Source organism: Peribacillus sp. NPDC076916 (genome assembly GCF_050269675.1).
Lineage (GTDB): Bacteria > Bacillota > Bacilli > Bacillales > DSM-1321 > Peribacillus > Peribacillus aracenensis.
Genome location: NZ_JBNNIU010000002.1, coordinates 230,119 through 460,804, shown reverse-complemented (window position 1 = coordinate 460,804; position 230,686 = coordinate 230,119). Strand labels below are relative to the sequence as shown.

Genomic DNA, 230,686 nt, shown 5'->3' with positions numbered 1-230,686 from the left:
AGCACTATTGATAAAATACCTAATGTTAATTGAAATGCAACGAGTGCATAGACTCGATCAGGTCCTTCCGGAAATTGCCCGACGAACAATACAAGCAGTGGAACTGCAGGTGTAATCCAACCTGGTATTACTGGATCACCGAGTAAATGATGCGCTAAATACAATATTCCATTCAAGACAACGACGGCTAGAGCAACATCAAAAGGCATCCCCAGATGGTCTGCAAGCAGTGTAATCGCTCCAAGGTCAACTGCACACATCAATAACCCTTGAACATAGTCAGGCCACTCGAAACGATAATGGACAAATGGAAGTCTAATCTTAAAAGGTCCCGCAGGTATATACGATGTCTCATCTCCGTAGCGACGGTTTTTCCATTTCATATTGTTTCCTCCACTTAAAAGCCATAGGCTGAACGGTAAATTTTTTCGATATCCCGAACGTTTAATGCACGGGGATTATTGCGAAGTAAACGGACTTGTTTGATGGCCTCAGCAGCCATTTCACTTAAAGCCGATTCAGGAATGTCAAATTCTCTTAGTGACTCAGGTATATCTACGTAACGGCATATTCTGGTCATCGCTTCTATAGCTTTATCCGCTGCCTCATCGTCATTTAAATGATTGACTTTCTCTCCAAGTGCTTCAGCAATGTCTCGGAACCTTTCCAAACATGCAATTTTATTCCACTTCATGACAAATGGCAGTAATAATGAATTGCTGACTCCATGTGATAGATGGAAGCGGCCTCCAAGAGGATAAGCTAAGGCATGGACAGCTCCAACACCTGCATTTCCAAAAGCTAACCCTGCCATTAGGCTTCCCGTGATCATTGCTTCACGTGCTTCCAGATTATCTGGTGCAGCATAAGCCTTTGGTAAATTTTTTGCGATCAACTTCATGGCACCAATTGCCAAAGCATCTGTAACGGGCGAAGCAAATTTGGAAATATAAGCCTCTACCGCATGGACAAGTGCATCCACTCCGCTCGCAGCCGTCACACTTGGCGGGCAAGTCAGCGTCATGACAGGCGATACGATCGCTACATCCGGTAAAAGATATGAACTAACAATTCCCTTCTTCACCTGTTCCTTTTTGTCCGATAAAATCGAAATATTCGTCACTTCAGACCCGGTTCCGGCCGTCGTCGGTATGGCTATTAAAGGCAGACCCTGAACTTCAATCAAATTCGTACCGAAATATGTCTCGATGCTACCTGAATTTGTAGCCATGACGGAAGAGGCTTTCGCAATATCCATCGCACTACCCCCGCCTACCGCAATCAGTCCATCATGATTTCCCTCCCTGATAGACTGTACACATAGCTCAACGATTTCAATTTCCGGTTCAGGATTCACATCCGAGAAAATACCGTATGCCGATGAAAGTAGATCCACAACCTTTTGCACTACCCCGGCATCCAGTAAAATTTTATCTGTAACTATCAAAGGATTCTTCATCCCTAATCGCGTGACCTCATCAGTCAGCTGCTGTAAAGAATCTGATCCTGTCACCAATTTGTTAGCCATTGAAAAAATAGAAATATTCATGGTCATCTCCCCTTTCATGTATTTACTAATGCAGGAATCATGCCAAAGTGAAAACGCTTAATTTATAAGGGGGATAGCCTTTTTTTCATGGATAACAATAGAAATTACGAGTAGAAATCAAATCAAAAAAACTAATTCGATTCGTTTTCTAATCGAATGTGAAATTTTTTCATTTTTTGCACTAAAGCGCTTTGACTGATATCCAATGAGATGGCCGCAGCCCTTGTAGTCCCATATTTTTTCATCGCATTCAGGATCAGGGATCGCTCCAGCTCGGAAACGGCATCCTTCAATGAATGTTTTGTAGGTTTTTTTGATATGACCGGCTGGATGAACGATGGTAAATTAGGCAAATCAATCGTATCATCATAAGTTGTGACGACCAGTCGCTCTGCAAGACTCGCGAGCTCACGTATATTACCAGGCCACGAATAGTTCGTCAGCCATTCATAGCATTCCGGTGTCATCTTTTTCTTTTCATTATATTTTTCATTGAATTTTTTCAAATACATTTCTAAAAGCGGGATCGTTTCTTCCTTTCGCTGGCGTAAGGGCGGGACTTCAAATGATACGATATTAAGCCGGTAATATAGATCTTCGCGGAAAGACCCTTCTTGAACAAGCGAGGCAAGATCCCGATGGGTGGCTGTAATTAACCTGACATCCACCTCTTTCATTTCGGTAGAACCTACTCTCATGAACTTGTTTTCTTCTACCACTTTCAAAAGTTTCACCTGTAACTCTAAAGGTAAATCCCCAATTTCGTCCAAAAATAAAGTGCCACCATTCACTTTCTCGAAAATCCCCATTTTCCCATTCTTAAGGGATCCGGTAAATGCCCCTGGTTCATATCCAAAAAGTTCAGATTCCACCAAACTCGCAGGGATCGCCCCGCAATTTAATTCAAGGAAAATTTTTTCCTTCCTGGAGCTTTTGGCATGTATGTACTTGGCGATTAAACTCTTCCCTACTCCCGTTTCCCCCTGTAACAAGATCTTCGCATCCGTTTTAGCTACTTTATCTGCCAGTTTAAATAAGGGAGTTGTAGAAGGCCCAATGATTATTTCTTGTAAATTGACCTGTTCCGAGCCAGGCAATAATTGAGAAATAGGCTGGAAAGATAGCTTTTGACTGTCGATCGTGTACTTCATCCGGATTAATTCAGTTATATCCCTTACACTATTTATGACAAATATGACTTCGTTCTGTGGCGATAGAATAGGTGTGGCCGATACGATAATCTTTCTTCCATTTCGGATTCTTTGCGTCAAAGTAACTTGATTCTTCGTCAGTATAGATTCCAATGAAGCGGAAACGGATATCATACCCTGCTCAATTAAATAACTCATCGGTTTTCCGATGATTTCCTCTTCTCTTATTCCGGTAATACGCTGATAAGCTTGATTGATAAATAATGTCGTTCCAGCACCATCCGTGATATATACGCCATCATACAGGGCATTAAATACAACCCTGCATAAATCACTCTCAAAGAATGCTTGAAATTGTTCATATGGGATGGAGTAATTGCGTAAATTTTGCAGTGGTGCATTCACAGTAATGAAATGGGAAATAGGCTTCGTCAAATCACTCTGCTGCACTGCGGCAGATAACGCCTCTATTGTCAAAAATCCGATGAAAACTTCTGAATCATCCAAAACTTCCACTTCTGTGCTTCCTATGGGAAAACATGATATTGCTTCCTCCACTGTCATATCCGAATAAAACTTAGTCATCAATATCCACTCCTAACCTGATCCCTTTATGATACTACTTATAAGTGCTACACCGATAAAACAAATCAATCCATATATGCTATTTCTGATTAAAGCGATAAACATGCACCGGAATGACACTTTAATCATACCAATGGTGTTTTTTATGCTCAAATCCATTTTCACTCACCAAAGGAAAACTCCTCCTTTTGTTGTACGAAAAAGCCAGTTCCTTTGGATGCTCAACTCTCCGATAGAAACCATATCTAAGGAGTTGAAGGTGTTAATATGTATTCCGACCCTCTTTCCACATATGGCTTTTACAATTAGTCCGTTGATTTCCGCTCCAGGCATTCGTTTTCCGCGGGCGGTCCGGGAGCCACCTCGGCGCTTTTGCGCCTGTGGGTCTCCCTTGGACGCGCTTTTCTTTGCAGGAGTCTCGTACCTACCTCTCCAATCAACTTTGTTTTAACATTTAGACTATAATCTTTTTAAAATAGAAGGATTAAGACCTGAGATGATGAGGATGCTTTTTTAACATATTTCTATTCAGCGAGACCAGCTAATGCAAGCGAACCATTTGGTTCGTAATATTTAGGCGGCCATTGATTAACATAAAGGGGGTCGGATTTTTTATTTCCGCACCCTTTTGTTACAAACCAAAAACCTAATCCGTATTTGGATTAGGTTTTTGGTTTGATTAAAGAAAGTAAGTTGCTTCATCTCCAATCATATGCTTAATTTGGGAACCAGCCTACAGGTTTTACATCGAGATTAATGTTGATTTGCTTAATTTCCTGGTATTCATCCAAGCCGTACTTTCCTAAACTGCGTCCAATCCCGCTCTGTTTGTAACCGCCCCATGGCGCCTCGACATATGTTGGATGATAATCATTCACCCATGTAATCCCCGCCCGCACTTTCTTGATCACACGCAATCCTTTTGCGCCATCGTTAGTGAAGACGCCGCCTGCAAGGCCGTAGTCTGTATCATTTGCAAGTTTAATAGCTTCTTCTTCATCTTTAAACTTTTGAATGACAACGACCGGACCAAAGATTTCCTCTTGTACGATGCGCATGTCAGGTGTTACATCGGTGAAGACAGTCGGTGCAATGAAGTATCCTTTGTCAAGGCCGTCATCAACAAGACGGTAACCGCCTGCTGCAAGTGTCGCCCCTTCCTGTTTGCCGATTTCAATATAATTTAAAATGCTATTCATTTGCGCTTCGCTGACAATTGCCCCCATGTTGCTGTCTTCTGCAAGGCCAGGTCCAACTTTGATTTTATTTGCGCGTTCCACATAGCGTTTTACATATTCATCATAAATGCTTTCTTCAACCAGGATGCGGCTACCTGATGAACATACTTGGCCGGCACCGAAGAAGATGCCAAATAATCCGTAATCGATGGCTGTCTCTAAATCGGCATCGGCAAAAACGATGTTAGGTGATTTACCGCCAAGCTCAAGGGAAATTTTCTTTAAGTTGCCCGCGGCCGCTTTCATGATAGTGCGGCCAACATCCGTACTTCCCGTGAATGATACAATGTCAACGTCCTTGCTTTCTGCAATGGTTTGACCGACAACAGTGCCGCGTCCCATCACCATATTAGCCACACCTTTAGGAATGCCGACTTCCTCTAGGATTTCAAATAATTTCATTGCTGTTACAGGTGTCACTTCAGCCGGTTTATATACAATGGTGTTACCCGCCGCAAGGGCCGGTGCGATTTTCCAGACACTCATTAGAAGAGGGAAATTCCAAGGTACTATCAAACCGGCAACACCTACTGGCTCACGAACGACCATCGCTTGCACGGGAGCGGGAACTTGATAAGTTTCCCCTTCCGGATGAAGGACCAAACCAGCGTAGTAACGGAAACATGCGGCGGCATCGGCAATATCGAAACCTGCCTCTGCTTTAAGTTTCCCGTTGTCCATTGTTTCGAGAATCGTTAACTCTTCCGCACGTTCATCAATTTTATCAGCGATTTTATATAGGTAGGAAGCTCGCTCCTGTGCCGTCAGTCCTGACCAGATTCCACTTTCAAAAGCTGCTTTCGCAACTGAGATTGCCTTTTCAGTATCTTCCTTGGTGGCACGAGGAGCTCTTGCAATGACTTCCTGTGTTGCAGGATTGATTACCTGGATTACTTCATTTGAAGAAGAGGACTGCCACTTACCGTCGATGTAATTTTTAAGTTCTATAACTGCCGTTTCTAAAATTGTCATGTTTTTTGCCTCCGGTTTTTATTATTTTTTTGTAAGCCTGTACGGAATCGTTAAAGTTTTAATACAAGTCTGTCGTCCTTCGCACGTGAGCAGCATGTCAAGATTGACTTACGTGATTGGCGGTTTTGTTCGCTAAGGAAGAAATCCCGGTGATCCACTTCACCTTCTGCAACATCTACCTCACAACTTCCGCACCCTCCCACTTTACAAGAATAAGGTGCATCAATCCCTTCCCTTAATAGCGCATCAAGCAGTGTTTCACCTTCCTGAACGTGGATGGAACGATCGCTGTCTGTAAGGTCGACAATGAAAGGATCTTGCGGCCCATCATTTTTTGTCGCAAAAAATTCGAAGTGGATCGCATGTTCCGGATAACCATAGGAACTGGCGGCTTTTCGATATTCTTGAACCATCTCGATTGGTCCGCAAAAATATACATGCGTGCCAATGCGATGATCCTTCATCGTCTCAGGCATCATTCTGCGTTTATCTTCTGCCTGCGAAAAATAAAAGGTGCATTGATCAGGGTATTGGGCTTTCAATAGATCATAAAAAGCACATAATTCCGGTGTGCGCGCTGCATAATGGAGTTCGAAGGTTTGGCCTTCGGCAGCCATGTCTTCCATCATTGCCAGAAATGGGGTGATGCCGATTCCAGCTGCATAAAAAGCATGATGCTTTGCTCGAAAGCTGAGAGGGAAGTTGTTTTTAGGGAAACTGACTTCCAACCTGGAATCTATCTGTACATGATCATGCCAGAAAGCGGAACCTCCGCGTGACGCCTCATCACGCCGAATGGAAATTGCATATTTTTTACGGTCCCTTGGGTTGCTGATAAGGGAGTATTCCCTTTCGAATATCGTATCCCCGGCCGGCATGAATGTGGTCAAATGCGAACCGCCTGTAAAAGCAGGCAATGGGTTTCCGTCAACTGGAATCAATTCGAACTGTTTTACGAATGGAGTTTCTTGAATGATCTTGTTTACTTTCATTTGAATATTTCCTACTACCCGCATGATGATCAGCTCCCTACTTCTTCTTTTCCGATTGGAATGAATGGGTAACCAATATAACCTTCCCGTACTACGGAATAAAAAGGTCCTATTTCAAGACTTGCTCTGCAATGGTCACATTCGGCAATCTCTGCTTCTTCTTCGACTTCCGACACTTCAAAACATTTCATGCAATATACGTACCGCCGCTTAGGCCCGATAATCACCGTTTGGATCTCAGCTTCAGATAGACCAGCTTCCACCCCGAGCGAGAAGATCATAACAGCATTGTTCCATGCAGCCGCAATATAAAATTGGGTGCCCATCTTTTGTGACAAGATGAATCTCTTAATCTCCTCTTTATCCTCCATTCCGTTAATGGAAATACATTCAAAATGCACTGTACCTGCAAGCTCAGATGTGAAACTTTTCGCCTTTTCATATCCTGCTTGATCAGAAATGACGACAAACTTTCTTCGTTCATTCCGAGGAGTAAATTGATTTACGATTGTAATTGATTTATCAAACAATACTGGACTATTGTACAAGGCCCTATCCTCCTACTTATTGTTTATCTTCGATTTTTTGTTTTTCATCAATACGCCTCAAATATTCGACCGATTGCGGAAGAAATGGGGCTATTCCTTTGTATGCAGCCATAGGTTCCGGAATATCCTGCAGTACGCTATATGTCAGATCAAACCACTCCTGGCGCAATGTCAAATCCTCCAGTGGCAGGAACTGCGTATTCAATACGAATAGAATGGCGTTGCTTCGTGGCATACGATAAAATTTTTGTTCTTCAACACGCAAACGAACAAGTTTACCTGCATTTTCCGGTGTTATCCCTGAACGCTGCGGTCCCCAGACATCCATCGTTTCATAGTTGACATCCCAACGGTCAGCCATCAGGTTCCAGTTGATGCGTGTCCATGGCTTTCCTGGCTCAATGGATAATAAAAACTTACGAACGCGATCTGCCAGTTCATCGCCTTTCCGCGATACAAATGGAACGGGTGCATGGATTTCATCAAAGGACATGCCTTTATTCCAGTTAGCTGAGAAGAGTGCGGCGTATGAAACTTGTCCCACTTCCAAATAGAAATTACTATCGCGATGAACCATTAAAACAAAATCATTGTGGAAATGGCGCCCTACATAATCAAGAGGCTCATTTGGAAGCGTGCTTGCATCGCCATACACGAATGAATCGGATTCCCCGAAAATATGGTTCTTGAAAGTCCAGTTGTCTCCATCTTTAATGACCTCGAAATGCTCCGGATAGCGATCAGTTGCCATGTCGATGAGCATTTCCAACACTTCCCATTGCATTTCCATTGTGTGCGAAAAGGATTGAAACCTTATATGCGGCTGTTCTTGAAGGAGACGACGCTTCGTTTCCACTTGGAGTCTGTATTCTGGTGTAACTTCAATACAGTTAATGTTTGAGAGTCTTTTCAAATCGTTTGAATAACGATAGTTACCTGAAGTGAATGGAAATGGAAATGTCTCTAAATCAGTTGTTTTGAAATCTAAACTTTGTGTAAACATTGAACAATCTCCTCTCGTTCCCTAGATTCTTTAAATTGCGTTTTTTCTATTTAGCTTCCTTTAATTCAACGGATGGACGCTCCATGTCAACTTCAAAACGGAAAATGTATTTCGATGAAACATAGTAGGTGACTAAAGCGACAAAGTATGTTGGAATTCCGGCAGCTGTATGAAGGAAAAAGTCACTTGCTTCAAAAGTCAATGGATTATAAAGTGCCCAGTAAACGATCGTTCCAATGACCACCGTTAGAACTGCCGACGGGTTAAGGCCTTTCCAATAAGTATAAGAGCCCTGTGTGTCATACAAATCCCTTATTGAAATGCGTTGTCGCTTTACCAAAAAGTAATCTGCAACGACAATTCCGCCAAGAACAGCCATAATAAAGGAAATGACAGCAATGAATGAACCAAATGCATCGTAGAACGTCGAGCTTAGAAGTAAGAATATGGTCGGTACGGTTGTCCCCATCGCAATCATCCATGACTTTTTCGGGAATACGGTTTTAAAGCTGACAGCTTGTGAGTACATAAGGAAAATGGCTGCACCGACATTCCCAACCGAAAGTAAAATCAAGCCAATGAAGCCGCCCCAACTTCCTGCGATGGAAAACATCCAGTCAGAAGGATTAAGTGAACCAGCGACTAATGCAGCAATGGCCCCAACTAAAGCTGCGATACAAACGATGATTCCATAGCTGTAGAATCCTGCTTTAAATGCTCCTCCTTCTGTTTTAGATAAACGGCTGTATTGACCAAGGTATGGCAGCCATGAGAAGCCGAGACCGATATTTAATTCCAGGGCCGTCGCGAATGAACGAGAAGTCGTTTCAAATGGCTCGGAAGGAAGTATTTGAGCGATTTTAGTGAATCCCTGGCCAAACAAGACTATTGCGAGAAGACCAAACATGAGAACCATAAAAACCGGAACGGCTACTGCGGTATATTTTTGAATCGCTATCGGTCCCCTCACCGTTACTAGAAATGCACAAATGAAGAGTAAAATCGAGAAAAACGGCGCTCCAGTTGCTTGGCTTGAGAAAATGGCGGGCATCCCCATCCAATTAGCAGCCTCTGCTAACGCCTGGCCGGACATGAAAAGCGCAATGGAAATGTAGCCGAGAGTTAAAATAAGAAAAACAAAGAAAAAGATATTGGATCCTAGATACCCTAGTGAACTTCGAAACCCTACAAAAGTATCTATGCCATAACGCGCAAAATAAAGGGTAATGGGAACAATCAACAGCAAAGGGAAGGCGTTACCGAATAATATCGCTGCAAGTGACTGCTTCACATCAAGCATTGTACCTGTGTATCCACCAGTTAACAGCCCAAAAGATGAGAGGCCAATAACAACCTGAACTAAAATTAAATCCCGAAGATTAAAAATCCGGTCATTTTTACTTGCCGGTAAAAAACCAAAGGCCACATCCTTTGAAATGGAGGCATTATCTTTACTCACACGCTTCTCTCCCAACTATAAAATAATGATTGTATCGCTTGGAAATAAGACTGTCATTGTTTTGGGTGAGCTAAACAAACTACTTTAGACAAGTGTATAGACCAGGTAAAAGATGATTAATATCATGAGAAAAATAGAACCTGTCGCATCCTTCCATTTCATTTTGTCGATTTTCACGGCATCTTCCTGCTCATACGCATTGATCCGCTCATTCAAATCTGAATATAGATTTTTAATAAAGGGATCTTCAGAATTGATATTCTGTTGGAACTGATTCTCTTTACTCAAAATCGCTTCTCCCTCCTTTGCAATCGCGCTTTCCAGTCCCTTCTCTTTACTTTAATGCAATAAACATGCCAATCAGAAAACACCATGCTTACTGGGTTTCCAATAGGAAGAATATTCATTTTTGAAACTATTGAACAATTGTGAAATTTCTGTAATATAAAAACTAGGAAGTTAAATGAAAGGCAGGTAGACATAAATGGATCACTTCACCTCTGCACTCTTGTCTATTTACGATCAGCTTATTGTGACAGATAAAAATGGCACCATACTGAAATCGACCGGAACAGGAAACCCCTTATTCCAAACAGTCAAATCCGCTAATGTCGGCGGTTCCATCAAGGATGTTGAACAAGATTTGTTTTCCATAAGCGTGGCAGAAGAGATAATGGGCAAAAATGAAAAAAGATCTTTCATGCAGTCCTCATGGCAGGGGCCGGAAATGCTGATGACGGCATACCCGATTGAATCTGGGGCATGGGTGTGGGCCTACAAAGAAATTAAAGACTCGTATCCAGATACATCAAGGGGGCAATCGGGGCCTTTGTTGGAATCGAAGAAGCCATCTTTTCCATTTGTGATCCGCAGTAAACCGATGCTTGATGTTCTGCATAAAATGCAAATGGTTTCCGATGTTAGCGCAACAGTCCTTTTATTGGGGGAATCCGGTGTAGGAAAGGAAATGGCCGCCAGGGCCATACATAATATGGGTAACAGAAGCGACGGTCCGTTCATACCTGTCAATTGCGGTGCAATCCCGGAAAACCTGATTGAAAGCGAACTTTTTGGCTACGTAGAAGGGGCTTTTACCAGCGCACGGAAAGACGGCGCCAAAGGGAAATTCACACTCGCCCATAAAGGTATCTTATTCTTGGATGAGGTTGGCGAGTTACCGCCTAACGTACAGGTAAAACTGCTTCGCGTCCTTCAGGAACGCGATGTCACACCAATTGGGAGTACGACATCACACCCTGTTGATATTCAAGTGATTGCCGCAACAAATAAATCGCTCGAAAAAATGGTGAAAAAAGGTGAATTTCGAGAAGACTTATATTATCGCCTTCATGTCGTACCTATCCATCTTCCGCCGCTTAGGAATCGTGTAGATGAAATCCCCCACCTGGTTCAGTTTTTTCTACAAAAGTACAATGCACTATACAATCGAAATGTGGCTTTCACCCCGGATGCAATCGACTTGCTATGTATCTATCAATGGCCCGGTAATGTGCGCGAACTTGAAAATACAGTTGAAAGGCTTGTGATTACTAGCGGAATGCCGGAAGTAGATGTTGCGTTGGTTAAAGAGGTCCTTCCTTTTAAAGGGCCCAAACCCGCTTCAATACCTGTTATCGATTTTCTGATGCCTATGCAGGAAGCAGTCGAGCTTGTGGAGGAACAGCTCATCAATATGGCGATGGAACAATACAAATCATTAAAACTAGCAGCGAAGGTATTGGAAGTCAGCCAGCCTACGATGAGCAGGAAATATAAAAAATTACGTAATAAAATTGAGGAGGCACGCTTTTCACCAGTGGATAAACGGGCCATTTTAGAAGAACAAATAAATCAACGGCTTCGTTCCATTGCCGTTGTAACTGCAGCTATCATTCCAGCTGAAGAGGTTATCAGTCTGCAAAAAAATATGAACCGGCAAACTTCCTATTCCCAGAAATTAAAACAAAAACTTACCATGATTCAAGAAAAGGAAGGCGTAATTGAATGGGTCTTTATATTTATCATGACGGAGGATGGACGTCTGATTCACCTCGTTGCAGACAAAGGCTTTGTAATTGAACCGGGGGAAGAATATATTGGTCCCCCTGAAATGGTTAATGTCGCATACCAGGCGTTTAATGGTAAGGCTGGTGTGACTCCGATATATGAAGACAGGTACGGTGAGTGGAAAACAAGCTTTGCGCCTATTATTGATGATGACGGCAATATCGTTGCTATTGTAGGTTGTGATTACAGCAAAGCCTATTTCAATTCGGAAATGCAACGTCTCCGTAAACAACTCAATATACATGTTTGATTTCAGGATGCAGTCATGCAGGATCAAAACGTTTGGGGAATAAAGCAAAAAAATAAAAGCTGATGACAGGAGCCTTCTTGAACAGGCTTTTGCATTCAGCTTTTTCGGTATTATCAAACCATATATACATCATGAACATAATGCAGGAGTTAAAATGGCATAAACGCCACCCATTTTTCGGATCTAACTGGTTTTTCCCATATTGACCACACTTATAGGCAATAGTATATCTTGTTCTTCCACTATTCTCTTTTATAGTAGTTTTACGATTTATCTCCAAGTAATTCTTTAACATAGTACTTCTACGTTAAATCCCCCAGGCGCTTCTACATAGAACGTATATCTGTGTAAGCGTTGTGGAGGTTTCACCATGAATCCATCATCCTTCAACCGTTGATTGATCCTGTTAACTTGCTCTTCATTTTCTTGTATGAATCCAACATGAAAAGTCTTCGGGTACCGTACATCGCTTCCTTTCATTAGAGTCAATATGGAACCATCATCATCTTTCATTGCAGCGAACCCATCTCCCCGGCTTCCTGCACATGACAATCCAAAGTATCTTTCTAAAAACTCCCTTGATGCTGTAACATCATTAACTGTTAAATTTATATGATTGATTTTCATTACTTCCCCCCATTTTAATATTATTGTTTTCTTTCCGTCTCTCGGTAAAAAAGTTAATTTTCCCTTCCTATTTTGTAAGGTATGCCTTCTTTTTCGTTAAAATGTTAGTATTTTCCTTCCGATTCAGTGTATAATCATCCAAGCTACCGCATTTACAAGATTTAAAAAGGCCAACCAGTAAAAACTGGCTAGCCTTTGGTGCAACTCAATTACAATATTTTTTCATTTTCAAGGCTGGTGTTTGACTCCACTTTCTTAGCCAATTTAAATTTATAGAATAATATACAGGCTATCAAAAATCCTATCCCATAAAACAGTCCGACTCGTTGAGTAGGATCAAAGGCAAGGAATACTAGAATCAGCAAACAAAAGCCTAAACAAAACAACGGGACAAATGGGTAAAAGGGTACTATGTATTGTAAATCTTCCGTTTTACCACCCGCTTTTATAAATTTCCTTCTAAACATATATTGCGATAAAGCAATTCCCATCCATGATATCGTGACGGAAATACCGGCTATGGACATAAGTATCACGAACACTGTATCGGCCGCAATGAAGCTAGTCAATAACGATAGAAGCGAAAAACAGATTGTAAAAAGAAGGGCATTCAATGGCACTTTCCGCTTGGATAATAGACCAAACACCTTGGGTGCCATTCCGTCATGAGCCATCGACCAAAGCAACCTTGTGGATGCATAAAGACATGAATTCCCCACAGAAAGAATGGCTGTCAAAATAATGAAATTCATGATACCTGCTGCATAAGGAATCCCGGCTATCTTCATCAAAGTTACAAAAGGGCTTTCCAATAAGCCTAATTCCGAAGAAGGGAATATGGCGGAAAGGATGATGATGGACGAAATGTAGAAAACAATGATTCTAAATAGTACGTTTCGAATGGCTTTAGGGATATTCTCTTCGGGTTCTTCACTTTCCCCTGCCGCTATTCCTATTAGTTCTGAGCCTTGATAAGAAAATATTACATTCATCATTGTCACAAAGATAATGGTAATCCCCCCTGCTGGAAATAGACCAGAAGGAGCCAAATTCTCAAAGAATGGGGTTGGACGATCAGATAAAGAGACAAAACCAAAGATGCCAGCGATTCCAATCAAGATAAACAAAATCACTGCAACGATTTTTATTCCAGCGAACCAATATTCCGCCTCTGCAAAACCTCTTGTCGTTAATGCATTCAAAGTAAATAAAAGCACTATGAACACAGCACACCAAATCCAGGTAGGACTATGGGGGAACCACTGTTTCATCAATATCCCTGCAGCCGTGAACTCAACTCCTGCAGTGGCGGCTGAACCTACGAAATACATCCATCCTAGAGAGAAACCAGCGGAAGGCCCTATATATTCGGCAGCATATTTCTGGAATGAACCTGTAACCGGCATATGAACGGCCAGCTCGCCTAGGCAGACCATTACCATATACAAAATAAGACCGCCGGCTAGATAACCGACAAGGGCCCCTCCTGCCCCTGCTTGGTTAATGGTATAGCCTGCATTTAAAAAAAGGCCTGTACCGATTACGCCGCCAAGTGAAAGCATAAATAAATGGCGTCTTTTCATCGAGCGTTGCAGCTGATCATTATTCTCCAGTCCATACCCCATATAATCACTTCCTTATCTTATCTATTAGCCTATCCTTCTCCTAAACTATCTTAGAACCTCAAAGAGAGACAACTAAGTCCGCCATCTTGTTTTTGAAATTCAGTCACCTCCACATCAATCACTGTGTATCCCAAATCTTCAATTTTTTTCTTTGTACCCTCAAACCCTTTAGGGACAATAACGCAGTCGTTCATTCTTACACAGTTACCCGAATATTCCTCTTCCTGTTTTACGATTATTTGATTGAAGCCAGAAAAAGCCTCGTGATTAATGAATTCCCCGGCTACTAATAAATTATTGTCTCCCAGGTAATTGACACCCGTTTTTAAATGAAAGAACTTCTTAAGGGGAATGATCGTCGTATCATAACCATATTTAGCCATAATATCTTTGAACTGAAGAGCACCTGTTTCATTTGTTCTAGTTGAAAGACCAATATAGAAGTGATCTTCAACTTGCATTACATCTCCGCCATCCAACATACCTGGAGATTGAATATATTCGATTGTGTCATAAAAGTTCTTTAAAACTTCTCTCATTTCATTAATTTCACCATTCCGGCTTTCTGCACCAGGATTCGTTACAAGGGCACATTTTGGCGTCAACACGGCTGTATCTTCCACAAACGTGGAATCAGGGTATCTCTCATCCGGTTCGAGAACGGTCACTTTCACACCGCAGCGTTTTAATGCTTCTACATAAGCATCGTGTTGTATAAGAGCTTTCTCATAATCCGGGTTTCCTAAATCCGATGTTGTTAAGCCATTTACATAACTTTTTCCAATCTTTCTTACAATCGCGTGTTTAAACATATATATTCCTCCTAAATAGGTAGTTTATTTTTTTGGCTGTTTTCGCATACTTTGTTGCTATTTACCAAGTAAAGCGGTGTGGTTGATTTCCCCTCCAGATGCTCGCTTTCCGCGGGGCGGGCGGTGAGCCTCCTCGGCGTAAACTCCTGTGGGGTCTCACCTGTCCCGCTGCTCCCGCTGGAGTCTCGCACTTGCGCTCCAATCAACCTTAAATCGTTTTGTTTTAAAAACAACAATCTTTACGAAAAGAGCCATTTTTTTAAATGTAGGATATTAACCTTTTTGAACCAGAAGTTCTTTAAATGAAATTTCTTTTCATCACTTTGCTGCACTTAACTATTCCAGAAGCGGAAACCATGGAAAAAACCAGTCATGATAGGGAGAAAAGACACCGTAAGTTTTCTTTTAAACTATAACGGGTTTCTATTCCAGCCCAATGCTTGCTCAATTATTTTAATGACCGCATAATTTATCCGCTATACCTACAAAATATCTTACTCCGTACCCTAAAGCCTTCTCATCGATTTTAAATTTAGGATGGTGTAAAGGGTAAGCTTTTCCAAACTCATCATTATGAACGCCTAGAAATTGCATGGAAGAGGGTACCATTTCGGAAAAAGCCGAAAAATCTTCTGTCCCGAACATAGGATCATCAACCTGGATGATATTATCTCCTTCAAAAATACCTTCCATGACCGTTCTTGAAATATCGACAGCTGCTTTATCATTTACCACGGCTGGATACCCTAAGTACCAAGTAATTTCACATTTTGCCCCATGCGTTTCTGAAATCCCCTTAACGATTTGCTCTAGATACTCCCTTGCTTTCAATCGGCTATCAGGGTCTAAGGAACGAATGGTACCACCGATTTCCGCATATTCGGGTATGACATTGAGCGCACTTCCTGAATGGAACTGAGTGACTGAAATGACGGGTGTCCTAAGAGCCGAAATTTTTCTCGAAACGATATGTTGAAGATTCGTCGTAATTTCTGCACCAATGAGCAGCGGATCTACCGTTAATTCCGGAGTCGACGCATGACCGCCCTGCCCAATGATTTTAATTTCAAAATCATCGGCTGCTGCACAGAATACCCCTTCCCTTAAACATATCGTCCCTGTTCGTTCATAAGGAGTAACATGCAGTGCAAATGCATAATCCACTCCTTCCATGACCCCTTTTTTCACCAATTCCTGAGCTCCCCCTGGCAGAACCTCTTCGGCGTGTTGGAAAATAAACCTGATTTCTCCATCGATCGCATCTTTTTTCCCAGAGAGGACTTTAGCAGCACCTAATAACATCGCAGCATGTGCATCATGTCCGCATGCATGCATAATCCCAGGATTTCTTGATTGATAATCAATTTCTGCTTCTTCTTGAATCGGGAGTGCATCAATATCGGCACGAAAGGTGATGGTATTCGGTTTTCGGGCAGATTTTTTAGCTCCTTTGAGAACCGCTAAAACGCTCGTTTCTGTAGGTCTCGTCACTTCTAATCCTGTAAAGGTTTTTAATTTCCTATAGATTAATTCAGAAGTCTGGTACTCCTGATATGAGAGCTCCGGATTTTCGTGAAAATGACGTCGCCATGAAATCACTTCATCGACAACTGTCTCCTGTATTGTCTTCATCATAAATGCCTCCTCGATCATTTAGTGCCAATATTCAGACTTTTAAAGTCTCTAAAAAGGGCCATACTGTATGCTTTGAGCAATGATCAAAAAGATAATTGCTACCGCAACCTGAATCAAAAGATACGGAAACACCCATTTTACCCATTTCGTAAATGATATGCCTGCCACTGCCAGTCCAGCCAATAGCACTCCAGAAGTCGGAAATATCATATTCGAAATCCCATCCCCTAATTGAAAAGCTAACACTGCGGTTTGTCTTGTCACACCCATCAAATCCGCCAATGGAGCCATTATCGGCATTGTCAATGCGGCTTGTCCACTTCCGGATGGAACAATGAAGTTAAGAAACAATTGGACAATGAACATTCCGATTGCATTTATGGCGGGAGGAAGCTGCTCAACCAATCCTGCAGCATAATATAAAATCGTATCCAGCATTCCACCACTTGTAATGATGACCAAGATTGTCTGCGCAATGCCTATTATCAATGCCCCGGAAACCATGTCGCCCGCTCCTGAAATAAAACCATTAGCCATCTTGGATGGAGTCAAGCCACCAATCAGGCCCATTATGATCCCGCTTAATAAAAACAAGCCGCCAATTTCACTTATATACCATCCTAATTTAATAACTCCATATACTAATAGGATGAAATTCACCAATAAAATAATTAAAGCAGCGCTATGTCTTTTACTCATCCTAAAGTTTTTATCAATATGTGCATGTTCTTCACGCCTGAATTTCCCATACTCCCCCTGTTCAGGATCTTTTTTAACCTTCATTGCATGGAAATAGATGTACAATACTGTAACGACATAAAACACTGCAAGAAGAGCGATCCGCAATCCCATTCCCGAATACATGGGCAGTTCTGCAATGCTTTGGGCAACCCCTACATTGAAAGGGTTTGTAATGCCCGAGATGAATCCAGTCGCCAATGTTCCAAGGATGACGATCGCAAAACCTGTAAGGGCATCAAAGCCCAATGCAATCGTCATCGGAACAATGATTGCGATATAAACCAATGAATCTTCAGCAGAGCCGATCAGTGTCCCTAATGATGCGAAGATTAATACCATCAACGGAATAAGCAATCTCTCTTTTTTTCCGAATCGGACAGCCACAAACTTAATGAAAGAATCCAGTGCTCCTGTTGCCTGCATGATTCCCAGTGCTCCGCCAAACAAAAAGACGAACAAGATAATTGACGCTCCTTCAATCATCCCTGCGTGAATGCTGCTGAACATTTCCAATAATCCCACTGGTGTTGATTCAACGAATTCAAAAGAAGTGGGATCGACTACACTTCGGCCATCCTTTTCAATTCTTTCATATTGGCCCGCGGGTAAGATATAGGTTAAAATCGTCACGATTACAATTACGATAAACATTAATACAAAAGGATTAATCCCTTTTTCCGGTAGCTCCGTCAGTTGGTTAAGCGGCTTATTTTTCTGATTAAGCGGCTCGGAAGTGATTTGACCATTAGGCAGGTCATTCATTTAAATTCCCCCAGTTAAAGTTTTATACTTTTAATCCAGTTCTCCTGACGGACCATCACTTCTTAACCAAACACTTAAACATACTCTTAATTAACTTCTCCAGCATGACGGGCGTATGGACGAAGGCGCTATCGATGTGAAGGCGCTCTGTACGCTGGTGGGCATCCTTGCCGAAAGGACCCACATTAAGTACGGGTGCCTGAAGTTTTTGCATATCCGCGAAAGGAATGCTGTAAGTATCGCCCCAGACTGGTGTATTTTTTTCAAAAGCTGTCCAGCCATCAGACTCATCATTATAATGAACATAGCTTAAATCGCAAAGGCCATTAAAATAATGAATTTGGCTGACTTCCTCACCAAGCATGCTGGCAGTTTCCTTCATTACTTTCACAGATTCCATGATAAGCGGATCATCGGACGTATTGACGGCTGGATAATATGGCGGTGCGAATAGCAATACAATGGCGGGTGAAAGCTCCTGACATTGTATCATCAATTTTTCAACGATCCGCACTGATTTTTCCCGCTCATCCAATTCCATGTTTCCTTTAACTTCACTCTTTATTTGCTCAACAAAACTCCCGCCAAATTTGCCCTCGGCATATGAAAGTAACTTTTCGTAACGCAATACTTGTACTTCACCTACACCTTCAATTTGTTCACGAAGGCAAAGCCCTTTATAAGATTCATTGCATTTCATCGCTGCTTCGTTAGCAACCTGTTCGAATAGGTCCATTATTTCTGCAGCTGTCCTTTTCATAATGAACACATTATAAAGCGCGGCTGCCCGATAAGGTGTCTGTGTTGAATATTGTAGTTTTAGATCTTTTTGCAGAAGCGATACCGGTAAAGGTGTTTCCTCACCACGATCACTTTCTTGAAAAAGAGTGTTCCACTCCATGAGCTGCGTGAGGAACGAGGCTATATAGTTAGCCGTCATGCCCTTTAATGGCTCACCTACATGAGTTTCTTTCCCATAAAAAAGTGCAGCGGGCATGATTTTCCCCAAAGTTCCGGAATAAATATAATGGCTATTATCGCCCGGTTTCTGTGAAAAGGACGGTTCACTATTAAAAAACATTTTATAGGAAAGGCCATATTTATCACGTAAAGTCACAAGTTCTTTAACTGCAGCCCTCATTCCCGCGGAATTCACTTCTTCATCAGGAACTGTTAATAGCAGGAGATTGATCGGCCATTGTTCGATGCTTGCCTTTTCGATGATAGCCATATGAAGGGCAAGACCCATTTTCATATCCATCGTTCCTCTGCCAAACAAGTACTTTCCTGATTCAAGATCAATACGCGCTTCTTCCGGTAGTTCATCTTTCCTCTCATGAAGTTTTTTCGTGAGCTCCTCTGGTTGAAATGCAAGAGTCTCAAGATCACCGTATTCTTCAGTATGAACCGTATCAAAATGGCTAATTAATACAACAGTCTCCTTGCTATCGGGATGTTTATAAAAGGCATTGACAAAGTTCCTCCCTAAATCAGCTTCGTGAAGCGATAAGTGCGCCGGATTCCTTTTAAAATAATCAAGCTCCCTCAATTTCTCTTGCACTTTATACGGAAACAATTGTTCTCCTTGTGTAAGAGTACGACTATCCCAGCTAACAAGTTCACATAACAAAGCACGGAGCGTTTCTGGAGTCCCCCATAGTAATTGACTCATTCCAATCCCCCTTCATTGATATTTGTACGCACCACCGGGCAGGTTAAACAAGTTGGACCGCCAGTGCCTTTGAAACTGATCTCAGTTCCTTTGTATTCATAAACCGTTGCTCCCGCATCAATAAGCTTTTGTTTTGTGTAAGCGTTACCAGAAGATATCACGCAAACCCGCGGAGCAATGGCAAGAACATTACAGCCCAAGGTCAAGTACTCATCAACAGGCACTTCGATAAGCTGTATGCCTCGTTCAATCAGCATTTTTCTGAAAAAGACAGGCATAAGGCGGGAGTGAACCACTGCTAAATCCTGGTCGACCATACTGATTAAAGACATAAGATGGAGACACTCTCCCTCACCTTGATCATGCGGAAGCTGAACTACGATGAATTCATCCACAAGATGAGCGGTCATTTCTTTTAATTGCCGAATGGCTTCAGCGTTTGTACGATAACCATGTCCGACAACTAGGGTCTTATCATCAAGCCAAACGATATCACCGCCATCCGCAACCGCATCACCCGTTAAATACCCAATAATCGGGATGTTCTTTTCCCTACAAAATTCTTTGTATACATTAGCTTCAGGCTGTCTCAATTCTTTCCCGGACTTTAAAATAATGGCTCCTTGGCTAGTGAATTTGACCGGATCATGAGCATATAAGGAGTCAATGCCGACTACCGAAGATGCTGGCAAATAATCGATGTTTGAAACATATTTCTCCAAAATGGAAATAAAATCACCATACTCTTTTAAAGCTTCGTTGAAATCTGGCTCTTCCGCATAATTGAAGTTCCGCCATGCTTGGCTTAAATGCTCTTGACTAATAAAAGCTTCTCTCGGATGTTTTACAATGACACGTTCCAATGGATTGTACATGGACGAACAATATGTCACTGCCTCCCCCTCCTTTTCCGCATAGCGGAAAACGTTTCCGCTAATAGGAATTTTTCTTTTATTATAAAATCAACTTTGGTATAATGTCAATATGTTTTAAATTTTCAAATAACTTAAGGTTTTATTCAACTTGTAATGAAAGATAGGTGGTTTGTTTATGCAATCGATCGACCGTGCCATGAACGTTATAAAGGTGCTGGTTTCCAATTCATCGGAAAACTGGCTGTCAATTACGGAACTTTCCCAAGAATGTGATCTTCCTGTCAGCTCCATGCATCGTTTGTTAAAATCGATGTCCTTGCATGGATTGATCCAACAGGACGGGCAATCCAAACAATATGGTTTGGGGAATATTTGGCTCGAATATGGTTTACGTATGTATGACAAAATGGATTACATCAGCCAAATAAGGCCTGAACTGGAAAGGCTGATGAACAAAGTCGATGAAAGCGTCTATCTTAGCCAGCCAATAGGAATGGAATCACTCGTTATCGAACGAATCGACAGTGAAAAAAGCCAAATCCGGGTTTATGACCAGCTTGGCTCACGAGTACCTATGCATATTGGGGCTGCCAATAAAGTGATGCTTGCCTATATGCCATATAGTCAAGCCAAAATAATCGTGGATGCTCTTGTGCCAATTCAAGAAAGAGCAGCTTTTTGGGATATATTGCAAGAGACTAAAATGAAGGGACATGGAATCAGCCACAGTGAAAGGACAGAGGGAACATGTTCTGTTGCCGTGCCGATACTGAACCATTTTGGGGAAGTTCACGGTGCAGTGAGCATAGGTTTTGTCAGCTTTAACCTGACAGATGAAAGACTTGATTTCCTCATTAAGAATGTTATGGAAACTGGCAATCGGGTTTCTGCAAAATTGGGGTATAGGGGAATATGAATAAGAGAGCAGTGGAGGATTATCGGTTAAGCCGAAAAAGAAGATGAGTCATTTCATCTTCTTTTTCGTTTTTATATTAATCGCTGCCGGTCACAAATAAATCTTCTTTAAAATAGGCGAGCACCTCTCCGGCCACCACTGGTTCACCCTCCAATACCTCCAATGATTCTATTTTCCCGCTGACACCCATATCTATGATTTCCACACGTCCATCTGCCTTCTTAATCTGAAATAATTGTTCCCATTCGTAAAATCTCGAATTTTTGGATATTGAAATTTTTTCAATCCTGCCTTCACATGGGCTAAGAATCACATCAACGTACATTTACATCATTCCTTCCCTCAGTATTCTTCAAAATGAAATGGGGTTTGTAATACCAACTTGAGAAAGTTTTGGAACTCATGTATATCTTCTTGTTCAATCCCAAGGGTCGGAGCCCAGTATTGATCTAAATTAATATCATTTGCACAAAGCAGGATCATTCTTCCGCTTTGCATGGAAGTAACCATTGCTTTACCGAAAAACTGGGCCGAATATACAATGGTCACATCATATCTATAATCTTGTGACAATAAGCAATAATGATGAATAGCCTGGTTTTCTTTATTTTCGGAAAGAATATCAAAATTCAACGGATTGCCTCCTTTCTTGTAAGCCCTAATTCGCTCAGAACCTGACCCAACCTCGAAGCTGAGATGCTTCTGCTATTTTGCGAATCCCTTCAATATATGCAGCCACTTTCATGTTCACGGAATATTTTTTTGAAGTATGGTAGACATTCAAAAAGCTGGCCGTTATCTTTTCCTTCAATCGTTCATCCACAAGCTCTTCCGTCCAATAATAACCTTGGTTGTTCTGGCACCATTCAAAATAAGAGACTATCACCCCTCCTGAATTCGCCAAAATATCCGGGACTAGCACTATACCTTTATCATCGAGGATCTTGATCGCTTCCTTTGTTGTCGGCCCATTTGCCGCTTCGATCAGGATTTCACATTTTAATCGTTTTGCATTTTCATTATTCACCACTCCGCTAATAGCTGCGGGAATCAGCACATCACACTCTTTTTCCAACAATTCTTGATTGGATAATGAATCTTTGTATAAGTTCGAAACGACCCCAAAAGAGTCCCTGTTCTCCAAAAGGTAAGGAATATCCAAGCCATCCGGATTATATAAGCCTCCAAGCTCATCCGCAATTCCGACAACCTTAGCCCCCATTTCATGTAAATACAACGCTAAATGACTGCCAACATTCCCGAATCCCTGAATGATTACCCGCATGCCTTCAATAGGAATCCCCTTTAAATCACATATCATTTGAAGTGTATATAATACTCCCTTGGACGTGGCCTTCTCCCTGCCCTTCGACCCTCCTAATCTCAGAGGCTTTCCCGTAATGAATCCGGGTGAATCGAATTCCCTGATGTGATCGTATTCATCCAGCATCCAGGCCATGATTTGTGAATTCGTATACATATCAGGTGCCGGGATATCTTTTGTAGGGCCCACTATTTGGCTTACTGCCCTGACATACCCTCTACTTAATCGTTCTAACTCAGATGAACTCATCTGTCTGGGATCACACACAATGCCACCTTTTGCCCCTCCATATGGAAGATCGGTTATTCCGCATTTCAAGCTCATCCATCCGGCCAATGCCTTAACTTCTTCAGGAGTGACATCCGGGTGAAACCGAATCCCCCCTTTCGTTGGACCGGCTGCATCATTATGTTGAGCCCGATACCCTTGAAACATCCTTGTCTCCCCATTATCCATTTGAATAGGAATACTGACTTCCAGAAAACGCATTGGCGCTTTCAAAAAATCAAAAACCTGATTTGGATAGCCCAAAACATGAATCGCTTCTTCTAAGATATCCTGGAATTCTTGCAATGGATTATCCAATTGCCGTTTTTCAATCACCTTAATTTCCCCTGTCATTTTAGCACCTCACTTTTATTCTTATATCTTACTTAAGCAACTTTCATGCCAGCTTTGAAGATTTCGTGTGGATAGCCATATACCGCCATTTGCAATCATCACTATCACACATACCATCCTCAGGAAATATGTATGAATTCATAATCAATTCAGGTTTGCATATGTAAACAGCGATGATTAAATACATAAAAAAAAGCATCCCTTATTAAGATGTGTCAGTCGGTGACAATCAAGTTTGTCTACAGTCAATTAAGGGATTGTACAATTTGAACGTTGCCTCCAGTCACCCGCGGGCGGTCCGCCCTCTGCGTTTTGCGCCTGCAGGGTCTCCCCTGGAGGTTCGGAATGCTTTCAACCAGGACAACAAGTAGACGTAAAATATTGTTGATTGCTGCGATGCCTGCTTTCTCTGCGATGAATGCAAAGAAGGAGGCCACATGGACTTGGTAAGGGGGCCGTGGCCAACTATTCTCAATACATGCTTCATTCAAATAAAAAACCAAAAAGGGTTTGGAATGAAACTATTCCAAACCCTTTTTGGCTACAAACTGACTCATCCTTATCGGATCAGTTTTTACTGGCAAAGTCTCATAGCTGAATTTCTTCAACATGATATTGGGGCGGAGCCTTCCGAAATGCCTTTGTGATATATAATAGATAACAAAAACCAATAATGAACCAACTTATACCCATTATTAGGGAACTTGTCTCAAGATTGATCCAAAGAATGCCAATTGCTATAGCTCCAATTAAAGGCATTATTAAGTATTGAATACACCCCTTTATCGTTCGATGTTTCTTTTCCCGAATGATAAAATGGCTGATCACTGAAAGGTTTACAAAGGTAAATGCCATTAATGCACCAAAATTGATCAGTGAAGTCGCTGTCACTAAATCGAAGAATAAAGCAGACAATGAAATGACTCCAACTATGAGTACATTAATGGCTGGAGTCTTCCACTTAGGGTGAATAAACCCAATCCATTTTTCCGGAAACACTTTATCACGTCCCATAACATACAAAAGACGGGAAACGCTGGCATGCGATGCTAGTCCCGAGGCTAGCGTATTGACGAAAGTCGTACAAAGAAAAATGGATTGAAATAGCTTCCCACCTACATAAAGGGCGATTTCCGGCAATGCAGCATCCGGTTCCTTAAAACGGGATATATCCGGAAAAAAGAGCTGAATAAAGAAAGATGCGGTAATGAAGATGATTCCGCCCCAAAGTGCAGTTAAAAATATCGCTTTTGGAATCGTTTTTTTCGGATCTGGCGTTTCCTCAGATAGTGTCGTTACCGCATCGAATCCCAAAAAGGAAAAACAAAGGATCGTGGCCCCGGTTATTATTGCCGAAACTTCCATTCCTTCATTTACGAAAGGCTTTATCGTAAACACTTCTCCTGTACCTTCTCCAGCATTTAAACCTTTGACAACAAGAATGATGAACACTACCATGATGGCAATCTGAATTAAAACAAAAAGCGCATTAAAGTTAGCAAGTACATTGACACTCCGGAGATTGAAAATGGTGACGATTGCTACGAATAATACTACCCAAATCCATGTAGGAACCCCTGGAAATAATGCTGTGAGATAAATTTTGGTCAATAATGCATTGACCATAGGTAAAAACAAATAGTCTAACAACGAAGACCATCCCACCAGGAATCCTAAATGCGGATTTATGGCCTTTTGCGTATAAGTATAGGCAGAACCTGCAGCAGGAAAAACCTTTACAAGTTTTCCATAGCTTGCAGCTGTAAAAAGCATCCCCACCAATGCAAAGATATAGGCAGTCGGCACATGGCCGCCCGTAATCCCAGATACAATTCCAAATGTATCAAATACAACCATGGGGGTCATATATGCTAACCCCATCATAACGATTTGCCATAATTTCAGTGATCTTTTCAATGTAACCTCATTTTCCATCTATCATTCCTCCTTGAAACCGCTTTCAAATCAGTGGGTCAATTTTTTAAAATAGATAAATCTTCATGCCTCCCTCTTTTAAAAGTTTTACCTGTATACCTTAATGCAAATTCTGTGCCACATGATTTCGGATTACTCGACCAGCGAAAAACGCCAAAAATGCTACTTAATTCCTGTATTCTTACCGGCACATGATTGATTTAAAGAAATGAAGTCTTGGAGCATCTCTTCATCGGCGATTCAATTCCCCATAAATTATTCGCCTCTGCATAACGCAAGCCAATGATATGCGTATAAATCCTCATTAAATCACTTACTGTGACCTGGCATGATAATTGCATAATTAATCATCCATAGGAATTCAATTATATGAGTTTCAAAACTATTATCATTATAAGAAAATGGAGGAATAGAAAAATGAAATATCCTTTATCCCCTGATGTTAAACCAGAGTTTTGTACCACCGGATCATTTATGCGCTTACCTTCTACAAGAGAAAATGCCAAATTGGCAGTGGTAGGTATGCCCTTTGATACAGCTGCTTCATTCAGGGTAGGAGCCCGGTTTGCTCCGCAGGCAGTCCGCCAGGCATCCATGACGTTGTTTCCTTACCATCCGATTCACAAGGTATTTCCGTTTGACGAATGTAATGCAATTGATATTGGGGACGTTTCGGTGATTCCCCATAATATACATCGAAGCTATGAGCTAATTGAAAAGGCTATGGCAGACTTGATGAAAAACGGTATCATTCCAATAGGCATCGGAGGAGATCATTCAGTAACATTGGCTAATCTAAGAGCTGCCGCCAAAATACACGGTCCTGTTGCTCTTCTTCATTTTGATTCACATACAGATACCTGGGATACTTATTATGATGAAAAATACTGGCATGGTTCCCCGTTTATCCGTGCATATGAGGAAGGCTTGCTCCAAACGGATAAAGTTTTCCAGATTGGCATCAGGGGTACGCTCAATCATCCAGGAGATATAGATTCAAGTACAGATCTAGGTTACAATGTGATAACTACGCCTGAACTGAAGAAAAGAGGAATCGAAGATGTCGTGAAGGAAGTCAAGAAAACCATAGGGGATACACCATGTTTCTTGACCTTTGATATTGATTTTGTAGATCCATCATGTGCTCCTGGAACTGGCACCTTGGAGGTCGGCGGTCTAAATAGCTTTGAAACCCTAGAGATGATACGCTCTCTGCAAGGATTCAACTTTATTGGATTCGACCTGGTGGAAGTCCTCCCGCCATACGATCCAACACAAATTACATCACTATTGGCAGCCACCATCATTCATGACTTTGCCAGTTTAGTAGCCTTACAGCTAAAAGAAGAACAAAAAGAGGAGAATTCAGCCGAAAAAAGTTTATAGAAGCAAACAGTATCGTTGAAAAGGCATCTGCATGCATTGAGAGCAGATGCCTTTTTTCTCTATCATCTTTTATCTAGTCCTGGATTTCCTCTATAAATCATTTCATATAAACTGATGAACAAGTTCGGGCTATCGGTGTGGGAAAAATAAAAAAACACATCCCCTATGAAAGAATGGGATGTGTCATCATTTTATTCGTCTGATTCTGCCCCAGGACGATTGGATTGTGTTGGCAGGGTATTCCAAAAGCTTGCATCAACAGTTTCTATTGAATCATCGGCGATAGCTCTGACAGCTGCATCCAAAGTGGTTATTGTTTGCTTTATTAGATAGCCATTACTTTTTTGTCCAAGCGCCACTGACTCGATATTGTGGTCCGACATACCTCGCATCTCAAAGAGCAGTGTGGCAATATCATAACGAACGGCTGCACCATTACGGCCTATATTTTCTCCAGAACCGCCATCATACTTACCAATATGCCCCCAACCAGTTGGTTCAATGGAGTTATATACAACAGCACCCAGTTTTTTTGACGCTTCTAATACTTCAGGCTTTACGTTTGCGTTTGTAGGATAAAGAATTGAACCTGAAACAAGTTCACCATCTGTTTCGCTTAGCGTCCCTTGATGATGTAGATCTATCATGTAATCTATATCGTATTTCGCAAATACATTTTCGTGTAAAGCCTTTACTTCCACTTGCATGGAATCAGTTTTTTTATCATGCTCACGGTTTAAGTCTACCCCATTTGCATTTGCCCGTGTTAAATGTCGATCTCCTTTTGCTAAATAGTCATCAAGAGGGAAATTAACATCTCCCATTGCCCCATCTGCATTTAACATGGGAATGATCAGTATATTAACATTTTCCAATAAACCTTTAGTCTTACTCGTGCCTAGATGTTTAATGAATTCTAGTGCACCTTCAGTAGTCAGTTGTTCATTTCCGTGCTGTTGAGTTAAAAATAGTATAGTAGGATTCTTAGGATTTGAAATATATTTCGCTAAGTAAATATCCCTCCCTTTTACCGTTTCGCCGATTACTTCCAGTGCCAGCCTTTCTTGTTTAGCATCCTGCGTTTTAAGATAGCTTACCAGGCTTTCATATGTATGAAGTTTTGAAGTTGTCACTTGACCATTTCCAGCACTGGGACCATTTCCAACCGCTCCGACTGGCAGCGCAACAGCTGTAACTGCGCTTAATGTCATTAAACTAGATAATGAAACTGATAGGACTTTCTTTTTAAAATTCAATAAAAACCCTCCTTAAAATTTAATTAAAAAAAATAACCATTACTAATATTCTGACATTTTTAACACTTTGTGTTAATAGTGGAAAATACCTATGTTTCAAATCATTTTCTTCTGCACCATATAACTTGAAAGGAATTACTTCTACAATGGCGATATTCAAAAAGCATTTTCTGGTTGCCGAAACCGATCAGGAAGAAAAACCAGACGGGTACCCGTCTGGTTACTAATTAATTTGATGAAACTATCAATTTTTATTATTGCCTGCCCTCCGTCAGTGGAATTGACTCGTATTGTTCCGGATTGATTTTATATACTGAGCCATCAGTAACTCCATCAATTATTCCATATAACCCTCTTTCCACTGCTTGAATAAGCATGCCTTTTTTCTTTTGGCCAAAAGACTGTGTCTGGCCTCTAACTTCAAAGAGCACTGTCCCACTTCCGTTTAAAGCAAAGGCTCCTAAAGCCGTTCCAGGAAGATTTTGGTTTTGCGGATATAAAGATATATTTCCATATGGAGAATTACCTTGTTCTTTCATAGCATTATATACCGCTACATTCAATTGTCTGGAAAAATCGTAATTATAGTTTTTGGCATATTTGGCATACTCTTGTCCTGAAGGCGAGCTTGGATCAGGAACAAATTGAGCGGAAAGCGAGTATGTGACTAAATCATCCGTTCCATCAATTTCATAATAGGGAGCTTGGTGGTGCAAGTCCACAAAAACCTCCACCTTTCCATATTGCTTCAGGAGAGACTTGTAAACATCACGCGTAGTTTGTGATTCAGGTGTTATGAACCAACCAGGGGTGGATGATTTTCCAGGGAAGTCTTTAGCTTGAGGAGTATAATTTAAATCAGGATTAAAGTCACGATTGACATCGAAACCAGGATTGGACTCATAATCGAATGATTCATTTTTGTATGTATAATAGTTCCAAGATGGATTCGCTCCTGCTAACTGTGGAAACTGTTCCACGACCTCTGACCAGGTCATATCATTTCCCCGGCGGTTCAATTCAGCACCATCCGGATTCATTTTAGGCAAAGCCACCAAGGTAATTTCTTTACGAATTTTCTCCGCTTCAGGAGAATTGGTCCCCAAAAACTTCAAGACATTCAAGATGGCATCCGTACCAGTTTTCTCATTTCCATGAATCTCACTTTGAATTAAAACGACTTTGTCACCTGTTCCCACAGTTGCTTTATAGATTTCTCTATTTCTATTGGAATATCCAGCTACATCCACTTTCACCTTACCTTGGCTAGCACTCGCAATTTGTTTTAGCTTTTTCCCTAATTCAGCATGATCTGTAAAACCTGAAACCGAATAAGTTTGTTGAATGGGTGTTCCTGGGGACGTTTCATTAGCTGCAAATGTTGGTGCCGCAATACTCGCCGATAAAACGGCAACTCCTAGAGTTGAAACAATTTTCCTGTTTTTCATATTACAACAATCACTCCCTAAAAATATTATTCTATCTCATTATACAAAAGGGCAAAGTAGAAATATGTTGGAATTTGATGTCGTATTATGGATTTTAATGATCGGCCTAGTGGCCTTGGATATAGCCTGCTCAGTTATATACATAATTGGGCAAAAGAAACAGGGTGCTGAATATATTACATTGGAATCTTGATTTCAACGCTCTGATACTCATCAATAAATTCAAAAAAATTCGGCTATACTATATTTTATTTTCTCTTCCAGTACAATTTTCAAGAGGGGGCTTATACTCCCCTTATGACATATAGCCTTTTTTGCACCTAAAATATCCTGCCCATGAAAGTATGAAGTTTTGAATAAGGGTTATGAATGTAGCTTTTCAATAATGTTTGCAACTTTATAAAAAAGTTGAACCGTTATTAATAAAGTTTGCTCAAAATGAATGCTTTGGTTTTTTTGTAAGCCGTAAAACGCTGATTTACACGATATGTTTGATCAAACATAGTTTTAGTTTATAACAAAAATTATACGCAGATGTAATGGAAAAGAGTCTTAGTGGTTGAAGGCATTAATAAAAATTCCATTTATACAATATAATTTTTCTCCCAACTACTTTTTTGACGAGTTTCTTCTTTTAGTAAGTAGTACTAATTTTAAACTACTTTCTTATTGCTTCATTAGAGTTCGTCTTTTCAACGCCTAACTCCCTAATGTTCCCAAAAAAAGAGTAACCATTTAGGTTACTCTTTCTAAGGTTAATTGCTATTATTTTTATCGGATCATTCAAGAAAGACCCTTTTTATGGCTGTGTTTCCGGCTCTAGACTAAAATGTCAAGATAGTAAACATAGTTCCAATTGCTACATAAAAGAGTTCAAATTCTGACATGCTTAAATAAGATTGGCCAAGAATTATCACCCTTTATTTCTTCTTTCCGCTAGGAATATCTAAAAATAAAAATTTCCCGTTCCTTGCTTACCCAATGATTCTCAACCGGGCCTATTATATCACCACTAAATTCCTTCCCTTTTAAAAATGCATATTATGAAAAGTACAAAGAATTATTTATAAAGATTTAAAGATCATCTAAATCATCTTCATCTATTCTTGGAAGTTCTGGTTCGATACCTTGGAAAATCATTTTCAATTCACTTTCTAATGAATCTAAGTGTTCTGTCATGATTTTCTCTGCATATTCAACATCTTGATCTTTAATTGCTTTAAAGATTGAAAAATGTTGGGCATAAATTGCCTTATCCATTCCACTGTATTGACCTAATTTTTCTCTTGTGATAAATAAGACCTCTCTAAATAAATCGGATGCCGCTTCCATCATTATTGAGAGAACCTTATTTTGACTGGATTTTACTATATAAGAATGAAATTTATGATCTGCAGCTACACTCTTCTGAAAATCATTTTCAATGAATGCCTTTTTCATTTCTTCTAATATTTCAGATATGATCGCCAGATCATTACTTGTTCTCCGGATTGATGCTAATTTTATTGCTTGAACCTCAATGATTTTCCTAGTTTCTAACAAATCAAATATAGTGACACTATCCAAAGCCATTGTATAGGATAGGGTATGATATATCCCTTTCAACTCAGGTTCCTTAATAAAGGTACCACCAGCCTTCACTTCAACCATACCAAGCATTTCTAATGACTTTAAAGCTTCTCTTATCACTGTCCGGCTAACCTTTAACTGTGTAGACAATTCGCGTTCAGATAGCAATCTATCTCCTGGTGATAACCCACCTTCAAGAATTAAGTGTCTAATTTCCTCCATTATTTTTACGTACGACTTTACTGGAGACTCTTTACTTAGTTTAATTTTCAGTACCCCCTTTTACTCTCTTAATAAAATATCTTTCTATAGTTTTTAGCTATGAACAAATTGAACTTTCGGTCAGACCAGGGAGTTAGTCCCAATTATTATACGAGACATCTAGTGATATTTCAAAGTATTTCATATTATTCAAACTATTTCTAGATTTTTTAATGAAATAACTTTTATATTATATTTGCCTGTTTTCCTTGATCATTTTAATCCTCTGATCAAGTATTGCCGCCAAAGATTTGCTCATTCGTTATTTCACCCACCAATAAAAAAAGCAAGAAATTGCAGTAAAGGTAGAAAATTAAAATCAAAAGAAACTCCTGACTCATTTAGTCCGATTCCGATTCCGATTTCTCAAACTGATACATTCCGTAATAAATAAGAAGATGCACACGGGAAAATAATCATATAGCTATTCCAATTATTTTGCCACTGATTAGGCAGATTCAAACTCTAACATTCCACACAAGTATCACATCCTAACATAAAGAGGAGTATCTCAATAGTTTTGGGGTTGGTCATCTCAATAATAGGAGTATTAGAATATTGATACAGGGAAACTTGTCTGAGTTTTTTATACTAAGTATCTTTCCGAATCAAAATTTTCATATAAAAAGGAGTCATCCTAAACTTATAAAATAGCTTTGTATGGCTACTATGTTAAGAAGACTCCTAATTTTTTTGAATAATGATAAAGTGTCTATCTTTATAAAAAGAGAGAAAGCAGACTTCTTTTATAGTCTGCCAATGTAACTTCATTTTTCATTTTTTACTTTCAGAAAATTTTTTAAGTTACGTTTTCTTTTAATAGTTTGATACATCCTCTTTTTCATCCATTTTACTCGCTTCATCTTGGCTCGCTTCTTCTAAGCTAAGGTTCTTTGTTTCAGGTGCCATAAAGACGGATACTAGTAATCCGATAACGTTCAATCCTGCTGCCAATAGCATCGTGGGTCCGACTCCATATGTTGCTAAAGCAATTGGTAAACCGAATGTTCCGACTGAGGCACCGATTCTAGTTACTGTTGTAGCAAAGCCAACTGCAGTTCCTCTAATTTCTGTCGGGAATAGTTCATTTGGATAAGCCCATTCAAGGATAGCAGGAGCTCCTGCGAAAAATGCATACATAAAGAATAAACTAACGATGATCCAACCGCTTGCTTCAGGTGCTAGCCCCAGACCTAGCAGGGCGATTGTGGTAAAAAAGAAGCCCCCGATACAGAGTGATCTCCGTCCAATGCGATCAATAAAGAACATAGAGACCGTACACCCAATTAAAAACATGAATGAAATTAATGCCGATCCAATATGGGATAAATCCCCCTTATTTAAATTAAAGGTTTCTAACAAAGTTGGTGCAAATGTATAAATCGCAAACATCGGGATTAATTGAAAATTCCAGAATAGCATGACAAAAATCGTACGTTTTCGATAGGCGGGCGAAAAGAGTTTCATAAGACTTGGTTTTTGAACTGGTCCTGAAGGAATATCTTCTAGTGTCGTGGATTCCCCATAGATATTTTTCATGATTCGTAATGCCTTTTCTTTCTGTCCTTTGCTTAAAAGCCATCTTGGTGATTCAGGAGTATTTAAACGCATAAATATAACAATTAATGTAGGTATAGCACTTGATCCTAACATCCATTTCCAAGCATCTGGTCCTAAGTTTAATAAAAAGTAGCCTGCAAAGTAAGCGACAGTTGCACCCAAATACCAAGATATAGTAAGGAATCCGATCATTTTCCCTCGATATTTCTTAGGTGCAAATTCCGTTAACAACGAGGTGGCAATTGGATAATCAGCCCCAATGGCTATACCTAACAACACTCGGATAATAAATAGCTGTTCGACATTTGTTGCAAATATTTGAAGTATAGATAAAACAAGAAATGCTATTAGATCCAAACGATACATGCTTTCGCGGCCAATCCTATCCGTTAGATAGCCGAATATTATTCCACCAATGAATATTCCAATTAAAGCAGAAGAACCCAGTAGCCCGTTCCATAAACCGTTGATTTCAAATGATTGATTTAATGGGATTAAAGCCATTGCAACGATGCTAAGTATATAACCATCAAGAAAAGGACCACCTGCTGTAAATATTGTTAATTTCATGTGGAATTTCGTTAATGGTGAATCATCAACAATATTACGTGCTTTGGTTGACATTACTATTTCCCCCTTTGAATAAAAGGTTTCTTTTTTTTCTTCATAATAATTTGCGCTTCATTTCTTCTTTGTTCCCATTTTTCAAAAGTCTGTCTGGATGAAAGGTGGGTAAAACGAATTTCGCAAATAATCAAAAAATTATAACGTTCTCAATAGCTTGTATGATTAAGAAATACATTATGAAGAACTTAGAAGGAAAAGTAATGCTTTACTGGATTAAGGATTTTCGTTATTAAATTGACAAACAAAATCGCATTTTTAACGAAAACCCATAAAATATCAACGAATTATTGGAAAAATACTAAATTGGGCCCCCACAAATAATTATTACATGATATTAACCAAAGCAAGCTTTTCAGGACATCAAATTAAATACGTTGTCTGCCGGTAAATCATTTTTACTAATGTCATAAAATGTAATACAACCACGTTGTATTACATTTTATATTTACAAAGTATGTTCAACCTTATTCGAGTATACTTCCATACCTCTTAACGCTAATTCTTTAAAGAATGCAGCGGTTTCAATACATTTTTCCGGAGGATATACACCTTTTCGTTTAACTTGGCCCTTTGCAAGCATTTGAGCCACAATGGAAGGAGGTATAGATGTTTTCAATGCTCCAGCAGGAATATTCCATTTCTTTTCACTCCCAACATATACCTCAACTACAACCTTCTCTTTCCGACCATTTTTTTCACCTGTTACGTCAACACGAGTTACACTATACTGATCTTTATCCACTTTTGGTTGTATAAGTTGATTAGCAACAGTTAGTAATGCTTGCCTTGGAGATATCTCAGCCCCACCCATATTAATAGGTTCCTTACTACCAAACCCAAGCTGAACTAAAAACTCCACTTTCTCATGGAACTCCTTTGGAAGAGCAATGCTGAAGGTAGTATTTTTACAACCCTGGTCTTTAAATGAATCATAGAGTGTAACGGGTTCAGGATGAATTGTATATATAGGATTTGCAAGGCCAATCGGTTCCTTAAATTCAACAGGCCTAGAAATAAGTGGGGCAATTTTCGTTATTTCACCATCTTTTACAACTACCGGATTTATAGTATACTCGTCGATAATAGTATCTAGCATATATGGTGTAACTAACGGAGAAGAGTATTCTGTAAAATCCTTCATGGCAATTGTAATATCAATATCAGATACTGTATCTAACTGTTCTACCCCAGCTAATGCCATCATATTTGAAATTCCAGGACCACTTCCCATTCCAAGGACGGCTGTGATTCCGTTTGCCTCAAATTCTTCTGTCAATTCTAGCTGTTCTGCAGTTTCTTTTGGCCAAGCGCCAAGGTCTACATAATTGACTCCCGCCTTTAATGCCGCCCTGGTTACATTTGGACATAGAAAAGCTGGACCGCTATTGATAATAACATCAAAGCCTTTAATGACATTGGCAGTTTCTTCTTCGTTAAGAACATTAATCTGCTTGGCTGTTAAACGTGGATCTCCGATTTGCTTAGCTCTTTCTTCTGCTTTTTCTATTAAAATGTCAGCAACCATAACCTCTGTAACTTCATCATTTTCTAACAAATCATAAATTGTCCCTAATGCTTGGATTCCTGCTCCACCAATAACTATAATTTTCATCTTAATTCCCCTCTCTTAATAAATTAAATAACAACATTTTGATTGATTCCATTAAAAAATTGAACTAGATTATTTATTGCTATAATAAAAATTTCTTTTGAAGCCTCGGGTGTATTAAATGCAATATGCGGACTAAGAACTACATTTGATATTGATAGCAGAGGGTTATTTTCCAAAATAGGTTCTTCATCAAAAACATCAATACCAGCGCCTGCAATTCGTGATGAAGAAAGAAATTCAACTAATGAAATTGTATCGATTAATTCTGCTCTTGATGTGTTAATTAGATATGACTCTCGTTTCATCAGTGAAAGTTCCCTTTCGCCTAATAGTTTCCTCGTTTCTTCCGTTAACGGCAGATGAAGTGAAACAAAATCTGATTGTTCTAGAAGCATTTCTAAGCTAGTAAATGTTACACCTAATTTTAGGGCTCTTTCTTTATTTGGGTTAAAAGTCCAACAAATGACATTCATGCCAAGTACCTTACATAATTCAGCCATTCTCTGCCCTATTCCACCCAATCCAATCAAACCGATTGTTTTTCCCTTTATCTCCATGATCATATTGGACTGATCCCAAATCCCTCTTGTTACATTTTGGTGATTCCGGTTAATATTTTTTGCTAGCGAAAACATTAATGCTAATGCATGTTCTGCAACTGAATTATCTGCATATCCAGGGGTATTTGTAACTGTAATACCCCGAGACGCTGCAAATTTCAAATCAATGAAATTAGAAGCACCAATCCCGGTAAATGAAATGATTTTCAATTTAGGGCATTTAGCAATAACTTCATTCGGTATTGACCATCCCAGAAGTATCCCATCGGCATCCTTTACCCTGTTTACAAACTCTTCTTGAGTTTCAGGTCTTCCTTCATAAACACGAATTTCGGCAAATTGTTGTAATGGATTGAGAAGTTCATCCGTTAGTAATTTTTTAAATTGAGGATCCGCATCTGGATATACTATTAACACCTTTATCACCCCCTTACCAACTTCTCTATTAATTTAGGAAACTTTAATTAGCAGATATGACTGAAATGGCAGTCTTTAAGTACTATGTTTTCAGGATTTCTTTTTAGATATAGTACAATATCCTTTTCTTCTTTTTTACATCGTAGGTTAGAAGGGAAACCTGAATAGGTGAAAAAATGGACTTTCCCATTTTCTTTAATATATCAACCCCTCTCAAGGTGGAAATTTAAAATGATAACGTTTACATTAAGCCGCAATTTACACCGTTTTTTTTGGTCTGACCATGGAATACCGTAATTATATAACAGAAAATTACATTAGTCAAAATATTTTAAATTTTTGATCAACTGATATAATTAACATAAAAATTGTCCTTTAGACTACCAATATAGGGAACGCATATTTGATAAATAACGAGAAGTCGCTGGGGCTGCATCGTGAAGATGTTATTTTTCAAGGAAGGAGGAATCATTAAAACATGGAGGTAATCTAACAATCCAATAGGGCAATCGACCAGAAAGCATATTAATAGAAATGAAACCAATTTGTAACGCAGGCATATTATTTACAAAGGCAAAAGTTAAATATAAAAAGTAGTCATAGAATTGGCATTGACAATAGCCTTTAATCCTTTACTACTGTGCCTTATCAATACCGGTTTACTTTTCCCCATTCAATAAATGATTTATTAGAGGACGATACGACTGTTTTCATATTGTAGTAGAGAATCTGTTCCGGCAGCCCAATTAAAGTAGGGGGAAAGGCATTCATATGGCAATTCATCAGAGTTTCTAATTTCATATCCGTTGGAAACTCCATATTTCATTTGGAATAACTTAAAATCACGATGAATGAATACAATTTTTGGAGCTTTCCATTCACCTCATACATTCCTACTTCCTCCCAATCCATCTGAGCTTGTTTATTCGGCTGAGCCCGATGGGGGTTTAACAAATTCTCTAAGAATCGTTGTTTTCCCTTCATAACCCAAAGTCTGAATTTCTTCAAAAAGGACCATACTATTTGGCGTTCCTTCTTAAATTCTTTGCAAAGCATAAGGCTCTTAAATGTTCCGAAATTTACTCTCCCTACCCTTTCGCATAGTTGAATGAAGTACTTGAATTTCCTTTATGTATTTACTGACTGTTTTGCGACCATACCCCGTTTCCTCGGCAATAGCTGTTTTTGTTCATCCTTTTTGATGTAATTCTCTAATCATAAAAAATTCCCTAGTCTTCAGCATCGTCTCAAACGCTCCAACTCTATTAAGTGAAGAGATGATATCTATTATTTTTGGGGCACTTTAAACCGTTGATAATGGGTAATTTAACTCCAATGATGACAGTGACCATTCAAATTAATTGATCTATATGAATAACTTGAACATGAATGGCCAAAAATAGGAAGTATTAAGAAAGCAAAAAGGTGAATGCCTGAACGCTTCAACATTTAATCATTTGTATTTAGTTGGAACGGTTATTTTACATTCCCCTTCTTCTTTAGCTGATTTTGTTAGCTGTAGTGTTGTCTTGAACGTTCGCTTTGGTATTGAAACTGTTACACGAACATTGGAAATTTTCTACATATCCGGTTTAATATTACTTACTAATTTAAAAAATTCTTTCATTCCTCAAGTAATATACAAAACACCTAGCTAACATTGGAAGGTTTCACCAAAATCATTAAATTTTTTAATGATTTTCCTTCAAAGTTCACTAAAAGAATAGAAGTAGAAAAAGCTTTTTATACTGGACATTGATCAGAGGAATCATTTTAATTCTGGATATCTTGGTTTTTGGGCCACTATTAAGCCCATAAACGCTTAGGTAGCCAAAATGATTAAAATAATGCGAGTTGGCGGCATATAAAGATCATCATAAAAATATGCTAGAACTTCGATATAAAATCCATATTCACGGTTGAATTTGAGTTGAATACAATAGGATATGATCCAATGAATGTTATGAATGGGGTGGTATGGTGAAACATAAAATAATCATTATTCTTAGTTTAGTCTTTGTAGTATTCATGACTGTTTTACTCATCTTTTACCTCATTAAAGATGATTCTTCCCGATGGATGGTAGCTCTTGGGGGAATATTGGTAAGTGCCTTGCCCATTTCATTATTATTTGTTAAACATAATCCTTTTAACATTCCGATCATTATCGGTTATTATGTTTTTGTTTTCTGTACGACATTTTTAGGGTCAATCGCAAATTTTTATGTGGATTTTAAGTGGTGGGACTCTACCCTTCACTTTTATAAAGGTATCTTCGTAGGTTTTGTTGGGATTGCTCTTTATAAACTATACATCCCTCAATCGGCGAGAAAAGATATTTCAAGGTGGGTCATCTTTCTATTTGTTCTTTCGCTTTCAGTCACTGCCTCTGTTCTTTGGGAAATCTATGAGTTCGCAGGAGACCAGACTTTTACTCAAACCATGCAGCGAGGCGGTAATAAAGATACTATGTACGATCTAATTTTCGGTCTTATTGGTGGTCTTCTTATTTCCATTTATTCTAGTGTACAAAAAATAAAATTATGATAATTTGTTGAGGTAATCATATGAATCGTAAGCTAGTTATTTCATTAAGTTTAGTGTATGTCCTTTTCATGGCTGCTTTATCTATTTTTTTCTATTCAGCCGATGAAACTTTCAAATCACTGGTTTCGATAGGCGGTGTGGTATGTGGGGCAATTCCCCTTTTACTGGCCTTATTTACCAAGCTTCAATTCAATCTGCCCATTATCATTTCCTATTTAATCTTCTTATTCGGTTCACAATTTTTAGGTTCTATTTTAGGTTGGTATGGACTGGGGTGGTGGGACACATTACTACATTTACTAAGCGGTTCCCTTCTAGCTTTTACGGGTATTGCTTTATATGAACGACTGGTATTCAGAAATGCAGGCAAAGAGATATCCCCTTGGTTTGTCTTTTTGTTTACCCTCTCTTTCTCAGCACTTGGTGGTGTCATATGGGAGATCTACGAATTCAGTTCTGATCAATTATTCGGAATGACACTACAAGGCGGAGGGAATAAAGATACAATGATAGATTTAATCGCGGATACTATTGGAGGACTTATCATTGCAGTGTGGGCCGGAGTGCGGACAAAGGTTAAGTTAAAGAAAACATGAAAAAACGTTCCAGTTGAGTTCAGAAATCCGCTCCCTTACCGCCGACTGCCTGCCAAGACAACTCGCCGCAAGCATCTAGCGGGGTCACGGCTAGCCAGTTATTCGGCAGGAGTGCCGCAAATTTCTTCAATCTAATGAGATTTCATTCCATATAAAACGAAAAGGGTTCGGGATGCAACCATTCCTGACACCCTTTTGTAGACAAACAAAAACGACCATCTTATCGATGGTCGTTTTTATGTTCATTTAAATATAATGGAAATTATTTTTTCCGTAGTCATCGCACTATCTACCACATACGTTCCAGGTCGTAATCCGTTGGCCTTGCCTTTCTTTTCAACCGCGTTAGAAAAATCATTGGCATTCTTAATGACTTTTGCTTTTTGAAGGGTTTTACCAACATCGATGCTTGTCGAGCCTTTAGACACTTTCAGAACTGTACGGTATATGACTTTCTCTGTTGGTTCTTTTACATTTTCTTTTTCAGCTTCCGCTTTATCTTTAATCGACTTTGCTTCAGCAATCTGATCTTCCCATTCTTGTTCTGAATGTATGACGTACCCTTCAGAAACCAGAGATTCTTTCATCTCATCTTCTGATAGTTTCTCCGATGTGCCGGTCGCTTCACTTGGACCAAAGAAGTACACTGCACCGCACAATCCTGCCGCAACAACAATGCCTCCGGCAAAGCTGCGCATTGATTTAGATGTCATTGGCCACAGTTCTCCTTTCATTCTTCATTTTTATGTAAGGAGTAAGCATGCGTTCTATTTCATCTTCCGGCTGTTTTGTCTTCAGTGCGATGCTTTCAAATGAATAGCCTCGCTTATGTAGGTCGAGCACTTCACGCAACAAGATCCGCGTTTCGGAAGACATTGCTAGAACGCCTGCCTCTTGCACCGTAATTTCAGCATCTATCTCGATGTTCCTGATTTTTTCCTGTAATACATTCATTTCATCTCCAAAAGTGATAGCAACCTGTTCCAATTGACTGTCCACTTTTACAGAATCCTTTTTAATAAACGATAAAATGAACAGTAATACTGCTGCAGCAAACAAAATGATCAGAGCCCATTCCATCATTCTATGTCCCTCCTTAATCTTTGAATCTAATATCTCGCTTTCTAATTATATATTGATTCGTTCCAAAACTCGATTTAAATGAACAAAATACCACAATAGTCACGTATTTATGACAAAAAAAGGCGCAGGGTGGCCATCTATAACGATTAATGATGAAAAAACGAAAAATACGACTTCCATTTGAGGACCATTTTACCATATTCCATTCATCATTGATACCTTTGCTAATATATTTAGGCAAATGATCTTTATTTGGCACCCTCATACTGCGAGAACGCTGTCTATCTGAGTTAGTTCAACACATATAATTAGGCATTTCATTCATCACCCACATACATCAATTTCGTTTACTTTCCCCAAGAAAGTTCATGGGGTATATTAAATGACAAACACGTTTCCAAACGATAAGATATATATTATCAGGTTCCTTTTCCTGTTTCATTAAATAGGTACATTTTTTTTAGTGAATATACTTATTGGGTTCATCCAAGATAATAAGGAGGAAACAATGAATATCAAAATAAATAATATACCGGGCTTCATGCAAGCCGAACTCGAACAACTTCAATCAACATTGTCCCCCTTGTTGAAGAAAAATATGAAATACGGTTTTTTTTCGACGGTAATGATAGGCTTTTCCATCATTAATCTTTTTTTTCTTTTATTTAAGAACGAATCGTTACCCATCTCGAAAATCGCACTTGGAATCTATGCATTGGTGGGAGCTGTAGGATTTGCCTTAATAAAAGAAAACAAACACAACCAAAGAGAAATAGTGAAAATGAGTCAAAAATATATGTTGGAAAGAATCAAAAAAAGCGGTTATTTAACAGATGCCAGAAAAAGTAACTACTTTAAGAGAGTAAATGAGCATCCGCTTACTGCCATGAATGTTTTTTTTGAATTTCTTGCTGAAGAACAACAATGGAAGAACCAATCCTCACACCCGGAATGAATTAAGGGCATTTCGCAAATTTCATAACTTTATCGGTTGTCCAAAAAAGTCATCACAAATAAAACAACCAACCAGTATGCTTCGGTATACTGGTTGGTTGTTTAAGAGCTAATACATTAACAATTTCACTATGAACGATTCTTCTTTAAGTGGATCCCAATTGCTAGCTCAGTAGTTAGTTCTGGAGGTTCTTATTAATAAGTTCATGAAAATAAACTGCAGCATGTTCAGTTGGAGAAAAGATACCATTTGTAAATGCCTCGGAACTTAATCCTTTTTGCAATTTTTCCACCAGTTCAAAATCTTCCTGCCGTACTTGATCAACAAATTTAAAATATTCTTCTTTTTCTATGGTTGTTTTTTCATCGAGGGAGTAATCACGATAAATACCTAACGACGTCTCAGCATCAACAGGAATTACTTGAATGGTATTCACATTCCCATCTCCTGGATAAACGTTAATCATCATATTTGGCCAAACCCAATAAAAACGTGCTTGGTCACCCTCACCATTCTTGCTTACCGACATATATTGATGGGTGAATTTGTCGTGTGTCGTTGTGCAAAAGTTTGATAAATCAAAAGATTTCGCAAAGCCAGGATGGGCAATGGAACAATGATCACATTCAAGGTAATTGTCAACAACAGCTTTCCAATTAGCTTTAACTACACGGCGGGTTTCCCTAACTAGTTTCAGTGAATCAAAGAAGGGATACTCTTTCATTTCCTCTAAAAATTCCTGATATGCTTCTGCCATGGAAGGTGCATTTTTGTCTAGATTGACAAAAATCATAGCATTCTGAACTTCTAAGCGTATGGATTTCATACAGCTGTGTATGCCCAATTCATTCGTTTTAAAATTAGGGGCTCTATATACACTTCCATCTAATTTGAACGTCCATCCATGATATCCGCATTGTAAAACTTTTTTATTTCCTTTATCGGAGTTTTCTACTTTCATTCCGCGATGAGGGCAAATATTATAGAAAGCACGCAGTTCACCATCGGTACCGTGAGAAACGATAATCGGCTCTCCGGCGATATCCAATGTCATGAAATCGCCCACTTTTTCAACTTGGCTTGCATGTCCTGCTAAAATCCAGCTCTTTCTAAAAATTTTTTTCCGTTCTTCATTGAATACCTCTGGATCGACATACCGTGAATAAGGGAGTGTCGGGCTGAATTGTACATTTCCTTTAGTGGACATATTGAAAATCCCTCCTGAATTATGTTCTAATTTAAAAGTTTAAAAAACGCATGGTACAAAATGTTGTTATATCCGATCCATATAAACTGTCTTAACTTCTGTATAGAATTCAACGGCACTCTTCCCTTGTTCACGGCTGCCTGCACTTGAATTTTTACATCCGCCAAATGGCATTTGCGGTTCGGTTCCTGCTGTTTCCGAATTGACATGGACAAGACCCACTTCGACATCTTCAATAAACCTTTGAGCCGCCGTTAAATTATTCGTACAAATCGCTGCGCTCAATCCATACTCTGTATCATTTGCCATCTTAACTGCTTCCTCATAATTTCCTGCCTTGAAAAGTGCAATGACCGGGCCAAAGATTTCTTCACGTGCAATGCGGGCATCCTGAGCAACATTTTCAAAGATAGCCGGTCGGACATAATATCCGTTCGCCAATTCCTCTTCAGTCGGAATCTCTCCTCCACACAAAAGCGTTGCTTCTGATTTCCCAGTATCAATCATCTCAAGCACGCCATCGCGTTGTGATTTAGATACAGCCGGACCAATATATGTTTCTTCGTTGAGCGGGTCGCCCACTTTTAATTCTTTCGTCCGGGCGACAAGACGGTCACGGAATGCTTTATATATTCCTTCTTCGACAATCACCCTGCTAGTGGCTGTGCATTTTTGCCCTGTGGATTTAAAAGCTCCGCCTACAGCGATTTCCACTGCTTTTTCAAGATCAGCATCAGCGAGAACTATGAGCGGGTTTTTCCCTCCCATTTCCGTTTGCACTTTCTTCCCATGTTCAATCGCTTGTTTTTGAATTTGCTGACCTACTTGATTCGAACCGGTAAAAGATATAGCCTTCACATCCGGATGTTCCACTAATGCAGAACCAATGACCGAACCCCTTCCGAATACACAATTAATGACTCCAGCCGGAAGACCAGCTTCATCAAATGCTTTTATCACATGATAGACCGACTTAGGTGTAAGATCAGCCGGTTTAATCACGACTGTATTCCCGTAAATCAGGGCAGGCGCCAATTTCCACACAGGGATGGCTATTGGAAAGTTCCATGGTGTAATTAACCCCACCGGACCGAGCGGAGTACGGGTTGTGTACAAAAATGTATTGGCATTCGCTGAAGGAATTACTTCTCCAAGTGGCTGCCGGGCTTCAGCAGCATAATATTCAAGAATGCTGGCAGCTCGATTGGCTTCCCCCATCCCTTCCAGAAATGTTTTTCCTTCTTCCTTTATCAAATCCCGCCCCACTTCCTGCATATTCTTTTTCAAAATATCCGCTGCTTTCTGTAAATATGAAGCCCTTTGCTGAAACGATAGTTTTTTCCAAGCAGGAAATGAATTTTTTGCGGCAGCCACTGCATCATGCAAATCTGCGGCAGCACTTGATGGAAATTCCCCTAAATTTTCTCCATTATGGGGACTCAGGTTTTCCCTATACTCCCCTGTAGTTGGTTCTTTCCATTTCCCATTAATATAATTTAAGTAACGCATACGATTTCCTCCCGTATTCTATTTTTCTACTTCTAGATGATAGATTTGCTTATAACTAGAAACTTCTAAAATGGATTCTTCCACCATTCGAAATACTCGAATGGTTGCACATTTTCCTTTGTCAGCATATTAAGAATAATTTCTATTGAACCAAATCATTAGGCTGTTCATTTGTTAAGGCTGGCACCTCCACTTTTACTTTTCTTCTCGCATATCTAAAATAGTAAAATATATAACAAGCAACGACGAAACCTCCCCCCCAATACAATGAATTGCGCTGTGTCGAATCATAAGCGGTGAACACGAAAATACCTAGGCACATAAGGATGCAGAGAATCGGAACAAACGGGAAGAAAGGTACTCTAAACTTCAGATTTTCAACCTTTCCTCCTTCTCTGATATACTGCTTACGGAATCTGTACTGTGCGAACGCAATCGCCATCCAGGTAAGTACCCCTCCAACCCCGCTTATAGAAAGTAACACAACAAATAGCGTTTCTTCTGCTACTACACTTGTAAGTAAAGACAGTAACGCAAAGACCAAGGTGATGAGTAAGGCATTAATAGGTACACCGCGCCGGTTTAGCTTTCCAAATAAAGGGGGCGCCATTCCGGTTTGAGAAAGGGAGAAAAGGATCCTGGTACAAGCAAACAGACCCGTGTTCCCTACAGAGAGGACCGCCGTCAAAATTACGAAATTCATAATGTCAGCTGCATAAGGAATACCTACCATTTCAAACACGGTAACAAATGGGCTTTCCAGCACCCCAGCTTTTTGCCACGGAACGATAGCCGATAAGACAAAGATTGCTAGAACATAGAAAAGCAGGACACGTATTACGATGCTTCGAATCGCTCTCGGAATACTTTGTTGCGGGTTTTCCGTCTCGCCTGCTGCAACCCCCATGATTTCTGATCCCTGAAATGCATATACGACCGTCATCATCGATATAAACACACCCGTGAATCCTGTAGGAAATAGTCCATCACCGATAAAATTAGATAAAAACGGAGCAGGTTGTGCATCCATATGAATCAATCCAAACATCGCTGCCGCACCGATAATGATGAACAGAATAACAGTAAGTACTTTAATCCCTGCGAACCAGTACTCAGTCTCCGCGAAACTTCTCGTTGTTAAGGCATTTATCGTGAACAATAGTACAGTAAATATCATACACCATACCCATACTGGTATATTAGGGAACCATCTAGCCATAAGCAAACCAGCCGCTACAAATTCTAAGCCTACGTAAAGAGCCCAACTTAGCCAGTAAATCCATCCAATGACAAACCCAGTGGCGGGTCCAATAAATTTCGTTGCATGGACCTGAAAGGAACCGGACACCGGCATAACTACCGATAATTCACCGAGACAAATCATCGCCAAGTACATTAATAAACCACCGAACAAATAGGCAATAATCGCTCCTGCGGGTCCAGCTTCACCGATCGCATAACCTGATCCCAGGAAAAGACCTGTTCCAATGATCCCACCTAAGGAGAGCATGAATAAATGTCTGCTCTTCATCGAACGCTGTAATTCTTTTGGCTGATTTTCATGTACTGTTTGCATGAATTCCCCCCCGTTTCTAATCGATAAACTGCTCTATACATTTTTATGATTAACACAAGTTAACGAGAGTTCCCCGATAACGCTTCGGAAGGTTCAGCATACTCTAGCAAGTCACTGATTGTCGGTTTAAATATTTCATAAGCTACTTCTCTTTGATATTTATTTTGGTTTTTTGCTTCTGTAAACAACTTAAACGTATTTTTCCTGCATAGTTTTTCGATATCATCAACGACAGCTTGCGGATCTGGTTTAACTAGTCCGAAAATAATTACATCATAAAACCTTATCGCCCCCAGGTTGGCAACGAAATCATTGACAACATCAATTCCTCTTTGTTTTATGATTTCGTCTCCCTCAGAAGAAATGGGAATGTTTGCCGCTTCCACAATTAAGCTTGCTTTTACGCTTTTAGCATTGGATATGTGGATGACATCCTCTAGTGCGCACGGAATTAAAATGTCGCAATCTATATCGAGCCATTCCGTGTTTGACCTTACATTATAATGTGGTTCAAAAAAGGCTTTATCCATTTCTCCGTACACATTCTTATGATCAATAAGCTTTTGGACATCTAATCCTTCTTCACACGTTACCAAAAGGGATGCATCAGAAATTCCCACGACTTTATAACCTAACTGGGACATTTTCAATGCACAGCTTGCCCCTACACAGCCGAATCCTTGAATGACAACTCTCGCTCCACCCTTTCCGCTTTTAAATTTCCATGCTTCATCTGCGGAAAATGCCACACCATAGCCTGTTACGACATCGTTTAAAAACAACCCGTCAATTTTTGTTTTCAACAGTGCATCAAAATCCTTTATCCCTTGTAGAACATTTGGATTCTGCTTCATTGATTTCGTAAGAGGGATATCAATACCAAATTCATTAAATATTTTGAGCACATCTTCATATTTGGTACCTAAATCACTGCCTAAAGATACTCCGATGTCTATATAAGGCATCATCGCAATTAGAAATCTTCTTAATACTGCATACGCGTCTGGCGCTTTATAGTCATAGGCAATGCCCGCTTTACATGCGCCAGTCGTCTCAGATTCACCGGCTACATACTTATAAGCCATCGCCTCAGCTAACCTTTCGACCTCTTCTTTTGTGACCGTTGGGTGCATTCTTGTACCGCCACCTGTGTAGCCTTTGACAAAGTTATGCACGACCAACCAACCTTTTGCATCTGTTTCCGTATCATTCCATTCCACAACTAAATATGGTTTGAACATCTGTGAAACCTCCCCAAAATTTTATTATTCCTACTACCTTCTAATGCAAAAACAATGCCACAGCATATTTGCCCCGCAACTATTTGTTGGACAATAGCTTTTGGTGCACTTCCTTCTTGTCTTGGCCAACAGATAGAATCTTTGGATTGACTGCAACTTCGATTACAGCCGGAAGCCCTGAAGCAATCGCCCTTTGCAGTGCTGGCGCAAAATCACTATTTCTTTCAACCTTTTCACCATGCGCTCCAAATAAGCGGGCCAATTCGGCAAAATCAGGATTGGACAAGTCAGTTCCAACTACCCGATTTGGAAAATGCCTTTCTTGATGTACTCGGATTGTTCCGTAAATATTGTTGTTGACAACAATAGATATGGTCGGGATTTTATACCGTACAGCGGTTTCAATCTCTTGGAGAGTCATCATAAAGCCGCCATCTCCTGAAATGGATACAACATGTTTGTGAGGCTGCGCCAGCTTTGCCCCAATAGCAGCAGGCAGTCCATATCCCATCGCACCCGACGTTGGCCCTACGTATGTGTTTTCTTGCTCGAAACGATAATATCTGGATAGCCATCCAAAAAAGTTGCCGGCATCATTTGTAATGATAGTGTCCTTCGGAAGACAGACGGCAATGTCATGCATTAATCCGTCCATATCTACGAAATCTTCTGTGTAGTCGGCCTTCAGTTCAGAAAATTCCAAATATTTATCATGCAATTCTTTCAAATGGTCTTCGCTTGAAATAATAGATCCTGGTTCTGGCGCTTGCAGTGCTTGTTCCAAGAAGCTCTTTGCATCTGCTTCAATGGCAAGTGAAGGTGGATACACTTTACCAAAAATATCGGGACAAATATCCACATGGATCAGTTTTGAATTTTCAGAAATCAACGTGTAGTCTTGTGTTCCTACTTGAGAGAATCGTGTCCCTAATGCCAAAACTACATCTGCATCACGGATTGCATCAAGTAAATATTGTGGTGTCCCAAACCCAAGCCATCCTGCATAGCAAGGATGTGAGTTCGGAAACGCGTCAAATCGACGGAAAGCGGTAACAACAGGGAGTTTCATCGCCTCAGCAAACTGTACAAGCAGCCTGCTGGCCTTAGCATGAATCACACCTCCACCAGCAATCAATACGGGACGCTCCGCATTTCGTATCAAATCCATCGCCTGCTTCACATCTTCCATATGTGGTTGGGGAGGAAGCGAGCGATAAGAATGATTGATGTTCAACTCTGCCTCATCTTCCAACATGTCATGCGGCAAAGCCACCAATACAGGGCCCGGACGCCCCGATCGCGCAATATGGAACGCCCGTTGCAATAATTCCGGGATCCTTTCCACACGATCGATCTCTACCGTCCATTTACATAAATGACTGAAAAAACCCGTCAAATTCACTTCCTGGAATGCTTCCTTTTCTTTAAAAGGGCGTTCGACTTGGCCAATAAGTCCAACCAAAGGGGTTGAGTCTTGAGCGGCAGTATGAATGCCGATAGCTAAGTTTGTAGCACCCACTCCACGCGTTGCCATACAAACTCCTACCTTTCCCGAAGCCTTGGCATACCCCTCCGCCATAAAAGAGGCACCTCCTTCATGTCTGGCGGAAATAAGTTCTATTTCAGGATGTTGATATAGTGCATCCATTACACTTAGATAACTTTCACCTGGTACACAAAAAGCTTTTTTCACCCCTTCTTTAGCCATTACTTCTACGATTGCCCTTCCTCCACTGACTTTCATAATCAAGCCTCCCGCTTTCAAGCACGTATTTTTGTTCTAGTAATTTATGATTATATGAATATTGACTCATCTTCAATATCATTTAACAAGTTTCCCCATTCCAGAAACATGTTTATTATCTTCTTCCATCTCAATAGGAGGTTTTCTTGTAACGGCACTCACTCCCAAAGTTACTGTAATGTTGATGAGTAATACGGCTAACCCTACATCAAGATCTTGTATGACTTGCGGCAGGGATGGAAATAAAGTAGCAAGTGTCGTACCTGAAGTAGTCGTGTATATGACAATTAGAATTCCAACAATCATTCCGGCAAAAGCTCCTTGGACGGTAACAGGATTCTTTTTCCACAAACTAAAAAATAATGCGGGAAATAACTGTGCCATGAAGCTATATGCCATTAGATACAACGTAAAAATCGACTCCCCACCATTAAACGTAAAATATAGAGTCACTATGGAAATGGCAGGTACTAACATCCTGCTCAGTCTTTGAAGCTGTTCATCTGATGTATTCGGCTTCCACACCTTATATACATTTTTAGAAAGTATCGTGGCAGTTGCCGTCAACACGAGTGAACTAGGAATAAGGGCGGCCATCGCCCCTGATGCTCCAATAACCCCAACAAACCAGGGATCAAATGACATTTTCGCCATTTTAAATAAAGCTAAGTCTGCTTCTGCCCCCTGTAGATTCGGAACTTGGAGAATCGCAGAAAAACCAATAAATAACGAAAAAATGATGATTACTTGATAAATTGGCATAACCCCGGCATTCCAACGAAGTGATTTTGGACTTTTTGCAGAGAATACTCCCGCCAACATATGAGGAAACATATAAAATGCCAGTGCTGTCATGATTGTAGCTGAAATAAACCAAGAGATACTCAAACCTTGTTCCGGGAAAATCAAAAAACCTTGTTTTGCCGTATCGATTGCTTCAAACATCGGCTGTAAACCACCGTAATAATGAAGAGGAAAATAAATCCCCATGAAGACGACTACAGTCAGAATCATGATATCTTTAATGACTGCGGTCCACGCTACCCCATGCATCCCTGAAGCAGTTACATAAATTGTGATCGCAATGACACTTACAACTATGGCCACATTTGGCGAAATGGACCCATAGGAGGCTTCCGATACGATAATTCCTAACCCTTTCAACTGCATGATCAGATATGGAATAATTGAAATGACGCTAATTACCGCTACAAGAACTCCTAAAGCCGGACTATTGTACTTTTTATCATAAAAATCAGATTGAGATATGACATTATTTTTCTTGGCATATCTCCAAATAGGCGGCAACAGCCAATAGGCGATTACAAAATAGAAGCAATTGAAAGCGTATAAGGCAGGAGGCATACCTGATCTATACGCTCCGCCGCTTGCCCCCAAAAACGTATATGTCGTAAACATTTCACCTGCTATCAAGAAGAAGAGCAAAAAGCTGCCGAAGCCCCTTCCGCCAATAGCCCATTGTTCCAAACTCATATTCTTACCTTTTCGAGCTTGAAGCCCTAACCAAATGCACAGAACCAAAAAGAAAAGGATAACAAGCAGGGCTTCATTCATCAGTCTTCTTCCTCCTCGGTTGCCGGATCAAGTTTATTGGCAATTATTAAAAACACTGATGTAAGACAAACCCATAATATGGCCCAAAAAAGAACAAATGGCATCCCTAAAACATAAGGTTCAATCCGATTGATAACCACAAGCGAGCCAAGTGCCGGTATTGCACTTATCACATAAATCATTTTCTTCATTTGTTCACCATCCTTACCAACAAATGCCCAACTTGAATCATCCAATCCTTCACCTTTCTGAAAAAACAGATATTTTTTTCTGTATTATTACATTGACAGCCCTTTAGTTAAGGGCTCATTTACAGCCCAATTCGGTTGCATGCCTGTAAGGACTTGTTCCACTTGCATTGCTGCATGTATAGCCATGCGTATCGAGCCTTCCTTCGTCAATGCCGCATTATGAGGACTGACAATCACATTATCCAATTTAAAAAGGGGATTCCCTTTATCAGGAGGCTCAACTTCAAATACGTCTATTCCAGCACCGGCAATCTGGCCCGCTTGCAAAGCATTTACTAAATCACTTTCCCTCACCACACCGCCCCTGGAAGCGTTTACAAAATAAGAAGAAGGTTTCATCCAGGAAAACTCACGGCTACCTATTATCCCTTTTGTTGTTTTCGTTAACGGCAGATGCAGGCTAATAACATCAGAGTTTCTGAATAACCATTCTAAATCTGTTACTATCTCCAACTCCGAATTCGTTTTGGCTGCAACATACGGGTCGTAGCCAATCACTTTCATATCAAAGCCTTGGTAAGCCTTTTTTGCCAGTATTCTACCGATTCTCCCCAGTCCGATAATCCCCAAAGTCTTGCCTTCCAAGTCCATGCCAAAAAGTTGATTACGAATAGCAAAATTCCCGCTGCGCAGTTCTTTATCAGCCAAGCTTAAGTTTTTGGACAATGATAAAATTAATGCCATTACATGTTCAGCTACAGAATTCGCATTTGCCTCTGGGGTATTTGTTACATAAATGCCACGCTCCGTAGCAGTTTCGATATCAATATTGTCCAAGCCCACACCATACTTGGCAATCACTTTGAGGTTTTCAGCTGCTTGAATGACTTCTTTATTTATTACAGCCGTTGATCTCGTTAGTACTGCATCACAACCCTTGATTTCTTCCATAAGAATTTCTTGCGACAGATCAGACCCTACTTTAATCTTATAGCCTTTTTCTACTAAATAACTTTTCCCCTCTTTCTCAATATCTTGAGGAATATACACTACATGACTCACCTTCACACCAACCCTTTCATGTTAACCTTGAAGGAAATATCTTTCCTACTGCATGGTTATATATACAATTATTGTGCCAACATAAAAAACATCAGTTTATTCAAGAAAGAAGCCAATCAGTCCTTATATCAAGACATAAATTAATGTAACAAATTGTTTCAAAATGAATTATTTAGTTTCATTACGTTTCAATCTGTTTCAATATTCAAGTTTTTCATCTTTCTCCATAAAGTCGTGCGACTCATCCCTAACTCAAAGGCAGCTTTTCCTTTATTAAAATTAACCTTAATTAACATTTGAACAATTCTTTCACGTTCGGATAAATGCATCCCAGGGGACATGTCCATCTCTTCGTCTTGTTTCGATAGCTGTATTTTCTTTTTACTTCTATTGGGAAAATACATTTCAATATCGTACACATCAACTAACTTGTCTTTATAAAGAGCGCATAATCGCTCACAAAAATTTTGCAATTGGCGAATATTCCCTTCCCAATTCTCTTCGCTCAGCTTTTTCATGGCAGTATCCGTAATCTTAATTTGTTTTTGATCCGAATGACCTTTCTGAATAAAAGCATTCACCAATAACGGAATATCTTCTCTGCGTTCCCTAAGTGGAGGCAATACAAGGTCCAGTACACTCAAGCGATAATACAGATCCTCCCGAAAGTCATTACTTTTCACCATTTGCATGAGGTCTTTGTTCGTTGCAGACACAATTCTCACATCAACGGGAATTACTTTATCATCACCGATACGCATGATTTCCCGCTCTTGGAGGACACGTAGCAGCCGGCTTTGCATTTTTGGGGAGATTTCCCCTATTTCATCTAAAAAAATCGTACCTCTATGAGCCAGTTCAAAAAATCCTAGCTTTCCGCCTTTCATGGCTCCCGTGAAAGCTCCTTCTGCATATCCGAAAAGCTCACTTTCCAATAGATTTTCGGGAAGTGCCGCGCAATTAATGGCTACAAACGGGTTATTTTTCCGGTTGCTATGATTATGTATGCTTTGGGCGAATATTTCCTTGCCCGTTCCAGTTTCTCCAATTATAAGAATATTTGAATCTACTTCACTATAACGTTGAGCTGTTTCAATCGTCCTCTTAATTTCGGGACTTCGATACAATATATCATCAAATGTGTACTTAGCCACATGTCCGCGTGAATGAAGTTTTCTGAAGAACTTCCCTTCCATCTCTTGAATGCGGGTAACATCTTGAAAGGCTACCATATCCCCCACTTTTTTACCCTTTAAAAATATCGCAACTTTTTTTACCGATAATTGAATCGTTTGGTAAGCAACGGTATCTTTTTCGTATTCACCGTCGCTTAAAAGCATATTTCGAAATCTTCCGGGCTTTATTATATCGTATATGGAATTTCCAATTAAGCTCCCCTTGGAAATCGATAATATCTCCTGAGCCGCCGTATTGAATACAGATATTTGTCCTTTTAAATCTATAGCAATAACCCCTTCATAGGCATAATTAAGAATCGTTTGGTAACGCTTGGTCTTCTCCTGTTCCCTTCTGCTGACAAGAGCTACTCTTTTCGCCTCAATCAACGCCTGCCGAAATGATTCCTTTCCAGTGTCAACCAGTATGGCTCCCAACCCTATCTCTTCAGCATATTTACAGGTACTTAAACCACTTAACACCACCTCACAACCTTCTCTGGCTGCCAAATCCACTAAACTGACTGAGGACTCGATATCATTTAATATATAGGACTGAATTGGCAAATCAACAATATCCGAAAGGTTTTCCACCCCATAAATCATGTTTAACGCTCCTATAACGGCCACTTTTTTACTGCCAAAACGTGCCTTGCAATCATATAGGGAACGAATGAGGTCGATTCCTTGGACAGGTATATCGACGATTGGAATGAATTCATTACTTTCTTTTAATAGTTTCGTGATCAATCCCCTTGAAATGATCACATCAGCATCCAGCTTCAACTTCCCAATCTTATCGGCATCCTCAACCACCTCCTCTAAAACAAACTTCACTGAACCGTTATCATTGTTGTCCGATTCTTCCAACTTGTTGAATTCCTCAAATCTTTCAAAAGCATCCGTAATATACCCTTTTCGAGGAACAACGAGTTTTATTTTTATCAAAACACCCACCTCCAACGTAAATCATTTTGGTTTTTTGGATATTAGCTAAAAGCAATCTGTAATTTATTCCTGACCTTGTTATACAAGGACTTGATATAACTTGGTAAGCTAAGAATGCCGCAAAGGTTTTCATTTAAAGCCACAATAAGTAAAGCAATGTGAGACTTCTAAAATAGTAATTCTGCATTTTATTTAGATAGTAGATATTTCACTTTATTAATGACTTTGAAAAATAAAAAACCCTGTTATCGTGGGTTTTTTCATCATAAGGATTTCGATTGGTATTTAATATGGTCATTCAGGTCATCACATTAAAACTTTCTCTTCATCACTGGAATACACTTTTTAACATTAACATCAGTATAATGATTCTTAAGGTGAAAATCATCATGAAAAATCCTTTTTAATTTCTTAAAGTGGCATGATCATCTACTTTATTTTCCATAATTCCCCTTCCTTCGGTAATAGGACTATATTGCTTTTATTCTTCAAACAAATGTGAAATTCCTTTTGATTTTATCGGTACAGACAATAAAATTAGTCTACAAACATATTAACCCCGTTCAAGAAATCCTGAACGGGGTTTTTTAATAAATTTTTATTTTGCGTTTTTGCGGGCATTCTAGCGGTTATCAAACTTTATAACATTCAAGGTGGTTTTACTTACGGACTTAAAAAGGATCGGCGATGACAAGGATTTTCCCTGCTTTGATATCCTCCACATATTGATCGACTTCGGATTCCTCCAGTCCAATATCCAATAATGGCTTTCTCAATCCGCCTGCTCCCGATGCTGCCCCGGCAGCGGCTCCGCCAAAAGTGGCGAAAATTGGTCCTGCTGCCAATATCGGACCAATTCCTGGTACGGCCAATGCACTCATTCCAATAAGCAGGCCTGTTAATCCGACAGCTCCGCCGGCTGCTGCGCCAGCTACTAATCCATCAGTCTTTGCCGGGGCGACTTCCTCGGCTTCACTGGGTAATTGATCAATGTTTTTTGCCACTACTGATATTTGATTGGATGTATATCCTTGTGTCTTTAAGTTTTCTACTGCTGAAATCGCTTCATTTGCATTTTCATATATTGCTATAAACCTCTTGTCCATGGTATCTGCTCCTTTAAAAGTAATGTATTATACAATACCCTTAATTGAGTTTTAATAACCTTCCATGAAGGAAATGAATTTCATTCCCGGATTTGCCCCTGGCCGTAAATGAAGTACTTGCTTGATGTTAAGGCAGGTAAACCCATTGGTCCACGTGCATGCAGCTTTTGTGTCGAAATGCCGATTTCTGCGCCATAACCAAATTCAAAGCCATCGGTAAAACGGGTGGAAGCATTATGATAAACTGCTGCGGCATCTACTTTATTCAAAAATGCGGAAGCGTTTTGTTCATCCCTCGTCAGGATTGCTTCAGAATGCTTGGTACCGTATCGGTTAATATGTTCAATCGCATCGAATACACCTTTGACAGTTTTCACGCTGATTTTTAAAGCCAGGTACTCCGTTGACCAATCTTCCTCCGTAGCAGTTTTGGCTCTTGGAAAGGAGCTGCAAACCGCTTCATCCCCATATATTTCAATACCCTTTTCGTCCAGGAGTTCCAAAATACGCACTCCGTTTTCTTCAAACCATTTTTCATGAATCAGAAGCCCCTCGATAGCATTGCATACGGATGGACGCTGAGTTTTACCGTTTAAGACAATTTTCTCGACAATCGTGATATCTGCGGTCTCATCGATGAAGATATGGCAATTGCCTGCTCCTGTTTCAAGAACCGGAACAGTGGACTCCTTAATGACCGTTTCAATTAAATTCTTTCCGCCTCGTGGAATCAAAACATCTAAATACTCATTAAGATGAAAAAGTTCCTTAGCGGTTTCTCGACTTGTATCCTCGATCAACTGAACAGCTTCTACAGGAATTTCCGTATTCTCCAATGCCTTATGAATGGATGAGACTAGTGCCATATTGGAGTTTTTGGCTGACGAGCTGCCTCTTAATATGACGGCATTCCCCGTTTTCAAGGACAATGTAGCTGCATCGATGGTCACGTTAGGCCTGGCTTCATAAATCATCCCGATTACACCGATCGGCACCCGTAACTTTTTAATCAATAAACCATTCTCTTTTTCGATCGTCTCCAATTGTTCCCCAACTGGATCATTTAATTCGATTAAAAGCATAATGGCCTCAGCCATGTCATCAATACGGTTAGCATTTAACATAATTCGATCCAATGTAGACTCACTGAAGCCTTTTTTCCTGCCTTCTTCCAGATCCTTTTGGTTTTCTTTCATCAAGAAATCTTTATCGATAATAAGTTGCTTAGCAATGTTTCCAAGTGCCTCGTTCTTTTGTTCCGTACTCAATCCTATTAACTGATAACTGGCTTCTTTGGCTGCTTTTCCTTTCGCCTTCACTTCACTCATTTTCAAATGCCCCCTTTTCCTTCACAAAAATTGATTTTTATGCTTTCACCCATTTATCGCGATGAATCACTTCTATGGAAGTGATCACAAGCTCGGATGTCCTCTTTCCCATCGCCTGTTTTAATTCTTCGTCGGAGTATAGGACCTCACCCCGCCCCAATAATCCATTTGCACCATAGACTTCGACAACATCACCCTTATTGAAGACTCCTTTAATTTCGTAAATTCCAGCTGGCAGCAGACTGCTGCCATTTGAAACTAAAGCTCTCTCGGCGCCTTCATCAACGAAAATTTTCCCGGATACTTGTGAATGAAGGGATATCCATTGTTTGTTTTTCGTTACCGTCGTCAAGACATCATTCCCAATATACGTGCCATCACCTTTGCCTTCGAGGATTGTTAGAAGTTTATCACTCCCATAACCAGAACCAATGAATACTTTCACCCCTAGAGACAATGCAGTTTGGGCTGCAATCAACTTAGATTTCATCCCCCCGGTTCCAACATTGGATCCTGAACCTTCTGCCATTTGCAATAAATCCGCTGTTACTTCGGTTAGCTTATCAAATCGTTTCGCCCCTGGATTTGTCTGTGGATTGGAATCATAGAGCCCATTAATGTCCGTTAATATGATTAAGTTGGCGGCGTGGACCAGTCCGCTTACTAAGGCGGATAGCATATCATTATCACCAAAAGTCAACTCCTCGACCGATACTGTATCATTTTCATTAATAATCGGAAGGATGCCGCGTTCAAGCAATTCCATCAATGTCGCATATGCATTTTTATATCTATCCTTTTTCGAGAAATCTTTCCTTGTTAACAAAATCTGCGCAGGAACGATTCCAAAATGACCCAACTGTTCCATATATGATTGAATCAATAGGCTTTGCCCAACCGCTGCAGCAGCTTGTTTTCCCTTAAGAGTGACAGGTCTCGTAGGATAGCCGAGCTTACGAAAACCTGTTGCTACAGCACCTGATGAAACAAGGACAACTTCATGTCCCGCTTTCCTTAAAGCTGCAACTGCCTGGATATGATCGGAAAATTTATTTTGGTCGATTTCACCTTTTGTGTTGGTCAAAGAACTACTTCCTATTTTTACAACGATGCGTTTCTTTTCCATCGATTACTTCCTCCAATAAATATCTAAGACATGAAAAAAAGCCCTCTTCATCCTCGAAATAAGGACGAAAAGGGCTGCTCTCCGTGGTACCACCTTCATTGAATGCAAGTTCATGCATTCCACTTTGCCTGATAACGCCAGGATTTGCGCCTATGTTTTGCATAGGACTCAAGAAGCAGGTTCTGCGTTTTCCTGTCGCGTGTCTTCCAGCAATTGACGCCGCTCTCTGTCACAGTGATTCTCGCATACTAATCTTCTCTCAACGTTCATTGTTTTAATATAGTATGCAAAATTATATGCTTGATGTCAATAACATTCCTACGATGTATGAACCTTATAACGCGATTGCCGGGCCGAAGAACTCATAGTGGATTTTATCCGCATCTATCCCCAGCTCTTTTAGATAAGTAATGATCGCCTTCATGAAAGGTACAGGGCCACACACATAATAATCAGCTTCAGATTTAACAAAACCGCTCAATAATTCCTTATCGATATACCCTTCCTTTTCAAAATTCGGCAGGTTCTTATCATCCTGGCCCGGATTTTTAAAGACAAAGGATAATTGATAGCTGGTAAGCTTGTGTGCTAGTTCTGTCAGTTCCATTCTGAACGGCTGTAACCGGCCATTATCGGAAGCATGAATGAATTGTACATGACGATCGGGTGTTTGTTCAGCTATCGCATGGACCATACTCATGAAAGGTGTTATGCCAACGCCTCCGCTCAAGAATACTGCCGGTGTTCGTTTTTCCAAATCGATGGTGAAATCACCTGCAGGAGCCGTTACGTCAATACTGTCACCCACCTGAATGGATTCATGCAAGTAGTTGGAGACCCTTCCATCAGGAGAGATTCCCGGCTTTTCTTTTTTAACGGAAATCCGGAAATAATCTTTTCCCGGAACATCAGACAAACTATATTGACGGTTGAATAGATAGCGTTCACCCGGTATCTCGATCCGAATGGTAATATATTGTCCAGGAAGAAATGATGGAACCTTCTCTCCATCTGACGGTTTTAAATAAAAGGATGTGATTACGTCACTTTCCCGTACTTTTTCCGCCACTGTGAATCGTTTGAAATCAGACCATCCGCCGACCTGATTGGAAGCTTCGTCGTACATTTCCTTTTCGATGCTAATGAAAGCATCTGCAATGACTCCATAGGCCTCTCCCCAAGCTTGGAGGATCTCTTCTGTAGCTAAATCTTGTAACACTTCCTTGATTGCACCTAATAGAAATTCTCCTACAATGGGATAATGTTCGGCTTTAACGGCGAGACTTCTGTGTTTTTGTGCTATTTGCTTCACGGCAGGTAATATCGTTTCGAGTTGATCTATATATTTAGCTGCTGCCAAAACTGTGTTGGCCAGTGCATTTTGCTGGCGTCCCTTTTTTTGATTGGCGTGATTAAAAACATTTAATAATTCAGGATGTGCTTCAAAAAGATTTTTATAGAATACAGTTGTGATTGTTGTACCATGCACTTCTAATACAGGTACAGTTGATTTGATAACATCAATAGTTTTTTGGGATAGCATAGGTAAACCCCTCTTCATAAACAAGTATTTTAAATACATGTTTATGATAGAACGTAAATGCATTAAAAGCAATATATTTTATACATCTTTTCCAAAAAATAAGCTTTCATGTTTATAAAATGTTCACATTTATGATATAGTCAAATGGGGATAGAATGTGAGGCGATAAACATGAGGTTGACGAGTTATTCCGATTACTCACTTAGAGTGTTGATTTACCTGGCTTCCCACGACCAAAGCAAATTATCAAATATTAAAGAGATTTCTGAAGTTTATCAACTGTCTAAAAATCATTTGATGAAGATTGTTCATAATCTTGGAAAATTAGGCTATATCGAGACGATTCGCGGAAGAAATGGCGGATTTCGGCTTGCAAAATCACCCGCTGAAATAAATGTAGGGGAACTTGTACGACGAACCGAGGAGGATTTTTATCTGGTGGAATGTTTTAAAGATCACGATAACTGTGTGATTTCCCCCGTTTGTTCATTGAAATTTGTTCTTAATAATGCCTTGGATGCTTTTCTAAAGGTCCTTGATCAATATACGATTGCAGACTTCAGCGAAAATAAAGTGATGCTCAAAACCTATTTCGATTCGGTAAAAAAGACTGACGAAGAGCCCGATTTTTTATGATCGGGCTCTTTTTCATTAACCGATGATTCGTTCGATCTGCCATTCCTTTTCCATTCGCAAATCCATGATCCCCGTACTGGTTTTCAATAAAGCTTTAAGGGGATCGTATGGATTGATCATAACGATCGTCCCGATTCTTTCATTAGTAAGCATGACTTCTTTTCCGACCAATGTGGACATTAAACGCTTTACAAATTCCAGCAGGATTTCCGGATTGAATTTACCGAACATATCGCTGTTCATTTGTTCAATCACCTTATAAAACGGCATGGCCTGATGATATAGACGATTTGAGGACATCGCATGGAAAACATCAGCTATTGCTACGATTTTCGCATGATGATCGATATCATTCCCCTTCAGCCCAAGTGGATAGCCTTGCCCATCTTCCCGTTCATGGTGCTGTAGGGCTGTTAATGCAATCGATGGAAGGATTCCAGGGATATTTTTAAGTAATTCATACCCATAAATGGTATGGAGCTTCATTTCTTCATATTCTGCCTCAGTCAGTTTACCCGGTCTTTCCAATATACTATCCGAAATCCTTATTTTACCCACGTCATGCAGCGTGGCTGCCAATGTTAGGGCTGAGAGGTTTTCTTTCGATAATCCAAGCTTCATCCCCAGATAAGTGGCAATGATTCCGACACCGATATTATGACTATACATGTACTCGTTTTTTGCTTGCATCTCATCGAAAAGGTAATAAATATCAGGATTCTTTGCAGCTTCTGTAATGACAGGTGCAACTTCGGCTTTAATCAATTCAATATTATCAAGGTGTATTTTTCCTTCTTTACGTATATCTTGAAAGAAGTTTTTCATTTGAAGAGAAGCTTCGTTGATTCTTTCATGAATCATTACGTTAGGCTGTACATGATTTTCCGTTAATGAATATCCACCTTTTTTAGGGATGGTAAGAGGCGTATTCGCTTTATTATTCATCTTCCCTCTTCTATTTTTCATTGCTCTCACACTTTTCTCTATTTTTTACCTATGATACCATATCCTTCATGGGCTTGTGTCATAATGAAAGCAATTTTGGGGGACTTAAGATCGGTCACTAAGTTCATTGCCCAGCTGTTTTAATTTTTCACCAACCGTACATTCTGAAATACAGAACTGATGGGCATACGTCCGCCCCTTCTCTTTTCGAAAATGCTTCCTTAAAAAACAATCTTGACAAAACGAAGCAAGAACATCTTCCACTTCTTCATATATTTTTTTCCTGTTCATTGTTATTATGGCTCCTTTGACTCAGCAATTTCCATTTTGCTGAAAATGGCTTTTCCTTGCAGTGCAAGTGTTGCCAGGCGATCAGCTTCCTGGTTTTCCTTTCGAGAAATTGGCTTGCAGACCGGAATGATCTTTAATTTATCCAGTTTCGCTTCAATGCGGTCAAGCCATTTATTTAAGTTTTCTTCCATGCAAGGCCATTCACCGGAAAGTTGATTTAAAACAACTAGGGAATCCCCTTTAAAGACACAACTTTGATGGTGGATTCCAAGTTCGTCCATCTGTCTGACCGCTTCATGAAAGGCCGCATATTCCGCTTCATTATTGGATTCAAATTGCTCCAATTTCAAGTTGGTGCGTAACCGCCAGAACTTCTTACCTTGGCGAAAATAAATGGCAACACCAATTCCTGCCACCTTTTCACCTTTTTGAAAACCGCCATCAAAAAAAACAGTCACATCCTGCGGTTCTTCCTCCACTTCCGTCAGGAGCTTCTTTAGTTCCTTCTTGGTCCAGGTTGTATCGAATTCATCCTTGAACTCCACTTCTTTCAGCCTTCCTGCCTTTTCAAGATCTTCCGTAATGACCAGAGCAGTCCCGGCATCAAGCCAATCCGAAATGAAATCGGCAGATGGTTTTTTTGATGCTTGATATGTCCATTGCATAATTACCTTCAAAGATTTCCAGCTCCTTATCCATTCACCATTCATGCAGAACAGCTTACAATTTTCATACCTTTTTTTCGTCTTACCCTTTATAATATATTGTAAGCATTTGTATCGCTTTTTTAATTATAGTTCCCATATCAGCCTGAAATTCTCATGTTTCAATCTTATTTTATATGAAACGTTTTTTTATAATAGCATATTGACAGTTAAACTCGAGGAGGAGCACATCTTGATCGAAGTATATATTGATGGTGCCAGTGCAGGCAATCCAGGGCCGAGCGGCGCAGGTGTTTTCATAAATAATAATGGTGTGATCGAGCGGCATGCCTTTCCGCTTGGAAATATGGAAAACCATGAAGCGGAGTATCATGCTTTAATCAAAGGATTGGAAATTTGTGTAGCCAATAAGTATCAAATCGCTTCTTTTCGTACTGACTCACAAGCCATTAACCGGGCCATTGAAAAAAGATTTGCAAAGAATAAGTATGCCATTTTGTTGGAACGGGCGCTAAAGCTTTCCGATGAGCTTGAATTATTTTTCATGAAATGGATTCCAAATCTCGAAAACAAGTCCGCGGATGAGTTGGCGAGACGGGCCATTCGAATGAATAAGTCCGAGGAAATTCATGAACAAGACAGCTGATTTTTCATTACTATTCGTTGTATTCATTTGGGGCGTCACTTTTGTCATGGTTCAAAATGCCCTATCTTTTCTTGACCCCTTCACGTTTAATGCGGTCCGTTTCTTCATGGCTTTCGTTTTCTTGCTCATCCCTTATATATCGACTTTACACAAAAAGGGGAAAACTTGGAACAAGGGTCTTTTTATAGCTGGGTTTCATATTGGGGTTTGGCTTTTTTTGGGGTATGGGCTTCAAACGATCGGATTGAATTATACAACTCCTGCGAAGACAGGCTTTATAACAGGTTTAAGTGTCGTCATGGTACCTGTGTTTTCCCTTCTGCTTTTAAAACATAGGCTTCCCCGCAATACAATAATTGGTGTCGCAGCCGCAACCATCGGGCTTTATTTAATGACTTTTGCTGACCGCTCCAATTTGAATATCGGTGATTTACTGGTATTTTTATGTGCAATCAGTTTTGCCATGCAGATCATTACAACGGCTAAATATGCCAAGACCTTACCCGCTTTACCATTGACGCTGATTCAGGTTTCCACAGTATCTTTATTATCATTTGTTTCAGCCTTCATTTTTAAAGAGAATCATTCCGTCATCTTCAGCTCAGAGGTCATGTTACAGAAGGATGTATGGACTGCTTTATTGGTTACGGCAGCCCTTGCCACTGCGTTCGCCTTTTTTGCACAAACCTTCTTCCAAGCCTATACGACACCTACAAGAGTGGCGCTGATTTTTTCAATGGAACCGGTTTTTGCCGCGTTATCCTCATACATATTGATAGGGGAAAAACTGACTACCGCCTCCATCATCGGCTGCGCATTCATATTCTTGGGGATGATTTTCGCTGAACTGCCTGTTAAGAAAAAGAAACCCGTGACACAGGAGTTTACTTGAAAAGGCCAATAAAATAAATCGGACTTCCAGTTACGAAGTCCGATTTATTTAAGCAGCCCCTGTTCTTTTGCAAAAGATACCGCTGCACTACGCGTTTCAATGCCGTTTTGTTTTAAGTTTTCCAAAAAGGAGATATAAAAGCTGCCATCAAAGTTCTTTTGTACCTTCAATGTCAATTCTATTGCTGCATTGACTAAAATATCACTCGCATCCGTGTACCGCTTACCAAAATAAATAAAACCAATAGCGTCATTACCAAAAGTGAATCCTTTACCCTCTAAAAAACTAACATACTCTTCAGTTGATTTCGCCACTTCTGCATCCACTCCATACTTCATGCCTTATTTTCATCTTACCGTATATCAAAGATTTTGACTATCCATTTTTCGACAAAAAAATCACCGTACAAAATAAAAGAGCTCCCATTGGAAGCTCCGCTTATTGTATTAAATCATTCGCAGTAAAGCCCTGAATTCATGATCCCTAGCCAGATCTTTGACCTTCTCGCGATCATACTGATAGACCGCATCGTCCAAAGAACATGAAATTGGTACATCACATTTTATTTCTGCTAGCTTTCTGGATAAATGAAGCATATCGACGGCGGATTCAATTTTAGCTCGTTGCCCGTTCGTCAATGAAGCAACATTTTCAAGAATCCCTTCGATACTTTGATACTGGATCAATAATTTCAACGCTGTCTTCTCACCTATTCCTTTAACTCCGGGATAGTTATCAGCTGTATCACCCATTAAAGCTTTTAAATCGATCATTTGTCTTGGTGTGATCCCTTTCCATTCAAAAAAGCTATCGGGATTATGAACTTCATAATTACCATATCCTTTTTTTAACAATAGCACGGAAATGTTTTCATCTATTAACTGAAGCATATCTTGATCACCAGTCAATATACCCACCCGGCTATGTTGGGCGGATGCCTTGGCAATTGTCCCGATACAGTCATCCGCCTCATATCCAGAGAGCCCTATGTTAGGGATATCAAATGCTTCAACCGCTTTTTTCGCTAGGTCGAATTGAGGGATCATTTCGACTGGAGCTTCTGATCGATTAGCCTTGTATCCATCAAATAATTCATTTCTGAAAGTCTTGCTGCCCATATCCCAACACACTGCGACATGACTAGGGGAAAAGTGATCCACCGCCGTCAGCATATGCTTCAAAAAACCTTGAACGGCATTAGTCGGGATGCCTTTTGAGTTAATCATGAATTGACCAGTAACTGCCGTTGCATAAAAAGCTCTAAATAAAAGCGCCATCCCATCGACAAGCATAAAGGAAGGATGCTGCTCGTTTTCTTTCATTAACACATTATCACCTCTATCATGATGTACTTCCATTTTAACATAACTGTCCCCTTTTTTAAGGATCGTTTAATTGGAAAAAATATTATTCAATTGGATTATCATCATACGAGATCCAGTCACTGTAACTGCCAATATATATCTTCACATCTTTAAAGCCCGCTTCTTTCAGGGCGATATAATTGGGTGATGCCGTTACACCTGAACCGCAGTACACAATGATTTCCTTATCTTTACCGATGCCTGAAAAATTCGACTGAAGATCTTCCTTCTTTTTAAAATAGCCATTTTCCAGAACGTTCGTCCACACCTTATTTACTGCTCCAGGTATATGTCCGGCTTTTTTATCAATCGGCTCTTCGATTCCCTTGTAGCGCTTAGATTCCCTTGAATCCATTAATACGATATCGTCAGGCCTATTCATAGTGTAATCCTTCACTGTTTGAAAAGATGCAAAAACGGAATCATTTAAATCGATATGATATTCTGATGGCATATATTTCGTTTGATTCGAGTCAATTGGATAGCCCTCATCCCTCCAGGCGCGAAAGCCCCCGTTAAGAACATAAACTTTCCGATGCCCAAGGTAGCTGAGCAGCCAGGCAAACCTGGAAGCAAAAGAACCTTCCCCGCCATCATAAGCAATAAGTACAGTATCATTGGTGATTCCGTTTGATTCCAGTTTATTTTTAAAGGTTTCCAGATTAGGAAGAGGATGTCTTCCGCCATGTTCTTGAACCTGCCCCGATAAGTCCTTTTCAAGATCGAAATAAACCGCGCCGGAAATATGGTCTTGTTTGTATTCATTATACCCTGCATCAGGAGAGCCTAGCTGAAAGCGGCAGTCACAAATTCTGATCTCTTGAGAATTCAACTTCGGCAACAGCTCTTCTTTTTCAATTATTAAACTCATCTAAAAAAACCCCCTATTCCAAAATGGTCCAAATTAATTCATTAAGCTCCGTTTCCATCTTCTTTCCTTGATGTAGCCTAGTTATCTCATTCTTTAAGGAAAGTGATTTCCCTTCTATTATCGAAAGATTCTTTTCACTTTCATCGTTGCTTATATATTCCTCCATTTGTTTTGCTTTAAATATCCGGGTAATCCTGGTTTTCAATTCTTGATCAATTGAAAGCAAATCAAGTAATTCCCATACTGATAAAGGTGGCAGCGAACCCAGGTGAATTATATATTCAAGGATTAAATACGAACGGTATACTTGTACCCATGTTTTTAGTTCTTTTCTTTCGGATCCCCTTGTTTTTGTCAATAGTTGAAGATTTTCGATCATCATCCGATAGTAATGGTGGCCCAGTGCCTTTTTGGAATAGCAATCAGCAATCAAACCCTTCATCTTCCTATAATAATCCGGATGCGTAATCAACTTAATTGGCGACTGAAATAATTCAAATAGAGCAGGATTACTCTTTAAGGTTAGACGTGAAGATTTAAATAAATCCCAGCCTTCCATGTCAAATAGGTCTTCTTTCATTTGAATGACTTCAACTGGCTGACTTAAGCTAAGGTATGAACGCTTATCATTATGAACATATATAAATCGAACATCGTAATCTGATTGGCCTGATGATAAACCAAAAGAATGGCTGCCAGTAACAGCAGCCATTAAAATGGTCATATCTTCTTTCTTTTCCAGGTATCTCAATCGTGAAATAAGGTTTTCTTTCATGAACGAGACCTCGTTTCTATTTCGAATGCATTTTTGCCAATTCCGCTACGGCATTTTCATAATACGGTAAATCGACCGTTTCCTCCAATGCTGCCCGTAAACCTGCAAAGATATCCGATATTTCCGTCTTAAACTCTTTTTGAATCGCAAGTAACTCTTGATTGAGGACTTCATTATACATTTCGAAAATCCGTTCGCCCTGCTCTTTTACATATACAAGGGCAGGATCATCCAAACGCTTCTGAAGCCCTTCGCTCATTTTCGCTTTTTCATTTTTTTCAAAGAAAGATTTTGGATTTTTAAATAATGCCAATTCCTTTTTGAATTCCCCCGTATCTAATTGCGCAAAAGCTCCTGTAAATTCAAGGGACTCCCTCTCATTAGGTTCATATGGCTGCAACGAAAGGTTTCTTCTTATTTTTTGCATTTGCAAAAGCAAACTGCTTTGTTTCTCATTCAGTAATTTATTTACGAACATTTCCGTCCTTAAAGCCGTTGCCCGCATTTCCTGGGCAAGGTCAAAGCCTAAAGCATCCAATAAGTTCTTCATAGATTGCTTGAGGACAATTTTCAGATCGCCTCCATCATCTTTTAAAACAGCCGGATTGAAAGATTCTTTGAAGAAATCATTAAACCGGAAGAAGACCCGTTGCTTACTATAAAAAGTCAATTCGTCTATCTCTTTTTTCAAACGTTGCTTTTCGGCATCCCCTTTAATGACTGAGAGGAGTTCCGAAATGGACTGTACCTCATGAGAAAGTGTTTCCAGGGCATTTCGTTTCGCTTTCTCATCCTGCCTGGAAGCTGTAATTACATCTCGTAGCAGCTCTTCCGTTCTTTTTACAGCCGCTTGAGCCGATTCAATTGCAAGTCCCGTTAAATCGTTTTCTATGAAAGAATCGAATTGACCTTGGAATTCCGAGATTCCGCTATTTGGAAGGAACGAATGCTTAAACGAACCAGGCGTTTGTTTTTCCATCAACGCTCCCTTACTCGTAAGCGGGAACAGTTTTGGAAAACGGATTCCGAATCCATTCAATTGATCTGTGACATAATCCATCACTTCGTCCAATTCGTCAGTGGTTTGTGCCAGATCGACGGCATTGACGATGAAAAACATCTTATCCATAGCGAAAGAATCTTTCACACGGCCAAGTTGTATCAGGAACTCCCTGTCTGCCCGTGAAAATGGGTGATTATAATAGGTCACAAATAGAATGGCATCCGAATTCTTAATATATTCGAAAGCTGCGCCTGTATGTCGTGCATTTATTGAATCAGCCCCAGGTGTGTCAACAAGGACCATCCCCTGCTTTGTCATTTCACAGTCATAACGCAGTTCAATCAGATCAACAAGACATGACTTGGACTCTTCTGCAGCAAAACGTTTAAATCCTTCAAGGTCTACCGTAACCACATTACCCAATTCATTTTGGTACTCGGGCAGCCCTTGATGAAAAGCCCTTAGAAAGGATAAATGAGTTTTCCCCTTATCAACTTCCCCCGCCTTCGCAATGATTTGTCCTGCCAGTTGAAGTGCTTCATCTAGCGTTTTTGCCGATTTATCAAAAGCTGCCAAGGCCAGGCTTACATCTTCCAACAGCATCGCTTGTGTCTTTAGCTTGACGGTTGCCGTTCCATGTGGATGCTCAGCGTCTGAAGACATGATTTTGTTGATTGCGGCAGTTGTTGGATTTGGTGAAACAGGAAGGACGCTCTCCCCCATCAACGCATTGGCAAAGGAAGATTTGCCCGCACTGAATGCACCGAAAAGCGCAACAGTGAACGTCTGCTGTTCCAAGCGATTTGCCTTCTCTTTCAATTCTTTATAAAGAGATTGAAATCCCCTCAAAGGTTGAATTAGCTTGGCTGCCTGTTGTAAACTCGTTGCAGTCTCCATCAGCTTTTCTTTTCCGCGTAAATCAGTAGCATCAGATGAAGAAACAGTCACGGAATGTTCAACTTCCTTGTTTTCTTTATCATGATCCGTTTCAATTTGTTCGTTGACGGACCTTGAATTACTTTCTTTAGCGGTTTTCATGATTTTGACTGTAATATTTTTTTCCTCTTCATTCCATTGGGTTAAAAGCATATCGATATCACGCTCATCGACTAATGATTCAGTTTGATTGGCAATGGCCACTAATCGTTCCGTTTGGTACTCGATCTCCGCATTCATCGCAGCAGTAACTTTAAGGGCTTCCGCAAATTCGGAAAAACCTTCAAGTTCCTTATCAATGGATATGGACTGCTGTTCCACTATCGCTTCCATAACGGTAACCATATTATTCAAAAATCCTTCTGATACATCACGTGCTTTCTTTTTGATGGCTGATGCCAAATCATTCGTATAGTTTAAAACGTATTCACCCGTAATATCGACTTGAGACTTCAAAGAGTTTTTTATGTAAGATTCCGATACCTCGATTTGAAGTGCCTGTGCCTTACTTTCAAGTGTTGAATCATGGATTTCCGCTTGATTAAGCGTTTTAACGGCTAGTTCTTTAAGATGCCATTCAAGCTGGGTCTTCACCTTTTCTTGTAAATCGGTCAAGAAAGCATGGATACGTGCCTCACGTTCGGCATCCGTTTTTTTCTTGGCAAATAATAGACCCACTTTAAAGTCAGGCTGAGCCGATTCCAAGAAAGATTTACCTAGGTCCCGTGTTGCAGCGGGCATGATGTATGCACCTTTCAAAATGGTTTCTAATGCATCAGCATATTGGATCTTGATTTCCTCTATACGTCCAGTTAATGATTTTTTTTCTTTCAATAGGCTGTCCACCTGATTCGTCAGTTGTATTCGCTCTTCATATGGAAGTTCTGATAATACTTCAAAATCATCGGCATGTTCCTCTTCATACTGCTCTTTCAGCCAATTAAGATGCCTTTCGACCAGGGCATTAGCTGATTGCATGATGGCATCTTTCCCATCATTTAGACCTTTGCCCGCAATGTCGGATATGAATTGCTTGACCACTTCTATTTCATTTTCGGTATTGTTCAAGTCTCTTACGGATGTATAAAAAATACCATCAGGGTATACATTCCAGTTCGCAAATGCATCAGAAACGGAAAGCTTGAAGTCTTGAAAGCTAAGCTCGTTCTCATCATGCTTATCGATCATATTGATAATTAAGTATGTCGGTTTTTCAGCCTCTAACAATTCTTTCGTGAATAGGAAGTTCACTTCTGACTGGACGTGATTGTAGTCCATGACATAGAAGACTACATCAGCTAGATGCAAGGCAGATTCCGTAGAAACTCTATGTGCATCGTCTGTCGAATCAATTCCTGGCGTATCCATGATCGCGCATGAATCCGGCAGTGAAAAATCATTGGAACTTATCGTTATTGCCGATACTGAATCTCCATCCTTGGCAAATTTCTTGACCTCTTTAAAATCATATGGTGCAGGAAATAGGACTGGTGGCTGATGATGGTAAAAGACTTTGGCATAATCTTCACCTTTTTGGACTTTTACCGTATTTGCACTTGTTGGAATAGGGCTTGAAGGCAATACTTGATCACCGAGGAAAAAGTTGATCATACTAGATTTCCCCGCTGAAAAATGCCCGCAAAAAGCAATGATGAACTCTTCGTTATTCACTTTCATGATTAACTGTTTTAGTTTATCGGCATTTCCTGTATCACCTGCCAATTGAAATTTCTCATACATGGCAGTCAAAATCCCCAATTTGGACTGTTGCTTTAATGTTTCTTGAATCATGAATCCATACCCCTTAATCTATCGTCATTTTGATATTCTTATTGTAAACGATTTCGTTTATTATTCATACCATCAGCTTTATTTTTACTATATGATTCATTACTGGCCATGTTCAAAAAAAAAACCACCGATTGGTGGATTCATGCAGTTTGATTCATATTGACTTTGAATGCAAAAAAAAACCAGGATGTTTACCTGGTCGTAGGGGCGGGGTTAAAAGCAGTTCGGTTTTCCATTGGTGACTCGGTATAAGGCTTTACTGCCTTTGCCGGTTTTTGAATATTATTCAATACATGTTTCATCACAAAACCATATGTAGCGATTGTCAATAAAATGAATACCCAAACCATTACCAACACCATCCTCTTATATATTGATTAGCTTTTAGTTGTTAGTTATTAAAATAAATTTATCGAAATCCGAATGAGAATAATTTTCATCTTCATTTAGAATCTTATCACGAACGATAATCGTTTTCAATAAGAAATTAATATTTTTTATTATTTTCCCTTAAAAAACGTAGAATATTCCGTATGTGCCTTTAATGCTTTCTCTTCCAATGGGATTCTTACCATCATCATCCAAACATTCAATAAACTAAAGATGATAGCGGTATAATATGCATTGAATAATAAAGAAATAACCATTATCTCAGTTGCCACTATGATATAGTTCGGATGTTTGAAATATTTATAAGGGCCATTAATGACTACCTCGGCATCAGGAACCACTATGATTTTTGTATTCCAATGTTTTCCCAATGATCGGATTACCCAAATCCTGCCTGACTGTGCAATTAGAAAAAGGGTCAGCCAAATTGGCCATAGTCCAGCCACATCCCTATCAAGCACGGTCACTTCAAAAATGAGAAAAACAAAAAAACTAAGGTGCATTAGAACCATCCAACTGTAATGGGACTCACCATATTCCACTGCTCCGGCAGCCTTTAATTGTTTTTCATTTTGTTTGGCGATATATAATTCAAACATGCGCTGTATAGCGATCAAGATAATGAAAATGGCAAAGATCATCACTTCCACCTCATTAACACAAGTTCAGACGAAAACCCAGGCCCCAATGCAGCAGCCAAGCCCACCTCATTTTTATTCCCGCCGCGCTGCATGAACCTCTCCAGGACGTACAAAATAGTTGCTGAGGACATATTGCCAAATTCCCTCAATACGCTCATTGACTCAGCCGTCATGCTTTCATCGAACCCGAGGGCTTCGTGATAAGCATCAATTACTTTTTTGCCTCCAGGATGAGCAATGAAATCTTTTATATCCCTGAGATCCAATCCATTCTCCATTAGGAACTCTTGAACATTCGGTTTAAGCCAATCTTTGATGATTGTAGGGATATCTTTTGAAAAAATCACATATAACCCTTGATCTTTAACATCCCAACCCATAACATCCAATGAATTCGGCATTAGCGTGGATTGCGAATTCAAAAATTGCAGATGTCTTGCTTTTTTGGAAAAGTGTACATCAGGCACCTTATCACCGCAAACCAAAACACAGCTTACTCCATCAGAAAATAAAGAAGTTCCAATTAAATTGCTTTTGGAGATATCATTCCTTTGAAATGTCAGACTGCATAACTCCACACATAAAACAATGACCTTCGCCGTCGGGTATGCTTGGCAATATTCAAATGCACGCGATAGGCCACTTGCTCCCCCTGCACAGCCAAGTCCCCAAATCGGAATCCTTTTAGCATGCGGGCTAAATGGAAGTTCATTCATTATCCTGGCATCAATGGTCGGGGTAGCAATACCCGTGCTTGAGATATAGAAGAAAGCATCTAGCTCGTTTGCCTGCAGTTCTTCTTTTAAAAATTCTGTGTTGCTTAAGCATTTTTCTATAGCTTCTTTCCCAAACTTGACTGCCTGTTGAATATATAGATCATTCCGATCGGCAAAAGAATGATCCTCTTTAAACCAATCAAGATCATTAGAAAAATATCGATTTTCCACTTGTCCATTCTTAAAGGCTTTAAGTAACCGTTCTATATTCTTAAATGAGGCTCCAAATATTTCTCTCGAAAATTCCATGATTTTTTCCTGAGAAAGTAAATGTGGCAGCTTTATATGTGATGCGGATAATAAATACGGCATGATTGCACCCCTTATTATTCATGATATGGTTAATATACCCACCATGATTTCAATTATGCCTTATCGATAAACGGTCATATTTATCGACGGTTCGGAATATTTTCTCTTTTTTTAAAAAAACTAGATGAAAAAGACTAAGAAATTGATAACATAGAGAACATGATCGTACTAGCGGAGGAACGAAAATGGAATCAACTCTATAATCACAAAAGCGTTAAATGGATTCTTCGAGACCATCAAGTCCGTTATTCCTTTCTTTTTGACATTTAAAAGCCGTACCTCATAAAACAGCCTTTCGAACAGGAATCGATAAGCGTCCTTATTGACATGAAAGGGGATATCCGAGGGAGAATAATAAACAAATTAGATGAAAACATGTTTTGCATGCCGTTAGAAGGGGCCATTAAAGGCATAGGCACTCTTCCTATCATCGATCAAAATGTAATCATGAAATATTAAACCCCCTTACCTAAAATCGGTAAGGGGGCACTGTCATTCTTCTTTCTTTACTGAAGATTGATTTTGCACTTGAATAATGATATTTTGAAACTCCTCTTTTCCACAAACGCTACACCTATACTCCTGGCTTAAAATGGTTCGACAATGAATACAATATTTTTTCTCCATCCCTATCACTACTTTCCTGAACATATACTATCAATATATTCAAAAAGTGAAGAGAGTTTCCTTTTATCTGACAAAACTCCAATTTCATTATCCATGAAATGCTTCGGCATAAAAGAAAAAATGCCTAAAATCCTCATCACCTGAGGATTTTAGGCATTAAATGGTTGAATCTATCAAGTACCGAATCTATTTTTAATCAGGCTACTTTTTGCCCTTCAATACGAGCTTCTTTCACTTTTCCTTTTGTAGGGACGATGTTAAAGACGATATTCAAGAAAATGGCTGTCAAACTTCCGGCTACAATACCGTTTTCCGTTAAGATTTGAAAGCTTTCCGGAATTTGCGCAAATAGTTCAGGAACGACCGTCACACCAAGTCCCATACCTACTGAACAAGCGATGATCAATAAATTTTCTTGAGAAGCAAAGTCCACTTTGCTCAACATTTTAATTCCAGCGGCAATTACCATCCCGAACATTGCAACCATTGCACCGCCAAGCACGGATGAAGGGATAATTGTCGTGAATGCACCAATTTTCGGAACAAATCCTATGAAAATGAGAATGCCCGCTGTTGTGTATATGACATTCCTTGTTTTAATGCCTGACAATTGAATCAGTCCGACATTTTGTGAAAAAGCCGTATACGGAAACGAATTGAACAAACCGCCAATCATGATGGCCAGTCCTTCAGCACGATATCCGCGAGCTAAATCGTCTTCTGATATCTCTTTATCCGTGATTTCACCAAGGGCATAATAAACACCAGTCGATTCCACCAAGCTGACGATCGCTACCAATGTCATCGTAATGATTGCCGTGACGTTAAATGTCGGAGCACCAAAGTAGAAAAAATGAGGCATATGCAGCCAAGTGGCACTGACCACTGAGCTAAAATCCACTTTTCCAAGGAAGAAAGCTGCAAATGTTCCGACGATCAGCCCCAATAAAATAGAGATGGAGCGTAGGAATCCCGATGAGAATTTATACATGAATATAATGAATAACAAAGTTCCAAAACCAAGAGCTACATTATTCAAGTCTCCGAAATCAGCAGCACCTTGACCTCCACCAAGATTGTTGATGGCAACAGGAATGAGCGTTATGCCAATAATCAAAACGACAGATCCAGTGACAATGGGTGGGAAAAACCTTGCCAGTTTTCCGAAGAATTTACTAATGATAACGACGATCAGCCCCGACACCAATATGGATCCATAAATGGAGTTGATTCCATATTGCGTACCGATTGCAATCATCGGGCTAACTGCAGTGAATGTACAGCCTAGGACGACCGGAAGCCCAATTCCAAAGAATTTATTTTTCCACACTTGCAATAATGTTGCTATCCCGCACATCAAAATGTCTATCGAAACTAAATAAGTCAACTGCGCTGCAGTCAATCCCAGTGCCCCACCGACAATCAATGGAATGACGACTGCACCGGCATACATGGCAAGGACATGTTGTATTCCTAGAGACGCAACTTTTAAAGGTGATTGATTAGACATTGAGGGCTGCTCCTTCCATTTCGTCGGCGAAAGTAATCTCACCGAATTTCAACTCAGCAATCCTCGCAAGTGATTCGACTTGAAAACCTTGTTCCCTAAGATCCTTACCACCACTTTGGAATGCCTTTTCAATCACGATGCCGATTCCGGCCACTTCTGCTCCAACCTGCTTACAGATTTCCACCAAGCCCCTGGCTGCCTGTCCGACCGCAAGGAAGTCATCGATGATTAAAACCTTATCCCCAGCTTCAATATATTTATTGGAAACCGTAATCGTATTGGTTTCTTTTTTTGTAAAGGAATGAACGGACGCGGTCACTAAATCATTTGTTAAAGTAAGTGATTTACGTTTACGGGCAAAAATTAACGGAACTTCCAATTCCAATGCAGCCATCAAACCAGGTCCAATGCCTGAGGATTCAATCGTCAGCACTTTCGTTATTTCCTTTTGTTCGAAACGTTTTACGAATTCTTTACCAATTTCTTTCATTAGTATAGGATCCATTTGATGATTCAAGAATGAATCTACTTTTAAGATATCTTCTGATAAAGCTTGACCCTCGGACAAGATTTTTTCCTTTAAAAGTTGCATGAAGGTTCCTCCCAATCTCGGATGATTATTGACCCATAAACCACGCAATCATTTCCCGGCATATAAAAAGCCCAAGAAACATTGCGGCACTTTTTTGGAGTGAAGCAATACTTCTTGGGCATGAATGAAAAATGAATCAGCTAAAGCCTTCATTATGCAACAAGATCTATTACTCACCCATAGTCGAATTATTTACGGTAATCCGGTAGAAACTTGCAGGCCATATCCCTGCTATTATACGAGTGAAACTTTATATTTCATTAATATATGAATTATAACAACGCTGGCTCTATTTGAAAAGGTATTTTTGATAAAAACCGAACTTTCATTTAAAAAATTAAATCATCATTCGTATTATTAGAAAATTGCGAAATCACACAACCAACAGGGTTTTCCTATCAAAAGAAAGAATCACCCCTTCTTCATGTTCCATTTACTGGTATCATACACGTCACTATTGCAATTAACCATAAAAAAAGAAGGTCTTGGCATTCAATCCAAGTCCTTCTCTTTTGATTCATTTGATTTTATAAACTTCTTTATATTTATTTTCAAGATACTCTATTAAATACTGAACATTCAAGCCCTCTCCTGTCGTTTCCTTCAAAATCTCAAGAGGCTTTTTTGTTTTTCCGTATTTATGTATCTTTTCATTAAGCCATTTCCTTATTGGAGCAATGTCACCCGCTTCCAACAGGCCATCAAAATCAGGCAAATCTTTAAGCATCGATTGCTTGATTTGGGCTGCATACATATATCCCAATGCATAAGAAGGGAAGTAACCAAAACTGCCATCTGCCCAGTGTACATCTTGCAACACGCCCATGGCATCATTTTCAGGCACAATTCCCAAATAATCCTTGTATTTTTCATTCCAGACTTCCGGTAAATCCTTCACTTCAAGTTCTCCATTAAAAAGAGCCTTCTCCAGTTCATACCGAATCATAATATGTAGGGGATACGTCAGTTCATCTGCTTCAATACGGATGAACGATGGTTTTGATTCGTTAATGCCCCGGTAAAATTCATCCAGTGTCACATCATTGAATTGTTCGGGAGCATATTCTTTTAATAAGGAGAATTTATTTTTCCAGAAGCTATAGTTCCGTCCAATGAAGTTTTCGAAAAACAATGATTGTGATTCATGGATACCCATTGATGTTCCGCCGTCGAGAAGTGTTCCAGTTAATTCTTCGGCGATATTCTGCTCATAAATGGCATGTCCGCATTCATGGATGGTACCAAAAATCGCCCCTCTAAAGTCACTTTCATCGTATCGGGTCGTCACCCGTACATCGCCCCTGTTTATTTTAATTTCAAAAGGGTGAACTGTTTCATCCAGCCTGCCAGCCTTGAAATCGTATCCTAGCTGTTTTAAAAATTCCAAGTTCAGTTGATGCTGCTTTTCTTTTGGAAATTCTTTATAAAGGAACGCTGTTTCAGGTCTATGTTCACTTTCGGCAATCTGTTTTACCAATGGAACGATCCTCGCCCGAAGCTCACTGAATACGCTGTCAAGTATATCTACGGTCATTCCTGGTTCATACATATCTAAAAGGGTATTATATTTCGTCCCTTCATAACCCCAGTACTCTACGAACCTACGGGTATATGCTACAATTTGCTCCAGATAAGGTTGAAATAATGAAAAATCAGCTTTTTCCCTTGCCTCTTCCCACGCACTTTCAGAACGCGATTGTAAAATGACGAATTCCTTATATTCGTTGGCAGGAATTTTCTTATTCCTTTCAAACTCTTTTTTACACTCTTGGACCATTTTATTCGTCGTTTCACTAAGAGTAGCTTTCTCCAGCGAAAGTTCTGCGATGAAGGATTCCATTTCTTTACTTGTGCTCATATTAAACACCTCGGAGGAAAGCACGCCGATAACTTCGGAACGCTGCTCACCTCCCTGTTTCGGTGCACCTGTACGTAAATCCCAAAAAATTAACGCGAGAGCTTCATTATAGGCCGAGATTTTCTTTACATATTCTCTAAACTCTTTTTCTATCAGATCGATACCCTTTTTTTTCATAATCACTGCTCCTTCCAACTACACTTTACCATATTATACAAAAGTCTTTCATATCAGAACCACTTCGATAAATAAATTAAAATAAAATAAGAGCCAAGGGGCACCTTGGCTCTTATTTCGGACTGGACTTTAGTTAAAGCGTTACAGGAAGAATGGATACAATCTTCTCTTTCACTTGTTCCGAAAGATCCTTTTCAGTCAAAATCTGGACTGTTCCCGAATCATTGCTCGTCCTGATCAATCGCCCTATTCCCTGGCGCAAACGAAGGAGCATGTATGGAAGATCCACTTCTTCGAATGCGTCTGTAACCGAGTTTCGTTTGGCCTCGAAAACCGGATCACGCGGCGGGAATGGAAGGGAGTGTATCACTACATTTTGTAATGAAGGACCTGGAACATCAAGCCCTTCCCATAAATGATAGGAGAAAAGGACAGATTGCTCCTCTTCTTGGAACTTCTTAACAAGCTCGCTGATTTCCGCTTCCCCTTCAAAATAAAATGGATAAGAAGATATTGGGCAGTTTTCCTTGAACCAATGCAATTCCTCTTTTGAATGAAATAATACTAGTGTTCGACCTTCATTTTCCTCGATTGACTTCATCGTATATTTAAGTTTCGCCAATTGATCTCCATTTTCGAAGACTGGCATGTTCATTTTCATGACTTCATCGTAATCAAATGGTGATTCAACGGAGAAGCTGTCATACTTTTCTATCCCTAAACTATCTGCAATATATTGGAAGGATTTATTATCCGATAATGTTGCCGATGAAAAAATGTACGGGATTTTTTTAGAGAATACCTGTTCAGACAGTATATCCTGGACAAGCCTTGGCATGATGACCAATGTTTTGGTCATTTCATTTTCTTCAAACCAGGAAACGGCCTGTTCATCCTTCACAAATAGAGAAAGGGAGTATCCCAGCTGCTCTAAATATTCTTCCGTCACTTTTAAATCATAATCATTGATCGTGTACATTTCCGCTTCAAAAACAAGATTCTCCTCTAGCTCTTCAACCTTTTTGTGAAGCTTTTGGGCGAAGCTTGTTATTTCTTTGGACATCGGAATTTCATAACGATTAGATCCGCTGACATGAATAGCTTTTTCATCCAACAAATCAAAAAATTCTTCGTTGATATCAATTAAATCCTCAATGATGTATAAAGTTTCTTCACGAACCTGATTGGCTGTAAGCAATTCTAAAACCGAAGCAAGGGTCTGTTCCCCAACTTTATACGTTAACGCCTTTTGAGCTGCAAATTCCAATAGGTGACCTTCATCAAAAACAACGCAGCTATGATCAGGTAGCAATGGTAACTGACCTTCACGCTTACGCTTTTCCTTAGTCCATACATGCTCCATGAAGAAGTCATGTGAACAAATGATCAAATCACTTGATTTTCGGTAGTGGTCCCGTGATAGGGTTTGCCCACAACGATGGCGTTTATCACAAGTAAAACAGTTTTGGAGCTGATCCCAGCCAACTTTAGACCAGTCTTCATCATTTAAATATGGATACTGTTTACGGTCCCCATATGCTGTATAGGCGTTCATGGATGAGTTATCATGGACAAACTTGGGAAGTTCATCATATAGCTGATCTATTCCCTCGGAATCTTCGTGATTCACTGCGTAATCCAATTTCTTAAGACATACATATTGATCGTGATACTTGGCAAGCCGAACATCCACTTCAATGCCTAAAGCATTCTTGATTTTTTGGATGTCGCCTTCCTCTTTGACAAGCTGTTCTATCAACGTTTCATCCGCACACGAAATAATTGCAGGTTTATTCGTATATCTCGCATAACAAATCGCATATAGTAAATAGACCAAAGTCTTACCGGTCCCTACCCCTGCTTCTGCAAAACTTACATTCTTTTCTTTAAAGGCTTTTTCTAACTGAAAAGCCATGAAGATTTGTTCGTCACGCAGCTCAAATCCTTTTTCGGGAAGAATATCGTAAAAAACATCACCGATCCATTCTGAAAGCTTATCGTAAAAAGAATCTTCCTTTGTTACCGAAAAAGGCAGTGTTTTAAGCATCATGGTCTCCCCTTTTATCTATCATCAGTATATAGTATCCGAATCATTACAATCTTAGGCAAAAGTATATTATCCTTTATTTCACATTAATAGTCAAGATATTTACGAACCATCAGAAATGAAGCATATTATGTATGTTTTTCTATGTATGCTGCCTGGTGCCCGATTCGTAAAATAAAAGACAGGCTCCAAAAGAGAGCCTGTCTGTAAATAATATAGGGTTGAATTAAGCTTTGTTTACGTTTGATGCTTGTGGTCCACGTTGACCTTGTTCTACATCAAATGTAACGTCTTGGCCTTCTTCAAGTGTTTTGAAACCTTCGCCTTGGATAGCTGAGAAATGTACGAATACATCGTCTCCACCTTCACGTTCGATGAATCCAAAACCTTTTTCTGCGTTAAACCATTTTACTTTACCTTGTTCCATTTTTGTTGCCTCCTAGTGTGTTCTCCACACATTATATTACTATTCTTGCTCAAAAAAGTATTAAGGTATTCCTTAAATCTGAACAAAAATAATTCATTATTAGAATAACAGAAAAGGAAATGATAAGCAAGACTGGAACCTATTATGAATAAATCGTCCTGAGTATCAAAATCCTCCGTTATATTCTACCTACTTATTCACCTTGAGGCTGTCTTGGCGGCCTTTTCCCCCAATATTGATAAAGGTCAGCACGGATGAAACCATTGAACAATTTCCTTTTTTTCGTTGCAGGCTTACCGTAATGCTGTTCGAAGTCAGGATTGGAGGTTATCATGTATACTGACCATGTATCAAGCTTCTTGAAAGCTTGGCCCATTTCTCTATACATCTGCTCAACTGCTTTTTTCTCACCAAGCCGTTCTCCATAAGGCGGGTTCCCGACAATGACACCATACTCTTTCCTTGTCGAGATATCCCTCACCTGCATTTGTTTAAATTCAACCAGATCACCAAGACCTGCTTCAAAACTATTCGCTTTAGCTATATCGACCATTCGATGGTCAATATCGCAACCGGTTATGTCCAAGTACTGATCATAATCGGCTAAATCTTCAGCTTCAATCCGTGCTTCATCCCAAACCTTGCTATCCATCCATGCCCAAGTTTCAGATACGAATTCCCGGTTAAACCCAGGTGCTATGTTCTGCCCAATTAAGGCTGCCTCGACGGGAATCGTTCCAGATCCACAAAATGGATCTATGAAAGGTTTATCCGGTTTCCAATTGGTCAGCATGATTAAGGCAGCCGCCAATGTTTCTTTAAGGGGTGCCTCCCCTTGCCCTGTCCGATATCCCCGTTTATGCAAACCTGCACCTGAAGTATCTATGGTAAGTGTCACTACATCTTTTAAAATAGACACTTCAATTTTAAACAAAGGACCAGTCTCTGCAAACCAGGACACTTGCTTATATTTACTTTTCAATCTATCAACAATCGCCTTTTTGACAATAGCCTGACAATCAGGGACACTGTAAAGCTTTGACTTAACGGATTTTCCACTCACAGGGAACTCTACATCGGCTGATAAGTAATCTTCCCAATTCAATGCCTTTGTTTTTTCAAACAACTCATCAAATGAATATGCTTTAAATTCCGCAACTTTAATTTTTACCCTATCGGCACTGCGCAGCCATAAATTAGAGCGGGCAATGGCGGATTGGTCGCCTTTATATGTGATTTTACCATTTTCGACTTGACAATCGTAACCAAGATCCCTAACCTCCTTGGCAACAATTGATTCCAATCCCATTGCTGATGTTGCGATAATATCGAATTGTTTCATTAATCTTGCACCTTCTTTCCATTAATCCAAATCAATGGCACCTTTTCCCGAATTTCTTCATTTATGTATTTAAGAATCAGGCATTGATTTTTTACATATAAACCTTTTTTTAAAAGGTCCACCGCTTTTTTATATTTCAGTTAGTATTTGCTTAGCTTATTTTATGATCATGTAGCGAGGACATGAAATAAAGCACTACTCAATTATCCATATACCTTAAGATACACGCTGCAATCATATGATTGAAATCATCGAAACCGATTATATATGCTTCCCATCATTATCCTAATATTTGAAGTTTTCCGTATTGATACCTTCATTTTAAAGCTAACAGAAGTGTTAAGGAACCTTTTAAAAATAGGATGCCCAGAATCAAGGAATGCTTTACATTCCGACACTATTTTTTAAAATGTTACCGACTGACTTCAATCGAACCCATTTTCTTTCGGCTTGACACTTTTCGAAATGGAATGAATAACTTGCCAAGTTCTTAGTTTAACACAGCGGTGTTTCAGAAAACGAAAAATAAATGGAAATGCCCAATCTTTTTTATAATCAGGCAATCTCCATAAACAAAAACTCCCCTTTTTAAAGGAGAGTTGTGCTTTTGGTGTAATATGATAACGTTCTGTAAGCCATGTTTTGTTCCTCAGTACTGCAAGCGACTCGCGTCTCGTACTTCGGCGGTAATCATCTATCTACAGAAGCATATGCTTCTGTCCTTCTCCTCGTTCAATTCCAAGGAAGAAAGCGCCCCTACCATTAATTTGGGTTTCTCGCTCGTGGGGTTTACCTCGTTCCACCCTTTACATTTCTGTAAAGGCTACGTCACTGTGGCACTTTTATAGGTATTCATGCCATATCCAAAAGGACTTAGGCATTTTCCCAGCCGTCAGCAATCCAAGATTGCTGCCCAAGCTTATTTTTTCGCCAGGCACGAACACTACGGACATCGCAGTCCGTGCGAGCATGGACTTTCCTCTACTGCATAAATGCAGCAGCAATTACCCAAACGTTAACATAACATAATTGATTATACTTCATTACTCATGAAAAAACAATACCAAAATAATTTTTAACTTTTACAATGTAAAATCTCAGTCAAAAAGCTTGTTACCAAAAACATGCTTTTCCAAGTTTGATAACCGTTTAAGGATGTCAAAGTTAGTGGTTCCCGGAGTGGCACTAGGAGCAGCAGGTTGATTTGGACGTTTTGTACTCTCTTCGGCTTGTTTTTTCAATTTAAGATTTTCTTGTTTAAGATCTTCGATTTCCTGATGGAACACTTCATAATCTTTAATGATCAAATCAAGGAATTGATCCACATCTTCAGGTTTATAACCGCGCATGGCTGTTTTAAAATCTTTTTCAAGAATATCTTTAGCCGTTAATTTTATCTTATCGGATAGCATAAGACTTCACCTCAATACTTTCGCCAATACAATGGACTTTTTATTATTTTTTCAAATCTGCTTGGATTTGTCAACGAAACACCTTTTTGTATGCATACTGTTTAGTGAACGTTATGTATTCCCATTAAATCTGTATCTAAATTTCATAATAATATGATTATGCTTTAGAAACAACTTTTAATCCATAATTATTTTCACTCCATCATTCTTCGGACCAGCTCGCTTCTTCCGCAGCCAGTTGTAGATCATCAAAGTTTATCTGAAAGATGGGGTATGGCTGTGTTTCGGCTTTTTTCATCGCCTCGAAATACGGATATCGGGATGATCCTTCTTTTTCAGCCTCGAAAATGATGAGCATGGCATCGCTTTTATGGACCATATACCTGTTTTTGATTTTCAGTTGTTGTGGCCCTTCATATGGTTTATTGAAAATGGACTCAACAAAATCGGCACGGGCCAATATGGATCGGTAATAGTCTTGATTCGTCTCGTTCCATGACTCTTCCTGTTTCAGGAAAGGGGTAAGCACTCCTAATTTAAGTTGAGGATATTGCTCCTGTAATTCGAACACCACTTCTGCACCCCATAGCTCCGTACCCAACTGACCTGAGATGATCACCCATTCCAGCCCATCTTCCGCCAATGGAAGGAGACGCTGCTTCATCGCTTTCTTTATATACTTTACGGCTTCATGGTCATTTTTGAATATCCCGAATTCAAAAGCCTTATAGCCCGTCATATACAAAACCTTCATAGCTTGGCTAATCTCCTTTATCATGATTATGTAAGAAAAATAAGGGCTTAATAAGCCCCTTATTTTTTTAATATCCGAAATGTCCAGGCGGACAGCAGCATGGGTTTTGCGGCGGCCTTCCACAAATCAAGTGTTGATTATAGCACTCGTTCACCACGGATTGAGTATGCGGGAAATAATGTTTAAACGTGTTCACATGTTTATTGACATTTGTAGTATGTGATGGATGAACGACAGGAATCACTGTGTTCGATACATTCGTATTGACAAATTGCTGTGTCGGAGAGACTTGCGCTGGGGCAACTTGAGATGGAAATGTTTGTGTTGGACCATATTGCGCTGGAGACACAGCCGATGGACCATATTGTGCTGGAGACACAGCCGATGGACTATAGGCTCCCATTACGTTGGACTTTTTACCGGTTGATGCTCCCATTACGTGATGGGGGTGTTTGCCGGTTGCTGCGCCCATTACGTTATGGGGGTGTTTACCGGTTGATGTGCCCATTACTCCAGGTGCGTTCCCGTATGCTCCCATTACATTGGGTTTATTTCCTCCACTATTACGAAAATACATTTATAATACGTCCCCTTTCATCATGATAAGTTTAGTCTTACCATTACAGAATATGAAAAAAAGGGGATACGTGTACTGATGAAATAACCTAATTATACAGAATAAGTATAAAACGATGTATGGCTGTCGATAAGTACACTATTATATTTATGCTATCCCTTCAAATGTACGGAGGGTAATTTTCTATAAAAAGGAATAGAGACTGTCTTTTAAAGAAGTAAATAATACAATCGTTAAACAAAGGACAACAAAAAATAGAAATAAAGTCGTTTTATACATTTCTTCGCTCCGCTTTCACCTTGAATTTATGATGTAAAGGAATGAAATGAACGCTTCAGAATTTCACCCTCAACTCTTTACATTTTACACATAATAGTTGAAGGCTACAATAATTGTATACATATTTTTTATTTTCAGCCTTTTGCACTAACAGAGCAATTAAATTCCCATATATTATATAGAAATACCCTTAGATTGCTCTTTCTTTTCGAGCCGATGAATCCTCTTTTCCAATTCCAACTGTTTTTTCCTTGGTAGGGTCCCTTCGCTCACCATCTCTTGAAGTGCGATTATTGAACATTTTAGAGCAAGTCCGACGTCCTTAAATTGATGTTCGTATAATTTTGCACATTCAATCTGTGCCTGTATCCTTATTTGCACATTTCCTTTTAAGGCGGCTTCCTTCCAAATTTCCAAAGCTTCATTGAATAGTTTTTGCTTCTTTTTCTGGAAGGCTAAGGCATGGCCAGCGATTATCCGATCTTCCTCATTTCCTGCTTCCAATATTTTTTGATATGTCTCAACTGACTCCTCTTTTTTTCCCAAATAAGCGAGCCATCGTGCAATTTCCATGGACTCTTCCGTATATCCATCGATTTGGAGGATTTTTCGGGACAAATGAATATACAATGTGATCAATGATAAGATATCCAATTCATTATGCCTCATGATTCCAAACAGAATTTCCGGATTCTTCCGCTCAACAAAATCAAAATAAATCATCGGCGCCAAATATCCAGGAATATCATCCTCCCTATAAACACCTAGAATATCTGTTTCGACCGCTGATAATTTCACTCGTTCCAATTTGTTTTTCCAAAGGCGTCTTGAAGCATGATATAAATCGAAATGTCCGAATTCCGGTAGTTTCGGTACATGCTCTTTTATCAAGGTATGTCTGGTTTTTAACTGGGGCCAATCAAACGATTTACCATTATATGTGACAAGCGTTTCGTAATTGATGTTTTCCAGAAAGCTTTGATAAAGCGGGATTTCACTTCCAGGCTGCGGAAGGATATGTTGCTTCACGACTACTTCTTCACCTTCTAAATAAGCATAGCCAAGTAGAAAAATGGTATTGCCGGTTCCCCCTCCAAGCCCTGTTGTTTCCGTATCGAAGAAAAACAGATCTTCACTTTTAACGCCCCTAGCGGATAGAGGATGCTCCAATGAAGTTTGATTCCATTCTTCTACAACCTTTTTCAGCTCGGAAAATGCATATAACCCGTGTTTGTGATTTATAGGGTAGCGGACTTCCCTAATGAAACAATAGTCACCATCGAAGTGAAAGGAAACGGTATCGTTCTCCAGCCACTTTTCATAGTAAGGAATTTCTTCATTCACTGTCCGGTCATCTTCTTCAACGGGAGAAGGATGTTTCCCTAGGTTCATATGCGTTTTCATACGGTTCAATTTATTTTTTAATGACATGAAATTACACCTCTTTTCACTTATCTCTGCGATCTACTGTTTTTGCTTACAAAATTGACCCAATAATTGTTTGGCATCACTCTTGGCTGTTTTCGTTGCGGATTCCGTCCCGATACAGGAAGGACAGCCGCTTTCACAAGCGCAATTTTCGATCATTGATATTGTTTCAAGCAGAATGACTTCAGAGTTTTCATATACTTTATCACTTAACCCTATGCCTCCCGGATAACTATCATAGATAAAAATGGTCGGTTTTTCATTATGTGCTGCCTTAACCTGCGGATAAACATGAATATCATGCGGATCGCACATAACATGCAGTGGAATCATGTAATTAAGAGCATGGGAGGCACCTATCATTCCTTGTTCTATCCGATTTTCGTCCCACTTAAATATATCGGGATCCATGGAAAGCATGGCTGAACTCGTGTGCAGTTCCATCTCCGGGAGACTGATTGGTCCTGAACCAATATTCTCATGAGTTTCGAACTTGATTTTTTTGAAGATCGTAGGCATCGCCCGGATTGCGACATCACCAAAAGCAGCTGCTGTGGAAGCGAAAGTTCGCTGTTTATCGACTTCCAATACAGACAACTGAACGGCAAGGTTAGCATCCGTATAATAGTCCACATTGACTTCACGTACATAAGCTTTCTTTTCATCCCAATCAAGTTCTTCCACCTGAAATTGAATTCCCTGGTGCAAATAAATGGCTTCATCGTGGAGGAGGGTCATTGCACTGAACGTATCCATTTCCCCTATGACCCGATTAACCGGTGCATTCGTTTGATCGATGATCACGACATTTTCCTGTGCCGCTGAACGCAGGCTGATATTGCTTGCTGGAAAAGCATCATTCATCCAATGCCATTTGTCCCCATTTAAGTGTAAGACCCTTTCTTCCGTAAGGAATTCAAGAACGTCCATAATCTCTGTTTCCCCAAACGTATCGCCTTTTTTAAATGGAAGCTCATATGCTGCACATTTTACATGATCAACCAAGATTAAAAGGTTATCCGGATTGATTCTTGCAGTTTCTGGATTTCTGGTAAAGAAATATTCGGGATGCTGTACGATATATTGATCAAGGGCACTTGAACTGCCGACCATGATGATCAATGCTTCACCATGCCTTCTTCCTGCTCGTCCCGCCTGCTGCCATGCACTCGATATGGATCCAGGGTAACCAGTCATTATGCAAACCTGAAGCTGGCCGATATCGACGCCCAACTCAAGTGCATTTGTGGAAACCACTCCATAAATGGAACCATCCCTGAGGCCTTGTTCAATTTCTCTGCGCTGTGTTGGCAGATATCCACCGCGATAGCCTCTAATCGATTTTGGCCCCAATTGCTTTGACACAAGTTCCTGTAAATATGTCAATAGAATTTCCACACGAACCCTGCTTCGCGCAAATACGATCGTTTGAATTTTATTTTTCAAAAATTCATTTGCCAGTTTCCGAACTTCCAAAACCGCACTCCTTCGTATGTTCAGCGGTTTATTTACTATTGGGGGATTGTAAAACACAAAATGCTTTTTCCCACTTGGGGCTCCGTTATTATCGATAAGGACCATTTGTTTTTCCGTGAGCTCTTCTGCCAATTCTTTTGGGTTATTGATCGTAGCGGAAGTACAAATGAATACAGGGTCGCTTCCATAAAACTTGCAAATCCTTTTTAACCTTCTTATGACGTTGGCTGTATGACTTCCGAAAACGCCCCGGTAGATATGAAGTTCATCGATTACCACATACTTCAAGTTTTCAAACAAAGAGACCCATTTCGTATGATGGGGCAGGATTCCGGAATGGAGCATATCAGGATTGGTGATCACGATATGCCCTGCCTGGCGGATTTTTTGCCTGATATTTGAAGGTGTGTCCCCATCGTATGTATAACTATTTATTTCAGCATCCATTTCATGAATCATTTCATTCAATTCGCTTTTTTGGTCATAACTTAGCGCTTTTGTCGGAAAAATATAAAGCGCCCTAGTTTTTTCATCTTCCAGTATTTTTTGAAGGACCGGCAAATTATAGCATAATGTTTTTCCAGAAGCTGTAGGTGTGACCGCTACAAGGCTATTGCCACTGACAGCAGTATCAAATGCTGTTGCCTGATGGCTATACAATCCATTAATCCCCCGTAATTCAAGAGCATGCTTGATTTTATCATCCATTGCATCGGGAAAAGGTACATGTTTTGCCTCTTTTGCTTCAATTACTTGCCAATGCACTATATTATCTTTAAAGTCTTCATTTATTTTTAAATCATTGATGACTTCTTGTAAATTTTTTCGCAGTTTCATTTGACCACCTCATACGTCTATTCTACCGAATGAACGTTCTATGCAAAAGGGAAACTATTTCCTTTTCAAAAAAAAAAAGCTGGAAACGTCACCATCTCGTTTCCAGCTCGGCCTTTTTTCATTTAATCCTTCTCGACAAAGCGAATGATTTCTTCGATTAGTTTGCTTGGAGCTTCCAACATTCCCATATGGCCGCTGCCCTTAAGTATAACTTCATTGATATGGCTCCCTTTCACAGAAAAGGTTTTATCAGCGGGAATCACCTTATCCTGTTCACCTGCAACCAATAGGACAGGCAGCTTTGTATTTTTGAGAACATGATTTCTGTCTATTCTGTTCCTCATGGCATGTAAAGACCCTATCGCACCAATTTCACTTGTTTTATATCCGATTTCCTTTATATAGGAAACGTTAGGATCATCGGGATTAGCGAATAGCTTTGGTATAAGTCCGTCAATGAAAGCGGGGATCCCTTCACTTTCGATTTTCTCGACAGATTTTAAGCGCCCCGCTTTTCCTGTCTCATCGTCCGGGAAAGCGGTGGAATGTACCAATGAAAAACCAGACAATTTCCCAGGAAACCTTTCTGCGAATGCCAAGGTGATATATCCCCCAAGCGAATGACCAAACATATAGACCTGTCCGATTTCCAGTTCTTCCAAAATTGAAGCAATATCAGCAGCCATATCTTCAATCGAGAAAGATCCCCCTATTTCCTCACTTTCACCATGCCCCCGTAAATCAACGGCAATAATCCTGTATTCACCCTTTAATTCAGCAATGATGTCACTCCAATATTCATGGCTTCCGCAAAATCCATGGATAAACAACAAAGTTTCTTCACCTTTCCCGGTATCTATGTAGGAAAGCTTGCTATCTTTCATAATAATCCCTCATTTCCTTTACTAATCATTCAATAACGTTATTCCCTATAGACCTGTATCTGAAACCCAACAGTGCATTCACATTTCTTCATTTCCTCACATAGCCTATAGGCAAAGGAATTTTTTAGAAAGGAGCACCGTGATGACCTCTTCTGAAAAAAATAATAATCGGAATCGAATAGAACCCTTTTCCCATTTCATTAACAAAATGGATCGGCTGTTTTCCGAGAGGCCCCCTAAAGGCATGCTGCAATCTCTTGACGAATTCTTCGGTTCGGCAAAAGAACGCAGCTTTCCGGTTGATGTTCACGAAACGCAATCAGAATATACCGTTACTGCCACCTTGCCCGGAATTGCACGCAGCCAAATATCAATTGATGTACTGTCCCATGCCGTAACCATATCTGCAAAGCATGTAGGTAGACAGCATAAAAATCAAGGATTGTTCCAAAAGGAAGTTACAACCGGTACTTTATCAAGAACCATTTCCTTTCCAAAGCCGATTGATGAGGCCAAAGTGACCGCGCGACATCGCGATGGCATCCTCACGCTTAACCTACCCAAAGTCAGGGGAAATCGTATTGAAATTCATTAGGCATAAATAAAAGCAGACTTAAAAAAGTGGCTGGTCACTTATAAGTCTGCTTTTCCTTTATTCACTATTTAAGCTTTGAAGAAGCCCCCTACTCCTTTGACCATTGAAGATACTTGAGAAACAGTATTCATCATTTGTCCGGCTGTGTTCATCATCTTCGTTATATCCATGGAGCCATCTTGTGTTTTGAATTGATTCATGACCGATTTGAAACCCGATGGCTGGGGTTTTTGCATGAACTGCTGCTTAGGATATGGATTATGGGCCTGCTGCTGACTTTGCGGAGGTCTTTTAGCTGGCTGTAACGGATTGGCGAACGGACTAAAAGCTTGCGGCTGCTGATTGGAGTGGATCGGGTGCATTTGTGCCATCGGCTGCATTACACTGTTGCCCGGATAAGCACCCACAGGCATCGCCTGCTGCTGGACCTGTTGGAATGGATGATAGGCCGCCTGTTGATAAGGATCATGATATGGTATCATATAGCCCCCTGTATCCTGTAGATGATATGGATACATAAATGATTGTTCATGATTATGATTATTGGGCGGAGGATACGGCATAGGCTGTTGGTACCCTCCCCAATATTCCGGCATTGGTTGAGGAAACTGTCCTTGATTTGGGGAGATTTGGTTAAAACCGGATCTCATCATGTCAATGAGCCCTCCTCTTTTTTCATTACATGGTTCTGATAATATATGAAAAAAGAGGGAATAAAGTGTAGGTGTTTTTATGATAAAATCCGATCGATTTCCGTTTTCACATTATTAAGGATGAATTCGACCGATTGGACGTGGCTTTTAAATCGCTTATAACTTGTTTTAGGAAAAAATGCCTGAACCGCCACATCAGAAAGGTTATGGGCGGTTTGTTCGATTTGCTCGGGGAAAAGATGCCTGAAGTCGGTTTCTTTCATCCACTCCTTCATTCCGGTTTCCCATTCGATGCATGCGGTCCTGACCAGGTCTGCAAACGGCTTGACTTCCGAAAAGAAGTCCTTTTCCTTCCCCTCCTTGCGTACACCCTCATAAATCTCATCAGCTTTGTCTGTATATTGTATTAATTGTTCTGTTAATAGCTGCATTTTTTCTTTTTGCACATTAAATTCCTCCGTACAATTGTTTCCCTTAGTATAATCCAGTTTTTTATAAAATGATATTCCTCCGGCTTATACGGGCAATTCCGTGAAAACCTTGTGCTTAATCATTCTTTTTTCCGGGACAATGGAAAAGGAGTGGTTTGGACTTTCAGCATTTACCCAATAATCCTCGGCTTTCTCAATGGCTTCCTGGGCTTCATTAACTAATGTATATTGCTCCGCCCATAGTTTGCACCGCACTGTATTTACAGTTTCCCCATATGAAATTTCCAAACGATCCAGGCTGGTACTGATCTCAGCTATCATCCTTAATATCTCTTCTGTTGCGACACTTTTATTGACCATGCTGATCCCTCCCATTCTTTACCTGTACTATTCTTTTTTTTATCTGAAAGCCCTTCATGACTGACAAAACTAGAAGGGAATCGGCAAAGAAAGTGCAATTCACTTAATTTATTATGCCCTTCGACAACAATGGCAGAATGAAGAATGCAGTTTTAAACAAGAATACAGACAGGAGGTGATTTTATGCAGTCGAATGAAAGCAGACAGCAAAAAAACGAAAAACGACAAAAGCCGTCCACTAAAAAGGCAGGAACGGGAAACCCGAAACTTAGTGGAGAAAACCGCCCCTCTACGTAAGATATAAATACTGAACGATAAACAGGGAAGGCTTAATCTACGCTTTCCCTGTTTTCCTATTATAAAATCAAATTTTTGATTATTGCAGCCATGTGCAGCTGCTTTTGTTTATCGTCATACCAATCGGTCAAATGCGGGTCTTCCTCCCATTTGGGTTCAATGAGCCATTTTTTTTTAATCCTTTTTTTCATATCCCATTGCTCTGTTTCCCCTGCCCGATGATGAATCATTGGATATACTCCCCTCAGCATCGGGGTTTCATGGTACCTAGGCTTTTTTCGATATTGTTCATAATCATATCGGGCACCCGTTGGTTCAGTCCTGCAGGAAAATTCAAAAAAGCGCGGAAACAATTCTTCAGAAAATAAAAGGCCAGCCAACCTTTTCCCCAATTCAATCCTTTTATCTAAATTTCTAAAATGCGAAACCGACGAGCCATACAGTTCTCCATTGCAAGTAGGAAATAAAACGGTGCTGAAATGCATCCAGTCCTGCAGGAAAAATAATAGAGAATGAAAAACGAAAGATTGCTTTTTAATAACCGGTTCTTCAATGATGTTTTGTTCATTTATGATAAGCGCAGTGACTAATTTTTTACGATTTCCATGTTTCCAAAAGGAATACCATTCGTTCTTCATGAAATTGGTAATAAAAAAATAATGACATAAGTGAAACAAAGGACGTCCATACTTCGTCGAATAATGATAGAGAAGTAATTGCGGATACGCATCTTGAAATATTCTCCAGTTGGCTTCTTCATACGTTAGGAATAAGTGATGCCTATATTTAAGCCCAAGCAAATGGGAAAACCAAATCCCTTCAAGATCGCACATATTCCAGCCTGCATTCCTAGAAACCATACCAGCTAAAAAAGACCATTGTATTTCCGGATGCATTCTAAAAAATTGTTCATATGCTTTTGTTCTTGATATATTATCCCTATTCCCTTTAGCGGTTTGGACTTTTATGGATTGAAGCAATTGCATTTCCGTCTTTAATATTCGCATCTATGAGTCCAGCCTTTCCATAGCGATGAATTGTGACATTTAGTTGTACATAAATCCTATCGTTCTAAGAAACAATTCTTTTTATTCACATTTTGGATTCTTTTTTTGCTAATATAGAAAAGTGAAAAAAAAGGAGGGGTAAAAGTGGCATTTCATTATCCCAACGGGCGAAAGTTTGTACCGCAGGCTATGGAAGAAAAGAAAAGCCCACAAAAAAAAATCAGTTACAGCAACCGGGGAAAAACATTGGAAGACGATTTGAACGAAACCAATCAGTATTATTTAGCACACGGCATTGCCGTCATCCATAAAAAACCGACACCCATTCAAATTGTCGATGTCCACTATCCGAAAAGAAGTGCTGCAGTCATTAAAGAAGCTTATTTCAAACAAGCATCGACCACCGATTACAATGGTGTTTATAAAGGAAAGTACATTGATTTTGAAGCAAAGGAAACAAAAAACAGCAGTTCGTTCCCTTTGAAGAATTTTCATGACCATCAAATTGAACATATGAAACATATCGTTCAGCATGACGGAATTGCGTTTGTCATCATCCGGTTTTCCGCTATGGAAGATATATATCTAATGAGTTCTGAACAACTGAGTTTTTATTGGAAGAGAATGAAAGAAGGCGGACGTAAATCCATCACTCTTCAAGAGGTTGAAAGCAGTTCACGAAAGATTACTCTTGGCTTTCAACCGAGAATTGACTATATTAAAGTAGTAGATTCGCTCATCGCAGAAAATTTTTAGTTTTTTAGAAAGGCAGGTTAGCTGTAATGGCTGAAAAATATAATACTAGAGAAGAACGCCGAAAGCAGGGGCAGACTCAAAAAAAGGGACAGCATAAAGGTCCTAAAAAGCCAACCAATATGCTTAAGCGAATTTTCCTTATACTTGTTACAATCGGAATAATAGGCCTGGTTGCAGGTGGAGCTGCAATGGCTTACTTTATAAGCGACGCTCCAAAACTTGACGAAAAGCTTTTGAAAGATCCGGTCACATCCAAGATTCTCGATGAAAATGGTAAATTGCTAGCTGAAGTCGGAACAGAAAACCGGGATTATGTAAATTATGAAGACATTCCTGATCTAGTCGAAAATGCTTTCCTGGCTACGGAAGATTCCCGCTTTTATGAACACCATGGGGTGGATTTCTTACGTCTGGGCAGTGCCGTCATCGCCAACGTCAAACACGGATTCGGCTCAGAGGGTGCAAGTACATTGACCCAACAGGTTATCAAGCGTTCTTATTTAACACCTGATAAGACCATCAAAAGGAAAGTCCAGGAAATGTGGCTATCCATACAGCTTGAAAGAAAATATACAAAACAAGAAATTTTCGAAATGTATGTGAATAAGATTTTCTTTGCAAACCGTGCCAATGGGATCTTAACTGCTTCCCAAACTTATTATGGAAAAGATCTAAGCGAATTGAAATTGAACGAAGCGGCCATGCTTGTAGGTTTACCGCAAAGCCCAAGCAGGTATGACCCTTATAAACACCCTGAACGCGCGAAAGAACGCCGTGATATTGTTCTTCACTTAATGAATAAACATGGATATATCACTGAAAAGGAAATGAAAGATGCACAAAGCATCGATATAACAGAAGGGCTTCAAGAAATCGATAAGAGCCAAAAAGACACGACTGCTTATGATGCATTCATCGATTTGGTCATTGAGGAAGTCGGGGATATGGGTGACTATAACGTCTTTACCGATGGTTTGGAAATCCAAACGACCATTGATAAAGATGCCCAAGAATATGTCTATAAAATGTTGAACAGTGATGAAATCATCAATTATCCAAGTAAAGATCTCCAAGCTGGAGTCACATTACTAGATACTGAAACTGGTGAAATTAAAGCAGTGGGCGGCGGCAGGAACACGACGGTTAAACGCGGCTGGAATTATGCAACGGATGCCAAGCGTTCACCAGGTTCGACCATTAAGCCGATTCTGGATTATGGCCCTGCCGTAGAATATTTAAATTGGTCCACCTACCATCAAATCAAGGATGAGGAATATACGTACAGTAATGGAACACCGCTTAAAAATGCTTCCGGACGACATTATGGTACTGTAACCACTCGTGAGGCACTGGCACGGTCATTAAATATCCCTGCCTTAAAGACGCTTCAAGCAGTAGGATTGGACCGGGCACGTGATTTTGCCACTGATCTTGGCATTCCTTTCGACAAAGAAATTACCGAATCGGCAGCATTGGGCGGCGGTAAGGATGTTTCTACACTTGAACTTGCCGGTGCATACAGTTCATTCGGAAACAACGGTATCTATAATGAACCGCATAGTGTGAAAAAGATCGTTTTACGTGATAAAACAACCATCAAAAACAAGACGGAATCAAAGCCGGTCATGAAAGATTCAACAGCTTTCATCGTGACGGACATGTTGAAAAGCGTCATGAAAGAACCTTATGGAACAGGAAGGTTAGCCAATATACCTAGTCTCCCTGTAGCAGGTAAAACGGGGTCAACCAATTTCACGCCTGAACAGCGTGCAAAGAGCAACATCCCATCTTCCGGTGTAAAAGATAGCTGGATGGCGGGTTATACAACCAACTATACAGTTGCGGTTTGGGCTGGTTATGATAATGCATCTGGTGAGCAAATGGAATATCTGGGCGAATCATCTCAAAGGATCCCTAAATTCATCTTTAAGAATTTAATGGAACATATGGCTCAATCAAAAGAAACGAAAGACTTTGATCAACCTGACAGTGTTGTGAAGGTTGGAGTCATCAAAGGTTCGAATCCGGCAGTTAAAGCCAATGAATATACACCAAGCAGTAAAATCACTTATGAATATTATGTTAAAGGTCACGAGCCAACACAAGTGACGACAGAATATGAAAAAGTCGACTCACCTGGCATTAACGCTTCTTACAACCAGGAAAGCAATGAAATCAATCTATCATGGTCATATCCTAAAGGTAATGGGAATACCCAATTCGAGGTTAAGATGTCCGTGGACGGCGGAGCACAGAGCGTATTAAAAAAATCGAAGGATACTAGTTTAACGATCCCTAATCCAACCCCTGGAAGTAAATATACTTTCTCAGTGGTAGCTCTAGTTGATAACCAGCAAAGTGATCCTGCGAGTACATCTGTCACAATACCTGCTGAAGTGGAAGACCCTGAAGGTACCGAGGACGAGAAGATTGAAGATCCGGCCGAAGGTGAAAATCCGGAACAAGAAACTCCTGCTGAAGGCGAAGAGGATAAACAAGGCGAAGATATAGACAAAGACAAAGATAAAGATAAAGACAAAAATAACAATGGCGAAAACGGCAATAACGGCAATAATGGTAATGGCAACACTGATAATAATGGTAATGGCAACAACACGGATGACGGAAATGGCAATAAGGGTGATGAGGACGTCGAAGGCGGGGATGATGGCACTGATCCCGGCACGGTAGAAGAGGAAAAACCAGTCGAAACCCCTGAACCTGACCCTAACCCGGACCCAGATCCAAATAAAGATACGGAATAAATATTATAAGGATTGACAAAAAAACGTCTAAGCTTTTAGCTTAGACGTTTTTTTGGCTGTTCTTATTTTTGATCATGAACTTCACATATCGTTTTTCAAATTCTCGGAACAACTCACTAAGCTGTCTATAAGAATGAAAAAAAGCGGGTCTTGCAAGGATGAATGAAAGCCTTTCATCCATATTCATCGGAATATCGTTAAAGGATCCTATTTGGACCCGGAAATCATTCAATACCACTGGCTTCCCATGCATCCAGTAGACTGCGGTTAAAAATAAACCGATCCCCTTCTTCATGAGTCCCAAAGTCTGTCCCACTTTTCGCTCAGAAAATAGCAAACTGCATTCTGAATCAATTCCCTTCCATATTTCCAGAAGTTCCTTTACATGGATTGCCCCCTTAGTCCAAGGAGCATACGCCTCTACATTATTATAATAAAGTAACTCATAAGGGAAAGCCTCGAATGGGATCGTTTCACTCCAACCTGCATACCGCTCTTTTTCCAAGATCGATTCCTTTTCAGGAAAAAACAAAGAATGGTCCAATTCTTTAGGAACTTTTAATGATATGGACTGCGTCAATTGGCTTCTTTCCTTTTCATTCTTTTTTTTCCTTCACGGCATAATTCGAGAAGCGGACAGGTTTCACATCTTGGTGACTGGGCCTTGCAATGATAGCGTCCAAAGAATATCAGGCGGTGATGCGTAACGGACCATTCATCCTTTGGTATCTTAGCCATCAGCGTTTTCTCAACATCGAGGACACTATCCTTCCAACGGCATAATCCCAAACGCTTGGAAACACGCTCTACATGGGTATCCACAGCAATCGCTGGCACATCAAAAGCAACAGAAACGACTACATTCGCCGTCTTTCTGCCAACGCCAGGCAATTTAACTAGCTCATCACGATCTCTGGGAACTTCCTTACCGTATTCTTCGATCAGCATGTGCGACAACTTTTGTATGTTCTTCGCCTTGTTACGAAACAAACCGATTGAGCGAATGTCATTTTCCAACTCTTCTATCGGAACGCTTATGTAATCCTCAGGCGTTTTATATTTCTGAAATAAATCCTTCGTGACTTTATTGACTAATACATCCGTACACTGAGCTGACAGGGCAACAGCAACCACCAATTCAAATGGATTGGAGTGATTCAGCTCACAATGGGCATCCGGAAACATTTCACCCATCGTATCCAGACAATATCGAATTTGGGCTTTATTCAACATATTGGTTCTCCTTCAATTTACATTACTGCTCGAGCCAGTTATAGAAAGGCACATCCTTCAACGGTTGTGCAGTCTCCGTCTTTCGGTCCCTCTTTTGGTGAGCTCTAAACTTTTGTCCTTGCTCCCTTGCCTGTTCCAAGGTTTTAATTCCATTCTTTTTCCACTCGAATAAAATTCGATCGATGTATCGGAAATTCAATTTTCCAGAAATGACAGACTCCCTCAGAGCTGACTTAATGATCTCAGGTTGATGGTCGTCTTCCATCCACATTGCCAATGTCTCACATTCAAATGGAGATAAAGGGCGGCCGAACTCCTGTTCAAATATCGTATAAAGGCTCTCCCCCGCTTTTTGGATTTCAGCAGACTCTGACTGTTTCAAAGTTTTCAAGAAACAGTCCATCATTTTTTCATAAAGTGGGGACAACGAATATTTTTCCTGCCCGATTTCTTGACTCTCCTCAACCACCATTTCAACAAATCCCCTTTGGACTAAACGCTGGATCAAGAATAGACATTCCGTTTCCTGCAATGTCATTCGGTCAGAAAGTTGGGATGGTGCAGGGAAATGGTTACCTTTATCGATGAAGCTTTGCAATTGTAATAATAGGACCATTTCTTGTTCATTCAGTCCCATTGTACGATAGTTAGTCAACAAAAAGGATGGAACCGTTATCGTTCCTTCCTTAAACCACGCATATAAATGTTCTTTATTCATGTTTTTGGACACCTCTGATTAAGTATAACATGAATAAGGCTCTCCGAATAAGTTTATAATTTTAACAAAAAACGGTTATCTGCCAAATATAGCAAGATAACCGCTTCATCATGGAATCAAGGATATAATCGATTTAATAGACGTGGGAATGGGATGGTTTCACGGACATGCTCGACTCCACTGATCCATGCAACGGTGCGTTCTAATCCCAAACCGAAGCCTGAATGCGGTACAGAGCCGTATTTTCTTAATTCCATATACCATTTGTAAGCATCTTCGCTCAGGCCATGCTCATTGATTCTCTGTTCAAGCAATTCCTGATCATGAATCCGCTCTGAACCGCCAATTATTTCTCCATAACCTTCCGGAGCGATCAAATCGGCACAAAGTACCACTTCTTCCCTGTCAGGATCTGGCTGCATATAAAAAGGCTTGATTTTGGTTGGGTAATGAGTAATGAAAACAGGCTTATCATAACTTTCCGCTATCGCAGTTTCATGCGGAGCTCCAAAATCATCACCCCATTGAATATCATCAAATCCTTGTTCATGAAGGAACTTAATGGCTTCATCATATGTAATTCGCGGGAAAGGAGCTTGAATTTGTTCAAGCTTCGATGTATCACGGCTAAGTGTATTTAACTCAAGCTGACAGTTTTTCAATACGGATTGGATGATCGAAGAAACGAATTGCTCCTGGACCTCCAGATTTTCTTTAAATTCGATAAAAGCCATTTCCGGTTCAATCATCCAGAACTCGATTAAATGTCGTCTTGTTTTGGATTTTTCTGCCCTGAAGGTGGGACCAAAGGAAAATACCTTCCCAAGTGCCATGGCAGCCGCTTCCATATATAGCTGACCACTCTGTGAAAGGTATGCATCCTCATCAAAGTATTTAGTCGCGAACAACTCACTCGTTCCTTCTGGTGCGCTTCCGGTTAAAATCGGAGGATCCACTTTAACGAAACCTTCTTCATTAAAGAATTCATATGTAGCACGGATTATTTCATTCCGGATTTTCATGACTGCATGCTGCCGTTTTGAACGCAGCCACAAATGGCGGTTATCCATTAAGAATTCGGGACCATGTGCTTTAGGTGTAATGGGATAATCTACTGATTCATGAATGATTTCAATATCTTTCACCTGTAACTCAAAACCGAACGGCGATCGTTCATCCTTTTGAATGACACCTGTTACATACAAGGATGATTCTTGCGAAATCGATTTCGCACGAGCGAAAATCTCTTCACCCACATCAGCTTTCACGACCACACCTTGAATGAAACCAGAGCCATCACGGATTTGAAGGAAAGCAATTTTCCCACTGGAACGTTTGCTGGCAAGCCAGCCTCCAATGGTAACTTCTTGATCGACGAATTTGCTAGCATCTTTTATTGTAATTTTCACGGAATTTACCTCCAAAAATAGCTTAACTTACTAATGAATTTACTCTACTTATTATACCCATAGCCCTGCTTACAAGCAAATAAATCAATTGAAGCGGAAGTTCCAGCCCTTTATATTACTCTCATTATGTTTTTGCAGCGTATTCGCAAGATTGCATGGTAGATTACTTCACTAATGCCCATGCTCTAATTACAGTAAAATCATCTCGGTATATGAATCGATCGACATTTCTATTTTTAAACAAAGGATTGATCCAATCAACCAATAGTAATCATTTTCGCCTTTAACAAGGTTTCAAATGATGCATATAATTGAAAAGCACTTTTAGGATTTCTTATTTGGCAGGAAAGCAGCTCTTCAAGTTTTTTGATCCGATAGCGTAAACCACTCATTGAAATGCTCAATTCCTTCATGCTGCATTCAAGATTTCCACCGCATTGCAGAAATACATAAAGCGTTTTCAATAATTCATTCATTTTTGGATCTTCTTTCATCAATAAAGGACCCAGCATTTTCTCAGCTTTTTGCAGGACCGCTGGAGTACTCCCAGTATGCATTAAAATCGATAACAGATCGACTTCTTCAAATTTGGTAATGTCCCGAGCTCCTTCATTCATATTCAAGGCGGTTAAAGCTTCTTGAAAAACATCGTGAGCCCGTTCCAATTCATCACTTATTGTGCTAAGTCCCATTTTAAAATGATATCCGCTGAAAACAGTATTTAAGTAATTGATGCATTCCTTGGTTAGGAATTGAAATTCATTTCCAGGTCTCAGTGGTATAAGCAATACGATATTACCATCCCTTAATGCTGTTAAGACCACTTGATTCCGCTTCTTAAAGAAACTATATATCTCTTCGATGATTTTCTGCTGAATGAAATAGTCATTCTCTGTCCCCCGATCGGAGGAAAAGCGATAGCCCAGCACCGCAATGGTGAAAGGATGATCCAATGAAGCGTCTAAATACGTGCTTTTTTTGATTATTTCTTCTCTAGAAGCAAACTCTTCATTTAATATTTGTTCAAGAAATAACCCTTTTACCCTTTCAAGGGCTTCAAAACTGCTTTTCTCATTTAAGAGGAATAAGGAACCGGTCATGGACACCCTCTCAAGAATCATTCGATTGATTTCCAGGTTCGTTTTTCCTTCGACTCGATCGGATTGCACAAAGGCACAATAGCCATAAGTTTTATTTTGTAACGTTATGGGAGTATAAAGCAGCTCCATCCCATCTTTTACGATTCTTCCGGTTTCCAAAGTGACGGGGCCATTTTCCCTCATTAATTTTAGCTGATTCCTGACTTCCCTCACCTTCCCTTTATGAAATCCAGCATGATAAACCTGATTTCCATTGAAATTCTCCATCAACAAAGGTATTTTTGTTTTCTGATAAACCATCCTCACTATGGATTGAAGGCTTTTTCCGTTAATTAACTCTTCTGTCAGCAAATTATGAATATCCATCACTTTTGACAAACTATTGCGTTCCTCCAGCAGCTTTTCATATGTTACGGCAAGCTCTTGAACAATTGGTTCGGTTTTATAATATTTCAACTCATCCTGAATCTCCATGCCCCATAAATGTATCGATTTACCTTCGTATCTACACTCTGATTGCCCTGCTCCCTTACAGGCACTTTCCTTGAAAATCACTTCATGACCGCAGACCGTTGAATAAAATCCACTTGCATAACCCGTCAATGTATAACAGACTGGCTTTTCCGCGATGCCTGTCTGGGTGATGTGTTCCTCTGCTTCATAGGAATTCACCCAAAACCCTTCCACTTTTACAGAGTGCACTTCCGCTTGACTATCCATCGATAATTCCAGATTCATAGTATTAACTTTTGTATAACCTTGCAGCATATGTAAAATGGGGCCTTGCCTCAGTATCTCCTTAACCGTTGGTATATTCCCTTTTAGTGCCTTTTTAGCATCATTGACTCCGATATTCCAGCCATAACGTATTAAAAAAGACTTCATTCTTTCAAATCCAATATTCTCGATCAAGTCCTTTCTTAAGGTACCAAAATTGAAGAGGAAGTCAGGATCATCCTCTCATCATTTAAATGAATTTCACCATCATCATTCTTAAGATTCAAAAGATTCGTCATTATTCCCCCCGGCTTTCATTTTACATAATATTATACTTTTTCCACACCTTACCTATCAAGATAAATGTAAACGCATTCATATTATGCATTGGTTGAAAAACCGGCGGGAGTCCGATACAAACCATTCATTTTCACGTTTTCTTAATCAGATTTATTCATTCGGAGCTGGATCAAACTTCAACATTAATGCCTTCATATGCATTTATCCACTTATCATTTGTCCAGCCATGGAGGTCATATTCGTCCATGGCCAAGTCCACAAAAGCTTTGAATTTATTCGATTGTCCATTTAAATCTGCCATTTTCATGGTTTCAAGCCTAATATTTTCATGGTTACCCGCATAATTGATTTCATATAATTCATTCCTGCCACCAAATTCCGTGCCGATGGAATCCCATATGAGTTTCATCAGTTTTACCCTTTCCACTGCCGAAACCCCACCTGAACCCTTATAATATTTATCGAGATACGGACGGACCTCAGGGTTTAAAAAATCCTTGGAGCTTGATGGGAGTTGAATGAGATTACCTGCTACAACCTGTTCAAATATCTGTTTCACCTTTGGCCAAACCATTGGTGCGAACACCCTATATGCAGTTGCATATGTGCTATTGGGCAGAACAGTGCCATTCGGCCCTTCCATCGGATCTGTAGCCATCGCTGTCGAGATGGCCCAAAACATATTCCTGAAGGCAAGCACTTCCCCTATATTGGCTTGAACTCCCCTAAATTGATTCGTTCCTGCCATTTCCGTAGCTTTCATCAGAAGCCCAGCCATAAAGTCCAATTTCACCGCATAGCGTGTACAGCCATGAAATGTATATCGATTCATCCACCCAGTCTTGGATCTAAACCCATTTGCGATTTCCACATTATTATAGGCGAATACATTCTCCCATGGTACGAATACATGATCAAGGACGATGACTGCGTCATTTTCGTCGAACCGGCTGGAAAGCGGGTAATCGAAAGGAGTGCCTGACTTGGCAGCCGTTTCTTCAAAAGACTGTCTGCTGATCATTTTTAATCCCGATGCATTCATCGGTACAAAGAAAATCAACGCATGGCTTCTATCTCCTTCCCCAAGATCGACAGGAGAATAATTCGCGACAAAATTATAATTCGTAAGTGCTGCAGAAGTTCCAACCATTTTGGCTCCGCTTACGATTATCCCATCATCCCGCTCTTCCACCGTACGTACAAATACCTCTTTATTTTCATGCAGCGGTTTATTCCTGTCCATTGCCGGATTTATAATTGTATGGTTACAGAAGGGAACGTCCCTTGTGGTTTTTTCATACCATCTTTTCGCATTATCTTCAAATCCCTTATAAAAATCGCTATACGGTCCCAATGATCCTGTAAAAGCAGCTTTGTAATCAGGGGTACGCCCCATGAAACCATAGCTCAATTTTGACCATTGTGCTATCGCATCCCTTGCTTCAAGCAGCTCTGTTGCGTTCTTCGAGGCTTTGAAGAACTTATGGGTAGTATGACCTTCATCTGTCTTAGCAGTTAAAATCCGTGCAGTGACCGGATCATGGAGAGCATCATATAGTTGAGCAATCGATCTGGCAGAATTGCGATATGCTGGGTGCGTCGTCACATCATCTACCTTATCTCCGTTCAAGAATACCGTTCTTCCATCTCGTAAACTTTCTAAATACTCTTTACCATTCATCATCGGAACATCCCCCATTCACAATCTTTTAATTTGAATTCCTAGCTTCATACTAACTAAATGTTCAAGGCATTTATCTGTTGAAACCCATACTTTTTCTAACATTTTTTGTCTATTTATACTGAATAATCTAAATATGTTGAACTTATACAAAAAATCATATACGATATCATATATGATTGATAATAAAACAAGGGGTGAGTATCCATGGCAAAAGCAAGAGTGAAATTAAAAAAGTCAGATTATTCAGAAGAAATGGAGATACAGTCGAGCCGCTATATTTTAATGAACGGTGATAAGTTGGAGGTATCACAAATCAACTTGGATAACCCTATTTCAGGAACGGTATATGGAACATTATTAAACTATAAAGGGTCATTGGCAGCATTGAAGGAAAAGGTCGACCATCCTCCTTATAATGAACCTCCTAAAGGGCCGATCCTTTATATTAAACCTAGAAATACGTTTTCTTCCTTTTCAAATCCAGTTCCCCTTCCAAGCGGCATACCTGAATTGGAAATCGGGGCAGCACTTGGAATAGTAATCAGTAAAACGGCCACAAGAGTCAAGAAAGAACATGCATTGGATTATATAGAAGGTTTTACGATCGCCAATGATATTAGCATTCCGCATGAGAGCGTTTTCCGTCCTGCTATCCGCCATAAAGCCCGTGATGGATTTTGCCCGATCGGTCCATGGGTCGTAACCAAGGAATCCATCTCCAACCCCGATTCTTTAGGAATTCGTGTATATATAAATGGAGAGTTAAGACAGGAAAATTCAACTGCAAATCTAATTCGCTCCATATCCCGCCTTATTGAGGATGTAACTGACTTCATGACTTTGAGTACGGGTGACGTCCTTCTAGTAGGTGTTCCAGAGAACGCACCGCTGGCAAAAGCCAATGATCATGTCAGAATAGAAATAGACGAAATCGGATATTTGGAAAATATTATCATTTCCGAGGGAAAACTATCACTGGAGGGGATTTTATGAAGAGAGCACGTGTAGCCTATGCAGGTGCCATACATCCAGCAAGTGAATATTATGGCCAGGTCCAATTGGCGGATGGCAGGATTGTCAATGAGCAGGATGTTGTCTGGCTTCCCCCGGTGGAGCCACGAACTGTTTTCGCGCTTGGCTTGAATTATGCAGACCATGCGAAGGAGCTTGCTTTTAAAGCACCGGAAGAACCCCTTGCGTTCTTAAAAGGTCCCAATACCTTCATCGGCCACCGGGGACAGACAAGACGGCCTGCTGATGCAGCTTATATGCATTATGAATGTGAACTTGCAGTCGTCATAGGTAAAAAGGCGAAGAACATAAAAAAGGAAGAAGCCTTTAAGTATGTAAGTGGATACACGATTGCAAATGATTATGCAATACGGGATTATCTGGAGAATTACTACCGACCTAACCTAAAGGTCAAAAATCGCGATACATGCACCCCCATTGGGCCATGGCTTGTCGATGCCGAAGATATCCCAGATCCTTCGAATCTTGCCATCAAAACTTACGTCAACGGAAAATTGACTCAGCAAGGCAACACGAAAGACATGATTTTCGGCATTGCTGAGTTAATTGAATACTTTAGCAGCTTCATGACATTGAGCCCAGGGGATATCATATTGACAGGAACACCTGAAGGATTGGCGGATACTGCTGTAGGCGATGAAATCATCACTGAAATTGAAGGGATCGGGAAACTCGTCAACACAATAGTCGGTGACGATATATTTACTGAAGGCGGGGATCGGCCGCATCTAAAAATCCATAATTAACGGAAGGGACTGATAACATGCCTCATATCATTATTGAATATACAGATAATATCAAAGATGAAATCCAGATTGACGGCTTATTAAGGAAGGTGAATGATGTACTGATATCCTATCCCTCCATCTTTCCAATTGGCGGCATTCGATCCCGGGCCATTGAATTGAAGCATTATCGTGTTGCCGATGGTACAGAGGATGATGCCTTTGTTCATGCCATTCTAAAAATTGGCGCTGGACGCAAAGACAGTGATAAAACCGAAGTATGTGACCAACTTTTCGAAACGATGGAAACCCATTTGGCTTCCCTCTTTTCAAAAAGATATCTTGCCCTCTCCATGGAACTTACGGAATTCAGTGATTTTGGAACATATAAGAAGAATAATATCCATGATCGATATAATAAATGAACTAGATTTCATATTGAAAGGCCTTCCTCATCATCGGGAAGGCTTTTCAATTAAAATGTTTTGCCAATGCTACCAGGCTCAGTTGATTTCTGCAAGGTTTTCAGTACGGTTCAAGAACTCCTTGACACGGTCCACATATTCCTGTTTATCATAGCCGTTATATAATGCGCTCGCCATACGGACCGGATCCCCAAAAAAGAATCTTTCGTATAGCGTTTGCCTGGATCCAAATGAACTCATGCATACATCCCATGCGAGACGATACAATTTAACCCTGTCATAGGCTCCACCATTCGCGGCTTGAAGATATTTATCCAAATCAGGTCGAAGCTCCGAATTGAAATCGGCTTCATTTGGTATCGCCATTAAGCCGCTAGCTCCAAGAAGCTGCATGATTTCACTGAATCTAGGGTAAATCTTCGGGTAATAATTACGGGCTATATTTAACGGTGTAAAATCGGGTGTCATCATTCCCCACTTATCCACTTTCGCGTTTGCCTCCGAAGCTGTAATGAAAGCCTTTACCGTTTCAAGCGCTATGATGACTTCCGAAATTTTTTCCTGAACATGCTGGTATTGCCCGATATTGATGGTTTCCGCCATTAGTTGCAAAATCCCCAGAATGAACTCGGTTTTGGCGATATTCTTCGCTACCACCTGATGGGTCATATGAACAACTGCATTGCTTTCATTATAAGCCTGGTTGCAAATGCCGACATCCCCATATGCAAATACACGATTCCAAGGAACTACTACATCATCAAAAACGATAATCGTATCCATTTCCTCAAATCTTGAACCAAGAGGATGGTCAAAATGTGATTTGCCATAGTCGAATGATTCACGACAGATGAATTTCAACCCTGGTGTATTATTTGGAATGGAGAATGCGAATGCATAAGGGTTTTCTTCTTCGGATTGTTTAAGCAATGTTGAAGGGAAAACCATGATTTCATCCGTTATTCCTCCTTGTGTAGCTAATAACCTGGCTCCCTTTATAATAAGCCCTTCTGAATTCTTGCCAGCAATCCTTGCAGCGATGTAAGGGTCCGGAAGCTTTGCGGCACTAACTCCCCTATTAACCTGGGGTTGAATCAGGGTATGTGTCAACGACAAATCCTTTTCCCTGCAGAGTTCATAATAATCTTTCATATTTTTAGCAAATGCCGAATCCTGAGTGCCGAACATATCAGCTGCGGTGCCGTACGCCATCATCCCACTGTTGATATAGTCAGGGGAACGTCCCATCATTCCATTATTATGCCTTGCCCATTCCTGAATCATTTTCCTCCTTTTTTCAAGGTCCCCCTTTGTCCGCGGCTGCATGAATGAGGTCCCTACTCTTTCGTTTGAAGTTGGTGAAATATAAGTCATGATGTCAGTTTTCGCGGAATCATGCTGCAAATCATATAATTCGGCCTGAGATTTCATTACCCCTTTAAAAGCTGGGTGTTGACTGATTTTATCTTTTACTTGCTCTCCATTGATCCATACATTCGCCTTTGCTTTATCTACCCTATCGATATACTCTTTACCCGTTTTAGCTGGCATTCTTCATCCCCCTTTAGTATCAATATAAATAAAACGCTTACAATTAAATAAATTCCAAAAATTGAATTAATTCCTATAACAAAATATACCATGTGTTAAGATATATATATAATACTTAAAAAATTCAATATGTATATGTAAATCATATGTATGAGGTGTATATAATGGACATCCGGCAATTAAAGTATTTTGTGACGATCGTTCAGGAAGAACAAATAACCAAAGCAGCAAAAAAATTGCATATGGCTCAACCCCCCCTTAGCCAGCAACTTAAATTAATGGAAATGGAAATCGGTGAAAAACTCTTCGACCGGAATGGAAAGAAACTTGAACTCACTGAAACTGGCAAGGTCCTATATAAAAAAGCAGAAGCTCTATTAAACCAGTTTGAAGAATCACTACTGGAAGTGAAGGAAGTCAGTAAAGGGATACAGGGCACTCTTTCCATAGGGTCAGTAAAAACTTGCTTTTCTTACATTCCTCAAAGGATGATGGCCTTTAGAGTAAAATACCCTGACATACGCTTCAAGTTAATGGAAGGTGATACATTCCGTTTGACAGAAGGCTTAATAAACAGGGAAATCGAGTTGGCCATTGTACGGCTTCCCATTAACGGTAAGCGATTCTCATCGATTAACCTTCCACCGGAAGATTTTGTGCTTGTCACCCCAAAAGAATGGGACATCCCAGACTCCATCGAAGTTAAACAAATTAAGGATTATCCCCTCCTATTGCTGCATAGGGTAAGCGGACAGGGAACTTATGAACTTATAGTGGATGAGTGCTTCAGACATGGGTTTGAACCTAAGATTGTATGTGAATGTCCTGATGCTGCCATGATTTTATCTTTGGTGAAGGAAGGAATAGGCGCTACCCTCATGCCACGAACCACATCCAAATCGTTTTCAACCCAGGGTATTAAAATAATCGAATTGATAGATTGTGAAGTACAATCGGAAGCCGCCCTTATTTGGCTCGAAGAACGCTATCTTTCCAAAGGTGCCGTCAAATTTCTAGAAACATTTTCTGAATGAATGGACAGTTATCCTTGAATATTAGTGCATCTGTACCTCTTTCTAATAATCTTTCGTGTTTGTTTGAATTTCATTATCCAATGAAAAGGAAAAAGCAACCTATCATTAGATGGCTGCTTTATCAGATTCCATTCATAAGTGCGATGACCTGTGTTTTATTTATAGGCATGCTTTTACTTCATTCAATGTCGCAAAACACCCTTAACATCATGACCGGTGTTGGACTTAACGAGGATTTCATTATAATTGTCTTTTGTAACCGTTTTCAAACCCGTCCTGCGGTTACCGAACAGGGCACCTAAATAGCATGCGAGGAACCCAAGTGGAATGGAAACGATTCCTGGTGAATTCAAAGGGAAAATAGGGTCACCTGTCATTATGGTGGCTCCGGGGACCGGGTTCCAGACATTTGGACTTAGAAACACGAGCAAAAGCGTACCAATAAGACCTGTCATCATACCGACTATCGCTCCGGTTTTATTGAATTTTTTCCAATAGATCGTAAGAAGGATTACCGGCAAATTCGAACTAGCCGCCAGTGTAAAGGCAATCGATGCCAGAAACGCTACATTGAATTCCTGCAGACCTAATGATAAAACGATTGCAAGTGCAGTCACACCAACGGAAGCCCATCTAGCCATCGTCATTTGCTGTTTTTCCGTCGCCTTTCCATCTTTTAATATTTCATTATAAAAATCATGTGAAAAGGCCGTGGCTCCTGTTAAAACGATTCCCGCAACAACTGCGAGTATCGTTGCAAAGGAAACGGCCGCAATAAATGCGAATAAGATGTCCCCGCCCACAAGTTGGGCCAATAAAGGTGCAGCCATATTACCAGCTGGATTAGCGGCCATGATATTCGATGTTCCAACCAACTTCGCAGCACCGAATCCGAGAAAAATGACCATGATATGAAAAGCACCCATAATCCACATCACCCAAACAACCGATTTTCTTGCCACTCGTGCATTCGGGACAGTCAAAAAACGTATTAAAATGTGAGGTAGACCTGCCGTTCCCAGAATTAGGCCCAGCGATAAGGAAGCTGCATCCCACCCACTGGCATATTTAATACCTGCTTTCAGGTAATCTACACCCATGGGTGTTGCGGTTTTCATATCAGTGAAAATTCCGATGAAACTAAAATTCAATTTCCACATGACGATCATGAATAATATAAACACTCCTCCTATCAACAGGATGGCTTTAATGATCTGCACCCAGCTCGTCGCCGTCATCCCCCCAAATAGAACAAATACCAACATGACAATACCTACGATGATGACAGAAATATTATACGGGATGTCTAAAAGCAACTTAAATAAAGCACCTGCCGCAACAAGTTGCCCCAGCATGTACATGACTGATATCACCAGGGTATTAAAGGCGGTCACTCCCCTGACCTGTTTATATTTAAACCTTGTAGTCACCATATCAGCCAATGTGTATTTTCCCAAGTTCCTTAAAGGTTCAGCCACTAGGAATAACACGACAAGAAATGAAACAAGTGCTCCATACATCAGGAAAAATCCATCATACCCCGTTAAGGAAAATGCCCCAATCAACCCCAAAAACGTGGAAGCAGACATAAAATCCCCGGCCAATGCAAGTCCATTTTGCCTAGCGGTCAACCCTCCACCAGCCGTATAAAAAGAACCTGCCGTTTTAGTTTTTTTGGAAGCGAAATATGTGATGAAAAGGGTTCCTATCGACATTAGCGCAAAGAGAATAATAACTGTCCAATTCATGATTCAAAGCCCTTCTTTCTCGATGATTTCTTTTATTTGTTCATCGATTCTTTCTGATTTCCTTACATATATGCTGCAAACCCAAACAGACATAACCGTAATGGAAACACCGTACACCCATGCCCAGGTTATGTCTCCAATGAAAGAGTGATCCAGGATATCTGTGTAAAAAACTAAAAAGGGCAAAAGCAGGGAATATCCCATAAAGAAAATCGTAAAAGGGATGACGAATTTCTTTTTATCGGAAAGCATAATCTGAAACTCTTTGGAGGCAACAATCTTTTCATAATCCACTAGATTAGTTTGTTCCGATTCATCAAGGTTTTTTTCCAACCGAACCATCTCTATACACCTCTTCTGATATTTATTTTTACAAGGACGGCATTATTAGTATTGAGCCTCTCCAATATCAGCCGCTTTCTTCCCTCCACCCCAAAATCCAAACAAACTCATCTGCACTGAGAGGGTCTAAGCCCATTCCCTAAGCTTTCCGAACTCCCATTGTCTAACCGTGACGCTTACAGGTAGGGCAGCAGTAAGTACCCACTGCTGCCCTGTCCCAGACCATTTCTTTTTAGAAGGCTTGCACTTTCGTAATAGACTTGGCTCGCATATCCGTCATCTGTTTCGGCTTCATTATACTTTCACTTTTCCATTTGATATGAATCTTCTTTCCCTCCAAGGGAAGATCATCATTGAAAAGTAAGTGCCAACTCCCATGAAAGGATCCGTCCGTTGTTCGATAGGCAATTCCCTCATAAACATTTCCTTCGTTCTGGATTTCTATTAAATAAGCGCCTGGCGGGGGTGTCAGGAATGCTTCCGATAGTGTAACGGTGACGTGTTGATTTTCCTTGGAATTGATTGTCCCTTGGCTTTCATAGTATGTGCCCAGGAATGGCGGGATATCTGCGAACCGACCTTCTGCAATCAAGTTTCTAAGCTTAGTGGAACTTACTTTTTCATGATCGATTTCAAACTTCTTCATTTCCGTCACTTCAAAAAATCGCTTACCTTCGATTTTCAGCGTTTCCATATTCCCTTCCCCTTTATGTCCATAGCGGAAATCGAATCCAGCCACGGCATGCTTGCATTTAAATCCACATAAATAATCCTCGATAAAGCCAGTAGGTGTAAGATGGGCAAATGCAGAATCGAAGTTCACGACTATCAAGGTTTCTACACCTAAACCTTGCATGATTTTTGCTTTTTGCTCTAAAGGAGTCATATATGTTTGGGGTTGAGCGTTTCCTAAGATTTGCTTTGGATGCGGAAAAAATGTCATGACTGCCAATTTCAAATCTTGCTGTATGGCAATCCTTTTAGCTAGATGTATCAGTTCTTGATGGCCAAGATGAACTCCGTCGAAAAATCCAAGAGCCAGCACACACGGTTCTGCTACTGCCGTATATACACCGGAAATTGGGTGCTGAACATGAATGATATCCAAATCCATCCTCCTTCCTTTGATTCTTGAAAGGTTACATTATAAACTCTGTAAACGGACCTTCGATAATCCAGCAGTTTCCATCAACCATTCACCAGTTCTGTTCCCTTAAATGGTTAAAATTGGTCTTTGAACAGGCTTATACGCACTAGCGCCCTATCCAATTGACCGTGGGTCCCGTTTCTCTTTAGATGATGAATTCAGGCTTGCTTTTTGCCAGAATCGGTTCTTTAAGAGGAACTTCTTCACCTGATATTATATCAAGTACAGCAGATGCCTCATCAAACCATGAATCCGGAGCTTTGGCTCCCCAGAATGTCTGGCGTCTTGGATCATTCAAATCCCAATGAATCGGTTCGGTATCAGGGTCAGCCGTTAAGTAATCACCATTGTATAATTCGATCCTGTGACCGTCCGGATCTCTTAAATATAAGAAGAATGCATTGGATAGACCGTGCCTTCCTGGTCCGCGTTCGATGGACTGGGCATATCCCAGTGAAGCCAGTACATCACAGGCATGGATAAGTGCAAGGGGGTCAGGCAGAAAGAAGCCAACATGATGAAGTCTTGGACCGATTCCGTTCATGAATGCCTGGTCATGGACCGTTTGCTTTCTATGAAGCCACGTCGCCCATAATTTGCCCGAATCATCCACTGTGTCTTCCGAGCACGCAAAACCTAATTCTTTCACGTAAAAATCATAGGCATTTTGCACATTTGGTACACAGCAATTCACATGATCGATCCTTTGGACCCTTGAACCCCTATGCATATCGTATCGTTGAAGCAATCTCTCGGCTTTATCCATTTTGCTGAAAAACTCCACTGGCAATCCTGAAATATCCTGAACTCGTAGCGACTTGCCTAGTGCATGCTGTGTTCCTTCCTGCATCCACTTCATTTTCATTCCCTTGGATAGGAAAAAAGATTCCAATTCTTCAAGGTCTTCCTCTTTTTCAACCTTGTAGCTTATTGCTTCAACGCTTGGCTTTTCTGCCTTTTGCAAAATAAGCGAGTGATGATGCGCTTCCTCTAAACCACGTAAATATATGTGATCATTCGTTCTTTCCGTTTCAATGAAACCTAAAGCATCCACATAAAAGGCTCTTGATTTATCCAGATCTGTTACATTAAGTATCGTTCTCGCAACACGAATAATAGAAAAACTCATAGTATTCTCCCCTCTTTAATGAAACACGGATTATTTTTCAGCAGAAGAAACAGCATTTTGTTTTACGTCGCCAAATTTCGGAATGTGATGTTCACCAATTGCTACGTGGATAACTTGTGTTTCCGTATAGAATTCAAAGCTATAATGGCCACCTTCACGTCCTACCCCACTATATTTCGATCCTCCAAACGGTATCCGCAAATCCCTTACGTTTTGGGAATTCACCCAGACCATCCCGCTATCGACAGCCTGTGCAAACCTATGTCCACGTTTCATATCATTGGTCCATACATAAGCAGCAAGCCCATACTTTACATCGTTAGCCATTCTCAGTACCTCCTCTTCAGTCTTGAAAGGAATGACTGCCATGACTGGTCCAAAAATCTCTTCCTGTGCCACCGTCATCTCATTTGTACAGTTCAAGAGAAGCGTCGGGGCAATAAAATTCCCTTCCTTGAACGCACTCGGTATGGCACCGCTTACAATTTCCGCCCCTTCATCTTTTGCTATATCCAGATAACGGGAGACATTATTAAAATGGTTACGATGGATCAGCGGTCCGATTTCCGTTTCTGGGTCCATTGGGTTTCCAATTTTGATATTATGAACACGTTCCTTCAATTCTGCAACGAACTGGTCTATTATCGATTCATGGACAAATAATCTGGAATTGGCTGTGCAGCGCTCCCCATTGAATGAATAAATTCCCCAAACCACAGAATCCAGGGCTTTTTCTAAATCGGCATCTTCAAAAATGACCGCTGGCGATTTACCTCCGAGTTCCATGGAAAAACGTTTCATTGTATCTGCACCATTTTTAACGATTTCAGCGCCAGTCGTCGTTTCCCCGGTAAAGGATATCAATTGGACTTCAGGATGGGCAACCAAGGACGCCCCTGCTGTTTCCCCAAAACCGTGAACGATATTGAATACGCCTTTCGGCAGACCGGATTGGTCAATGATTTGTGCCAATTTATTGGCAGTCAATGGGGACCACTCCGCCGGTTTTAGGACACATGTATTACCTGTAGCCAGGGCCGGGGCGATCTTCCAGGTTTCTAACATGAATGGCGCATTCCAAGGAGTGATTAATCCTGCCACTCCTATCGGTTTATGAATCGTATAATTAATGAATGTGTCATCCACTTGATACGACTCTCCTATTAGCCTGCTTTTCACCATCTCAGAATAAAACCGGAAATTCTCCGCCCCCCTTGCCGCCTGTTTTTTTGTCTGGCTAATCGGCAACCCTGTATCAAGGGATTCCAAAAAGGAAATTTCTTCTGCATTTTCTTCAATTAAATCAGCAATCCTATTAATGTACTTCAATCTTTCTTCCACTTTCATCGTTCTCCATGGACCATTATCGAATGCATCTCTTGCAGCGGCTACCGCTTGATCGATGTCCTCTTTAAACCCTTCTGCCACATTATTTATTGCTTGATTATTAAAAGGGCTTAAATTTCCAAATGTTTTCCCTGAGATTCCATCGACAAATTGACCATTGATGTAATGCTTGACATCTTGCACGGGAAAAGTTTGCATGATAAATCCTCCTTTAAAAATTAATTCGGGAAGATGACAAAAATCTATTAGATTCGTGCAATCTTCCCGATCTAGCAATTATGACTGGATTATTTGGTCAATCAACCCGTATGATTGAAGGGTTTCACGCAGTTCTTTTTCCAATGGTTCCGAAGGCGGACCCATTGGCGGCCTTAATGCAGGATTGATTTTCCCCATCATCCCCATCGCAGCTTTTAATGGTCCCGGATTGGTTTCTTTAAACAAAACATCATTCAATGGCATTAATTTGTAATGGAGATCAAGTGCCTTATCCACATCCCCCTCCACCCAAAGGTTATAAATTTCCGCAACTTCTTTAGGGGTGATATTTGCAGTAGCACTTATATGTCCAGCACCTCCAATAGCCAACATTGGATAGCATAGTAATTCGATGCCCGAATATAAGAGAAAATCCCTTCCGCAATTCAATAAGACACGGTTCACATGTTCGAAATCTTTATTAGATTCCTTTACACCAATAATATTTTCACAATCTTCAGCAAGACGTGCCAATGTCTTCACTTCTAGATTCGTCGCCGTTCTTCCAGGAATGTTATAAACGATAATCGGGATATCAACAGAATCGGCTACCGTTTTAAAATGATTGTAAAGTGCCTGTTGATTCGGTTTATTGTAATAAGGAACGATGACTAAAGCAGCATCCGCACCCATTTCCTGTGCCATTTTTGTCAAATGCAACGTTTCTTTCTGATTGGCAGATCCAGTACCTGGTGCAACTGGAACACGGGCTTTTGCTGCTTTAATAGCCGTTTCCATCACTAATTCCCGTTCCTTAATCGTTAATGAACTCGGCTCTCCGGTAGTACCGCATACCGAGATTCCATGGGAACCGCTTTCAATGTGCCAGTTTACCAGATTTTCAATTGCCTTTACATCCACTTCCATCTTGTCATCAAACGGAGTGATAACGGGAGCGATGGATCCTCTTAAACGACTTTTGATTTCCTCGTACATTTTTTCTACCACCCTTTCATTATTTGAATATTCGGAATAATACAAGTGAAAAAAATGGCTTTGCTTTTATGAATAATCGATCGACTATTATAAAACAAAGCCAAGGTCATCAAAGTGCCTGATCGTGATTAGTTTCCGCCCTCTGCTTGAATGTGCTGATGGCATTCAGTTTATGCTTTCTCACCAATGATTCAATTTCTTCAAAAGATGCTTTTTCCTTTAGAAGCTTTATGATGCTTTCATGTTCGCGAATCGATTGGACTGCACGTTGCGGAACCATGGTGAACATGGACTTTCTGACTCTATTCATTCTTTGTTGTGCCTGTTTGATTTCCTCCTTTAAAAAGGAATTTCCGCACTTTTCATAGATTTCCGCATGGAAACATTCGTTTAACTTACCAAACAGCTCTAATTCAAAGTTATGGAGGGCTTTTTCCATTTCTTTGTTTAAATTAATTAGATTTTCAAAATCATGATCATTCATCGTTAAAGAACTGAGGGCAGCTGCATATCCTTCAAGCAAAGATAAAACAGAAAGAGTTTCAATGTATTCGCTCTCATTAATGCTTGTAACCACCGCTCCGCTATAAGGCTTATATTGAATAAGACCATCAGATTCCAGTTGCCTGATCGCTTCCCTGACAGGAATCGGACTTAAACTAAGTTCTTTTGCCGTTTGATCGATAATGATCCGCTGTCCAGAACCATATGTTCCATCCAAAATTAATTTACGAAGGTGCTCATATGCTATTTGCTTTTTGCTGGGGTTTTTGTTTTTCTCTTCCATATTTTCATCATATATGAAATCATATATGATTGCAATCGATTTTTATTAAAAATCATATATGATTTTCACTTTTCTTTACAAATTTGTTTTGCAAAACGCCTATCATGTCTTCTTCCCGAAAGTACCATATCGAAATATAATCGAAAAAAAACCTGCAGACCCTGGTGTTGCCAGGTAGTCTGCAGGTTTTTGGAAAATTATGCCATTTTTGATTTAACGAATGAATGTATTCTTTCAACTGCTGCTTCCAGCAACTCTAATGAAGTTGCATAAGAGAGCCTGATGTTATCAGGTGCACCAAAACCTGAACCTGGAATAACAGCCACTTGCGCTTCTTCCAGCAATGCAGTCGTAAATTCCTCGACATTGCTGTAACCTGTTAATTCAACTGCACGTTTAACGTTCGGGAATAAATAAAATGCCCCTTGCGGTTTAATGCAGCTGATCCCTGGAATTTCAACCAATTTATCATATATCGTATTCAAGCGGCCTTCAAAAGACTGACGCATTTCTTCAACAGGCTCCTGTGTACCATCATAAGCGGCAATCGCACCATATTGAGCAGTTGTGGTAGGATTGGATGTGCTATGGCTTGCAAGGTTCGTCATTGCTTTAATGATGGACTCATCACCGACTGCATAACCAATTCTCCAGCCAGTCATCGAATGCGACTTAGAAACACCGTTGATGATGATCGTTTGCTTTTTCAATTCAGGTGAAATCTCTGCAATGGATGTATGTTTAGCATTTCCATAAACCAATTTTTCGTAAATTTCGTCGGAAACGATCAAGATATCATGAGCCAGGCAAACTTCCCCGATAGCCGCCAATTCTTCCCTGGAATAAAGCATGCCCGTTGGATTGCTTGGAGAGTTGATGATAACCGCTTTCGTTTTTTCGGTAATTGCTTGTTCTAATTGTTCTTTAGTGATTTTATATTGATTTTCTTCCGTACCTACTACATAAACAGGCTTACCGTCAGCAAGCTTGATTTGCTCAGGATAGCTCACCCAATAAGGTATCGGAACAATGACTTCATCTCCTTCATCCAGGATAGCTTGAAACAATGTGTAAAGCGCGTGCTTTGCACCTGAGCCAACTACAATTTGAGACGGTTTGTATTCCAAGCCTTGATCACGCTTCAATTTAGCCGCAATTGCTTCTTTTAGCTTCGGCAGACCAGCGGATGGCGTGTATTTAGTTTGACCCTCATTCATGGAAAGAAGGGCTGCATCTATGATATGTTTTGGCGTATTATAGTCTGGTTCACCAGCACCCAAACCAATTATATCTAGACCCTGGGCCTTAAGTTCCTTCGCTTTTGCCGTGATGGCCAATGTTGTTGATGGTGTTAATGACTGAACGCGGTTCGCTAATTTCATTTTAAATTAATCCTCCATTCTAAATGCTTCGATAATACTTCAGCCATTCCCCAGTTTTAAAATCATAATAGTCATAGTTAAAACGCTGGGATTCATCAAGGTACGTTACTTCCCAAAGCGGAACGTTCTTTTCCATGCCTAGCTTAACCGAAATGATTTTTTGGGGATTAAGCTGTTCTTTGACAATGTTTAAGATCTCTTTTTTTGATTTACCATCTTTATAGTTTTCCACTACTATTTCTTTCTTCTTATCCTCAGGAAGCCAGACTATTTTTTTAGTCCCTTTTTCTCCCTTACCAATGATTACGGAGTATGAATCCTGCCCATTATAAGGGTAAAATTCTTCCATCGTCACAAGGCCGCCCTCTTCCTTTGCCTTTTTGAAAGCCTCATTACCAGCCTCTTTTTTTGGCTGCAACGCTTTAATATATGCCCCGCTGACAAATCCGATAAAACAAAGGACCAGGATAGAAGCAATAATCAACCATTTTTTCAAAGCTGCTTTTCCTTCTTTCTATGTACGATAAATTGTAAATATCGCTTTTTCTTGATCTTGGGAATCCAGTGCCAGACCGAACATTAAGTCATCTTTTTTCAATGTTCGGTTCAAAGAATCTACAATTTTATACAGATCAGGAGAATGTTGCAACCTGACTGTTGAAATTACTTCGATTTTACTTTCCATGAAAACGCCCCTCCATTTTAATAATTTGTCAACAACCACTGGTATGAATAGGATTTGAAGGCTTTACCACCTATCACATTATACCAGCTCAAAAGTAATTTTTCTTTATAAATTATTAAAAATTCATTTTAGATCAAGAAGGATTTAAAGATTCTTTAAATCCACTCTTCTATCATTTCAGCCATTTCTGTTATTGAGGCTTGGTGCCAGTCCACTTCCGGAATGGCTTTTTGAAATTCAGGTCCATATTTGGCAGTGATGATGCGGCGGTCAAGAATTACCAAAACCCCTTTATCTTCTGGAGTTCGTATAAGCCTGCCGAAACCTTGCCGGAACCTTAATAGGGCTTCAGGTAATGAATACGCAGAGAAAGGATTGCGCCCTTGTTTTTCGAGAAGTTGGCATTTTGCAGCTGTCACTGGTTCATCCGGTGGCGAGAATGGCAGCCTGACAATGATTAAACAAGATAGATCCTCACCGGGGATATCGACGCCTTCCCATAGGCTGGTTGTCCCAAATAGGACGGCTTTCTCGAAGTTTTGGAAATTCCTGAGCAGCCTCATCCGGCTTCCGCCAGAAATCCCTTGGGCAAACAGCGTGAACTCATCCAGTACGCCACTGTCTTTGATGGAATGATAGGTGGCCCGCAGCATTTCATGAGAGGTGAATAATACCATCATTCTCCCCTTCGCTGCCTGAGCGGCAGCAATAATATGATTTGCCGCTGTTTCGGAGAATTCCTCCACCGATAAGCAATTGATATCTGGTAGATCATTTGGCACCAGTACCTTTACGAGTTCCTTATAAGGAAAGGGTGAGGGTAAACTTGCCGTCTGCATTGGCTCGTTCTCTAAACCGAGTTGTTCTTTAAAATACTTAAAAGAATTCTTCACCACGAGGGTTGCCGATGTCATGACCACACTCTTTTGGCGCCCGAAATAGGAATCCCAAAGCCGTTTACTTCCTGCAATCGGCTGAACCGTCAAAGTCACCCCATGTTGGGGTGCAGCATTCGTATAATCGAGCCAATAAATATTTTCTTCATGCGGCTTGATGAAAAATTCATGCAAGGAGTCCCTGGTATCCTGTAAATGTCCAAGCAGCACCTCGATATCATTCAAGTGAAATAATGAATTTTTTCCTAAGGGGGACTCATTATTCAATAAAAGAGCCAATCTTTTCTCTAACTCCGTGATGATGTATCCTAATAAATCGACCAATCGCTCAGCGACCAGAATCGCTTTACCCCATCTTCCATCATCTATTTTGAATGAAAGCCGTTTCGGACTCATGGAACGTGAAAGTTTTTCCGCCTGATTGGAGATATAATAAAAAAGCTGTTCGAATTCATACGAAAAATCACCAAGCTTTTGATCTAATTCATGCATGGACTTCCCATCCGTCAATCCATTATTTAAGAGCATCCTGTCCAATTTATATAATAATTGCTTTTGATCTGATGTCCCTAGTCTGTTCAAAACCGTCTTCACCGAAATGTAATTAAGCCTGCTCCCAAGCTGTTTAGATGCAGCTTGTTCCAAATGGTGTGCTTCATCGAGAACCAAATACCCTTTTTTGGGAATCAAGGCGTCTTCTGTAAGCAGATCCGTCATTAAAAACGAATGGTTAGTAATGATGATATCCGCTTTGGCAGCTGTTCTTTTTGCCCGTTCAAAAAAATCCAATTCAAGCCAGGGCTGTTTTAAACCGGCGTATGTAAGACCATCACTTTGAAGCCTATTCCAAAATAGCTGACCCCCGCTTGTGAGATTCAATTCATCTTTATCGCCTGTTACGGTTTCAGTGAGCCAAACCAATATCTGCATTTTCGTTAATGCCGTTTCATAATTATCTTCCTTTTCACGCAATGCCCTTTCGAACTTTGCCAAGCTCAAATAATTACTTCTCCCCTTTAGTAAAACAGCTTGAAATGTAAAGGGAAGAATTTTCTTAAGCTTAGGAACCTCGTTTTGCAGAAGTTGATCCTGTAGCTGAAGCGTATACGTCGAAACGACGACAGGCTTATGATGTTTTTTTGCAAAATAAACAGCCGGAAGCAGATAGCCTATGGATTTTCCAATACCTGTCCCAGCTTCAATGATTGCATCCTGGCTGGATTCGAAGGAATGGTGAATCATGTTCATCATATCAAGTTGTCCGCTTCTTGCTTCAAAGGCAGGAAATGCTCTTTGAAGCATGGCTATTTTTTCCTCATCATCGAGCGGGAATTTCGACTCCGTGTCTTTATGATCACTTTCGTTTTCGGCCTTTTTAAATGCAAGGCCCCTATACGTAATAAGATCAGGTGAATGGACTTCTGCTTTAGCAAGTTTGCTTGCAATGCAAGCATCTATTAATTCGGAAACCTCACTTTGTAAGGAAAAAGATAATCGATATAACTGTTTAAGTGTCATGACTGGAAGGTTCATCAGCTTTTTTTTCAATTCCAACAATAATAAAGCGGTGGCATATGCATCACTATCCGCTTGATGGGGCCTGGAATGATCCAGGTTTTCTTCTTTAGCCAGCTGGTGCAGCTTATATCCATCGGATGTTGGTTTTAATATTTTCGCTAACTCCACTGTATCAAGGGTGGAACCATAAAACGGCTCAAACCCGCATCGTACTAGTTCTTCCTGTAAAAAAGATAAATCAAATAAAACATTATGGGCAACAAAACAAGCCCCTTCTATAAGCCGGGCAATATTTTCTGCAACATCTTCAAAGTCAGGTGCATTTTTTACCGTCTCGTTGCTTATTCCGGTCAATTCTTCAATAAACAAGGAAATTTCCTGTCCAGGGTGGATGAATGTCGAGTATTCATCCACAATTTGGTCATTTTCGATGACCACGCCAGCAAATTGTATTATCCTATCTCCTTTTTTTGGAGAATTCCCTGTCGTTTCCAAATCAACCACTACATATCGTTGCATCATGAATTGTACACCTCAAACTTCGCTTTCTCCACTTCCTGATGGAATTCTCTTATCTTTTTTATACCATAATAATCGTAATAAAGGAAACAAGCCGTTCATCAAAAGACTAAAAGGGCCGGCACCTGTATGCATGATTCATGCATATGTGCCGGCCCCCCGCTTACATGATGGTAGCTGCAGGTTCGTTTGAAATCAAATCAATGATTTTGTTGTTTTCATCCATGATCGCAACTTTTGGTTTGTGCTCCCCCAGTTTATCCTCTGAAACCATTACATAAGAAATGATTATCACGATATCATCCGGCTGCACCAGTCTGGCTGCCGCTCCATTCAAACACACTACACCGCTGCCCCGTTCACCCGCAATCACATACGTTTCAAGTCGTGCACCATTATTATTATTCACGATGGCGACCTTTTCGTTAGGCAGAATACCCACCGCATCAATTATGTCTTCATCAATCGTAATGCTGCCTACATAATTCAAATTAGCTTCAGTTACCCGTGCACGGTGAATTTTCCCATTCATCATCGTTCGAAACATCTCAATTCCCCCTAATTTTTCATGAATCATTCCACATATAAGGTGATATTATCAATTAGTCTTGCATGCTTGAACTTTACAGCCATTGCAATGATGACGTTTCCTGCCAGCGATTCAAGTGGTTTAAGTTCCGGATATTGATAGATTTCAATATAGTCGATCACTCCACTTGTGTGGACAGCAATATGTTCATTTACCAAGGCCGTGACGGTTGCTGCATTTCTTTCACCTGATTCAACCGCCTCTTTGGCCTTTAATAAACTTTGGTACAGTTCTTTAGCCTCCATGCGTTCTTGATCTGATAGGTTAACATTTCGCGAGCTCTTCGCTAACCCATCTTCTTCGCGAACGGTATCTACAGCAACTAGCTGGATAGGGAAATTAAAGTCTTTGATCAGTCCATCTATCACGGCGACTTGCTGGGCATCCTTCTTACCAAAGTAAGCTCTATCAGGAAGGATGATATTGAAGAATTTCGTTAAGACCGTCACTACACCATCAAAGTGTCCAGGCCTTTGTCTCCCGCATAAAACATCCGTCCTGCTTTGGACAACAACCTTCACAGATGGTTCTTCACCGTACATTTCGTGGACTGTCGGATAGAAAAGATAATCCACTCCGCCATTTGCTGCGACATTTTCATCCCGTGCCAAATCCCGCGGATAAGTTTCAAAATCCTCATTAGGCCCAAATTGCATCGGATTCACAAAAATACTCAATACCACAATATCATTTTCGTTGCGAGCCTTTTCCAAAAGGGTTGCATGCCCCTCATGTAAAAACCCCATTGTCGCTACATAGCCAATGCTTTTGTGATTGCTTTTTTCCTCTCTGAGTGCCAGTTGCAAATCAGCAGCTGATGTAAAAGTTTTCATCTTTTCCCTCCATAAAGTTCAGAAAGCTGCTCTTCCTTCATTGTAAAAGTATGTTCTTCCGACGGAAAATCCTTAGATTTCACTTCATTCACAAAGCTTGTAATCGATTGACCAATCAGTTCATTTGCATCTCCATAAACTTTTACGAATCTCGCTAGCCGGTCTACCCCATACTTGATGACATCATGGTAAACGAGGACTTGACCATCCGTTTCTGCGCCTGCCCCAATCCCGATGGTAGGAATTCCTAGGTTCCGTGTGATGAATTCCCCCACTTGATGTGGAACACATTCAAATACTACTGCCATAGCTCCCGCCGCTTCACACTTTTTCGCATCTTCCAAGAGCTGTGCTGCACTTTCAGCATCTTTACCTTGCACTTTATAGCCGCCCAGAACGCCGACTGATTGAGGGGTCAAGCCAAGATGGGCTACAACCGGGATGCCCGCCTTGGTCAATGCTGATATTTTTTCAACAACATCATCCGCGCCCTCGAGCTTCACGGCATCTGCATGACCTTCCTGCATGATTCTGGCTGCATTCTTGAGTGTTTCATCCATAGATAGGTGATAGCTCATAAAGGGCATGTCCGTCACGACAAATGTATTTGGTGCACCGCGTTTAACTGCCTTTGTATGGTGAATCATGTCATTCACCGTAACTGGAATCGTTGATTCATATCCCAATACGACCATTCCTAAAGAATCGCCGACTAAAATCATGTCTACACCTGATTGTTCGGCTAACTTTGCTGACGGGTAATCATAAGCCGTCAGCATGACAATTTTCTCTTGATTTTGTTTCATTTTCAAAAAATCTCCGGACAATTTCATTACGTTTCCTCCTTTTGATGGAGGAGATGAAAACATCAGCGAAAACTGGTGTCTATACATTCATGCGCAAAAAAAAGACTGACTAAAAAAGTATCTGTTTTGCTACGAAAAATGGCTTAAAAAGCCAAATATCGACACAGACTTATCTTTTAGTCAATCTTTGTTTCATCAGAAGTTTCATCCCTCCGTCCCCGTCCAGTTCTCTGGATCAAGGCAGATTTTCAAATAATTTGGTATTTATGGGGGTGCAGTTCACATTAGATACTGCCCACTTGCATTATATCAAGCCATATTAAAAATTTCTATTTAATTTTCACGAATTTGACAAAATCTACTGAATTTCAATATCTGCAGAATATATCGAGTGTACGGTTCCTTTTCCGTCTTCAAGAAGTAAAACGCCTGAATCCGTTATGCCCAATGCTTTTCCGACAATCGTGTCATTAACCGTACTGGCTTTAATAACCTGGCCAAGACTGATCGCATAACTCTCCCATAAATCCTTTATTGGCATGAAGCCTTGATCTAAATAGAGTTCGTACAAATTTTCGAGACGGAACAATGCTCGTTGAATGACCTTGGACCTTGAAACAACCCCTCCACTTTCTATGAGAAGGGAAGAAGCCTTTTCCTGCAGTTCTTCAGGAAAATCCTCCAATTGCTGATTGATATTCATCCCCATTCCGACAATGACGGAATGGATTCTATCTGACTCCGCCTGCATCTCCGTCAGGATGCCCACCACTTTCTTGCGATTCACCAAAATATCATTCGGCCACTTTATTTGTGGCTTCAAATCAGTGGTATCCTCTATAGCCTGAGCCACAGCGACTGCGGCCAATAATGTAAGTTGCGGAGCCTCATGAATCGGGATTTTCGGTCTTAGGATCAGACTCATCCATATGCCGCTGAATTTCGGGGAATGCCAAGATCTCATTAGTCTTCCTTTTCCGGATAACTGCTCCTCGGCAACGACGAGGGTTCCCTCCTGAACGCCTTCATTTGCTAGTTGATGCGCTATTTTTTGAGTGGATTCTACAGTCTCCTGATAGTGGATCATTTTGCCGATCGTTTTTGTTTCCAAGCCAAGTTGTATTTCGCTCTCTGACACTTTTTCCGGAGCTGATATGATCCGGTAGCCTTTTTTCCTAACGGCTTCCACGTTATATCCTTCACTGCGCAGGTCTTCTATATGCTTCCAGACAGCTGTGCGCGAACAGCCAATGTATTCAGCAATTTCCTGACCGGATATGAACGCACCATCCGCTTTTGATAGGGCCTCCATCAGCTTTGTTCTTAACTCAGATTGCATTTCACCAGCCACCTCTTTATTTCTTCTTTATCATTTCTTAATTCTTCATTCAAGACAGCCTTCAATATTTTTTCCAAGTATTCTTTGACCCATGGACCTGGCTTTTCTTGATGCCAATTCAATAAATCCGTTCCTGTAACGGCAAGATCCGACATTTGTTTTATAATAAGTTCATTGTAGCGCTGATGTGCATTTTCCTCCGCATCCGATACATTACCGCCAGTCAGTGCCGCCTTGACTTTAGCAGCTTGTACTGTTACGCCATGACCTGCCTGAAATACATCGATGGCTGATGGTTCTTTCTTCAGTAGCTGTATCGTACGTTGAATGTTTCTAATCGTTTTCAATGGCAGCTTCCATGCCCTCAAAGACTTTTCGAGTTCCTGATCCTTTGTGTGAACCATGATTATAGACCATATTTCTGCCGTTTTTAGCTGATGAAGCGGCAAGTCCAGTAAGTCTGTCAAATGATCTTTTTCACTGGAGAATAGAGGCAGATATTGATATAATCCGCTTTCCAGCAAGAGTGAGAAAGCCCTTATCTTATTGGAGCCGGCAACTAGCTTCTCGAATTCAACCAGGATTCTTTCGACAGCGATTTCACTGATGATCTGAGCATTCTCTTTAAGGGAATGAAAGGTTTCTTGATCCAGATCAAAATCAAGTTGACTTACGAACCTTAATGCACGCATCATTCTCAATGCATCCTCATGAAACCTTTCATGAGGGTTTCCAACCGTGATGATCCTTTTTTCTGCCAAATCACGCTTACCATTAAATGGATCTATGATTTTTCCGGTCTTATCCATTGCCATTGCATTCATCGTAAAATCTCTTCTTTGCAAATCCTCTGTCAAAGAACGGACAAATTGTACAGAATCGGGTCTGCGAAAGTCCGAATACCCGCTTTCCGTTCTAAACGTCGTAATTTCGTATGTACCCGTATCCGTAATGACAAGCACTGTTCCGTGGTCGATTCCGATGTCAGCCGTATTAGGAAAAATCCTTTTGATTTCCTGGGGTGTTGCGGAAGTGGCGATGTCGACATCGTTTATGGGCCTGCCAAGGATATAATCCCTTACAGAGCCGCCAACGAAATAAGCCTCGTATCCTGCTTCTTCTATCACTTCCAGAATGGGTACTGATTTTAAGAATAATCGATTCATCAGCATCCCCTCCCTATTCCATGGATTTACCTTCAAGTGCTTGAATGTAGATGGCTTCATACTCTGACATGATCGTATCAGAGTGGAAATCAGTATTAGCCCTTTCCAGCGCAGCTTCAGAAAAACGTTTATGTAAAATCGGGTCACTTAAAAGTCCCACCGCTTTTTCAGCGACCATATCGACATCTCCCAATTCACAAATATAACCAGTCTCCCCATCAACGATGACTTCAGGAATTCCCCCGATATTCGTCCCGATACAAGGAACTCCACATGCCATCGCCTCGAGCAACACAAGTCCGAAACTCTCTTTTTCCGATAACAGGAATATCAAATCACTGATTGAATATAATTCGGCAAGGTTATCCTGCTTACCAAGAAACAATACGGAATCATCGATTCCAAGATCTTTAGCCAATTTCAATACGGTTGTCACTTCCGGCCCGTCTCCTACAAGTAAAAGCTTTGCGGGCATTTTCTTTTGAGTTAAATAAAACGCCTGGATGACGTCTTTCACTCGCTTGACCGAACGGAAATTCGAAACATGTATGATCACTTTTTCATCTTCACTGATTCCGTATTCATCCTTAAGGTAATCTGAATTGGATTTATGGTAATCTCTTTCATCAATAAAATTATAGACGGTTTTGATTTCCTTATTCGGCGCGATTAATTCGTGCGTTTGCTGAACAAGGGAATTAGATACTCCAGTAACGACATCTGATTGCTCTATCCCGAATTTTATCAAATTGGTCAATGAGGGATCATGGCCTAATACGGTTATGTCCGTACCATGCAGTGTGGTTACGATCTTCACTTTATTACCCGACATCTGCTTTGCAAGGATTGCACAAACAGCATGTGGAATTGCATAATGAACGTGAAGGATATCTAACTTCTCCCGTTTTACGACATCTGCTATCTTGCTGGCAAGAGCCAGGTCATATGGTGGATATTGAAAGACTGAATACGAATTCACTTCAACCTGGTGATAAAAAATATTACAGTACATCTTGTTCAAGCGAAAAGGGAGGCTTGAAGAAATGAAATGTATTTCATGTCCTTTTTCTGCAAGCATCTTACCTAATTCAGTTGCTACGACACCCGAACCCCCAACTGTAGGGTAACAGGTAATTCCAATTTTTAATTTCATAAGCTTATTTTTCTCCTAACAAGTCGGCATCGATCAGTAACGGTTTTTTTGTCATGAATCCCTCCGCATAGGAGACACCCACTTCTTTACCGAACATCCGCTCCCGTGCCTCTACAGTCTCGATATAGCCATTAACTAGCGGTGTTTCTACAGATATTTGACTTTTATCGAATTGGCTGCCATATGCCCTAAGGCTATCCAGCTTTTTCGATATTGTAGAAGTGATATCCACGACGAAGTCCGGTTTGTGAAACCCATTGATCATATAATAGTACATATTTTGGACACGATGAGAATCCAGGCCTTCTTCTTCCATATACTTTCTTACTCCTGCCGAAAAAACTGCTTCCTCGACTAATTTTGCACAATTACCATGATCGGGATGGCGATCTTCCAAAAATGGTGCAAATACAAGGGCAGGTTTATATTGGCGAATGACCGTAATGATTTGATTTATGTATTCCGCTTTCATGTATAGTCCCCGGTCGGGTAGATCAAGGGAAATCCTCTTCACCCCAAGGATTTCAGCAGCCTTCTGCGCTTCCTCTTGCCGCAATGGAACGGTACCATTGGATGACATTTCAGCCTTTGTCAAGTCACAAATGACAATTTCCCTGCCTTGTTGCACATATTTAGCGATTGTGCCGCCCATACCGATTTCAACATCATCCGCATGTGCGCCAAAAGCCAGGATATCTATGTTACTTTTGTTTTTCATTTATCTCACCTTGTTTTTGCCGTAGTTTTAGCCAGTCCATATACCCATGTTTCAATCCTTGTATCAGCACTTCTGCCGTGCCCATATTTGTCGCCAAGGGAATTTCATATACATCTGATAGTCGTATAAGCGCCGATACATCAGGTTCATGTGGCTGTGATGTCAAAGGATCGCGGAAAAATAGGACCATGTCCATTTCTCCGCGTGCAATCATTGCACCTATTTCCTGATCCCCGCCAAGAGGTCCTGAATGAAAACGATGGACGGGCAGTGATACTTCTTGCATGATTCGTTTCCCGGTCGTTCCTGTTGCAAATAATTCATGCTGCTCAAATACAGCTTTATAGGCTGTTACAAATCGAATGATATCTTCTTTTTTCTTATCATGGGCAATTAAGGCAATTTTCATCGTAAATCCTCCTGATCCCTATTCGATAATATTTTCAAGGCCGTATACAAGAACATCCAATTTCATGACCGTATCGACGGCAAGTTTGACTCCTGACATGAAGGACGCTCGATTAAAGGAGTCATGCCGAACCGTCAATAGCTCTCCATCACTTCCGAAAAGCACCTGTTGATGGGCAACCAGTCCCGGTAGCCGAACACTGTGGATATGCATGCCATCTACATTTGCACCTCTTGCCCCCTGGATGGTTTCTTTTTCATTAGGGTGCCCCTGTTGTTTTGTTTCACGTACGGCTGCAATCATGTCTGCCGTTTTGGAAGCAGTGCCAGAAGGTGCATCCAGTTTTTGATCATGGTGCATTTCTATGATCTCTACATCAGGGAAATACTTTGCAGCCATTTGGGAAAACTTCATCATCAAAATGGCTCCAATTGCAAAGTTTGGAGCGATGATGCAACCAATGCCCTTTTCTTTTGTTAATGAATCCAGCTTCGCTAAATCTTCCTTAGTAAAGCCTGTCGTTCCCACTACAGGGCGGATACCATGATTAAGTGCCGTTTCGGTATGGAACATCCCCACTTCAGGTGTGGTCAAATCTATCAATACGTCCGCCTTTATAGAAGAAAAGCATTCATTTATATCCGAGAAAACCGGTGCTTCAATACCGTGAAAACCTTCTATCGCGGAGATGCTTTCCCCGTTATGCTTGCGATCTATGACAGCTGCCAATTCAAACCCTTCTGTCCTATGTACAAGCTTCACCGCTTCATTTCCCATTCTGCCACGTGGACCAGCTACAATCACTTTCACTTTACTCATCTTTACCTTCCTCCTCCATTTTCTCTTCTTTTCTTGTCCATCTATCTTTATCACGGGTTGTAAACTTTTCCATGACCAAATCATGCGAGTTTTGAAGGTCAATCCCTAAAGAATTGGCAAAACAAATCAACACAAAAAGCATATCCCCTAATTCCGCTTCAATCGTATTCTCTTCCTCTGTTGCCTTCTTTGGTTTTTCACCATGGTAATGATTGACTTCCCTAGCCAATTCCCCAAGTTCTTCAGACATGCGGGCGAGCATGGCCAGAGGGCTGAAATATCCTTCTTTAAATTGTCCTATGTATTGGTCGACTTCCGCTTGCATTTGTTGGATCGTCTTATGCTTTTCCATATCGTCACCCATTCTTGATTTTCGTTTTCAAACATCATACCTTCTCCATGTTAGCTAAAAGTGAAACAGAAGACAACAGATACGTTCGTGAATCAAAATTGCCCATAGTTGGTTAATTAGTTATAATAAGTAAATTAATGATAGGCAAACCTTTGGAGGTATGGGACATGCTTTTGGGCTTAAAATTGAAAAATATTATATTCATCCTTTTTGGGGCTGGAATATTCGCTTTTGGCCTCGTGCATTTTAATATGCAGAACAACTTGGCCGAAGGCGGATTCACCGGTCTCACCTTGATTATATATCAACTTATCGGAATAAATCCTTCTTATTCTAATTTGATTTTGAATATTCCTTTATTTTTAATAGGGTGGAAATATTTAGGACGCACTTCTTTCTTTTATACGATTATCGGAACGGTCGGCCTCTCCGTTTGGCTATGGGTTTTCGAAAGATACCAAATCGAAATCGATCTCGGAAACGACTTGATGCTTGTGGCATTATTTGCCGGGGTTTTTGTTGGTGTCGGGCTGGGCATCATCTTTCGTTACGGCGGGACAACAGGCGGAGTGGATATCATCGCCCGTTTTGCCCATCGTTACTTGGGGATGGGAATGGGACGGACGATGTTCATCTTTGATGCCGTCGTCATTGGCCTGTCCATCCTAACCTACCTTGATTACCGGCAAGCGATGTATACCCTTGTTGCCGTATTTATAGGTGCCAGAGTAATCGACTTTATGCAAGAAGGAGCCTATGCTGCTAGAGGTGCAATGATCATTAGTGATAAAAACAAGCAAATTGCTGAAAAAATCATGAATGATATGGAGCGGGGCGTAACCGTATTAAGGGGATATGGGTCCTTTACCCGCAATGACCGGGAAGTACTCTACTGTGTTGTTGGTAAAAATGAACTAGTCCGCTTAAAGACTGCCATAACATCGGTGGATCCTCATGCATTTGTATCTGTAAGTGAAGTGCATGATGTATTGGGTGAGGGCTTTACCCTTGATGAAAACAAGAATCCCATTGAAAGGTAATCCTTTTATTTGGGGCATACCGATAGTATGCAATCCTTATGATTGTTGCCCTACTAACTGAATTTTATTAGTCATGTGCAGCAAATACTTATAAAAATAAAAAAGGACCCCATCCAAGATGGTGTCCTTTTTCAAATTAATCCTCTTCCCTCATTCCTGTATACATAAGCAGAAGACGAACTAATTCCAGTACGGCTACAAGAGCGGCAGCAACATAAGTCATCGCAGCGGCACTTAATACTTTTCTCGTTTCCCGTTCTTCATCATTCCGGATGACCCCGACGGAAACGAGTTGATCCATTGCCCGAGAAGAAGCATTGAATTCAACAGGCAGGGTTATCACTTGGAACAATACAGCCGCAGCCATGAATACGATACCCGCCAATAGCAACCCAGGAATTGAAGCTAACATCCCGATTAAAATCAAAATCCATGATATGTTAGAGCCAAAATTAGCTACCGGTACTAATGCATGGCGAAAACGCAAGAATGCATATGCTTCTTTATCTTGAATCGCATGTCCAACTTCATGGGCTGCAACCGCTACACCGGCAACTGAATGGCCGTGATAGTTATCAGATGATAAACGCACCGTTTTATCCCTTGGGTCATAATGGTCCGAAAGCATTCCAGGTGTCTCTTCGACCCTGACATTGAACAGTCCATTTTGGTCCAAGATGGCCCGTGCCGTCTCAGCACCATTCATGCCAGAAGAGGCCGATACCTTTGAATATTTTTTATACGTGCTTTTCACTTTCATTTGTGCATAAATCGGGATTAAAATGATAATCGCCAAATAAATGAAATACATGGTATCCTCCTATAACTATTATTACTCTTAATTCTATGGAATGAAGGCAACCGTGTCAAATATAGTGTTCTCTTCCCGTGTCTCTTTAATCATTATGTTCTTTCCTTGGTTTTTCCCTATCACCTTTATATTTTCTCCAGCCTACATAAGAAAGCGTCATGATAATGATTGAGCCTGTCGATATGATGACCCACCAAAGGGAAGGATCTGTGTCATCTTCCCCCATTTCATCAAAGATGGTGCTCAGTTCGTTTTGCAACGCATCCAGTTCCTTTTGACTTTCTCCATCACTGATTACCTCTGGACGGTATTGGTTGATGTATTGGATCCTCGTGTCCAGTTGCTGCATCGTTTCTTTAGAAAGGTCGACTTTCAAGCTTGGGTATATCATTTCATATTGTGATAGGAATAAGTTCAATTGGCTATTGAATGTAATTGTGTCTTGATTGATCGCGGCGTTCTTTGTTTGCTGGAAAGAATTCATCATTTGATCTTCCATCTCTGTCCAAAGGGGCTGATGGGTAGACTTGACCGCATCAACAACAAGCCGGAATTTTGTAACAGAATTAACCTTTTCGGAATCTCCCTTGTTCATATCCTTTATTGTCATCAAGGCCTCATTATGAGCTACAGTGATAATTCGAAGTTCGTCCATGTCAAGGATCTGCTCTTTTGCTGTCTCTTTTAAAAACCGGTCAGAAAAAAACGTCAGCATCTTTTCCGAATCTCCATATCGCTTCAACTTGGTCATTTCCAAGGCTCTATCGGAAATGTCATCTAATTGCTCCAAACTTGAAGAGGATTCTGCATAGACAGGGAAATGTAAGACGACAAATAAAACAGCAATGGTTAATATGAATTTTTTCAACATGCTACTCGTCCCTCCTCATATCTCTACTAAAACGATATGAAAGAAAAAACATGAGTAGACCTCGTTCAACATAAAAAAGTTACCCCTGCTTTTACAAAGCTGTATTTAGTGTTAACTTTTTAAGGGAAGGATAGGGTGATACGCTTATTTCTATATCCAAAGTACCAGCCGACAAAAATGGAAAGTATGCTGAGCCAAAAAGTGAAATAACCTATCGAATTCATATATACCAATAAATCACGGTATATTGGCATCATTTCAAAAACATAATCGATTATGTCATTATGTATGGTCCAAATCCCTGCCACTATCATATGCCAAGGTTTTATTCGATAAAATGGTGCATATAATATACCTTGAATCGCCATCCCCAAATGAGAAGCCATTAACATGTAACCTTCCCATGGCAATGAACCTGTTGTCACGTAGGTCATCAAATTCATTACAACTGCCCATATGCCATATTTGAATAGTGTCATTATCGCCAATGCTTCCATAAGTCCGAAATTCCTTCTTAATAGGAAACCCGCTAAAACAAATACAAAAAACAGGCTGGCAGTCGGGCTATCCGGTACAAATGCCAAAAAAATCGCCGGAGTGTTTTCCAATTGACTACCGTACCAATAATATCCATAGGCTGTTCCGAATATATTTATTAATAATAACAAAACGAGCATTTGCCGATTTGCAAGCCAACTGTAGATAACATTCATTCTTTTACCCTCACTTACATTCTCATGTATACTCATTTTACAGGCCATCAACCAGAAAACCAAGTATTCATTTCAATTTCTTCTCATTAACGCTTCAATTTACCAATAAAAAAGCCGACAACCGTGGTCGTCAGCTTCTTTTACAACATATGAAAGAAAATCTGTTGATGGCTATATTATTTTGTCGATAAACCTGATACAAATTCAGCCAATGTTTTCAATTCTTCATCTGTACCTTTGAACATGCCAGCTGGCATGGCGCCCTGGCCTTTGACTGCGATCTTAGAGATTTCCTCTGGCTTTAAACCAGTGTCAATTAAGCTTGGCGCTCCTGCTCCACCAGTTAATTCTGCTCCATGACAGCTGATACACCCATTAGAATCCATCAATTTATACCCATCGCTCTCTTTATCAATATCTGCACCTTCCACGATCGCTCCTTGCTTCTTGGAAGCTTCCCAATCGTGATGGGCTGCGGATTCCCATGTTAAATAGAAAACGCCGGCCATTGCCAATAACATGAAGCCTACAGCAAAAGGACGTTTCGCCGGGCTCCGCTCTGTACCACGATCCAGAAAAGGTGCCAAAAGCAATGCCCCGAAAGCCAAACCAGGTATTACCATGGACCCGATTGCATTATAAGGACCTGAAGCATAGGTATACTTAAGTAATTGGTAAAGGAATAGGAAATACCAGTCCGGCAGCGGAATATACCCTGTATCTGTAGGATCTGCTATCCTTTCCAATGGTGACGGATGCGCGATTGTCAGGCAAAGATAACCTACAAGAAATACAGCTCCTACCATCCATTCTTTTAAAAGGAAATTAGGCCAAAATGCTTCAGTTTTCCCAGGATATTCTGAATAATCTTTCGGAATATTCGGTTTACGGTCCGCGGAGATACGCGAGTCACCTACGAATTTCATACCTTTCCCACGATGCATTGAACAATTCCCCTCCTTTATGAAAAGGTTTATTTGGTTTTTGGTTCACCATTCTTTTATAGCGGGCCTGAAATACCTTGTTTTCGGATCATCAGGAAATGAGCCGCTAGTAAAGCAAATAATGCTGCTGGCAGGAAGAATACATGGATTGCAAAGAATCGTGTCAACGTCTGTGCTCCAACGATGGTTGGATCTCCTGCTATCAATGTCTTGAGTGCCGGCCCCATCAAAGGTACCGATTCGACAATTGTCAAAGTAACTTTCGTTGCGAATAGCGCTTTCATATCCCAAGGCAATAAATAACCAGTCAAGCCTAATGCCAGCATGATGAAGAAAATCAACACGCCGACCATCCAGTTCAATTCACGCGGTTTTTTGTAAGCTCCCTGGAAGAAGACACGAAGAGTATGTAAAAACATCATAACGATAACTAGACTTGCTCCCCAGTGATGCATACCACGGACAATTTGACCGAAGGCAACTTCATTTTGCAAATAATAAACAGATTCCCAAGCGTTTTTAATGTCCGGGACATAGTACATCGTCAAGAACATGCCTGACAAGATTTGGATGACCGTAATAAAGAAAGTTAACCCACCAAAACAATATACGAATGCAGAAAAATGATGTGCGGGGTTAACATGTTCTGGAACCTCATGGTCAGCAATATCCCGCCATAATGGCGTAATATCTAAACGCTCGTCCACCCAGTCATATAACTTTGTTAGCAATGTTTACGCCTCCCCATGCGGTTTTAGTTGACCCAAATAAAGTATTCCATCTTTTTCTTTCGTGTCAAAGACATCCAATGGTGAAACCGGCGGTGTCCCCTTCACATTCATCCCATCTTTCGTATACCTGCCATAATGGCAAGGACAGAAAAATTGATTCGGATTAGTCTTATCCGTATTCCAACCTACCGTACAGCCTAAATGTTTACAGATTGGAGATAAAGCAACGATCTTACCATCATCCGTTTTGTAAACCCATGCTGTATTTGTTTCTTCAGACTCATACCACCCATCGACCTGTTTAAAACTAAAGTCGACACGGGTTGGTTCGGTAGTCAGTTCACCTACCTTCTGTTTAGTTGCAACGTAATCCCCGCCTTTATCAGCTGATAATACAGGATCAATTGCAAACCTAACCATAGGCATCAACATACCGGCCGCCATAAATCCACCAACGCCAGTAAGTGTGTAATTAAGGAATTGACGTCGTGAAACATTACGCTTGCTCATGCGTTTTCCCCCCCTCTATTACTATACTGAGAGCCCAAAGGACCAATAAATAGCGACACTATAAAACTAGGACATTTCCATGATATCTCAATAATTTACCAAGGTCAATATTTGTAAAACCCAAAAGGTGGCAACTATGTGTCAAATTATGCGAAAAATCCTACTTTTTTTCATTTTTCCAATTATAAGAGAAAATATCAAGGATTTGGAGAACTTGCTGGTTAATCATTTCCCTTGCTTGTTCAATTTCAAGCCCCTCGAGGGGGATGGCAGGAATCCATACTAAATTATTGTCTAATTCCCGCTCTTCCTTTTTCCATTCAAAATCCGATGTAAGAAAAAAAACATGCTCGAAATCATTTTCCTTCACTTCATTGGCCCAACGCTTTAACCGTTCAACCTTATCCATTTCATCACTTATATAATGAAATGTTGGCAATAAAAGAATTCTTCCTTTCATCTGCTTTTCAATTTCCAAGCTTAAAATGGTAAGAAATTCATTCATTGAGCCCGATTGCTTCATTTGTCCTTTAAAAGATAGGGGAACCAAAGGAATCAAAACGGTATCCACGTACTCTTTTGACTGCATATACATGTCAAGATCTTTTGCTGTCCACTTCATGTTTTTCTTCACTCCCGATTATTTGAATCAACTCCTTTTCATTTTACCATTTTTTTTATAACATCTTTACCATATACCCATAGTCTTTACAAAAATGTGGATTTTATCAATATTTTATAAAAAATAAAAACCTTTCCTGATTACGGAAAGGTCAATTTATTTTATCCAAGTACTTTTAATTGATTCAATTGTTCTGTTAAGTTCTTAAATGCTTGTTCATCATGCTTATCAAGTGCTTCATCGATTTCCTTAAGCAAACGGTCCCTTTGGAAATACAACATGCTTCTTTCTAAAAATTGTTCAGCCAGCAGCTGATCTTTTTCATTCGATGCAGTTGATTTCGGCATGAAGGGATTGTTCTCGAGTACCGCTGCATATTGATAGGAAGAGTAAGCCGATTTAAAATTGAGCTGAATATAAATGTCCTCATCCCGATTTAAACGGATATCATGAAAAGATTTCTCTGCATCGGTCGTCATGATATTGGACTTATAGAACCTGAAAGGGACTTCATCCACACAATGTGTCGACATGATCAGGCCACGTGGACAATACTGTGCATTTTCTACAAAATGAACCTTTTTCATTAGTTGATCATGACTCATTAAGTAATTCAATATCCATACGCATTCTCTTCGTTTCAGTTGATAATGATTTAAAAACCACCGAATAAAATCCTTCTTCTCATTCACAGAAACAGGGGCAGCCACCATGAATTCCCTCCTCTGTCTTGATTTAGTGTTGTTTCACTTATCTACATTTCATCCGTGCTTTCACCTAGCCGCTCCAAAATCATTGCATACTCATCATTCGCCGGGTTCATCTCAAGCAGCTTATTAAATACTTCTCTAGATGTCGCTCTGTCTCCTTCTTCAATTAAAAAGAAACCATAATCTTCAAGGAAATCTTGATTGTTCTTGAATGAATTATATGCTTTATGATAGCTGGTTAATGACTCTTTAAATTGTTCGGTTTGCTGATAAGATACAGCAGCTATCCATTCAAACTGCGGATCATCCTCTCCATATCGCCTTACTTCACCAATACACTCCAATACATCTTCATACCTTTCGTGGTGCATATACAATTTCAATAGGGTGAGTGCAGCTTCCAGGTATCCCGGATCAATGGCAAGTGCTTCTTTAAATAGATTTTCCGCCTCTTCATCAAGCCCGCTTTTCAAGGCTATTTTTCCTCCGAAGAAGTAAAGTTCCTTATTGAATTCATCAGCCTTGATTCCTTCTTTGACCGTTTTCAAGGCATTTTCCAGATCTTCAAGATGTTCATAACTCTTTGCCAGGTACAAATATAGAGAATGGTATTCATGATCTAATTCTTTCAGTTCAATAAACTTTCGTACGGCTGTCTCATAAAGACCTGCCTGAAAAGCTGTAAATGCATATTCAAATAGGGTATTGATTTCAAGTCCATCCTGTAAGGCCTTTTCAAAGTGGGGAAGGGCCTCCTCGAACTTTCCTGAACTGCTTAATGCTTCAGCAAGCCTCTGATTGACATTAACACCAGCGATTTCTTGTTCCTGTTCCAAAACCTTTATGTAATTTGCAATGGCTTCCTGATCCCTTCCTTGATGAAAGAACAGTTCAGCTAGTGCAAAATCAATGATGATCTCATCTGGAAGCATTTCCTTGGCTTGCTGTAATTTCCGTTCGCTGACCTCATCCATCCCCTGTAATTGATAAAGGTCCGCTTCCAAAAGCAAAGCACTTGGATATACTTCATCATCTGCACTTACTTTTTCAAGCAACAGCATCGCTTCATCTTCCTGGTCCATGTCAATAAGGATTTCCGCCAACGAAACAATCAATTCTCCTTCATTGGGATAGAGCTGCAGCAGATGTTCAAAAAGATCCTTTGCCTCCTCCGCAAAACCAAGCTGGAGCATTTCTTCGGCCAGCAACAATATGTCCTCTGCTGACTCTGATGATTTAATTCGATTTATATGTTTAAGAGCTTCTGTTAATTCCCCTTTTTTTAAATGCTGTATAACTTGTTCCACTGTGTTCATTGTTGAATCCTTCCTTTTGCAAGATAGACTTGGTCCCTAGTCATACACACACTCACGCCATAATGTAACATATTCTTCCATTAAGAACAAAATACCTTGTATTCGCGAGATGCATAGTAAACAGTATTCATTAGTTTACCACACTGTAGCCCTGTATTCCATTGATGAAGTCCCCTCCCATTCTCATTAAAAAAAGGTTACTAGTTAATTCTCCACGCTATGGTGAATCTCCTTTTTGATCATGAACCCCTTTTTCATTATTTTCATGACCATACAGGTAAAAAAAGCCCGGATGTTAGCGCTTTCAACACTTTTGAGCATTTAAAAAAAGTTTACAGACCAAATAAGGTATGTAAACTTTTTTTATATTTACTTAATCAATTCACTCAAATGCCCAAAAAATTGTGGATATGATACATCTATGGCATCAGGATCAGCAAGTTCCACTTCCCCATCCGTTATCAAAGCCGCTACAGCAAGCATCATCCCGATACGATGATCTCCATGGCTTGTAACCTTACCTCCATTAAGGGCTTTACGTCCTTTGATGATCAACCCATCTGCTGTCGGGGTTATATCTGCCCCAAGAATGGAGAGCTCATTCGCAACAGTATCAATTCGATTCGTCTCTTTCACTTTAAGTTCTGCTGCATCCTTGATTGTCGTTATCCCTTCAGCCTGTGTTGCCAGAAGTGCAATTACCGGTATTTCATCGATGAGTCGGGGAATTAAATCACCGCTGATGGTCGTTCCTTTTAGTCGGGAACTTCTTACAGTGATGTCTCCTGCTGGTTCACCCTCGCTCGTCTTCTTCTCTATCGTAATATCCGCCCCCATCGATTTCATGACTTCGATGATTCCTGTCCTTGTCGGATTAAGGCCCACATTCTTTAACACCACTTCACTATTTTCCGTAATCGCTGCAGCCACCATGAAGAAAGCCGCCGAAGAAATATCACCCGGCACATGGATGGAAGTCCCTTTGAAGACTTGGTTTCCGCTTACTTTAATCGTGTGACCGTCCTTTTCGATTTTCCCGCCAAACTCTTGGATCATTCGTTCTGTATGATCACGGGTCTCTTCCGGTTCGATAATGATCGTTTCACCTTCCGCCTGTAAACCAGCCAAGATTATCGCTGATTTTACCTGCGCACTTGCTACAGGCAATTCATAGCGAAACCCATTTAATTTGCCACCTCTTATGCAGAGCGGGGTGTATTCCGCTCCTTTTCGGCCATCAATGACTGCTCCCATCTGACGAAGAGGGTTGACTACCCGGGTCATTGGACGTTTGGCTATCGATTCATCACCTGCCAAAACGGCCGAAAATGGCTGTCCTGCCAAAATGCCCATCATTAACCTGATCGTCGTACCAGAATTTCCGACATCCAGAACAGATTCAGGTTCCTTTAATCCATTAAAACCTTTGCCTTCAATTTTGACGTTCTGCCCATCTTGTTCAATATGGACTCCAAGCTGCTTAAAACAGGAAATCGTACTTAAACAGTCGGCTCCTGGAAGAAAATTAGTGACTGTCGTTTCCCCTTCGGCAAGCGCTCCGAACATTATCGAACGATGGGAGATCGACTTATCTCCAGGTATGGCAATCGAACCACGTAATGTTCGGATGTTTGTTTGTAATTTTTTTGAATTCATAAAACCATCCTTTCCTATCAATATTATGCCAGGATCGTTTCATAATCTGTATGTCTAGAAATACACTCCGCAGCTTTGATTCGATCAACATCCGTTTGGAAGCTGATGACCAGCACACCGTATATCTCTTCCCTGGTTTCAATGATCCTTATGTTAGTAATGCTGATACCTTCTTGAGCCAAATATCCGGTAATCTCAGAAATTATTCCGGCATAATCCGGTATATCGATATATAAATCATAAAACGCTGGTATGGCGCCTTTTGCATGTGTGGGCAAATCATCCCTGAAAATCTTGGCATCGGTAAAGAATCGAAGGATTTCTTCACTATCTTCATTCGCAACCAGACCTTTTATATGCTCCATTTCATTCAGCCAATCATTCATTAATTCAAGTAGCACATCCCGGTTATGTAACAAAATGTCACGCCACATTTCCGGACTGCTTGAAGCAATTCTTGTAATATCTCGGAATCCGCCTGCTGCAAGCCTTGAAATCAACTTGTTTTCCTTACTGTAATGTTCTGCCTGCTTAACGAGCCCCGACGCGACAATATGCGGAAAATGACTAATGACCCCAGTCAGCTTATCATGAGTGGCAGGACTGACAACCAGAAAGTTAGCTCTTGTCCCTTGCAGCCACCCTTTAAGCTGCTCAACTTTTTCTTCTTCAATGGAATCGCCGGGAGTAAGCAAATAAAATGCGTGTTCGAATAAATGCAATTTGGCTGCCGCAGCACCGCTTTTATGGGAACCAGCCATAGGGTGCCCCCCGATGAAGGCCACCCCTTTATCTATCAATGGTTTTGCTGCCTTTACGACTGTGTCCTTCGTACTTCCTGCATCCGATATGAGGACATCACTTTTTAAATCCATATCGGCCAATTGAGCTAAAATCTTCACGGTTTCATTGACAGGCACAGCAAGTAGAATCAAATCAGCTTCACGTGCTCCCGCTTCCAAAGATGATACAGACTCATCAATGATCCCCAATAGCGTCGATAGTTGAACATTCTTTCCGCTTAGGTCCGTACCAACAATCACGGCTTCAGGATGTGCATGGCGTACAGCCATGGCCAGTGATCCGCCAATTAGACCTAAACCTATTACAAAAACCTTACCCTTCACTCTTCTCTCCCCCGCATCTTTTATGCTCCTCTAGGTTTGATGAAACGTTAAAGCAGCGAATCAGAAGGTGCCTCAGCTTCATTCAAAAAAGTTTTAATCGCATTAATCATTCCTTCATTTTCTTCAGTGGAACCAATCGTTACCCTCAGGCTGTTAGGAAAACCGAAAGATTTCCCCGACCTTGCGATGTACCCGCGTTCAAGCAAATATTGAAACACCACGTCGGCATCCTGTTTAAAATGGATAAAGATGAAATTACCTTGTGACGGGTAATAAGCTAAATTTTCCTTATTGCAAAATTCATAGTACCGCTTGAGCCCTTTTTGATTTTCTTCCTTGCATTTTTCAATGAAGGCTTGATCTTCCAAAGCGACGATAGCAATATTCTGTGCAAATGTGTTCACATTGAATGGTTCCCGGGATGGATCTAGTTTCTGAATAATATCCTCATCCGCCAAACCGTACCCTACCCTAAAACTGGCAAGTCCATAAATTTTTGAGAATGTCCGGAGTATGATCAAATTTTTATATTTATTAATCCATTGATTCGTTCTCGGGTAATCCTCAGCCGTTGCATATTCACAATAAGCTTCATCCAAAACGATTAGAACATCTTCCGGCACTTTTTCGATGAACGATACTAAGTCCTGTTCCGAAATGTATTTACCAGTTGGATTATTTGGTGTACAAAGCCAGACAACCGCTGTTTTTTCATCTATAACTTTAAGCATTCCTTCTAGATCATGAGCACCGTCAATATGGGGAACTTCCCTGATTTCCGCACCTTCTAACGTGGCATTATGGCGATACTGCGAAAAAGTGCCTGTTGCCATGACCGTATTCTTTCCTGCTCCCAATAGGCTCCTGGAGATGATTTGAATGTTCTCATCAGATCCATTTCCAAAAATAAGCTGAGTTTCTTTCACACCTGTATGTTTTGCAACAGCTTCCCTAAGCATCGTGGCATATCCATCCGGATAGATGGCAAACGAATGGGTTGAATTCCTAACGGATTCTTTGACTTTTTCCGAACAGCCAAAAGGATTTTCATTTGAAGCTAATTTCGTGATTTTTTCCAACCCGTATAATTTTTTCACTTCATCAGTGGATTTTCCCGGTTGATAAGACTTCAAGGAGAGGACCGCTTCATTCCATTTCAAGTAAATCACCCCTATATATTTTTTATCACTTTAAAGTAACAAAGTGCGAAAGTAGTATATCATATTCATAGATTTTAAATCATCTTATATCTGCTTTGTCAAATCTGGCCGTAATACCGTAGCCCCTGCCTGGTATACATGATGTATTTCTTTTTGAGATTTCGTCGTATTTACGTGGATCATGACCCGGATGCAAAACGGCAGGGAATTGCTCACGGGTATTTCTTTCATGCATGTAACCGGTACATAAGTCCAGCCTTCGAATTTCCTCAAGGCTTTGGCGGGGAAGACAGAGCGAATCTCTTCCGTCGCAGAAAAAAATACAGAAGCTACCATATCGGGATCAATCTCGTTGACCCGAATGATCTCCGCCATCAACTTTTCGACAGCTGTAATCACTTCCATCTCTGTGTCTCTTTCTACTGTAGTGGCACCCCTTATTCCTCTTATCACACATAGTCCCCCTTCTTTAGAACTCTATATCATATCCGCCATTTCCTCTATCAGCTCAGTGTCGGCTAAATCCATTAATAGCGGTGACCCCACTTCGTTTAGCAGAACAAAGGTGGCTGAATCATTGACCGATTTTTTGTCTGTTTTCATTAAATCAAGTAGCATTGCATGTTCCAGTCGGGTTGGAATGATTATTTGATAACCTAAAGAAGAAACCCAGTCAATAAACTCATCTAGTTTAAAATCGAGATCCACTTTTTTCCTGCTTAATCTAAGAGCATATACCATCCCGATTAAAATTGATTCACCATGCGTAAAGTTTCCGTATCCCATTGAACTTTCCACTGCATGTCCAAGCGTATGACCAAAATTCAAAAAGGCACGAATGCCGTTTTCCTTCTCATCCTCTTCGACAATTTTAGCTTTAATGCCAATTCCTTTTGTAATCATTGTCAGGAATTGCTCATCCGTTAGATCATTCAAATCAACAATATTCGACTTTAACCATAGATAAAACTCATTATCTGCTATCAAGGAATGTTTAATGACTTCCGCAAAACCTGACCTTAATTCTTTAAGAGGCAAAGTTTTAAGAAATTCAAGATCATAAATGACCGCTTCAGGCTGATGAAAGGCCCCAATCATATTTTTCCCCAGCGGGTGATTGATGGCAACCTTGCCGCCCACTGCACTATCATGGGCGAGCAAAGTCGTCGGAACCTGTATAAATGGAATCCCTCTCATAAAAGTGGCCGCAACGAATCCAGCCAAGTCACCGACTGCACCACCGCCAAGGGCGATAATCAATGACTTGCGATTAATCTGATGGGATAAGCAGAAACTTTGGCATTCATAAAACACATCGAAAGTTTTAGCATGCTCCCCTTCTGGCACTACATGATGCAGGACCGGTTTTCCCGTCTTGATCAGAGCGTTTTTCACAGTTTCCAAGTGAAGTGCCGCCACTTTCTCATCAGTTATGATCAGAATCTTGTTTAGATGATTTAATTCGTGTGTTATTAATTCTGGCAATTCTTTTATTGCCCTCTTGCCAATTAAAACCGGATATTGCTTGGAAGCCGTTTTTATTTGGATGGATTCCATGATTTAAAACCCCTTTACTTCTTCCCGATATGATCTCATGTATTCTGCTAATTGCTCATACCGATCTGATGGGAATTGATCAATGATGGCAGCCGCCAGCTCCCATGCCACTACCGCCTCAGCAACTACCGCTGCAGCAGGAACCGCACAACTATCGGAACGTTCGACGCTTGCTTCAAACACTTCCTTCGTATCGATATCAACACTTTTCAAAGGTTTATATAAAGTCGGGATCGGCTTCATCACACCGCGTACAACTATCGGCATTCCAGTTGTCATACCGCCTTCAAAACCGCCAAGGCGATTGGTTTTTCGGTAATACCCCTGATCTTCGTCCCATGCGATTTCATCATGGACCTCACTGCCGAATAGATGGGCCGCTTCAAATCCAAGACCTATTTCCACACCTTTAAAAGCATTGATGCTCATTATCGCTGCGGCTAGTTTTGCATCAAGCTTCCGGTCATAATGCACATAACTTCCCACACCTACAGGCATTCCTTCTACAATGACTTCAACGATTCCGCCGATGGAATCTCCTTTTTGTTTCGCTTCATCAATTGCATCCTTCATCTGTTGCTCTACGTTTTTGTCAAAACATCTAACAGAAGATTCTTCCGTTACTTGTTGTAATTGCTGAATCGTTTCGTATTTTGGCGGTTCTGCCTTCACTCCGCCAATTTCCAAAACATGCGATGCCACTTCTATCCCCAATAAAGACAATAGCTTTTTAGCGACAGCACCTGCTGCCACCCTTACTGTCGTTTCACGGGCTGAAGAGCGTTCCAGAACATTTCTCAAATCGCGGTGCCCATATTTAATCCCGCCGTTCAAGTCGGCATGACCAGGACGGGGCCGGGTGATTTTACGTTTAATTTCTTCTGCTTCCTCTTCTGAAAGCCCTTCACTTCCCATAATCTTTGTCCAATGCTTCCAGTCATCGTTCTCAACCACCAAAGCAACCGGTGAACCGAGTGTGTAGCCATGTCTGATTCCCGAAGAAATGAATGCCTGATCTTTCTCGATCTGCATCCTTCTTCCACGTCCATGCCCTTTTTGCCGGCGCCCTAACTCTTGATTAATATCCTCATTCGATATCGGCATTCCTGCCGGTAATCCTTCAATGATAGTAGTCAGTTGCGGACCATGTGATTCTCCCGCTGTTAAATATCTCATCTTCCAGCCCCCTTTTAGCACTTTAAAGTGTATATGTATCAATATACCACAATTTTATGAAATATGGGTATATGTAAAACGTAAAAACCATATTGTTTGAATTTAATCACTTTTCTCTCTATTTTACAAGTACTTAAACATTTTCGATATAGTTTAATCTTTCAAATTTGAGTTCTACTGGATTTACCTTTTCACGACAAACGAAAAGGGACTGAATGATGTACAGAATCAGTCCCTTTTTATTCAAAGTATTTACTTTTTCTTATAAAAAAATGTGTCGACCGTTTCAAATTGATATTTTCCTGGGGTGAATATTTGCTCTGTACTTCCTACAAAAAAGATCCCGCCACTTTTTAGTGATGCACTGAATTTTTCATATAATAAATTTTTGGCTTCTTCAGTAAAATAAATTAAAACATTGCGGCAAACGATTAAATCGAACCCCCGTTCGAACCGATCAGCGAGAAGGTTTTGCTTTTTAAATGTCACCCTTCTCTTGATTTCATCATCGACACGATAAAACTCATCCCTTTTTTCAAAGTATTTCCTTTTGATTTCTTCAGGTACTTCATTTAAGGAACGTTCAGGATACATCCCCAATTTCGCTCGCGCCAATACATTTTCATCCAGATCCGTCGCCAATATCTCTATCTGGCTAAGTGGAACCAAATTGGATAATATCATTGCAATCGTATATGGTTCCTCGCCAGTTGAACAGGCTGCACTCCAAATTTTCAATTTTTTTTTGCTTGCTAATAATCCAGGAAGGATTTTACGCTCCAACACTTCCCATCTTTTCGCATTTCTATAAAATTCGGAAACATTGATTGTCATTCTATCCAAAAACTCATTTAAAACTCCGGAATTGGTTTGAATGTCTTTATAGTAATCACGAAATGAATGATACCCTCTTTTTTCATATAGAGTTGTTAGTCGCCTTTTCATTTGCCCTTCCTTATATAATGCCAAATCAATGCCTGTCAACATTTTGATATTACGAATAAACTCTTCATATTCTTGAGGCATTCCTACGACTCCCCTGCACATAATTATTTTAAGCGGTCCTTCCCTTTATATATCGGAGAGTGCCATATTTTCTTTAAACTAAAATAAATCCTCACCTTGCCGGAAAACTAAAAAAGCCATACAAAAAAAGCGGGTTCCATCGCATATGACGATGGAACCCGCTTTTTATAGAGTGATCGTATTAATTAATAAACCCACTCGCTTACAAGTTTAGAATACTCAACAATTTCTTCTTCTTTGAAGAATAAACCGATTTCACGTACAGCGCTTTCAGCTGAATCAGATCCGTGAATGATGTTTTTGCCGACAGTTACGGCAAAATCGCCACGAATTGTTGCTGCTGCTGCATCTTTAGGATTAGTCGCACCCATCATTTGACGTGCAGTAGCGATTACGTTTTCGCCTTCCCAAACCATTGCGAATACAGGACCTGAAGTAATGAAGTCCACTAATTCGCCAAAGAAAGGACGTTCTTTGTGCTCGCCATAGTGTTGCTCGGCCAATTCTTGAGAAATCACCATTAATTTTGCTCCTGCAAGAAGGAAGCCTTTCTTTTCAAAACGGGAAACGATTTCACCGATTAGATTGCGTTGAACGCCGTCAGGCTTAACCATTAAAAATGTTCTTTCCATGAATGTCACTCCTAATATGTATCATTGTTATTTGCCTATATAAGGCAATACTTTTAGAATATTACCATTGTTTGATGAGATTCGCAACTCCCATTATCAAAACTTTCTTTTTCCGATATTTTTCGCGATGTCCGATAGAGTTTTTCTAGCCTTAATGGCAGGAAGGCCTTTCAATTCAGTAAAAGCCTTTTCTAAATACATATCACTGATCCTCGCCGCCTGTTCAATGGCACCGGAAGTTTTTATCGCATTGATTATATGGGACATTTCGTCTTTTGGCGTATCTTCCCGAACCGTTTCGATAAGCTTTTTTAACTTTGGATCTTCCATAGCAATCAAAACGGGCAAAGTGATATTACCTTGAATCAAATCACTGCCGGCTGGTTTCCCAAGCTCTTCTTCCGAAGCCGTAAAATCCAATATATCATCGGTTATTTGATAGGACATACCGACATAATATCCGAATTTAAATAGCTTTTGATGGACCCTTTCTTCAACACCTGCTGAAATGGCTCCCAACTGGCAGCTGGATGCTATGAGCAATGCCGTTTTCCGTTTGATCCTTCTAAAGTATATCCGCCAATTCTGTTCGAAATTGTACTTATCTTTTATTTGTTCAATTTCCCCTAGACATAGTTCAACCATAGTATCAGCGAGAATTTGATGCGCAAGCGGAGACTCGATAACCGCCATCATTTCCAGTGCACGAGCAAAAATGAAGTCGCCTGTGTACATGGCGACACGATTATCCCATTTTGACTTAATGGTAGCCGATCCCCTGCGTAAATCCGCATCATCCACAACATCATCATGTACAAGGGAGGCCGTATGGATGAGTTCCAAAGTCGCTGCGACATGTTTTACGACATGAATATCATAGTTGCCAAACTTCGCACCCAATAGGACGAATACCGGACGGATCCGTTTTCCACCGGATTGCAGTAAATGCAGGGAAGCTTCCCTTAAAACCGTGGAATCCGCTTCAATTGCGGCTTCCAGCTCTTTTTCTATTAATTGCAAATCTGCATTCAAAAATGAATACATCATTTTAAATTTCATACATTCCACCCAGCTTTGTCCATTGCTATTCTGTTTATTTTGAAGGCTTGTACCCGAAATGTGTTGCTGCTACCCCACCGAAATGGGCCTTATAACTGACATTTTCCATTCCTGCCTGCTTAAACATGTTTTCAAGCTTTTTCATGCCTGGGAAATCCCGGGCTGATTCCTGCAGCCATGAGTATTCACTATAGCTTTTTGCGAATAATTTGCCGAACATGGGCATAATGAAACGGAAATAAAAATAATAGCCCTGTTTAAAGCCTAGCATCGTTGGCTGTGATGTATCCAGGCAAACGACCATTCCACCCGGCTTGGCTACACGGTTTAACTCTTTAAGCACTTGCATGTAATCAGGGACATTCCGCAGCCCGAAACCGATCGTGACATAGTCAAAGCTATTATCCTCAAAAGGAAGCTCCATTGCATTCCCATGCATTAAGGAGACTTGATCTAGATTGAGTTCGTTCACCTTTTGTTCGCCGATTTTCAGCATGTTCTTACTAAAATCCAGACCAACAACCTTTCCTTCTGGTCCTACTTCATTAGCAAGGGCAATGGTCCAGTCCGCTGTTCCACAGCATACATCCAGTGCATGGGCGCCTTTTGGGACATTCATGATGGCCATTGTAGCCTTACGCCATTTAAGATGCTGTTTAAAGCTGATGAGGGAATTCATCTTGTCATAATTTCCGTAGATCTTTTCAAAGACATGATGAACTTTTTGCTCTTTAGACTGCTCCATGTTTCACCCTTCTTTCACATATGAATTTGCTATACTCTCTGATTGTTCCAAGATGGCCTTCACTCTTTCCAGTAGCTCATCATCCAACTTTGCAAGCTTCCGCAACGAGCGCTCTACGGATTGCCTGGCATCCCACAGGCACTTGTCGAATTGGCTGCGTATCTGTTCTTCTTTTTCCGAAATGGGTACTTCCCCACCAATCGAGTCATCAAAAGGCATTTCCCTTAGGACATCAAAAACTATCGATTGACCCGACTTCATATAACTGCTCTTCTCAACATGCAACCGTTTTAAAAGCAATAGATCTTCCGATAGTTCCATCCAGGCAGGTTCACTATAGTAATCCCCCAGCTTATGAATCAGCGAAGCCTCGATCGCTTTTATCGTCATTAAAAGCGTTGGTACATCATTAATGGAACCTTGTTGGTAAAGGATGATTTTATTATCATTTATTTTTTTTATCGCGCTTGAAAGTATACGGATCATGTCAACATTACCTACACTGGCAAGCCCTTGATAATATAAGCCGCTATAGTAATCTCCGGCAAGCACTTGCAATTGACGATTTTTCAATACTTCTGGCGACTCGATTCCTTCACCCGAATTCGAGACGATCTCATGTGTATCCAGAGCTATTTGCACTAACATGGTTGAAATGATATATTGATTCCGTTTTTCGCTTGTAACGTCCAAATCGTTAAACAATCCCCAAAGCAATATCAGTTTATCTTCGTCCAAGCTTGGCTTTTGTATATACTTCAATAAATATGGATGTTGAGCTTTCGTTTCTATTAATCGTTTTAATTGCCTTATGTCGTCCGTTATGTTTAACAATTGAGATCACCCTTGCATCCCCGAAAGATAATTTTTTTCATACATATTGGTTTCTGTCTGTGTCAAATACACATTATTATACCATAAAAACAATCAGATGAAATGGTCAACGTTTATAAAATGAAACTTCCAAAAATAAGGAAACCATTGTCTTTTGCTCTTCAAAAAAATGGATGCGGGAAATTTACAGCTTGTTAAACCCATATCAGATGATTGATTTACTAATTAACCAGGCATTGAGACGCTATCATTTGTCAGGAGAATTCTTTTTGGAATCACTTTCTATCTCTCCGAATGGAGTATAGACCTTTGCATGGCCCCTGATTTTAATTGCCGAGGTATGCTCGGTGAATTGGGCGATCATCACCTCTCCCGAGTCAAGCTTTTCGGAGTGATGAAACTTGGTGTCCGTTCCCCTTGTCAACCCGATGACATTCACGCTATCCTCAATGGCTTTGATTACGACAAAATCATTCAGAATCTTTTTTTCATTCATTTTTCCTGCCCCCATGTTCTTAGTCTTTAATGAATGCCAGCACTTCAGCTCTAGTACGGTGATCCTTCGCAAACGTTCCCCTTACAGCTGAAGTCACTGTTTTAGATCCGGGTTTTTTTACACCGCGCATGGTCATGCACATATGTTCAGCCTCTACTACAACCATTACACCATGTGGCTCGAGCTTTTCCATTATCGAGTCAGCAACTGTAGAAGTGATGCGCTCTTGAAGTTGCGGACGCTTCGATACAGCCTCAACCGCCCGTGCCAATTTACTTAGGCCAGTCACTTTTCCGTTTTTCGGAATATATGCTACATGGGCTTTCCCGTAAAAAGGGACTAAATGATGTTCACATACTGAGTAAAACGGAATATCCTTTACAAGTACGAGTTCTTCATGGTCCTCCCCAAAAACAGTATCGAAATATTCCTTTGGATCCTGATTAAGTCCAGAAAAAATTTCTTCATACATTCTGGCTACACGGCTAGGAGTATCCAGCAGTCCTTCCCTCGTTGGGTCTTCCCCTACAGCTTCAAGAAGCATTTTAACCGCTTCTTCTAATTTGGCATGATCAACATTAGCCATTGTTTGTACCTCCTAAAAAATCAATAATATTATGTATTCAGATAAAAAATCCAAGGCGTTGCACCCGGATATCCATAATTACGATTATTAAAGCGACCCGTTCCCCCATACACTGACGCCCTTTAAAGGCAGTTTCGTCGGAAGCGGTATTCTGATGGTCATTTCCTTGTGGCGGATTTACCATCTGTTAGCGTTTCAAAAATATTCACTGTCTTTTATATTATCACAGATGGAAATTAAGAAGCAAAAAAAGGACCGCGTTTTCACGCGGCCCTTTTCGGTTAAGCACCCGTATGTAATGGTAGAATTACTTCACTGCATCTTTCAGCGCTTTACCGGGTTTGAAAGCTGGCACTTTGCTAGCTGCAATTTCGATTTCGTCACCAGTTTGTGGGTTACGGCCTTTACGAGCCGCACGTTCACGAACTTCAAAGTTACCAAAACCAATCAATTGGACTTTATCACCGTTTTTTAGAGCTTCTAAGATTGTATCAAAAACAGCATCAACAGCTTTTGTAGCGTCTTTCTTAGAAATTTCAGTTGCTGTAACAACTTCATTAATTAATTCTGTTTTGTTCATGCCATTCACCTCCTCCCAAAAGGGATCTTTATAAAAAATCATTATTACAACACTATAATAGTGATTTGATATTAGTTTCGGTCAAAAAATTTTCATTCCCTGGCAATCATGAATTACCAAGCCCGAATAATTTCCAAATAATTCATCCAGAAACCTATAAATAGGTTGAAATCGCTGTTATAACGCGTTTTCTGTATGTAGATTATCACAAATCCTATTAGCTTAGCAAGGGAATTCAAAAAATAATGGGAATCTTTTCATTAATAATTGTATATATTATAAATTTTGTCTTTCGCTATTCATCATTTCCCTTTTTTATAGAAATTAAACTTATTATATTGCTGAAAATCGCTTAACCACAGGGTTTTTAAAGATTATACTAAATAACGGCAGATCATTTCAAATATTAGCATTCATAAATGATATTTTTTCTGCGATCCTGCCGTTCATCCCATGCAAAAAGACCAATCCATAAATGGAGTTGGTCCAGCTTTTAAACGTTTTCTATAAGATGATGGCAATCAATCCCCCACTGCCCTCATTAATGATCCTCTCCAGTGTTTCTTTCAATTTATAGCGCGCATTGTCTGGCATCATCGCTAATTTCACTTGTATGCCTTCCCTTACATAAGAACTTAGGCTTCTCCCAAAAATATCGGAGTTCCAAATGGAAAGTGGATTGTCTTCGAAATCCTGCATCAGATACCGGACTAATTCCTCACTTTGCTTTTCCGTACCGATGATTGGCGAGAACTCGGATTCGACATCGACCTTGATCATATGGATGGAAGGAGCTACGGCTTTTAGCCTGACACCGAACCTGGCTCCCTGACGGATGATTTCCGGTTCATCAAGACTCATATCGTTAAGGGATGGGGCTGCAACACCATATCCAGTTTGTTTGACCATTCTTAATGCATCGGCCACCTGATCATATTCTGCTTTAGCATACGCAAAGTCCTGCATCAATGATAACAGATGATCCTTGCCCCGGATCTCTTCACCGACAATTTCCTTCAAGATATCATCATAGAGTTCATCAGGGGCGTATAGGTCTATTTCTGCAACACCCTGACCCATCTCAATGCCTGCAAGCGCGGCACGGTCAATGAACTCGAATTCATTGAAATGACCGACTACACGATCCACATCCCTCAGGCGTTTAATGTCCTTGACGGTCTCTTTAACCGCTTCCTGGTAACTTTCCCTCAACCAATGATCCTCGCGCAGAACCATTACCCAGCTCGGGAGATTAACATTGACCTCAAGGACAGGAAACTCGTACAGGGCCTCGCGCAGTACGCTATAAACATCCGATTCCCGCATTCCTTCGACACTCATGGCCAATACAGGGATATCATACTTTTCCTGCAGGGATTCCTTCAGTGCTACCGTATTCGGGTGGTGGGGCTGAACGGAATTGACAATCATGATAAAAGGTTTGCCAACCTCCTTCAATTCTTCGACAACCCTTTCCTCGGCCTCTAAATAATCACTTCGCGGAATTTCTCCTATCGATCCATCCGTCGTAACGACAACACCTAATGTGGAATGATCCTGAATTACTTTGCGAGTACCGATCTCAGCCGCTTCATTGAACGGAATCGGTTCTTCATACCAAGGCGTGTGAATCATGCGGGGACCATTTTCATCTTCATACCCTTTAGCCCCTGGTATTGTATAACCGACACAATCGACTAAACGGATGTTCACGTCGAGGCCTTCAGCTACTTGAATCGATGCTGCCTGATTCGGTACGAATTTTGGTTCCGTCGTCATGATAGTCTTTCCGGCTGCACTTTGAGGCAATTCATCCTGTGCCCTGGCACGGTCCGCTTCTGACGGTATATTCGGAATGACGACTAGCTCCATGAATTTTTTAATAAATGTGGATTTCCCTGTCCTGACGGCACCGACCACCCCCAAGTATATATCGCCACCGGTCCGTTCAGCTATATCTTTAAAAATATCTACCTTTTCCAAGGTATCCCCTCCCGAATTAGAGTTTTGGGATTTCGTTTATCCATTTGCATTTATTTAGGACATTATATATCTATGATGTTGTCCTAAAAATTTATTCCAATTATTTCCCTGGTTCAATCCCTTCCTCCACCAGAAATTTTATATAAGGGTTGTTATTTTAAAAGTAAGATGAAATAAAGATAAATGAAATAACCCTTCCCCTACAATATATTTTGCAGAAGAAGGGTTATGCCTATTTTGTAAGAAATATTGGATTATTTGTTTTTCCATCAATTGTATATGGCAATGAATAGGCGGGGACGAACTCCGAACTCTGAACCAGCAGTTTCCGGATATCTTCACCTGGCTTAATTTCCCCCTCATGCTTCTTCAATGCCTCAAGTAAATCCGGGGTATAATCAACAAAAATACTGCCTTGACCATCGACTACAAGATATAAGTCTTTTTGTGAAAATGGGCTCGTGACCGTCGGAGCTTCCTTCAGGCCCATTTTCTCATAATCAAGAGTGAAGACATTATCTGATAACCTTTCCTTAAATGGCGGATATCCGTTGCTTTGCTGATAAGCAGTCAATCTCAAGGAAACATCCTGAATCTTCTGCGCCATCCTGACATCCAACAGCTTTACGGTCGGATCCTTTTCAACATTTACGAGGATGTATTGAAAGACGCCTCCCGATTCAAAGGCATTGTCTGGAGGTTCAGCCATATACCTCGGTGAAATCTTAGAAAATTTTATGACATATTTTTGATAAATCGGTGTTTCAGCTTCTTTTGTAACGATGGGCAGTATGCCGCCTTCATCTTTCTGAAATTGGTCCACTGCACTTTGGACTGATTGTATTTGCTCTTTATAAGGCAGTTGGTTTTGCATTTTTTGCTTTTCCGGATATAAGCAGCCAGATAATGATACAGAGACGCATAATAAACATAATATTTTGAAAAAATTTCTCATCATTTCTCCTCACCTATCAAGTGGTTGGCCCGCTAAGAACAACGATAAGGATGATCAAGCCGGCCAGAATCATAAGTATGTATGCGATAATTGCTGTCAAGACTCTCCAAAAACCTTTTAATTTATAGCGGCTTAAGTAGATTAGAAATATAGAGATAACCATAAAGCCCATAGCTATAAAGGATATCCACATTTTTTGCAGAGCAGGTGTCATATTTTCATCACTCCTTTTTCCAGAAATTATTATAACATACCAAATTACGTTAAAGGAATTAAATCCTTGTCCAATCTGTGTAATTCTCGTTTTCATGACTCATTTTTCTTGAAAAAAATTTCTGAGGAGCAATTATAAAACAAAAATATGTAAGTAATCCCCATACCCTCTCCCTCCAATTCAAAAAAAAACAGCCCTAAGGCTGTTTTTCTGCTTACATAAATTAAGATTGCAGCGTCGGCAAGACTTCTTTAAACGCTTTAATGACTGTATCGACTTCATCCAACTTAATAGTCAATGACGGCTCAATCCTTATTGTTTTGGAATTAATGAGCGTACCTGCTACCAAGATGCCTTTATCAAAGAGGGCTTTTGAGAATTCATAACCCACTTCATCTTTATGGAACTCAATACCGATCATCAAACCTTGGCCGCGGATCTCCAAAACCTTATCTTTGTGCTCATCAGCCACTTCCCTTAACCCATTTAAGAAGTATTCACCAACTTCTGCAGCACGCTGCGGTAAGTTTTCTTCCAAAAGTACGTCGATTGTCGCAATGGCCGCAGCACAAGCTAGTGGATTTCCACCAAATGTCGTAGTGTGCATGAATGGATTGTCGAACCAGCTTTTAAACACTTTCTCATTGGCTACAACAGCTCCTGCAGGCATTACCCCGCCGCCAAATGCTTTTGCTAAACAAATAATGTCCGGAACAACATCATATAGCTCGGAAGCGAACATTTTACCAGTACGGCCCATTCCAGTTTGCACTTCATCCAATATTAATAACGCATCATATTCGTCACATAATGCCCGAACCTGCTTCAAATAACCTTGCGGAGGAAGGATGACCCCACCTTCACCCTGGATTGGCTCCAATAGTACAGCTGCAACATCTTCACCGACCAACGCACAACTTTCAAACGTTTTTCTCATCATATCCACATCACCAAAAGGTACATGACGCACACCTGGAATCAATGGAATGAACGGTTTTCTGAACATGCCTTTTGCCGTTGCCGATAGTGAACCAAGGCTTTTTCCATGAAATGATTTTGTCGTGGAAATGATCGTGTGTCGGTCACTGTACATTTTGGCCAGCTTAAGTGCAGCCTCCACGCTCTCGGTACCGCTATTCGTAAAGAACGAGTATTTTAGATCTCCCGGCGTGATTTCGGCAAGGATCTTGGCAAGCATTGCACGTAATGGATCAAGTAAGTCCTGACTATGAAGGGCTTGTCTTTGCAATTGATCGGTTACAGCCTTTACAACTTTAGGGTTACGGTGTCCTACATTATAAATACCAAATCCACCTAAACAATCAATATATTTTTTTCCATTTACATCCGTAAAACAGGAATCTTGATCAGACCACTCAACCGAAGCGAATTGTGTGTCTTTAGTGACCGTCTTGCGGTATTCCAAAAACCCTGGGTTTACATGCTCACGGAAATTCTCGACCGTTTCTTTTGTTACCCACTGTGCATCTTCTTTTGAAATTTCTTTTTGTTCGATTAATTGAAGCACTTTTTTAATATAATCTTGGGTTGCTGATTGTTTAGTTTGAGTGTTTTTACTTTCTACGTTAATTGACATTTTATAATCTCCTTTTTTTATAACTTTAGTGGATGGTTAATTAAGATTGCTTCTTTATGAAACTTTGATGCTTACCTCCCTTTTTTCTTATACCTATTAATCAAGCAAGAACCATGCCAAGTTAATTAACCAATAAAATCGCATTTCTTTTTGATAAATCCATCCGATTCTATGCAAATGTGCATAGCGTTATTTCACTTTGCATAATCATCTTGAAAATCATTAATAGCTCCCCTAATGCCGTCAATAAAAATAAAAGCCGTTGACAAGTGATTTGCATCACTTGCAACGGCTTTTATTCAAAATGCATTGTTTTCAATTTTCTTATTCTGTTCAGCTAACACTTTTTGATACTTCCTGCTCACTGACGATTGACTTATCCCGAGCGCTTTAGCCGCTTTGGTCGTGGTTTTATACTGTTTCATGGCAAGCATGATCAATTGTTCTTCGACATGATCCTGTGCTTCCTGCAGTGGAAGAATTCTCGTAATAATGGGTTTCGATTGTTTAAAGTCACTGCCCACAGGTATGAACCTTTGAATGAAGTCAGCATCGATCGTCTCTTCATCTGCAGAAACAACCAATCTTTCAATCATGTTCTGCAACTCACGAATGTTCCCCGGCCAGGTGTAGACTTCCAGTATATTTAATGCATCGGGGGAAAAGTGGTAATTCCGCTGATACCTTTCATTCAGTTTTTGCAGGAAATGAAAGGCTAGCGGCGGGATATCCTCCGGCCTCTCCCTTAAAGGGGGCACATGTATGGGGATGACGTTCAATCGATAGAATAAATCTTCTCTGAACGTGCCCATCTCGACCATTTTTTCCAGACTCTTATTCGTGGCTGCAACAATTTGAACATCAATGGAAATGGGCGTGGTGCTGCCGATCGGAATCACTTCCTGTTCCTGGAGGACCCGCAGCAGTTTGACTTGAAGGTGTATTGGCATGTCACCCACTTCATCAAGGAATAAAACACCTTTATTGGCCTGTTGAAAGTATCCTACCTTCCCATTTTTATCCGCTCCTGTAAAGGAACCCTTCGTATAACCAAACAATTCACTTTCGAGGAGGTTTTCCGGAATCGCCCCGCAATTTATCTTCAGGAAAGGCCGTTTAGATCGCCTGCCCATTTTATGAATGGCCTCGGCTATCACTTCTTTACCTACTCCCGACTCCCCATTGATTAATACAGTAGATGAAAAATGAGCGATTTTCTTGACTTGGCTGATTATCTGCTCCATTTTAGGACTTGCAAAAACCAACTCTTTATAAAATTGATCTTGTTTTTTGAAAGAGTCCAGTTCTTTCCTCATTTCATTTAATTCCGATTTCAATTGGGTCGTTTCCGTTATATCCCTTGATGCAATGACTATTCGATCTATATCGCCTTTTTCATTGAACACAGGAGTACCCACGGATAGGACTTTCTTATTCATTTTCGTATCCTGGACAACCGATACTTTCTTTTTTTGGTCAAGGACTAACCGGGTGACCGAAGGATTAAAAATCCCTTCATCTTCTAATTGCAAGAGATTTTTCCCTATATAATCTTTTAAGTCCTTCCCCCAGAATCCTGAGATGATGCTGTCACTATAGCGCAGCAGCTCTCCTTTTTGATTGACTACAAGTATTTCATCATAGATATTCGCCAAAATGGCATTCAAGTCTTTATTCGAGCTTTTTATCAATTCTATTTCCATGGCCATTTCCTCAACCATCGGTAAATCCTGAACGATGATGATCAGGCCTTCGACTTCTTTTTCATGGTTCAGAATCGGGCTATAGTCGACAAGCACACTCATGACATCAGTAATCTCCAACTGATTCAGAATACTGCTCCTGCTGGCAAACACGCTATGTATATGCTGCTTATTAAAGATGTTCGCAGCAGGTTCATTAATGACTTGATCAGAAGGCTTTTTTATCATCTTCAAGCCTGATTCATTAAAGTTCACGATATTTTTTTCTTTATCAGCCACAAAAATCCCCATAGGAATGGAGGTTAAAATCACATTAAGCAGGTCTAAATTTTGTTTGCTGTCCTGCTTGAATAATTCAGCTAATACATCTTCCCTTTTTACATAACCGGTTAGCAGGCCATCATCCGTTTTTATCAGTACGATAGGTTCACCGATAATTTGAAACAGATGCGGCAAGGAAATGTTAGGGTGCAATTTACAGACATTATCAATCGAAAAGGCATACTGTAAAAGCTGATCGACTGTCGTTATTTTTCCATTTAACGGGAGGTCATCCATGCGGATATACGCAAACACTTGATTCTCCTTCATAAGAAAGAAGAAAGGTTCCTGTATCTCATGAATTTTTTGGTCTGAAAATGTAGGCTGATCAATTGTTATAGTTATGAATGGTCTTATTTTATCATCCGGAATAGATAACACATTTTCACTCTCCTTTTGTAACCTAACCTATATTTTATCACAATTCTGAATTGCAAGATAAAAAATAACATGCACCATTACCCATTATCGATCATTTACCTTTATTCGTTCCACAACAAAAGGGTCCTTTAACGGACCCTTTTGACCTAAAAACATGGTATGCACCTTAGATTTATTTTATAAAGGACCGCTCACTTTTTCTTAGCCTTTATAGCATACCCTGCTTGTTATGATTCGAGGATGACCGTCCTCGCGCCTTGGGCGCTTTTTTATAAAGATAGGGAGGCTTCCACCATACCGTCATTACGGTTCCATACCTGTTTGCAAAGTTTTAAAACCACTATAAGAACTTAATGATCTTTGCTTTCAAAGGTTCTGCTACCGTCATTTCTCCTTGTCCCGTATGAAATATCACAGATGGATGAAACGATGAATATGACCTTGACAAAACGTCGAAATAATCAGTAAATTTAGCACCGATGCAAAATCGGGTACAGAAGTAATGCTGTAAAGAAAATGCGGAACAACAATTAATTGACCCATTCGAATGGATGGTTCATTCATCAGTATCGACTTACCTGCAAGAAAACAACCGGAATATGTATAAATAGATTTTTTCGTATACCCATATACCAAACCTGCCGAAGGAATGATCTTTCCATAACTGCACGCTGTGAAAAGCATCACCATAAAAGCAAGCCAGCAGGCTCCCGGAACCATACCAAGTGACATATTCTTGCTCATAAGTACTAGCACAAGTCGCTGACGCCATACGAAAATAGAACAACAGGCATGGGCATTAACGCCTTCTTCATTTTCCAATCAGCTATATAATAACCACCCTTGTTTCATGAATACAATAGCTTCACTGTGCTTTTTCAAAACGGAATAGCGGAGGGGATTCCGTAAACCATTTTGTCCGATACAGAAGATAGCCAATCCCAATTACCGCCCAGACAATCCCTAAAATCAATGAACTCATCTCGAGATTAAGCCAAAGGATGAAGACCGAAGCCGCGCCTAAAATCGGGGAAAGAATAGTTGAAAGAAATCCTTTAATCGTTCTGAAGCTTTTGTTTCTTATTGCGTGGACGATTACGCAAATATTCACGAAGGTAAAAGCGATTAAAGCCCCAAAGTTTATGAGGGAAGTGGCCGTAACCAAATCAAGGAATAAGGCAACCAATGATATGGACCCGACAAAAATGACATTAAAAAATGGCGTGTTATATTTGGGGTGGATAAAACCAAATAGTTTTTTCGGGATCATTTGGTCACGCCCCATGACATATAGCAACCTAGAAACACTAGCATGAGATGCAAGACCGGAGGCAAGTGTACCGCATAAGGTTCCTGCTAGAAAGAAAGCCTGAAATAACTTCCCGCCAACGAAAAGGGCAATTTCCGGAGAAGCTCCTTCAGGATCGCTAAAACGGGAAACATCCGGGAAAAATAACTGTGTAAAGAATGATGCCGTCACAAATAATCCCCCTCCGATAAGGGCAGTCAAAAAGATGGCCCGTGGTACCGTTTTGGATGGATTTGACGTTTCTTCCGATAAAGTAGTGACTGCGTCAAACCCCAAAAATGAAAAGCAAAGGATTGTAGCACCAGAAATGAGCGTCGACATTTCCAAATGTGGCCCGATGAATGGCTGAATCGACAAGACCTCTCCAGCGCCTTCTCCACCCATGACCCCTTTAACCACAAGTGCCACAAAAATAACGATGACCAACATTTGAAAAAATACAAGGAAGCTATTAAAGTTGGCCGCAAGATTAACATTGAATAAGTTAATGAATGTCATTAAAAGGACAAATGCCACCACCCATATCCACGGATATACTTCCGGAAAAAGAGCAGTTAAGTATATTTTTGTTAAAATGCCGTTCACCATCGGTAAAAATAAATAATCTAGTAAAGAAGACCACCCGACAAGGAAGCCTAAATGTGGATTAATCGTTTTTTGTGTGTAAGTATAGGATGAACCTGCCTGCGGATAGATTTTCACCATTTTTCCATAACTGGCTGCAGTAAACAACATCGCTGAAAGAGCAATGACATATGCGGTTGGCACATGCCCCCCCGTTTTTTCGGAAACTATGCCGAATGTATCAAAAACAACCATCGGCGTCATATATCCAACACCAAGCAATACGATATGCCATAAATTTAAAGACCTTTTCAGTTTACCTGTTTGCATGTATCATTCCCCTTCCTTTTTTAGCGAGAAAAGTAAACCAACTTTCCTCGCCTCCCTAATAATTTTTGGTCATATTATACTTCGCAATTTTCATACCAAAAAAAATAGTCGATTTTTAACCAAAAACAAGGAAATTTGTAGAATGTTTTATGCAATACTGAATAAACTATTCAAATATTCATAAATTAAATGAAATCCGATGATTTTTTGACCATAAAAAAAAAGCAGAAGATATCTGGATATCTTCTGCTCATTTGACTAAATCCCCCGTGCCGAGGTCAAATTACTAGTTTACTTTCGTTGCATTGTATGCTGATACACGGCAAGGCGCATCATCAAATGCCTAATTTAATGAAATTCTTTTATGAAAACCAACAAATTGGAGGTTAATCCTGCTGCCTGCTATCCAATATGTTATAAAGTTCTTCCATCTCATTCGTTTTTGAACGATTCATCAAAAGGTCAACAGCCTTTTTCACTTCTTCCCCATTGAATAAAACATCGTACAAGGCTTCTGTGATCGGCATGTTCACTTCGTACTTTTGGGCTAGTTGATAGGCAGCTTTAGTGGTTCTGACACCTTCAACGACCATACCCATGTTTTCCAAAACTTCTTCAAGCTTTTGCCCTTTACCAAGCATATTCCCAGCTCTCCAATTACGGGAATGAACGCTTGTACAAGTGACGATCAAGTCGCCAATCCCAGCTAAACCTGAAAACGTTAGTGGGTTAGCCCCCATGGCCACCCCTAAACGGGATATTTCAGCCAATCCCCGTGTCATTAATGCCGCCTTGGCATTGTCCCCATAGCCTAAACCATCCGTAATGCCGGCAGCCAAAGCAATGATGTTCTTCAATGCCCCTCCGATTTCAACACCAACCATGTCCGGATTTGTATATACACGGAAATTATTATTGATAAAGATGTCCTGAACCCTTTCGGCAGCCTTCATATTCTTTGAAGAAACGGCAACTGTTGTCGGGTGACGGAGACTTACTTCTTCAGCATGGCTCGGTCCTGAAAGAACCACTATATCCTTAAGCCATTCAGACGAAGAGACTTCTTCGATCATTTCCGATATACGAAGCAGTGAATCAGGTTCAATTCCCTTACTCACATGAACGATTGTCAATGGTTTATCATGAACCTCTTCAATCTGACCAAGCACTTCCCTGTAGGCTTTGGTCGGAACTGCCAAAATAATTATTTCAATCCCGGCCAGCGCTTCCTTAAGGGAAGAATAACCTTTAATCCCCATAGGCAATTCAATCCCAGGCAAGTATTTTTCATTCGTATGATTTTGATTTATTTCATTGATTTGTTTCTGATTATGTCCCCACAATCTCACTTCATGCTGGTTATCGGCGATTACGAGCGCTAAAGCAGTTCCCCAGCTCCCAGCTCCAATCACTGCGATACTTTCTTTATCTTTCACCATGATATAACCACCTTTACTATTTTCTCTGGCGTCCAAAAATTCGTATTGGTGTTCCTTCAAAACCAAAGGCATCCCTAATTCGATTTTCTAAAAATCTCTCATATGAGAAATGCAATAACTCTGGATCGTTAACGAATACAACGAAAGTTGGCGGCTTGATTGCTACCTGAGTCGTATAATAAATTTTCAAACGGTTGCCATTATGAGTCGGTGTCGGATTCATCGCAACCGCATCCATGACCACTTCATTCAAGACATTTGTCTGAACCCGGATAGCATGATTCTCACTAGCCTGATCAATGACCGGTATTAAGGTATGTGTCCGTTTTTTCGTTAAGGCTGAAAGATAAATGATTGGCGCATAATCCAAGAATAGGAAATGGGCACGGATCTTTTCTTCAAAATCCTTCATCGTTTTTTCATCTTTCTCGATGGCATCCCACTTATTGACGACGATGATGACAGCCCTACCCGCTTCATGGGCATATCCGGCAATTTTTTTATCCTGCTCACGAATACCTTCTTCTGCGTTCAGGACCACAAGAACAACGTCTGAACGCTCAATTGCCCTTAATGCACGAAGTACGCTATATTTTTCCGTACTTTCATACACTTTACCTTTTTTCCGCATCCCTGCTGTATCAATAATGACATACTCTTTGCCATTATATTTATAAGGAGAGTCAATCGCGTCGCGAGTCGTACCTTCAATATCACTTACAATGACACGTTCTTCACCTAACAATGCATTGACCAGAGATGACTTACCCACGTTCGGTCTTCCAATCAAACTGAATTTAATGACATCATCAGCATAATCCTGGCCGCTGAAATTAGGGAAATGTTTGGCCGCTTCATCCAGAAGGTCACCAAGACCAAGTCCATGAGACCCGGAGATCGGGAATGGATCCCCAAAACCTAACGCATAGAAATCATAAATTTGATCTTTCATTTCTGGGTTATCAACTTTATTTACTGCAAGGACAACTGGCTTTCTCGATTTATAGAGTATCTTAGCTACTTCTTCATCAGCAGCCGTTACCCCTTCACGACCATTCGTCATAAAAATTATCACATCAGCTTCGTCGATGGCAATTTCAGCCTGCTGGCGAATTTGTTCCAGGAACGGCTCGTCACCGATATCAATTCCACCTGTATCAATTATGTTAAAATCATGTGTCAACCATTCACCAGAACTATAAATCCTGTCCCGGGTTACTCCAGGAACGTCTTCGACAATCGAAACCCGTTCTCCAACTATTCTATTAAAGATTGTCGATTTTCCCACGTTCGGACGACCGACTATCGCAATTACCGGTTTTGGCATTGCTATTCACCCTTTCTGCTACTATATCTCTGTCAAAGTCACGAAATTCATGAATGCATTTATAACGGTTGCTTTGCATTATTGATTTTCATCATTTCCTTTTAAAGGAAAAGGCTGTATCCATCATCATTTAAAGGAATCTTTCATCAGTAAGAAAATCCTAACTGATGTTCAGTTAAACTCATCAAGTATTCACGGGCAGTTTGTCCACTTGACGCCCCGGTTCCTAATGTGACGTGAAGCAGAACCCCTACATGCACAAACTTGATTATAAACAGCCCAAAAAAATGAAGAAAGCTTCGACATACGGCTTCCTCTTAAATTGTTTAGAGCATTTTACGATTTATCTACAGACCTCTAACTATCCTATAGTAACAAATTTCTCGCGAATCAACAATGATTGTATGAATAAAAGCCTTCTAATTCCAATTGGTTCCAATTATACTTCTGCCTTTTGATAAAGCGGCTAATACCCCATATCATTTTTCACCATACTCTTCATTGATTAAAATTCTCTTTTCCTTGTTTCGATAAAAATTTCGATTGGGATATTAAATAAATGTATTGGCCAACCATTTCCAACATTCTCCACAATATGTTTGTGCCCAATACCAGAACTGCATTATCATGCCATGCGTAAGCAAGGGCCACATAAGGTAAAGAGTGGTAAGCAAGTAATCCAGAATATATGATATCTCCCATCATCAGCCCAATTAAAAGGACGAACAATCGATGTTTCCAATTTTTAAAAAGTAATAGGATAAGATAATTCAGGAAAATACACAAAAGATAAGAGGGCTTCATGATTAGCCATATCGGATCAAGTAAAGAAAATAGTTGAAAGCTGGCATAAGCGAGAGTGATAATAAGACTTCCGCTGATCAGTTCCATCATCTTGATGATTGATTTCTTCCTAATATATACACACAGTATAAAGAAAAGGTATGGACCGCTCAAATGAACGGAAACCAATGGAGTCTCCAATTTATAGCCCGCTAATACCATAACGGCTAATAGATGAAAAAGAAAATCAAAACGAAAGGGAACCGTTTTCGGAATAAAAAACATGCCAATGACCCAAACTATCCATGAAATCCAATAAAATATAATTCCATCCATGCAGTGTCCCCCTTTTAGGAACATTATGGCTGGTTTATTCAAAGTATAAACATAAAGCACGGCATTTAATGAGGAAAAACTTCCCCTTATCAATTAAAAGGAGGTGTGAACATGGGAAAAGATCGGCAAGAGAAGAAATTGAAAGAGAGTAAACGCGTGGAGTCTGACAGGGACCAATCACTGGGTCATAAAGGAGCAACAAGGATGGAAGGACCTGAAGAGGCACGAAAAAGGAATAGTTAAGTCTATCCCTAAACAAAAAGAAGCATCTCAATTTCGTTTCAATTGAGATGCTTCCTTTTTTGGTCATTCATTTAGCATATGCTGAACAATCAATGCCTCTTTGAGATAACCAATGATAGGTATTTCCTTTGATGACTAATTTCGATTTCCTTAGTTCTGGGATATTACCGCACCCGAGTGCAGTCATGATGACCTTCAAATCTTCATGTATGTAATGTATTTCTTTAATCAATTGTTCCAAGCCCAACTCTTTATAGATTTTGAGGAAATGTCCGGCCAACCCGACTCCTTTGGCTCCTAATGCCAGGCTTTTTGTAATTTCCAAAGGGCTTTGAATGCCACCAGACCCAATGACTGAAAGCTGTGGTGAAACATTAACGGCTTCGACAATCGAAGCGGCTGTCGGTATGCCCCATTCATTAAAATATCCGAGTATTTTTGCTCGTCTTTCATTCTCGATTTTAGCAAAATTCGTTCCGCCAAACCCGCCTACATCAATGATCGAAACACCCACGGAATGTAATTGCCGCGCCGTTTCCATACTCATCCCAAATCCAACCTCTTTTACGATGACAGGAATTCCGATCGTACTGTTGATTTTTTCTATTCTCGAAAGGGTACCCGCAAAATCCCTGTCCCCTTCAGGCATCGTCAATTCTTGAATGACGTTAATATGAATCTGAAGGGCATTGGCCCCGATCATTTCGCTTGCCCGCTTAGCCTGTTCGACTGTTGCTTCACCACCGAGATTACCAATCAACACACCATCAGGATTTTCCTTCCTTACAACTTTAAAAGAAGCTTGCTGGGCGGAATCCTTGATGGCTGCCATTTGCGATCCTACCGCCATGGCGATTCCTGTTTCCCGTGCCGCAATGGCTAGGTCACCATTCAATTTTTCGGTTTCAGGTCCTCCGCCTCCGGTCATGGCATTTATAAAAATTGGCGAACTTAATTCAAGTTCGCCAACTTCTGCTGTGAGGTTCACATTATTCAAGGAAATACCTGGTAAGCTTTGGTGAATAAACGAAATATCTTCTAGCCCGGTTTTATGTTGCTGTCCTGTCTTTAGCGCAAATTCTATATGATCTAATTTTCGTTGTTTTCTCTCCAAGGCCATCACCATTATTATTTTATTTTAGTTTTTTCAATTGATCACCGATCATTTCACCTAGCTGAAAGCCCTTCGATTCCTCTGGGAGCTCATAATCTGATGTGTTGTAATTGGACTGAGGTTCTTCAAGTTCCTTAATACTCAATGATAGACGTTGATCCGTTTCATTGACTTCCAGCACTTTCACTTTGACAGACTGGCCTTCTTTAAGTACTTCCTGCGGGGTGGCAATATGCTTGTGCGATATCTGTGAAATATGGACAAGTCCTTCTACCCCTGGAAAAATCTCCACGAAAGCACCGAAAGAAACAAGGCGTTTCACGGTACCTTCCAGTGTAGAGCCTTTGGCCGCTTTATCTGCAATTCCTGCCCAAGGTCCCGGAAGGGTATCCTTAATGGAAAGTGAAATCCTTTCATTATCACGATCGATGGATAGCACTTTCACCTGTACCTTATCCCCTTCGGAAACGACATCGGATGCCTTGTCGACATGCTGATGGGAAAGCTGGGAAATGTGGACAAGGCCGTCTACGCCCCCAATATCCACGAATGCACCAAAATCAGTAATCCTTTGGACCAAGCCCTCAAGCACTTGCCCGCTTTCAATCTTATCCAAAACGTTTGCTTTTTGCTTTTCCTTTTGGTCTTGGACCACTGCCCGATGTGAGAGGATTAAGCGATTCTTGTCTTTCTCAAGCTCAACGATCTTGAATGTTAAAGTTTTGTTTTTGTAATCAGAAAAGTCTTCAACGAAATAGTCTTCTACTAGAGAAGCTGGAACAAAACCACGTACGCCTAGATCTACAACGAGCCCGCCTTTGACGACATCTTTAACTTCTGCCTCAAATACGTCTCCATTTTCAAATTTCAATTCCAGGTCATCCCATGCTTTAAGAGCATCAATTTTACGTTTTGATAGAATGAGAGCTTCTTCTTCGACTTTAATGACTTCCAACTCCAATGCATCACCTTCCGAAACGGCATCTGACGCCTTTTCGACATGCAGGCTTGAAAGCTCACTGATGGGTATGATTCCATCCGTCTTGCTGTTTTCCACATCGACCATGACCTGTTTTTCTTCTACCTTTGAAACGGTTGCCCTAACTTGATCCCCAACTTTGTAATTGTTCACTTCTACCTGGTTCATATCTTCTGTCATTACTAACTCCTCCTTAACCCATGACTGATCAGCAAATTTCCTCTTCATCGGCCACATATTTTATTTAAAGTGGTTCAATAAAAACACTTTCCTAATAAAGATAAAAACAGTTTTTTTAGAGTAATAAAGTTATATTCCTTTTCATCTGCAATAAGGAACAATACCCTTATTTTATAAATTCTAACAAAATCAGAAAATTGTCAAGTATGAAGGACTATTTATGCTCGGAAATCAATTTCCGAATATGGTCCATGATGATTTTTGTAGCTTCATCAGCTGATATTTTCTGTTCGCGATATTCGGTAAAATTTATTGGAGGACCGTAAACGACTTTCAACGGACGCAAAAATTTATAAGGGCCGATGATTGCACACGGTATGATAACGGCATCAGAACGCAACGCGAAAAATCCAGCCCCCGCCAAACCTTCTCCCAATTCACCAGTTTTGCTTCTGGTTCCCTCTGGAAACAGACCAATCGCCTTGCCTTCCTTCAAAAGCTTCAAACCTTTTCTAAGGGATTCCCGATCGCTATTGCCCCGCTTCACGGGAAATGCATTTACTCTTGGTAATATACCCTTTAAAATAGGTGCTTGAAACAACTCTTCTTTCGCCATGAAATGGATATCCCTTGGAGATGTCATGCCAACTATGGGCGGATCCAGATTATCAATGTGATTGGCACAGATCAATACTCCGCCCTCTTTAGGGAAATGTTCCTTTCCGAGCGCTTTAACCCTAAACGAAGGCATTAAAATGCCTTTTACTACGTTCTTGGCAAATGTGTAAAAATCCAATGTCATCTTTTCCTCTCTTCTATTAAAGACATGATTCTTTCTGCAACTTCCTGAATCGATAATGAAGTCGTATCGATTTCGATAGCATCCGCCGCCTTTTTCAGTGGCGATACTTCGCGTTCGGAGTCCAGTTTGTCCCTTGTTGCGATTTCTTCCCTTAATTTTTCGATATCTGATGGAAAACCTTTCGATATATTTTCCTGATGCCTCCTCTGTGCCCTTTCATCCACAGAAGCGATTAGAAAAACCTTTACTTCGGCGTTCGGCAAAACATGCGTACCGATGTCCCTGCCATCCATGACGACACCGCCATTTTCACCAAAGATTTGCTGCCTGCGAACCAATTCTTCCCGGATACTCCGGTGCTTCGCCACTTCCGAAACGGAACCGGTCACTTCATTGTTCCTGATTTGGGCTGTCACGTCCTCATTATCCAAGAACACCAGCTGTCCGTTTTCACTAGGTCTTAATTCGATTTCAGTATTGATGAGAACTTTTGATAATGCTTGTTCATCATCAAGAAGAATCTTTTGATTAAGGGCCTTATAGGTAAGGGCCCTGTACATTGCTCCTGTATCCACATATATGTAATTGAACTTTTCTGCGACAATTTTAGCAACCGTGCTTTTTCCAGCAGCAGCTGGTCCATCGATTGCGACTGATAATTTTTTTTCCATAAATCCTCCCAAGAATCCTACAATCATGCTGATTATTTAGTACCCTTTCATTTTATCACAACTAACGGGAAAATCATTAATAAAAGGGATGTGCACTTTCAAAATAAACTTTGTTCTTTTTTTGATCGCTACAGCCATCAACGTTATTCTTTACCTGTAAATCTTCATACAAAAAAAGCGGATCACCGCTTTTACTTTTGGGTCCCATTGAATGTTTCAATGATTTTCGTATAATTATTGCTGGTGACACCTTCATACCTTGAGAGCTTGGTCAAATCAAAGATTTGATCCTCCCTGCTCAAAAGGAACTGGAAAACAAATAAGCAGGCCAATTGGATGATGATCACTTTAATTAATAGTCTTTCAAATGTTTTCATAAGCCGCACCCTCCATCCGTTTATATTAGCAGTATGGATGGAATCGCTGTTTTTCATTCAATCTTGTTAAACATACAAGCCTTTTTTCTTTAAATCCACCTGCTTTTCAAATATAAATCTCATTAATGTCTGTACATCCTTTTTTGCAGGTTCAAGAAATTGGACGTGCAGCAGCATATTTCCATGCTTTTTCTCCGTTACGCGAATGACTTTGCTTTTCAGCCTTAAATAATGAATCTCACCTGATTTTAACGTAAGCGCCACCCACAGGTATAATTGCGAAACCGATTGAATATCAGTGCCTTTTAAAAGCCTTATCGAAGCTCCGCCCGCACTGATATCCTCAGTTAATGCGCGAAAAGGGGAAAACTCGGAATGTTCTGGATGAATGGCTGTATCCAAGGTTACATCCAGGCGCACGTATTGCCTCCGTTGGATTTTCACAAACGTTCCTGATTCGGGCAGCAATAGCTGCATCATGGGTATTCTCCCTTTCACTTTTCCAAGCACTTCTGAATCGAATACATAAACTGCCTGCTCTTCATTGGTAAATGTGACGTTGAACTGTGCCCCATCCATGAGAAATGCAATTTTTCCAGTCCCGACATTGATGGGAAAGTCGGTATAGACATAACCCGGTCCCATTTCGACAACCATACAATTGAACTTTTCTTTCTGTTGAGAGTATTTCGGTTCAAGCATTAATATATCCCCAATTTTAACCATCATCATCCACGTCCTTTTTGATCGGAAGGAAACTGCATAATATTACCTGTTATTTTCCCAAATAATCCAATATTCATTTAATTTATTATGTCATGAAATAAGAAAAAGGGAAAGTGACTAAGCACATTTCCCTACAACCAATGATTCATGACAATAGTTTAAATTAAATTATATTCTCGTATACCGGTTCGGAATTCTTTAATTTTTCCACCTTTTCTTCTTGACCGGTATCTGCATTAATAAAAATACGGTAGGTATCATCTTTGATCGTACCGAGAAATTCATAACAAAGAACTTCTTCACCAATATCATTGATGATTAACGCCTTTCCTTCTTCCATTATTTTTACATTATTGTTGATTTTGTCTTTAGCTTCTTTCTCGGATATATTCGGATTCCCTATTTCCCTGGTTTTATGTGATTTTAAATACTCGTCGGCTGAAAACCCTATAACGGATCCATCATCCAATGCAATTTTGACCTTGACTGAATCTGGGTAAATCTTGACGCCATTTTCTGATGTTACGAAATTCAATAATGCGATATTATCGTATTGAGCACTCTCAAATAATTCAAGTGAACTGAAATCATGTTCCTTTAAAAATTCTTCGGCTTTTGTATAGGCTTGATTCAAATCAATATTTGTTTTGTTCACGTCCCTATTATTGATATACCAAATGGGGTAGCCGCCTTTTTTTGTCAAATCCATATTCAATTCGGTATCGGAATCTTTATCGAGGATGCTCACACTATAAAATCCAAAATCGGAACCCTTTCCGTTCTCTTCCACATTCACCTTCAAATTCTTGCTTTTTGAGTGTGCATAGTTTTTTGCCGTGGCAATTGCTTCTTTTTTTGTAATGGTTTTACCTTGCAAATTTTTGAAATTTTCATCCCTCTGTTGTGCAGAAGTAAAGGTCGGATTCATCTCATTCGTTTCCCCGTACCCAGATACTTTTTTCTCTACAGTCTTTAATCCATCGATGATCGTGTTATCAGAATTTTCTTTCCCTGATGCAAGAGCCATTTCGACATCCATCCATCTTAAATTGTTTTTAAGGACTAGATACTGCACTTTTCTTAACTCGCCCTGGATATCGCCTGCCTGTGTGTACAAGGATTGTAGAGTCGCATATTCCTTATCATTCAATGGTTCTTTTTCAAGGTCACGTACCGCTGTTTTATAACTGAAGTCCGCAATCTTGGATAAAAATTCCTCTGTCTTATTAAAAGGAAGCAAGGTCAATGGCAACTGCCCGACATCACTTTGGGCTTCTGAAGTGATACGCCAAACATCTGTTAAAGCCGGACTTAATGAATAACGTGAATTCATAGCCAAAGTACTGCCGACCTTATCATGCAATATATCCACTTGATAGCTTAAATCATGAAAGGCTCGCTGATACGTATTTTCCGCGTTGATTAATACTGCATTTTTTTCCTTATGCTCTTGATAGCCCCAGAATGCAGTTCCCGCAACAACTACAACAAGCAGGGCAATCACTATATTCCTGATCATTTTCCTTCACCTCTTTACTTACAAAAGATATGTTTTCCGATTCTTTTAATTTGTTCCCTTGACCAGATCCATTTACTTGTTGCTGTATCGGGATTAAAGTAATATTCTGCATTACCGCTTGGATCCCACCCGTTGATGGCGTCCACCACGGCTTCTTTCGCCCTTTCGTTCGGTGTCAGCCAAATCTGCCCATCCGCAACAGCCGTAAAGGCCCCAGGTTCAAAAATCACTCCCGAAATGGTATTAGGAAAGGCAGCACTTTCCACCCTATTCAGAATTACTGCTGCAACAGCAACCTGACCAGTATATGGCTCCCCTCGTGCCTCTCCATAAACGGCATTGGCCATCAGCTGAATATCGTTTTGAGAATATCCTCCTGGAAGATTGGCTGATGTCGTAGTTTTGGAAGGGGCCTTACCGGTAGCGGCCCCTCCGGAAGTAGATTTATTTCCTTTCGCTTTTACCTGTTTTTCAATGGGGACTCCCCCATAATAGGTGAACTCGTTCCCTTTATTGATCTGTTCGTGAACAAATTGTTTATTGAAATTAGACGCATTCGTCAACTTCTGTTTTGTTGTTGTACCCGCCAAACCATCGATTGGAAGCCCGTAATCTTGTTGAAAGTTTCGAAGTGCCCAATAAGTGCCCCATCCATAGGCTCCATCAATCTTTCCTTTATAGTAACCGATGTTTTGCAGGCGTGCCTGCAGCTCAATTACATCATCTCCAACCGCACCCTTTTGAATGACTTGGCCCGAAAAGGCATTTGTTCTTGTTTCCGGGTAAATTACGAAACAAATAGTTATACACGAAAACAGCAAAAGCCATTTCCATTTTGACGAAATTCCTTTCATCAAAAACACTCCTCTTTTTCTTGAATTAATGTAATTCTATTTTCTTCTTTACCGATCTTTTTATTCCCAACATAAAAAAAACGGAGCGGGCAAAATATGCCAGCACTCCGTTTTGATAGTATTCGTCATTTGCTAAGGTAATGATTTTGTGAAAGTTTTTTTGCGTGAAAGTCAGACAACAAACGTGCTTTCTTTACTTTTTTCATGCCTAACCACCATAGATAAACCATGAATGGCATAATAAAGTACACCCAAAATTTTTGGGAAACTAAAATATAATCGTAAACCCCATGTAACGAAATCGGTATAATCAATGCCAATAATAAATAGACCCTATTATTCGAAGCCGAAAATTTCGCCTTGCCCAAATAATATCCCATGATCACACCGAACAAAGCATGACTGGATACAGGTAGTACCGCCCTGAGAAAAGCGTGTTCCACCCCGTTGGCCAACAGGTACAAAATATTCTCCATTGTGGCGAATCCAAGGGAGACTGCAGCTCCGTAAACAATCCCATCATATGGCTCATCGAATGCCACATGCTGATAAATAACATAAATGAGTATGAACCACTTGAAGAATTCCTCAAGCAGTGCAGCCCATAAAAAAGCATTTGCTAAATCAGTATCCAGGATATGTTCGGTTTCGAGCACATACTGTATGAACATAATCGGCAATACAAGAAATACACCGAATAAAAATGTTTTGACCACAACCGATATCGGTTCGGTTTCATATTGATCTTTCAAATAGAAATAGCTCAGTAGCGCCAATCCTGGCGCAATAGCCGCTGACAACATGACCAGCATTAGCTGACCCTCTTTTCATCTTCTTTTCCTTAATCGTACCATGGAATGAAGAAAAACTGAATCCAAGAATCAAGTCTTCCAAATTTTATTTTATCCTTCAGTACTTAAAGAAGGTCTCATCTATATCGTTCTCGCTTGCCAGCATGACAGCTAACTTGATTCGAGCCTTCTTGCTGTCATAATCAGCACCTAATATCACACCGCGTTGTTTTAAATCAAATGCGCTGCCTTCATAATCATAAGCGGGGTAAACCTTTCCTTCTTCTGCACTTGTGGTCATGATGATCGTAATTCCTTTATCGATTGCAGCTTGTATGGAAGTAACCATTACAGGGGTAACTTGTCCCCTTCCTACACCCTCGAGCACAATTCCTTTCGCACCGTTTGCAACCGCAGCATCAATAAAGAGGCCATCAGCTCCTGTATGGCACTTGATGATATCCACCCTTGGGATAAGATTCTGAATATCATAACACTCCCTATGCAAAGGTTTTTGATAGATGCTGACGACATCATTGTCAATTATCCCCAAATACCCATAGCCAAAAGATTCGAACCCCTGCAAATTGGAAGCATGAACTTTTTTGACATACTTTGCAGAATAGATCCGCTCATTAAAAACGACCACTACACCAACATCCCTAATAAGATCACTTGCAGCGCATAAAATCGAATTCCTTAGATTGGAATATACATCTGTGCCCACCTCTTGAGGAGATCGTTGGGATCCGGTTAATACGATAGGTCGTTGATCCTTACTCGTGACATCAAGGAAATAAGCCGTTTCCTCAAGTGTATCCGTACCGTGGGTCACGACGATTCCCGTAACATCCGGATCCTCCAATTCCTTTTGAATGGCTGATTTAAGCTGTAGCATTTTCTCAAAGGACATGGACATGCTTGAAATCTGGAAAAGGTCAACCACTTTAACCTCAATATCTTTGGGCAATTCGCAAAGTGCTGCCAGCTCATGGCCAGTCAATGCACCAGAGGCCAACATACCATTCACAGTTTCTTTACTGGCAATAGTCCCACCAGTGGTTATTAATGATATTTTTTCCATACGGTCACTGCTCCTCATTTAAATAATTCACTTTTCTTTAACAGCCAAATGATAGGCAATCAATCCACCATGAAACCTGCCGTTCTCGATGAAGATTTCGTTCGCATTATTTCCGGCTGCCAGAACCCCTGCAATATAAAGACCCTTAACGTTCGTCTCCATCGTTTCCTCGTTATATGCGGGCCTTCCAGTCTCCTTATCAATAGTAATGCCCATTGATGCTAAAAAGGAATGGTCAGGATGGTAACCGGTCATTGCAAATACAAAATCATTTTTAATGACTTTTTCCTCATCCCCCACATGATAGATGACGCTGTCTTCCGTTATCCTGTCAACATTTGCATTAAATTCCATCTTGATGGTTCCATTGCGGACTAATGATTCAAATTCAGGAAGAATCCAAGGTTTGATACTTGGAGAGTAATCCGAGCCTCTATAAAGGACTGAAACCCTTGCACCTGATTTGACCAATTCCAGAGCTGCATCCACACTTGAGTTTTTGCCCCCGATGACTGCAACATCACAATTGAAGTAGGGATGGCCCTCCTTGAAGTAATGAAACACTTTAGGGAGCTGTTCACCCGGTATGCACATATAATTAGGATGATCATAGTAACCGGTCGATATGATCACATGCAAAGCTGTATACTCCCCTTTGGATGTCTTGACTAAAAACTTCCCATCTTCTCGTTTCTCCACCTTTTCCACTTTTTCGAATTTATTGACCCGCAATTCCTTCCTTCTGACTACCTCCCTATAATAGGCTAGCGCCTGATTGCGGACCGGTTTACGGTTTTCGATTATAAAAGCAATATCACCAATCTCAAGTTTTTCACTCGAACTGAAAAATGTTTGATGTGTCGGATAACGGTAAATGGAATCAACCACATTGCCTTTTTCAATGACCAAGGACTGTATTCCCACTTCTTTAAGAGCGATCGCAGCAGCCAATCCGCAAGGGCCCCCACCTATGATAATGACTTCTTCAACATTCATCTTTATTCCACTGCCTTTCCATGCACTATGTAATTCGTTCGTCTAAAAATAAAAACTCCTATCAATACATGATAGGAGTTTTTACAAATCATTTCAATGATAATGCAATGAACATGATTTTAACTATAAATCAATACTTGATTTGAATCTTTTAGATCCAACCACGGAAGCGAGAAGCTTCAGCCATTTTTCTTACGCCAATCATATAAGCTGCTAGACGCATATCAACACGTCTTGATTGTGCAAGTTCATAAATGTTATTAAAAGATTTTACAAGGATTTTTTCCAGCTTTTCGTCAACTTCTTCTTCAGACCAGTAATACCCTTGATTATTTTGTACCCATTCGAAGTAAGAAACCGTTACACCGCCCGCAGAAGCAAGGACATCAGGAACAAGCAGGATTCCGCGATCCGTTAGGATTTGTGTCGCTTCAATCGTTGTAGGTCCGTTAGCTGCTTCGACAACGATCGATGCTTTGATATCAGCAGCATTTTCTTCAGTGATTTGGTTTTCAATTGCAGCCGGAACTAAAATATCACATTCCAATTCAAGCAGTTCTTTATTTGAAATTGTGGTTTTAAACAATTTCGTTACAGTTCCGAAACTATCTCTCCGATCGAGAAGATAATCGATATCCAATCCTTCAGGATCATGAAGAGCACCATATGCATCAGAAATCCCAATAACTTTAGCACCTGCGTCATGCATGAATTTAGCTAAGAAACTACCTGCGTTACCAAAACCTTGAATGACTACCCGTGCACCTTTAATATCGATGCCGCGCTTCTTGGCAGCTTCATTGATACAAATCGTCACACCCTTGGCAGTGGCTGATTCACGGCCATGAGAACCACCAAGCACTAGCGGTTTACCCGTAATGAATCCTGGCGAGTTGAATTCATCCATACGGCTGTATTCATCCATCATCCAAGCCATGATTTGGGAATTCGTAAATACATCAGGTGCCGGGATATCTTTAGTCGGCCCCACGATTTGGCTAATTGCGCGAACATAGCCCCGGCTCAGCCTTTCAAGTTCACGGAATGACATATTACGAGGATCACAAACGATACCGCCTTTACCGCCGCCGTATGGCAAATCAACGATACCGCATTTCAAGCTCATCCAAATGGATAATGCCTTCACTTCACGTTCCGTTACATTCGGGTGAAAACGGATACCACCTTTTGTAGGCCCAACAGCATCATTATGCTGTGCACGGTAACCCGTGAAAATTTTAACCGAGCCATCATCCATGCGGACCGGTATCTTCACCGTTAATAAACGCAATGGTTCCTTCAACAGCTCAAAAACTTCTTCCGGGTAACCCAGCTTATCCAAAGCTTTATGTATTACAGTTTGGGTAGACCTCAATACGTCGTGTTTTTCTTCTTCATTTACATGGCTATTGCCTTTTGCCGATTCCATTGAAAGTACCTCCTAGAAAATCTCCATATATAAAATTATAATGTACAAATAGTCCTCTTCATGTGCTAGTATACACCTTCGTTACATTAATGCAAGAGTAAAAATGGGAATTTAAAAGTTGGAAATATTCTAAAAATGAAAACGTTATCATATCAACTGTTTTCTCACTCTTTTAGCGTATATTTTCTTCGGCGGAAAGTTGAGACAAAAAAGGCAAACCACATTGTTTTTACCATAATGTGGCTGCCTTTTCATCAGCTAAAATGTGTGAGCAAAACATGTATCGCTTCATTTTCTATTATACAAGTTCCATATTCATTGATGCGGCTTAGTGTCAATGTAGATGCATGGCCATACTCAGCAGCTAAAGATATGACCGTGTCATAGGTCGTGTCTTTAACATTTTCGATAAGCAAATAGTATCTTCCCTCAAAATGATAAAGAGTACTATTAAGCAATCCTTGAAAAGATAATCTACGACATAATTGGACGATATCTTCAAAGTCACTGAAAACATACAGGATATGGGGGAAGTCATCTATTTTCACTTGTAAATCCAAGAATTCCTCTTCGTCAGTCAATAATTCCTCTTCGTCCTTTGTCACAATGATTATCAACCCTTGTGCAGGCAAAGAGAAAATTTCAATTGCAATGGAGCCACTCATTTTAAAGCTGAGTTCTTCGCACGCTTCCTCGACCATATCCTGAAATAGCTTGTGGACCTTTAAGGAATTCCCTAAAATATCTTCTTTTGTTATGCCTCTATCAATTAAATCATCAAGGGTCAAAAAAATCTTGATTTTATTATTAGTTAATCGCTCCAGCTTCATAAAAAAATGCCCCCTGGTTACCATCTTCATACATCATATGAAGCCTTGGTCGCAGGGTGCATATCCATTATTTCTCTTAAGCAGGCCGCCCTTAACCTTTCAGCCATTCCTCCCATTTCGACTGCGTGTCCCCCATTAAAACTCCGCTGAAAGCCGTACGGTTTTCAGCGGAAATGAAGCTTAGCGCCGCACCGCCAAGACCCACCTTCAAATCCGGGAAATCCTTTATTAATGTTTCAACCAGCCTAAATGTTCCATCAAGATTCTCTTTCAGTGAACATGACATGAATAGGTAAGTAGGTTTTATGATGTTTAAAACGGCAAGAAGGTCATTATCAGCAATGGATTCACCTAAATAAATGGTTTCATACCCTTTCCTCTTCAAAAAAACGGTAAAGACCAACAGTCCAAATTCATGTTTTTCACCGGGAGCACAAACAGTAAGGGCTTTCGGCAGAAAACCATTAGTCGGAATGGTATGCATAACTGAACTGATCCTGGATTTCAGGATGTTCGAAGCAAAGTGTTCATGAGCAGAAGTAATTTCTCCCCTTTCCCACTTATCCCCAATCTGAACCAATATGGAGCCAAGTACATCAACTATGGTTTGTTCGATGGTATACATACTGAATGCTTGGCTTATCAGCATATGAGCTTTATTTTCATTGAAATTCAATAGAGCTTCGATTAATTCTTCCGATAACTTAATCGCTTGTTCATTCTTTCGGTTCGTTTCAGGAACTCCAGGAGCTAGAGTGCCAGTACTTTCGAGAAGTGAAACGGCTTGGCTTATTGTAAAACCTTGCTTTGTTTTATTGATGAGCCACTTAAGGATTTGCAGATGTTTTTCAGTATACAGACGGTGCCCCGATTCATTCCTGACAGGCTCGATAAATTTATAGCGCCTTTCCCAAGCCCTAAGGGTTCCCGACTGAATGTCCAGCAGTTTTGAAACTGCCTTTATATTATATTTACCTTCTTGCATGGTTTTACAAGGCCTCCAATAACTGTACGATCATTTGTTGAAATTATAGTGGATTTTTCATGGTCTGTAAAATTCCGATATGTTCGATTAATAGCAGCCTAATAGGTCTTTTCCTCAGCTTCGCCTATTTTAGTGTCTTTCCCCCTTTTCAGGGTGAAGAGGTGCGTTTCCGGCTTTGCCTCGAGCCTTAATGGCACTGCGCTTGTCCCATAACCATTACTCGTCATATATAAACAGTCCCCCTCTTTTTCAATGCTGCCGATCTGATAGGGCCCGAATCCGAATATACGAATCTGCCCGCCATGGGTGTGACCTGACAGGACAAGACTAATATGGTGTTCCGGGGTCAACTGTTTCTTGACCAATGGATTATGGCTCACCAAAATACGAAAGTCTTCATTCCCGCAATCCGACAAGGCAAGGTCAAGCCTATCACGTTCTTCCGATATATCATCAATGCCCAGAAGAGCGATTTTGCTGCCATTTTGAGACTCAAAAGAAACAGCTGTATTATCAAGGATTTTCACACCATGTTTCAAAAGAGTCGCATCCAGTTCATGGAAGTCTCCTTCATAATCATTATTACCCCAAACAAAATAAAGGGGACCAAGTTCTTTTAGTTTCAATATATTTTTTTCTACACGCTCTAAGGGAACACCGCTTTCCCTAATGTCACCGCCGATTATCACCAAATCTGCCTTGTCACGAGATTCCTCAATTAATTTATCCGCAACGATCCTCCGATGAAGATCGGATATAAAAAAGATCCGAACATCTCCAAAGCCTTCAGGAAAGTCTTTAAAATATAAGTCTTGATAAATCACCCTATCTTGCATAGCCGTACGCCACATGTAAATGATCGTGGCAAATGACAGCATAATGATGACTAAAAATAATCCAGATAACCATAACATCTAAGTTAAACCTTCTTTCCATCCTTATCCCAAACGTACTTTCATATAACCATAAAACCATATTACCCGCAATTAAATATGATTTAACGCGATCATCATTTATTTTCATGATATAAGTTAATATCATAATTCTTCTTCATCATTTCAAAAACCTTATGGCGGCTTTTCCATTCTTCCTCTTTTTCCCACAATTGCTTACTTTTATTAATGATTTCACAGCGTAGCAGTTGAAACTCCTTTTCAGCTTTATCAAGCTTTTTTTTAATTAATACCATATATCCATATAAACCAATTGCTGCAGCCAAAAAAAGAAAATGGCTAAAATGGTCGACGAAAACACTAAACATACTGAAAAAGGAATAGGAATAGGGTACAACGATATAAAAATATAGATAAATCATAAAAAGGGCAGCAACGATCATGGTTGCCCATAAGCTTTGAAGGTGCTTCTTTTTAAGTGCCTCGAATTTTTTCTTTCGATCCACGACATTCTGCAGCATTTGCTTTGTTGCTTGATCCGTTTTCTCATCCAATAAAATGATTGTCGATTCCATCGCATTTCCTCCTCTGCTCTTTCAAATCATGATATGAAAAAGCAGAGGAAAAAATGATAAAGTACCTGTCACGTTTACCTTTAAACTGAACTAAGTTCATACAATCTTAAAAAACACCCTGCCTATAAAGACAGAGTGCCATCGTTATTTCTTGATAGGAATTTTCAATACCTGACCTTTGGAAATTTCATTGCCATTCAGCCCATTCCACTCCCTGATCAGAGCAATCCCTTCCTGTGATTTGTAGTAATTCATGGAAATGCGAAATAATGTTTCTTCACCTTGAACAGTATGTAAGACAACTTTGTATCCCTCTTTATCCGGTTTCGCAGCTTGAACATTTTCGGAAGCCTTTTGCTTTTCTGTTTCTGCCTTCTTTGCTTTTTCATCAGCTATTTGCTGTGCTTTGGCTTTTTCCTCAGCTTCTCGCTGTGCTTTGGCTTTTTCCTCAGCTTCTCGCTGTGCTTTGGCCTTTTCGTCAGCTTCTTTCTGAGCTTTGGCTTTTTCCTCAGCTTCTTGCTGCGCTTTAGCTTTTTCCTTAGCTTCTTTCTGCGTTTTGGCTTTTTCCTCAGCTTCTTCTTTTTCTTTCTCCGCTTTAGCCTTTGCCGATTCTTTTTCATTTAAATCATCTGCAGTAGCTGTAGTTGGAATCGATTCCTCACTAAAGACGACTTGGTCACTTTTCACAACAGGTACAGGCCTACCCTGCAGATATGTATAAAGGGTGTAAAATCCAATTGGAAGTAAAATGAAAAATAATGCTAATAATTGTATCATTGGGAACTTCTTCACTTTACTTTTTTTCTTTTTATTCTGGTGGACTTTGCTCCGTTTGGGCAATGAGGACTTGGCCTTCTGACGTTCTATTCGCGAACGGAGTTCACCAGCCTGATCGTTTTCATTTTCATTCTTTTGCACTCGGCTCATTCAAGTCACCCCCTTTCTTGCTAAACCCTCTTTGCTTTTTGTTCCTGATTAAAATACCAAGGATAAAGTCAATTAAAAAGTGGGCTGTTATCGTCACGATGAGATTATCGGTCATTTCAAATAGAAAACCGATAAAGAAGCTCAAAACCAAAACATTTAAAAATAAAAACCAATTAAAAAGGTAACGATAATGAACGGCTGCAAAAATCAGGCTCGTAAGAAGCAAACCAAAATGTGTTTGCAGCACTCCGCGGAATAATACTTCTTCACTTATCGCAACCACTAAAGTTACGGCAAAAATCATCGGGTATGACAAATTACTGAAAATGCGTTCGTTAATACCTCCATCATCCTGATAGGATGATGGTGTCACTTTCATAAACAATATGTCAAATAACACGACAATGACTCCAGCGGGAATTCCAATTAGCAAAATGTTCAGGTCATCAAAGATAAATAAGTCGAAAAAAGCTGAACGGTCTTTAAATAAAATAATACCTAAAAAGATGGCTAACGTTAAGAGAATAATTTGCGTAAGAAACAAATTATATAGCAACTGTTTATCTGTAAGTTGTTTAATTATTTCAGCTTGCTTATTTTTCATTGCCATTTTCCTTCTTTAATAAGATATAAGCCAATTCCTTTTTCCAAGTGGAAAAGGAATTCACCGGATCCATCTTCACTTCCGGCCATACATCAGCCATTTTTTCGACATCCATCCCACAAATATCACAGCAGATGGGATTCACTTCCCGATGCATTTCTCCAAAGTAGTCCAGTATCCCTAAACGGCGACATTCCTGGGCATATATCCAGTGAAGGAATTTATACAACTTTTCCTGATTCCTTGATTTTCTCTTTTGACAATACTCTTTCATCTCTTCCATTTGATCTAGGTTATTGCCCGTGATAAGCTGCGTAAAAAAACGGAGCTGGGTTTCGTTCAACGAAAAGGATTGAGACAGCTGATCTTTTTCCGTGAGGGTCAAATTCGCCATATTTTTGTGTGATGCATTAAGGAAAGAACATACACCATCGATTTGCGAATCCGTAGGCAACTGTTGCTCCATCAAATGCAGGGGAAGCCCTTCATCCCCTTCGCTATATAATAAGACAGCCACACTTTGTTTCCGATCTCGTCCCGCCCTGCCTATCTCCTGAAGATACCCTTCCATCGTGGACGGGATATGAAAATGGACAACATATCTGACATCCGATTTATTCACACCCATTCCAAAAGCACTTGTCGCACATATAATTTTCAACTGGCCGGAAATGAATTGCTGCTGAATGAGCATCCTTTGCTCCTGTTCCATTCCACCGTGATAATAATTGACACTATCGATCCCGTTATCCTGTAAAAACCCAGTGACTGATTCCGCCACTTTTTTAGAGGAAAAATAAATAATTCCGCTTCCGGTAAATTTCTTGACAAGTTCCAGCACACGGGCTAGCTTCTCATCGTAGCTGAACATCCGCTCGACAATAATTGCAATATTTTCCCGATCAACAGATGAGACAATTTCCTTGGCCTGCCCAATGTTGAGTTTACCAACGATGTCCCTCCGGACCTCATCGGTTGCAGTTGCCGTCAGGGCAAGAGTCAACGGATTGTTCAATTCACGCCTCACTTCTCCTAAATTCAAATAATCCGGACGGAAATCATACCCCCATTGGGAGATGCAATGTGCTTCATCTATGACGAATAAACCTATGTCTATGGATTTCAAGGATTTTATCACTCCGTCCAGGCTTAGCATTTCAGGGGATAAAAAGATAAAACGATAACTATGTAACCGGTCAAAAGCTTTCCTTTTTTGATTTAGCGTCAAAAAAGAGTTGAGGGTCAACACACTTTTTTCGCCGCTCATCTTCAGCTGATCTGCTTGATCCTGCATTAAAGATAATAACGGGGAAACAATTAGAACAGTCTTATTTAAGAGATAAGCAGGCAGCTGGTAACATAATGATTTACCTGATCCGGTTGGGAGCATCGCTAAGGTATGACGGCCGGACATCAATGATTCAACCACTTCCTTTTGTCCAGGGCGGAATTCATTAAATCCGAATTTTTCTTTGAGGACCCGTTCTATGTTCATCATCACTCACCTATTTTCGCAAGTACAAGTCTTATTTGGAAAAAGCTTATTTGTTTATTATCGACCATTTGCTTGATTGCTTTAAGCTTTTTCGTACCAAGTTCCTTAATAGCTTCAGCAATGTCCCTCTCATCCTCGATAGTTACATAATCGGAAATCGGAAAATCTTTTTCCGATAAGACAATTTCCACGAGGTGATCTTCGATGGTGTTGACCTTCAATCTGCGGATTCCAGCTATTTCATCCAGATTTTTCCCTTCCTGGATGTATCGTAAAGTTGTTTTTGTGGATTGTGTCAATTGAGGATTCCCACTACTTTTCCAATCATTGGTTAATGATGACAAGAGCGGGTAATCCTTTCCCGATTCCATTTCTGCAAGCATTTGATGCAATGTGTCAAGAAATGTAAAGCGAACATACTCTTCTTCTATCTCTTTCCTTTTTGCAATCTGTTCAAACGTAAGTCCAATCCTGTTTATTCCGGTTAACCTCAATATGAAAATGTCTCGTTTCATATCACTTTGACTTTCTAAAAGGAATACCAGTTCATCATATAGATGTTGGGCAATCACCGCTCGATCCTGACGATTGACATGTAAAAATTCCTTTACGAAGTATTGGATTTTGGGATTTCGTTGAATCGGATAAAAACGTCTTTCATTGTGGACAATATGGGATATGGTTTGAATGAGTAAGTTTAACCTTCCCCAGAAAACCGGGGTTATATTGTTATACTTCCAACCATTTATATACGCCGGAAAAGGATATTTTTTAAAGTAATCGCCTAACATTCCCTCACCTTGCATACTAATTTCATACGCATCTGATTTATCCGTTAAATCAATCATCTCATGCTTAAGTAAATGTTCAATGTTTTGATTTAATTGCTGACGGGTAAATCGGGGTATTGTCCCAAAAATATCCGTTAAGCCGAATAAATGGGCATCCTGGATTGTTTGTGACGATTTCTTACCCTGAAGCATATGGTATATAGCATAAATGGAACGTTCGCCTTGAAATTTTTTTATCGCATATAGAATGATGGCCTGTAGATAATTATTCATGGGACTCACATCCTTGTTTCATTTAACCAATAACCCCATTGTAACAAAAAACTGCAAAAATCGCCGTTATTATTGATGAATACAAGGAAAAATATGTGACTAAATGACGAACCATGGAAAGAACCAAGTTAATAATTTCGATGCTTTTCGTTGACATTCAGCTACATGATAGTTATTATCAATACAATTTCTATTGAAAAGTTTGGCATTCGGTCTTACAATAAGAAAGAGATAATAATCTGAAATAAAAAGATTATCAGTTGTTAATCAACTTAGGAGGGGTTATATTCATGGCTAAATTTACTATTGTGGATAAAGAAACATGCATAGCTTGTGGAGCTTGCGGAGCAGCCGCACCAGATATATATGATTATGATGACGAAGGGATTGCATTTGTTACCCTTGACGATAACGAGGGAATCGTTGAAATTCCAGATGTACTTATAGACGACATGATGGATGCATTTGAAGGATGCCCAACGGATTCCATTAAAGTTGCTGACGAAGCATTTGACGGAGACGCACTAAAATTCGAATAACGGTACAAGCCATTTTCTATCGAGAATGGCTTTTTCTTTTGTCTCATACAAAAAAAACAAACATAAAAAAACAACCGAATATGGATATCCGGTTGTTTTTTCATTTCTATCGTCAATGCCGTTAAGCATTTTTATATAATGTTTGTTTATTGATCCATGTCTGTAATTTAATGAACAGCAACATGAATACAGATGTGATGAGCACGCCTTTAATCACGTTGAAAGGCAAGATTGCCGTCGTAACGAACTTTCTTGACTCTGGCGCCGACATTGCATCCCATCCCATAAAGAAGGTATATGCCGGTAAAAAGACAAAATAGTTTAAAACACTCATGAATACTGCCATGGAAACCGTCCCCGCAAGTAAAGCGAACGTCATCCCTTTTTTTGAATTGATTTTCTTAAATACATAATAAGTTGGCAAGACAAACAGTATTCCGGCTATGAAGTTAGCGATATGCCCCACAGGTACAGCAGTCATGGTCCCAGTCATGACTAAATCCAAAAGGTTTTTAATGAACTCGACTAGAATTCCAGCCATCGGACCGAAAATCAATGCCGCCATCAGTGCTGGTATGTCGCTAAAATCGACATTGAGAAAAGGCGGGAATCCCGGAAACGGGAAATTTAAAAGCATCAATAAATAAGAAATGCTTCCCATCATCGCAAGTGTGACCGTTTTTTTCACTTTGTTCTTATTCATAGTTCTCTCTCCTTCTTTTCCGATCTACCTGAAAAAGAGGTTTGGGTTCCAAAATATGCTGATGCTCAATAAAAAACCTTTAATTCCAATAGAATTAAAGGGATAAATTAAAGGCTGCATCAAACAAACGTTCAGCAAATAACTGTTGAAACGCACTCAGGAACCTCCATCTTCTCCCATCCAGACTATACTGTCGGCTTTGGAATCACACCAAATCCTGCCTTGTAAGGCTCGCGGGCTTAGAAGAAGAAATTCCTTCATCACCGCCGGTGGGGAATTACGCCCCGCCCCGAAGATAGACCTATAAAATTTTTATACTTCCCATTATATCTGAAATTCCTTTTTTTTGATAGCATTTTCTCTCGATTAATGCATTTAGGATGAATATCGATCGTAAGCAATGAATGGTTTAAAACAAATAAGCGAAAATTTTTTTATATTATGCAAAAGAAGACGAAGCCATTTATATCACGATATTAATCAAAAAATCAGATGAAAAATCCTGTTATTAAGCGCTTACATCCAGATAAGCCAAATTGACATAATCAGCATTTCAATTGTAAAATTAACTGAAATTTAAGATAATTCTTTTCCCTAGGAAGGTGTTTAGACGTGTATCGGATTTTAGTAGCAGACGCCATTAAACCAGAAGGACTTGGACCGCTATCAGAGGCATCCAATATTCATCTCATTCAGAAAACCGTAGAGGAAGCTGCAAACGAACTAGATCGGATCGATGCAATTCTTGTGAGAAGTGCAACGAAGGTTTCGGAAGATTTAATGAACCGTATGCCGCAATTAAAAATTATAGCACGCGCTGGTGTCGGTGTTGATAACATAGACATCCCGGCAGCGACAAAACGCGGGATTGTCGTGGTTAATGCACCTGACGGCAATACCATTTCAACAGCTGAACATACATTTGCGATGATGGCTTCATTAATGCGCCACATTCCGCAAGCTTATGCTTCACTGAAGAATGGGGAGTGGAAACGTTCTTCATATACGGGAACTGAACTTCGCGGTAAAACATTAGGTATAGTTGGCTTTGGACGTATCGGAGGGGAAATTGCAAAACGTGCTAAAGTGTTTGGCATGGATGTCATTGTCTATGATCCGTACCTGACAGTCGATCGTGCAAAGAAAATGTCCGTAACGGCCCTGCCGTTAGATGAATTGCTTCCTAAAGCAGACATCATTACAGTTCATACACCACTAACGAATGATACTAGAGGATTAATCAATAAAGAAAAACTGCTTACCTGTAAAAAGGGGGTTTATGTACTAAACTGCGCCCGTGGTGGAATTCTGGACGAAGATGATTTATATGAAATGTTAGTCGAAGGACATGTTGCAGGGGCGGCACTGGACGTTTTCGTCGAAGAACCTCCACTTGGCCATAAACTGCTTGAACTGGATAGCGTCATTGCTACACCGCACCTTGGTGCTTCCACGAAAGAAGCCCAATTAAATGTTGCGGTACAGGTTGCCCAGGAAGTATTGACCTATTTTGAAGGAAACCCAGTCTCAAGTTCAATCAACCTTCCATCCATATCTAAAGAAGTGTTTGAAAAGGTACAGCCTTTCTATCAACTTGTTCGGCAAATGGGATCCATTGCTTCTCAGTGCATGAATGAAGGCATTCAGGAAATCTCCGTTACGTATGCAGGAGAATCATTGGATTTCGATACAGCGATTCTTACAAAAAGTCTAATCTCTGGCTTTTTCAGATTAAGAGTCGATGCATCAGTCAATGAAGTGAATGCCTTGTTGATCGCAAAAGAGCATGGCATAACCGTTGGTGAAAAAATCTCTACGGATTCTTTAGGTTACTCGAATTTGATCAGCCTTAAAGTAAAAGGTGACAACCGTGAATTAACAATCAGTGGAACCTATATCGAAAATTACGGTTCTCGAATTGTAAGTTTGAATGGTTTCAAAATCGACTTTCAACCAGAATCGAATTTACTTTATATCCAGCATACCGATAAACCTGGGGTAATCGGTAACGTAGGTAAGGTCCTAGGTGATCACGATGTGAATATCGCAACCATGCAGGTTGGCCGAAAAGAAGCTGGCGGTGAAGCCATCATGGTTTTGAGCTTTGATTTACCATTAGAAGACAACATGAAACAATATTTAATGGAAACAGAAGAAATTACATTCATGGCCCGCATTTCATTATAAATAGAAAAAAGTGCCCGTCCAGAACGGGCACTTTTTCTGTGAATGCAAGAGGCTTTTGCCAACCATAGACCGGGTGTTTTATCACACCTCAATTCACTTGGTTCGGTGCTTTGGGTACCAATATGTCTTCAGTTAAATTCAGCTGGCCTACCTCTTCAATGGGAGCATTTTCAAACTTCACTTTTTCAAAACCAAAATCCTTGGCAATGAAGAGTATGGCTTCTAAAGCTTGAAGGGATTCCTTACTATTTTCAATGGCAACTTGATCTGATAATTGAATGATCACAAGATTTCCATTAGAGCTTATCCTTTCCCATTTCAGGTCATGCGGGATTGCAGGTGAAATTCCTTCGATGTCCGCCTCCCCTTTTCCTGCTTGCAGCGCCTCCTCAAAGTCCTGATAACCCATATTGCTTGGAACAAGGAACCTTGGGGAGGACTCATCCTTTTGGTAAAGAAAGTATGTGCGATTTTTTTGATGAGGTATATCCACCTCTTTTAAATAACCTGCGTGCGCAAACATGGCACCTTGCTTACCATCTGTAGAAAATGTCATTTTCTCTATATTGTTATAGGAAAGCGTTTCCTCCATCGAATGGAGAAAAAGTGTATCTTCATCCAATAGTCGGCTTTTTTCTTGAAAATCAATATGAGCAGTGGTCATATCGTTTCCTTGGCTGATTTTTATATCAAGTGGAAAATAGTCAGATAGCCCATATTGCTCTTCATCCATATCGGACATTTGATTAACTAACTGATTCAGTTTATCACTTTCGTCATAATGTTTGAGTTTAATCGAAATGGGAACGATGAAATTCATTTGATCATCTGGAACACCCATCGTTATGATCGATGCATTTTTAAGGTCATCTTGATAGATCGCTTGTGTAAATGTTTTTTCCTTTTCCCCTTTTCGGGGTTCCATTTCTGAAACCTTTTCTTTAGATTCGATTTCCGCTTGCTTACTCGAAGGCTTTTGATTATCCTGTCTATCCGCTGAATGATTTTCTTTGTTACTCGCATCCTGGCGTTCAAGATCTGCCATTCCCTTATTTTCAGATAGAGATAATTTCCCACTACTGCCGCTGTCCTCATGACTTGTCGTTCCTTTTTTTTCAATAATTAAAGATGATGCCAAAACAACCATTAAGAATAAGGAGGCAACACCCGCAAATAGAGGTATCCAGTGTTTCTTTTTCTTCTTAACATTTATTCTAGCAAACACCTCTGCCTTGGTTCGGTCATCTTTTAATTTCGGAAGCTGGCGCAGCAAGTCTTCAATTTCGCTTTCTTTCCAACGGGATCTTCTCAATGCGGTGGCCCTCCTTTCCTGATAAATCTTCCATCAACTTTTTAATAGCCTTCAAAGCACGGTGCTGGGTCGTTTTTACCTTACTTTCACTCCAATTCAGTACTTCAGCAGTTTCCGTAATGGACAATCCCTGAATATATCGTAAAATGATGACGGATCTTTGATTCGTGGTACACCGGTTTAAGCAATGATAAATATCTTGGATTTCATCGTTCATGATAGCCACTTCTTCCGGAATGGGCTCTTTATCTTTTATCAATTGCCTATCCCAATCAAAGTTAGGGAAGATTTTATCTTTCCACCCTTTTTGTTTCCGAAAGTAATCAATCGTCACATTTCTTGCAATCGAGTACATCCACGTTTTTTCACTGCTTTTTCCTTCGAAGCGTTCATAGGCCTTCATCACCCGTATATATACTTCCTGAACTAGGTCCTCCGCCGTTTCTCGATTTTTAGTCATATAAAAAATGAATTGATATATTTCCTGATGATATTTTTCATAAAGATCGTGGAAAACGGAATCCATCATTTCCCCACTTCCGTTCATAAATATAGTCGTCAATCCAAAACAAAAGTTACATACTTCGGCTTTAATCTTATTATAAAATTCCGTTAATTTCCATATATCAAGGACTTCTTATTTTGTTTCCTAAAAAAAAACAAAGACAAGTTGGAAAGAAATCCAATTGCCTTTGTTTTCTCAGTTCCTTATGAAACAAGATTTTTTGGCAAGCCACCCGTCATTCAGCATTTTCCAAAATTCGAGGCAGGATAAAGCTGAACGTCGTCCCTTTATTAGGTAAACTGTTTACCGAAATGAAGCCATCATGGGCATTGATTATATTTTTTACGATTGCCAAACCCAAACCGGTGCCCGAACGGCCGCGGGTCCTTGCTTTATCCGCTTTATAAAACCTCTCGAATACAAAAGGCAAATCTTCTTCGGGAATTCCAGATCCAGAGTCCCTCACATCAATGATCAGTCCCCTTCGATCACTTGTCCTCTGAATGACATCAATGTTACCGCCCGGAGGAGTATGACGAATCGCATTATCAATTAAATTGGTCAAAACCTGTTCAATGCGGTCCGGATCGAAGTGCCATTGAATTTGATCGTCTTGCATACTGGCTGATATGGTGATTCCCTTTTCTTTAGCCAGCCCGGAAAACTTACTTGTGATCCTCTTTAAATAAGGAGAAATAGGTACGCATTCATAGCTAAGGTTCATTTTACCCGATTCCAATTTAGCTAGATCGAGGAGATCGTTGACTAAACGGCCCATTCTCAAAGACTCATCATAGATGATGCGGGCCATTTCCACCTTTTCCTCTTCACTGCTCGCAATGTCATCTACGATCGCTTCACTATATCCTTGCAACATTGAAATCGGCGTTCTTAACTCATGTGAGACATTCGCTATGAAATCAGTCCTAAGTTTGTCCATACGTCTTTCATCGCTCATATCCCGTATGATGGCCACTGCTCCCCTAATATTGTCGGCATTTGTATATAGCGGACTGACAATGAATCCCCAATCGCGGCCCTGCAAAGTAATTTCACCGACTTGCTCCTTATCGAAGGACTCTGATTCATCAAAAAGATTCATCAAAACCAATGGGACATTGACATTATCTTCCCGGTTATAGCCCTTTTCAAAGTACCAGGATTGCAGAAACCTTTCTGCTGGCGGATTCGTTTCAAGAATTGTGCCATCTTTATTGAAGGTAATGACCCCATCTGCCATACTGCTAAGAATGCTAGAGAGATGTTCCTTTTCCTGACTAAGTGCATTCATATTGAATTTCAGCTGTTTTCTCATCTGGTTAAACGCTATGGCAAGTTCACCGATCTCATCTTGAGTCAAGATGGGAACCTTTGTATCAAATTTCCCCCGGGCAATCGCTAGTGCGGCTTCCCTCATCTTCACCAATGGTGCATTGATTCTTGTAGATAAAAAGAAAGCAAAAATCGTTGTCAAAATAATGGCGATGCCTGCTGCCAATAATATGAACTGTGTAGTCGATTTTGTGGTTTCTTCCATGGACTCCAACGATTGAAATAGGAAAACTTCATCCTGTTCCCCATTCAATTCAAGTGGAATGCCTACTACGATTGCGGACAATTCCTTATTGTCTGCATCATCGGATAGCGCCATTTCCTTTTTCACAGTCTTTCTTTCCGTAAAAACCTTGATCAATTCGGAATCATTTTTAATGAGTTCCGGCGTGATTTCGAACTCATTTTCCCCTCCGATTGATGAGAATACCATTTTGTCATCATTAAGAATGATCATTTTCGTTTCATTGCCTATTAATTCCGAAGCTATTTGTAAAACCTCATTGCTGGACCCCTGGTGTTCATTCGTTACCTTAATGATTTGTTCAGCGGTTTTGGTTAAATCATTTTCAATATTTTCAATCTGGAAATTCTCAAAGAATTCGACTAGCAGAACGGTTAAAACAATTAGTACAAATGACACGAGCAATAGGATCGTTGCCCATAGCTTCCCTACAACACTGCCCCATAGCATCAGTCATTAATGACTTCGAACTTGTAACCTACACCCCAAACAGTGACAATCATCTTGGCTGCGTTTTCGGATATGCGGTTTAATTTTTCACGTAAGCGTTTAACATGCGTGTCAACAGTTCGAAGATCCCCAAAGAATTCATAGTGCCACACTTCTTTTAACAATTGCTCCCGGTCGAAAACCTTATCTGGGGATTTCGCCAAGAAATATAATAATTCATATTCTTTGGGTGTTAATGAGACCTCTTTGTTATCGGCAAGAACACGGTGAGCATCATTATCAATGGTTAGATGCGAGAAGACGATCACATCTTTTGCCGTCGTTTCCGTCTGCATGTAACTAGTGCTTGAAGAGCGACGTAATAAAGCTTTAACCCTTAATACGACTTCACGGGGACTGAACGGCTTTACGATATAATCATCGGTCCCCACTTCGAATCCTTGAACGCGGTTCACTTCTTCCCCTTTAGCAGTCAGCATGATAATCGGTGTCGTTTTCTTTTCCCTTAATTCACGGCAAACTTCGATTCCATCTTTACCAGGCATCATAATATCCAATAAAATTAAATCATACTCATTTTCAAGGGCTTTTGTTAAAGCCATATCTCCATTTTCGGCTTCATCGATTATGTATTCTTCTCTTTCCAAATACATCTTTAGCAGCCGGCGGATTCTTTCCTCATCATCCACCACGAGAATTTTTATAGCATTATACATTATGTAATCAGCCTCCTATCCTATATTCTACAAAATGAAAACTTCCATGACTAATACTTTTTCCTTATAAAGTACGATAAAGAGCCATTTTTGCTTGGCTTCCATGAACCTTTCACCATTTTGTCACAAAAAAAGGCTTCGAGCGCTCACTAAAAGTTCATAAATGCCATTTCACCGAAATATCCTTATTAATGGCATTGACTGAAAAAGGGATCATTCTCTAGAAAAATCGATAAGCCAACTCCTCGACGTTTCTATCAAAAGACCCCCTTCATTTAAATATTACAATACAGAATCAAGCATATGAATGCAAACCAGCAATAACAAGATTGACGAATATCAAGTTAAACATAATGATGGCAAAACCGATGACGGCAAGCCAAGCTGATTTTTCCCCTTGCCATCCCTTTGACATGCGCAGATGCAAGAAAGCTGCATAAAACAACCAAGTAACCAGTGCCCAGACCTCTTTCGGATCCCAGCCCCAGAATCGTGTCCAGGCCACTTGAGCCCAGATCATTGCAAAAATGAGGGCACCGAGAGTGAAAATCGGAAAACCGATAAGGACCGAACGATAGCTAATCTCGTCCAATAAATTCAAATTCACATTTTTAACGATCGGTTTAATCAATGCTGCCACTCTTTTGCGAGCAATCAACCTTATTAAACCATACAAGATGAGCCCTATACCGAATGACCAAAGTACAGTATTCAGTTTCTTGGCATTGATCAGTGCAGGCATGTCCACCAGTGGTTCAAATCGATCAGTCTCGATAAGTTTCCCTTCATTGGGACCAACCAATGCCGGTAGGTTGAATTCCTGTTTGACCTCGGCTCCGTGTTTATCGACCCAATCAAAATTCGCCTTATAATCCATCACAGCAAAAGAAGAAGTGATGATGACGAACCCGATGGTACAGACTAATGTGAACATGATGCCTTCAAGCCAGAACGTCCTTTTGCTTGATTGTGTCTGATCGACGAATTTGATTAAATAAATGATGGCAGTAACGAAACTAATGGCAAGGATCGACTGTCCTGCCGCTGCAGTCGTTACATGAATATGAAGCCAATCGCTCTGCAATGCAGGAATGAGTGGCGATATCTCTGTAGGGAACATACTTGCATATGCGATTATCAATAACGCAATCGGTAAAGCGAATAGCCCAAGGGCAGGTGTTTTATAAAGAAAATAAATTAATATGAAAGCACCGACCAGCATCATTCCGAAAAAGGTCGTAAATTCAAACAGGTTACTTACCGGGGCATGGCCGGCAGCAATCCATCTAGTGATGAAATACCCAATTTGAGCCACGAAACCGAAAATGGTGATGAAAATGCCCAGTTTAGCCCATTTGTTTTGTTTCTTTTCCTCCGCTCCTCGTTTATCCTTGATCGATCCGCCAAAGAAAAAGGTAGCGACAAGATATAATAAGAAAGCTGCATATAAAAAGTTACTGCTCAATTCAGCCATTTAAAACTTCCCCCTTACTAGAAGATTTCTCATCTTCAAGTTGATCCATTGGTTCGGAAAGTGATGTCGATTCTATCGCTTGTTTTATATCTCTTTTAATACCGTGCCAGTTTTTGTTTGTATGGCCGGCCATTAATATCTCATCATCTTTCCTCTTAATCCATATACGCCGGTGATTCCAATAAGACCCTTGGACAACTCCGATCATGAAAATGATTCCACCCGTGAATAATATCCAAAGCGTTAAATCCTTCCTGACAGTCAAAGCCGTGACATCTTGGGTTTCCACACCATTAAAAGCCATTTTATAAGTGTTTTCCCCTAAAGGCTCCACAGTCTCCTTAATCGCCACGAAACTGACCTCACCCTCTGGCTTATCCGGGGTATGCATTTTAAAGATAAATGCTGGATTATTCGGAATCTTCGATATCGTTCTTGGTTCACCTTTTTCATCGAACTCGAAATCGGGGAAGTAACTGATCAAGTCAACGGAATATCCTTCTTTCAACTCGTATTTCTTTTGTGGATTGTTCAAATCAACCTTTAAGCTTCCATATTTCTCTTCGGTTTTTTTATTTATCAAATTAAAAGACATCATACTGAGCTCATCCAGTTTATAGTCTACTTGGTAGAGGGCATAATGATCATGTTTCAGAGGTTCATTGACTTTGATTTTATAATCTTTAAGTTTAACAAGGTCCACTTTTTCCCCTGGTAAGGTTTCTCCCTTGCGCTCATACAACGTAACATCGGATTGATAGGTTTTTGCGATCGTACCGGTTTTATCAATTGCAGCACTGTACTGCTCATCTTCATCATTCTCTTTGTCATACACCTCTAAGGTAAATTCATTATTCTGGAGGTAATATTCACCATTTGTACCCGGGATTTCTTTTCTCTCGCCTTCACGCAGCCAAAGTACTTTGTCGATATACATCCCAGGGACAGAACGCAATAATGCTCCAATTAAGAAAATGATAAGTCCAATATGATTAACATATGGTCCCCAACGTGAAAAACGACCCTTTTCGGCAAGTATATGACCGTTCTCCTCACGTATATGATAACGCTGCCTTTTTAGTCTATCCTTTACTTCTTCAAGGTTTATATCTTGGTCTTCAAGCTTTGTCACCCCATAAATCCGCTGACGTTTCATGAAACCGTCATGACGTGTGACCCCTTGTTTTTTTAACGATCGATATAATGGAAAGAACCGATCGATACTGGCAATCAATAGTGATATGCCCAGCATGCCTATGATAATCAGATACCACCATGAACTATACAAGTTATGGAACCCGAGTTCATAATACACTCTTCCGAACCAGCCGTATTCCAGTTCATAATGCTCTGCAGGCGTAGCTGTTGAAGGGATGTACATTTCCTGAGGTAAAATCGTCCCGATGGCTGAAGCGATCAAGGCAATGACAATGAGCGTCACCCCTACCTTAACGGAAGAAAAGAAGTTCCATATTTTATCGATGATCGTTTTTTTATATGTTTGTGAACGCCTGGCACTTCCTTCATATCTCATATCAATAAGCTTGTTTTCTCGTTCGTTACCAAGCACCATTCCGCATTTCCCACAAATATTTGTGCCAAACGGATTTATATGACCACAATCGCATTTTACTTCTTTCATGTCAAAAACTCCCCAATATTATGGTTTAATTCTCTCCATATGTTTTTGGATGCTCTCTTCTGTCAAAGCTCCGGTGATGATATCTATCACTTTCCCCTCTTTATCGACCAAAAAGGTGACAGGCAATATATCCACGCGATAAGCATTTTCCACTTCCCTACCTTTATCGATCAGGACAGGAAAGGTCAGATCATGCTTTGTAATGAAATTATTGACAGCATAGTCAGATTCCCCGACATTTACCGCCAATATTTCAACGCCCTGTTCTTTAAAGTTTTTATATTGATTGTCCATATAAGGCATTTCGTATTCACACGGCTTGCAATATGTACCCCAGAAGTTCAGGAAGACGCCTTTTCCCTTGTAATCGGAAAGTTTATGCTCTTTGCCTTCCATATCAGTCAAGACGAAATTCGGTGCATCGGATCCTTTTCTCAGACTTTCATTCTTATCTTTAGTGAAGTTCGTATAAAGGGCAAACACTAAAGCTGCACCTAAAAGCAGAAGAATGATGGTTCTGCTAATCAGGCGTCGCTTCTTTTTATCCATAGAGATCCTCCTAAGGCCACACTAAATTTAACCATACCATTATACCATTTAACGCCATGTCCTTTTTATTTACATTTCTGAAGGTTTTGTGACATTCTTTCCTGATTCATGAAGGAAAAGGTATTTACAGGTTGTTTTCCACCACCCATTCTTCCAGGTGAAGAATGGGGTAGTGGTTTCAACCTATTAATACAGGGGAAAATCCTTTCTTACATTCTCCGCTGTTTAGGTTCGGTCGTTGCTAAAGTCCGCATTAATTTAACTTCATGTGGAGTCAGCTCCCGGGAATCTCCTGCTGTTAAACCGTCCAAGGTCAAGAAACCATATTGTTCCCTCTTCAATTTAATGACGGGATGGCCAATTGCTTCGAACATCCGGCGGACTTGCCTGTTCCTGCCTTCATGTATTGTGATTTCAACTATCGCCGTTTCCTTTTTCTTGTCGGTAGACAATACCCTTGTCTTGGCTGGTGCAGTCTTGCCATCCTCCAACTTGATACCTTTATCCAACTTTTTCAAGCTTTCACGCAAAGGCATCCCTTTCACTTTTGCCACATACACTTTATCCACTTCATGCTTAGGATGCATTAACGTGTTTGCGAATTCCCCGTCATTGGTTAAAATCAATAAGCCCGAAGTATCGTAATCCAAGCGGCCAACTGGATAAATCCGTTCATTGATGTAAGGGAAAAAGTCAGTTACGACTTTTCTATTCTTATCATCAGAAACTGCCGAAATGACGCCGCGCGGTTTATAGAATAGGAAATAAACCGGGGCTTCTTTTTCTAGCGGGACTTCATTAACCTCAACTTTATCATTAGGTCCAACTTTCACACCTAATTCCTTCACTACTTTGCCGTTCACCTTTACCTTACCTTCTAAAATCAACTCTTCTGCTTTACGGCGGGAAGCCAGTCCAGCATGTGCTATCACCTTTTGTAATCGTTCCATCTATCTTCACCCCATAGTATAATCATTCGTTTGTTATTGTCTATACATACACAATCATACAATTATTACATATTGAGAGGCAAAAACAAAAGGTTTTTCGCGAATAAGAGCTTTTCTTTTATTATTACACCAATAATGGGACGGTTAAATGGGTTGGTTTCCATAATGAGTGTAACATAGCTTATTTTTCCATACAAAAAAATGTTTCTTTTGGATGAAAGTTCGTTTCCGTTTAAAAATGGAGAGCTTAACATAGCCGATTGTTTAAGAAAAAAAGACAAAAAAAAAAGAAATGGAATCGCCCATTTCCCTAGCCTTTAATTCATACCGAAAACCAATGTAACGACGATAACGGCAGCTATGATGCCGATCAAGTCTGCCAAAAGACCGACCTTTAGGGCATCACCCATTTTTTTGATCCCAACAGCTCCAAAATAAACGGTCAATACATAGAAGGTGGTATCTGTACTTCCCTGAATCGTGGCAGCCAAGCGCCCAATAAAGGAATCCGGTCCATAAACAGATATCAGGTCGCTGGTCATTCCTAAAGCGGCTGTTCCGGATATTGGTCTAATGATCGCAAGGGGTAAAACCTCAGACGGAAAATGAAGAAGGGAAAGCAAGGGGTGCAGTGATTGTACAATGAAGTCCAATGCCCCCGATGCCCTAAATACTGAAATCGCCACTAGCATCCCTACCAGAAAAGGGATGAGGGAAAAAGACATGCTGATTCCTTCTTTCCCCCCCTCAACGAAGGTCTCATAGGTGGGGACTCTTTTCAATGTTCCGTACAGTAATATACAGAGGATCAAAATCGGTATCATCCAAATTGAAATGGTGGTCATCCAGTGCAACATCCTATTCCCTCCCGCTCCTCTTTCTCTTGTAATAAAAATATCGATCTATCGCGATTCCTCCAACTGCAGAAATGGCCGTTGCTATTATGGTCGGAAAAACGATGTCCGTCGGGGAGTGGGCATCGTAATTCATGCGGATAGCAATGACTGTAGTCGGAATCAACGTTACGCTTGAAGTATTGATGGCTAAAAAAGTGACCATCGAGCGGCTGACCGTTGCTTTTCCCCCATTTAGTTTCTTTAGCTGTTCCATGGCTTTTATACCAAGAGGCGTAGCTGCATTCCCCAATCCAAATGTGTTTGCCATCATATTGGAAAGTATATACCCCATAGCGGGATGATTGGGAGGCACTTCAGGGAATAGCCATCTCATGAACGGCTTGAACAAATTGGATAGTTTATCTAACAGCCCCGATTCCTCCGCTATTTTCATCAAACCCAGCCAAAAGACAAGTATGCTCATCAGTCCCAGGCAAAGGGTGACCGCTTCCTTTGCGCTGACAAATAGAGCTTCATTCACCTGCTCCATCGTCCCATTGATCATGCCAAAGACAATACCGATTACAAACATCCCGACCCAAATGTAATTAACCATTGCGTCCGATTCCCAATACCGCTTCAAATACCTCAGCCCATGAAGATTGGAATGATTGTTGCTTGAAGCTTTCTTTTGATTCCCCATAAAAAATCGAACGACTACCTATTTTCTTTCCATCAAGATAGATGGATGCTCTGCCGACCACTGCTGGGATTTTCCTTTTATCCTTCCAAGCCCTCTTTGGCTTCAACAATTTCATTTGCACATTGACCAACTTTCTCTCTTCTTTTGTCAGTGGGTATGAAAAATCATTTTTAATGTAGACATGCCCTTTATATATTTTATTTTCCATATTCTTTACCATGCCTTCAGGTAAAATTTCTGTTGGCTTATAATCCTTAAATGCGGATTCGTACATTTGAATATGATCATTCCAATCATCCGGACCATTCAATGTCACAGCAATCAGGTCATGCCCGTCTTTTGTTGCGGTTGTGACCAAGGTACGTTTTGCTAGTTTGGTATACCCTGTTTTCCCCCCTGTGCAATACTCATACAATTGTGTAAGTAGGCGGTTTTTGTTCTTCCATACATAATCCCATTGTTCTGTGGAATTAGGTGCCCTGTGTTCCTTTGTGCCGGCAATCTTTGCATACGTTTCATTTTGCATGGCATAACGAGTGAGTATCGCCATATCATATGCGGTTGAATAATGGTTTTTCGTATTGTCCAAACCATGTGGATTTGAAAAATGGGTATTTTTCATCCCGATTTCTTCCGCCTTTTGATTCATCATCCACACGAATCCATCCAGGCTTCCCCCAACCTTTTCGCTGATTGCGACTGCTGCATCATTACCTGAACGAAGCATCAAACCATAAACCAAATCTTCGAGCTTAATTCTTTCTCCTTCTTTTAAATAAAGTGACGAGCCCTCCGTCCCGAAGGCATTGCTGCTAACCTTCACTTTTTCATCCATTAGTCCCGATTCAATAGCCAAGATAGCCGTCATTATTTTCGTAATGCTTGCTATGCGGTTCTTTTCATGAGCATTCACTTCATATATGACCCTTCCGCTATCCTCATCCATTAAAATCGCACTATGGGCACTTACGGATACATTTGCATTGGCGCTTTGTACGGGTGCCATAAAAGACAACAGGAGAATGACGATACACAAACTTGATAACCCTTTATATGGAAAACGCATGAGTGCCCCCTCGTCTCTTTACTTGTTTTTGTACAAGTTTATGCAAATGGACAAGGGTTATGAATAAAAGAATGTAAACCTTCATGATATCTATTGATTTTCAACATAAAAAAAATCGATAGGGGCCCCTATCGATTTAGTGTTCTATCATACTAATAATGCAGCGATTTCATCAATTTTCTTAGCTCCGAATACCACTTCTTCATCATTGATGATCATGGCCGGCACGCTCATGACTTTATATTTCTTCTTGATATCCTGGAAATTGCTTATATCGACCATTTCAGCTTCAACGTTAGGGTTTTCAATTGCAATGCGCTGTGCACCCACTACAACGTCTGGACAATAGTGACATGCCAATGAAACCATAACCTTAATGTTCGCTTTTTTACTGATTCCCTTAATTGAATTCAATACGACTGAATCCAATGCTTGACCAGGACCGGCCAAGTTATAGATAGCCAAAATGAAGGAATTCAACTCATGGCCGCCTGGTACACCGTGGTATTTGACGCCACTGTATTCACCATTCGAATTTAAGAGAGAAACGACAGGGAACTTATCTGCATTGATTTTTCCTTCAATTTCCGGACTTTCCCCCTTGTTGTATAACTCAAGATGCAGCTTGTCTCCTAATTCCGCAACATCCAACAAGAAGTCTCGCAATTCGACTGATTTTGGCAAGCTTTCATCGACGATGGACACCAATGTTACTTCGCTCTCCATCTTGCCGAAGATTCCCTTTAATTGGCCGCGTAACGCATCACTTAATAAAGCGCTCTTACCTGCCGGGACAGCAGCCTGTTCTTTTTTCGCCGGTTTTTCAACTTCAGGTTCATCTTTGATTCCTAGGCGATCTTTTTCTTCTTCAATATATTTACCGGCATCCGTTGCTGCAATCGCTCCATCAGATACAGCTGTAATAATCTGGCGCAAGGATTTTGGCCTTAGGTCGCCCGCTGCATAGACACCTTTCACATTAGTCTTCATATCATCATCGGTTAAAATGTAACCGGCATGATCCATTTCGATGTGACCCTTGAACATTTCCGTTTTCGGCTCATACCCTATGAAAACGAAAACTCCAAACGTGCTGTCTTCTTCCTTCGCCTTATATTCAAATTCTTCTTTAGTCGCATTATTGATGAAACGGGCACTTTGAATCATCCCGTCTCCATATACCCCAAGAATCTCCGTATTGAATTTCACTTCAATCTTATCATTTGCCATTACTTTATCCACAATGGACGGGGCACACGAGAAGCTTGATTCCCGGGCGATGATTGTAACTTTTGTGGCAAAGCGGGTCAGGAATATAGCTTCTTCGGCAGCTGCATATCCTGCTCCGATAACGAAAACTTCCAACCCTTCAAAGAATTCACCATCACATGTTGAACAATATGCTACACCGCGGCCAGTAAATTCCTCTTCACCTGGAAATCCTAGTGTTCTTGGAGAAGCACCCGTTGCAATGATGACGGCGCGGGCATGGTAGTCCCCGCCAAGCGTTTTAACGACTTTCACCTCACCGGAGAAATCCACGCCCGTTACATCAGCTTTAGCGAATTCAACGCCAAAATCCTCGTTTTGAAGCTTCATTTCTTCAACTAACCTAGGGCCCGATATATGACGGATACCAGGATAATTGGCTATTTCCGATGTAGTTGCAGCTTGTCCGCCGCCAGTTCCTTTTTCAAGAATTATTGTTTTTAACTTAGCTCTTCCTGCATAGACGCCGGCTGAGAGGCCTGCAGGTCCGCCGCCAATAATTAATAAATCATAGATTTTTTTCATCTTTTGTGCTCCTTGCTGAATGATAATACGTGCCAAATTGATTATTTTGAAAAACAAAAGGCACTTATTTTAGGTAAGTGCCTTTTGTCATAAGATCTTTCTGGACGAGTTGTCCCAGTAATCGTAATCAATGCTGGGTATGTCCATTACCTGTAGAAATGGACCATCCCATTATAAATTAAAGTTTACCTACAAGGTCTAGGCTTGGTTCAAGAGTGGCTTCACCTGGAGTCCATTTTGCAGGGCAAACTTTATCTCCATGTTCCGCTACGAATTGCGCAGCTTGAACTTTTCTTACAAGTTCTTCAGCATTACGGCCAATTCCTAGGTCATTAATTTCGTATGCTTTAATTTGTCCTTCTGGATTCACGATGAAAGTTCCACGTAGAGCCAATCCATCTTCTTCAATCAATACACCGAATTGACGGGATAAAACGTTTGCTGGGTCAGCTAACATTGGATATTGGATTTTACCGATTGTATCAGTAGCATCAGCCCATCCTTTGTGGCTGAAATGAGTATCTGTTGAAACTGAGTAAACTTCACAACCAATTTCCTTGAATGTTTCATAGTTATCTTGAAGATCAGCTAATTCAGTTGGACATACGAAAGAGAAGTCAGCTGGGTAGAAAAAGAATACTGCCCATTTTCCTTTAACATCTTCAAGTGTAACTTCTTTGAATTCTCCTGCATGGTAAGCTTGTACTTTAAAATCTTCAACTTGTTTATTGATCAATGACATAATAAATTCCTCCAATAGCTATTTTTTTATATGCTCCTGTTTATAATAATTATTAAATAGAAATTAGTCAATAAATATACCTTAATAATTTTTAAGTTCACAAATTGGTCACAGTTTTTATATTGATATAAATTAATTATTTTTAAAAACCCATAGTACTTCTAAATAGCATATTTAACACATTTCCAATGTTATTTCAAGGATTTATATAAGACACATGCTCATTATTTCGTGAAATGATATCATCTCCTTTTCAATCTAATTATAATATCCAAATGAGAATCATAAGTCGCTTCCAAAATAATAATTTGCAATTCTCTTTCATATCATTCCCATATTTTCCCTAAAAAATTCTTGATACAATATTTTGCAAAAAAAAAAAAAAACGAACCTTCACGGCTCGTATATGCAATTTGTTCTCAAAAGGCTTCCTGTATTTTGTCAGTTATTGCTTTTTCCAGATAAGTTTTTTCGCTTCGGTGAACCTTACGGCAGTTTTCGGCCAGTTTACAACGTCCCACCATTTGTCCACATAGGCTGCCCGATTATTTTTATATTGCAGGTAATAGGCATGTTCCCATACATCAAGAACAAGAATTGGGATCGTATCCCACTGGGTCAAAACCATATGCAATTCCGATTGAAGTATTTCTAGCCGCCGCGCACGCGGAACCCAGACTAAAATCGCCCAGCCAACTCCTTCTACTTGTTTGGCAGCTTCACTAAAATGACTTTTAAAAGCTGCAAAGCTTCCAAAATCCGTCTCAATCTGATTGAGTAAATCCCCCCTTGGCTGTCCGCCCCCTCCCGGAATCATCTCTTCCCAGAACAGCGTATGGAGATAATGGCCTGACCCATGAAAGGCTGCTTCCTTTTCCCAATGTTTCAACAAGGAAAAATCTTTCGTTTCCCTCGCTTTTTTCATCATCAATTCCGCTTTATTCAGACCATCGACATATGCTTGATGATGCTTATCATGGTGCAGATACATGATTTCCCTTGAAATCGTCGGTTCCAACGCCTCATAGGCATAAGGTAACGGCGGTAGCGTATGCTTCCCAATTGGCACTGATTGCCTATCCTGTATACTGAATTCTCTAGCGATTTCTTCAATTTCCTGGTAGACCTGAGCCATCTCTTCTTCAATCAGGACCATATCCTCATAATCCATTTCTTCCTCATCCATATCTTTTGTCAACTGGGAAAGCCGTTCAATATTCGACAGCAATGGCGAATCGGTGATATCGATCTTCTCAAGATATTCCATCACTTCATCAACCCAATCACTTACCTCTTTAGTATAATCTCGTTCATCGGACATCTTGCAACCTCCTCTTAACCTTTATGCACATAAATCATCAAAATATTTTATGTTTCGATTAAGCGGAGATTCCATTTATAGCTAAAAAAAAACAGCTAGGCCTCTTAAGCCCAGCTGTTTCCTTATCTTGACTGTAACATTTTCGTCCGGTAATCCGTTTCATAAAACTCCAATTCTTCACGCATCGTCTGGAATCCACTTTCCACGGCCTTCAGAATGGATATTATGCTGTCAGGTACACTTTGGTGAAATTTAATCGAGTTTTTTCCTGTATAGGCAGATCTGCTGTCCTCAAACCACCTATCTGATTTTGGGGAAAAGTATTCTTCGATACATTGATGATAAACTCTATAAAGCGTCTTCTCTGCTGCAGCTTTATTGAAAACATCATTTTTCAGAACGATTTGGCAAGCCTCCAAGCCCTCTTCACAACTTACAAGCATTCTTCTTAAACTAGAAAGGATTCCTTTATAATAGGTTTCATCCCCGCTTTTTTCCTCTTGCAGCTTAGAATAGGTCGTCTCATTCATAAATTCTTCTAGTTGAGCCACTGTCGTTTCTAAAAACCCTTTTACATCCTCAAGCTGAGATTTTACCAATGTATTCCCCAACCGTGAACCCTCCTCAAAATGATTAAGATTGAATATAATAGTCAACATGTGACTCTATATCATATGGTTTAGCTTGGTCAATAGATATAAACACTTTCTCCAATTTTTCAAATTCTATATTTTCGAAATAACCAGCCATCTCTTTTTCTGCATTTATATAAATACGTTTTCGGTTAACCAGGCTCGGATTTTTAAGTAAACAGACCATGGCAATGATATCAGCCATATAAATATCTCTGTTAGCGCTTTTGAATATTGGATTGGCGGGATATGGGGTCCAACGGGTGACCATCTCATCAAAATAGCGAAGATACAGTACATTCAGTGTCTTTTCTTCTCCATCCCTTATGTATTGTATAACGGATCGATTAAAGAAGTCCTCAGGTGAATTTGACTTTTCCTTTTCAAGCCCAAATCCATTGCATGCTACAATTCGCACCTGCAATCCCCCCGCATTCATTTTTTTCTATATTATCACAATTTATTGAAAAATGTTATTCGATTGTTTGCTGAAATTTTTCAAAAAACAGATCGGCTTCACCATTTTCAAAGCCATCATCCGATTTATCAGCGAGAGGCGGTAATTCATCAATGGAATTCAGGCCGAAGTAATCCAAAAACTCTTTAGTTGTCCCATATAAATAAGCCCGGCCCGAGCCTTCGGCACGTCCGACCTCTTTTATTAAGACTTTAGTGACAAGTGTATGAATGGGGCGATCCGTTTTCACTCCGCGAATTTCATCAATTTCAGCTCTAGTAATCGGCTGTTTATAGGCAATGATTGCGAGTGTTTCCAAAGCCGCCTGGGACAATCCTTGAGTGCTTGATGTTTCCACCAGCCTTTTCAAGTAATCCGAGTGCTCTTTCTTTGTCGCCATTTGATAAACACCCGCTATTTCGATCACCTGAATCCCGCGTACATCCGATATATATTCTTCCTTTAAACCTTCAACGATGTCCGTTGCTTGATATTCCGTAATTTCCAGGACAGAGGCAATTTGTTTGACGGATAGCCCTTCATCTCCGGCAGCAAACAATAATGCCTCAAGAATCCCTTTCCAATTAATAACTTCCAACTGGTTCTACACCTTCCTTAGCAGCAATCATGATGTCCGAAAAATTATCTTCCTGTTCAACGATGATTTCATTTAATTTCATCAGTTCCAGCACCGCCATGAAAGTGATGACGATATGCTCTTTAACTGGGAGCGAGAACAGTTCAAAAAAACTTTTCTTTCCTTTAATGGATTGTAATTCAATCATGATTTCATCCATTCGTTTCTCTATCGATATCTCTTGTTTCGTTACCTTCGTGTAAAGCGGTTTTTGAATTTTTTGCCTTCGCAGCAGTTTTTGAAGAGCCCCCAACATATCGTATAAACTTATATTCAACTCTTGCTTATCACTTTCCGCTTCTTTTACATAAACTGATAAATCACTTGGGGGTTTGGTGAAAATCAAGCTTCTTTCTTCTTCCATCCCTTTAAATTCTTCGGCTGCATTTTTATACTTTTTATATTCTAATAGTTTTTCCACAAGCTCATCACGTGGATCTTCCTCAAACATTTCCCCATCTTCATCCATCATCAGTTCATCTTCATGCTTTGGTAGCAACGTTTTACTCTTGATGGCAAGCAACGTTGCAGCCATCACCAGATATTCGCTGGCGACATCCAATTCAAGATGCTGCATCGTATGGATGTAACTTAGGTATTGATCTGTAATATCAGCCATCGGAATATCGTAGATGTCTATTTCCAGGCGATTAATCAAATGCAGAAGTAAATCCATCGGTCCTTCGAAAGCGTCAATTTTTATATTATAACCCATTAAATTACCTCATTTAAATCTAATTGGCCAATATAGACCTATTTCTTTTACTAATCAAGTATAGTGGATTGCCGCCCTTTATCCAAATAATAATTTACTGACCTTAGAAAAGTTTTTATTTGGGATTACCGTCAAATGGGTCGTTGCCCAATCACATTCCGAAATCCAACATAACCTAGAAATGTAAGAATAGCAGAACAAAGGAGGAACTTATTATGGGCGCAGGTGGTTTTGGACACGGCGGCGGATTCGCGTTTATTGTAGTATTGTTCATTTTATTAGTTATCGTCGGTGCTTCATGGTGTTAATTCAAGACTGATGAATCAAGCTGATTGCCTTGCAATCGGCTTTCCTTATTTTCCAGGAAAAAATTCTATGCTAAACTTAGTGAGTATACATAGCGGGTGTTAAGCTATAAGAAAATGGCTTTTTGCCTTACTTAAGTTGATTCCATCAAACAAAAGGGGTGCTCCTATTGAATTACGCGGAAGACTACCTTTCTTTCCTTGTCCATTTCCATGGGCCAAGGGATTACTTCGAATGTCATGAAATTCTCGAAGAATATTGGAAGGAAACCGCACCAAAAGAGCGTGACTCTCATTGGGTCGGACTCATTCAAATTGCGGTTGCCCTGTATCATGATCGCAGGGGAAACAAAAAAGGGGCTTCAAGGACCCTGTCTAAAGCCCTGGCAAATCTCCACCTTAAAAAGGCCGAGCTCCTGAAGTTGGGACTCGATCCAGAACGACTGTTCAAATTGCTCGAGGACACCCATGAGCGAATGTTATCACAAAAGCCATATAAAAGCATTAATCTGCCGATAGCCGATCAAAACTTGATTGAAAAATGCCAGTCCATCTGTTTGCAAGAAGGGTACATATGGGGTACAGATAGCGACATGGCTAATGCAGCAATAGTTGATAAGCATCTAATGCGTGACCGTTCGGATGTCATTTCAGAAAGGGCTCGGCAGCTAGCCCTTCGAAAAACAAGAATGGAGGACCGCCCTTAAAGGTGGTCCTCCATTCAAGCTTTCAAATTCAAAAATCTTCACACCTGTCAAGAAAGCTTTCCGTAAACTCATTTGCTTTTAATTCTTTGTCAGGATATTGCTCCTTGATGGCCCTGACCATCGTTTTACCGATACCTTGTTTCCGGAAGGATGGATTTACGGATATATGTTGTATCTCAATGTGGTTTGGAGAGACCTCTATCCCGATCAAGCCCGTAATCTCTTCATCTTTCCATAAGAACAGCTGTAGATTTTCATCCGTTTCATAATTCTTCATCGTATTCCGAAGCGTTTTTATTTCTTTTTCATTTGGCATGAAAGATAATAATCCCATGGCAAACTTCTCATAACTTTTCTTATACTTAATCAACATAATATCCCTCGTTACTAAATAACGTTTTTATTATCTTCCTGTTTCCGATTAATTTGCTTTGAATAATAATCCTCACATATAACATTTACATCATACATAAAAATCCCGTTCGTTTCAACATCACTTTCAGCACTTGATTTATCGGTGTGCTATGTGCTAAGCGATAAACAGCCAATATACGATTCCCCACATCAAAGCGATAATAAGCATCATAAGTAAAAGAGCCTTATTACTTTTCCTCATTCCATACTCCCTCTATGAATGGTCCAAATATTTAAATAACGAATTCATTCTACTATAACTTAACACAATCTGACAAATATCCTTGCAATCTTGCTTCGATTTTACTACATTGGTAAAGTGATCTAGGTTCATAGAGTGTCCTCTCAAGTATAAAAGACGATGATACACCCAACTTTTTCGTTAAAAAAACCTAGCTATCCTTGGCTATATAAATTTTTTTCAGGAAAATATGTATCTTTTTTATCCTTTGTTTCGTCAAATACTATGAATCTGATTTAAAGTGCCACCCTTTTATTGAAAGATTCCCAATTCAGCAGGAAAAGTTAAGGAGGATTATCATGAAAAAAATGAATAAATGGGTCATTATGACCATTTTATTATGTCTATTATTGCCATATAAAGCTTTTGCAGATGCAGCTGTTGGTGAAATGATTGTCACACTTGGTGAGAATTTGACAAATGAACAAAAAAATATGATCTTATCAGAAATGAAAGCTCCAAACGATGTCGAGGTCCTGACAGTTACAAATGCGGAAGAACATGAATACTTAGGTGACTATATCGCTAGCCGTCTGATCGGTACAAAAGCGATTTCATCTTCTGCCATTACTTTGGAGGAAAAAGGTACCGGACTTAAACTGGAGTCTAAAAACATTAACTGGGTTTCCGATGAAATGTATATCAATGCACTGGCAACTGCTGGAGTAAAAGATGCTACCGTTTATGTCACAGCACCTATACCTGTTTCCGGTACAGCAGCTTTGACAGGAGTCATTAAAGCCTATGAAATCTCTGCCGACAAGAAGATTCCTGAAGATGTGAAACAGGCAGCGAATGAAGAAATGGTGAAAACAGCAAAATTGGGTGACGAAATCGGTACAGAAGAAGCTTCTGCACTGGTTACGAAAATCAAAGAGGAAATGGCTGCAAATCCACCAGCCAATACTGAAGAGGTCCGCGAGGTCGTCGAGTCTTCAGCAAAAGACCTTGGAATCAGTTTAAATAATGCTCAAACTCAAAGTTTAATTGATTTATTCAATAAGCTAAAAGAATTGGATATTGATTGGAACGCTGTCGGTGATCAGCTTACTGCAGCTAAAGATAAACTTTCCAATTTTCTTGAATCTGAAGAGGGTCAATCATTTCTGGATAAATTGAAAGAAGTCTTCAGTAGTTTAATAGACGCAATCAAGTCACTTTTCAGCTGAATCAAATGAAAAAAGGATGGCCACTGCCATCCTTTTTTCTATTCTTTAGTGACGACTGCCGCTTCATGAAGGGCCAAATCCAAATGGATAAGATCTTCGTACGTCTCTCGTTTGATGACCAACCGGGCTTCTCCATTTTCAGCAAAGACGACAGCCGGTCTTGGAATCCGATTGTAATTATTTGACATGGAATATCCATATGCCCCTGTACAAAATACCGCCAAGACATCACCGCGGCCAGCTTTTGGCAATGGTAAATCCCAAATCAACATATCTCCGCTTTCACAGCATTTCCCGGCAATGGACACTGTCTCTTCTACAGGGTCAAGCGGCCGGTTTGCGAGAATGGCATCATATTTCGCTTCGTAAAGAGCGGGACGTATATTATCACTCATGCCCCCATCAACGGCAATATATTTGCGGACATTAGGAACTTCCTTTTCAGAACCGACCTTGTACAGTGTCACACCGGCGTCTCCGACTAATGAACGGCCAGGTTCGATCCAGATTTCAGGCATCACTAAATCAGAATCTGCAATCAGGTTCTGCACTTCCCTAACGATTTCCTCAACATATTGGGATGCCGGTAGCGGGTCGTCCTCTTGTGTATACCGAATCCCGAAACCCCCTCCGAGATTCAATACCTTTGGTTGAAACCCTACCGAGCCGTGCCAATCATTCAGCTTGCCGATAATTTTTTGGGCTGCAAGAAGGAAACCGGTCGTTTGAAAGATCTGGGAACCGATATGACAGTGAAGCCCCAGCACTTCGAGGAATTCACTTTGCAGTGCTTGCCGAAGGGCAGCTTCGGCCTGGCCGTTAATAAGATCAAAACCAAATTTCGAATCTTCTTGTCCCGTCAATATATAATCATGCGTATGGGCTTCGATACCTGGTGTTACACGAAGAAGGATTTTCACCTTTTGTTCACGGTTTGTACAAATTTCTTCCAACAGTGTCAACTCTGAATAATTATCGACTACTATACAGCCAATGTCATGATCCAAAGCCATATGTAGCTCTTCATCACTTTTGTTATTTCCATGAAAATGAATTCGTTCTGTTGGGAAATTCGCCTTAATTGCCGTATACAATTCCCCTGCCGAGACAACATCGAGAGAAAGTCCTTCTTGCTCTGCCAACTGGATCATGGCAATCGAAGAAAAGGCCTTACTTGCGTAAGCAACTTGAGCCGAAATCCCCAATTCCTCAAATGTTCTCTTGAACCCTCTTGCCCGTTCGCGAATTAGCTCTACATCATAAACATATAATGGTGTTCCAAATTGCTCGATCAATTCGATCGTGTCCACTCCGCCAATCTCCAGGTGTCCACGTTCATTTACACCACCGGTTCCGTACAAATGCATAATTGCCTCACCTTCCTGACTTAAAACTAAAGATTAATAAGAAATGAGGCAGCCTCAAATAAAGAAACCCTGCTGTAAAAGGTTCTCTATATGAACAAGCCTCATTCGAATCGATATCCCATGTAAATATTGTTCTCTATGACTGCTTTGTAGTTCGAAGGGAAAGACAGATTGGTTTAAACTCCAAAGAGTCATAGTAGCTCTATCTCTTTGTGAAGCCTAACAATACCTCTTTATCCGAATAAAATTAAATTACCACAACTTTTCGACAACATCAACCTTTAGATTTTCTCGGCTGCCTATAGAGATCCTGGGGATGTACAATACTCGGACGTTCTATAGTGCCAGGATAAGGTCTTCTTAATATTATATGTGACAGGGCCTTTGGCTGAAACGGGAGAAGCGGCCATAAATAAGGCGTATTTAACGTTTTTATATTAGTAAGCATAATAATGTAGAGTGTGATGCCTATGACTAGGCCAGGCACTTTAAATAAAGCGACCAATACTAGCAGGACTAATCGGGAAATCTTATTCGCAACCCCTAGTTCTAAACTCGGAGTGACAAATGTGCCGATTGTCGCTACGGAAGCGTAGAGAACCACCTCAGGAACAAATAGCCCAACATCTATAGCTATCTGTCCTATCAAAACTGCCGCAACCAAGCCCATTGCCGTAGAAAGCGGGGTCGGGGTATGGACGGCTGCCATCCTTAAAAATTCTATCCCAATATCTGAAATGAAGATTTGGATCACGATGGGTATATGCGTTTTTTCATTCGGCCCGATATACTCGAGCTTCTCCGGCAGGAGGGAAGGCTCTAAACAAAACAATAACCAAATCGGCAGCAAGTATAACGAAACGAAAATCCCGAGAAATCGGACCCAGCGTACCAAGGTTCCAACAGCAGGTGCCTGCCGATACTCCTCAGCGTGCTGCATGTGATGGAATAGAGTGGACGGGGTTATGATGACACTCGGTGACGTATCCACATAAATAAGGACATGCCCCTCAAGTAAATGTGTTGCAGCTACATCAGCCCGTTCCGTGTACCTGACAAGCGGGTATGGGTTATATTTTTGCTTGACGATGAACTCTTCGATCGTTTTATCGGCCATCGTTATGCCATCAACATCAATACTATTCAATTCCTTACGAACGATTTCAATTAAATCAGGATCGGCAATATCTTTAATGTAGCCGATGGATATATCCGTTTTCGATCGTTCACCTACATGCAACATTTCGAAACGTAATCTTTCATCCCTGATCCTCCGTCTTGTTATCGCTGTGTTAATGATGATATTCTCGACAAAACCGTCCCTTGATCCACGGACGACTTTTTCCGTATCGGGTTCTACTGGCTGTCTCCCTGGATAACTCCGGACATCCACAACCAATCCTATTGGTTTACCATCAACAACAACGACTATTAATCCGGATAAAACCTGATCAACAAGCTCATCCATCGTCTTTATTTCCTCAACGGATTGGTGTACAAGCAACTCTTTGACTGCATCAAAAACTTTAGTGGTCAAGATTTCCGCATTTTTGTTATGAATAAGAGAATCGAGGATTTCAATGATGTACTCTGTATCCGTCAGCCCGTTTACATAGTAAAGATGCACATCTTTTCTTAGAACCTTTATCCTTCTTACCCCTAAGTCGAAGCTGACGCCCAGACCTACATTCTGTTCCATGTACGCGTCAACTTCCGCTACCCTATTCGGAATCGGTTTCATGTTTTCAGGTTTTTCTGAAGTCATCATGACCACTCCTTTCCAATATGATTTCCACCGCTAGCTTCGTTATCGGTGCTCCTCTTTTAAAATCATCCTGATGGGACATTTTCCCGATATCCCCTATCCCCACTACTATGGGAACATGTAATTGATCGATGCAATACACCGTATCTCCAGTTATCTTGCCGAGTTCAAATTCTTCGGCGCCGTATTTATCAACCCCGTTCGGTGTCAGGTTACCATCACGGTCAATACAGATATCCACTTTGGTCCATTCTTCCCTTCTAGTCTTTGAAGCGACCGCTATCACACCAAGGACATTAATATCAGGGTGACCGGCAACTACCTTCATTGCCTGTTCGCCTGATCCTTCTCCGATAAAACCGCTATCATCAAACATGACCAATACTGGATCATACTTCGCCTTTTTTATTAATTCAACTAGCTCCAAGCCCGTATATCGTGATGGATTACCTTGGGACATGGAGATACACCTTCCCCCTATTTCCTTCGCTACGTGCTCGACAGCCCGTTTCGCATACTCATCTCCATCCGTAATCAATATCACTTTTCGTTTGGTCACCATCTTGGGCCTACCTTTCATCATCAGGAATAGTTACCTTATAAACTTATAAATCCACTAAATAAATCCATTGGAATAATGATCCGGCTATTTTTCCCAATACGAGTGCCATTAACAGATAAATGATTTTCTCTTGAATTCCGATTCGCTTTGACAAAACCGGAAATACATTCAGGACTTCAGTTAAGGCAGCAGCAAGCATTCCATTAAATATCCCGTCAGCCAAACCGATCGGAATTAATAAAAAATACGGGAGGGAAAATTCCGTTTCCTGTAATCCTAACCATGTCCCTGCGACAACTCCCGCAATGATGGCTCCTTCATAGTAATGAATCATCTTCATTGTTTTTGTCAGCTGGGTCAGTCTCGGAATCACCCCAAGTACAGTTAAAAACGCTACAAAACCGGCACCTGTCGCAAAACCCCCGGCCAAACCGACAAAGATTCCAAATATAATTTTACCGGTCATCAAGGTGGCGCACATTCTCCTTATTTTCATTCATGATTACATAACTGTCCAAATCCTGCTGATAGTTGAACATTTCAACCTCGAGCGGACTAGGTTCCTCATTGAAGCGTTTTTTAAAAAAGTGATTAAAAAATAGAATCATGCCCATACCAAGGCCGAAGCTATATGGGATTTGGATCAATAATGGCTTATCTTCCACTTTTCCCGTGATTATGGTAAAGATTTTTTGATGCACTTCCCCCATGCTGACATCCACATGAAAATTCATGATCGTCATCCCGCCGCCGATAAATAACAAAAACCAAACCAAGGCGAATGTCAGGTATGACATTTTCTTTTTCGAGAAGATGATTTCGATGATCGTTTGGGAGGGCCCGAATGACTCCAGTTCAATAGTCGGGTCCATCTTGCGGATGGCCACGATAACTTGAGCCAAATCAACGACAATAATATTCTTATCTTCCTTCTTGACCGTTAATAATATAATTTCTTCAATGATGGTAATCACTTCTTCAGGTCCGATTATCCTTGCAATATCTTTTATCCTCACCGTTTGATCTCCCTTTACTTGTACACGGTTCCTCATCCTGATATATACAACTGCCACTATCATCACATCCCGACCTTTTATTTCCTTATGATAGTAGTATGGTTTGGAAACAGTTTGAAAATGCAGGAAGTGAACCATGTCCAAATATTACTAATTTAAAAACAAAAAAAAGACACGCTGCAATGACAGCATGTCTTTTTGATTACATTCATACTTTAATGAGTAGGGAAGAAAATCAGCTGAATCAAAAATATAAATCCAAAAATATAAATGAGAGGATGTACCGATTTTCCTTTTCCACTGAATACCTTCATAAGGGGAAATGTAATGAACCCGATCGCAATCCCTGTAGATATACTTGAAGTAAGCGGCATCGTTAAAATGATCGCAAATGCCGGAAACGCCTCATCGAAAATTTTCCAATTTACTTTAGCCAGCCCTTCCATCATGAAACATCCTACAATGATCAAAACGGGAGCTGTGATTGCTTGAACGGAAGAAATTGCCGATATCAATGGAGAAAAGAAAATCGACGCAGCAAACAAGATTGCCACGACAGTAGCGGTTAATCCCGTACGTCCCCCTGCGGCTACTCCCGTACTCGATTCAACATATGCCGTCGAAGGGCTTGTACCAAACATCGAGCCGACTGTCGTCGCAATCGCATCACCTAAAAAGGCTTTCTTGGCACGAGGGATTTTCCCATCCTTCGTTAGTCCAGCCTGTTCCGTCACGCCAATCAAGGTTCCTGTCGTATCAAAGATCGTCACAAGTAAAAAGGCGAAAACAATTGAATATAATGAATTCGTGAAGACCCCAGCAATATCGATATCGAAAAATACCGGTGTTGGAGGTACAGATAAGACCCCATCAAAGTTGAGCAAACCGATAAAGTAGCCAATGATTGCCGTAATGATCATACCAATGAAAATTGCCCCTTTAATATTACGGGCCATAAAAATCAAGGTAATGAATAAACCTGCTAGCGCCAAAACGGTTCCAGGCTGGTGCAAATCTCCAAGCGACACCATCGTTGATTCATTAGGTACTACGATTCCAGCATTTTTCAATCCGATAAACGCAATGAATAAACCAATTCCGGATGTGATGCCATATTTTAATGAATTAGGAATCGCATCAATTATCATTTTACGCAAGCTTGTCACGCTAATTAATAGAAATAGCAAACCAGCAATGAAAACCGTACCGAATACGGTCTGATATGAAAGGCCCTGTGCCCCCACTACGCTGGCAAAATAAGCATTCAAACCCATCCCTGGAGCTATCGCAATCGGGTATTTTGCAACAAGCCCCATGATAAGGGTACCAATCACCGCTGATATGACCGTTGCCATGAACACTTGTTCAAATGGAATTCCGATTGAAGACAATAAAGCCGGATTCACAATAAGGATATAAACCATGGTTAAAAATGTCGTAACACCCGCCATGACTTCTGTACGGACATCCGTGCCATTTTCTTTCAGGGAGAAAAATTTTTCCAAAAACATATTTTAGACCTCCAGATCTAAAGGAAACACCGACAACCGTTTGCACGAAAGTACAAGGTGTCCTAATATTGTACTGCATCGACGTTTTTCTTGATCGTTATTCATTGAAAGAAAGATAAAAAACGAATGAGAAACGCGACCTTTACTATAATATTCGTTTTTATCTCTAAATTCAACTAAAAATTCCACCCCATTCATATTTTCGCCCTACTTGATAAGAAATCACTTTTACTTTTTCCTAAAATCAAGATTTATTTTCAGCTCAATAAAAAAAACCACATGAATCACTGATTCATGTGGTTTTTCATTTGCTGAAGAATCTTCTTTTCCAGCCTTGACACCTGGACTTGGGAAATACCAAGCCTTGCCGCTACTTCCGATTGCGTCTGATCTTTATAATACCTCAGGAAAACAATCAGCCTTTCACGTTCATTCAATTCATGTATGGCTTCTTTCAAAGCGATTTGATCGAACCAGGATGTTTCATTATGGTCGGCGATCTGGTCAAGAAGAGTAATCGGATCTCCATCATTTTCGTAAACCGTTTCATGGATCGAAGAAGGGCTCCTGCTTGCTTCTTGGGCCATGATGATATCCTCTGGCGACAGCTCTAGATGTTCCGCCAATTCATTGACAGTCGGAACACGGCCATAAGTTTTTGAAAGTTCCTCTTTGGCCCTGCGAATTTTATTCGCCATTTCCTTTAATGACCGGCTTACTTTAACCGTTCCATCATCACGGATAAAACGTTGGATTTCACCAATGATCATAGGTACAGCATACGTTGAGAATTTCACTTCAAACGATAAATCAAATTTATCCACGGACTTCAAAAGGCCAATACAGCCTATTTGATAAAGGTCATCCGGTTCGTAACCTCGATTGAGGAATCTTTGCACCACTGACCATACAAGCCTCAGATTGCTGTTGACAATCAGGTTCCTCGCATCTTGGTCACCGCTCTGGCTGCGTTGGATTAAATTCCGCAATTCCTCATCTTTTAAATGGGGCTGGCCTTTCTTGCTCTTATCTTTTTTAACCTCCACATCCATATGCAAGTCTCCCTTAATTGCACAAAGCTCTGCTTGTAGTTAAGTGCTTTTTTAATCGAATGATCGTGCCTTCGCCCTTGTGGGAAATAATATTGATTTCATCCATGAAGTTTTCCATGATGGTGAATCCCATACCGGAACGTTCAAGTTCGGGTTTTGTCGTAAATAACGGCTGTTTAGCCTCCTCGACGTCTTCAATGCCCAGCCCTTCATCCCGGATGGTCAATTCCACAGTATCGCCTTCGATGACCACTGAAATGTAGACCCATCCTTCCGGATCGCTTTCATAACCATGGATAATCGAATTCGTAACGGCTTCTGACACGACAGTCTTGATCTCTGTCAATTCATCCATCGTCGGGTCCAATTGGGCAATGAAAGCCGCAACAGTTACCCTGGCAAAAGATTCATTTTGGCTAAGTGCAGAAAATTTCGTTTCCATTTTATTTTTCATCTTAGGCAACCCCCAGTCTTTGCAAAGCGTTTTTTTCGGATAGTTCCATTTTAACAATTTTAAACAACCCTGACATCTCAAATAACCGCTTTACTGCTGGAGAAATTGCACAGACCACCATTTCACCTTGCTTTTTGTTTACCTGCTTATAGCGCCCTAAAATAACTCCGAGCCCCGAACTGTCCATAAAATCCAATTCTTCCATGTTAAGGATGATATGCTTGATATTATGCTTTTGAATGGCTGCCTCTGCCTGGTTTTTCAATTTTTCTGCTGTATGATGATCCAAATCACCTTTGAGACGAATGCACAATACGCGGTTTTTCGCCTCCATATTAATCGTAAGACTCATTATATACAGCCTCCTTCACTGTCTTATAAAGAGTCAAATTCTCTTTTTCACCTGGCGATTCCTCCTTACTAGCAAAACTAGTGGAGTTTCGCCTAAATTAGTACGATTAACAGGCAATGCGACAATTTATTCTATTTCGCGTGGGTAAACATGCCGAAAGCCCTTTTATACAATTGCCACCAGCTCGCTTTTTCAATAGTTTCCTTCGCAACGATCGGAGATTCGACATACACCTTACCGTTTTTCTTCAATTCAAGCGTACCAATTTCATCCCCTTTTTTAATCGGGGCATCCAAATCTTTATCAAGCGTGATTTTTTTTGTAAAGTCCTTTGCCGTTCCGTTTTTGGCTGTCAAAACTGAAATAGGTTCACTTGTGACCCCCCCCACGGATTTTTTGTGTCCTTTACTTACCTTGGCTTCACCTAACACCTCGCCGCGTTTATAAATCGGGTATGTGATGTATTGTGAAAATGCATAATCTAACATCTTGGTGACCTGAGCATTTCGTTCTTTTGGAGAAACTGCTCCGAAAACGACGGCAATGACACGCATATTCCCTTTTTTAGCAGTCGCTGTCAAACAATACTTCGCTTCATTTGTGAATCCTGTCTTCAATCCATCGACCCCAGGGTAAAATTTCACTAATCTGTTCGTGTTGACAAGCCAGAATTTCTTTTCGGTATTTTCACGGAGATAATCTTCATATGTACCCGTGAACCTTGTAATCGTATCGTATTTCAATAATTCCTTTGCCATGATCGACATATCATGTGCCGAACTGTAATGATCTTTAACAGGAAGGCCTGTTGCGTTTTGGAACTTTGTATTTTTCAATCCGAGATCTTTCGCCTTTTTGTTCATTTTCCTAACAAACTCTTCTTCCGAACCAGCTAGACGTTCAGCCATGGCCACCGATGCATCATTCGCCGAACCGATCGAGATGCCCTTGAGCATTTGTTCTGTGGTCATTTCTTCACCTGGCTCGAGAAAGATCTGGGAACCTCCCATCGATGCTGCATACTCACTAGTCCTGATTTTCTCCTTCATGCTAAGTTCGCCTTTATCGATCGCTTCCATGATCAACAGCATCGTCATGATTTTCGTCATGCTTGCCGGTGAAAGGCGAACGTCTGCATTTTTATCATAGAGAACAGTACCTGTATCCCGTTCAATCAAAATAGCGGATTTAGCATTTGCCGCCAATTCGACTCCTTTTTCTTCAGCTGCTTTTGTATGTGGGATGCTAAAACCCAATGCTACCAAAACGGTTAAAAATAGAGAAAGAATCCGCTTCATCTCCATACCCTCCAATCTTTATAGGTTTTATTTTTTCCATTAAACCCATTTTTATACAAATAAAGATGAATTTTGAAACATATATTGGATATAGGGTAACAAAGTGAACCAAATTAAAAGAGGATGCGCATGGGCATCCTCTTTTAACATTCAATGGAATAAACGTAAAAAGGCCGCTTAATGGCGGCCTTTTTACGTTTATTCCATGATCTCTTTATAGATCAATGTAGGTTTTTCTATTTTCTCTTTTGAAATCGCAATGCTTTCATACAATTTTTCTTTTACTTTTGAAACATCTTCAAAATTGCTGTAAATCGTCACTAGGGATTCACCTTTTGCCACGGTTTCCCCGATTTTTTTACGAAGTACCAGTCCGACTGCCAAATCAATCTCTGATTCTTTTGTTGCCCGCCCGGCGCCTAACAGCATGGCTGCCGTTCCTACCTCATCAGCGATGATTTCCGATACATAGCCGTCCTCTTTCGCTTCCAGCTCGAAAGTATGAGCAGCCTGCGGTAGTTTTTCAGGCTGATCCACAACCGAACCATCGCCTCCCTGCGCTTCTAGGAAAACCTTGAATGAGTTAAGTGCAGAACCATCCTTAATCGCATTTTCCAGCAAGGTTCTTGCTTCTTCCAGCGAGCTTGCCTTTTTGGCAAGGTATACCATATGGCTTCCTAGTGTTAAAGAAAGTTCCGTTAAATCTTCCGGTCCCTCTCCTTTAAGCGTATCGATGGCTTCCTTCACCTCTAAAGCATTTCCGATTGCGTAACCCAACGGTTGGCTCATATCGGAAATGACGGCCATCGTGTTTCGTCCCACATTGTTTCCAATGCTAACCATTGCATGCGCCAACTCTTCGGAATCTTCGAGAGTTTTCATGAAAGCGCCCGCTCCCGTTTTAACATCAAGTACAATTGCATCAGCACCAGCGGCGATTTTCTTACTCATGATCGAGCCAGCAATCAAACCGATACTGTTAACGGTAGCCGTAACATCGCGCAATGCATATAACTTTTTGTCGGCTGGAGTCAGGTTACCACTTTGTCCAATGACAGCTATCTTATTTTTATTAACAAGTCGAATGAACTCGTCGTTTTCTATTTCGACATGAAATCCTTTTACAGACTCCAACTTATCGATCGTTCCGCCTGTATGACCAAGACCGCGTCCTGACATCTTTGCCACTGGAACACCTACAGCCGCAACCAATGGTCCAAGCACTAGCGTTGTGGTATCACCAACACCGCCTGTTGAATGTTTATCGACCTTAATTCCTTCAATCATCGATAAATCAATTTGATCTCCTGATTCGACCATCGCCATGGTTAGATCAGCACGTTCCTGCTCATTCATGCCTTTGAAATAAACTGCCATTGACCAAGCGCTCATTTGGTAATCCGGAATCGTGCCATCGGTAAACCCTTTGATGATGAACTGTATTTCTTCCGTAGTAAGAGCCTTTCCATCACGTTTTTTCTCGATTAAATCTACCATTCTCATATTAGAATCCCCACTTTTTCAAAGACACCGGATTTCTTTAGGTGTACTTGTATTTTTGTTCGATTTATATGTCCTTAACGATATGCTTAACAAATTCAAGAAAACTGCTTTTCACTTTTTCAGTCGTTTCAATTACCTCTTCATGCGACAAAGGCTGATCAAGAATGCCTGCGGCCATATTTGTAAGGCATGAAATTCCAAGCACCTTCATACCACTATGCCTAGCCACGATAACTTCCGGAACTGTCGACATACCAACTGCATCCCCGCCAAGGATCCTTGCCATTTTCACTTCTGCCGGCGTTTCATAGGTCGGTCCTGTATTTCCGATATAGACACCTTCTTTAATATCCAAGCCTAGTGAAGCTGCTATTTTTTTTGCTTGCGTCCGAAGGCCTTTATTATAAGCCTCCGACATATCAGGGAATCTAGGGCCGAAGCGCTCTTCATTAGGACCAATCAATGGATTAGCCCCCATTAAATTAATATGATCCGTAATGAGCATCAAGTCACCTGGTTCATAGCTTTCATTTACGCTTCCGGCAGCATTCGTTACAATTAACTGCTCAACACCAAGTAGTTTCATTACTCGTACAGGAAAAGTGACCTTCTCCATCGAGTAACCCTCATAAAAGTGGAAACGTCCTTGCATGGCTACAACTTTTTTGCCACTTAAATGTCCAATGACAAGCTGTCCAGCGTGTCCCTCCACAGTCGATACCGGGAATTCCGGAATTTCGTGGTAGGGAATAGTTATCGGATTTTCAATTTCATCCGCCAATACTCCAAGCCCAGAACCAAGAATCAGTCCTATCTCCGGAGTGCCTTCAATTTTACTTTTTATAAATGACGCAGCAATCTCTATTTTATTAAACATCTATTTACTCTCCCCTAAATTTAGATCGCCCAATATATTTTTTCCAAAGGCAGGCATTTTCACATCAAAATTAGCAGCGACCGTCGCCCCAATATCAGCAAATGTATCTCTTATCGGTAGTTCGGCACCTTCTGTAAATCGTTTGGAATAAACTAATAATGGGACATATTCACGTGTGTGATCGGTTCCTTCATGGACCGGATCATTCCCGTGATCGGCAGTGATGATCAATAGATCATCCTCGTTCAGTTTATCAAGGACTTCCGGCATCCGGGCATCGAATTCTTCCAATGCCTTTCCGTAACCCTCTGGATCGCGGCGGTGACCGTATAAAGCATCGAAGTCGACTAGATTAAGGAAACTTAAACCTTTGAAATCCTGTTCTACCGTTTGGATTAATTTATCCATTCCATCCATATTGGATACGGTCCTCAATGATTCAGTGACACCTTCCCCATCAAAGATATCAGAGATCTTCCCGATTGCTAGCACATCATATCCAGAATCTTTCAATTCATCCATTACAGTCCGGTTAAAAGGCTTCAACGCATAATCATGACGGTTAGGCGTTCTTTTGAAGTTGCCTGGTTCACCTGTGAACGGTCTGGCAATCACGCGTCCAACCTTGAACTCATCAGCCATTGTCATTTCACGGGCAATTTCACATATCTTGTATAATTCGTCTATTGGGACGATATCTTCATGTGCAGCAATCTGTAATACGGAATCAGCTGATGTATAAACGATCAGCGCACCCGTTTTCATATGTTCCTCGCCAAGCCTTTCGATAATTTCCGTGCCGCTTGCCGGGACGTTCCCAATAATTCCCCGACCCATCTTCGCCTCAAGTTCATTGACTAATAATTCCGGGAAGCCATCTGGAAATACACGGAATGGAGTTGATATATTTAACCCCATGATTTCCCAATGTCCAGTCATCGTATCTTTTCCTGTAGAGGCTTCCTTCATTTTCGTGTAGTATGCGAGAGGTTGCTGAGCTTTATCAATCCCCTTGATTTCACGGATATTGCCTAAACCCAATTTTGCGAGAGTCGGCATGTTTAATCCATTCATTCTTTCTGCGATATGGCCAAGTGTATCCGCCCCTTTATCGCCGAATAAATCTGCATCAGGCGCTTCGCCAATCCCAACTGAATCCATAACTATTACAAATATTCGTTTAAATGCTGAATTTCCTTTCATGAGTCATTCCTCCTAAAATAGTAAATCACTTTTTATACTCTCTATAATACCCTTATGCTGCTCAGTTACTCTTCATTTAAATGAAATCGCAAGAACGTCAGAAGTCTGACCTCTCTACATTGTAAACGATTACCATGATGTAGACAAATAATATATTTCGTAATGAAACAAAGTGCTCCAAGATGCATGTTGGAATTATTTGCAGCCTCTATAGCAGTCCGTACAAACGGAGAATAAGGCTGCTCCTCCAACTGCCTCGCAGTTAAATTCACAACCTTTTCTATCATTCTACTATTCTTTTAAGCTCGCGGATGGAATTTTGAATATACATCCTTGATCCGTACGTTCGTAATATGTGTATAAATTTGAGTTGTCGAAATATCCGCATGACCAAGCATTTCTTGGACGGCACGTAAATCAGCCCCGTTCATCAATAGATGTGTCGCGAACGAATGTCTTAGTGTATGCGGTGTAATTTCTTTTTCAATTTGTGCCGATTTTACAAGTTTTTTTAGAATCTTCCAAAATCCCTGCCTTGTCAGCCTGTTTCCATGATGATTCAAAAAAAGTGAATCCGTCCTGTGCTTGGGACTGGCCATTTTCCCCCGGGAACTTTCCATATAATGTTCTATCGCACCCAATGCAGTTTGTCCAATCGGAATGATCCTCTCTTTATTTCCTTTCCCTACGCAACGGACAAAACCCATCGATACATGGACATCACTCACATCCATGGATATCAACTCACTGACACGCATACCCGTCGCATACATCAGTTCTAGCATCGCCTTATCGCGTAAACCGAATTCATCCATTTTCTTCGGGGCATCCAATAGTGCTTCAACCTCTTCCATGCTTAATACCTTTGGAAGACTTCGTTCCGGTTTTGGTGTTTCTATATGTATGGACGGATCCTGCTCGGTTACTTTTTCCCTTAGAAGAAATTGATGAAAAGACCGAATGGAAGCTATATGACGCGCCACCGTCTTCGACGATTTCCCTTGATCCTTCAAATGCATGAGGAAATGCAGGATGTTCACCCGCCGTGAATCATTCCAAGCTTCAATGGTTTCAACATCTTTCAGATAGCTCCAATATGATCTTAAGTCACGCTCATACGAGACGAGCGTATTTTTGGCAAGTCCTTTTTCAATGGTTAAAAAATGAATGAAATCCCTAATTTGATTCTCCATATTCATTACTCCCCGTTTAAATAAAACAACATTAAGCGTTCAAGCCATGCATCATCACCCGTATCAACAGCTTTCGATACTTTTACGGCCATGCCTTTCGGTTCATCATAACGATGATAACTTTGATATTCCTGATTTAACCATACCATTCCTATATAAAAAAGAACAGTGAAGCTAACAAAGAGAACCATCACTTTAGCCGTGTGCAAAACAAGCGATAATGATGTTTTCATCATCTTTCCCCTCCCATTCGATCCTTTGTATCAATCTATGCCCAACAGGACAAGTTTTATACGTGTTTCGGAAAGGAGAAAACAAAAACAGTCCTTCCTTTTAGAAAATAGGTTTTTAAAATGCAGAAAACCTTCTCCATTAAATGGAAAAGGTCCGACTTCATTCACCTTTATTCTCTTCTTTGTCATGACATCGATGACAAATGCCATGAAAGGTTAATCTATGGTCTTTAATCTTGAAGTTCCAGTCGCGTTCCACAATGTCTTCTACGTCTTCAAGTAGGTCTTCCTGGATCTCATCTACCGCACCACATTCCACACAAACAAGATGATGATGGAAATGCGCAGCTCCTTCTTGTCTTAAATCATAACGGGAAACCCCGTCTCCAAAGTTAATTTTATCTACTATCTTCAATTCAGTCAGCAACTCTAGCGTACGGTAAACTGTTGCCAATCCAATTTCCGGCGACTTTTCTTTGACAAGGAGGTAAACGTCTTCTGCGCTTAAATGATCCTCTTCATGCTCAAGTAAAACGCGGACGGTCGCTTCTCGCTGAGGCGTTAATTTGTAGCTGGACGAGTGTAACTGCTTTTTTATCCTATCAATTCTGTTTTCTATTTCCATACCTAATATTCCCTCCCGCGCCGCTATCTTATCCATTATATCAAAAGAGGGAAAACTGTCAAAATAGATTTCTTGTTAATGATAAAAAAATTTGCGGGAACGGTAGATTTTCATTAATGACCCAATAAACTTACGACATTTTTCATTAAAGAAGGGGATAAGTATGCTTCAAACGCAGCAGCCGTAATCAAAAATAACCCCGACAAAACCAATGAGAAAATATACCGCGAAATTATCGGCTTCAGCGGTTCACGAACCTGCTTTAGGAAGATCCGGCTGATCATTTTCATTGATAGTGCGACGGCAAGGACGGTTATTACGATGAATATCGGGACAATGAATATATTTTGGGGCAGAATGGCGACAAACGATAATAAGAATCCGCTCCATCCCATTTGATTGACTAAAAAGCCGACTGTGAATCCAACAACCATCCCTTTTATAAATAACAAAACCAGGATGACAGGCAAACCGATGACCGATATTCCCAGAATCCAGATGACCCCGATATATTTTATATTATGCATAATACTTTGGCTGAACATATCATGCGAAGATGCAAATTCACCCTTGGATACTTGTCCGAAAAATTGCGATAAATAATAGAACAAGTCTTCCTTTTGGGTAAAGCTCAAACTATTCACCAATATTGCCCCAAAAATGACGCCCATCAAAAAAAGCACAGTGATAAAGACATATAATGAGGAATGTTCGTTAATATGTTTCATTACGGCATTTTGTACGACAGATTTTTTTTTCATCTTTCATCCTCCCAACTCCGCTTACTAGAATCTATGTTTTCACTCTCTCATTTATGCTAAGAAAACTTTCCCCATCAGCCAAACACTTTGAATCCAATCCGTGTTATAATTTTCCATATCAATAATATGGAGGCCGGATATGAAAGCTATATTAATGGATTTTCCCGAAAAAATTGAAACCCCACGATTATATCTAAGACCTTGTCAACCTGGCGATGGCCTGGACCTTTACGAAGCCATTGTCCATTCTAAACCTGAATTGAAACAGTGGCTGCCGTTTGCACATCAAGATTTTTCGTTGGAAACTTCTGAACAGAACGTCCTTAAGTCCTTTGCGGACTTTATTTTAAAAGAGGATATCAGGCTCCATATTTATAGGAAAGAAGACGATCAATTCATTGGCTCCACTGGTCTGCACCGAATTAATTGGGATATCCCTAAATTCGAAATTGGCTATTGGATCGATACAAGATACAGTAAACTAGGCTACATAACGGAGGCAGTGGAAAAGTTAACTAAATTTGCCTTTTACCATTATGGCGCAAAACGAGTCGAAATCCGCTGTGACCCTAATAATATAGCCAGCAAACGGATTCCTGAGAGGCTGGGATATACCCTTGAAGGTATTTTGCGTAATGACTGCCTCAGTGCAGACGGCAAGGAAGTGCGGGACACCTCCATTTATGCAAAAACAACAACCTGAAAAAGTCCTGACAGATCTCATCTGTCAGGACTTTTTCAGGTTTATTCCTTTTTGACCTTTCCGTACTTTCCTCCGCCCCCCACTTCAAAAGAAAGCGTCCCTTTTCTGGCAGAATCGATGTAGAACGCCAATTTTTCAGGAACGATTTCCATGAGCTGTTCAAGCGTAACTTCATGAAGGATATTCATCTCTGTTCCAAATGCCGCCAACAGTTTTTCCATGGATTTAGGTCCGAGTCCTGGGATGAAATCGAGTGGCACTTGATGGATATACGGCGGCCTTTCCCTTCCGTTTCTTCCGTCCAGCTCGGAAATGGAGAGTTCTTCGATCCTGGACGATACCCCTTTAATAATGGATTTATTACCACACTCGGGACATTGTTCATCATCCCTCAATACCTGGTGTAAACACCCTGAACATACGGTTTGATGATACTTTCCCAATAAGGGGTTCAATCCATAATTAACGGCCACCTTACGATTCCCTTTTTCTTTAAGGGCTTTTGCAAGCTCATTGAAACTTGGTTCTTCAAGCAGGACTTTTTGATATTCACGGGCGATTTTCCCAAGCGAATGCGCATCGGAATTTGTCACGAATACATAGGAGTCCAACTCCTCGATATCCTTGACCATTTCTGTATCTGAACTTAAACCAAGTTCGATGGCATCAATGAGCTTCGGATCGAATACTTCTGTCAGACTGGATCGCACCCCTTTTCCATATAAGCTTTTAAATGGGGTAAAAACATGTGCCGGAATAAACAGGCCTCCCAGTGACTTCACGATCTTTTGCAGCGTTCTTCCATCACAATAAATCCTTTGGGAGCTCAAGGTGATATTTTTAACATGTCCACCCATCCATGAAGACAATTCCTTCATCGCTTTTAAAGTGGGAAAATAGGCGAGGACATGGATCGGTCCATTACAATTCTGATCATAAATTTCAATCTCCGAGCCTGGAATGATGGTTGTATTCTTGTATTGAAGTCCGCCTTCAATCTTTTCCGTGATTTCGCCATCAAGAATCCCCGCTTCGATTTCTTCGATAATTTCAGGAGAATGGCAATCGATTATTCCGATTAGATCAAGGCCCTTCCTTTCACTTGCCACTTGCAGCACATTGCTGAAGGTTAACGTTTTAGCACCTGTTATTTTTACGGCCCTTCCGCTTCTCGTTCTGCCTATATGGATATGCAGGTCAGCGTAAAATTCTTTCATTTATGATGTCATCGCCCTTTTCAACTGCAGATACTGAACTGCATATGCCGTTTTGGCATCCTGGATTTTCCCTTCATCCATATAAGTTTGAGCTTCCTCCAACGTGAGTTCAAGCATCTCGACAAATTCGTCTTCATCCAGTGGGGCCGCATTTTCTTTCTTTTTCAAATTGTGGGCCATATAAAGGTGGACCAATTCATCGGCGAAACCTGGGGATGTATAGAAGGATATGATGTGCTCCATTTTTTCGCATTCATAACCTGTCTCCTCTTCCAGTTCCCGTTTAGCCGACAGAACCGGCTCTTCGCCTATTTCCAGCTTTCCTGCAGGAATTTCCACCAAGCTCCTCTCCAGCGCTTTACGGTACTGCTCAACCATGATGATTTTATTGTCTGCCGTGAGAGCTATGATGGCAACCGCCCCCGGATGTTTGATTATTTCACGTTTACCCGTTTTCCCATCTGGAAGCTCTACATCATCCACTTGCAGGCTGATTACCTTTCCCGTAAAGATTTTTTTCGAAGATAGCGTTTTTTCTTCAAATTTTTTCATCCTGACCACTCCTCTGTTCTAATTGCAGCATGATTCCTCATACATTTTACCATAATAGAGATGGAGGGCGATTTAATGAAAGTTTACGTATTGGAAAAAAGCGTTACTTTATCCGGAAAGAGTTGGGAAATCCTTCAAAAACTAAAGCAATTACAAAATCAATATGTCTATATCAATGATTGGATTGCCGACATACATGATCAGGTGCCGCCCACTCCTTTAAAACGGATCAAGTGAATTCTTTGAGTGAAATGGATTTCTCCTTTACAATGAAGTAAAGGGAGTGGATAACATGAAAAAACGCAGACTAGGAAATTCTGACTTGCTAGTTTCTGAAATCGGGCTCGGATGCATGTCATTGGGGACTGTTGAAAATCAGGCATCCGAAATCATACAGTCCGCTTTAGATGAAGGAATCAATTATTTTGATACGGCTGACTTATATGATTTCGGAATGAATGAAGAAATCGTCGGAAAGAATTTAAAATCGGTCCGCGATAAAGTATACATAGCCACCAAGGTCGGAAACCGCTGGAATGAAAATAAAGATTCCTGGAGCTGGGATCCATCTGGCGCCTATATTAAAACGGCAGTAAAAGATAGCTTAAAGCGATTGGGTACTGATTATATTGATCTTTATCAGTTACATGGCGGCACCATTTCAGACAATATCGGAGAAACGGTAGAAGCATTTGAAGATTTGAAAAAAGAAGGCTATATCCGATATTATGGCATTTCCTCGATTCGTCCGAATGTAATCAAGGAATTCACTGAAAAGTCTGAGCTTGATTCCGTGATGATGCAGTTTAATCTACTTGACCGCCGCCCAGAAGAGTGGCTGTCCCTTTTGGCCAACAAACAGATCAGCATTATCGCCCGTGGCCCCCTTGCCAAAGGGCTGCTCAGTGAAAAAATGCTTAAAAAGGCAAATGAGGATGGATATCTTGACTATAGCTATCACGAACTTAAAGATTTGCTTCCGCAAATAAAAGACAAACTTTCTGATAGGAAGTTGAATGAAACCGCACTTCAATATGTATTGTCACACCAAAGCGTCGCTACCGTTGTACCAGGAGCAAGCTCAGTACAGCAGCTCCGTGAGAACTGCCAGGCCGCTAACAGCCCTTCACTGTCCAAAACCGAGTTGGATATCTTGAAGCAGTTGACCAAAGCGAACAAATATGAAAGTCACCGGGAGTAAAAGAATAAAACTAAACTAATTGTTTCAAAGGAACGTCAGGACACCCTTTAGGCTGCACTATCTCCGTTTAACCAACGTGATAGGCAGCCTTTTTCCGTTCCTTCATTTTTTCGCCTTACTGCTTCTTTACCGCTTTCAAGTTCCCCATCATTCCAATCCTTCCAAACCAATTTAACTTCATACCAACATTTTTAATTTTTTCATTAGACATCCACAATTTAATGTTGTACAATTCAGTTGTGAACAATTAAAAATTAAGAAGATAGGGAGAAAAAATGATGACAAAAACATTATTTACAACGTCTGTAACAGTTGATGGCGGAAGAGAAGGAACGGCAATTTCTGCTGACGGCAACTTCACGGTTGATATTGCGATGCCTGGTACACCTAGGGCTAAACAGATGCCTGAAGCATCTAACCCGGAACAGCTTTTTGCAGCTGGATATGCTGCATGTTTTGATAGTGCTTTGCAATCAGTTGGTAAAATTGAACGCGTTTCTTTCGATTCCAAAGTCACCGCAAACGTCAGTCTTTTGATGGGTGAGATGCATCAGTACAGCTTGGCTGTAACTTTGGCCGTGAAGGGATCCGGGGTCGACAAGGAGACGTTCGAAACCCTTGTTCATAAAGCGCATCAAATGTGTCCTTATTCAAAAGCGATCAATGGCAATGTGGACGTCGCCTTTGAAATAGATGTAGATTGAAATCCGACAAAAAGACGCTTGGCATCACCAAGCGTCTTTTCTTTGCTAAAATTCCTGTAATGTTTTCAATAGTTGGAGCAGCGAAGCTTTTAAATCCTCAACCACCTTCTTATCATCACCCGACATTGCCGAAATGCGATCTGGAATGAAACAGGCCTCTTCCTGTAAACCAAGTCCCTTATCCGTCAACTTAATCATGACAGACCGTTCATCCTCAGACGAACGTTCACGGACAATCAAGCCATTCTGCTCCATTCGTTTCAACATGGGGGTAAGCGTTCCTGAGTCGAGGGCAAGGAGCTCCCCTAGTTTTTTTACTGTAAGTGTATCCTGTTCCCATAATAGAAGAAGAACAAGGTATTGAGGATATGTCACTTCGAGTTTATCAAGCAGCGGTTTATATTTCTTCGTCATTTCCCTTGAACTTGCATAAAGCAGGAAACATAATTGGTCTTCCAGTACTTTTTCTATTTTACTTTGCATCATATCACCAGCTAATTGTAGTCCATCCGATATGAAAGCATATCGAACTTATCTTTAATATAATCGTTATACTTTATAAAATAAAGGAATATCAGCAAGGAATGGTCTTTCTGAATGGAAAAAGGGAGCCAGCTCTCTTAATAAACCGCTCCCTGTTCTTCATTTATAGTTCTTCCAGTTCAGATTGCTTTCACCCAATAGTTCTTCGAATGATTTATTCTTCTCCCGACGCTTTCTTTCTTCGCGTTTTTTTTCTTCTTCCGCTGCCCGTTTTTCTTGTTCAGCCTCATTAAGTTCTTTTTGCTTTTGACGAAGCTGGGACATGATATCTTGATTGATCATATCACCGAGTTTCAATGAAGATGATTCTTTATCTTGGTTTTTGCTTTGATTTTGATTTCGCTGCTGTTTCTTTTTCACCCTTAAAACCTCCTGGCCATTTATGAAATTATTATATCACGACTGCCGTTTTCCTCGTCATGGTTTTCAAACAGTGTTTTCCCATTTCCCTCATGGTAAAATAAAGAAAATCAACTGAGGAGGACCTCTCATGAAGAAATGGTGGTTTACACTGGCTGGAATCCTATCGTATATCATCGGCGTTGGCATTTATTTTTCCAATCGGATCATGTACATGAAAAAGAAGGAAGATGATTTTATCCAGAATCGTGAAATCATGGCTAAACGCCTGATCACGGAGGATTTTGATAATCTGCCTAAAACGGAAATTTGGGTATCGTCACCATCCGGATATTCCTTGAAATGCTTGTTTATCGAACCGCATGATACTAATAAGTGGGTAGTCATTTCCCATGGTGTGACGGAGAACAAAGTCAATTCGATTAAGTACATGAATATTTTTCTTAAGCGAGGCTTCAATGCCATCATTTATGACCACCGCCGGCATGGGGACTCCGGGGGCAAGACGAGCAGTTATGGACATTATGAAAAATTCGACCTGAAGGCTGTAATCGATGAATTGAAAAGACGTAAAGGTCCCGACCTTCATATTGGCATTCATGGAGAATCCATGGGGGCTGTAACCCTGCTTTTATATGCCGGAATGCTTGAAGATGGTGCTGATTTTTACATTGCCGACTGTCCATTTTCAAATTTCGAGGATCAGATCAAACACCAGCTTAAACAAGTAGTCCCACTTCCCTCTTGGACCGTGTTTCCGCTTGGGCGTACGTTCATCAAACTCCGTGATGGATATTGGACAAATGAAGTGTCACCAATCGATTATATGAAAAATATCCGAAACCCCGTGCTCTTCATCCATAGTGAAAATGACAGTTTCATTCCCGCTTCCATGACAGCGGAATTATATGCAGCAAAAGAGGGCCCAAAGCAGCTGTACATCGCTAAAAAAGGGGCCCACGCTCAATCTTACAATGAAAATCCAAGAGAATATGAAGATCAAATCGATCAGTTTCTAAAACTTGTCTGAGAAGAAAAGAGAGGGAATCAAGATTCCCTCCTTGCTTCATTTAGATTTTATAAAAAAAGCTCATCCTCGGATTTAAGATTTGATTCGGACTTTTTAATTGAAAGCTGTTCGCTTCCGGAACAAAGTCTATTTTCATGACTTCATCAAGGAAAATCATTTTTGATTTCTCCACATATAGAGGAATCCCGTTTGTTTCCACTTTTTCGGTACCTTCTTCAGGTTCGTTGACCCACCATAGCGCGGTCACACCACTTACCACGCAGCCACAGCCATCAGTATCATATTTCAACTGTAAATATCCTTCTTGTTCCTGTACCTTATCGACTATTTTCTCAGCCGCTGTTTCCGTCCATTCAATATACATGATTGCACGCCTCCCGATGTCTTTCCTTTCCCCCATTATAAACGATAAAAACGCTTCTGTTAAAGAAACTGCCTGCTTCCTTTTGCAAGATCAGCCACACGAACACCGTGCTAGCAAATGCCGATTCTCTTACGCATCGTAATCCCTTTCATCACGATGCCGTTTCGAAAATGAAAGGCTGTCCCTTGGAACAGCCTTTCCGCTCATCATTCCGTTATCCTTACATCCGCTATATCGGAAAGCCTGATATAGTGAACCTGCTGAAATCGATCAACGATATGAAGTTTTTGGGTGGGTTCATTATAATAATGGATCCTGCCGATTAACAGCTGATACCGGTTTCCTTCATAATGTGCAATCGTAACATCCTTTCTTTCCTCCATCGCTTCCCCCATTACAGCATTCATTTCTTCCAGTTGCTGCTCATCCAGGATGCGCTTCGTTTCATAGCCATCCTCCACCACCCAATCCCGCAGCATCTTCACATGCTCCGGTAACATCATCGATGTCCATTTGATACGGCCGCGATCACGAATCATTCTTTTCCCACCCTTCAAAAAGTCACCCCTACGCCTTATGCCCACCAAGCAGCCTGCTTCGGTAAACGGCTGTACCCGCTTCCGTATACGAAACCGCACGCAATAACGATTTGGCTCCATATTTATGGCGAATTCGATCAACCGTGTAACTCAATTCCCGCTTCTTCCAGCGCGAAGCATCGAATAAAGTCAGCTGCATTTCGTTATCATCCACAATATTCGAGAGTCTGACCTCTATGCTCCGAACCGTTTTTTGCCTATAGTTCTCATGAAAAAGCTCCAGACAAACTTTATATAACTCCATCGTAATGTTGGTCGGCTCGCTAATCGAACGCGAACGATGGAAACCCCCGCCAAACTCATCCTTGCTGTAACCAATGCTTAGGCTCACCGTTCTTCCTGCCTTGCGATGGGTGCGTGCCCTTCTTCCAACTTCTTCGCAAATTTCCAGCATGACCTGCTTCACCTCATGCTCCTCCTTATAATCCCGCAGCAGGATTTGGCTTTTGCCGAAGCTTACCTGCCCTTCGATGATCGCTGCCCCCATATCGGATAAATCTATTCCCCACGCATGGTGGTAAAGCTGATTGCCCATAATCCCAAACTTCGCTTCAAGTAATTCAAGATCATAATTGGCAAGCTGCCCAACCGTAAATATCCCCATTCCATGAAGGGTTTTTTCAACGCGCCTGCCGATCCCCCACATTTCACGAAGCGGGGAAATCGGCCAAAGTTTGCTTGGCACATCCTCATACTTCCATTCGGCAATCCCTTTATGTTTGGCATCCAAATCAAGGCAAAGTTTTGCCATAAGCATGTTCGGTCCAATTCCAATTGCACAAGGGAGCTGTAATTCGCGTTCGATTTCATCCTTTATCTTTTCAGCTATCATCCGGGCATCTCCCCATAAAGAAGCGGCACCATCGACTTTCACAAAACTTTCGTCCACACTATATACGTGAATCGCTTCTTTGGGCACATAACGGTTGAACAAGCGGGTGATTTCCGTCGAAACCCTTAAATAGGTCGCCATTTTAGGTTCAACGACGACAATCCTCGGATCATTCGGGATCTCAAACATCCGCGACCCTGTCTTTATGCCAAATTCCTTCTTCATTTTTGGAGAAGCCGCGAGCACAATGCTCCCTGTCCTCTTCAAATCACCAACCACCGCCAGATAACAATCAAGCGGGTCCAGACCAAGCATGACTGCTGAACAGCTTGCATAAAAACTTTTCATATCGATACACATAATTGATTGTTTCGGCATCGTCCCATAATCCATCATTTCTTCACCCTAATAAGAATATACGTTCGCTTTTATTATATTCATAACTTTAACCGAATATACGTTCTTATTCAATGGAAGTTTTCATACAAATTTCTACTTTTTATTGTAATTTCCTTGAAAAATATAATTGACACTAAAAATGGATAAAATACCAAATTTAAACTCCGTATCCAAATTGTTTTTTTAAAAGAGAATCAATTAGTAGCTTGATTAATTTTTAATGAATCCATATACTCAGTTTTTTGAAATTCAAACACCCTTTTCAATAGACTTTCGTCCATTTATCATTTAGTCTTACTGCTCATTTTTTGTAATGAAACTGTAACCAAAATTATGTCTAATTGTCATAATGGTATTGTAGGATAATATTGTTAAGAATTATAGAGAGATAGAGAGGAAATGAAAATTATGAAGAAATGGATCGCTTCAGCTGCTGTTGCATCTGCCATGATGCTAACCCCACTGCAAGCCTCTGCAAATATTGGAGATCAAACCCTCAGACCCGGAATGACACATAGCGATGTCAAACAACTACAACAACTTTTAAAAACCAAAGGGTATTTCACATATACAGGTTCACTGACTACATATTACGGCACCTATTCTACATCTGCAGTAAAAAAATTCCAGAAAGCCAAGGGATTAACTGCCGATGGAATTGCCGGCCGGGGCACATTTAATGCGCTTGGTGTTTATAATGTCAATAATACAAGCCTGATAAGCTATGCAAAAACCTTAATCGGCAAACCTTACAAATGGGGCGGGACGACACCGACTGGATTCGACTGCTCAGGCTTCGTCTATTATGTATTCCAGAAATCGCAAGGAATTACCTTACCGCGTACAACATCATTACTCTATTCCAATACAGGTTTAAAAGTATCTTCACCAGCTAAGGGTGATCTTGTATTCTTTGATACTTCTTCTGGAAGAACAGGTGTATCCCATGTTGGAATATATATCGGAAATGGTCAATTCATTAGTGCTACGTCTTCTAAAGGAGTAACCATCACGGATATGGATAATACTTATTGGAAACCAAAATATTTAGGTGCGAAAACTTTATAAAATCAGGACAAGAGCTCATCCTTGTGAGTGAAATCCAATAAAACAACCGGACAGATTCCAAGTGATTCAGTCCGGTTGTTTTATTTTATATATAATATTTCATCCGTTAAATCCTCTACTGTCACCATGAATGAAGAGTCTAAGTTAGAACGATTCATCATTTCGATATTATAAACATGCTCCGAGGGTAAATGGACGACTTCGAGAACCATGAATCGCTGACTTTCCGCTTTGCTGACATGATTGAGGGCAGCAGTGACTGCCCTTTGTTCAGCTAAGCTTTTTTCATCCGTCAAAACAAGAATCAATTCCGCTTCCGC

Annotated in this window: 224 protein-coding genes, 1 other RNA gene, 1 pseudogene and 2 riboswitches (2 of these 228 running past the window's edge); of the genes and pseudogenes, 29 read left to right on the top strand and 197 right to left on the bottom strand. The window is 40.4% G+C overall.

Going from position 1 to position 230,686, the window contains the following annotated elements:
• From ACQKFG_RS07230 to ACQKFG_RS07190, 9 genes are all read right to left on the bottom strand, one after another.
• Window positions 1–383: the 5' end (the start) of a hypothetical protein gene (locus ACQKFG_RS07230; protein ID WP_427557419.1), read on the bottom strand. 1,006 nt of this gene lie to the left of the window's left edge; 383 of the gene's 1,389 nt are visible here — the first part of the coding sequence; it begins with the start codon at window positions 381–383; its stop codon lies beyond the left edge, outside the window.
• A 14-nt stretch (window positions 384–397) separates the two neighbouring features.
• Window positions 398–1,549, bottom strand: coding sequence for an iron-containing alcohol dehydrogenase (locus tag ACQKFG_RS07225; RefSeq protein WP_427557416.1), 1,152 nt, complete (start codon window positions 1,547–1,549; stop codon window positions 398–400).
• Between the two features lie 131 nt (window positions 1,550–1,680).
• Window positions 1,681–3,285: a sigma-54 interaction domain-containing protein gene (locus ACQKFG_RS07220; RefSeq protein WP_342614063.1), complete on the bottom strand. Its 1,605-nt coding sequence runs from the start codon at window positions 3,283–3,285 to the stop codon at window positions 1,681–1,683.
• 716 nt (window positions 3,286–4,001) lie between these two features.
• The gene (locus ACQKFG_RS07215) at window positions 4,002–5,495 is read right to left on the bottom strand and encodes an aldehyde dehydrogenase family protein (RefSeq protein ID WP_342614064.1); all 1,494 of its coding nucleotides are present in this window, start codon (window positions 5,493–5,495) and stop codon (window positions 4,002–4,004) included.
• Between the two features lie 50 nt (window positions 5,496–5,545).
• Window positions 5,546–6,511, bottom strand: a complete 966-nt coding sequence (locus tag ACQKFG_RS07210; protein ID WP_427557411.1) for a PDR/VanB family oxidoreductase — start codon at window positions 6,509–6,511, stop codon at window positions 5,546–5,548.
• A 5-nt stretch (window positions 6,512–6,516) separates the two neighbouring features.
• Window positions 6,517–7,035 carry a hypothetical protein gene (locus ACQKFG_RS07205; protein ID WP_192205241.1) on the bottom strand — a complete coding sequence of 173 codons (519 nt, stop codon included), beginning with the start codon at window positions 7,033–7,035 and terminating at the stop codon, window positions 6,517–6,519.
• Window positions 7,036–7,051: 16 nt separating this feature from the next.
• Window positions 7,052–8,038 carry a heme-dependent oxidative N-demethylase family protein gene (locus ACQKFG_RS07200; RefSeq protein WP_342614067.1) on the bottom strand — a complete coding sequence of 329 codons (987 nt, stop codon included), beginning with the start codon at window positions 8,036–8,038 and terminating at the stop codon, window positions 7,052–7,054.
• A gap of 46 nt (window positions 8,039–8,084) precedes the next feature.
• On the bottom strand, window positions 8,085–9,497 hold the full coding sequence (locus tag ACQKFG_RS07195) for a purine-cytosine permease family protein (protein ID WP_427557407.1): 1,413 nt from the start codon (window positions 9,495–9,497) through the stop codon (window positions 8,085–8,087).
• Window positions 9,498–9,581: 84 nt separating this feature from the next.
• Window positions 9,582–9,785: a hypothetical protein gene (locus ACQKFG_RS07190; RefSeq protein ID WP_142244534.1), complete on the bottom strand. Its 204-nt coding sequence runs from the start codon at window positions 9,783–9,785 to the stop codon at window positions 9,582–9,584.
• A gap of 196 nt (window positions 9,786–9,981) precedes the next feature.
• Between ACQKFG_RS07190 and ACQKFG_RS07185 the strand changes: the two genes are divergently transcribed.
• Window positions 9,982–11,814, top strand: coding sequence for a sigma 54-interacting transcriptional regulator (locus tag ACQKFG_RS07185; RefSeq protein WP_427557404.1), 1,833 nt, complete (start codon window positions 9,982–9,984; stop codon window positions 11,812–11,814).
• A 288-nt stretch (window positions 11,815–12,102) separates the two neighbouring features.
• On the opposite strand, the gene ACQKFG_RS07180 is transcribed toward ACQKFG_RS07185, so the two are convergent.
• From ACQKFG_RS07180 to ACQKFG_RS07150, 7 genes are all read right to left on the bottom strand, one after another.
• Complete coding sequence (locus ACQKFG_RS07180; RefSeq protein WP_192205246.1) at window positions 12,103–12,441, bottom strand: VOC family protein; 339 nt, start codon at window positions 12,439–12,441, stop codon at window positions 12,103–12,105.
• A 209-nt stretch (window positions 12,442–12,650) separates the two neighbouring features.
• Window positions 12,651–14,066, bottom strand: coding sequence for an amino acid permease (locus tag ACQKFG_RS07175; protein WP_427557400.1), 1,416 nt, complete (start codon window positions 14,064–14,066; stop codon window positions 12,651–12,653).
• A gap of 50 nt (window positions 14,067–14,116) precedes the next feature.
• A complete protein-coding gene (locus tag ACQKFG_RS07170; RefSeq protein WP_192205248.1) occupies window positions 14,117–14,878 on the bottom strand; it encodes a dimethylarginine dimethylaminohydrolase family protein in 762 nt (253 codons plus the stop codon).
• 453 nt (window positions 14,879–15,331) lie between these two features.
• Window positions 15,332–16,510: an amidohydrolase gene (locus ACQKFG_RS07165; protein WP_427557397.1), complete on the bottom strand. Its 1,179-nt coding sequence runs from the start codon at window positions 16,508–16,510 to the stop codon at window positions 15,332–15,334.
• 51 nt (window positions 16,511–16,561) lie between these two features.
• A complete protein-coding gene (locus ACQKFG_RS07160) occupies window positions 16,562–17,905 on the bottom strand; it encodes a YfcC family protein (RefSeq protein ID WP_427558217.1) in 1,344 nt (447 codons plus the stop codon).
• Window positions 17,906–18,071: 166 nt separating this feature from the next.
• A complete protein-coding gene (locus ACQKFG_RS07155) occupies window positions 18,072–19,688 on the bottom strand; it encodes a M20/M25/M40 family metallo-hydrolase (protein ID WP_349728126.1) in 1,617 nt (538 codons plus the stop codon).
• Window positions 19,685–20,563, bottom strand: coding sequence for a dimethylarginine dimethylaminohydrolase family protein (locus ACQKFG_RS07150; RefSeq protein ID WP_427558214.1), 879 nt, complete (start codon window positions 20,561–20,563; stop codon window positions 19,685–19,687). The genes ACQKFG_RS07155 and ACQKFG_RS07150 overlap by 4 nt, the downstream gene beginning before the upstream one ends.
• 175 nt (window positions 20,564–20,738) lie before the next feature.
• On the opposite strand from ACQKFG_RS07150, the gene ACQKFG_RS07145 reads away from it, so the two are divergent.
• A complete protein-coding gene (locus tag ACQKFG_RS07145; RefSeq protein ID WP_427557394.1) occupies window positions 20,739–21,479 on the top strand; it encodes an IclR family transcriptional regulator in 741 nt (246 codons plus the stop codon).
• 76 nt (window positions 21,480–21,555) lie between these two features.
• Here ACQKFG_RS07145 and ACQKFG_RS07140 read toward each other — a convergent pair whose 3' ends face one another.
• From ACQKFG_RS07140 to ACQKFG_RS07125, 4 genes are all read right to left on the bottom strand, one after another.
• Window positions 21,556–21,804 carry a hypothetical protein gene (locus tag ACQKFG_RS07140; protein WP_342614072.1) on the bottom strand — a complete coding sequence of 83 codons (249 nt, stop codon included), beginning with the start codon at window positions 21,802–21,804 and terminating at the stop codon, window positions 21,556–21,558.
• A gap of 17 nt (window positions 21,805–21,821) precedes the next feature.
• Window positions 21,822–22,112, bottom strand: a complete 291-nt coding sequence (locus ACQKFG_RS07135; RefSeq protein ID WP_192205254.1) for an SAV0927 family protein — start codon at window positions 22,110–22,112, stop codon at window positions 21,822–21,824.
• A 34-nt stretch (window positions 22,113–22,146) separates the two neighbouring features.
• On the bottom strand, window positions 22,147–23,424 hold the full coding sequence (locus ACQKFG_RS07130; protein ID WP_427557389.1) for a Glu/Leu/Phe/Val family dehydrogenase: 1,278 nt from the start codon (window positions 23,422–23,424) through the stop codon (window positions 22,147–22,149).
• 588 nt (window positions 23,425–24,012) lie between these two features.
• Window positions 24,013–25,359 carry an APC family permease gene (locus ACQKFG_RS07125; protein WP_349728123.1) on the bottom strand — a complete coding sequence of 449 codons (1,347 nt, stop codon included), beginning with the start codon at window positions 25,357–25,359 and terminating at the stop codon, window positions 24,013–24,015.
• A 417-nt stretch (window positions 25,360–25,776) separates the two neighbouring features.
• Here ACQKFG_RS07125 and speB point away from each other — a divergent pair, with 417 nt between their 5' ends.
• Window positions 25,777–26,745, top strand: a complete 969-nt coding sequence (gene speB / locus ACQKFG_RS07120; RefSeq protein ID WP_260287661.1) for an agmatinase — start codon at window positions 25,777–25,779, stop codon at window positions 26,743–26,745.
• Between the two features lie 191 nt (window positions 26,746–26,936).
• Here the strand turns inward: speB and ACQKFG_RS07115 are convergent, their stop codons facing one another.
• From ACQKFG_RS07115 to ACQKFG_RS07090, 6 genes are all read right to left on the bottom strand, one after another.
• Window positions 26,937–28,001, bottom strand: coding sequence for a M14 family zinc carboxypeptidase (locus tag ACQKFG_RS07115; RefSeq protein WP_342614076.1), 1,065 nt, complete (start codon window positions 27,999–28,001; stop codon window positions 26,937–26,939).
• A gap of 254 nt (window positions 28,002–28,255) precedes the next feature.
• Entirely contained in the window at window positions 28,256–29,449 is a 1,194-nt protein-coding gene (locus ACQKFG_RS07110) for a M14 family zinc carboxypeptidase (protein WP_427557384.1), read from the bottom strand.
• 1,074 nt (window positions 29,450–30,523) lie between these two features.
• Complete coding sequence (locus ACQKFG_RS07105; RefSeq protein WP_192205259.1) at window positions 30,524–31,240, bottom strand: FadR/GntR family transcriptional regulator; 717 nt, start codon at window positions 31,238–31,240, stop codon at window positions 30,524–30,526.
• 855 nt (window positions 31,241–32,095) lie between these two features.
• A complete protein-coding gene (locus tag ACQKFG_RS07100) occupies window positions 32,096–33,463 on the bottom strand; it encodes an MFS transporter (protein ID WP_427557381.1) in 1,368 nt (455 codons plus the stop codon).
• 448 nt (window positions 33,464–33,911) lie between these two features.
• Window positions 33,912–35,078: a saccharopine dehydrogenase family protein gene (locus ACQKFG_RS07095; RefSeq protein WP_427557379.1), complete on the bottom strand. Its 1,167-nt coding sequence runs from the start codon at window positions 35,076–35,078 to the stop codon at window positions 33,912–33,914.
• 23 nt (window positions 35,079–35,101) lie between these two features.
• Entirely contained in the window at window positions 35,102–36,055 is a 954-nt protein-coding gene (locus ACQKFG_RS07090; protein ID WP_427557377.1) for a 2-hydroxyacid dehydrogenase, read from the bottom strand.
• Between the two features lie 1,977 nt (window positions 36,056–38,032).
• Between ACQKFG_RS07090 and ACQKFG_RS07085 the strand changes: the two genes are divergently transcribed.
• Both ACQKFG_RS07085 and ACQKFG_RS07080 read left to right on the top strand, forming a co-directional pair.
• On the top strand, window positions 38,033–38,602 hold the full coding sequence (locus ACQKFG_RS07085; RefSeq protein WP_427557374.1) for a membrane-spanning protein: 570 nt from the start codon (window positions 38,033–38,035) through the stop codon (window positions 38,600–38,602).
• 20 nt (window positions 38,603–38,622) lie between these two features.
• Window positions 38,623–39,198, top strand: coding sequence for a hypothetical protein (locus ACQKFG_RS07080; protein WP_427557371.1), 576 nt, complete (start codon window positions 38,623–38,625; stop codon window positions 39,196–39,198).
• A gap of 242 nt (window positions 39,199–39,440) precedes the next feature.
• Here ACQKFG_RS07080 and ACQKFG_RS07075 read toward each other — a convergent pair whose 3' ends face one another.
• Together ACQKFG_RS07075 and ACQKFG_RS07070 are read right to left on the bottom strand one after the other, a co-directional pair.
• Window positions 39,441–39,911, bottom strand: a complete 471-nt coding sequence (locus tag ACQKFG_RS07075; protein WP_192205266.1) for an endolytic transglycosylase MltG — start codon at window positions 39,909–39,911, stop codon at window positions 39,441–39,443.
• Window positions 39,901–40,281, bottom strand: a complete 381-nt coding sequence (locus tag ACQKFG_RS07070; protein ID WP_427557368.1) for a hypothetical protein — start codon at window positions 40,279–40,281, stop codon at window positions 39,901–39,903. The genes ACQKFG_RS07075 and ACQKFG_RS07070 overlap by 11 nt, the downstream gene beginning before the upstream one ends.
• 508 nt (window positions 40,282–40,789) lie before the next feature.
• Between ACQKFG_RS07070 and ACQKFG_RS07065 the strand changes: the two genes are divergently transcribed.
• Window positions 40,790–41,236, top strand: a complete 447-nt coding sequence (locus ACQKFG_RS07065) for a DUF5392 family protein (RefSeq protein ID WP_427557365.1) — start codon at window positions 40,790–40,792, stop codon at window positions 41,234–41,236.
• Window positions 41,237–41,411: 175 nt separating this feature from the next.
• Here the strand turns inward: ACQKFG_RS07065 and ACQKFG_RS07060 are convergent, their stop codons facing one another.
• The 13 genes from ACQKFG_RS07060 to hmpA form a co-directional block, all read right to left on the bottom strand.
• Complete coding sequence (locus tag ACQKFG_RS07060) at window positions 41,412–42,443, bottom strand: aromatic ring-hydroxylating oxygenase subunit alpha (RefSeq protein WP_427557362.1); 1,032 nt, start codon at window positions 42,441–42,443, stop codon at window positions 41,412–41,414.
• A gap of 66 nt (window positions 42,444–42,509) precedes the next feature.
• Entirely contained in the window at window positions 42,510–43,952 is a 1,443-nt protein-coding gene (locus tag ACQKFG_RS07055; protein ID WP_427557359.1) for an aldehyde dehydrogenase family protein, read from the bottom strand.
• A 142-nt stretch (window positions 43,953–44,094) separates the two neighbouring features.
• Window positions 44,095–45,528, bottom strand: coding sequence for an amino acid permease (locus tag ACQKFG_RS07050; protein WP_427557356.1), 1,434 nt, complete (start codon window positions 45,526–45,528; stop codon window positions 44,095–44,097).
• 59 nt (window positions 45,529–45,587) lie between these two features.
• Entirely contained in the window at window positions 45,588–46,769 is a 1,182-nt protein-coding gene (locus ACQKFG_RS07045; RefSeq protein WP_427557353.1) for a Glu/Leu/Phe/Val family dehydrogenase, read from the bottom strand.
• Window positions 46,770–46,848: 79 nt separating this feature from the next.
• Entirely contained in the window at window positions 46,849–48,513 is a 1,665-nt protein-coding gene (locus ACQKFG_RS07040; protein WP_427557350.1) for a thiamine pyrophosphate-dependent enzyme, read from the bottom strand.
• 78 nt (window positions 48,514–48,591) lie between these two features.
• Complete coding sequence (locus tag ACQKFG_RS07035) at window positions 48,592–50,088, bottom strand: sodium:solute symporter family protein (protein ID WP_427557347.1); 1,497 nt, start codon at window positions 50,086–50,088, stop codon at window positions 48,592–48,594.
• Complete coding sequence (locus ACQKFG_RS07030; protein ID WP_370662591.1) at window positions 50,088–50,270, bottom strand: DUF3311 domain-containing protein; 183 nt, start codon at window positions 50,268–50,270, stop codon at window positions 50,088–50,090. Before ACQKFG_RS07030 ends, ACQKFG_RS07035 begins: the two co-directional genes overlap by 1 nt.
• 96 nt (window positions 50,271–50,366) lie before the next feature.
• On the bottom strand, window positions 50,367–51,329 hold the full coding sequence (locus ACQKFG_RS07025; RefSeq protein ID WP_427557344.1) for a hydroxyacid dehydrogenase: 963 nt from the start codon (window positions 51,327–51,329) through the stop codon (window positions 50,367–50,369).
• 200 nt (window positions 51,330–51,529) lie between these two features.
• Window positions 51,530–53,464 carry a sigma 54-interacting transcriptional regulator gene (locus ACQKFG_RS07020; RefSeq protein ID WP_427557341.1) on the bottom strand — a complete coding sequence of 645 codons (1,935 nt, stop codon included), beginning with the start codon at window positions 53,462–53,464 and terminating at the stop codon, window positions 51,530–51,532.
• A 671-nt stretch (window positions 53,465–54,135) separates the two neighbouring features.
• Window positions 54,136–54,570 (bottom strand): general stress protein, encoded by a 435-nt coding sequence (locus ACQKFG_RS07015; RefSeq protein ID WP_192205276.1) that lies wholly within the window; start codon window positions 54,568–54,570, stop codon window positions 54,136–54,138.
• A gap of 80 nt (window positions 54,571–54,650) precedes the next feature.
• Window positions 54,651–55,898 (bottom strand): glutamate-5-semialdehyde dehydrogenase, encoded by a 1,248-nt coding sequence (locus ACQKFG_RS07010; protein WP_349728099.1) that lies wholly within the window; start codon window positions 55,896–55,898, stop codon window positions 54,651–54,653.
• 37 nt (window positions 55,899–55,935) lie between these two features.
• Complete coding sequence (proB, locus tag ACQKFG_RS07005) at window positions 55,936–57,024, bottom strand: glutamate 5-kinase (protein ID WP_427557336.1); 1,089 nt, start codon at window positions 57,022–57,024, stop codon at window positions 55,936–55,938.
• Between the two features lie 334 nt (window positions 57,025–57,358).
• The gene (gene hmpA / locus ACQKFG_RS07000) at window positions 57,359–58,567 is read right to left on the bottom strand and encodes an NO-inducible flavohemoprotein (RefSeq protein ID WP_427557333.1); all 1,209 of its coding nucleotides are present in this window, start codon (window positions 58,565–58,567) and stop codon (window positions 57,359–57,361) included.
• Window positions 58,568–58,738: 171 nt separating this feature from the next.
• On the opposite strand from hmpA, the gene ACQKFG_RS06995 reads away from it, so the two are divergent.
• Window positions 58,739–59,203 (top strand): RrF2 family transcriptional regulator, encoded by a 465-nt coding sequence (locus ACQKFG_RS06995; protein ID WP_427557330.1) that lies wholly within the window; start codon window positions 58,739–58,741, stop codon window positions 59,201–59,203.
• A gap of 15 nt (window positions 59,204–59,218) precedes the next feature.
• On the opposite strand, the gene ACQKFG_RS06990 is transcribed toward ACQKFG_RS06995, so the two are convergent.
• From ACQKFG_RS06990 to ACQKFG_RS06980, 3 genes are all read right to left on the bottom strand, one after another.
• Entirely contained in the window at window positions 59,219–60,169 is a 951-nt protein-coding gene (locus ACQKFG_RS06990; RefSeq protein WP_427557327.1) for an HD-GYP domain-containing protein, read from the bottom strand.
• Window positions 60,170–60,253: 84 nt separating this feature from the next.
• The gene (locus ACQKFG_RS06985; RefSeq protein ID WP_192205281.1) at window positions 60,254–60,439 is read right to left on the bottom strand and encodes a zinc-finger domain-containing protein; all 186 of its coding nucleotides are present in this window, start codon (window positions 60,437–60,439) and stop codon (window positions 60,254–60,256) included.
• Between the two features lie 5 nt (window positions 60,440–60,444).
• The gene (locus tag ACQKFG_RS06980; RefSeq protein WP_427557324.1) at window positions 60,445–61,116 is read right to left on the bottom strand and encodes a reverse transcriptase-like protein; all 672 of its coding nucleotides are present in this window, start codon (window positions 61,114–61,116) and stop codon (window positions 60,445–60,447) included.
• A gap of 220 nt (window positions 61,117–61,336) precedes the next feature.
• Here ACQKFG_RS06980 and ACQKFG_RS06975 point away from each other — a divergent pair, with 220 nt between their 5' ends.
• Complete coding sequence (locus tag ACQKFG_RS06975; protein ID WP_427557321.1) at window positions 61,337–61,750, top strand: reverse transcriptase-like protein; 414 nt, start codon at window positions 61,337–61,339, stop codon at window positions 61,748–61,750.
• Entirely contained in the window at window positions 61,734–62,642 is a 909-nt protein-coding gene (locus ACQKFG_RS06970; RefSeq protein ID WP_427557318.1) for a DMT family transporter, read from the top strand. The genes ACQKFG_RS06975 and ACQKFG_RS06970 overlap by 17 nt, the downstream gene beginning before the upstream one ends.
• 44 nt (window positions 62,643–62,686) lie before the next feature.
• On the opposite strand, the gene ACQKFG_RS06965 is transcribed toward ACQKFG_RS06970, so the two are convergent.
• From ACQKFG_RS06965 to ACQKFG_RS06865, 21 genes are all read right to left on the bottom strand, one after another.
• Window positions 62,687–62,968 carry a DUF6123 family protein gene (locus ACQKFG_RS06965; RefSeq protein ID WP_228467451.1) on the bottom strand — a complete coding sequence of 94 codons (282 nt, stop codon included), beginning with the start codon at window positions 62,966–62,968 and terminating at the stop codon, window positions 62,687–62,689.
• 120 nt (window positions 62,969–63,088) lie between these two features.
• Complete coding sequence (locus ACQKFG_RS06960; protein ID WP_349728556.1) at window positions 63,089–63,964, bottom strand: 5'-3' exonuclease; 876 nt, start codon at window positions 63,962–63,964, stop codon at window positions 63,089–63,091.
• A gap of 85 nt (window positions 63,965–64,049) precedes the next feature.
• Window positions 64,050–64,877 carry a sulfurtransferase gene (locus ACQKFG_RS06955; protein WP_349728090.1) on the bottom strand — a complete coding sequence of 276 codons (828 nt, stop codon included), beginning with the start codon at window positions 64,875–64,877 and terminating at the stop codon, window positions 64,050–64,052.
• A 13-nt stretch (window positions 64,878–64,890) separates the two neighbouring features.
• Window positions 64,891–65,652, bottom strand: coding sequence for a nucleotidyltransferase domain-containing protein (locus ACQKFG_RS06950; protein WP_349728089.1), 762 nt, complete (start codon window positions 65,650–65,652; stop codon window positions 64,891–64,893).
• Window positions 65,653–65,668: 16 nt separating this feature from the next.
• A complete protein-coding gene (locus tag ACQKFG_RS06945) occupies window positions 65,669–69,382 on the bottom strand; it encodes a dynamin family protein (RefSeq protein WP_427557313.1) in 3,714 nt (1,237 codons plus the stop codon).
• A 191-nt stretch (window positions 69,383–69,573) separates the two neighbouring features.
• Window positions 69,574–69,738, bottom strand: a complete 165-nt coding sequence (locus ACQKFG_RS06940; protein WP_349728085.1) for a hypothetical protein — start codon at window positions 69,736–69,738, stop codon at window positions 69,574–69,576.
• 144 nt (window positions 69,739–69,882) lie between these two features.
• The gene (locus tag ACQKFG_RS06935) at window positions 69,883–70,413 is read right to left on the bottom strand and encodes an isoprenylcysteine carboxyl methyltransferase family protein (protein WP_427557310.1); all 531 of its coding nucleotides are present in this window, start codon (window positions 70,411–70,413) and stop codon (window positions 69,883–69,885) included.
• Window positions 70,413–71,501 carry a type III polyketide synthase gene (locus ACQKFG_RS06930; RefSeq protein WP_192205289.1) on the bottom strand — a complete coding sequence of 363 codons (1,089 nt, stop codon included), beginning with the start codon at window positions 71,499–71,501 and terminating at the stop codon, window positions 70,413–70,415. The genes ACQKFG_RS06935 and ACQKFG_RS06930 overlap by 1 nt, the downstream gene beginning before the upstream one ends.
• 823 nt (window positions 71,502–72,324) lie before the next feature.
• Window positions 72,325–73,638: a nucleobase:cation symporter-2 family protein gene (locus ACQKFG_RS06925; RefSeq protein WP_192205290.1), complete on the bottom strand. Its 1,314-nt coding sequence runs from the start codon at window positions 73,636–73,638 to the stop codon at window positions 72,325–72,327.
• Window positions 73,631–74,230 (bottom strand): xanthine phosphoribosyltransferase, encoded by a 600-nt coding sequence (locus ACQKFG_RS06920; RefSeq protein WP_192205291.1) that lies wholly within the window; start codon window positions 74,228–74,230, stop codon window positions 73,631–73,633. The genes ACQKFG_RS06925 and ACQKFG_RS06920 overlap by 8 nt, the downstream gene beginning before the upstream one ends.
• 160 nt (window positions 74,231–74,390) lie before the next feature.
• A riboswitch (purine riboswitch) is annotated at window positions 74,391–74,492 on the bottom strand.
• Between the two features lie 255 nt (window positions 74,493–74,747).
• Entirely contained in the window at window positions 74,748–76,265 is a 1,518-nt protein-coding gene (locus tag ACQKFG_RS06915) for a carboxypeptidase M32 (protein WP_427557305.1), read from the bottom strand.
• A gap of 133 nt (window positions 76,266–76,398) precedes the next feature.
• Window positions 76,399–78,315, bottom strand: coding sequence for an ATP-dependent DNA helicase (locus tag ACQKFG_RS06910; protein WP_387597503.1), 1,917 nt, complete (start codon window positions 78,313–78,315; stop codon window positions 76,399–76,401).
• A gap of 223 nt (window positions 78,316–78,538) precedes the next feature.
• Window positions 78,539–78,739 carry a cold-shock protein gene (locus ACQKFG_RS06905; protein WP_034307871.1) on the bottom strand — a complete coding sequence of 67 codons (201 nt, stop codon included), beginning with the start codon at window positions 78,737–78,739 and terminating at the stop codon, window positions 78,539–78,541.
• Between the two features lie 193 nt (window positions 78,740–78,932).
• Window positions 78,933–80,081, bottom strand: coding sequence for a THUMP domain-containing class I SAM-dependent RNA methyltransferase (locus tag ACQKFG_RS06900; RefSeq protein WP_427557302.1), 1,149 nt, complete (start codon window positions 80,079–80,081; stop codon window positions 78,933–78,935).
• A gap of 626 nt (window positions 80,082–80,707) precedes the next feature.
• Window positions 80,708–81,097, bottom strand: an RNA gene (gene rnpB, locus ACQKFG_RS06895) — RNase P RNA component class B.
• Between the two features lie 81 nt (window positions 81,098–81,178).
• On the bottom strand, window positions 81,179–81,493 hold the full coding sequence (gene gpsB / locus ACQKFG_RS06890) for a cell division regulator GpsB (protein ID WP_192205295.1): 315 nt from the start codon (window positions 81,491–81,493) through the stop codon (window positions 81,179–81,181).
• Window positions 81,494–81,695: 202 nt separating this feature from the next.
• On the bottom strand, window positions 81,696–82,247 hold the full coding sequence (locus tag ACQKFG_RS06885; protein WP_349728079.1) for a DUF1273 domain-containing protein: 552 nt from the start codon (window positions 82,245–82,247) through the stop codon (window positions 81,696–81,698).
• Between the two features lie 67 nt (window positions 82,248–82,314).
• On the bottom strand, window positions 82,315–82,824 hold the full coding sequence (locus ACQKFG_RS06880; protein WP_427557298.1) for a CotD family spore coat protein: 510 nt from the start codon (window positions 82,822–82,824) through the stop codon (window positions 82,315–82,317).
• A gap of 453 nt (window positions 82,825–83,277) precedes the next feature.
• On the bottom strand, window positions 83,278–84,534 hold the full coding sequence (locus ACQKFG_RS06875; protein ID WP_427557295.1) for a ribonuclease H-like domain-containing protein: 1,257 nt from the start codon (window positions 84,532–84,534) through the stop codon (window positions 83,278–83,280).
• A 33-nt stretch (window positions 84,535–84,567) separates the two neighbouring features.
• Complete coding sequence (locus tag ACQKFG_RS06870) at window positions 84,568–86,844, bottom strand: DEAD/DEAH box helicase (protein WP_342614094.1); 2,277 nt, start codon at window positions 86,842–86,844, stop codon at window positions 84,568–84,570.
• 122 nt (window positions 86,845–86,966) lie between these two features.
• Window positions 86,967–87,728 carry an alpha/beta fold hydrolase gene (locus ACQKFG_RS06865; RefSeq protein ID WP_427557291.1) on the bottom strand — a complete coding sequence of 254 codons (762 nt, stop codon included), beginning with the start codon at window positions 87,726–87,728 and terminating at the stop codon, window positions 86,967–86,969.
• Window positions 87,729–87,870: 142 nt separating this feature from the next.
• On the opposite strand from ACQKFG_RS06865, the gene ACQKFG_RS06860 reads away from it, so the two are divergent.
• Window positions 87,871–88,323, top strand: coding sequence for an Hsp20/alpha crystallin family protein (locus ACQKFG_RS06860; RefSeq protein ID WP_192205300.1), 453 nt, complete (start codon window positions 87,871–87,873; stop codon window positions 88,321–88,323).
• A 68-nt stretch (window positions 88,324–88,391) separates the two neighbouring features.
• Here the strand turns inward: ACQKFG_RS06860 and ACQKFG_RS06855 are convergent, their stop codons facing one another.
• From ACQKFG_RS06855 to ACQKFG_RS06840, 4 genes are all read right to left on the bottom strand, one after another.
• Complete coding sequence (locus tag ACQKFG_RS06855; protein WP_427557287.1) at window positions 88,392–88,976, bottom strand: YppG family protein; 585 nt, start codon at window positions 88,974–88,976, stop codon at window positions 88,392–88,394.
• Window positions 88,977–89,053: 77 nt separating this feature from the next.
• Complete coding sequence (locus ACQKFG_RS06850) at window positions 89,054–89,422, bottom strand: YppE family protein (protein ID WP_192205301.1); 369 nt, start codon at window positions 89,420–89,422, stop codon at window positions 89,054–89,056.
• Window positions 89,423–89,491: 69 nt separating this feature from the next.
• Window positions 89,492–89,767, bottom strand: a complete 276-nt coding sequence (locus tag ACQKFG_RS06845; RefSeq protein ID WP_192205302.1) for a hypothetical protein — start codon at window positions 89,765–89,767, stop codon at window positions 89,492–89,494.
• 356 nt (window positions 89,768–90,123) lie between these two features.
• A complete protein-coding gene (locus ACQKFG_RS06840) occupies window positions 90,124–91,071 on the bottom strand; it encodes a DUF2515 family protein (protein WP_427557283.1) in 948 nt (315 codons plus the stop codon).
• Window positions 91,072–91,215: 144 nt separating this feature from the next.
• Between ACQKFG_RS06840 and recU the strand changes: the two genes are divergently transcribed.
• Both recU and ACQKFG_RS06830 read left to right on the top strand, forming a co-directional pair.
• The gene (recU, locus tag ACQKFG_RS06835; protein WP_192205304.1) at window positions 91,216–91,827 is read left to right on the top strand and encodes a Holliday junction resolvase RecU; all 612 of its coding nucleotides are present in this window, start codon (window positions 91,216–91,218) and stop codon (window positions 91,825–91,827) included.
• A 26-nt stretch (window positions 91,828–91,853) separates the two neighbouring features.
• Window positions 91,854–94,592 (top strand): PBP1A family penicillin-binding protein, encoded by a 2,739-nt coding sequence (locus tag ACQKFG_RS06830; RefSeq protein ID WP_192205305.1) that lies wholly within the window; start codon window positions 91,854–91,856, stop codon window positions 94,590–94,592.
• 40 nt (window positions 94,593–94,632) lie between these two features.
• Here ACQKFG_RS06830 and ACQKFG_RS06825 read toward each other — a convergent pair whose 3' ends face one another.
• The 7 genes and pseudogenes from ACQKFG_RS06825 to ACQKFG_RS06795 all read right to left on the bottom strand — a co-directional run bounded on the left by ACQKFG_RS06825 (window position 94,633) and on the right by ACQKFG_RS06795 (window position 101,753).
• Window positions 94,633–95,172 (bottom strand): YpoC family protein, encoded by a 540-nt coding sequence (locus tag ACQKFG_RS06825; RefSeq protein ID WP_192205306.1) that lies wholly within the window; start codon window positions 95,170–95,172, stop codon window positions 94,633–94,635.
• Window positions 95,169–95,825 (bottom strand): endonuclease III, encoded by a 657-nt coding sequence (gene nth / locus ACQKFG_RS06820; RefSeq protein WP_076365732.1) that lies wholly within the window; start codon window positions 95,823–95,825, stop codon window positions 95,169–95,171. Before nth ends, ACQKFG_RS06825 begins: the two co-directional genes overlap by 4 nt.
• A 22-nt stretch (window positions 95,826–95,847) precedes the next feature.
• Complete coding sequence (locus tag ACQKFG_RS06815; RefSeq protein ID WP_427557278.1) at window positions 95,848–96,543, bottom strand: DnaD domain-containing protein; 696 nt, start codon at window positions 96,541–96,543, stop codon at window positions 95,848–95,850.
• A gap of 116 nt (window positions 96,544–96,659) precedes the next feature.
• Window positions 96,660–97,952: an asparagine--tRNA ligase gene (gene asnS, locus ACQKFG_RS06810; RefSeq protein ID WP_349728067.1), complete on the bottom strand. Its 1,293-nt coding sequence runs from the start codon at window positions 97,950–97,952 to the stop codon at window positions 96,660–96,662.
• Window positions 97,953–98,209: 257 nt separating this feature from the next.
• Window positions 98,210–98,428 (bottom strand): helix-turn-helix domain-containing protein, encoded by a 219-nt coding sequence (locus ACQKFG_RS06805; protein WP_427558210.1) that lies wholly within the window; start codon window positions 98,426–98,428, stop codon window positions 98,210–98,212.
• A gap of 150 nt (window positions 98,429–98,578) precedes the next feature.
• Window positions 98,579–99,973, bottom strand: a pseudogene (locus ACQKFG_RS06800) (XylR N-terminal domain-containing protein); the annotation flags it as partial.
• A 265-nt stretch (window positions 99,974–100,238) separates the two neighbouring features.
• Window positions 100,239–101,753, bottom strand: coding sequence for a 4-hydroxyphenylacetate 3-hydroxylase family protein (locus ACQKFG_RS06795; protein WP_427557274.1), 1,515 nt, complete (start codon window positions 101,751–101,753; stop codon window positions 100,239–100,241).
• 204 nt (window positions 101,754–101,957) lie between these two features.
• Between ACQKFG_RS06795 and ACQKFG_RS06790 the strand changes: the two genes are divergently transcribed.
• From ACQKFG_RS06790 to ACQKFG_RS06780, 3 genes are read left to right on the top strand one after another with little or no spacing between them, the layout of a single operon-like run.
• The gene (locus ACQKFG_RS06790) at window positions 101,958–102,746 is read left to right on the top strand and encodes a fumarylacetoacetate hydrolase family protein (protein ID WP_427557271.1); all 789 of its coding nucleotides are present in this window, start codon (window positions 101,958–101,960) and stop codon (window positions 102,744–102,746) included.
• Window positions 102,743–103,531 carry a fumarylacetoacetate hydrolase family protein gene (locus ACQKFG_RS06785; protein ID WP_192205312.1) on the top strand — a complete coding sequence of 263 codons (789 nt, stop codon included), beginning with the start codon at window positions 102,743–102,745 and terminating at the stop codon, window positions 103,529–103,531. The genes ACQKFG_RS06790 and ACQKFG_RS06785 overlap by 4 nt, the downstream gene beginning before the upstream one ends.
• Before the next feature lie 17 nt (window positions 103,532–103,548).
• A complete protein-coding gene (locus tag ACQKFG_RS06780) occupies window positions 103,549–103,935 on the top strand; it encodes a 5-carboxymethyl-2-hydroxymuconate Delta-isomerase (protein ID WP_349728063.1) in 387 nt (128 codons plus the stop codon).
• A gap of 78 nt (window positions 103,936–104,013) precedes the next feature.
• On the opposite strand, the gene hpaB is transcribed toward ACQKFG_RS06780, so the two are convergent.
• Window positions 104,014–105,486, bottom strand: coding sequence for a 4-hydroxyphenylacetate 3-monooxygenase, oxygenase component (gene hpaB, locus ACQKFG_RS06775; protein ID WP_192205314.1), 1,473 nt, complete (start codon window positions 105,484–105,486; stop codon window positions 104,014–104,016).
• A 164-nt stretch (window positions 105,487–105,650) separates the two neighbouring features.
• On the opposite strand from hpaB, the gene ACQKFG_RS06770 reads away from it, so the two are divergent.
• Window positions 105,651–106,520, top strand: a complete 870-nt coding sequence (locus ACQKFG_RS06770) for a LysR family transcriptional regulator (RefSeq protein ID WP_427557266.1) — start codon at window positions 105,651–105,653, stop codon at window positions 106,518–106,520.
• 182 nt (window positions 106,521–106,702) lie between these two features.
• Here the strand turns inward: ACQKFG_RS06770 and ACQKFG_RS06765 are convergent, their stop codons facing one another.
• From ACQKFG_RS06765 to ACQKFG_RS06665, 21 genes are all read right to left on the bottom strand, one after another.
• A complete protein-coding gene (locus ACQKFG_RS06765) occupies window positions 106,703–108,268 on the bottom strand; it encodes a solute symporter family protein (protein ID WP_427557263.1) in 1,566 nt (521 codons plus the stop codon).
• A 3-nt stretch (window positions 108,269–108,271) separates the two neighbouring features.
• The gene (locus tag ACQKFG_RS06760) at window positions 108,272–108,610 is read right to left on the bottom strand and encodes a DUF485 domain-containing protein (RefSeq protein ID WP_192205317.1); all 339 of its coding nucleotides are present in this window, start codon (window positions 108,608–108,610) and stop codon (window positions 108,272–108,274) included.
• A gap of 232 nt (window positions 108,611–108,842) precedes the next feature.
• On the bottom strand, window positions 108,843–109,718 hold the full coding sequence (locus ACQKFG_RS06755) for a cytidyltransferase (protein WP_427557260.1): 876 nt from the start codon (window positions 109,716–109,718) through the stop codon (window positions 108,843–108,845).
• 184 nt (window positions 109,719–109,902) lie between these two features.
• Entirely contained in the window at window positions 109,903–110,886 is a 984-nt protein-coding gene (gene hpaD, locus ACQKFG_RS06750; protein ID WP_427557257.1) for a 3,4-dihydroxyphenylacetate 2,3-dioxygenase, read from the bottom strand.
• Window positions 110,887–110,916: 30 nt separating this feature from the next.
• Window positions 110,917–112,431, bottom strand: coding sequence for a 5-carboxymethyl-2-hydroxymuconate semialdehyde dehydrogenase (hpaE, locus tag ACQKFG_RS06745; RefSeq protein WP_192205320.1), 1,515 nt, complete (start codon window positions 112,429–112,431; stop codon window positions 110,917–110,919).
• Between the two features lie 78 nt (window positions 112,432–112,509).
• Entirely contained in the window at window positions 112,510–113,427 is a 918-nt protein-coding gene (gene hpaI / locus ACQKFG_RS06740) for a 2,4-dihydroxyhept-2-ene-1,7-dioic acid aldolase (RefSeq protein ID WP_192205321.1), read from the bottom strand.
• Window positions 113,428–113,536: 109 nt separating this feature from the next.
• Window positions 113,537–114,214: a GntR family transcriptional regulator gene (locus ACQKFG_RS06735; protein ID WP_192205322.1), complete on the bottom strand. Its 678-nt coding sequence runs from the start codon at window positions 114,212–114,214 to the stop codon at window positions 113,537–113,539.
• Between the two features lie 197 nt (window positions 114,215–114,411).
• Entirely contained in the window at window positions 114,412–115,596 is a 1,185-nt protein-coding gene (locus tag ACQKFG_RS06730; protein ID WP_349728059.1) for a pyridoxal phosphate-dependent aminotransferase, read from the bottom strand.
• Window positions 115,597–115,615: 19 nt separating this feature from the next.
• Window positions 115,616–116,092 (bottom strand): DUF5590 domain-containing protein, encoded by a 477-nt coding sequence (locus tag ACQKFG_RS06725; protein WP_192205324.1) that lies wholly within the window; start codon window positions 116,090–116,092, stop codon window positions 115,616–115,618.
• Window positions 116,093–116,110: 18 nt separating this feature from the next.
• Window positions 116,111–116,281 (bottom strand): YpmA family protein, encoded by a 171-nt coding sequence (locus ACQKFG_RS06720; protein ID WP_065310840.1) that lies wholly within the window; start codon window positions 116,279–116,281, stop codon window positions 116,111–116,113.
• 155 nt (window positions 116,282–116,436) lie between these two features.
• Window positions 116,437–119,217 carry an ATP-dependent DNA helicase DinG gene (gene dinG, locus ACQKFG_RS06715; protein ID WP_427557242.1) on the bottom strand — a complete coding sequence of 927 codons (2,781 nt, stop codon included), beginning with the start codon at window positions 119,215–119,217 and terminating at the stop codon, window positions 116,437–116,439.
• 160 nt (window positions 119,218–119,377) lie between these two features.
• The gene (gene panD, locus ACQKFG_RS06710; RefSeq protein WP_076365694.1) at window positions 119,378–119,761 is read right to left on the bottom strand and encodes an aspartate 1-decarboxylase; all 384 of its coding nucleotides are present in this window, start codon (window positions 119,759–119,761) and stop codon (window positions 119,378–119,380) included.
• A gap of 26 nt (window positions 119,762–119,787) precedes the next feature.
• Window positions 119,788–120,636 carry a pantoate--beta-alanine ligase gene (gene panC, locus ACQKFG_RS06705; RefSeq protein WP_427557238.1) on the bottom strand — a complete coding sequence of 283 codons (849 nt, stop codon included), beginning with the start codon at window positions 120,634–120,636 and terminating at the stop codon, window positions 119,788–119,790.
• Entirely contained in the window at window positions 120,633–121,469 is an 837-nt protein-coding gene (panB, locus tag ACQKFG_RS06700; RefSeq protein ID WP_427557235.1) for a 3-methyl-2-oxobutanoate hydroxymethyltransferase, read from the bottom strand. Before panB ends, panC begins: the two co-directional genes overlap by 4 nt.
• Before the next feature lie 331 nt (window positions 121,470–121,800).
• Entirely contained in the window at window positions 121,801–122,781 is a 981-nt protein-coding gene (locus ACQKFG_RS06695) for a biotin--[acetyl-CoA-carboxylase] ligase (protein WP_427557232.1), read from the bottom strand.
• Window positions 122,766–123,947 (bottom strand): CCA tRNA nucleotidyltransferase, encoded by a 1,182-nt coding sequence (locus tag ACQKFG_RS06690; protein WP_427557229.1) that lies wholly within the window; start codon window positions 123,945–123,947, stop codon window positions 122,766–122,768. Before ACQKFG_RS06690 ends, ACQKFG_RS06695 begins: the two co-directional genes overlap by 16 nt.
• Window positions 123,948–123,960: 13 nt before the next feature.
• Entirely contained in the window at window positions 123,961–125,100 is a 1,140-nt protein-coding gene (gene bshA / locus ACQKFG_RS06685) for an N-acetyl-alpha-D-glucosaminyl L-malate synthase BshA (protein WP_427557226.1), read from the bottom strand.
• A 4-nt stretch (window positions 125,101–125,104) separates the two neighbouring features.
• A complete protein-coding gene (bshB1, locus tag ACQKFG_RS06680) occupies window positions 125,105–125,818 on the bottom strand; it encodes a bacillithiol biosynthesis deacetylase BshB1 (RefSeq protein ID WP_427557223.1) in 714 nt (237 codons plus the stop codon).
• On the bottom strand, window positions 125,802–126,227 hold the full coding sequence (locus ACQKFG_RS06675; RefSeq protein ID WP_192205332.1) for a methylglyoxal synthase: 426 nt from the start codon (window positions 126,225–126,227) through the stop codon (window positions 125,802–125,804). The genes bshB1 and ACQKFG_RS06675 overlap by 17 nt, the downstream gene beginning before the upstream one ends.
• 18 nt (window positions 126,228–126,245) lie before the next feature.
• Entirely contained in the window at window positions 126,246–127,046 is an 801-nt protein-coding gene (gene dapB, locus ACQKFG_RS06670) for a 4-hydroxy-tetrahydrodipicolinate reductase (RefSeq protein ID WP_098370765.1), read from the bottom strand.
• Window positions 127,039–127,398: a nucleotide pyrophosphohydrolase gene (locus ACQKFG_RS06665; protein ID WP_076366321.1), complete on the bottom strand. Its 360-nt coding sequence runs from the start codon at window positions 127,396–127,398 to the stop codon at window positions 127,039–127,041. Before ACQKFG_RS06665 ends, dapB begins: the two co-directional genes overlap by 8 nt.
• A gap of 167 nt (window positions 127,399–127,565) precedes the next feature.
• On the opposite strand from ACQKFG_RS06665, the gene ACQKFG_RS06660 reads away from it, so the two are divergent.
• Window positions 127,566–128,438 carry a YitT family protein gene (locus ACQKFG_RS06660; RefSeq protein WP_260286012.1) on the top strand — a complete coding sequence of 291 codons (873 nt, stop codon included), beginning with the start codon at window positions 127,566–127,568 and terminating at the stop codon, window positions 128,436–128,438.
• A gap of 136 nt (window positions 128,439–128,574) precedes the next feature.
• On the opposite strand, the gene ACQKFG_RS06655 is transcribed toward ACQKFG_RS06660, so the two are convergent.
• From ACQKFG_RS06655 to ACQKFG_RS06495, 33 genes are all read right to left on the bottom strand, one after another.
• Window positions 128,575–129,249: a zinc metallopeptidase gene (locus tag ACQKFG_RS06655; RefSeq protein WP_427557218.1), complete on the bottom strand. Its 675-nt coding sequence runs from the start codon at window positions 129,247–129,249 to the stop codon at window positions 128,575–128,577.
• An 85-nt stretch (window positions 129,250–129,334) separates the two neighbouring features.
• Window positions 129,335–130,120, bottom strand: a complete 786-nt coding sequence (ypjB, locus tag ACQKFG_RS06650; RefSeq protein WP_192205335.1) for a sporulation protein YpjB — start codon at window positions 130,118–130,120, stop codon at window positions 129,335–129,337.
• A gap of 119 nt (window positions 130,121–130,239) precedes the next feature.
• Complete coding sequence (locus ACQKFG_RS06645) at window positions 130,240–130,833, bottom strand: DUF1405 domain-containing protein (RefSeq protein ID WP_427557215.1); 594 nt, start codon at window positions 130,831–130,833, stop codon at window positions 130,240–130,242.
• Window positions 130,834–131,009: 176 nt separating this feature from the next.
• On the bottom strand, window positions 131,010–131,777 hold the full coding sequence (locus tag ACQKFG_RS06640) for a menaquinol-cytochrome c reductase cytochrome b/c subunit (RefSeq protein ID WP_192205337.1): 768 nt from the start codon (window positions 131,775–131,777) through the stop codon (window positions 131,010–131,012).
• Window positions 131,778–131,833: 56 nt separating this feature from the next.
• A complete protein-coding gene (qcrB, locus tag ACQKFG_RS06635) occupies window positions 131,834–132,508 on the bottom strand; it encodes a menaquinol-cytochrome c reductase cytochrome b subunit (RefSeq protein ID WP_034307974.1) in 675 nt (224 codons plus the stop codon).
• A gap of 3 nt (window positions 132,509–132,511) precedes the next feature.
• A complete protein-coding gene (locus tag ACQKFG_RS06630; RefSeq protein ID WP_192205338.1) occupies window positions 132,512–133,018 on the bottom strand; it encodes a ubiquinol-cytochrome c reductase iron-sulfur subunit in 507 nt (168 codons plus the stop codon).
• A gap of 160 nt (window positions 133,019–133,178) precedes the next feature.
• Entirely contained in the window at window positions 133,179–133,640 is a 462-nt protein-coding gene (locus tag ACQKFG_RS06625) for a YpiF family protein (protein ID WP_192205339.1), read from the bottom strand.
• 161 nt (window positions 133,641–133,801) lie between these two features.
• Entirely contained in the window at window positions 133,802–134,353 is a 552-nt protein-coding gene (locus tag ACQKFG_RS06620; RefSeq protein ID WP_192205340.1) for a ReoY family proteolytic degradation factor, read from the bottom strand.
• 41 nt (window positions 134,354–134,394) lie between these two features.
• Window positions 134,395–135,666 (bottom strand): tetratricopeptide repeat protein, encoded by a 1,272-nt coding sequence (locus ACQKFG_RS06615; protein ID WP_427557207.1) that lies wholly within the window; start codon window positions 135,664–135,666, stop codon window positions 134,395–134,397.
• A gap of 369 nt (window positions 135,667–136,035) precedes the next feature.
• Window positions 136,036–137,322 (bottom strand): 3-phosphoshikimate 1-carboxyvinyltransferase, encoded by a 1,287-nt coding sequence (gene aroA, locus ACQKFG_RS06610; protein WP_349728050.1) that lies wholly within the window; start codon window positions 137,320–137,322, stop codon window positions 136,036–136,038.
• A gap of 23 nt (window positions 137,323–137,345) precedes the next feature.
• Window positions 137,346–138,449, bottom strand: a complete 1,104-nt coding sequence (locus tag ACQKFG_RS06605) for a prephenate dehydrogenase (protein ID WP_427557205.1) — start codon at window positions 138,447–138,449, stop codon at window positions 137,346–137,348.
• 47 nt (window positions 138,450–138,496) lie between these two features.
• A complete protein-coding gene (gene hisC, locus ACQKFG_RS06600; RefSeq protein WP_192205344.1) occupies window positions 138,497–139,609 on the bottom strand; it encodes a histidinol-phosphate transaminase in 1,113 nt (370 codons plus the stop codon).
• Between the two features lie 84 nt (window positions 139,610–139,693).
• Entirely contained in the window at window positions 139,694–140,062 is a 369-nt protein-coding gene (gene aroH, locus ACQKFG_RS06595; RefSeq protein WP_427557201.1) for a chorismate mutase, read from the bottom strand.
• A 24-nt stretch (window positions 140,063–140,086) separates the two neighbouring features.
• Window positions 140,087–141,166 carry a 3-dehydroquinate synthase gene (aroB, locus tag ACQKFG_RS06590; protein WP_192205346.1) on the bottom strand — a complete coding sequence of 360 codons (1,080 nt, stop codon included), beginning with the start codon at window positions 141,164–141,166 and terminating at the stop codon, window positions 140,087–140,089.
• Between the two features lie 3 nt (window positions 141,167–141,169).
• Window positions 141,170–142,342, bottom strand: coding sequence for a chorismate synthase (aroC, locus tag ACQKFG_RS06585; RefSeq protein WP_192205347.1), 1,173 nt, complete (start codon window positions 142,340–142,342; stop codon window positions 141,170–141,172).
• Between the two features lie 252 nt (window positions 142,343–142,594).
• Window positions 142,595–143,368, bottom strand: a complete 774-nt coding sequence (locus ACQKFG_RS06580) for a CheR family methyltransferase (protein ID WP_427557197.1) — start codon at window positions 143,366–143,368, stop codon at window positions 142,595–142,597.
• A 185-nt stretch (window positions 143,369–143,553) separates the two neighbouring features.
• Window positions 143,554–144,000: a nucleoside-diphosphate kinase gene (gene ndk / locus ACQKFG_RS06575; protein ID WP_076365651.1), complete on the bottom strand. Its 447-nt coding sequence runs from the start codon at window positions 143,998–144,000 to the stop codon at window positions 143,554–143,556.
• 96 nt (window positions 144,001–144,096) lie between these two features.
• A complete protein-coding gene (gene hepT / locus ACQKFG_RS06570) occupies window positions 144,097–145,059 on the bottom strand; it encodes a heptaprenyl diphosphate synthase component II (RefSeq protein WP_192205349.1) in 963 nt (320 codons plus the stop codon).
• A 34-nt stretch (window positions 145,060–145,093) separates the two neighbouring features.
• The gene (locus tag ACQKFG_RS06565; RefSeq protein WP_192205350.1) at window positions 145,094–145,804 is read right to left on the bottom strand and encodes a demethylmenaquinone methyltransferase; all 711 of its coding nucleotides are present in this window, start codon (window positions 145,802–145,804) and stop codon (window positions 145,094–145,096) included.
• Between the two features lie 3 nt (window positions 145,805–145,807).
• Window positions 145,808–146,638, bottom strand: coding sequence for a heptaprenyl diphosphate synthase component 1 (locus ACQKFG_RS06560; RefSeq protein WP_349728046.1), 831 nt, complete (start codon window positions 146,636–146,638; stop codon window positions 145,808–145,810).
• A 247-nt stretch (window positions 146,639–146,885) separates the two neighbouring features.
• On the bottom strand, window positions 146,886–147,134 hold the full coding sequence (gene mtrB / locus ACQKFG_RS06555; RefSeq protein WP_076365643.1) for a trp RNA-binding attenuation protein MtrB: 249 nt from the start codon (window positions 147,132–147,134) through the stop codon (window positions 146,886–146,888).
• A gap of 19 nt (window positions 147,135–147,153) precedes the next feature.
• Entirely contained in the window at window positions 147,154–147,720 is a 567-nt protein-coding gene (gene folE, locus ACQKFG_RS06550) for a GTP cyclohydrolase I FolE (RefSeq protein ID WP_076365641.1), read from the bottom strand.
• Window positions 147,721–148,027: 307 nt separating this feature from the next.
• A complete protein-coding gene (locus ACQKFG_RS06545; protein WP_034308023.1) occupies window positions 148,028–148,300 on the bottom strand; it encodes an HU family DNA-binding protein in 273 nt (90 codons plus the stop codon).
• Window positions 148,301–148,804: 504 nt separating this feature from the next.
• Window positions 148,805–150,283 carry a stage IV sporulation protein A gene (gene spoIVA / locus ACQKFG_RS06540; protein ID WP_192205352.1) on the bottom strand — a complete coding sequence of 493 codons (1,479 nt, stop codon included), beginning with the start codon at window positions 150,281–150,283 and terminating at the stop codon, window positions 148,805–148,807.
• 232 nt (window positions 150,284–150,515) lie between these two features.
• The gene (locus tag ACQKFG_RS06535; protein WP_427557190.1) at window positions 150,516–151,241 is read right to left on the bottom strand and encodes a hypothetical protein; all 726 of its coding nucleotides are present in this window, start codon (window positions 151,239–151,241) and stop codon (window positions 150,516–150,518) included.
• 13 nt (window positions 151,242–151,254) lie between these two features.
• Window positions 151,255–151,452: a DUF2768 domain-containing protein gene (locus tag ACQKFG_RS06530; protein WP_048681698.1), complete on the bottom strand. Its 198-nt coding sequence runs from the start codon at window positions 151,450–151,452 to the stop codon at window positions 151,255–151,257.
• A gap of 223 nt (window positions 151,453–151,675) precedes the next feature.
• Window positions 151,676–153,049 (bottom strand): putrescine aminotransferase, encoded by a 1,374-nt coding sequence (locus tag ACQKFG_RS06525; RefSeq protein WP_192205353.1) that lies wholly within the window; start codon window positions 153,047–153,049, stop codon window positions 151,676–151,678.
• A 299-nt stretch (window positions 153,050–153,348) separates the two neighbouring features.
• The gene (locus tag ACQKFG_RS06520) at window positions 153,349–155,454 is read right to left on the bottom strand and encodes a sigma 54-interacting transcriptional regulator (protein WP_228467456.1); all 2,106 of its coding nucleotides are present in this window, start codon (window positions 155,452–155,454) and stop codon (window positions 153,349–153,351) included.
• Between the two features lie 411 nt (window positions 155,455–155,865).
• Window positions 155,866–156,186, bottom strand: a complete 321-nt coding sequence (locus ACQKFG_RS06515) for a hypothetical protein (RefSeq protein ID WP_427557186.1) — start codon at window positions 156,184–156,186, stop codon at window positions 155,866–155,868.
• A gap of 133 nt (window positions 156,187–156,319) precedes the next feature.
• Window positions 156,320–157,657, bottom strand: a complete 1,338-nt coding sequence (locus ACQKFG_RS06510; RefSeq protein ID WP_192205355.1) for an APC family permease — start codon at window positions 157,655–157,657, stop codon at window positions 156,320–156,322.
• Window positions 157,658–158,043: 386 nt separating this feature from the next.
• Window positions 158,044–159,096 (bottom strand): NAD(P)H-dependent glycerol-3-phosphate dehydrogenase, encoded by a 1,053-nt coding sequence (locus ACQKFG_RS06505; RefSeq protein ID WP_192205356.1) that lies wholly within the window; start codon window positions 159,094–159,096, stop codon window positions 158,044–158,046.
• Window positions 159,097–159,112: 16 nt separating this feature from the next.
• Window positions 159,113–160,423 carry a ribosome biogenesis GTPase Der gene (der, locus tag ACQKFG_RS06500; RefSeq protein WP_192205357.1) on the bottom strand — a complete coding sequence of 437 codons (1,311 nt, stop codon included), beginning with the start codon at window positions 160,421–160,423 and terminating at the stop codon, window positions 159,113–159,115.
• A gap of 498 nt (window positions 160,424–160,921) precedes the next feature.
• On the bottom strand, window positions 160,922–161,542 hold the full coding sequence (locus tag ACQKFG_RS06495; protein ID WP_427557181.1) for a YphA family membrane protein: 621 nt from the start codon (window positions 161,540–161,542) through the stop codon (window positions 160,922–160,924).
• 111 nt (window positions 161,543–161,653) lie between these two features.
• Here ACQKFG_RS06495 and ACQKFG_RS06490 point away from each other — a divergent pair, with 111 nt between their 5' ends.
• The gene (locus ACQKFG_RS06490; RefSeq protein WP_192205359.1) at window positions 161,654–161,785 is read left to right on the top strand and encodes a YpzI family protein; all 132 of its coding nucleotides are present in this window, start codon (window positions 161,654–161,656) and stop codon (window positions 161,783–161,785) included.
• A 67-nt stretch (window positions 161,786–161,852) separates the two neighbouring features.
• On the opposite strand, the gene fni is transcribed toward ACQKFG_RS06490, so the two are convergent.
• The 20 genes from fni to ACQKFG_RS06390 form a co-directional block, all read right to left on the bottom strand.
• Window positions 161,853–162,905, bottom strand: coding sequence for a type 2 isopentenyl-diphosphate Delta-isomerase (gene fni / locus ACQKFG_RS06485; protein ID WP_342614113.1), 1,053 nt, complete (start codon window positions 162,903–162,905; stop codon window positions 161,853–161,855).
• Between the two features lie 13 nt (window positions 162,906–162,918).
• Entirely contained in the window at window positions 162,919–164,058 is a 1,140-nt protein-coding gene (gene rpsA / locus ACQKFG_RS06480; protein WP_192205361.1) for a 30S ribosomal protein S1, read from the bottom strand.
• Between the two features lie 214 nt (window positions 164,059–164,272).
• Window positions 164,273–164,854, bottom strand: coding sequence for a lysophospholipid acyltransferase family protein (locus tag ACQKFG_RS06475; RefSeq protein WP_192208331.1), 582 nt, complete (start codon window positions 164,852–164,854; stop codon window positions 164,273–164,275).
• A gap of 2 nt (window positions 164,855–164,856) precedes the next feature.
• Entirely contained in the window at window positions 164,857–165,531 is a 675-nt protein-coding gene (gene cmk, locus ACQKFG_RS06470) for a (d)CMP kinase (protein ID WP_427557176.1), read from the bottom strand.
• Window positions 165,532–165,722: 191 nt separating this feature from the next.
• The gene (locus tag ACQKFG_RS06465; protein ID WP_192205363.1) at window positions 165,723–165,908 is read right to left on the bottom strand and encodes a YpfB family protein; all 186 of its coding nucleotides are present in this window, start codon (window positions 165,906–165,908) and stop codon (window positions 165,723–165,725) included.
• Window positions 165,909–165,974: 66 nt separating this feature from the next.
• Entirely contained in the window at window positions 165,975–166,637 is a 663-nt protein-coding gene (locus ACQKFG_RS06460) for a flagellar brake protein (RefSeq protein ID WP_427557173.1), read from the bottom strand.
• A gap of 160 nt (window positions 166,638–166,797) precedes the next feature.
• Complete coding sequence (gene ypeB / locus ACQKFG_RS06455; RefSeq protein ID WP_427557170.1) at window positions 166,798–168,153, bottom strand: germination protein YpeB; 1,356 nt, start codon at window positions 168,151–168,153, stop codon at window positions 166,798–166,800.
• A gap of 14 nt (window positions 168,154–168,167) precedes the next feature.
• Entirely contained in the window at window positions 168,168–168,998 is an 831-nt protein-coding gene (gene sleB / locus ACQKFG_RS06450) for a spore cortex-lytic enzyme (RefSeq protein WP_427558206.1), read from the bottom strand.
• A gap of 134 nt (window positions 168,999–169,132) precedes the next feature.
• Entirely contained in the window at window positions 169,133–169,819 is a 687-nt protein-coding gene (gene prsW, locus ACQKFG_RS06445) for a glutamic-type intramembrane protease PrsW (RefSeq protein ID WP_427557168.1), read from the bottom strand.
• Window positions 169,820–169,916: 97 nt separating this feature from the next.
• On the bottom strand, window positions 169,917–170,882 hold the full coding sequence (locus tag ACQKFG_RS06440; protein WP_427557165.1) for an asparaginase: 966 nt from the start codon (window positions 170,880–170,882) through the stop codon (window positions 169,917–169,919).
• Window positions 170,883–170,909: 27 nt separating this feature from the next.
• Complete coding sequence (locus ACQKFG_RS06435) at window positions 170,910–171,878, bottom strand: YpdA family putative bacillithiol disulfide reductase (protein ID WP_192205369.1); 969 nt, start codon at window positions 171,876–171,878, stop codon at window positions 170,910–170,912.
• 151 nt (window positions 171,879–172,029) lie between these two features.
• A complete protein-coding gene (locus ACQKFG_RS06430; RefSeq protein WP_192205370.1) occupies window positions 172,030–173,307 on the bottom strand; it encodes a Glu/Leu/Phe/Val family dehydrogenase in 1,278 nt (425 codons plus the stop codon).
• A gap of 254 nt (window positions 173,308–173,561) precedes the next feature.
• A complete protein-coding gene (locus ACQKFG_RS06425; protein ID WP_192205371.1) occupies window positions 173,562–174,137 on the bottom strand; it encodes a genetic competence negative regulator in 576 nt (191 codons plus the stop codon).
• Between the two features lie 91 nt (window positions 174,138–174,228).
• Entirely contained in the window at window positions 174,229–175,122 is an 894-nt protein-coding gene (locus tag ACQKFG_RS06420) for a MerR family transcriptional regulator (RefSeq protein WP_427557160.1), read from the bottom strand.
• Window positions 175,123–175,220: 98 nt separating this feature from the next.
• Window positions 175,221–176,036, bottom strand: a complete 816-nt coding sequence (locus tag ACQKFG_RS06415; protein WP_192205373.1) for a metallophosphoesterase — start codon at window positions 176,034–176,036, stop codon at window positions 175,221–175,223.
• 95 nt (window positions 176,037–176,131) lie between these two features.
• On the bottom strand, window positions 176,132–176,590 hold the full coding sequence (locus tag ACQKFG_RS06410; RefSeq protein ID WP_063233188.1) for a YpbF family protein: 459 nt from the start codon (window positions 176,588–176,590) through the stop codon (window positions 176,132–176,134).
• A 144-nt stretch (window positions 176,591–176,734) separates the two neighbouring features.
• A complete protein-coding gene (locus ACQKFG_RS06405) occupies window positions 176,735–177,517 on the bottom strand; it encodes a LysM peptidoglycan-binding domain-containing protein (RefSeq protein ID WP_427557156.1) in 783 nt (260 codons plus the stop codon).
• Window positions 177,495–178,121 (bottom strand): CPBP family intramembrane glutamic endopeptidase, encoded by a 627-nt coding sequence (locus tag ACQKFG_RS06400; protein WP_192205375.1) that lies wholly within the window; start codon window positions 178,119–178,121, stop codon window positions 177,495–177,497. The genes ACQKFG_RS06405 and ACQKFG_RS06400 overlap by 23 nt, the downstream gene beginning before the upstream one ends.
• Window positions 178,111–179,616, bottom strand: a complete 1,506-nt coding sequence (locus ACQKFG_RS06395; RefSeq protein ID WP_427557153.1) for a RecQ family ATP-dependent DNA helicase — start codon at window positions 179,614–179,616, stop codon at window positions 178,111–178,113. The genes ACQKFG_RS06400 and ACQKFG_RS06395 overlap by 11 nt, the downstream gene beginning before the upstream one ends.
• A gap of 2 nt (window positions 179,617–179,618) precedes the next feature.
• Complete coding sequence (locus tag ACQKFG_RS06390) at window positions 179,619–180,680, bottom strand: helix-turn-helix domain-containing protein (protein ID WP_192205377.1); 1,062 nt, start codon at window positions 180,678–180,680, stop codon at window positions 179,619–179,621.
• Window positions 180,681–180,970: 290 nt separating this feature from the next.
• On the opposite strand from ACQKFG_RS06390, the gene ACQKFG_RS06385 reads away from it, so the two are divergent.
• The gene (locus ACQKFG_RS06385) at window positions 180,971–181,219 is read left to right on the top strand and encodes a ferredoxin (RefSeq protein WP_034308087.1); all 249 of its coding nucleotides are present in this window, start codon (window positions 180,971–180,973) and stop codon (window positions 181,217–181,219) included.
• A gap of 121 nt (window positions 181,220–181,340) precedes the next feature.
• On the opposite strand, the gene ACQKFG_RS06380 is transcribed toward ACQKFG_RS06385, so the two are convergent.
• A complete protein-coding gene (locus ACQKFG_RS06380) occupies window positions 181,341–181,922 on the bottom strand; it encodes an ECF transporter S component (RefSeq protein ID WP_192205378.1) in 582 nt (193 codons plus the stop codon).
• A 164-nt stretch (window positions 181,923–182,086) separates the two neighbouring features.
• Window positions 182,087–182,223, bottom strand: a riboswitch (FMN riboswitch).
• Window positions 182,224–182,534: 311 nt separating this feature from the next.
• Here ACQKFG_RS06380 and serA point away from each other — a divergent pair.
• Window positions 182,535–184,109 (top strand): phosphoglycerate dehydrogenase, encoded by a 1,575-nt coding sequence (serA, locus tag ACQKFG_RS06375; protein ID WP_427557148.1) that lies wholly within the window; start codon window positions 182,535–182,537, stop codon window positions 184,107–184,109.
• A gap of 88 nt (window positions 184,110–184,197) precedes the next feature.
• On the opposite strand, the gene ACQKFG_RS06370 is transcribed toward serA, so the two are convergent.
• From ACQKFG_RS06370 to ACQKFG_RS06285, 18 genes are all read right to left on the bottom strand, one after another.
• Window positions 184,198–185,421, bottom strand: a complete 1,224-nt coding sequence (locus ACQKFG_RS06370) for a GerMN domain-containing protein (protein ID WP_427557145.1) — start codon at window positions 185,419–185,421, stop codon at window positions 184,198–184,200.
• On the bottom strand, window positions 185,387–185,950 hold the full coding sequence (sigX, locus tag ACQKFG_RS06365) for an RNA polymerase sigma factor SigX (RefSeq protein WP_342614122.1): 564 nt from the start codon (window positions 185,948–185,950) through the stop codon (window positions 185,387–185,389). The genes ACQKFG_RS06370 and sigX overlap by 35 nt, the downstream gene beginning before the upstream one ends.
• A 211-nt stretch (window positions 185,951–186,161) precedes the next feature.
• Window positions 186,162–187,955, bottom strand: a complete 1,794-nt coding sequence (locus ACQKFG_RS06360; protein ID WP_192208333.1) for an ATP-binding protein — start codon at window positions 187,953–187,955, stop codon at window positions 186,162–186,164.
• Complete coding sequence (locus ACQKFG_RS06355; RefSeq protein ID WP_192205381.1) at window positions 187,952–188,668, bottom strand: response regulator; 717 nt, start codon at window positions 188,666–188,668, stop codon at window positions 187,952–187,954. The genes ACQKFG_RS06360 and ACQKFG_RS06355 overlap by 4 nt, the downstream gene beginning before the upstream one ends.
• 295 nt (window positions 188,669–188,963) lie before the next feature.
• Window positions 188,964–190,142, bottom strand: a complete 1,179-nt coding sequence (ccsB, locus tag ACQKFG_RS06350) for a c-type cytochrome biogenesis protein CcsB (RefSeq protein WP_192205382.1) — start codon at window positions 190,140–190,142, stop codon at window positions 188,964–188,966.
• On the bottom strand, window positions 190,135–191,784 hold the full coding sequence (gene resB / locus ACQKFG_RS06345) for a cytochrome c biogenesis protein ResB (protein ID WP_192205383.1): 1,650 nt from the start codon (window positions 191,782–191,784) through the stop codon (window positions 190,135–190,137). The genes ccsB and resB overlap by 8 nt, the downstream gene beginning before the upstream one ends.
• A gap of 18 nt (window positions 191,785–191,802) precedes the next feature.
• Complete coding sequence (resA, locus tag ACQKFG_RS06340) at window positions 191,803–192,333, bottom strand: thiol-disulfide oxidoreductase ResA (protein WP_192205384.1); 531 nt, start codon at window positions 192,331–192,333, stop codon at window positions 191,803–191,805.
• Window positions 192,334–192,542: 209 nt separating this feature from the next.
• Window positions 192,543–193,283: a 23S rRNA pseudouridine(2605) synthase RluB gene (gene rluB / locus ACQKFG_RS06335; protein WP_034308106.1), complete on the bottom strand. Its 741-nt coding sequence runs from the start codon at window positions 193,281–193,283 to the stop codon at window positions 192,543–192,545.
• Between the two features lie 317 nt (window positions 193,284–193,600).
• Entirely contained in the window at window positions 193,601–194,128 is a 528-nt protein-coding gene (locus ACQKFG_RS06330; protein ID WP_370662592.1) for a spore maturation protein, read from the bottom strand.
• Between the two features lie 13 nt (window positions 194,129–194,141).
• Window positions 194,142–194,735 (bottom strand): nucleoside recognition domain-containing protein, encoded by a 594-nt coding sequence (locus tag ACQKFG_RS06325; protein ID WP_427557138.1) that lies wholly within the window; start codon window positions 194,733–194,735, stop codon window positions 194,142–194,144.
• Complete coding sequence (locus tag ACQKFG_RS06320) at window positions 194,728–195,888, bottom strand: D-alanyl-D-alanine carboxypeptidase family protein (protein WP_192205386.1); 1,161 nt, start codon at window positions 195,886–195,888, stop codon at window positions 194,728–194,730. Before ACQKFG_RS06320 ends, ACQKFG_RS06325 begins: the two co-directional genes overlap by 8 nt.
• Before the next feature lie 147 nt (window positions 195,889–196,035).
• Complete coding sequence (locus tag ACQKFG_RS06315; protein ID WP_192205387.1) at window positions 196,036–197,682, bottom strand: FAD-dependent oxidoreductase; 1,647 nt, start codon at window positions 197,680–197,682, stop codon at window positions 196,036–196,038.
• A gap of 178 nt (window positions 197,683–197,860) precedes the next feature.
• Window positions 197,861–198,424: an alkyl hydroperoxide reductase subunit C gene (ahpC, locus tag ACQKFG_RS06310; RefSeq protein WP_063233159.1), complete on the bottom strand. Its 564-nt coding sequence runs from the start codon at window positions 198,422–198,424 to the stop codon at window positions 197,861–197,863.
• 445 nt (window positions 198,425–198,869) lie between these two features.
• Complete coding sequence (locus ACQKFG_RS06305; RefSeq protein WP_427557133.1) at window positions 198,870–199,745, bottom strand: superoxide dismutase; 876 nt, start codon at window positions 199,743–199,745, stop codon at window positions 198,870–198,872.
• 122 nt (window positions 199,746–199,867) lie between these two features.
• Window positions 199,868–200,356 carry a YpuI family protein gene (locus ACQKFG_RS06300; RefSeq protein ID WP_141993594.1) on the bottom strand — a complete coding sequence of 163 codons (489 nt, stop codon included), beginning with the start codon at window positions 200,354–200,356 and terminating at the stop codon, window positions 199,868–199,870.
• Between the two features lie 22 nt (window positions 200,357–200,378).
• Window positions 200,379–200,795, bottom strand: coding sequence for a hypothetical protein (locus tag ACQKFG_RS06295; protein WP_427557130.1), 417 nt, complete (start codon window positions 200,793–200,795; stop codon window positions 200,379–200,381).
• Between the two features lie 55 nt (window positions 200,796–200,850).
• Window positions 200,851–201,432: an SMC-Scp complex subunit ScpB gene (scpB, locus tag ACQKFG_RS06290; protein ID WP_427557127.1), complete on the bottom strand. Its 582-nt coding sequence runs from the start codon at window positions 201,430–201,432 to the stop codon at window positions 200,851–200,853.
• Window positions 201,419–202,186, bottom strand: coding sequence for a segregation/condensation protein A (locus ACQKFG_RS06285; protein WP_260284604.1), 768 nt, complete (start codon window positions 202,184–202,186; stop codon window positions 201,419–201,421). The genes scpB and ACQKFG_RS06285 overlap by 14 nt, the downstream gene beginning before the upstream one ends.
• A 215-nt stretch (window positions 202,187–202,401) precedes the next feature.
• On the opposite strand from ACQKFG_RS06285, the gene ACQKFG_RS06280 reads away from it, so the two are divergent.
• Together ACQKFG_RS06280 and ACQKFG_RS06275 are read left to right on the top strand one after the other, a co-directional pair.
• A complete protein-coding gene (locus tag ACQKFG_RS06280; RefSeq protein ID WP_081108854.1) occupies window positions 202,402–202,494 on the top strand; it encodes a YjcZ family sporulation protein in 93 nt (30 codons plus the stop codon).
• 167 nt (window positions 202,495–202,661) lie between these two features.
• On the top strand, window positions 202,662–203,198 hold the full coding sequence (locus ACQKFG_RS06275; RefSeq protein ID WP_342614126.1) for a DUF309 domain-containing protein: 537 nt from the start codon (window positions 202,662–202,664) through the stop codon (window positions 203,196–203,198).
• 28 nt (window positions 203,199–203,226) lie between these two features.
• On the opposite strand, the gene ACQKFG_RS06270 is transcribed toward ACQKFG_RS06275, so the two are convergent.
• Window positions 203,227–203,571, bottom strand: coding sequence for a GNAT family N-acetyltransferase (locus tag ACQKFG_RS06270; protein WP_076365552.1), 345 nt, complete (start codon window positions 203,569–203,571; stop codon window positions 203,227–203,229).
• Window positions 203,572–204,161: 590 nt separating this feature from the next.
• On the opposite strand from ACQKFG_RS06270, the gene ACQKFG_RS06265 reads away from it, so the two are divergent.
• Window positions 204,162–205,022 carry a DUF1002 domain-containing protein gene (locus ACQKFG_RS06265; protein WP_427558202.1) on the top strand — a complete coding sequence of 287 codons (861 nt, stop codon included), beginning with the start codon at window positions 204,162–204,164 and terminating at the stop codon, window positions 205,020–205,022.
• Between the two features lie 38 nt (window positions 205,023–205,060).
• Here the strand turns inward: ACQKFG_RS06265 and lysA are convergent, their stop codons facing one another.
• The 17 genes from lysA to spoIIM form a co-directional block, all read right to left on the bottom strand.
• On the bottom strand, window positions 205,061–206,389 hold the full coding sequence (gene lysA / locus ACQKFG_RS06260; RefSeq protein ID WP_427557123.1) for a diaminopimelate decarboxylase: 1,329 nt from the start codon (window positions 206,387–206,389) through the stop codon (window positions 205,061–205,063).
• Window positions 206,390–206,663: 274 nt separating this feature from the next.
• Window positions 206,664–208,157 (bottom strand): spore germination protein, encoded by a 1,494-nt coding sequence (locus ACQKFG_RS06255; protein ID WP_427557120.1) that lies wholly within the window; start codon window positions 208,155–208,157, stop codon window positions 206,664–206,666.
• Window positions 208,135–208,716, bottom strand: a complete 582-nt coding sequence (locus ACQKFG_RS06250; protein ID WP_098370826.1) for a stage V sporulation protein AE — start codon at window positions 208,714–208,716, stop codon at window positions 208,135–208,137. The genes ACQKFG_RS06255 and ACQKFG_RS06250 overlap by 23 nt, the downstream gene beginning before the upstream one ends.
• Before the next feature lie 43 nt (window positions 208,717–208,759).
• Window positions 208,760–209,182 carry a stage V sporulation protein AB gene (locus ACQKFG_RS06245; protein WP_144526820.1) on the bottom strand — a complete coding sequence of 141 codons (423 nt, stop codon included), beginning with the start codon at window positions 209,180–209,182 and terminating at the stop codon, window positions 208,760–208,762.
• Complete coding sequence (locus tag ACQKFG_RS06240; protein ID WP_349728553.1) at window positions 209,172–209,792, bottom strand: stage V sporulation protein AA; 621 nt, start codon at window positions 209,790–209,792, stop codon at window positions 209,172–209,174. The genes ACQKFG_RS06245 and ACQKFG_RS06240 overlap by 11 nt, the downstream gene beginning before the upstream one ends.
• A 155-nt stretch (window positions 209,793–209,947) precedes the next feature.
• Entirely contained in the window at window positions 209,948–211,243 is a 1,296-nt protein-coding gene (locus ACQKFG_RS06235) for an NCS2 family permease (RefSeq protein ID WP_192205397.1), read from the bottom strand.
• A 284-nt stretch (window positions 211,244–211,527) separates the two neighbouring features.
• Entirely contained in the window at window positions 211,528–212,295 is a 768-nt protein-coding gene (gene sigF, locus ACQKFG_RS06230; protein ID WP_427557115.1) for an RNA polymerase sporulation sigma factor SigF, read from the bottom strand.
• A gap of 13 nt (window positions 212,296–212,308) precedes the next feature.
• Window positions 212,309–212,749: an anti-sigma F factor gene (spoIIAB, locus tag ACQKFG_RS06225; RefSeq protein ID WP_034308139.1), complete on the bottom strand. Its 441-nt coding sequence runs from the start codon at window positions 212,747–212,749 to the stop codon at window positions 212,309–212,311.
• A 1-nt stretch (window position 212,750) separates the two neighbouring features.
• Window positions 212,751–213,101, bottom strand: a complete 351-nt coding sequence (spoIIAA, locus tag ACQKFG_RS06220; protein WP_034308142.1) for an anti-sigma F factor antagonist — start codon at window positions 213,099–213,101, stop codon at window positions 212,751–212,753.
• Window positions 213,102–213,232: 131 nt separating this feature from the next.
• The gene (locus ACQKFG_RS06215) at window positions 213,233–214,399 is read right to left on the bottom strand and encodes a D-alanyl-D-alanine carboxypeptidase family protein (RefSeq protein WP_427557112.1); all 1,167 of its coding nucleotides are present in this window, start codon (window positions 214,397–214,399) and stop codon (window positions 213,233–213,235) included.
• Between the two features lie 198 nt (window positions 214,400–214,597).
• Complete coding sequence (locus tag ACQKFG_RS06210) at window positions 214,598–215,902, bottom strand: pyrimidine-nucleoside phosphorylase (RefSeq protein WP_192205400.1); 1,305 nt, start codon at window positions 215,900–215,902, stop codon at window positions 214,598–214,600.
• A gap of 64 nt (window positions 215,903–215,966) precedes the next feature.
• Window positions 215,967–216,779: a purine-nucleoside phosphorylase gene (locus ACQKFG_RS06205; protein ID WP_427557109.1), complete on the bottom strand. Its 813-nt coding sequence runs from the start codon at window positions 216,777–216,779 to the stop codon at window positions 215,967–215,969.
• Complete coding sequence (gene deoB / locus ACQKFG_RS06200; protein WP_427557106.1) at window positions 216,780–217,982, bottom strand: phosphopentomutase; 1,203 nt, start codon at window positions 217,980–217,982, stop codon at window positions 216,780–216,782.
• Between the two features lie 299 nt (window positions 217,983–218,281).
• A complete protein-coding gene (gene xerD / locus ACQKFG_RS06195; protein WP_427557103.1) occupies window positions 218,282–219,175 on the bottom strand; it encodes a site-specific tyrosine recombinase XerD in 894 nt (297 codons plus the stop codon).
• A gap of 5 nt (window positions 219,176–219,180) precedes the next feature.
• Complete coding sequence (locus ACQKFG_RS06190; RefSeq protein ID WP_057914302.1) at window positions 219,181–219,408, bottom strand: YqzK family protein; 228 nt, start codon at window positions 219,406–219,408, stop codon at window positions 219,181–219,183.
• Window positions 219,409–219,568: 160 nt separating this feature from the next.
• Window positions 219,569–220,027 carry a Fur family transcriptional regulator gene (locus ACQKFG_RS06185; protein WP_101223459.1) on the bottom strand — a complete coding sequence of 153 codons (459 nt, stop codon included), beginning with the start codon at window positions 220,025–220,027 and terminating at the stop codon, window positions 219,569–219,571.
• A gap of 119 nt (window positions 220,028–220,146) precedes the next feature.
• Window positions 220,147–220,794, bottom strand: a complete 648-nt coding sequence (gene spoIIM, locus ACQKFG_RS06180) for a stage II sporulation protein M (protein ID WP_192205404.1) — start codon at window positions 220,792–220,794, stop codon at window positions 220,147–220,149.
• Window positions 220,795–220,933: 139 nt separating this feature from the next.
• Between spoIIM and ACQKFG_RS06175 the strand changes: the two genes are divergently transcribed.
• On the top strand, window positions 220,934–221,497 hold the full coding sequence (locus ACQKFG_RS06175; RefSeq protein WP_192205405.1) for a GNAT family N-acetyltransferase: 564 nt from the start codon (window positions 220,934–220,936) through the stop codon (window positions 221,495–221,497).
• Between the two features lie 41 nt (window positions 221,498–221,538).
• Here ACQKFG_RS06175 and ACQKFG_RS06170 read toward each other — a convergent pair whose 3' ends face one another.
• Both ACQKFG_RS06170 and ACQKFG_RS06165 read right to left on the bottom strand, forming a co-directional pair.
• Window positions 221,539–222,714 carry an endonuclease Q family protein gene (locus ACQKFG_RS06170; protein WP_427557097.1) on the bottom strand — a complete coding sequence of 392 codons (1,176 nt, stop codon included), beginning with the start codon at window positions 222,712–222,714 and terminating at the stop codon, window positions 221,539–221,541.
• Window positions 222,715–223,266 (bottom strand): NUDIX hydrolase, encoded by a 552-nt coding sequence (locus ACQKFG_RS06165; protein ID WP_427557094.1) that lies wholly within the window; start codon window positions 223,264–223,266, stop codon window positions 222,715–222,717.
• A 75-nt stretch (window positions 223,267–223,341) separates the two neighbouring features.
• On the opposite strand from ACQKFG_RS06165, the gene mciZ reads away from it, so the two are divergent.
• Together mciZ and ACQKFG_RS06155 are read left to right on the top strand one after the other, a co-directional pair.
• Entirely contained in the window at window positions 223,342–223,503 is a 162-nt protein-coding gene (mciZ, locus tag ACQKFG_RS06160) for a Z-ring formation inhibitor MciZ (RefSeq protein WP_076365517.1), read from the top strand.
• Window positions 223,504–223,558: 55 nt separating this feature from the next.
• Entirely contained in the window at window positions 223,559–224,467 is a 909-nt protein-coding gene (locus ACQKFG_RS06155) for an aldo/keto reductase (protein ID WP_427557090.1), read from the top strand.
• 47 nt (window positions 224,468–224,514) lie between these two features.
• Here ACQKFG_RS06155 and ACQKFG_RS06150 read toward each other — a convergent pair whose 3' ends face one another.
• Window positions 224,515–224,637: a hypothetical protein gene (locus ACQKFG_RS06150; protein ID WP_286182241.1), complete on the bottom strand. Its 123-nt coding sequence runs from the start codon at window positions 224,635–224,637 to the stop codon at window positions 224,515–224,517.
• A 108-nt stretch (window positions 224,638–224,745) separates the two neighbouring features.
• On the opposite strand from ACQKFG_RS06150, the gene ACQKFG_RS06145 reads away from it, so the two are divergent.
• Window positions 224,746–225,171 carry an Ohr family peroxiredoxin gene (locus tag ACQKFG_RS06145; protein ID WP_192205410.1) on the top strand — a complete coding sequence of 142 codons (426 nt, stop codon included), beginning with the start codon at window positions 224,746–224,748 and terminating at the stop codon, window positions 225,169–225,171.
• A gap of 45 nt (window positions 225,172–225,216) precedes the next feature.
• Here ACQKFG_RS06145 and ACQKFG_RS06140 read toward each other — a convergent pair whose 3' ends face one another.
• Complete coding sequence (locus tag ACQKFG_RS06140; RefSeq protein ID WP_192205411.1) at window positions 225,217–225,654, bottom strand: MarR family winged helix-turn-helix transcriptional regulator; 438 nt, start codon at window positions 225,652–225,654, stop codon at window positions 225,217–225,219.
• Window positions 225,655–225,813: 159 nt separating this feature from the next.
• A complete protein-coding gene (locus ACQKFG_RS06135) occupies window positions 225,814–226,074 on the bottom strand; it encodes a YqkE family protein (RefSeq protein ID WP_192205412.1) in 261 nt (86 codons plus the stop codon).
• Window positions 226,075–226,204: 130 nt separating this feature from the next.
• Between ACQKFG_RS06135 and ACQKFG_RS06130 the strand changes: the two genes are divergently transcribed.
• Window positions 226,205–227,104: an alpha/beta hydrolase gene (locus ACQKFG_RS06130; protein WP_349728022.1), complete on the top strand. Its 900-nt coding sequence runs from the start codon at window positions 226,205–226,207 to the stop codon at window positions 227,102–227,104.
• A 40-nt stretch (window positions 227,105–227,144) separates the two neighbouring features.
• Here ACQKFG_RS06130 and ACQKFG_RS06125 read toward each other — a convergent pair whose 3' ends face one another.
• The 3 genes from ACQKFG_RS06125 to ACQKFG_RS06115 all read right to left on the bottom strand — a co-directional run bounded on the left by ACQKFG_RS06125 (window position 227,145) and on the right by ACQKFG_RS06115 (window position 229,295).
• Window positions 227,145–227,468: an iron-sulfur cluster biosynthesis family protein gene (locus tag ACQKFG_RS06125; RefSeq protein WP_349728021.1), complete on the bottom strand. Its 324-nt coding sequence runs from the start codon at window positions 227,466–227,468 to the stop codon at window positions 227,145–227,147.
• A 206-nt stretch (window positions 227,469–227,674) separates the two neighbouring features.
• Window positions 227,675–228,007 (bottom strand): YolD-like family protein, encoded by a 333-nt coding sequence (locus tag ACQKFG_RS06120; protein ID WP_192205415.1) that lies wholly within the window; start codon window positions 228,005–228,007, stop codon window positions 227,675–227,677.
• 28 nt (window positions 228,008–228,035) lie between these two features.
• A complete protein-coding gene (locus ACQKFG_RS06115; RefSeq protein ID WP_427557083.1) occupies window positions 228,036–229,295 on the bottom strand; it encodes a DNA polymerase thumb domain-containing protein in 1,260 nt (419 codons plus the stop codon).
• A gap of 411 nt (window positions 229,296–229,706) precedes the next feature.
• Between ACQKFG_RS06115 and ACQKFG_RS06110 the strand changes: the two genes are divergently transcribed.
• Window positions 229,707–230,366, top strand: coding sequence for a C40 family peptidase (locus ACQKFG_RS06110; RefSeq protein WP_192205416.1), 660 nt, complete (start codon window positions 229,707–229,709; stop codon window positions 230,364–230,366).
• Between the two features lie 80 nt (window positions 230,367–230,446).
• On the opposite strand, the gene ACQKFG_RS06105 is transcribed toward ACQKFG_RS06110, so the two are convergent.
• Window positions 230,447–230,686 carry the 3' portion of a DUF3221 domain-containing protein gene (locus tag ACQKFG_RS06105; RefSeq protein WP_427557079.1) on the bottom strand. Its footprint extends 288 nt past the window's final position, so 240 of the gene's 528 nt are visible here — the last part of the coding sequence; its start codon lies beyond the right edge, outside the window; the stop codon is at window positions 230,447–230,449.

Excerpts from the sequence above, each read along its gene's own strand:
- ACQKFG_RS07225 (WP_427557416.1), bottom strand. The coding sequence starts at position 1,549 with ATGAATATTTCTATTTTTTCAATGGCTAACAAATTGGTGACAGGATCA.
- ACQKFG_RS07220 (WP_342614063.1), bottom strand. The coding sequence starts at position 3,285 with ATGACTAAGTTTTATTCGGATATGACAGTGGAGGAAGCAATATCATGT.
- ACQKFG_RS07215 (WP_342614064.1), bottom strand. The coding sequence starts at position 5,495 with ATGACAATTTTAGAAACGGCAGTTATAGAACTTAAAAATTACATCGAC.
- ACQKFG_RS07210 (WP_427557411.1), bottom strand. The coding sequence starts at position 6,511 with ATGCGGGTAGTAGGAAATATTCAAATGAAAGTAAACAAGATCATTCAA.
- ACQKFG_RS07200 (WP_342614067.1), bottom strand. The coding sequence starts at position 8,038 with ATGTTTACACAAAGTTTAGATTTCAAAACAACTGATTTAGAGACATTT.
- ACQKFG_RS07185 (WP_427557404.1), top strand. The coding sequence starts at position 9,982 with ATGGATCACTTCACCTCTGCACTCTTGTCTATTTACGATCAGCTTATT.
- ACQKFG_RS07180 (WP_192205246.1), bottom strand. The coding sequence starts at position 12,441 with ATGAAAATCAATCATATAAATTTAACAGTTAATGATGTTACAGCATCA.
- ACQKFG_RS07175 (WP_427557400.1), bottom strand. The coding sequence starts at position 14,066 with ATGGGGTATGGACTGGAGAATAATGATCAGCTGCAACGCTCGATGAAA.
- ACQKFG_RS07170 (WP_192205248.1), bottom strand. The coding sequence starts at position 14,878 with ATGTTTAAACACGCGATTGTAAGAAAGATTGGAAAAAGTTATGTAAAT.
- ACQKFG_RS07165 (WP_427557397.1), bottom strand. The coding sequence starts at position 16,510 with ATGAAGACAATACAGGAGACAGTTGTCGATGAAGTGATTTCATGGCGA.
- ACQKFG_RS07160 (WP_427558217.1), bottom strand. The coding sequence starts at position 17,905 with ATGTTTATCGTAATTGTAATCGTGACGATTTTAACCTATATCTTACCC.
- ACQKFG_RS07155 (WP_349728126.1), bottom strand. The coding sequence starts at position 19,688 with ATGAGTCAATTACTATGGGGGACTCCAGAAACGCTCCGTGCTTTGTTA.
- ACQKFG_RS07150 (WP_427558214.1), bottom strand. The coding sequence starts at position 20,563 with ATGTACAATCCATTGGAACGTGTCATTGTAAAACATCCGAGAGAAGCT.
- ACQKFG_RS07145 (WP_427557394.1), top strand. The coding sequence starts at position 20,739 with ATGCAATCGATCGACCGTGCCATGAACGTTATAAAGGTGCTGGTTTCC.
- ACQKFG_RS07140 (WP_342614072.1), bottom strand. The coding sequence starts at position 21,804 with ATGTACGTTGATGTGATTCTTAGCCCATGTGAAGGCAGGATTGAAAAA.
- ACQKFG_RS07130 (WP_427557389.1), bottom strand. The coding sequence starts at position 23,424 with ATGACAGGGGAAATTAAGGTGATTGAAAAACGGCAATTGGATAATCCA.
- ACQKFG_RS07125 (WP_349728123.1), bottom strand. The coding sequence starts at position 25,359 with ATGGAAAATGAGGTTACATTGAAAAGATCACTGAAATTATGGCAAATC.
- speB (WP_260287661.1), top strand. The coding sequence starts at position 25,777 with ATGAAATATCCTTTATCCCCTGATGTTAAACCAGAGTTTTGTACCACC.
- ACQKFG_RS07110 (WP_427557384.1), bottom strand. The coding sequence starts at position 29,449 with ATGAAAAACAGGAAAATTGTTTCAACTCTAGGAGTTGCCGTTTTATCG.
- ACQKFG_RS07105 (WP_192205259.1), bottom strand. The coding sequence starts at position 31,240 with ATGGAGGAAATTAGACACTTAATTCTTGAAGGTGGGTTATCACCAGGA.
- ACQKFG_RS07100 (WP_427557381.1), bottom strand. The coding sequence starts at position 33,463 with ATGTCAACCAAAGCACGTAATATTGTTGATGATTCACCATTAACGAAA.
- ACQKFG_RS07095 (WP_427557379.1), bottom strand. The coding sequence starts at position 35,078 with ATGAAAATTATAGTTATTGGTGGAGCAGGAATCCAAGCATTAGGGACA.
- ACQKFG_RS07085 (WP_427557374.1), top strand. The coding sequence starts at position 38,033 with ATGGTGAAACATAAAATAATCATTATTCTTAGTTTAGTCTTTGTAGTA.
- ACQKFG_RS07080 (WP_427557371.1), top strand. The coding sequence starts at position 38,623 with ATGAATCGTAAGCTAGTTATTTCATTAAGTTTAGTGTATGTCCTTTTC.
- ACQKFG_RS07075 (WP_192205266.1), bottom strand. The coding sequence starts at position 39,911 with ATGACATCTAAATCAATGCGCAGCTTTGCCGGAGGCATTGTTGTTGCG.
- ACQKFG_RS07070 (WP_427557368.1), bottom strand. The coding sequence starts at position 40,281 with ATGATGGAATGGGCTCTGATCATTTTGTTTGCTGCAGCAGTATTACTG.
- ACQKFG_RS07065 (WP_427557365.1), top strand. The coding sequence starts at position 40,790 with ATGAATATCAAAATAAATAATATACCGGGCTTCATGCAAGCCGAACTC.
- ACQKFG_RS07060 (WP_427557362.1), bottom strand. The coding sequence starts at position 42,443 with ATGTCCACTAAAGGAAATGTACAATTCAGCCCGACACTCCCTTATTCA.
- ACQKFG_RS07055 (WP_427557359.1), bottom strand. The coding sequence starts at position 43,952 with ATGCGTTACTTAAATTATATTAATGGGAAATGGAAAGAACCAACTACA.
- ACQKFG_RS07050 (WP_427557356.1), bottom strand. The coding sequence starts at position 45,528 with ATGCAAACAGTACATGAAAATCAGCCAAAAGAATTACAGCGTTCGATG.
- ACQKFG_RS07045 (WP_427557353.1), bottom strand. The coding sequence starts at position 46,769 with ATGTTCAAACCATATTTAGTTGTGGAATGGAATGATACGGAAACAGAT.
- ACQKFG_RS07040 (WP_427557350.1), bottom strand. The coding sequence starts at position 48,513 with ATGAAAGTCAGTGGAGGAAGGGCAATCGTAGAAGTAATGGCTAAAGAA.
- ACQKFG_RS07035 (WP_427557347.1), bottom strand. The coding sequence starts at position 50,088 with ATGAATGAAGCCCTGCTTGTTATCCTTTTCTTTTTGGTTCTGTGCATT.
- ACQKFG_RS07030 (WP_370662591.1), bottom strand. The coding sequence starts at position 50,270 with ATGATTTATGTGATAAGTGCAATACCGGCACTTGGCTCGCTTGTGGTT.
- ACQKFG_RS07015 (WP_192205276.1), bottom strand. The coding sequence starts at position 54,570 with ATGGACAAGAGGTTTATAGCAATATATGAAAATGCAAATGAAGCGATT.
- ACQKFG_RS07010 (WP_349728099.1), bottom strand. The coding sequence starts at position 55,898 with ATGAGTGAAGTGAAGGCGAAAGGAAAAGCAGCCAAAGAAGCCAGTTAT.
- proB (WP_427557336.1), bottom strand. The coding sequence starts at position 57,024 with ATGGAAAAGAAACGCATCGTTGTAAAAATAGGAAGTAGTTCTTTGACC.
- hmpA (WP_427557333.1), bottom strand. The coding sequence starts at position 58,567 with ATGCTATCCCAAAAAACTATTGATGTTATCAAATCAACTGTACCTGTA.
- ACQKFG_RS06995 (WP_427557330.1), top strand. The coding sequence starts at position 58,739 with ATGAGGTTGACGAGTTATTCCGATTACTCACTTAGAGTGTTGATTTAC.
- ACQKFG_RS06990 (WP_427557327.1), bottom strand. The coding sequence starts at position 60,169 with ATGAAAAATAGAAGAGGGAAGATGAATAATAAAGCGAATACGCCTCTT.
- ACQKFG_RS06985 (WP_192205281.1), bottom strand. The coding sequence starts at position 60,439 with ATGAACAGGAAAAAAATATATGAAGAAGTGGAAGATGTTCTTGCTTCG.
- ACQKFG_RS06970 (WP_427557318.1), top strand. The coding sequence starts at position 61,734 with ATGAACAAGACAGCTGATTTTTCATTACTATTCGTTGTATTCATTTGG.
- ACQKFG_RS06960 (WP_349728556.1), bottom strand. The coding sequence starts at position 63,964 with ATGAAAGAAAACGAGCAGCATCCTTCCTTTATGCTTGTCGATGGGATG.
- ACQKFG_RS06955 (WP_349728090.1), bottom strand. The coding sequence starts at position 64,877 with ATGAGTTTAATAATTGAAAAAGAAGAGCTGTTGCCGAAGTTGAATTCT.
- ACQKFG_RS06950 (WP_349728089.1), bottom strand. The coding sequence starts at position 65,652 with ATGAAAGAAAACCTTATTTCACGATTGAGATACCTGGAAAAGAAAGAA.
- ACQKFG_RS06945 (WP_427557313.1), bottom strand. The coding sequence starts at position 69,382 with ATGATTCAAGAAACATTAAAGCAACAGTCCAAATTGGGGATTTTGACT.
- ACQKFG_RS06935 (WP_427557310.1), bottom strand. The coding sequence starts at position 70,413 with ATGATCTTTGCCATTTTCATTATCTTGATCGCTATACAGCGCATGTTT.
- ACQKFG_RS06930 (WP_192205289.1), bottom strand. The coding sequence starts at position 71,501 with ATGCCGTATTTATTATCCGCATCACATATAAAGCTGCCACATTTACTT.
- ACQKFG_RS06925 (WP_192205290.1), bottom strand. The coding sequence starts at position 73,638 with ATGTCTAATCAATCACCTTTAAAAGTTGCGTCTCTAGGAATACAACAT.
- ACQKFG_RS06920 (WP_192205291.1), bottom strand. The coding sequence starts at position 74,230 with ATGCAACTTTTAAAGGAAAAAATCTTGTCCGAGGGTCAAGCTTTATCA.
- ACQKFG_RS06915 (WP_427557305.1), bottom strand. The coding sequence starts at position 76,265 with ATGAAAAAAAAGGGTATCGATCTGATAGAAAAAGAGTTTAGAGAATAT.
- ACQKFG_RS06910 (WP_387597503.1), bottom strand. The coding sequence starts at position 78,315 with ATGATGCTTAAAACACTGCCTTTTTCGGTAACAAAGGAAGATTCTTTT.
- ACQKFG_RS06905 (WP_034307871.1), bottom strand. The coding sequence starts at position 78,739 with ATGGAACAAGGTAAAGTAAAATGGTTTAACGCAGAAAAAGGTTTTGGA.
- ACQKFG_RS06900 (WP_427557302.1), bottom strand. The coding sequence starts at position 80,081 with ATGAAACAATTCGATATTATCGCAACATCAGCAATGGGATTGGAATCA.
- gpsB (WP_192205295.1), bottom strand. The coding sequence starts at position 81,493 with ATGCTATCCGATAAGATAAAATTAACGGCTAAAGATATTCTTGAAAAA.
- ACQKFG_RS06885 (WP_349728079.1), bottom strand. The coding sequence starts at position 82,247 with ATGAAGGTTTTGTATATGACGGGCTATAAGGCTTTTGAATTCGGGATA.
- ACQKFG_RS06880 (WP_427557298.1), bottom strand. The coding sequence starts at position 82,824 with ATGTATTTTCGTAATAGTGGAGGAAATAAACCCAATGTAATGGGAGCA.
- ACQKFG_RS06875 (WP_427557295.1), bottom strand. The coding sequence starts at position 84,534 with ATGTCATTAAAAAATAAATTGAACCGTATGAAAACGCATATGAACCTA.
- ACQKFG_RS06870 (WP_342614094.1), bottom strand. The coding sequence starts at position 86,844 with ATGAAACTGCGAAAAAATTTACAAGAAGTCATCAATGATTTAAAAATA.
- ACQKFG_RS06865 (WP_427557291.1), bottom strand. The coding sequence starts at position 87,728 with ATGAAAGATAGCAAGCTTTCCTACATAGATACCGGGAAAGGTGAAGAA.
- ACQKFG_RS06860 (WP_192205300.1), top strand. The coding sequence starts at position 87,871 with ATGACCTCTTCTGAAAAAAATAATAATCGGAATCGAATAGAACCCTTT.
- ACQKFG_RS06855 (WP_427557287.1), bottom strand. The coding sequence starts at position 88,976 with ATGATGAGATCCGGTTTTAACCAAATCTCCCCAAATCAAGGACAGTTT.
- ACQKFG_RS06845 (WP_192205302.1), bottom strand. The coding sequence starts at position 89,767 with ATGGTCAATAAAAGTGTCGCAACAGAAGAGATATTAAGGATGATAGCT.
- ACQKFG_RS06840 (WP_427557283.1), bottom strand. The coding sequence starts at position 91,071 with ATGCGAATATTAAAGACGGAAATGCAATTGCTTCAATCCATAAAAGTC.
- ACQKFG_RS06830 (WP_192205305.1), top strand. The coding sequence starts at position 91,854 with ATGGCTGAAAAATATAATACTAGAGAAGAACGCCGAAAGCAGGGGCAG.
- nth (WP_076365732.1), bottom strand. The coding sequence starts at position 95,825 with ATGTTGAATAAAGCCCAAATTCGATATTGTCTGGATACGATGGGTGAA.
- ACQKFG_RS06815 (WP_427557278.1), bottom strand. The coding sequence starts at position 96,543 with ATGAATAAAGAACATTTATATGCGTGGTTTAAGGAAGGAACGATAACG.
- ACQKFG_RS06805 (WP_427558210.1), bottom strand. The coding sequence starts at position 98,428 with ATGAATGAATTATTGAAAACGCTTTATGTATTTCTGCAATGCGGTGGA.
- ACQKFG_RS06795 (WP_427557274.1), bottom strand. The coding sequence starts at position 101,753 with ATGATGAATGGTAAAGAGTATTTAGAAAGTTTACGAGATGGAAGAACG.
- ACQKFG_RS06790 (WP_427557271.1), top strand. The coding sequence starts at position 101,958 with ATGGCAAAAGCAAGAGTGAAATTAAAAAAGTCAGATTATTCAGAAGAA.
- ACQKFG_RS06785 (WP_192205312.1), top strand. The coding sequence starts at position 102,743 with ATGAAGAGAGCACGTGTAGCCTATGCAGGTGCCATACATCCAGCAAGT.
- ACQKFG_RS06780 (WP_349728063.1), top strand. The coding sequence starts at position 103,549 with ATGCCTCATATCATTATTGAATATACAGATAATATCAAAGATGAAATC.
- hpaB (WP_192205314.1), bottom strand. The coding sequence starts at position 105,486 with ATGCCAGCTAAAACGGGTAAAGAGTATATCGATAGGGTAGATAAAGCA.
- ACQKFG_RS06770 (WP_427557266.1), top strand. The coding sequence starts at position 105,651 with ATGGACATCCGGCAATTAAAGTATTTTGTGACGATCGTTCAGGAAGAA.
- ACQKFG_RS06765 (WP_427557263.1), bottom strand. The coding sequence starts at position 108,268 with ATGAATTGGACAGTTATTATTCTCTTTGCGCTAATGTCGATAGGAACC.
- ACQKFG_RS06760 (WP_192205317.1), bottom strand. The coding sequence starts at position 108,610 with ATGGTTCGGTTGGAAAAAAACCTTGATGAATCGGAACAAACTAATCTA.
- hpaD (WP_427557257.1), bottom strand. The coding sequence starts at position 110,886 with ATGAGTTTTTCTATTATTCGTGTTGCGAGAACGATACTTAATGTAACA.
- hpaE (WP_192205320.1), bottom strand. The coding sequence starts at position 112,431 with ATGCAAACTTTTCCCGTGCAAGATGTCAAGCATTACATCAATGGTCAA.
- hpaI (WP_192205321.1), bottom strand. The coding sequence starts at position 113,427 with ATGTACGAGGAAATCAAAAGTCGTTTAAGAGGATCCATCGCTCCCGTT.
- ACQKFG_RS06735 (WP_192205322.1), bottom strand. The coding sequence starts at position 114,214 with ATGGAAGAGAAAAACAAAAACCCCAGCAAAAAGCAAATAGCATATGAG.
- ACQKFG_RS06730 (WP_349728059.1), bottom strand. The coding sequence starts at position 115,596 with ATGAAATTAGCGAACCGCGTTCAGTCATTAACACCATCAACAACATTG.
- ACQKFG_RS06720 (WP_065310840.1), bottom strand. The coding sequence starts at position 116,281 with ATGGAAAGTAAAATCGAAGTAATTTCAACAGTCAGGTTGCAACATTCT.
- dinG (WP_427557242.1), bottom strand. The coding sequence starts at position 119,217 with ATGATGCAACGATATGTAGTGGTTGATTTGGAAACGACAGGGAATTCT.
- panD (WP_076365694.1), bottom strand. The coding sequence starts at position 119,761 with ATGTTTCGAACGATGATGAATGGGAAAATTCACCGTGCACGGGTAACT.
- panC (WP_427557238.1), bottom strand. The coding sequence starts at position 120,636 with ATGAAAACTTTTACATCAGCTGCTGATTTGCAACTGGCACTCAGAGAG.
- panB (WP_427557235.1), bottom strand. The coding sequence starts at position 121,469 with ATGAAATTGTCCGGAGATTTTTTGAAAATGAAACAAAATCAAGAGAAA.
- ACQKFG_RS06695 (WP_427557232.1), bottom strand. The coding sequence starts at position 122,781 with ATGCAATCTGAGTTAAGAACAAAGCTGATGGAGGCCCTATCAAAAGCG.
- ACQKFG_RS06690 (WP_427557229.1), bottom strand. The coding sequence starts at position 123,947 with ATGAATCGATTATTCTTAAAATCAGTACCCATTCTGGAAGTGATAGAA.
- bshA (WP_427557226.1), bottom strand. The coding sequence starts at position 125,100 with ATGAAATTAAAAATTGGAATTACCTGTTACCCTACAGTTGGGGGTTCG.
- bshB1 (WP_427557223.1), bottom strand. The coding sequence starts at position 125,818 with ATGAAAAACAAAAGTAACATAGATATCCTGGCTTTTGGCGCACATGCG.
- ACQKFG_RS06675 (WP_192205332.1), bottom strand. The coding sequence starts at position 126,227 with ATGAAAATTGCCTTAATTGCCCATGATAAGAAAAAAGAAGATATCATT.
- dapB (WP_098370765.1), bottom strand. The coding sequence starts at position 127,046 with ATGAGTAAAGTGAAAGTGATTGTAGCTGGTCCACGTGGCAGAATGGGA.
- ACQKFG_RS06665 (WP_076366321.1), bottom strand. The coding sequence starts at position 127,398 with ATGGAAAAGCATAAGACGATCCAACAAATGCAAGCGGAAGTCGACCAA.
- ACQKFG_RS06660 (WP_260286012.1), top strand. The coding sequence starts at position 127,566 with ATGCTTTTGGGCTTAAAATTGAAAAATATTATATTCATCCTTTTTGGG.
- ACQKFG_RS06655 (WP_427557218.1), bottom strand. The coding sequence starts at position 129,249 with ATGTATTTCATTTATTTGGCGATTATCATTTTAATCCCGATTTATGCA.
- ypjB (WP_192205335.1), bottom strand. The coding sequence starts at position 130,120 with ATGTTGAAAAAATTCATATTAACCATTGCTGTTTTATTTGTCGTCTTA.
- ACQKFG_RS06645 (WP_427557215.1), bottom strand. The coding sequence starts at position 130,833 with ATGAATGTTATCTACAGTTGGCTTGCAAATCGGCAAATGCTCGTTTTG.
- ACQKFG_RS06640 (WP_192205337.1), bottom strand. The coding sequence starts at position 131,777 with ATGCATCGTGGGAAAGGTATGAAATTCGTAGGTGACTCGCGTATCTCC.
- ACQKFG_RS06630 (WP_192205338.1), bottom strand. The coding sequence starts at position 133,018 with ATGAGCAAGCGTAATGTTTCACGACGTCAATTCCTTAATTACACACTT.
- ACQKFG_RS06625 (WP_192205339.1), bottom strand. The coding sequence starts at position 133,640 with ATGAAGTGGACAGCAAAAGATCTTGACATGTATATGCAGTCAAAAGAG.
- ACQKFG_RS06620 (WP_192205340.1), bottom strand. The coding sequence starts at position 134,353 with ATGGTGGCTGCCCCTGTTTCTGTGAATGAGAAGAAGGATTTTATTCGG.
- ACQKFG_RS06615 (WP_427557207.1), bottom strand. The coding sequence starts at position 135,666 with ATGAACACAGTGGAACAAGTTATACAGCATTTAAAAAAAGGGGAATTA.
- aroA (WP_349728050.1), bottom strand. The coding sequence starts at position 137,322 with ATGAATTCAAAAAAATTACAAACAAACATCCGAACATTACGTGGTTCG.
- aroB (WP_192205346.1), bottom strand. The coding sequence starts at position 141,166 with ATGGAATCCATCCAAATAAAAACGGCTTCCAAGCAATATCCGGTTTTA.
- aroC (WP_192205347.1), bottom strand. The coding sequence starts at position 142,342 with ATGAGATATTTAACAGCGGGAGAATCACATGGTCCGCAACTGACTACT.
- ACQKFG_RS06580 (WP_427557197.1), bottom strand. The coding sequence starts at position 143,368 with ATGCCTCAAGAATATGAAGAGTTTATTCGTAATATCAAAATGTTGACA.
- ndk (WP_076365651.1), bottom strand. The coding sequence starts at position 144,000 with ATGGAAAGAACATTTTTAATGGTTAAGCCTGACGGCGTTCAACGCAAT.
- hepT (WP_192205349.1), bottom strand. The coding sequence starts at position 145,059 with ATGAAATTTAAAATGATGTATTCATTTTTGAATGCAGATTTGCAATTA.
- ACQKFG_RS06565 (WP_192205350.1), bottom strand. The coding sequence starts at position 145,804 with ATGGAGCAGTCTAAAGAGCAAAAAGTTCATCATGTCTTTGAAAAGATC.
- mtrB (WP_076365643.1), bottom strand. The coding sequence starts at position 147,134 with ATGAATGAAAAAAAGATTCTGAATGATTTTGTCGTAATCAAAGCCATT.
- folE (WP_076365641.1), bottom strand. The coding sequence starts at position 147,720 with ATGGCTAATGTTGATCATGCCAAATTAGAAGAAGCGGTTAAAATGCTT.
- ACQKFG_RS06545 (WP_034308023.1), bottom strand. The coding sequence starts at position 148,300 with ATGAACAAAACAGAATTAATTAATGAAGTTGTTACAGCAACTGAAATT.
- ACQKFG_RS06535 (WP_427557190.1), bottom strand. The coding sequence starts at position 151,241 with ATGATGAGAAATTTTTTCAAAATATTATGTTTATTATGCGTCTCTGTA.
- ACQKFG_RS06530 (WP_048681698.1), bottom strand. The coding sequence starts at position 151,452 with ATGACACCTGCTCTGCAAAAAATGTGGATATCCTTTATAGCTATGGGC.
- ACQKFG_RS06525 (WP_192205353.1), bottom strand. The coding sequence starts at position 153,049 with ATGTCAATTAACGTAGAAAGTAAAAACACTCAAACTAAACAATCAGCA.
- ACQKFG_RS06515 (WP_427557186.1), bottom strand. The coding sequence starts at position 156,186 with ATGTCACTTGGTATGGTTCCGGGAGCCTGCTGGCTTGCTTTTATGGTG.
- ACQKFG_RS06510 (WP_192205355.1), bottom strand. The coding sequence starts at position 157,657 with ATGCAAACAGGTAAACTGAAAAGGTCTTTAAATTTATGGCATATCGTA.
- ACQKFG_RS06505 (WP_192205356.1), bottom strand. The coding sequence starts at position 159,096 with ATGGTGAAAGATAAAGAAAGTATCGCAGTGATTGGAGCTGGGAGCTGG.
- der (WP_192205357.1), bottom strand. The coding sequence starts at position 160,423 with ATGCCAAAACCGGTAATTGCGATAGTCGGTCGTCCGAACGTGGGAAAA.
- ACQKFG_RS06495 (WP_427557181.1), bottom strand. The coding sequence starts at position 161,542 with ATGGATGGAATTATATTTTATTGGATTTCATGGATAGTTTGGGTCATT.
- ACQKFG_RS06490 (WP_192205359.1), top strand. The coding sequence starts at position 161,654 with ATGGGAAAAGATCGGCAAGAGAAGAAATTGAAAGAGAGTAAACGCGTG.
- fni (WP_342614113.1), bottom strand. The coding sequence starts at position 162,905 with ATGGCCTTGGAGAGAAAACAACGAAAATTAGATCATATAGAATTTGCG.
- rpsA (WP_192205361.1), bottom strand. The coding sequence starts at position 164,058 with ATGACAGAAGATATGAACCAGGTAGAAGTGAACAATTACAAAGTTGGG.
- cmk (WP_427557176.1), bottom strand. The coding sequence starts at position 165,531 with ATGGAAAAAAAATTATCAGTCGCAATCGATGGACCAGCTGCTGCTGGA.
- ACQKFG_RS06465 (WP_192205363.1), bottom strand. The coding sequence starts at position 165,908 with ATGAAAACATTTGAAAGACTATTAATTAAAGTGATCATCATCCAATTG.
- ACQKFG_RS06460 (WP_427557173.1), bottom strand. The coding sequence starts at position 166,637 with ATGATGGTTAAAATTGGGGATATATTAATGCTTGAACCGAAATACTCT.
- ypeB (WP_427557170.1), bottom strand. The coding sequence starts at position 168,153 with ATGATCAGGAATATAGTGATTGCCCTGCTTGTTGTAGTTGTTGCGGGA.
- prsW (WP_427557168.1), bottom strand. The coding sequence starts at position 169,819 with ATGCTGGTCATGTTGTCAGCGGCTATTGCGCCAGGATTGGCGCTACTG.
- ACQKFG_RS06440 (WP_427557165.1), bottom strand. The coding sequence starts at position 170,882 with ATGGAAAAAATATCATTAATAACCACTGGTGGGACTATTGCCAGTAAA.
- ACQKFG_RS06435 (WP_192205369.1), bottom strand. The coding sequence starts at position 171,878 with ATGAATGTTGAAGAAGTCATTATCATAGGTGGGGGCCCTTGCGGATTG.
- ACQKFG_RS06430 (WP_192205370.1), bottom strand. The coding sequence starts at position 173,307 with ATGGAATCGGCAAAAGGCAATAGCCATGTAAATGAAGAAGAAAAACAC.
- ACQKFG_RS06425 (WP_192205371.1), bottom strand. The coding sequence starts at position 174,137 with ATGAAGCTGGAGCGATTAACTAATAATAAAATCAAGATTTTTTTGACC.
- ACQKFG_RS06420 (WP_427557160.1), bottom strand. The coding sequence starts at position 175,122 with ATGCAAGAAGGTAAATATAATATAAAGGCAGTTTCAAAACTGCTGGAC.
- ACQKFG_RS06415 (WP_192205373.1), bottom strand. The coding sequence starts at position 176,036 with ATGTTATGGTTATCTGGATTATTTTTAGTCATCATTATGCTGTCATTT.
- ACQKFG_RS06410 (WP_063233188.1), bottom strand. The coding sequence starts at position 176,590 with ATGGAATCGACAATCATTTTATTGGATGAGAAAACGGATCAAGCAACA.
- ACQKFG_RS06405 (WP_427557156.1), bottom strand. The coding sequence starts at position 177,517 with ATGAGCCGAGTGCAAAAGAATGAAAATGAAAACGATCAGGCTGGTGAA.
- ACQKFG_RS06400 (WP_192205375.1), bottom strand. The coding sequence starts at position 178,121 with ATGAAAAATAAGCAAGCTGAAATAATTAAACAACTTACAGATAAACAG.
- ACQKFG_RS06395 (WP_427557153.1), bottom strand. The coding sequence starts at position 179,616 with ATGAACATAGAACGGGTCCTCAAAGAAAAATTCGGATTTAATGAATTC.
- ACQKFG_RS06390 (WP_192205377.1), bottom strand. The coding sequence starts at position 180,680 with ATGAATAATTATCTACAGGCCATCATTCTATATGCGATAAAAAAATTT.
- ACQKFG_RS06385 (WP_034308087.1), top strand. The coding sequence starts at position 180,971 with ATGGCTAAATTTACTATTGTGGATAAAGAAACATGCATAGCTTGTGGA.
- ACQKFG_RS06380 (WP_192205378.1), bottom strand. The coding sequence starts at position 181,922 with ATGAATAAGAACAAAGTGAAAAAAACGGTCACACTTGCGATGATGGGA.
- sigX (WP_342614122.1), bottom strand. The coding sequence starts at position 185,950 with ATGATGGATTCCGTTTTCCACGATCTTTATGAAAAATATCATCAGGAA.
- ACQKFG_RS06355 (WP_192205381.1), bottom strand. The coding sequence starts at position 188,668 with ATGTATAATGCTATAAAAATTCTCGTGGTGGATGATGAGGAAAGAATC.
- ccsB (WP_192205382.1), bottom strand. The coding sequence starts at position 190,142 with ATGGCTGAATTGAGCAGTAACTTTTTATATGCAGCTTTCTTATTATAT.
- resB (WP_192205383.1), bottom strand. The coding sequence starts at position 191,784 with ATGAAAGAAGTAAAATGCGATTGTGGTCATATAAATCCGTTTGGCACA.
- resA (WP_192205384.1), bottom strand. The coding sequence starts at position 192,333 with ATGGATAAAAAGAAGCGACGCCTGATTAGCAGAACCATCATTCTTCTG.
- rluB (WP_034308106.1), bottom strand. The coding sequence starts at position 193,283 with ATGGAACGATTACAAAAGGTGATAGCACATGCTGGACTGGCTTCCCGC.
- ACQKFG_RS06330 (WP_370662592.1), bottom strand. The coding sequence starts at position 194,128 with ATGACCACCATTTCAATTTGGATGATACCGATTTTGATCCTCTGTATA.
- ACQKFG_RS06325 (WP_427557138.1), bottom strand. The coding sequence starts at position 194,735 with ATGGTTAATTACATTTGGGTCGGGATGTTTGTAATCGGTATTGTCTTT.
- ACQKFG_RS06320 (WP_192205386.1), bottom strand. The coding sequence starts at position 195,888 with ATGCGTTTTCCATATAAAGGGTTATCAAGTTTGTGTATCGTCATTCTC.
- ACQKFG_RS06315 (WP_192205387.1), bottom strand. The coding sequence starts at position 197,682 with ATGAAAAAAATCTATGATTTATTAATTATTGGCGGCGGACCTGCAGGC.
- ahpC (WP_063233159.1), bottom strand. The coding sequence starts at position 198,424 with ATGTCATTGATCAATAAACAAGTTGAAGATTTTAAAGTACAAGCTTAC.
- ACQKFG_RS06305 (WP_427557133.1), bottom strand. The coding sequence starts at position 199,745 with ATGTCCGATGAACGAGATTATACTAAAGAGGTAAGTGATTGGGTTGAT.
- ACQKFG_RS06285 (WP_260284604.1), bottom strand. The coding sequence starts at position 202,186 with ATGGGTTATAATATAAAAATTGACGCTTTCGAAGGACCGATGGATTTA.
- ACQKFG_RS06280 (WP_081108854.1), top strand. The coding sequence starts at position 202,402 with ATGGGCGCAGGTGGTTTTGGACACGGCGGCGGATTCGCGTTTATTGTA.
- ACQKFG_RS06270 (WP_076365552.1), bottom strand. The coding sequence starts at position 203,571 with ATGTTGATTAAGTATAAGAAAAGTTATGAGAAGTTTGCCATGGGATTA.
- ACQKFG_RS06265 (WP_427558202.1), top strand. The coding sequence starts at position 204,162 with ATGAATAAATGGGTCATTATGACCATTTTATTATGTCTATTATTGCCA.
- lysA (WP_427557123.1), bottom strand. The coding sequence starts at position 206,389 with ATGCATTTGTACGGAACCGGTGGTGTAAATGAACGTGGACACCTGGAG.
- ACQKFG_RS06255 (WP_427557120.1), bottom strand. The coding sequence starts at position 208,157 with ATGATGACTTCAGAAAAACCTGAAAACATGAAACCGATTCCGAATAGG.
- ACQKFG_RS06250 (WP_098370826.1), bottom strand. The coding sequence starts at position 208,716 with ATGGTGACCAAACGAAAAGTGATATTGATTACGGATGGAGATGAGTAT.
- ACQKFG_RS06245 (WP_144526820.1), bottom strand. The coding sequence starts at position 209,182 with ATGACCGGTAAAATTATATTTGGAATCTTTGTCGGTTTGGCCGGGGGT.
- ACQKFG_RS06235 (WP_192205397.1), bottom strand. The coding sequence starts at position 211,243 with ATGTTTTTGGAAAAATTTTTCTCCCTGAAAGAAAATGGCACGGATGTC.
- sigF (WP_427557115.1), bottom strand. The coding sequence starts at position 212,295 with ATGGATGTGGAGGTTAAAAAAGATAAGAGCAAGAAAGGCCAGCCCCAT.
- spoIIAB (WP_034308139.1), bottom strand. The coding sequence starts at position 212,749 with ATGAAAAATAAAATGGAAACGAAATTTTCTGCACTTAGCCAAAATGAA.
- spoIIAA (WP_034308142.1), bottom strand. The coding sequence starts at position 213,101 with ATGAGTCTTACGATTAATATGGAGGCGAAAAACCGCGTATTGTGCATT.
- ACQKFG_RS06215 (WP_427557112.1), bottom strand. The coding sequence starts at position 214,399 with ATGAAGCGGATTCTTTCTCTATTTTTAACCGTTTTGGTAGCATTGGGT.
- ACQKFG_RS06210 (WP_192205400.1), bottom strand. The coding sequence starts at position 215,902 with ATGAGAATGGTAGATTTAATCGAGAAAAAACGTGATGGAAAGGCTCTT.
- ACQKFG_RS06205 (WP_427557109.1), bottom strand. The coding sequence starts at position 216,779 with ATGTTTAATAAAATAGAGATTGCTGCGTCATTTATAAAAAGTAAAATT.
- deoB (WP_427557106.1), bottom strand. The coding sequence starts at position 217,982 with ATGAAAGGAAATTCAGCATTTAAACGAATATTTGTAATAGTTATGGAT.
- xerD (WP_427557103.1), bottom strand. The coding sequence starts at position 219,175 with ATGGAGAATCAAATTAGGGATTTCATTCATTTTTTAACCATTGAAAAA.
- ACQKFG_RS06190 (WP_057914302.1), bottom strand. The coding sequence starts at position 219,408 with ATGAAAACATCATTATCGCTTGTTTTGCACACGGCTAAAGTGATGGTT.
- spoIIM (WP_192205404.1), bottom strand. The coding sequence starts at position 220,794 with ATGAAAAAAAAATCTGTCGTACAAAATGCCGTAATGAAACATATTAAC.
- ACQKFG_RS06175 (WP_192205405.1), top strand. The coding sequence starts at position 220,934 with ATGAAAGCTATATTAATGGATTTTCCCGAAAAAATTGAAACCCCACGA.
- ACQKFG_RS06170 (WP_427557097.1), bottom strand. The coding sequence starts at position 222,714 with ATGAAAGAATTTTACGCTGACCTGCATATCCATATAGGCAGAACGAGA.
- ACQKFG_RS06165 (WP_427557094.1), bottom strand. The coding sequence starts at position 223,266 with ATGAAAAAATTTGAAGAAAAAACGCTATCTTCGAAAAAAATCTTTACG.
- mciZ (WP_076365517.1), top strand. The coding sequence starts at position 223,342 with ATGAAAGTTTACGTATTGGAAAAAAGCGTTACTTTATCCGGAAAGAGT.
- ACQKFG_RS06155 (WP_427557090.1), top strand. The coding sequence starts at position 223,559 with ATGAAAAAACGCAGACTAGGAAATTCTGACTTGCTAGTTTCTGAAATC.
- ACQKFG_RS06145 (WP_192205410.1), top strand. The coding sequence starts at position 224,746 with ATGACAAAAACATTATTTACAACGTCTGTAACAGTTGATGGCGGAAGA.
- ACQKFG_RS06140 (WP_192205411.1), bottom strand. The coding sequence starts at position 225,654 with ATGCAAAGTAAAATAGAAAAAGTACTGGAAGACCAATTATGTTTCCTG.
- ACQKFG_RS06130 (WP_349728022.1), top strand. The coding sequence starts at position 226,205 with ATGAAGAAATGGTGGTTTACACTGGCTGGAATCCTATCGTATATCATC.
- ACQKFG_RS06125 (WP_349728021.1), bottom strand. The coding sequence starts at position 227,468 with ATGTATATTGAATGGACGGAAACAGCGGCTGAGAAAATAGTCGATAAG.
- ACQKFG_RS06120 (WP_192205415.1), bottom strand. The coding sequence starts at position 228,007 with ATGATTCGTGATCGCGGCCGTATCAAATGGACATCGATGATGTTACCG.
- ACQKFG_RS06115 (WP_427557083.1), bottom strand. The coding sequence starts at position 229,295 with ATGATGGATTATGGGACGATGCCGAAACAATCAATTATGTGTATCGAT.
- ACQKFG_RS06110 (WP_192205416.1), top strand. The coding sequence starts at position 229,707 with ATGAAGAAATGGATCGCTTCAGCTGCTGTTGCATCTGCCATGATGCTA.